Genomic DNA, 170,937 nt, shown 5'->3' with positions numbered 1-170,937 from the left:
GTTGACCCTGACGGTACCGAGCAATTTTAATTGAGACAAGGGGAGCGGGTACCGTCAATCCGTCCGACGGATGCGAAGGCTACCCACCGATTGTCTTCGAATGTTGTCAGGAATAAATTATTTTTTATCAGCTAGTTGCGTCGCATCCTGGCGTATCACTGGCCCCCTCTGGAGGGCTCAGAATCATTCCCACTCGATCGTGCCGGGCGGCTTCGACGTATAATCGTAGACGACGCGGTTGATGCCTTTGACCTCGTTGATAATGCGGGTCGCGACGCGGCTCAGGAAGGCTGCGTCGAAAGGATAGATGTCCGCGGTCATGCCATCGGTGGAGGTAACCGCGCGCAGGCCGCAGACGCTGTCGTAGGTGCGGCCGTCGCCCATCACGCCGACGGTCTTGACCGGTAGCAGCACCGCAAAGGCCTGCCAGATCGCGTCGTAGAGACCGGCGTTGCGGATTTCCTCGAGATAGATCGCATCGGCCTTGCGCAGGATATCGCAGCGCTCGCGGCTGACTTCGCCGGGGATGCGGATGGCAAGGCCCGGCCCCGGGAACGGATGGCGGCCGACGAAGACGTCGGGCAGACCCAGTTCGCGGCCGAGTTCGCGGACTTCGTCCTTGAACAGTTCGCGCAGCGGCTCGACCAGCTTCATGTCCATCCGCTCGGGCAGACCGCCGACGTTGTGGTGGCTCTTGATCGTCACCGAAGGACCGCCGGTGAAGGACACCGATTCGATCACGTCGGGGTACAGCGTGCCCTGGGCGAGGAATTCGGCGCCGCCGATCTTCTTGGCCTCGTCCTCGAACACGTCGATGAAGGTCTTGCCGATGAACTTGCGCTTCTTTTCCGGATCGGTCTCGCCCTCGAGGCCCTTCAGGAATAGCGTCGAGGCGTCCACGTGGACCAGCGGAATGTTGTAATGGCCGCGGAACAGCGAGACGACCTGTTCGGCCTCGCCCATGCGCATCAGGCCGTGGTCGACGAAGACGCAGGTGAGCTGGTCGCCGATGGCCTCGTGGATCAGCACCGCGGCAACGGCGGAATCGACACCGCCCGAAAGACCGCAGATCACGCGCTTGTCGCCGACCTGCTCGCGGATCTCGTCGATCTTGGTCTTGCGGAACTCGGCCATGGTCCAGTCGCCGGAGAGGCCGCAGACGTGGCGCACGAAGTTCTTGAGTAGCTTGCCGCCATCGGGCGTGTGCACCACTTCGGGGTGGAACTGCATCGCGTAGATGCGCTTCTCGTCGTTGGCGATCACCGCAAAGGGCGCGCCGGGGCTGGACGCGACGGGGCGGAAGCCTTCTGCGAGCTGCGAGACCTTGTCGCCATGGCTCATCCAGACCTGGTGCTTTTCGCCGACCTGCCAAAGGCCGTCGAACAGCGCGCACTCGTCCTCGATCTCGATGAAGGCGCGGCCGAACTCGCCGGCATCGCCCAGCAAGACTTCGCCGCCCAGCTGGTGCATCAGCGACTGCTGGCCGTAGCAGATGCCCAGCATCGGGCGGCCGCTTTCGAGAATCACGTCGGGAATACGCGGGCCGTTCTCGTCCAGGACGGAGGCTGGCGAGCCGGACAGGATGATGCCTACCGGGTCCATGCGCTTGAACGCTTCTTCCGAGGCGTTGAACGGCGCAATTTCGGAATAGACGCCGGCTTCGCGCACGCGGCGCGCGATCAACTGGGTTACCTGGCTGCCAAAGTCGACGATCAGGACCGATTCAGATGTCTGGATGCTCATGGCAGGCCCCTAATCGCGCGCGCGAAGCCTGTCCAGATGGGTGCGAATGCGCTTCCCCCGGATGCAGGAAAAGGCGCCCGCGATTGCAAAATATGCAAGTAATATTGTTGCTTTTGAATTTGCGATAATTGCCCGCGTACCTATCTCGCTCCTGCCACCCGAGCGACCATGGTCGCCGGGCGTGAGGTAAAACAAAAAAAAGAATGTTTGCAGGAGCATAACAATGACCATCGTCGAACGCACGTTCGGACTGGCCGCGGCGCTTGGCGTCAGCGCGCTGGCTTTTGCACTCACCCTCGCCTGAACGAGGCTGATGCGCAGCATGCAATTGTGTCCCTAACGCAGCATGCGTGACCAAGGGCGGCCCGAAACGGCCGCCCTTTTTCATTTCCGGAAGGCCTGCAACGGCCGCTCACGAGACGCCTTCTCTTTTCCCTTGCAAATATTACTAACCTAGGTTATATTAAACAAGGTTAGGGGATGAGATGATTCGCCCCTGTTGAGATTGGAGTTTGAGCTATGACCCTCACGGAAAAATCGATCGGTTTCGCCGCAGCCCTTGGCGCTTTCGCCATGGCCTTCGCGATCACGCTGGCCTGACACGGCCTTCGGAAACACAACCGGACACAACCAAAAAGGGCGGCCCGAAACGGCCGCCCTTTTCGTTGCCGTGGAAACCGCCGCTCAGCTCGCCAGCGTTTTCACCAGATCGTAGAGGTAGTCGCGCGCCGTGTAGAGCGCGCGCGCCTCGATACGTTCGTTGAGGCCGTGCGTGCCGTTGCCGTCCGGATCGGTCCACACACTCGGCACCCCGTAAACGGGAATGCCGACCGCGCCGATATAGACCCCGTCGGTCGCCCCGGTCGACATCGAAGGGATGACCGGCACGCCCGGGAAGTACTTCTCCGCCAGCTTCTCAACCGGCTTCACGATCTTGGGATCGAGCGGCGGCGGCGAGGCGATCGGCTTGTCCTTCACCTTGGGCTCGATGGTGATGTTCGGATCGTCGATGACCTCCGCCAGCACGGCTTTGGTTTCCTCCGCCGTGCGCCCCGGGAACATGCGGCAATTGACGTTGGCCTCGGCCCGCTGCGGCAGGGCGTTGAGCGCGTGCCCGGCATCGACCAGCGTGGCGACGCAGCTCGTGCGGAGCATCGAGTGCAGCATCTTGTCCTTGTCGACGATGGCGAGCGCCGCCTTGTCGTCCGGATTGGCGACGAGCGCCTGCATCGCCGCGCCCGTCTCGCCGCCGCGCATCTTGCCTGCCTTGGTGAAATAGGCGCGGGTGGTGTCGGTGAACTGCACGGGGAAGTCGTAAATGCCGATCTTGAGTAGCGCGGCGGACAGTTCGTAGATCGCATTCTCGGGCACCGGCTGCGAGCTGTGCCCGCCCGGGTTGGTCGCCGTCAGCGTGAAGTCCTGATAGGCCTTCTCACCCACCTGCAGCGTCTGCACGAGCAGGTGTCCCATGCCGTCGGTCTTGCCGCCGCCGCCTTCGTTGAGCGCGAATTCGGCATCGATCAGGTCGCGCTTGTTCTGCGCCAGCCATTCGGCGCCGTTGAACGCACCGCTGGTCTCCTCGCCGCAGGTGAGCGCCAGCTTGATCGTGCGCTTCGGTTTGTAACCGGCCTCGGCGAAGCGGATCAGCGCATCGGTCCAGATCGAGGCCATCGCCTTGTCGTCGACGGTACCGCGGGCATAATAGTACCCGTCCTCTTCCACGAGCGTGAAGGGATCGCGCTCCCAGTCCTCACGCTTGGCTTCGACCACGTCGATATGCGCCAGCAGCAGCATCGGCTTCACGCTGGCATCGGTGCCCGGATAGATCGCGACGAGCCCGCCGTCCCTGGGATGCTCCGGCGTGGAAAACAGAATGAGCTGATCGTCCGTCATCCCCGCCGCCTTGAGCCGGGCCGCCATCTTCGCCGCGGCTTCAGTGCAGCTGCCATGGGTGACGGTCGTATTGGTCTCGACCAGTTCCTTGTAAAGCCCGAAGAACGCCTTCTGATCCGGGCGCAGTTCGGGCACGGTCCCGCCCGGCATTGCCTGCGCCATCCCGGTCAACAGCCCTGAAACCGCGACCGCCCCCGCGGCCAATCCGATCAAACTCTTGCGCATGCCCGTCTCCTGTTTTTTGCGACCCTGAACCGTGCCGGATTGAAGCACATCCGCCAGCGAAGGCAACTGCCGATTGCAGCTGGAACGCCGCAGTGCCCTGCTCTGTGGAAAAGCCCGGCCGCGATGCCGCTTTTGCTTGGGTTTGACGGGCGTAAACCCTATATGCTGGTCATGGCTAAAGAACCCGAAAACGGCAAGAACTCCAACACCTACGGCGCAGAATCGATCAAGGTCCTCAAAGGCCTCGACGCCGTCCGCAAACGCCCCGGCATGTACATCGGCGATACCGATGACGGATCGGGCCTGCACCACATGGTGTTCGAGGTTTCGGACAACGCCATCGACGAGGCGCTTGCAGGGCACTGCGACCTCGTTCTCATCGAACTCAATCCGGACGGTTCGGTCAGTGTCGAGGACAACGGCCGCGGCATTCCCACCGACATCCACAAGGAAGAAGGCGTCTCGGCGGCCGAGGTCATCATGACCCAGCTCCACGCAGGCGGCAAGTTCGAGAACACCAGCGACGACAACGCCTACAAGGTCTCGGGCGGTCTGCACGGGGTGGGCGTTTCGGTGGTGAACGCGCTGTCCGAATGGCTGGAACTGATCGTCTGGCGCGACGGCAAGGAGCACTGGATGCGCTTCGAGCATGGCGATGCGGTTTCTCCGCTCGTGGTGCGCGGCGATGCGCCAAAGGCCGACCAGAACCCGGATGACAACGGTTTCAAGAAGGGCACGCGCGTGACCTTCCTGGCCTCGCACGACACGTTCAAGAACGTCACCGAGTTCGATTTCGACAAGCTCGAGCACCGCTATCGCGAACTCGCCTTCCTCAACTCGGGCGTGCGCATCCTGCTGCGCGACAAGCGGCACGAGGAAGTGGCCGAGCACGATCTGTATTACGAAGGCGGCATCGGCGCCTTCGTGCAGTTCCTCGACCGCAACAAGCAGGCGATGATGCCGGACCCGATCGCGATCACCGCCGACAAGGACGGGATCGGCATCGAGGTCGCGCTGGAGTGGAACGATTCGTACTACGAAAACGTCCTGTGCTTCACCAACAACATTCCGCAGCGCGACGGCGGTACCCACCTCGCCGCCTTCCGTGCCGCGCTGACCCGCACATTGAACGGCTACGCCGAGCGCTCCGGCCTGCTCAAGAAGGAAAAGGTCTCGCTGTCGGGCGACGACATGCGCGAGGGCCTGACCGCGATCGTCTCGGTCAAGCTGCCCGACCCGAAGTTCTCCTCGCAGACCAAGGACAAGCTGGTCAGCTCCGAAGTGCGCCAGCCGCTCGAATCGCTGATGAGCGACAAGATGACCGACTGGCTGGAAGAGAACCCGGCCACCGCCAAGGCCATCATCCAGAAGGTGATCGACGCGGCCGCCGCGCGCGAGGCCGCGCGCCGCGCGCGTGAACTGACCCGCCGCAAGGGCGCGATGGACATCGCCTCGCTCCCCGGCAAGCTGGCGGACTGTCAGGAACGCGATCCCAGCAAGTCCGAACTGTTCCTGGTCGAGGGCGATTCGGCAGGCGGTTCGGCCAAGCAGGGCCGCGACCGGCACTATCAGGCGATCCTGCCGCTCAAGGGCAAGATCCTCAACGTCGAGCGCGCGCGCTTCGACCGCATCATTTCCTCGAAGGAAGTCGGCACGCTGATCCAGGCCATGGGCACCGGCATCCGCGACGACTTCAATCTGGAAAAGCTGCGCTACCACAAAGTCGTCATCATGACCGACGCCGACGTCGACGGTGCCCACATCCGCACGCTGCTACTGACGTTCTTCCACCGCCAGATGCCCGAGATCATCCGTGCCGGGCACCTATTCATCGCCCAGCCGCCGCTGTTCAAGGTCGCCAAGGGCCGCAGCGAGGTCTACCTCAAGGACCAGGCCGCGCTCGACCGCTATCTGGTCGAAGGCGGGCTCAACGGGCGCGTGCTGGAGACCGCCGGCGGCGCGCGCAGCGGGCCCGATCTCGCCGCGCTGGTCGAACATGCGATCCGCATGCGCAACCTCATGGCCTTCGTGCCCCGCCGCTACGATCCGGTGATCATCGAGGCTCTGGCGCTGGCCGGCGCGCTGGCTCCGGACCTTTCCGCGGCTGATCGCCATGCCGCGCTCGACAAGACGACGCTGTGGCTCGACCGCGCCGACAGCGAGGCCAAGTGGTCCGTCGGCATGACCGACGACGGCAATGTCGAGGTCGAGCGCCTGTGGCGCGGCGTCACCGATCACCACAAGGTCGAAGCTGCCTTCCTCACCAGCGCCGAGGCACGCAAGCTCGCCCGCCTCGCCGCCGAGAATGCCGATGTCTACGAGGGGACCGCCCGCCTCGTGCGCGCAGGTACCGAAACCACCGAGCCAGAAGCGGAAAGCGACGAGGGTGAGGAAGTCGCAGCCACCCGCCCCTCTGCCGAAGCCGGTTCGATTACCCGGCCCAGCCAGCTGTTCGAACAAGTGATCGCTGCAGGGCGCAAGGGCCTGTCGATCCAGCGCTACAAGGGTCTTGGCGAAATGAACGCCGAGCAGCTTTGGGAAACCACGCTCGATCCGGAAAACCGCGCGCTGCTGCAGGTGAAGGTGGAAGACGCCGACGTGACCGACGAGATCTTCACCCGCCTGATGGGCGACATCGTCGAACCGCGCCGCGACTTCATCCAGGAAAACGCGCTCAACGTGGCGAACCTGGACGTCTGATTTCCGGCGCCAGACCACGGTCCCATTGCGGAATTTTAACGGCTGACACGAAGCTTTGCCGACAATAGACTTGCCCCGTTTTCATGCACTTGGCGTGAACGGGGCAAAGGGATAGCGAATGGATTCTGGCAACAGCGCGGACCGGTCTGGTCTGGCCAAGGTCTTCTGCAATCAAAAGACACTTGGGCTGGCGCTGACTGCTCTGGCATTGGGTTTCGCCCCCCAGGCCATGGCACGCAAGATGCCGGACAATTCCCTCGTTCAGGTCTTGCAGGCGGCCCAGCAAGCCTACGAAGCCGATGACTGTCCGGGCACTCTCGATCTGGTGACCCCCATCATCGAAAGCAGCGGCTTCGATGCGCTGGCCGCATCGGCGCGACGGCCCTTTCTTGCCATGAGCGCCGTCTGCGAAGCGAGCGCCGGCAATACCGAGAGGGCTACCTCACGCGGGCGGGCGTTGACCGAACTCCCCGGAGCACCGGCCGAAATCTGGAACCTGCGCTTCGCCATCGACATGCAGCTGGGGGCATACGAGGACGCTGTCGCAACCCTGGAGGGCGTGCAAGCGCGCGATCCCTCCATGCTGGTCGTCGGGCGCGACCTGTTCGACGAACAGTGGATGTTCATTCTCAACCAGAGGCTCGCCAAGCAGGACAAAGACAGCGACGTGCGCAAACGCTACCTCGCGCTCATCTCCCGCGAGGACTTCGCACCAGCAAGGACGCAGCTGGGGTATGATTGGATGCGCTATGCCCACGCGGCCATACTCGCCCGCGCCGGCGACGCGGAAGGCGCAAAGTCGGTTCTGGCAAGGCTGCGCAATGCAAAAGCGCTTCGGGATGCCAGCCTCGATACCGATTTGCGCGCCCTGATCCCCGCCGACTTCGATCTTCGCGCTGCGGTGGAGAACGAGATCTCGGTGCTCAAGGAGATCGAGCGCGAGAAACCTTCGCTGCTTTCAGTCACGATCGCCATTGCCGATGCCCAGCAGATGCTCGGTGAAGGTGCAAAGTCGCTCGCGACACTGGAAGCGGCCAGGCCTTACGGAATTCTCGAGAAGCAGTTTTCCGACCGCGATGACCAGATCAACTGGTGGTGGGACAGCCTCGCCCAAGCCTACACCATGCTCGGTCGCTACGACGATGCGCAGGCCGCCTATCGCCAGGCCATCGCCGAAGGAGAAGACGGAGTAACCGGCCGCAACGTGAGCCAGGTTCTGAACGTTACCTTCATCCAGCGAAAATTCGGGGACAACAAGGCCGTGCTCGAAACGCTGGAGACGATAGACATAGAGGCTGACGACTATGCCAGCCCCTATGGCAAGATGACCTATCATCTGGCGCATGGCTGCGCGTCGTGGGCGCTCGATCACAAAGCGGCGGCGGCGAAGGACATCGCCTGGGCCGAGGCACACGAGGATGTATCCAGCAGATCGCTCACGCAGCTCTATCTGTGCACAGGCAATGAGGATGCGGCCGCAGCATTGCTGATCAGGCGACTGGACGATTCCGATGACCGCACGAAGGCTCTGGTGGATTTGAGCTACTACCAGCCTACCCCAGAGACGATGCCCGTCGACCCCGAAGATGCCGTGCTCGCGCGGGTACGGGACCGGGACGATGTGCAGGCGGCGATCGAGCGGGCCGGAGGCTTGCGACACTTCAACATACCAAGCCTATAATCCCGGTTCTCGAACAGGCGATGTCGTGGCAGGATCGCGGCCATGACCCGCCACATCGGATCGACTCCAACCACCGCCGACTTCGAGGCGCTTGCCCATGCCGCCTTCGCGCGCATTCCAGAGCCGTTCGCGGAGCATCTCGACGGGATCACGGTGCATGTTCAGGAATTTGCCGACGCCGAAACGCTGGCCGCGGTCGGCTTGCAGGATCCCTTCCAGCTGACCGGGCTCTATCACGGCCGGCCGATGAGCGAGGAATCGGTCTGGATTTCCGGGCAGTTCCCCCCGCGTATCACGCTCTACCGCCAGCCGCTTCTGGCCGAATGGCGCGCCACCGGTGTGCAGCTGGACGATCTCGTGACCCACGTCGTCATCCATGAAGTCGGCCATCACTTCGGGCTGTCGGATGAAGAGATGCACGCGCTCGAACAAGGCGGGCCCTAGAAACGGCACCACGGCGTGGACAATTTGGTCGCTGGAGCGTCATGTTCCGATGCGATAGAGCGGCTCCATGATTGCCAAGGCCCTGACTCGCTCCGCCCCCCTCGCCGCCCTATCCCTGCTCGCCGCCTGCGCCACGCCGCAAGCGGCGCACCGCGCCTCGGCGCCGCCCGCGCATGCCGTTAACGTGAGCATCATCGCCATCAATGACTTCCACGGCGCGCTCGAACCGCCCAAGGCCGCCGTCGCCGCGCCCGATGGCAAGGGCGGGACGGTCCCGGTTCCGGCGGGCGGTGCCGCCTGGCTGGCCTCCGCCGTCGACAAGCTCAAGGCCGGGCACCGCAACCATGTCGTGGTCGCCGCCGGCGATCTCACCAGCGCATCGCAGCTCGCGTCCTCGCTCCATCTCGACGAGCCCGCCGTAGGCGTGATGAACCGCATCGGGCTCGATTTCAACGCGGTGGGCAACCACGAGTTCGACCGTGGGTGGAAGGAACTGCAGCGCCTTCAGAACGGCGGGTGCGAGAAGAACACACGCCTCCAGCCGTGCCAGCTGGAACAGTTCCAGGGCGCGAAGTACAAGTACCTGTCCGCCAGCACCTACAAGCCCGACGGCAGCACGCTGTTTCCCGCGACCGGCCTCAAGAGCTTCGGGCGCGGCGCCAACAAGGTCACTGTCGGTTTCATCGGCCTCTCGCTCCAGGACGTACCGATGCTGGTCTCGCCCGATGAGGTCAAAGGCCTGACCTTCGGCGACGAGGCCGAGGCCATCAACCGCGAAGTCCCCAAGCTCAAGGCGGAAGGCGCCGATGCCGTCGTCGTCCTGATCCACCAGGGCGGCGTGACCAAGCCCGGCAAACCGGACAGCTGCGAGGACCTTGTCGGCGGCATCACGCCGATCCTCGACAAGCTCAAGCCCGGCGTCGACCTAGTCGTCTCTGGCCATACCCACTGGCAGTACGTGTGCCACTACGGCCAGAGCGGTGACGGATCGCAGATCCTGCTGACCAGTGCGGGCGTCTACGGCAAGCTGGTGACCGACATCACGCTGACCATCGATCCGGCCAAGAACCGCGTCATCGCCAAGAAGGCGCACAACGTGATCGTGCAGTCGGTCGGCTATACCAGTGGCCGCGGTGATGTGCCCAACACGCGCCTCTACCCGCGGTTCCGCGCGGACAGGAACGTGGCGAAGTACGTCGCGGCCTATGTGGAGGATGCGAAGGACCTCATCGCGCGTCCGGTCGGCAAGATCTCCGGCCCCGCCGCCAAACCTTCTAGCGAGAGCCTGCAGGGCGGCACGCTGGGCAACCTGATCGCCGATGCCCAGCTCGCCGCGAGCAGGAAGGCGGGCGCGCAGATCGCCTTCACCAACCCCTTCGGCATTCGCGCCCCGCTCGACCCGTCGCCGGACGGCACGGTGACCTTCGGCCAGATCTATGCGGTCCAGCCGTTCAACAACGACCTCGTGACGATGACGCTGAACGGCTCGCAGATCTATGACGTGATCGAAGAAGGGCTCGACGATGACGGCGTGAAGCAAGTGCTCGCGCCTTCGGGCGGGCTCCAGTTCAGCTACGACATGAGCCGCCCCTCGGGCAGCCGCCTCGTCTCGCTGACGCTGAACGGGGAGATGGTCGACCCGACGACCGATTACCGCGTGACCGTGGTGAACTTCCTAGCCGAGGGCGGCGACGGCTTCTCCACGTTCAAGCAGGGCACCGACAGGGTGCGCGGCATGATCGACAACGAAGCCTTCCAGCAATGGATCGCGGCCGTGCCGGTGCGCAAGGTTCCCGAGGAAGAGCGCACCGTGAAAGTGGGCGGCTAACCTTCGGCAAATATTCCCTGTCGCGAAGCGATGGGAAAGAGGACCGCTCGCGCAGCGAGGGGTGGAGGGGTAGAAAACCCCGCCGTCAGCGACTGCGCCGCTGCCACCTCCCCATTCCGCATGCGGAACAGGGAGGATCAGCAGCCATCACCCGAACAGCCAGTGCCCTAGCAGCCGCTCGAAGGGGAAAGTGAAGAACCCCGCGATCAGCAGGGCGCCGATGATCAGACCGCGCACAGTCCGGCGGTGGCGCGAAACGTTGTGACTGCGCGCGGCGAGGAGGAGCACGGGAACCAGCACGATCGTCAGGATCGACAGCGCGTGGATGTAGCTGAACTGTCCGGGGTTGATCAGCCGGACGAACAGGCTGTCGATCGCGGTCAGGAACATGGCGCCGGCCCAGACATAGCCAAGCTGGCGATGCGCCCGCGTCCCCCGCGCACGCCAGAGCAGTACCGGTGTCAGCACCAGCGCCACGGCTATGGTGGCCAGGTGTATCCAGACGATGGCGGGAATTTGGCTCCATTCGCTTCTGCCGCGCAGCACCGCCGCGATCACGAAGCCGAGCATGACGAGCGCAAGGCCGCCGAGCGATTTCTCCAGCCTGTCGGGGGCCAGAGACGGCGTTCTGGACGCCATCAGAAACCGGCGCCGTCGGGCCAGTCGGGCGAAGCCAGCCCCATCACCTTGAACAAAGCCCCCATCTGTCCCTCCGCGATCAGCCGATCCTTGGCCGACTGTATAGCAGCTGCATGTTGCGGTGCGAAAGCGGCAAGGTTCTCGGCGCGGGTCTCTATGCCGAGTTCGCGCAGGAACCGGCCCTGCGTGACGGTGCCGAGATGCCGCGCGCCCCGCGAAAGCGCGGAATTGGCCATGGCCGCGAAGTCGACGTGGCAGGTCAGGTCCGCCTCCCCCGGCGTGGCGAACGGATCGACCTTGGTGTGCGCCCGCAGTGCCTGCAGGGTCGAGCCGGTGCGCATGTGGACGTGCCCGTAATCGATGAACAGCGCTGCGCCGCCCTGATCGACGAGCCGCCCGGCGATCTCGTAAACGACCGCCGAAGCCCCGGGGCAAGTCTCGAGCAGCGTCCCTTCGGGCTGCGCCTTCAGCTCGGCGGGGACAGCCGCATCCATCGGCTTGTCGCCGGCGACGGGCAGGAAGCGTCCGTCCTGATGCCCTACCATGCGCTCGCGCCAGCCCTGCGCGGTCATGACCAGTTGGCGAACCGGCAGCGCGTCGAGGAACTCGTTGGCGACCACCAGCATCGGTCCGTACAGCGGCAGGCTCGAGACGTCGTGATGCCAGTAGGCCTGCGGCACGGCGGCGAGCTGGATGTCCTTGAGCGCGGTCGAACTTTCCACGAAGTGGACCTTGGGCTCAAGCCCGTAGCGCTTCATCGCCCGCAAGGCATCGCGCGCCAATGTGCCGCGGCCCGGTCCCAGCTCGACGTAGTGCACGTCTTCGTCGCGGCCCGCGCGGATCCAGATGTCGGCGAGCCACAGGCCGATCAGTTCGCCGAACATCTGGCTGATTTCGGGCGCAGTGATGAAGTCGCCGCCGCTGCCCAGCGGGTCCTTGCCGGCATAATACCGGGCGTTGGATTCACCGATGTAGTGTGACAGCGAAATCGGCCCGTAATTGGCGATCAGCCGCTGGAAAATGGCCGAGAGCGGTTCGGCGCCCTGTTCCATCAGGCAGCCGCGGCGCTCGGTGGCCGGCCGCTGGCGAGCGCCGGTTTCATCAGCGCGCGCAGCACGAAGACCAGGCCCAGCGCGATCAGCGGGATCGTCAGCCACTGGCCCATCGAAAGGCCGGTGTTGCGCGCGAACTCGGCAAGCTGGGCATCGGGTTGACGGTAGAACTCGACGATGAAGCGCGCGCAGCCGATGCCGACCGTGAACACGCCAACGAGAAGACCGGGCCGGAACCGCGCACGCGTCTTCCAGAACAGCAGGAGCATGATCACGATCATCAGCAGGCCTTCGAGCCCGGCCTCGTAGAGCTGGCTGGGGTGACGCGGCAGCGGGCCGCCATCGGGGAAGACCATCGCCCAGGGCACGCTGGCGTCGGTGACGCGGCCCCACAGCTCGCCGTTCACGAAGTTGGCGAGCCGCCCGAACATCATGCCGAACGGCACGCAGACGGCGATGTAGTCCGCCACGCGCAGGAAGTTCAGGCCGCCGCGCCAGGAAACCCAGGCGAGGGCCAGAAGTACGCCGATGAGACCGCCGTGGAAGCTCATGCCGCCATGCCAGAGCTGGAGCAGCTCGGTCGGGTGCAGCCACATGCTGGGCACGTTCGAGCTGCCACCGGTATAGAAGGTCGCATAACCCAGACGGCCGCCCAGGATGATGCCGAGCGTGCAGTAGAAGAACAGGTCGTCGGCATGGCGCTGCGCCATCGGCGCGCCGGGTGCCTTGATCATGCGCGTGAGGTGCCAGTACCCCAGCACGATGCCGGCAAGGTAGGCCAGCGAGTACCAGCGCAGTTCGAAACTGCCGATCTTGAACAGGTAGTTCGAGAGATGCAGGTCCACCCAGTAGATGGGCTTGTGCACTTGGGCCGCGGCCGCTGCGGCCAGAGGTATCAGGGACAAGTTTTCGACCTCGCTGGCTTTTCGTTGGAGCCCGGCTGTTCCCGCGGCTCGATTATCGGCGCCTTCTGGCATAGCCTGCTGCGCGATGGTAGCCGCGTTTTTTGTCCGATGCCGTGCTTTGTGCAGCGCTTCGCCGAAGGCCGCGATCCGCGATGATCGCCTTGCCTGCCTTTCAATAGCCATGGCGACCGTCTAGAAGCCGCGAGCCATGAACAGCGTGATCCGTATTCCCTCGCCCCGCAGCGTGATCGACCGTCGCGATCTCGTCGAACGCATCGAGACCGTCGTCGCCGAACACGGCAGCAGCAAGGGACGCAAGCATATCGTCGATCTGCTGCGCGATGCGCAGGATGCGGGCCGTCTCGAGATTGCGCGCCGCCTGATCGACAAGCCTTCGGCCGGACACGAAGTGGCCGAAGCACAGGCCTTCCTGACCGACCAGCTGGTCCGCGTGATCCACGATCACGTCGTCGCCCATGTCTATCCGGTCAGCAACCGCTCCAAGGGCGAACGGCTGACGGTCATGGCGGTGGGCGGCTATGGCCGCGGTGAGATGGCGCCGCATTCCGACGTCGACATTGCCTTCCTCACCCCGATCAAGAACACGCCCTGGTGCGAGCAGGTGATCGAGGCAATGCTCTACTTCATGTGGGACCTCGGCATGAAGGTCGGCCATTCGAGCCGCTCGCTCGACGACATGGTCCGCATGTCGAAGTCCGACCTCACGATCCGCACCGCCATGCTCGAAGGACGCTATGTCTGGGGCGATCAGGACCTCTACGAGGAAGCCCGCGACCGCTTCTGGAAGGACGTCGTTTCCGGGACCGAGCGCCAGTTCGTCGCCGAAAAGCTGGCCGAGCGCGAAGAACGGCACAAGCGCATGGGCGACAGCCGTTATGTCGTCGAACCCAATGTGAAGGAAGGCAAGGGAAGCCTGCGCGACCTGCACACGCTCTACTGGATCGGCAAGTACATCCACAAGGTGCGCGACCCTTCGGAGCTGGTCTCGGTCGGCCTGCTCACGCGCAAGGAATACCTCGCGTTCCGCCGCGCCGAGAACTTCTTCTGGGCCGTGCGCTGCCACCTGCACACGATCACCAAGCGCGCCGAGGACCGCCTCACCTTCGACATGCAGCGCGAAGTGGCCGCGCGGATGAATTTCTCCGACCGCCCGGGCAAGAGTGCGGTCGAACGGTTCATGCAGATGTTCTTCCTGCAGGCGAAAGTGGTGGGCAACCTTACCGGCGTCTTCCTCGCCCAGCTCGACGAGCAGTTCGCGAAGAAGCAGCCGCGCGGTCTTCTGGCCGGCTTCCGGGCGCGCGAACGCGTGATCAAGGGCTACAAGGTCTTCGGCGGCCGCATCAAGGCGCCGTCGGACGACTGGTTCAAGAGCGACCCGGTCCGCATGATCGAGATCTTCGTGATTGCCGACAAGGAAGGGCTGGAGATTCATCCGGAGACCATGCGGCTGATCTCGCGCGATGCGGTTCTCATCAAGAAACACGTCCGCAACGACAAGCGCGCCAACGACCTGTTCATGGATCTGCTGACCAGCCGCAACAATCCCGAGATGACGCTGCGTTGGTTCAACGAGGCGGGCGTGTTCGGCCGCTTCGTGACCGAATTCGGGCGCGTGAACGCCCAGATGCAGTTCGACATGTATCACCACTATACGGTGGACGAACATACGATCCGCGCCATCGGCCTGCTGTCGAAGATCGAGAAGGGAGAGTTCGAACAGGACCACCCGCTTGCACATATCATCGTCCACAAGGTGCGCTCGCGCCGCGCGCTCTATGCCTCGGTGCTGCTGCACGACATCGCCAAGGGGCGCGGCGGCGATCACTCGGTGCTCGGCGCCGAAATCGCGCTCAAGCTATGCCCGCGCTTCGGACTGGACGAGGAAGAGACCGAACTGGTTTCCTGGCTGGTCCGCTCGCACCTCCTGCTGTCTGCCACGGCCTTCAAGCGCGACCTGTCGGACAGCAAGACGATTGCGGACTTCGTGAAGGTCGTGCAGTCGCTCGACCGGCTGCGCCAGCTGACGCTGCTCACCATCGTCGACATCCGCGCGGTGGGGCCGGGAACCTGGAACTCGTGGAAGCGACAGCTCATCGGCGAACTCTACGCCGCGTCCGAGGAGCGGCTGCGTCTGGGCCATGCCGAGTTCGGTCGCGAAAAGCGCGTTGCCGCCAAGAAGGCCGCCGTCGCCGCGATCAGCCCCGAATACGAAGCGCTGGTGGCCAAGGTCGGCACCAAGTTCGTCGATGCCTACTGGATCGCCGAAAGCGACGACGTCATCGCCAAGAACCTCGCCCAGCTCGAAGCGGCCGAGGAACTGGGCCATCCGCTCTCGATCCACGCCGAATATCAGCCGATCCACGGCGCGACGCTCGTCACGGTTATCGCCTCCGACCATCCCGGCCTGTTCTACCGCATCGCCGGCGGCATCCACTTGGCCGGCGGCAACATCATCGACGCGCGCATCCACACCACCCGCACGGGGCGCGCGGTCGACAACTTCCTCGTGCAGGACCCGCTCGAGCGGCCCTTCATGGAGGAAGCCCAGCTTGAACGGCTGCGGACCTCGATCGAGAATGCTCTCGCCAACCGGATCAAGATCCTGCCCCAGCTGGTGGCCAAGCCCGATGCGCGCCCGCGCGCCGATGCCTTCGACGTGCGTCCGCGGGTGCTGTTCGACAACAAGGCCTCCAACCGCTTCACCGTCGTGGAAGTCAACGCGCGCGACCGCCCGGCGCTGCTCAACCGGCTGGCCCACGCGCTGTTTGAATCGCGGCTGATGGTTCATTCGGCGCATATCGCCACCTATGGCGAGCGCGCGGCGGACACGTTCTACGTCACCGACCTGCTGGGCGAGAAGCTGACCTCCACCAGCCGTCTCAAGACTCTGGAACGGCGTCTGCTCGAAGCCACCAGCGAGCAGACGGTGGAAGAGGTCGCAGCCTGATACGAAGCCATAGATTGTAATCGTTGAAAGGAACCGCGCGCGACCCCATGTGTTGCATTGCAGCATGCTCAGTGCCACCCCCCTCCCCACTGTGCAGGATCCCGCGATGAACGCTCCTCAATCCGACCGTCCCGCCAACGCGCAATGCGTCCTTGTCCTCCAGGGCGGCGGCGCGCTCGGGGCGTACCAGGCAGGAGTCTATGAGGCGCTGTCAGAGCATGGGCTGGAGCCCGACTGGGTCGCGGGTATCTCCATCGGCGCAGTCAATGCCGCGATCATCGCCGGCAATGCCCCGCAGGACCGTGTCGCCGCGCTTCGCCGTTTTTGGGAGCTCTCGTCGCGCGAACTTCAGTACCGGCTGGACGAGCCCATCGGCTTCGCGCGCCGGACGTTCAACGAAATATCGGCGCTTTATGCCGCGAGTGTGGGCATCCCCGGCTTCTTCAATCCGCGCTTTCCGATGCCGCTGCCTGAATGGCCAGCCGAGCTCGGACAACTGAGCTTCTACGACACCACGCCGCTGCGCAATACGCTGCTCGATCTCGTCGACTTCGACCGGATCAACCGGGGCGTCACCCGCTTCAGCGTCGGCGCGGTCAATATGCTCACCGGCAATTTCGCCTATTTCGACAACACCCGGCGCAAGATCGGCCCCGAACACGTGATGGCGAGCGGGGCCCTGCCCCCGGGCTTTCCGCCGGTGGAGATCGACGGCGAATGGTACTGGGACGGCGGCCTGGTCTCGAACACGCCGCTACAATACGTGCTCGACAACCGCTCTTCCTGCGAGATGACGGCGTTTCAGGTGGACCTGTTCTCCTCGCGCGGGATCGTGCCGCGAACGCTGGCCGACGTCGATCAGCGTGTGAAGGACATCCGCTATTCCAGCCGCACGCGTCTCGGCACCGATCTCTCGCGCAAGATGCAGCAGATGTGCGCCGCCGCGCGCCGTCTTTCGCACAAGATCCCCGAAGAGCTGCGCGACGATCCCGACCTGGCCGCGCTGCTCGACCACCACGCCGAGGGTGCAGTGGCGATCATGCATCTGATCAACCGTCCGCGCGGCTACGAGACCAATTCAAAGGACTACGAATTCTCGCGCATGACGGTAGAGGAGCACTGGGCGGCGGGACATGCCGATGCGCTCTATTCGCTCGATCATCCCGAGTGGACGAACAGGGCTCTGGAGCCCGATGAAATAGTTACCTTCGACCTGGCCGGGGACCGTCTGGCACCGACCGCATCCAACGGAGAGAAAGCATGAAACTCAAGGACAAGGTCTGCATCGTAACCGGTGCGGCCAGCGGAATCGGCAATGCCATCGCGCACAAATATGCGTCCGAAGGCGGCAAGGTCGCGATTGCGGACATCAAGATGGAAGCCGCGCAGGCCGCCGCCGACGACATCAAGGCCAAGTTCGGCACCGAGGCCATGGCCGTGGAAATGGACGTCACCAGCGAAGAGCAGGTGAATGCGGGCGTCCAGTCGGTCGTCGATGCCTGGGGTACGGTGGACGTGCTCGTCTCCAACGCCGGCATCCAGATCGTCAATCCGATCGAGGAGTTCGCGTTCGCCGACTGGAAGAACATGCTCGCCATCCATCTCGACGGCGCCTTCCTCACCTCCAAGGCCGTGATCCCGCACATGTACGCGCAGGGTTCGGGCTCGATCATCTTCATGGGCTCGGTCCACTCGAAGGAAGCGAGCAAGCTCAAGAGCGCCTATGTCACCGCCAAGCACGGCCTGCTCGGCCTGAACCGGGTGATCGCCAAGGAAGCAGGCCCCAAGGGCGTTCGCACCAACGTGATCTGCCCCGGCTTCGTGCGCACGCCGCTGGTGGACAAGCAGATCCCCGAACAGTCCAAGGAGCTCGGCATTCCCGAAGAGGAAGTGATCTCCAAGGTCATGCTCGGCCAGACCGTCGATGCCGAGTTCACCACGGTCGAGGACATTGCCGATGTCGCGCTGTTCTTCGCGGCTTTCGAGACCAACGCGCTGACCGGCCAGTCGCTGATCGCCAGCCACGGCTGGTTCATGGAGTAGGAATCAACACGCCGCGCGCGGGAAGCCCCCATAGCATCCCGCGCACGGCGCGCATTCGGCGAAGGACACCTGCGTCTAGCTCTTCGCAGCTTTCGCCAGAATCAGTCGTGCAACCACCCAAGTCACCGGCACGGCCAGCAGGAAGCCGGCGCCCGCGGCAATCAGGATCGGCCTGGAACCAGGCAGGCCTGCCGCCAGCACCGCCGTGACGCCGACGCCCATCAGCACCGTCATCGCAATGGCGTGAATGGCCAGCACAACAATCACAAAGCGCATGACTACGCTCCCCTGAAACCCTTGGTGAGCGTGAAGTTAGGGCAACGACAAGAATAGTCGTTGATCGCGGTCAAGCGGCTCGCGGGAGGGACCGTCGTCCGCCATCATCGTCGTTCGCAGCATCGGGACGCACGCGGCGCGGCCTGACAGTCCTGCGGTGTCCTTTATCGCGCAACCGGATGCGAAATGTCCGGCACGTCGCCGAACGCAAAACGGCCAGCCCAGCCTTCGCACGCAAACCGCTGGTCACAAGCAGGGTGGTCACCAACGCATCGACCCAGATCGCCGCTTCGAAGGTACTGGCCCAGGTCATGTATTCCGGAGCTGCCATAGCAAGAATATGCATGGCTTCCTGATCGAGGAAGAACACGGCCAGCGCCAAGATCGCCAAAGCCGCAAGCAGAAGCAGGCCGTGCCCGCGATGAAAGGCATTGAGCCATCTGGCGAGCGGCATGACGAAAGTGCGGCGCACGGCCAGCGCCGGTGGACTGGCGGGTACCCAGAGCAGCAAAGCCAGTGCCAGAACGCATAGACCGCTCAGCATATTGGAAAATGGTAACATCGGGCCCCGCGCTTCTTTCTCTCGCACCAGAAGTAAGCGTGGCGACTTCCGGTGCAAGTGAACAAAAGCTCACCCAGCCGCGCGCAGCCTATCCAGCGCCGCGTCGCGGCCGATCAAGGGAAGCAGCGCGCCCATGTCGGGGCCGTGGTCCATGCCGGTGAGCGCTTGGCGCAGCGGCAGGAACAGGCCCTTGCCCTTGCGCCCGGTCGCACTCTTCAGCGCACCGGTCAGCGCCTTCCAGATATCCGCACCCCATTCCTGCGCTTCGAGCGTCGTCGCGGCCTCGGCGAGATAGGCGCGGTCGTCTTCGGAGAATTCGGGGGCCGCGATCGGGCCGGTTACGACGCGCCACCAGTCGGCGGCCTCATGGACATGAGCCAGATTGGGTCGCACCGTTTCCCAGGCCGCGGCATCCATGCCTTCGGGCAAGCGATCGGCAACCGCTTCGAACGGCAGGCCATGGACCACGGCGGCATTGACGCGTTCCAGCTCCGCCTCGTCGAAGCGGGCGGGGGCACGGCCAAAGCGGGAGAGGTCGAACCCGGCGGCGAGATCGTCCAGCCGCAGGGCCGGATCGACAGGATCGGAGGTCCCCAGCCGCCCCAGCAGCGCCACGAGGGCCTCGGGCTCTATCCCGGCCTCGCGGAAATGCGACGCGCCCAGCGAACCGAGCCGCTTGGAAAGCTTGCCTTCGGTACCGACCAGCAGCGCCTCGTGCGCGAAGCGCGGAACCGGTGCACCCAGCGCAGTGAACATCTGCACTTGCGCGGCGGTGTTCGAGACATGGTCCTCGCCGCGCAGGATGTCGGTAACGCCCATGGCGATGTCGTCGATGACCGAAGGCAGCATGTAGAGCCACGACCCGTCGGCGCGGCGGATAACGGGGTCCGACATCATCGCCGGATCGAAATGCTGGGCCCCGCGAATGCCGTCTTCCCATGCGATCTGTTCGTCGCGGTCGAGCAGGAAGCGCCAGTGGGGCTGGTCTCCTGCAGCCAGTTTGGCAGCCTTGTCGTGTTCGGACAGATCGAGCGCACTGCGGTCGTAGATCGGCGGCAAACCGCGCCCGAGCAGCACCTTGCGCTTGAGTTCGAGTTCCTGCGGGGTTTCCCAGCAGGGATAGACGCGTCCGGCCGCCTTCAGCCGCTCGAAGTCCGCTTCATAGCTTTCGAAGCGGGCCGACTGGCGCTCCTCGCCGTCGGAATGGAGGCCCAGCCAGGTCAAATCGGCGCGGATCGCCTCGACGTATTCCTCACGGCTGCGTGCGGCATCGGTATCGTCGATGCGCAGCAGGAATCGCCCGCCTGCCTGCTTGGCCAGCAGCCAGTTGTGCAGCGCCGTGCGGATATTGCCGACATGCAGGTGCCCGGTGGGCGACGGGGCGAAGCGCGTGGTGACCATGGAGCGCGCGATTACGGCGCGCGGCGCACCGCGTCAAATGGCGCTTGCGGGCGGATCGGCTGTGGCGCGATCCGCTTTGCTCTCAGGGTCAGGCGCGCGCGTCGGACGCGTAGAGCAGACGGCCTTCACCCAGCTTGTCGAGAACTGCGGCAATCTCGCTCTGTTCGACCGAGAAGCAGCCAAGACTGCGGCCGATCTGCCCCTGCGAGTGGATCAGGCTGCTGTCGACGTAAGACGCGCCATGAATGACGATCGCCCGTTCGAGCGCGAGGCTGTTTTCCGGATCGAGGCCCATCAGCCGGCGCGAAGCGCCGTGCTTGCCGTAATAGCGATTGGCGATCACGAAGCTGCCGCAGGACGAGGCATTCGAACCCGGCCGGTTCGACAGGCGCTTCACCCAGCCGGTATGCCCCGGATCCGATCCGCGGCCGTGGGCCACCAGATAGGAGCCGATGATCTGCCCGCTGGCGACATCGACAAGCTGGAAGCGCTTCTTGCTCGAATGCTCGGTGAAATCGACGAGCCCGATGCGGTCGCGGTGCCCGACGCGGCGATCGTGCCTGTCGAGTGCGGCGAGAGCCTCCTTCAAGAGAGGCGGCATGTCCGCGGCTTTTGGCGTTGCTGGTGCTTTGGGCGGGGCGGCCTCGGCCACCGGCAAAACTTTCTTGCCCGGCGCAGCGATCACGGCCGACGCGGTAACACCCGCCAGCGTCGTGACTGCGCCGCCGACGAAAACGCGACGACTGAATTCCATGCTGTACCCGAATCCCGTTATTCCTATGGCTCAGAAGCTAAGGCACGGAACCGTATACTTCAAGATAACTTAAGCTTTAGAAGGCGCAGATTTCCGTCGTTTATCCCATCGATAAAACGATCCATCGCATTATTCGAATATACCGGGAACTCTCTTCCGACGTATCGCAACGGGGCGTCAAGGCCCCAGGTCATCGATGGGCGGAACGCTGATTTCGCGCGGCTTTCCGCTCGAATCGAAACCGAGACGCTTGGCGATTGCGCGGTTCCAACCATAGGCGTCCTGCTTCCAGACAATCTTGCCGGCGCTGTCGACGAAAGTGGGATGGTACAGCAGCCGCACCGTAATGTTCTGCGGCAAGTCCACGAAGGTCTCCTCCCCGCTGGCACTGGCTTCCTGCCATTTGGCGGAAATCCCCTCGTCCTGCGCGAGCCGCGCGGCGAAGCCCGGCGCATTCTCGACGCGTACGCACCCGTGGCTGCGATGGCGCATGCTGCGGTCGAACAGCGATCGAGCCGATGTGTCGTGCAGATAGATGGCGTACTTGTCCTTCATGTCGAATTTCACGAGGCCCAGCGCGTTGTCAGGTCCGGGTTGTTGCACGATCCAGCCATCACGCCGCACCATGTTGCGCCGACGCAGGGCTGCGGCACCGAGGCCGGCAAGCTCTTCCTTCTCGATCGAGCGCGGGACAGTCCAGGTCGGGTTGGCGACAAGGCGGAACATCGGCGCCGACAGTTGCGGCGTCTCCCAGCCGGGCTGCCCGACAATGGCCTTGCGCGCATCCACCACCTTGCCATCGCGGATATAACGAAGGCGCGCTGCCGCCGTGTTCACGTCGATACGCAGGGATGGCGGATTGCGATCGAGCCAGCGCCGCCGTTCGAGCGCAACGGCCAGCGCCTTCGCCCGCGCCGCCGGGCCCCGGTTGAGTTCGGCAATCGCTTCCGGACCGACGATGCCGTCCTGCGTGAGACCGCGCGCTTCCTGCATCCGCTTCACTGCCTGCTCCAGACGCGGGGAATAGAGCGTTGCCGGATCATCGCCGCGATCCTGGGGCCCATCGGCTTGAGGTACAGCGGCTTGAGGTACAGCGGCTTGAGGCACGGCCGCCAGTTGGGGAGCATCATCGGCGGTGAAATAGCCTGACTTCTCCAGAGCGCGAGCGATCATGGGAATGCGCGGGTCATGGTCTCCTGCCCGAATCAGATCGCCTTCGGGTACTTGCGGCCAGTTCTTGTCCGAACCCGCCTTGGCGAGTTTCGCGTAAGCTTCCGACAGCTTGCGGTATTCATCGTCCTGCGGCGCCAGACTGGCGAGCCAGGCGCCAACCTCGCCCTTGTCGAGCGCATTCTGCAGCCCGGCGAGAATGTCGGTTTCCGCGACGGGAATCGTATAGACCTCGTAGAGATCGCGCGGATTGGCCGCCCCGCTGGCGAGGGCTTCGCCGTAGGTGATGGCAGCATTGGTCAGCGCGACGTCGCGCGCCGCATCCGATTGCTGCCCCGCATTCTCCAGAAAGCGGATGTGATCGAGCCCGTTGCGCACACGTCCGGCCAGAGCGCGCTTCAGTTCTTCGGCGGCCTTCTCCGACCACGCGGCCTGCCACCCTCGGTTTTCGTAGAATGTGCGTGTCGCCGGCGCGGAAGCCTGCTGTTTGAGGTTTGCTGCAGAGATTGTGGGGGCCGCGTCGGACTGGCTCCCGCAGCCGGCCACCAGCAGGAATGTCAGGATTGTTGCACAGGCTTTGACTTTCACGCGAACTCCCGTCGAGCCGCAGGCTGCAAGCGCCGGACGGCACTCGACACTGCAATGTTGAATGGAGATTCAACCCCGATGGAGGAGAGGTGTTCCCCCCGCTGTCGCAGACGCAGGCGGGTTGCAGGACCTGGCCGCGCCTAGCCGCTGCGAAAAGCGTGGGTGATGGGATAGCGCCGGTCACGCCCGAAATTGCGCGCTGTCAGCTTGACGCCGGGCGGGGCCTGACGGCGCTTGTATTCGGCAAGATGGAGCAGGCGTTCCACGCGCTGGACAGTCTCGCGATCGAAGCCTTCCAAGACCACCTGCTCCACGCTCTTGTCGTGCTCCACCAGTCCCAGCAGGATAGGATCGAGCACATCGTAGGGCGGCAGGCTGTCGCAATCGCGCTGATCGGCGCGCAGCTCCGCCGTCGGCGGCTTGGTGAGGATGTTCTCCGGGATCACCGGGCCTGCCGGGCCCAGACCAATGCGCGGAACGTGGCTGTTGCGCCAGCGAGCCACGGCGCAGACGGTCATCTTGTAGGCGTCCTTGAGCGGATTGTAGCCGCCGGCCATGTCCCCGTAGATCGTGGCGTAGCCCACGCTCATCTCGCTCTTGTTGCCGGTGGAGACCAACATCGGACCGAACTTGTTCGACAGCGCCATGAGCGCGGTGCCGCGGATTCGTGCCTGCAGGTTCTCCTCGGCCAGATCGCGATTCGTGCCGTCGAACGCCTCGCCCAGCATGGCGTCGAGCCCGTCGACCGCGCTACCGATCGGCATGACCGTGTAGCGGAACCCCAATGCTCTGGCGCAGGCGGCGGCATCGTCGAGGCTTTCCTGACTGGTGAAGCGCGAGGGCATCATCACCCCCCAGACCCGGTCCGCGCCCAGTGCATCGACCGCGATGGCCGCGCAAGCCGCCGAATCGATCCCGCCCGAAAGGCCTAGCACGACGCCGGGAAAGCCGTTGCGGTTCACGTAGTCGCGCAGGCTCAACACCATGGCGCAATAGATATCCTCGGGATGCGTCGCCAGCGTTTCCACCATGCCGCGGTCGCAGCGCCAGCCCTGCGCGGTCTTGGTCCAGGCGGTCTCGACCACCTGCTCCTCCCAGTCGCGCAGCTGCACGGCAAGGCCGCCATCGCCATTCACGACGAAGCTCGCCCCGTCGAAAACCAGCTCGTCCTGCCCGCCGACTCGGTTGAGGTAGGCCAGCGGCAGCCCGGTATCGACCGCGCGGCGCTTGGCCACGCCCTCGATTCGCAGGGCGTCCTTGTTGATCTCGTAGGGGCTGCCGTTGATGCAGATGAAGATCTCGCTGCCGAAATCGGCGAGGTGCCGACAGACTTCGGGCTGCCAGATGTCCTCGCAGATCGGCACCCCGATCATGGTCCCGCGCACGATCACGGGTTCGGGCAGCGGCCCCGGCTGGAACAGGCGCATCTCGTCGAAGGTGCCATAGTTGGGCAGCTCGTGCTTGAGCCTGACAGCCGCGATCTTGCCCTGATCGAGCAGGGCAACGCCGTTGTGCAACGCACCATCGAGGACGAAAGCCGATCCGACCAGCATCGCCGGACCGTCCGACGCGCTCGCCTCGGCCAGCTTCTGCAGCTCCGCAGCGGCGCGTTCGATCAGCGAGGGTTTGAGAATCAGGTCCTCGGGCGGATAGCCGACGAGGTGCAGTTCGGGGAAGACGATGAGATCGCTGCCACGCGCCTTGCGCCGCGCCTCGAGCACGCCCTTGGCGTTGCCTGCCATGTCTCCCACCGACTGGTTCAGCTGGGCGAGAGCGATCTTCAGCGTATCGGGCATGGGCAAGTGATGCCCCGCGGCCCTGACCGTTGCAACGAAAAACCCCCCGCACCGCAACACAAGGCCAACATACGCGGCAGAAACAAAAAACCCTCCCGCTGGGGAGGGCTTTCGTCCGTCATAAGACGGACTTTCCGACTACTCCGCGAAGCGGAAGCAGAGCGGAAAGCGGCGGGGGCCGACGCGCCGGTGTGGCTAGTCGGCCCCCTGGCCGGATTACATCGCCTCGGACGCTGCCTCAGTCGGCATGTCGGTGGCGTCACCGGTCATCATCGCGTCAGGAACGGTCTCAACCGACTCGGTTTCCGTCGGAGCGGGTTCACCGCCACAGGCGGCGAGCGACAGAGCAGCAGCCGACGCGAACGCGGCGAAAGCAATCTTCTTCATGCGAATCCCCTTGCATTGTTTGGCGCACAGGCCAACGCTTGCAGGCAAGCCTGCAGGGCCATTCTTTAGACGAGACAATGGTGCAACGCAAATAGGAAGTAGAGCCCCCGAAAGCCGCCGTTTTCCTTTGGGTTGCACACATATAAAGATATCTTTATATGATCTCCCATGCGGATCGACCCTCTCCTGCGGGCCCTATCGGAGCCCACACGCCTGCGCATCATGCGTCTGCTGGCGCATATGGAACTGGCGGTGGGAGAGCTGGCGCAAGTGCTGGGACAAAGCCAGCCGCGCGTATCGCGCCATATTCGAATCCTGTGCGACGCCGGTCTGGCCGAGCGCCGCAAGGAAGGCAGCTGGGTTTTCCTGAGAAGCGCCGTCAGCGAACAGGGCACCCCTTCGCTCGGAACGGCCGCCGCGCGTCTGCTGGCGCTCGCCGAGGATGAGGACGCCGCTTTCGCCAGCCGCTGCTCCGAGGACAGGCGCCACCTTGCCGCCATTCGCGCCGGCCGCGAAGCCAGCGCGCAAGCCTATTTCGCGCGCCATGCCGACGAATGGGACACGCTACGCCAGCTCCACGGCGCCGACGAGCCCGTGGAGGCCGCGCTGATCGAGGCGCTCGACGGCAGCGGCCTGGGGGCACTGCTCGACATCGGCACCGGCACCGGCCGCATGACCGAACTGCTGGCCGACCGCTCCTCGCATGTCACCGCGCTCGACAAGAGCCCGGAAATGCTGCGCATCGCCCGCGCCCGCCTGCAGGCCCTGCCCGCCAGCAAGGTCGATCTGGTGCAGGGCGACTTCAGTGCGCTGCCTTTCGCCGAAGAGGCTTTCGACACCGTATTGTTCCATCAGGTCCTCCACTTCGCGCAGGAGCCCGAGGCCGTGCTCGCCGAAGCCGCGCGTGTTCTGCGCCCCTCGGGCCGAATCGCGATCGTCGATCTGGCCGCGCACGAGCGCGAGGACCTGCGCGAGCGCCACGCCCACGCGCGCCTGGGCTTTTCCGACGAACAAATGCTGGCCCTGCTCAGCGAAGCCGGCCTCGTGCCGCAGGCGCCCGTGGCGCTGCCCGGCAATCCGCTCACTGTTAAAATCTGGACGGCACACCGCGAAAGCTCCGTGCGCCCGACCGCGACGAAACCGAAAACGCCAAAAGGAAAGACTGCACTATGACCGCCGCCCAGCGACCGGCCGACACGCCTCTCTTCGGAGAACTTCCCGGCGATATTTCCGTTTCCTTCGAGTTCTTTCCGCCCAAGACCGAAAAGATGGAAACGCAGCTGTGGGATTCGATCACCCAGCTCGCCCCGCTTGCCCCCAACTTCGTCTCGGTCACCTATGGCGCCGGCGGTTCGACGCGCGAACGCACCCACGCCACGGTTTCGCGGCTGGTTCGCGAAACCGATCTCGTGCCCGCCGCGCACCTGACCTGCGTCGGGGCGAGCAAGGGTGAGATCGACGAGATCGTCGACCAGTACTGGGATGCGGGCGTGCGCCATATCGTCGCGCTGCGCGGCGATCCGCCGCCGACCGACGAGGGCGTCTTCGTCCCGCATCCCGAAGGCTACACCTGCGCTGCCGATCTCGTCGCGGGCCTCAAGGCGCGGCACGATTTCGACATTTCGGTCGCGGCCTATCCCGAGATCCACCCCGAGGCGCTCAGCCCCGAGGCCGATCTCGACAATCTCAAGCGCAAGATCGATGCCGGCGCCAGCCGGGCGATCACGCAGTTCTTCTTTTCGACCGACGCCTATTTCCGCTTCATGGACAAGGCGCTGGCCGCCGGCATCGACGCGCCGATCATTCCCGGCATCATGCCGGTGACCAGCTTCGCCGCGATCCGCCGCATGTCGGGCAACACCGAGATTCCCGGCTGGCTCGAAACGATGTTCGAAGGGCTGGACGACCGGCCCGGCCCGCGCGCGCTGGTCGCCGCGGTCGCCGCCGCCGACTTGTGCAAGCGCCTCTACGACGGTGGCGTGCGCGACTTCCACTTCTATACTCTCAACAAGGCCGAGCAGACTTACGCGATCTGTCAGCTTCTTGGCCTGCGTCCGAAAACCAACCCCACGGAGACTGCCGCATGAGCGCGCGCGAAACCTTCCTCGCCGAGGCTGCCAAGCGCATCCTCATCACCGACGGCGCCTTCGGCACCGAGATCCAGAGCTGGAAGCTGCAGGAAGAGGACTACGCCGGCAATCTGGGCCTGAGCCACGACCAGAAGGGCAACAACGACATCCTCGCGCTGACCAAGCCCGAAGTGCCCGAGGCGATTCACCGCGCCTATTTCGAAGCCGGTGCGGACATTGCCGAGACCAATACTTTCTCGGCCAACCGCATCAGCCAAGCCGACTACGGCGCCGAGCATCTGGTGCGCGAGATCAATATCGAATCGGCCGGGGCCGCCCGCCGCGTCGCCGACGAGTTCCAGGCCAGGGACGGCCGTCCGCGCTTCGTTGCCGGCGCCATCGGCCCGACGAACAAGACGCTCTCGCTCAGCCCCGACGTCAACGATCCGGGCTACCGCGAGATCGACTGGGACACGCTGGTCGATGTCTACAAGGAACAGGCCGCCGCGCTCGTCGAAGGCGGAGCGGACTTCATCCTGATCGAGACGGTGTTCGATACGCTCAACGCCAAGGCCGGCGTGATGGCGGTCAAGCAGCTTGAAGCCGAGCTGGGCCGCGACGTGCCGATCATGCTCTCGATGACGCTGACCGACCTTTCCGGTCGCAACCTCTCGGGCCACACGGTCGAGGCGTTCTGGCACGCGGTGCGCCACGCCAAGCCGCTGACCATCGGGCTCAACTGCTCGTTCGGCGCCACCCAGCTGCGCCCGCATGTAAAGACGCTTTCGGAAATCGCCGACACGCTGATCATGATCTACCCCAACGCCGGTCTGCCCAACGAACTGGGTGCTTACGACGAGCAGCCCGAGACGACGGCAGACTTCGTCAAGGAATGGGCCGAAGCGGGTCAGGTCAACGTGCTGGGCGGCTGCTGCGGCTCCACGCCGGCGCACATCGCGGCCATGGCCAAAGCGGTTCAGGGCATTGCCCCGCGCAAGATCCCCGTGCTGGAGCCGGTAACGCGCCTTGCCGGCCTAGAACCGTTCATCATGGCGGCCTGAGACGGAGACCGCCTGCCATGACCGCCGCTCCGTGGCGCATCCGGCCTGCCGGTCCGGACGATGCCGATACCCTCGCCCTTGTCGGCGCCGCGACCTTTCTCGAAAGCTTCGCTGGCCTCGTCGATGGCGCGGGCATCGCCCTTCACTGCGCCCGCCAGCATTCGGCCGAAGCCTATCGCGCCTACTTCGCGAAAGGCGCGAAGGCGTGGATTGCCGAGATCGAACCGGGCGGCGCCCCGATCGGCTACGCACTGCTGGCCAGGCCGGAACTGGCGCAGGCCGAGGACGGCGATGTCGAGCTCAAGCGCATCTACCTCTTCTCGCGCTTTCAGGGCAGCGGCATCGCCGGGGGCCTGATGGACGCCGTAAAAGCGGCGGCAGCTGGCCATTCCCGCCTGCTGCTGGGCGTGAAGGACGATAACCACCGCGCCCTCGCCTATTACCGCAAGCACGGCTTCGAGACGATCGGCACCCGCCGCTTCGATGTCGGCGGCAAGACCTACGACGACTTCGTACTGGCCTGCGCTCTGACAGCCACCCCGCCATCTCTCGAACCGTCCATCCAATCCCGCTCAGGCTGAGCCTGTCGAAGCCCCATCCTTCGACAAGCTCAGGATGAGCGAAGTGGGATGGACAGATGAAGCAAACTTCTGATCCAACGAGACACAACCATGACCGCGACACCCTCCTCCGCCCGCTTCGTCAATATCGGCGAACGCACCAACGTCACCGGATCGGCCCGCTTCAAGAAGCTGGTCATGGCCGGCGACTATCCCACCGCCATCGAAGTCGCCCGCCAGCAGGTGGAGAACGGCGCGCAGGTGATCGACATCAACATGGACGAAGGCCTGCTCGACGCTGTCGAGGCGATGACGACGTACCTCAAGCTGATAGCCGCCGAGCCCGACATCGCGCGCGTACCGATCATGATCGACTCCTCGAAATGGGAAGTCATCGAGGCTGGCATGAAGTGCGTTTCGGGCAAGCCGATCGTCAATTCGATCTCGATGAAGGAAGGCGAGGAGCAGTTCCTCGAACAGGCCCGCAAGTGCATGGCCTATGGCGCCGCCGTGGTGGTCATGGCCTTCGACGAGACGGGGCAGGCCGACACCAAGGAGCGCAAGGTCGAGATCTGCAAGCGCGCCTACAAGCTGCTGACCGGCATCGGCTTCCCCCCCGAGGACATCATCTTCGACCCCAACGTCTTCGCGGTCGCCACGGGCATCGAGGAGCACGACCGCTACGCGCTCGACTTCATCGAGGCGGTGAAGGAAATCCGCGAGGCCTGCCCGCACGTCCACTTCTCGGGCGGCCTGTCCAACCTCTCGTTCTCCTTCCGCGGCAACGAGACGGTGCGCCGGGCGATGCACTCGGTCTTCCTCTACTACGCGATTCCCGCGGGGCTCGACATGGCGATCGTCAACGCCGGTCAGCTCGACGTCTACGACCAGATCGACCCCGTCCTGCGCGAGGCCTGCGAGGACGTGATCCTGATGCGCCGTCCGGATGCGACCGAGCGCCTCATCGACCTTGCCGAGAGCTACAAGGGCAAATCCGTCGCCGAAGAAAAGGCCGCCGAGGAATGGCGCGGCTGGGAAGTGTCCAAGCGGATCGAACACGCGCTGGTCAAAGGCATCGACGCCTATGTCGTCGAGGATACCGAGGAAATGCGCGCCGCCACCGCCGAGCGCGGCGGGCGCCCGATCGAAGTGATCGAGGGCCCGCTGATGGACGGCATGAACGTGGTCGGCGACCTGTTCGGCAGCGGCAAGATGTTCCTGCCGCAGGTTGTGAAGTCCGCGCGCGTGATGAAGAAGGCCGTCGCCCACCTCATCCCCTATATCGAGGCGGAGAAGGCGGAAGGCGCCAAGACCAAGGGCCGCATCATCATGGCTACCGTCAAGGGCGACGTACACGACATCGGCAAGAACATCGTCGGCGTCGTCCTGCAGTGCAACGGCTACGAAGTGATCGACCTCGGCGTGATGGTGCCCTGGTCGACGATCCTCGAGACCGCGCAGAAGGAAGACGTCGATATCATCGGCCTTTCCGGCCTCATCACGCCCTCGCTAGACGAGATGGTGACCGTGGCGGAGGAAATGCAGCGCGCGAAGATGACAATCCCGCTGCTGATCGGCGGCGCGACCACCAGCAAGGTCCACACCGCGCTGCGCATCGATCCGGCCTACAAGGGCGCGGTGATCCACGTGCTCGACGCCAGCCGCGCGGTGGGCGTCGCCTCGCAGTTGCTCTCCGACACGCAGGCGACCGGCTATATCGAATCGGTCGCAATCGATTACGAGAAAGTCCGCGTGGCACGCGAGGGCAAGGGCAAGAAGGACGTCCTCCCGCTCGCCGAGGCCCGCGCCAATGCCTACAAGCCGGACTTCGCCGACAAGGCGCCCGCGCCGCTGCAGCCGGGCCTGCATGTCTTCGAGGAATGGGATCTTGCCGATCTGCGCGAGACCTTCGACTGGACGCCGTTCTTCCGTGCCTGGGAACTCGCCGGTACCTATCCCTCGATCCTCGAAGACGACGTCGTGGGCGAAAGCGCGCGTAACCTCTTCGCCGATGCGCAGAAGATGCTCGACCAGATCGTCGAGGAAAAGTGGCTCACCGCGCGCGGCGTGTGTTCCTTCTGGGAATGCCACGGCGACGGCGACGACATCCTGCTGGCCGACGGCACCCGCCTCCCCATGCTGCGCCAGCAGTTCCAGAAGTCGCGCGGCCGTGCCAACTTCTGCTTGTCCGACTTCGTCGATCCGGCCGGCGACTGGCTCGGCGGCTTCGCTGTCGGCATCCACGGCATCGATCCGCACATCGCCCGCTTCAAGGAAGCACACGACGACTATTCGGACATCCTGCTAAAGGCCCTAGGCGACCGCTTCGCAGAAGCCTTCGCCGAGCGCCTGCACCAGCACGTGCGCACCACGCTGTGGGGCTATGCCCCCGGCGAGCAGCTGACCAACGAAGCGCTGATCCGCGAACAGTATCGCGGCATCCGCCCGGCGCCCGGCTATCCGGCCTGCCCGGACCATTCGCTCAAGCCGATCCTGTTCGATCTGCTGAAGGCGCAGGACAATGCGAGAATTACGCTGACCGAAAGCCAGGCCATGCTGCCGACCTCGGCAGTATCGGGCTTCTACTTCGCGCATCCCGAAAGCCAGTATTTCGGCGTCGCGCGCATCGGCCGTGACCAGCTGGAAGACTATGCCGCACGGCGCGGGGTGGATCTGGCCACCGCGGAACGCTGGCTCCGTCCCAATCTCGACTGAACGCAATTGAAACGGCGCCGCTCCCTAAGGGGTAGAGAAGCGGCGCCGGCAAAGCTGGGCAGGTACGCATTGTGAAGGTCTCGCGGCCTTCAGTGCACTATAGGGACACCCCCATGCTTCGCGCGCCAGCCAGCCCGGTGGCGGTAAAAGGCACAGCTGGCGTTCAAATTCGACAAATCGGAAAGAAGATCGAGCGCGGCTTCGATGCCGTGATGGGCAAGCGCGCCCAGCACGGGCGCCGCGGGTACCTCGAGATCGGTTGCCAGAGATTTCAAGGTCCGCGCAACGTCCACGAATTCCCGTTCGTCCTGCATGGCGTCCCGCTCGCGTTGCGATCCGATCGATCCTTTCAATCGATTGTTCATACCATCGCACGGCCGTCCAAACATCCGATTAAACCGCATGCTTGGACTGCTACCGGGGTATGTCGAACGGGAAAGTTACCATGATGCGCCGCTGTTTCCGCACAGCCACGGCGAATAGACTGCGCGGAGGTCCGGCGCGGACCGATTGAAACGCGAGATACGCGGCCGGTTCTTGCCCGAACGCCCCTCGCGCCGAATTCAAAACAGCTTGTCGAACAGGCGGGCGAGCAGCCCGCGTTCCTCGTCCATCGGCTGGACCGGTCCGTAGGAGAGGAAGCGCTGGTGCGCGTCGCGGTGCGAACGCGGCAGGATCGACTCGTGCGGACGGCTGCTGTGGATTGTATAAGCAGTCATGGGCGAATACCTCCATCTTTCTGGTTATCGTGCAATTAACTCGCCCCAGCCGATTTAGTGCCCGAAAAAAAGTCGAAATCGCCTAATGGCCTGCAATTGAACCGTCGGCACCGAACCAGACAAGACAGCTCTGAAGGCGAGTCGCACCAGTCGCTCATTTCGCACTTGCAACATGGCATTCGGCAGCTATCGAATGGGCTATGAACACCGCCCGCATTGCCGATCGCACCCTGGTCTATGACGGCTGGTACAAGTTCTTCCGGCTCGATCTCGACATGCCCGACGGCAGCCGCGCCGAACGGCACCTGCTCGACAACGGCTCTGCGGTCGCGGTCCTGCCCTACGATCCACAGCGGCGCATGTGCATGCTCATCGACCAGCCGCGCGCGGCCGTGCTCCATGCCGATGAAGCCCCGATCCTCGAGGCCATCGCCGGCAATCTGGATGGCGCCGACCCCGAAGAGCGCATCATCGAGGAAGCCATGGAAGAAGGCGGCCTGCGCCTTGCCGAACTGGAATTCGTCTCCTGCGTCTGGTCGCTGCCGCCGGTCTCGACCGAACGCGTAACGCTCTATCTGGCCCAGTATGCCAGCGAGGACCGGGTTGCCGACGGCGGCGGCGCGCATGACGAGAACGAGTGCATCACCGTCCACGAGGTGGGTCTGGACCGTCTGCGCGATCTCGTGCTGGCGGGGGACCTGACGGACTCGAAGACACTAATCCTCGCGCAGGCGCTGATGCTGCGCCGCCCGGATCTCTGGGACTGAAATATTCAACCTGAACGCGCGGCAGGTGCAGGAATGCGTGGACAGTAGATCGCTTTGAGAAAAGTCGCGGAAGCAGCCCCCGCTTCGTCATTCCCGCGAAGGCGGGAATCCAGGGGAGCTCAGCAGGTTAATTCAAAGGGTGGCGGCGACATCACACCCTACACCGCGGATCATGCAATAAGCCGAGGCTATAACAAATTCGTCGCGCCGGGACTTGATTCCCGCCTCCGCGGGAATGACGAAGATTGGATGAGCAGCCGGCAGGTCTTGCGGTATGCCCGACGCTGCTGAACGTCCGAAATTCGGGCGCAGCAGACACCTAGCGTCTGTCCTGATTAGATTGAGGCATATCCGCTATTTCTGAGGTAATTGGCGCACTCGTGTGGTGGGAAGGCATCGAGCAGTGTTCCGATACGCTGCCATGTAGCTTCGATGGTGCGTTCTGCGGCTTTGCGCAGGAGCAGCTTGAGTTTTGCGAAGACCTGTTCGATCGGGTTGAGGTCGGGGCTGTAGGGCGGGAGGAACAAGAGCTTGGCCCCCGCCGCGCGTATGGCCTTGCGCACGGCCTGGCCCTTGTGACTGCCGAGGTTGTCCATGATGACGATATCGCCGGGTGACAGAGTGGGCACGAGGAATTGCTCGACATAGGCGGTGAAGAGCTGACCGTTGATCGGACCATCGAGAACACAGGGCGCATCGATCCGGTCACAGCGTAGCGCCGCTACGAAGGTCAGCGTCTTCCATTTGCCGAACGGGACCTTCGCGACGAGTTTGCTGCCACGCTTCGACCAGCCCCTCAGTGGGGTCATATTGGTTTTGGCCCAAGTCTCGTCGATGAAGACCAGCCGCTTGGGATCAAGCCGCCCCTGATACTTCTTCCACTGCTCCCGCCGCCGGGCAATCTTCGGGCGATCCTGCTCGCTGGCGAACAGGCTTTTTTTTGAAGCTGTGGCCGGCCTTGCGCAGCAGCGACCACACCGTATTGGGGCTGACCCGATAGCCGCGTTCGGCCAGTTCGATCGCCAGCCCCCGCACCGTCAGATGCGGGCATTCCTCAAGTCGCAGCAGCATCCATTCCTGCTCATCCGCCAGAACCCGCGGCTTGTAGCCACCCATCGGATGGGAACCGGCGCTGCCCGTATCGCGCAGCCGCTGTGACCACTTCAACGCGCTCGCAACACTCACACCGAACGCTGCTGCAACCTCGCGCCCGGAGCGGCCCGACAAAACCGCTGCCGCCACTCGCTCTCGAAGATCGTTAGAATAGGCTCGTGCCATCGCTGCTGGCCTCCTGCCCAGCTAGCAGCTTGAATCACAATCAGACCCGCTTGGGAATCCCCAATCGATTCAGCCTAATCAGGACAGACTCTAGTTCCTGAAAATCAGGCACTAACCCGAACGAACTGGCGTGCAAATTTGACGTTATAAGCGTGAAAATCGCCCTCTGGCGTGATTACCAATTCGGTGATGTGTGACCGCTGAAAGTCATCTTCTCCAGCTTCATCGTCTATCTTGAGGCTGACGGTGAGCGCATCATCGTCCGTTCCCACCACCTTGTAATCATAAGGAGTGGCCTGCCCTAGGTAGTGAACCTCGCCGCCATCGATAATCAGCTCGGCTCCTGCATCTTCCCCATCGTGCCAACGACCCTGCATGGCAGATGGAAATGGTTCATTACGTTCAAGTCGTTCCATGAGCCCCTCGCCAACTTTCGATTACGCCGCAGTTCTACGCAGAAAGTGAATGTCGGCGCTTCCGGAAAGGCAGGTGCCGGATTAAAAAGTTGAAAAGCAGGCGCCTGTTGCGCCGGCAATACTTGCACTAGACTCCCGCCCGCCCCGCCAGCGCTTCCGCCGCCTGCCAGAACGCCTCTACGGAAGCCGCATCCTCCACCATCGGATTGGGATCGCGCAGCGCGCGCTGGTGCCAGTAGAAGCCGGACGTGCGCCCCGGTTCGTCCGCTGTCGCGAGCCAGACGGCCGTGTCGGCGCCCTCGGCATTGCTCAGCTTGGGCTGCTCGCCATAGGCATCGCGCACGCTTTGCGGGGTGTGCGAGAAGAAGTTGCTGTCGACCGTGCCGGGATGGAAGGCGTGGGCGACGATGCCGTCCCCGGCGATCCGGGGCGCCAGCGCGCGGACATGGAGCACGTTGGCCAGCTTTCCGCTGCAGTAGGCCGCGCCGGGGCTCCAGTTCTCGAGGTTCTGCATGTCGGACAGGTTGAGCGTCGGGATCATCTCGCTCCCGTCCGAGGACGTGTTGACGATCCGCACGCTGCCCGCCGGGCCATCCTCCGCCGCCTTGCGCATGAGCGGCAGCAGGCGTGCGGTCAGCACGAAAGGCCCGATGAAATTGGCCGCGAAGTTCGCCTCGTAGCCTTCGAAGGTCATCTGCTGTTCGGCGACCATGCTCCCGGCATTGTTGACCAGCACGTCGACCCGGTCGGTCCTGGCGGCGATCTCGTCGGCCAGCCGGTCGACGTCGGACAACAGCGAAAGGTCGGCGCGCAGCATCTCCACATCGCCGCCATCGGCGCGCAGATCCGCTTCGGCGGCGGCACAGCGCAGCGGATTGCGGCCCACGCACAGCACCCGCATGCCGTCTGCCGCGAGCACCCGCGCGATCTCCAGACCGATACCCGAGCTGGCGCCCGTCACTACGGCTACCCGTTGTCCTGCCATTGCTTTCACTCCTGTCCTGCGTCTCGCATTCGCCGCTTTTCCGTGCATCCGGCAAGCCCTCCGTCCGGAAACGGAGGAAACCATCGGCTTGACGGTTTCCGGGGCGGGGCCGCTCTGCCATAACAGCATTGTGACTGAGGATGACTGGCCTTTCGAGACGACGTTCTATGCCGAGGATGCGGGGATGGACGCCTTCGCGCCCGCGTTCGACTTCCCACCGGCAGAACCGCCCTCGCCCGAAGCGGTATCGCAGGCGCTGCACGACGTCTTCGGCTTCACCCATTTTCGCGGCGTGCAGGATCAGGTGGTCGAGCGTGTGCTCCACGGCCACTCCACCCTTGCGGTCATGCCGACGGGCGCGGGCAAGTCGCTCACCTACCAGCTTCCCGCCGTCCTGCTCGAAGGCACCTGCATCGTCGTCTCGCCGCTGATCGCGCTGATGCACGACCAGCTGCGCTCGGCGAGCGCCAACGGCATCCGCGCCGCCACGCTGACCAGCGTCGACGAGAACCGCGGCGAGACCATGGCCCGCTTTCGCGCGGGCGAACTGGACCTGCTCTACGTCGCCCCCGAACGCGCCAGCCAGCCGCAGTTCCGCGACATGCTCTCGCAGGCGCGCATCGCGCTCTTCGCCATCGACGAGGCGCACTGCGTTTCCGAATGGGGGCACGATTTCCGCCCCGACTACCGCCTGCTGCGCCCGCTGCTCGACGCCTTCCCGCAGGTCCCGCGCCTCGCGCTGACGGCGACCGCCGATCACCACACGCGCACCGACATCCTCGCCCAGCTCGGCATTCCCGAGGACGGGCTGATCGTCGCGGGGTTCGACCGCCCGAACATCCGCTACACCATCCGCCCGCGCGAAAGCGTGATGCACCAGATCAGGGCCGTGCTCGACGACAACCCCGGCCCCGGCATCGTCTATGCGCCCACCCGCGCGCGGGTCGAGCAACTGGCCGAGAAGCTTGCCAGTGCGACGGGCCGCCGCGTGCTGCCCTATCACGCCGGGCTCGCGCCCGAGGTCCGCGCGCGCAATCAGGCGGAATTCGTCGCCAGCGAGGACATGGTGATGGTCGCCACCGTCGCTTTCGGCATGGGCATCGACAAGCCCGACGTGCGCTTCGTCGCCCATGCGGGCATCCCCAAGTCGATCGAGGCTTATTATCAGGAGACCGGCCGCGCCGGGCGCGACGGCGATCCTTCGGTGGCGGTCATGTTCTGGGGCGCCGACGATTTCGCCCGCGCCCGCCAGCGCCTGGCCGAAGTCGAGGAGCACCGCCAGCAGAGCGAGCGCCAGCGGCTCGAATCGCTGGCCGGCCTCGTCGAGACCGCCGATTGCCGCCGCGCCGTGCTGCTGCGCCATTTCGGCGAGGAACCGCCCGCCAGGTGCGGCAACTGCGACAACTGCCTCGAACCGGCCGACGTGATCGACGCGACGACAATCGCGCAGAAGTTGCTATCCGCTGTCTACCGCACCGGCCAGAGCTACGGCCTCAGCCACCTCGAAAAGGTGCTCTCGGGCGTGAGCGACGACCGCGTGCTCCAGCGCGGGCACGACCAGCTCTCGGTCTTCGGCATCCTGCGCGAGGAGGAAAAGCCGCTGCTCAAGGCCGTCTCGCGCGCCTTGCAGGCCCGCGGCAGCCTCGTGCCCACCGATCACGGCGGACTGGCGCTGGGCGGCGATGCCCGCGCGCTGCTGAAAGGCGATGCGGCGATGATGATCGTGCGCCCGCCCAAGAAGGAACGCCGCCGCCGGGGCAGCGCAGACGGCGGCGCCAACCCGGTCGGCGATCCACTGTTCGACGCCCTGCGCGAACTGCGCCGCGACCTTGCCAAGGACGCAGGCGTTCCACCCTACGTGATCTTCCACGATTCCACCTTGCGCGAAATGGCGCAGGCCCGGCCTTCGTCGCTGGCCGAGCTGGGCGAAATCAGCGGCGTGGGCGCGCGCAAGCTGGACACCTACGGCGAGGAGTTCCTGTATGTGATCCGGCAGTTTTGAAGAGGGGGTGACCGGGATTAGTTCGCGGCTTTGTGGAATGTCGGCAAATTCACGGTCTGAAGCAAAAGCTGCCTTTCCGGATACGCCGACATTGCGGACGTCGAACGGTTGTCCCAGAACGGCATGAGGAGAAAGCCATGCCGAAAGTCGAAGTTTACGAGAAGGACGAGATGAAGCCCCTTTTTGAAGGAGAGTTCACGTTCTTACCGCGCGTCGGCGAGACCGTTTCCAAGGAAATGGGAGGCTATTTCAACTACTACAGCGTAGTCGAGATTTGGCATCGCGAGGAAGGCGACACGCGCATCTTTCAAGCCTGCATGCGTGTAGAAATTGACGACTAGCAATGTCCGCTCACCCCGACTTCGCTGTCGTCCAGCGCAAGTTTGCGCGGTGCCGACAGCGGTCGAACGTTCACCAGAAGGGCAGCATTTCAGCATTTTAACCGGGAAGCAGCCTGACCGGCCGCGCCGACATTACTGCCGCTTTGCTTAATGGCAGCACACGCCCCTGCAGGTCATTCGCTCGACGACATCGAGCCCCTCAAAGAAGTCGTTCACCAAATGTGCTTCCTCACCCACTGCCAGAAGGCGTCCTCAGAATGCTCGTCGTCCATTGATGCCGGGTGGCGAACTATCTCGGTGGCCTGAGTCGGGATGGTGGTGTGAAACGTGTCCACTATCCAATTTCTAAAAGCAAAATTGGGCTCAACGATAAACTCACCGTTGGCATTCGGCGGTTCGGAATAGGCGTCGCCCCAACAAATCTCATCATATCCGATGGCCAGCAGCCTTAGAAAATCCACTGGGTCTTCGGCAAGAATGCAGAGTGTTACAGACCCCGATCCAGAACCCAGATGGACAATTTTCTGAGTACCATCTTCGGCTAACCAGAATGCGGCCATAGAACCGTCACCGCCCGACTTGGCGAAAACGCAGAGCCGACTCATAACATCAGGGTTTGCTGCCTTAAACCAATATCTTAAGTTTGCATTTCCTTCCGCGGCGAACTCAATGTCGGTGCCCCCCGGTCGCCCATGATCAGTCCAGCCTCGCTTCATTTCAGCTTCAGGAAAGAGGAAGCCAATCCTGCCGCCTGGCGCATCTACAAAGCATCGCCTAGCCTCGATCCACTGGAAAAGTAATTCGAACGAAGGCGGCAAAACCATACCAAGACATAGTGTGGAACTGATTTGCTGTCCAAGGACGGATTGCCCGTGCGGCTTGAATGCCCCAAAGAGCTTGGCGATCCCCCGCAACCTCATTCTCCCCAAGCATGCATTACCTGCCCGCTTATCTATCTTCTGTAGCCGTCATCGGAAAGACCGCTTCCCACCCCTAATTGCCGTTCGCGTCCGGAAGGCGAATGTCCGCTCCCCCCGACATTCCGGTCATCAAACGGCCTGCGCGAGCGTCCCAAAAGCCGCCATAAATGTTATGCCCTCACCCTTAGCCCTCTGCCGCACGGGGTGACCATCCATCCTTCGACAAGCTCAGGATGAGCGGTGCGGCTGGAATCGGGGCATGCTTGAACGCTATCCGCGCACTCAATCCCGCTTCGCAAAGTTCACCGGCACCGCCAGCTTGAACGGCAGGTCGGGCGAAGCGATGCGCGACTCCGTGCCGTCCTTGTGGATCAGCGTGGCGCGGCCCACGCCCGGTGTCGCGACGACGGCGGTGACGCTGTCCACCCAGGCGTGGAGGATTTCCTTTGCCCGCGCCAGTGCCGCTTCCTCGGTAGTCGCGCTTCCCGATGCCTCGAGTTCGGCTTCCAGTTCGATGACCCGCGACGTCGCGCTCTGGATGCGGCTGTCGGGTTTCTCGGTCATGGGCGTCCTCTGGTTTGGCGGTGGGCTTGCCTGCTACGTGGGGCGCGGGCGCGCGGCGCGCAAGGGCGCGGGCCCGCGCAATCGCCGATGCGGTACAGGTTGTCGACCGCGAGATATGTTTCAACTTCGTCATTGCGAGCGTCGCGAAGCAATCCAGAGCAACCAAAACCGCCCTGGATTGCCGCGGGCCTGCGGCCCTCGCAATGACGAGGGGTTAGCGGGTATTCTCCACGAGGGCACCTTCCTTCGAAAAGGAAGGCCGGCGGGTCACAGCGGATTGTCCAGCTGGATCACTTCCTCGTCGCTCTTGCGCTGGGTGGTTTTCAGTTCGCGCGGCTGCGTGAAGCTGTCGAGCACCGGCTTGTCGCGATCATAGATGTCGCCGAAGGCCTTGAGGTCGCCGTCGATCGAGCGGGCATAGGTGAAGTAGGTCAGGTAGACCGGGAACGTCCGCGTCATCTCGACCTTGGTGTACTTGCCCGAGCGCGAGATATCGGCGGCTTCGGCGGCGGGCATCTGCGCGCCGAGGATCGCCATGGTCATGCCAAGCTCCACCGCGCGTTCGGTGCGAATGCACCCGTGCGAGAAGGCGCGCACATCGCGGTCGAAGTACTGCTTGGAGGGCGTGTCGTGCAGATAGATCGCATGCGGATTGGGCATGTCGATCTTCATCAGGCCGAGCGAATTGGTCGGCCCCGGCTGCTGGACCACATAGACCGTGCCGTCCGCCGCCTTGGTCGCCTTGTAGCCTGCATTGCGCGCCCAGGCGGGATTGTTCAGCACTTTGGCGCCCAGCCCCTCGCCCTTCACGATCGACTGCGGAACCGTCCAGGTCGGGTTGAAGACCACGCCCGAAACCGTCTCGGCAAGCTGCGGCGTCGCCGTGCGGCCGGGCTTGCCGACCACCGTCTTGTAAGTGCGGATGATCTTGTTCTTGACCACCAGACGCAGCTGGAACTCGGGCACGTTGGTCATCAGGTAGACGTCGCCCAGATCGCGGCGCAGCCAGCGCCAGCGGTCCATGTTCGCCTGGATCAGCGCGCGCGTCGCCTTGTTGGCCCTTGGCGTGGCGTTGTATTCGGCCTTGAGCGCGGCATAGTCGGGATTGGTCGGGGCCAGCTTGTCGACCACGCCCGGCACGTCATGCTCGGACAGGGCCTGCGCCATGATCTCGGCGGTCGGCATGTCGTCCTGATCGGGATCGACGGCGAACCACTGCACGCGGTCCTCCATCGGCGTGCGTCCGTCGCGCAGGTCCTCGATCAGCCAGCCGAAGGTCTTGCTGGCGAGCGCATCGAGTTCGTCGCCTTCGCCCGCGGCAATCGCCGCCTTGAGCGCGGCGGGCTTGTAGTCTGCGGGCAGCAGCCCTTCCTTGCCGATCAGCTCGATCGTCGAAAGCAGGTCCTGCGCATCCGCCAGCGACCAGGACATCACCGGTTCGGACAGGAACAGTTCCTGCACAACCGGTTCCGCAATCGTCTGCACGGTGCCCGGCAGGGGTTCGGAAGTGGAAGGGGCAGCGGGTGTGCGACCCGGCACCTGCGTGGGCACCGCAGAAGGTGCCGCAGCCGGTTCCGATCTGGCCGCAGGTTTGCTGGTCGCCGGTACCGTCGGCGCGGTTTCCGGCAGGATGCTTTCGGGGAGTTCCGTCTTGGTCTTATGCGCCAGCACCGGCTGCGCCGAGAGACCGAACGCCACCAGACCCGATACCACACCGGCATTCAACTGCCTGAAATTCGCCATTTTGATTAAGCCTGCCCTACCTTGCTTTCGAAAACGTCCCTGCAAACGGGGCCAATCCGCAGCGGACGCTCCGATCTGCTCCTTTGCCGGGACATCTTCAAGCATTTGTGCTGTCGCTGCGATGAATTGCTTGCGCACAACTGCGCGCGGGGCGAGACGCAAAGGCACCATGCACGCGCCCTCGTCCGAACCCGCCTCCCCGCCATCGTGGCTGCCGGTCCTGTCGGTCGTCGCGGGGATCGGCGCGTTCAGTGCGATGGACGCCGCGATCAAGGGCGCCTCGATTGCCGTGGGCGTGCTGACCGCGCTGTTCCTGCGCAATCTCTTCGGCACGCTGCTGACGATACCCGTCTGGCTCGCGGCGGGCCGCCCCCTGCCCCGGCGCCATGTCCTGATCGTCCATGCCCAGCGCTCGGCGATCGTGGCGGCCATGGCGGTGCTGTTCTTCTACGGGCTGGTGCGAATCCCCTTGGCCGAGGGCATCGCCATTTCGTTCATCGCCCCGATCGTGGCGTTATATTTCGCCGCGGTGATGCTCGGCGAAAAAATTCGTCCGCAGGCGATCGTGGCCGCGCTGCTGGGGATCGTCGGCGTGCTGGTGATCGGTGCCGGGCGTTTCGGCGCGGGCGCCTTTTCGGACGAGGCGATAGCGGGCACGGCGGCGATCCTGTGCTCGGCGATGTTCTACGCGCTCAATCTGGTGTTCCAGCGCAAGCAGGCGCTGCTGGCCGGCCCGGTGGAGATCGCGCTGTTCCAGAACGGCATCCTCGCGCTGATTTTCCTCGTATTTTCGCCGTTTTTTCTGGTCTGGCCGGACACCGCCACGCTGCGCATGATCGGCGCCGGCGCCTTTTTCGCGACCTGCGCGCTGCTGTTCCTGTCCTGGGGCTATGCCCGCGCCGAGGCGCAGGTGCTGGTTCCCGTCGAGTACACCGGCTTCCTCTGGGCGGCGCTGTTCGGCTGGCTGATCTTCGGCGAAAGGGTGGAAGCGGCCACGCTCGCAGGCGCGGTCCTGATTGTGATCGGGTGCTGGATCGCAACCCGAAAGGCCCGACCTCCTACTTTGGTATAGGCCGCTCCCCCTTGACCTCGGGGCCGGTAACGCGCATCGGCGAGCCGACGATTCCGCTTGTCGCGCTGCAGCACGGCCGGGCACCGCCGGGCCAGCTAGGCAAGCTCCATAAAGAAGGGGAAATTGCCCACCATGACCCAGGTCGGACAGGATACGCTCGGCACCCGCAGCACCATGACCGTCGGCGGCAAGACCGTCGCCTACTATTCGTTCAAGAAAGCCGCCGAAAAGATCGGCGACGTCTCGCGCCTGCCCTTCTCGATGAAGGTCCTGCTCGAGAACATGCTGCGTTTCGAGGATGGCGGCTTCACCGTCTCCACCGACCACGTGCAGGCCGTTGCCGACTGGCAGAAGAACCCCGTCACCGGTGACGAGATCCAGTACCGCCCCGCGCGTGTGCTGCTTCAGGACTTCACCGGCGTTCCCTGCGTCGTCGACCTTGCCGCCATGCGCGACGGCATCAAGGCGCTGGGCGGCGACACCAGCAAGATCAACCCGCAGGTTCCCGTGAACCTGGTGATCGACCACTCGGTCATGGTCGACGAGTTCGGCACGCCCAAGGCGTTCGAACAGAACATGGAGATCGAGTACCAGCGCAACATGGAGCGCTACGACTTCCTCAAGTGGGGCTCCAAGTCGCTCAACAACTTCTACGCCGTTCCCCCGGGCACCGGCATCTGCCACCAGGTGAACCTGGAAAACATCGCCCAGACCGTGTGGACCGACACCGACCAGAACGGTGAACTGGTCGCCTATCCCGACACTTGCGTCGGCACCGACAGCCACACCACCATGGTCAACGGCCTGGGCGTGCTGGGTTGGGGCGTCGGCGGCATCGAGGCGGAAGCCGCGATGCTCGGCCAGCCGGTCTCGATGCTGATCCCCGAAGTCGTCGGCTTCAAGTTCACCGGCAAGCTCAAGGAAGGCGTCACCGCCACCGACCTCGTGCTGACCTGCACCAACCTGCTGCGCAAGCACGGCGTGGTCGGCAAGTTCGTCGAGTACTACGGTGAAGGCCTCGCCACGCTGAGCCTCGCCGACCGTGCGACGCTCGCCAACATGGCCCCCGAATACGGCGCCACCTGCGGCTTCTTCGGCATCGACGACAAGACCCTGGAATACCTGCGCCTCACCGGCCGCGAGGAAGACCAGATCGCTCTCGTCGAAGCCTATGCCAAGGAGCAGGGCTTCTGGATGGACCCGTCGAACCCGGATCCGGTCTTCTCGTCCAGCCTCGAGCTCGACCTCTCGACCGTCGTTCCCTCGCTCGCCGGCCCGAAGCGCCCGCAGGACAAGGTGATCCTCACCGAAGTCGACGACGTGTTCAACAAGGACATGGCCGATCTCTACAAGCGCGAGATCAAGTCGGTCCCGGTTGCGGGCGCCGATTACAAGCTGACCGACGGCGACGTGATGATCGCCGCGATCACCTCGTGCACCAACACCTCGAACCCCTCGGTTCTGGTCGCGGCCGGTCTCGTCGCCAAGAAGGCCGATGAGCTGGGCCTCAAGCCGAAGCCCTGGGTCAAGACCTCGCTGGCACCGGGTTCGCAGGTCGTCACCGACTACCTGAACAAGGCCGGTCTGCAGGAACACCTCGACAACGTCGGCTTCAACCTCGTCGGCTATGGCTGCACCACCTGCATCGGCAACTCGGGTCCGCTCGCGGAGCCGCTCAGCAAGGCGATCAACGAGAACGACCTGGTCGCCTCGGCGGTCATCTCGGGCAACCGCAACTTCGAAGGCCGCGTCTCGCCCGACGTGCGCGCCAACTTCCTGGCCTCGCCGCCGCTGGTCGTCGCCTACGCGCTCAAGGGTACCGTGGTGGAAGACTTCACCACCACCCCGATCGGCGTTGCGACCACTGGGGCAAAGGCCGGTCAGGACGTGTTCCTCAAGGACATCTGGCCGACCAACGAGGAAGTGAACTCGACCATGAACGCGTGCGTCGACCGCGCGATGTTCCAGGCCCGCTATGCCGACGTCTACAAGGGCGACGAGCACTGGCAGGCGATCAACGTCGTCGGCTCGGACACCTACCAGTGGCGCGCCGGTTCGACCTATGTCGCCAACCCGCCGTACTTCGAGGGCATGGAAATGACCCCGGCGCCGGTCAGCGACATCATCGAGGCCAAGCCGCTGCTGATCCTGGGCGATTCGGTCACCACCGACCACATCAGCCCGGCCGGCTCGATCAAGGCCGACAGCCCGGCGGGCAAGTGGCTGATGGAGCACCAGGTCGCCAAGGAAGACTTCAACTCCTACGGCTCGCGCCGCGGCCACCACGAAGTGATGATGCGCGGCACTTTCGCCAACATCCGCATCCGCAACGAGATGGTCCCCGGCACCGAAGGCGGCATCTCGCGCTTCGGCGACGAGGTCCTGCCCGTCTACGACGTGGCGATGAAGTATGCCGAGCAGGGCACCCCGCTGGTCGTCGTGGCCGGCAAGGAATACGGCACCGGCTCCTCGCGTGACTGGGCCGCCAAGGGCACCAACCTGCTGGGCGTGCGCGTCGTCATCGTCGAGAGCTTCGAGCGCATCCACCGCTCGAATCTGGTCGGCATGGGCGTGCTGCCGCTGCAGTTCAAGGACGGCCAGACCCGCGAAACGCTCGGCCTCGACGGCGACTGCAGCTTCACGATCAAGGGCGTGGCCGATCTCAAGCCGCGTCAGGACGTCGAAGTCGAAGTCACCAAAGCCGACGGCTCGACCTTCACCTTCACCGCGCTGTGCCGCATCGATACCGCCAACGAAGTCGAATACTTCATGAACGGCGGCATCCTGCAGTACGTGCTGCGCAAGCTGGCCGCGTAAACCGCTCCAGCCTGACGGTCAGAAAACCCCGTCCCGCCAAGCGCGGGGCGGGGTTTTTCTTTGAGCGTTTGAGGCGGCCTCTGTGCGGCTCAGCGCTTCACTTTTTCAAATAGCTCGATCAGTTCGCTGAACTTCTGCTGCTGCTCGCTCATGTCCCCCGAGTGGATCGCCTCGGCCACGCAGCAGGCGGCGTGATCCTTGAGCACCGCGCTTTCGACTTTGCCGAGCGCCGATTTCACCGCCTGGATCTGGTGCAGAATATCGATGCAATAGCGCTCGTCCTCGACCATCTGCGCGAGCCCGCGCACCTGCCCCTCGATCCGCCGGAGCCGGTTCACCGTCGCCTTGCGCGTCTCCTCGCTCATAGGTGCTCCTTGAAATACCCTATGGGGGTATATTATGTACGCGGCAGCAAAGTTTTCAAGCAGGTGAATCGTGGAACTGGACAGGCGCGGCATTCTTGGCGGACTGGCTCTTGCGGGATCGGCCTTCGCCGCGCCGCGCTGGGCGCTGGGGGCAAGCCTTCACGACAAGGCCATACGCCCCGGATTCGATGAAGTCGGCGGCGCCGCGATCAACCTCACTATCGGCCATGGGCCTCGCGTGGTGCAGGGCCGGCGCGGCCACGCGACCGCCGTCAACGGGACCGTGCCGGGGCCGCTCGTCCGCCTCAAGGAAGGCCAGACTGCGACGCTGAACATCCACAACACGCTCGATGCCGAAACCTCGATCCACTGGCACGGGTTGCTGGTGCCCTTCCAGATGGACGGCGTACCCGGCGTCAGCTTTCCCGGCATTCCGGCCGGCGGCCATTTCACCGCGACCTTCCCGGTCCGGCAATCGGGCACCTACTGGTGGCACAGCCATTCGGGGCTGCAGGAGCAGACCGGCCACTATGGCCCGCTGGTGATCGATCCCGCCGGGCCGGACCCGGTTTCCGCCGACCGCGATTATGTGCTGCTGCTCAGCGAATTCACGCCGATGCACCCGCACACGATCTTCGATAAGCTCAAGAAGGGCGAGCATTACTTCAACTATCAGGTCCCGAGTTGGACCGACCGCTATCCGCTGACCGGCGCCCAGCGGCGGATGTGGGGCAAGATGCGGATGATGCCGACCGACATCTCGGACGTGACCGGGTCGACCTATACCTACCTCGCCAACGGACGCGGACCGCAGGAAGGCATGGAGTTCCTGTTCCGGCCCGGCGAGCGTATCCGCCTGCGCATCATCAACGGCTCGGCGATGACCTTCTTCAACATGCGCATCCCCGGCCTGCCAATGACGGTTGTCGCCGCCGACGGACAGAATGTGCGGCCGGTCGAGGTCGACGAATTCCAGATCGGCGTCGCCGAAACCTACGACGTGATCCTGGAGCCCGGCCGGAGTGCCGCCTACAGCATCGTCGCCGAGGCCATGGACCGCACGGGCATGGCGCTGGCGACGCTCGCTTCGCAACCCGGTGCGCGCGCTGCCGTGCCCCCACTGCGCGATCCGCCGCTGCTGACGATGGCCGACATGGGCATGAACCACGGCAAGATGGATCATGGCGATATGGACCATGGGAAGATGGACCATGGCGCGATGGATCACGCCGCCATGGGCCATCAGGGCATGGACATGGACGAGCAGTCCGGCGGCGCCATGACGATGGACGACGACAGCGGCATGGACATGTCCGGCATGCCCATGCGCGACACATCTCTGCTTCCCCCCGACGTGAAGGTGGGGCCGGGCATCGACATGGTCTCGATGAACCCGGTGGACCGCATGGGCGAGCCGGGCATCGGTCTCGACAAGGTCGATCACCGCACGCTCGACTACCGCAAGCTCGTCGCGCTCGAGCCCAATCCCGACACCCGCGTGCCCACCCGCCTGCTCGAACTGCACCTTACCGGCAACATGGAACGCTACATGTGGTCGTTCGACGGCAGGAAGTTCTCGGCGGTAAGCGACGACCCGATCCGCTTCGCCAACAACGAACGGGTCCGCGTGCGGCTCGTCAACGACACGATGATGGCGCACCCCATCCACCTGCACGGACACTTCTTCGAACTGGTCAACGGATCGGAGGGAGCGCACCAGCCGCGCAAGCACACGGTGATCGTCCAGCCAGGCGGCAGCGCGCAATTCGACCTGACTGCCAACGAGCCGGGCGACTGGGCCTTTCACTGCCACCTGCTCTACCACATGCACGCGGGGATGTTTCAGATCGTCACTGTCACCCCCCCGGCGGAGGACGCGGCATGAGGATACGGTCCGCCCTCCCCGGTCTCGTGATAGCCCAGCTTGCGCTCGTCCAGCCCGCATGGGCGCAGCATGCGGGGCACGACATGACGATGCCCGAACCGGAAACCGCGCCCGAGGCTCCGTCCGATCCGCATGCCCATCATCATGCCGAGCCCGAACCTGCCAGCGATCCCCACGCCGGGCACGCCATGCCGCATACGATGGCCATGCCGGTGGAGGAATCGGCGGTACCCTCCATCGAAACCCCGCCGCCGCCCGACGCCGGCAGCGGCCCCGCCCGCGCGGCGGACGCGATCTGGGGCGCCGATGCGATGAAGGCCTCGCGCACCGCGCTGGCCCACGAAATGGGCGCCATGACCTACTCTATGGTCATGGCCGACCGCCTCGAATACCGGGCGCACAAGGGCGGCGACAGCTACCTGTGGGACGTGCAGGGCTGGTACGGCGGCGACATCGACAGGCTCTGGATCAAAAGCGAGGGCGAAGGCGCTTTCGGAGAGAAACCCGAAGACGCCGAAGTGCAGGCGCTGTGGAGCCACGCGATCGGCGCGTGGTTCGACCTGCAGGCCGGTGTCCGGCAGGACTTCGCCGGGCCGGACCGCACGCACGCGGTGATCGGCATTCAGGGCCTCGCCCCCTACAAGTTCGAACTGGACGCCGCCGCCTTCGTCTCGAACAAGGGAGACGTCACCGCCCGGATCGAGGCCGAGCTGGACCAGCGCATCACCCAGCGGCTGGTGCTTCAGCCGCGCGGCGAAATCACGCTTTCGGCGCAGGACATCCCCGAACTGGGCGTGGGCTTGGGCCTCGACAAGGCCGAACTGGGCATCCGCCTGCGCTACGAAGTGGCCCGCGAATTTGCGCCCTATATCGGCGTGGAGCGCGAATGGCGCGTGGGCGGCAGTGCCGACTATGCCCGGATGCGCGGCGAGCGGGCGGCTGCGACCAGCTTCGTGGCCGGAATACGCGCCTGGTTCTAGCTTCAGGCCGAAGCCATCTCCCCGACCATCGTGCGCAGGGTTTCGGCCAGCCACTGCGACGCGGGCGAGCGTGTCCTGCCGCGCAGGCAGATCAGGTTCGTCCGGGTCTCGGCGGTGGGCAGGTCGGAGACCGATCCGGGTAACGAACCTCACATCCGGGCTGCGCCTCAACATCGCGACGCCAAGCCGGGGCAGCAGCAGACTGGCCATCAGCGGTCCCATGCCGATGCCCGTCCGCCCGGCCCCGCCATGTCCGAACCGGCGCATGTCCCGATCGAGATCGCCTGCCGAAGGCCGCCCCTACCGCTACGGCCTGCCCGGCCACAACGCCCACTGGCTGGAAGAGCGGGCCTATCCGCTGATCCGGATGGAGCCGCAGAAGAACGAAGCGGAAGCGGGGCTGCCGCCGAACTGATGGGTCGGGAGGTTTCCTACCCCCGCCCCGCCTGCCATACTGCGCGCGGCATCCATTTGCCCATGCTCCTTGAACCGTTGATCCCCCGGCACTCCGTCCTGCACGCGGCGTAAAGTTTTGCATGCCTGCAAGGCATTGGAAACATTGCATGCTCCAAAGATCCGTCATGGCCGATGTGGACAAACTTTGCGAAGTTACCGCTTGCCATTCCTCCCTGCGAAACCGCACCCTTAGCGGCCGGCGGCACTATCCACAGTTCCGGCTTTGCCCGAATCCCGCGCCCCCGCTATCAGCGCCGGCAACCGATTCACCATGATTTCTACCGGAGCACAAACCCCATGGCCGAAACCACCGATGATCGCCTGCGCCTACTCATCGAGCGCGTGGAACGTCTCGAGGAAGAAAAGAAAGGCATCTCGGACGATATCCGCGACGTCTACAACGAGGCCAAGGCGGTCGGCTATGACGTCAAGATCATGCGCCAGATCGTGCGCCTGCGGAAGATGAAGCCCGACGACCGCCGCGAAATGGACATGATCCTGGATACCTACAAGGCCGCGCTCGGCATCGACTGATCCGGGATGGTCGCCATGACGCGGTCATCGAATTGATCTATGCTCTCCTCGATCACCGGCCGCGCGTGCGGCCTGTCACGAGGAGAGCCTGCCATGATCGTCACCACCACCCCTGCCGTCGAAGGCCGCCCGGTCCGCGAGTACCTCGGCATCGTTACGGGTGAGGTGATCGTCGGCGCCAACCTCTTCCGCGACCTGTTCGCTTCCATCACCGACATCGTCGGCGGTCGCTCGGGCAAGTACGAGCAGGTGCTCCAGCGCGCGCGCAAGGAAGCCATCGCCGAGATGGAAGACGAGGCGATCAAGCTCGGCGCCAACGCCGTGGTCGGCATCGATCTCGACTACGAAGTGCTCGGCCAGGGCGGCTCGATGCTGATGGTGAGCTGCTCCGGCACCGCTGTAGTGCTGTAACTGCCGCAGGTTGCCCTTGGCCCGGTCGGTGTTGTAAGGGCGCGCGACCTTATTCCAACGGACCCGCACCGACATTGCTGCTCACCGGCATGGCACAGGCGGCGGGCAGACAACGAGCGGACCCCATGGCAGGCCATTCCAAATTCAAGAACATCATGCACCGCAAGGGCGCGCAGGACAAAAAGCGCTCGGCGCAGTTCAGCAAGCTTTCGCGCGAAATCACCGTCGCCGCCAAGATGGGCATGCCCGATCCGGACATGAACCCGCGCCTGCGCGCCGCCGTCAACGCCGCCAAGGCGCAGTCGATGCCCAAGGACAACATCCAGCGTGCCATCGACAAGGCCACCAAGGGCGACTCCGAGAACTACGAGGAAGTGCGCTATGAGGGCTACGGCCCCGGCGGCGTCGCGCTGATCGTCGAGGCGCTGACCGACAACCGCAACCGCACCGCCACCAACGTACGCACTGCCTTCTCCAAGAATGGCGGCAATCTGGGCACCAGCGGCGCCGTGAGCCACGGCTTCGATCGCCTTGGCCTGATCGAATACCCGGCCAGCGTCGGTGACGAGGAAAAGGTCCTCGAAGCCGCGATCGAAGCCGGTGCCGACGACGTCGAGAGCGATGCCGACAGCCACGCGATCTGGACTTCGGTGGAAAGCCTCCACGAAGTCGCCGCGGAGCTCGAAAAGGGTCTGGGCGAGGCCGAAGGCGTGAAGCTGGCCTGGCGCCCCAACCTCAAGGTCGATGTCGACGAGGGGACCGCGAGCACGCTGCTCAAGCTGGTCGACGCGCTCGACGACGACGACGATGTGCAGACCGTCTGGGGCAACTATGAAATCAGCGATGAAGTCATGGAGAAGCTCGGTTAAGCCGAACCCATGATCATCATCGGCCTCGACCCCGGCCTCACCTGCACCGGCTGGGGCGTGGTCGCCAAGAGCGGCAGCCGCATCAGCCATGTCGCCAACGGGCAGATCCGCACCGATGCCAAGGCGGGCATGGCCGAGCGGCTGGTCGAACTCGACGCGGCGCTGACCGACGTGATCCTCCTCCACCGCCCCGATGCCGGCGCGGTGGAGGAAGTCTTCGTCAACGTGAACCCGCAGTCGACGCTCAAGCTCGGGCAGGCGCGCGGCGTCGCCATGCTCAGCCTCGCCCGCGCCGGCATGCCGGTGGCCGAGTATCCGACCAAGGTCGTCAAGAAGGCGCTTGTCGGCACCGGCGGCGCCGACAAGAAGCAGATCCAGGCGATGCTCAAGGTCCTGCTGCCCGGCGTGAAGCTTGCAGGCGAGGATGCCTCCGATGCTCTCGCCGTTGCCATCACCCACGCCAACATGCTCGGCAGCCACCGCTAGGAACCCTGCCCCTCCTCGCGCTTTGTCCTCTGCGATGAAAGAGCAAGACGAAACCTGGATGCGCGAGGCCGTCCGCATCGCCATTGACAAGAAGGGCAGCGATCCGGCGAACACGCCGATTGCAGCCTTGCTGGTGCGCGACGGCGAACTGGTCTCCTCGGGCATCAATCGCACTGCGGAATGCTGCGATGCCACCGCCCACGCCGAAATCGACGCGCTACGTGCCGGGGGCAAAGCGACCGGAGAAATGCGCATCGAAGGCGCAACGCTCTACTCCACGCTCCAGCCCTGCGGCATGTGCACCATGGCCGCGATCTGGGCGGGCGTGAGCCGCATCGTCTTCGGCGCCGGCCGCGAGGACGTCCACGAGATGTACTTCGAGGACCGGCACCTCTCGACGCTCGACTTCGTGGCCGATGCCTACAAGGACGATCTCTCGCTGGAAGGCGGCATCCTCTCGGACGACTGCGCCAGGCTCTATTTCCGTCCGTGGGACTATGTCCCCGAAGACCAGCAAGCCAACGACTAGAGGTCGTTGCGCTGCAAGACCGCCTGATAGCCGAAGGCCGGATCGGCACGACACGTCCCTGCCCACGTATAAAGGCACGGGAAGCCCGATGCTCCGCTATCACAAGCGATGCGTCTGTAGGGCGCAGGCACCCGCGCATCGCGACTGAGCAAAAGGGCGTTGGCCACGGCAGTGATGCCGTCGGGCAAAGGCTGCGAACCAGCCATGACGCCTTCGGGGATCAGTGCCAGCGGCTTGGGCACGGCCAGAAGCGCAGGCACGACATGGCTCTTGTACTCGTAGGGTAGCGCCACGCCGCAGATCGCGGGATTGCGGGCCGCCCTGTCGGCCAGCCGTGCGACCGCCCCGCCGCCGCGATAGGCCCGCGCGCCGCCAGTCATTCGGTCAGCCCAGAACGACGCCAATCCCCAAACGCCGCAAAGGACCAGCGCGATCGGCAGGCCTGCGACCCAAAGCGGTCTGCGTCTGGCGACGAAACGCTCGGCAAGGCGCGCGGACGCTATAGAGGCGAGCAGGAGCAAGCTCAGCGTCGTCAGCCAGACGAAACGGTATTCCTTGTGGGCAATCAGGCTGTGCACGAGCAGGTTGGCAAGTGCCGCCAGCAGCAGCGGGCGGTAACGCGGCCCTGCGAAGAACGCGGCCACGGCAATCGGAATGGTAAAGGGAAAGAGGTGCTGCATCAGCATCGGCAGGTATGCCGTGGCCGGTGCCGTGCCGAACCGCGCTGCCACCCCCTCGCCCAGATTGACGGTCAGAGTCACCGCGACCCACGAGAAAGGAACCATCCCTGCGATCAGATCGCTGACCGCGCCCAGCGCCAGTGCCACAAGCCCTCCGCCTGCAACCGGCAACCAGCGCTGCCCATCCAGCCGCAAGGCCGCCACGAGCAGAACCAGAGCGAATGCGCCGAACTGCAGGCGGACCAGAACGGCCAGGCCAATCAGAAATCCCGAGACCGCCCACTTCCAGCGTTCGGTCCCGGGATCGAGAAGCCATCCCGCTCCAGCCAGCATGAGGGCCGCCCCAAGGCTCTCGGACAACATGAATTCGGAAAACAGCACGCTTTCCCACCAGACCGCGGCGACCGTGAGCGCAACAAGGCCAGCGACCCGCGAGTGCAGCGAGCCCAGCTTCCATCCGCCCGGCAGCGCCACCATCGTCAGCAGCAGAAACCATGCCCGCGCCAGCCCCACATGCAGCAATGTGCCGGGTGCCAGCCAGTGCCCGAGCGCGACGGCGGGCGCCAGCAGCTGGGGAATCAGCGCATTGCGCAGGCCTTCCCGGCTTTCCCAAGGCACGATGCCGTGCCCCGTCACCAGCCGGTTGGCCTGCTCCAGATACTGCATCAGTTCGTCCGAATAGCCGATGTCGTAGAGCGAAAAGCCAAGCGCACGCAGGGCCAGTCCGGCAAGCCCCACAAGAGCAATGGCCGCGATCCATCCGCGCGTAAGCGGCGTGCGCGCAAACTTCGGCGATACCCCGTGCATAAGGCATCTCTTACGGACGGCAGGCCTGCCTGTCACTTTGCCCGTTCCGGCATCGTGGACGAGAGACGATTGAGCCCTTTTGCCCGAGTCCCGGCTGTGCCATAGAACAAACCATGATCGCAAAGCTGACGGGCACTCTCGACGATTTCGGTGCGGACTGGGCGGTAATCGACGTTTCCGGCGTCGGCTACCTTGTCCATTGCTCTGCCCGCACCCTCGATGGATTGGGCATACGCGGCGACCGGGCAACGATCTTCACCGAAATGCAGGTTTCGGATAGCGACGTACGCCTGATCGGCTTTGCCAGCGGTGCCGAACGCGACTGGTTCCGCCTGCTGACCGCCGTGCAGGGCGTCGGCTCGAAAGTGGCGCTGGCCATCCTTTCCGCGCTGACGACCGAGGAATTGCAGCGGGCCTGCGCGGGCGGCGATTCCGCGATGGTGGCGCGCGCCAACGGTGTCGGCCCCAAGCTCGCAAGCCGCATCGTCAACGAACTCAAGGAAAAGGCCGGTGGCATGCCAACCGTGCCCGGCGCTCCGGGAACGGCGGCTCCCGCACCCGCGGGATCGTCAAGCGCCGATGCCGTCTCCGCTTTGCAGAACCTCGGCTTCAAACCCGCCATTGCCAGCGCCGCAGTAGCGCAGGCGGTGGGCGAACTCGGCGAGGATGCCGACCTCAACGCCCTCGTGCGCGTCGCACTGAAAAAGGCAGCGGGATAGAAAGGGACGCCCATGATCCGCACCACTCTCACGGCTCTGTCTGCCGCGATGGCCTTGTTCGCCATTCCCGCTGTCGCAGCCGACATGTCAGCCTTCACCGCCGGCCCGGTGTTCACCGAATACGGCAAGGTGACCGCAGTTGAATCCGACCTGCCCGTCTCCGCCGACACGCAGTTCAAGGTGATCTTCGACGCCAAGGACGGCGCGGCGCCGGGTGATGTCGTGCGGACCTTCGATTCCGTGGCCCGCTTCATCAACATGAACGTGGCCGCCGGCGTGCCCGAGGAAAATATCGGGGTCGCGCTGGTCGTACATGGCAAGGCGGCCTGGTTCCTGACCAATGCCGAAGCCTTCGCGCGCCATGATCCGGACCACCTCAACGACAGCGCCCCACTGGTGGAACAGCTCGCGGCGCACGGCGTGACGATCTACCTGTGCGGCCAGAGCGCGGTCGCCAACGGCATCGCGAAAAGTGACCTGCTGCCGGGTGTGAAACTGTCGCTGTCGGCGATGAACGCCTTTGCCCAGCTCCAGCAGCAAGGCTACGTGCTGGTCCCGTGACGCTTCGCCGAACTCTCTTGCTTTTTGTAAGCATAGTCGTGGCTACGGTACTCGCCGTGAAAATCTCGGCGTGGTTGGACGTGGACGCATGTCTTGATGCCGGTGGGGCGTGGGATTACGCCGCAGGGAATTGTCGATACCAATGACCGATAACCCCATCCTCACACCGGACCGCCAGCCCGAAGATGCCGACACGGCGCTGCGCCCCAAGACACTGAGCGAGTTCGTCGGGCAGGCGGCAGCCAAGGACAACCTTCGCGTCTTCATCGAAAGCGCCAAGTCGCGGCGCGAGGCGATGGACCACGTGCTGTTCTTCGGGCCTCCGGGGCTCGGCAAGACGACGCTGGCGCAGATCGTCGCGCGCGAACTGGGCGTGGGTTTTCGCGCCACCTCCGGTCCGGTCATTGCCAAGGCCGGTGATCTGGCCGCGCTGCTCACCAATCTCGAGCATGGCGACGTGCTGTTCATCGACGAGATCCACCGGCTCAATCCGGTGGTCGAGGAGGTGCTCTATCCGGCGATGGAAGACCGCGCGCTCGACCTCATCATCGGCGAGGGACCCTCGGCCCGTTCAGTGCGTATCGACCTGCCGCCCTTCACGCTGATCGGAGCGACCACCCGGCAGGGCCTGCTGCAGACCCCGCTGCGCGACCGCTTCGGCATTCCGGTGCGCCTCCAATTCTACTCCGTGCCCGAACTCGAAAGTGTCGTGGCGCGCGGCGCCGGCCTGCTCGGTGTCGGCATCGACAAGGGCGGGGCGACCGAGATCGCCCGGCGTTCGCGCGGCACCCCGCGCGTCGCGGGACGGCTGATGCGCCGGGTGCGCGACTTCGCGCATGTCGCGGGCAGCGAGATCATCACGCGCGCCATTGCCGACGATGCCCTGACCCGGCTGGAAGTGGATTCGCTGGGCCTTGATGCGCAGGATCGCCGCTACCTGCGCATGATCGCGGGCATCTACAAAGGCGGTCCGGTTGGCGTGGAAACGCTGGCGGCCGGCCTCTCCGAGCCACGCGACACCATCGAGGAAGTGATCGAGCCGTACCTGATCCAGCTGGGTCTGGTGGCGCGTACCGCACGCGGCCGCTGCCTCAACGATCCGGGCTGGAAACACCTCGGCATGGCCCCGCCACAGGGTCCGCAGGGCGGTCTTTTCGATTCGGAAGGTTCGGACCAACCGGATTGAATCTGGCCGAAAAAGTGTCGAGTCCGTTTACAAACGGCCCCTGCTCCAGTCCCATTTCGGTACATCCGGCCCACGCAGGCAGTTAATTAACCAAATTTCTCACATCGGGACGCCCGAAAGTCGGTTAACGCCGTTGTCCCGTTAACCGGACTCTGCGTTGTTTCTGGCAGATGGGATGTCCGGCCTCCAGTTCGGGAGGCTCGTGACCCCGAAGGGAAACAGAGAGAGCATCGCTTATGTCGGTTCGGATGGCCCTTGCGAAATTGTCTGCCTGCGCGGCGGGCTGCGCAATCATTGGCGGCGGCGCCGTGCACGTTGCAGAAACACAGTCGGCAACGACCGAGTACCGCAAGGTCAAGATGGCCAAGACGGCCCAGCCCGTGAAAACGGTGAAGCGCGTTGTCCGCAAGGAGCAACCGCGCACGACCAAGCGCGTGCGCAAGATCATCAAGCGCACCTGCTGTGAACAGCCGCAGATGGCGATGGTTCCGGTACCGCCGCCTTACATTCCGCCTGCGCCGCCCCCGTCGTACCAGGGCGGCGGTAGCAGCACCCCTGTGGTTATCGGCGGCGGCCCGATCGGCGGCTTCGGTGGCGGCTTCTTCGGCGGCTTCTTCGGTGGCGGCGGCGGTTCGAGCGGCGGCAACATCGTCATCAGCTCGACCACCAGCGGCGGTTCGACCTCCACGTCATCGTCGAGCGGCGGCCTGACCTCCACGACCACGGGCGGCTCGAGCTCGACGTCGACCGGCGGCGTGACTTCGACCACCGGCGGCGTGACCTCGACCACCTCGTCCTCGACGGGCGGCGTCACCTCGACGACCGGCGGTGTGACCTCGACCACGTCCACTTCGACGGGCGGTGTCACTTCGACCAGCTCTTCGTCGAGCTCGTCCAGTTCCTCGTCGTCCTCGAGCTCTTCCTCGAGTTCGTCGAGCTCCTCGGGCGGTGCGACTTCGGGTGGCGCCACCTCGACCAGTTCGGGCGGCAGCTCCTCGTCTTCGGGTTCGTCCTCTTCGGGATCCTCGAGCTCCACCAGCTCGGGCGGCAGTTCCTCCTCGAGCAGCTCGTCCTCGTCGAGTTCCTCGTCTTCCTCCTCGTCGAGCTCGTCGGGCGGCTCGACTTCGACCAGCTCGGGCGGCACCGAAGTTCCGGCACCGCCGATGCTGATCCTGTTCGGCGCGGCAGCAGCGACCATCGTCGGTCGCCGCCGCATCGCCCGCAAGACCAACGCCTGAGGAGATCCGGCCCCCGAGCGGCCGGCCCTCGACAGGCACTCTTTTTCAAGAGGCACATGGGGCGGGCGCCAGGGGGACGGCGTCCGACGTGGGGGGCGACGATCGGCACGTCGCCCTTTGCCACGTCCTGCGCCTGTGGCCGCTGACGGCCTAGTGCGTTCCGCCGTTCTTCTTCAGGCTCTCTTCCATCCGCGCCATCTGCTCGGGCGTGGCCTCGGTCTGGTACTTGGCCTTCCATTCATCGAAGGGCATGCCGTGGATGACGGCGCGCGCTTCCATCTTGTCGCCTTCAAAGCCGGCATCGCGGATCCAGTCGGCCAGGCAATTGCGGCAGAAGCCGGCCAGACCCATCAGATCGATGTTCTGCGCATCATGCCGATTCTGCAAATGGTGCACCAGCCGGCGAAAGGCGGCGGCGGCCACGGCATCGTCCAGCGCGTCTATTTGATCACTTTCGTTCATATATCTGCCAATCGTCCTTGGTTTGTAAGCATTGCTTTGCCATATGACGGCGCATTCCCGAAAGAGGCAGTCTAAGACGTGGTCAGCACCCCCCATCGCCGTTCGCCCCATCATCGCGGTATCAAGCGTACCCGCAAGGTAAAGATCCTGGCAACGCTCGGCCCCGCGAGCCGGGACAAGGAAACCATTGCAAAGCTGATGAAGACCGGCGCCGATGCGTTCCGGGTCAACATGAGCCATGGGGACCACGAGACCCACAGCGAAACCATCGCCAACATCCGCGCGGTGGAAAAGGACCTCTCCCGTCCGGTGGCGATCCTCTGCGACCTGCAGGGACCAAAGCTGCGCGTGGGCGAGTTCAAGGACGGCAAGGTCTTCGTCCGCCACGGTGCCCACTTCACGCTCGACAGCGATCCGACGCCGGGCGACGAAACCCGCGTGTGCCTGCCGCACCCCGAACTCTTCGGGCTGCTGGAAAAGGGCCAGCGGCTGCTGATCGACGACGGCAAACTGCGCTTCACCGTCATCAAGCCCGAAAAGGACAAGATCCTGTGCACCGCCGAAGTCGGTGGCGAGATCTCGAACCGCAAGGGCGTGAACATCCCCGATGCCATCGTCCCGGTCCCGGCACTTACCGAGAAGGACCGGCGCGACCTGGCCTTTGCGATCAAGGAAGGCGCCGACTGGATCGGGCTGTCGTTCGTGCAGCGCCCCGAGGACGTTGCCGAGGCACGTCGCCTGATGGGCGGGTACGGCGCGCTCATGGCCAAGATCGAAAAGCCGGCCGCAGTGCAGAGCCTCGACGAGATCATCGAGCTGTCGGACGGCATCATGGTCGCCCGCGGAGACCTCGGCGTCGAGCTGCTGCCCGAGGAAGTGCCGCCGATCCAGAAGCACATCATCGAAAAGACCCGCGCTTTCGGCAAGCCGGTGGTCGTGGCGACGCAGATGCTCGAATCGATGATCACGAGCCCGACTCCGACCCGCGCCGAAGTCTCGGACGTCGCCAATGCCGTCTATGATGGCGCCGATGCAGTGATGCTCTCGGCCGAAACCGCGGCGGGCCAGTGGCCGGTCGAGGCCGTGGCGATCATGGACCGCATCGCGACACAGGTCGAATGCGACAAGACCTATCGCGAGCGCATCCACCTCGCGGAAACGCCGCCCGACGCCACGACGGCGGATGCCCTGTCCGCTTCCTGCGCGACGATCGCCGATACGCTGCCGATCGAAGGCATCATCATCTTCACCGGTTCGGGCATTTCCGCGCGGCGCGTGGCGCGCGAGCGTCCTTCCGCGCCGATGCTGGTGCTCACCCCCTCGATGAACACAGCGCGGCGCGGTGCGCTGCTGTGGGGCGCGCACACGGTGCTGACCAAGGACATCGGCAGCTTCGAGGAGATGATCGCCAAGGGCAAGCGCATGGCGCTGCGCCATGGCTTCGGTGCTGCCGGATCGCGCCTGATCACATTGGCTGGCGTACCATTCGGCGTGCCGGGCTCGACCAATCTGCTCCACGTCGTCACCCTCTCGGGCAACGAACTGGCCACGCCCAAGTAAGCGTCAGCCGCGCGCGCCGAACAGGGCGGAGCCCACCCGGACGTGCGTGGCGCCGAGCTTGACGGCGGTCTCGAAGTCGTCGCTCATGCCCATGCTGAGACGGTCGAGACCGTTGTCGGCGGCCATCTTGGCCAGCAGCGCAAAGAACGGCGCGGCTTCGATGCCGAAGGGCGGCACGCACATCAGCCCGATCACCGGGATCTGCGCGTCGCGCGCCGAAGCCAGCAGCGCGGGCACATCGGCTATGGCGCAGCCGCCCTTCTGCTCTTCCTCGCCGATATTGACCTGCACGAAACACGGCACCTGCCTGCCGGCCTTGTCCATCGCCTTGCCCAAAGCTGACACGAGCGAAGGGCGGTCCAGCGAATGAATGCAATCGAACAGGGCGACGGCATCGTCGGCCTTGTTTGACTGAAGCTGCCCGACGAGGTGCAGCGCAATGTCTTCGTGCGCCTCGATCAGGGCCGGCCACTTGCCTTGTGCTTCCTGCACGCGGTTTTCGCCGAAGACACGCTGCCCCTGCTCTATGAGCGGCATCACGGCCTCGGCCGGATGAGTCTTGGAAATGGCGATCAGCTCGACATCGCCGGGCTCGCGGCCGGCGATCTTGGCAGCGGCGACGATCCGGGCGCGGATGTCTTCAAGCGGTGTAAGGTCTGGTTGATCCATGGCGCGCTGCTATAGCGACCTTGTGCCGATCCGCCACCCGCCTCTTCCCGACATCTGGCCCGACATCTGGCTTGTCAGCGATGCCCGCAACGATGCCGCGCTGGAACGCGCCTTGAGGCGGCTGTCGCGCGGTTCGGGTCTGATCTTCCGGCATTACCACCTGCCCGATGAGGTCCGGCGCGCCCGGTTCAAGCGTCTTGCACGCGTAGCACGGCGGCATGGCCATACGCTGATCCTCTCCGGCTCGGCCCGGGAAGCCCGGCACTGGGGCGCTGCAGGGGCCTACGGCGCGCCCGCAAGGCTGACGTCGGGACCCCAGACGCTGCGGCTGATAACCGTCCATTCGCTGCGCGAACTGGCGCAGGCCCACCGCGCAAGGGCCAATGCCGTGCTGATCTCTCCGGTCTTTCCCACAAGATCGCACCCCGGCGCGCCGGTGCTTGGCCCGGTGCGGTTTCGGCTGCTGGCTGCCCGTTCGCAGGTCCCGGTGATTGCACTGGGCGGCATGACCCCGCACCGCGCCCGCACGCTGGGTGTGACGAAATGGGCCGCCATTCAGGGGCTCATCGAAAGGCCCACAGGCATGTTCTCGCTTCATTCTTGACGCGGAGTCCCGCCCCGGCGCATTATCCGTACCCGCAATCAGGGGAATACTTATGGCCACACGGCCCATGGCGCCCGGTCGGCGCGTAGCCAAGCCGGACTGGCGCGCAGTACTCAAGCGCTCCTTGCGCCGTGCCTCCGAACTGGCCGGCGCGGTGCTGCTGTTCGCAGTGACGGTCTTCCTCGCGGTTTCCCTGCTGACCTACCACCAGACCGATCCCAGCGCTTCGACCGCTGCCGGCGGAGAAGTACAGAACTGGATGGGCCTGACCGGGGCCTGGACCGCCGAACGCGCGCTGTTCGTGTTCGGCCCGGTCTCCGCCCTGTTCGTACCCCTGCTCTATGTCTTCGCGCGCAAGCTCTGGCTGCTGGTCGAGGAAGACGACAGCGAGATCGAGCACTCGAACCAGCGCTGGTGGCGCCCGACCGCGGTGCTCGTCTTCGCCATGGTGCTGATCGCGACGGTCCTCTCGCTGTGGTTCACGTCGCCGGGTGGCACTCTGCCCGCTTCGATGGGGGGGATCACCGGGCTGCTGGGCGCAAAAGGCATCAGCGCCCTCGCCGCTCTGGCCCCGGAAGCCGCGCAAGGCTGGCTCAAGCTCGGCATGGCACTCATGTGCCTCGTCATCGGCGTGACCCTGATCGGCAAGGTCTTCGCCTTCGACTGGGGCCGTCTGCTGACCCTGCCCGGCCGCATCGGCCGCTTGCCGCGCGCGCTTCCCTCGCCCGGCGACCTGTCCTTCGCGCAGACCAAAGAAAAGGTCCAGCCCGAACCCGCGCCCCGGAAGGCCGAAGCGGCGGCAGCCCCCGCGCCCGTCTCCGAGAAGCCGCGCCGCGCGCCCGAGATCGTCGATCCCAAGTCCTCGCCCATGCCTGCCAGCCTCGGTTCGGGCAGCCGACAAAAGGATCTCTTCGACGAGTACGAATTGCCCGGTCTTGAGCTGCTGGCCGATCCGCCGGCCAATTCGGGCAAGAAGATCGACAAGCTCAGCCTGGAGCGCAACGCGCGCCTGCTGGAAACCGTGCTCGACGACTTCAACGTCAAGGGCGAGATCACCGCGGTACGCACCGGTCCGGTCGTCACCATGTACGAGCTGGAACCCGCACCCGGCATCAAGGCCAGCCGCGTGATCGGCCTTGCCGACGACGTCGCGCGCAACATGAGCGCGATCTCGGCACGCGTGTCCTCGATCCCCGGGCGTACCGTCATGGGCATCGAACTGCCCAACGCGGACCGGCAGATGGTCTCGTTCAAGGAAATGGTCGCTTCCGAGGCCTTTGCCCACAACAAGGGCATGCTGCCGATCATTCTGGGCAAGGACATTGCCGGTGAACCGGTCGTTGCCGATCTTGCGGCGATGCCTCACCTGCTGGTCGCGGGTACGACCGGCTCGGGTAAGTCCGTCGGCCTCAACTGCATCCTGCTCTCGCTGCTCTATCGCTTCACCCCGGCGCAGTGCCGCCTGATCCTCGTCGATCCCAAGGTCCTCGAGCTCAAGAGCTACGACGACATTCCGCACCTGCTCTCGCCGGTGGTGACCGAGCCGCCCAAGGCGGTGCGCGCGCTCAAGTGGGCGGTCGAGGAGATGGAACGCCGCTATCGCATGATGAGCGAGATCTCGGTGCGCAACCTCGCCAGCTTCAACGAGAAGGTCCGCACTGCTGCCGCCAAGGGCAAGCCGCTGGGCCGCCGCGTGCAGATCGGCTTCGATCCCGACACGGGCGAGGAACTCTACGAGGAAAACCAGCTCGACTATGAAGTGCTGCCGCAGATCGTGCTGATCGTCGACGAACTGGCCGACCTCATGGTCACCGTCGGCAAGGAAATCGAAGTGCTGATCCAGCGCCTCTCGCAGAAGAGCCGTGCGGCGGGCATCCACCTCATCATGGCGACGCAGCGCCCATCGGTCGACGTCATCACCGGCGTCATCAAGGCCAACCTGCCGACGCGTATCTCCTTCGCGGTGACGAGCCGCATCGACAGCCGCACGATCCTGGGCGAGCAGGGCGCCGAGCAACTGCTGGGCAAGGGCGACATGCTCTACAAGCCCAACACCGACCCGATAAAGCGCGTCCACGGCCCCTTCGTCTCGGACGAGGAAGTGGAGCACGTTTCCGAATACTGGCGCTCGCAGGGCAAGCCCGAGTACATCGACGCGGTCACCGAAGAGCCCGAGGAAGGCAGCTTCGGCTTCGACGATCTCAACATGACGGCATCGGACAGCCCGGAAGAACGCAAGTACCTGCAGGTCTGCCAGCTGGTGTTCGAAAACCAGAAGGTCTCCGTCTCCTGGCTGCAGCGCCAGATGGGCGTGGGCTACAACACCGCCGCCAAATGGGTCGAGCGCATGGAGAACGACGGCTATGTGGGCCCGGCCAACCACGTCGGCCGGCGCGACATCTACCGCGACGAGAACGGAAACCCGCTGTGAGGATCGCTCTTCTGCTTGCCGCGCTGGTGGCAACCCCTGCTGCCGCCCAGACGGCCACGCTCACGCTGCAGACCGGCCAATGGTATCAGGTCTTCGCCAACGACATCGAACGCGCCACCGGCCGCAGCGTGCGCGTCGATGCGGCGAGCGTCGTCCCCGGCGGTCTGGGCCGGCAGTTCCAGCAGGCAACGGTCCTGCTGCGCAAGGAAGGCGCCTATCCGCGCGGCACCGTGTTCTACACCCAGCGCAGCGTGAACTGTCAGGCCGGCCGCAAGATGACGCATCACTGGAGCGCCGTCGCCCCCAACGGCGCGATGATCGGCGATCAGGTCTTTGCCAGCCCCGTACTCGAAGCGGTGCACTGGGACTCGCAGGACGGCAAAGTGCTGAAATTCGTCTGTCAGGGCATTCTGCCGCGCTGACGTGGTCTTTCTACCGCGGGTAAAAGCAAAAACGCGTGGCGCTAACTTGGTAAGCCGAGCATGCGGGCCTAAAGAGGCTCGCTAAGCCTTCTCCTTCCCCCCGGAACGCGGCCTCATGGAACAACATTCGCAAGCCTTCCCGCTTCAGGACGGATTTCTGCTGCTGGGAACCGCCCTCGTCTTCGTGCTCCTGTTCCGTCGCCTCGGACTGGGCGCAACGCTGGGCTATCTGCTCGCCGGTGCCGTGCTCGGCCCTTACGCGCTCGGCCTCGTCGGCGATGCGGAAAGCAAGATCGGCTTTGCCGAACTCGGCATCACGCTGCTGCTGTTCATCGTCGGTCTGGAACTGGCGCCCAAGCGGCTGTGGCGCATGCGGCACGAGATCTTCGGGCTGGGGCTGCTGCAGGTGGGCCTGTGCGGCCTCGCGATCTCGGCGGTCATCTACTACTTCACGCCCTTCTCCATCGAGGCAGCGCTTGCGCTCGGATTGCCGCTGGGGCTGTCCTCGACAGCGCAGGTCCTGCCGATGCTGCAGAGCGCCGGGCGCCTGCATACGCCTTTCGGCGAGCGTTCCTTCGCGGTCCTGCTGTTTCAGGACCTCTCGATCATACCGCTGATCACCATCATCGCGGCCATGAACCGCAATCCCAACTTGCCCGAAGGCCCTCCGGGCTGGCAGCTTGCCCTGATAACGGTCCTCGCCATTGCCGGCCTGATCGCGGCGGGGCGGTTCGTCATCCGCCCGCTGTTCAGCCTGATCGGCAATCTCGGCGAGCGCGAGATGTTCGTCTTCGCGGCTCTCTTCACGGTAATCGCGTCCGCCGCCCTGATGGAGGCGCTCGGCCTCTCGACGGCGCTGGGCGCCTTCATCGCCGGGGTCATGCTCGCGGACAGCCCCTATCGGCACGAACTGGAGGCCGACGTCGAGCCCTTCCGTTCAATCCTCCTCGGCCTGTTCTTCATGTCCGTCGGGATGATGCTCGACCTTTCCGCCATCGCCGAAAGGCCGCTGTTCGTCGTCACCATGGCGATGGCGCTGATTGCCGTGAAGTCCAGCGTCATCTTCGCGCTTGGCCTTGCCTTCCGGATGAACTGGCGCAGCGCGCTCGCCCTGGGACTTCTGCTCAGCCAGGGCGGTGAATTCGGTTTCGTCCTTTTCGCCCAGGCCTCGAGCGCGTGGCTGATCGAGCCGCAGGCCGCGAGCCTGTTCGGCGCAATCATCACGCTTTCGATGATCTCCACCCCGTTCCTGATGATGGCCACGCAGCGTTTTCGCGAGGCCCCTGTCTCGAAGGAGGAACGCGAAGGCCCGCAGGACGACGGAGCAAGCGCATTGGTCGTCGGCTATGGCCGTTTCGGCCAGACGGTCGCCCAGATGCTGATCGCTGCCGAGATCGAGGTAACCCTGATCGACACCGACACCGAAATGATCGACGTGGCAGGGGGCTTCGGCGCCAAGGTCTATTTCGGCGACGGCACCCGCATCGATCTGCTGCGACAGGCAGGGGCGGGCGAAGCCCAGCTGATCGTGTTCTGCATCGATGGCGAGCAACTGACCGACGACTTCCTGCACGCAGTCCACGGCGCCTTTCCCAAGGCGGAAATCCACGCCCGCGTGTACGACCGCCGCAGTCTGGTGCGGCTCAATGATGCGCCGGTAAAGTCCATGGCGCGCGAGGTGCTCGAATCGGCCGTGGTGCTCGCAAGAAACGCTCTCGACGGCCTCGGCCTTTCGCTGGAGGATATCGACAGGGCCGAAACGACCTATCGGTCCAACGACAAGGAACGCCTATCGCTGCAGTACGAATCGGGCGACGTGCGCACCGCGCGCGACCGCATCCTCACGCAGCCGGTGCGCACGGCCCGTCAATTCGGGACTGAATAGCCCTCGAAACGCTTGATGCGGCGAAGCGAGAAGCTTGTCTTCATCGAGGACACGCCCGGCAAGCGAGCCAGGCAGTCGCGGTGGACGCTGTCGAAATGGTCCAGATCCTTCGCGGCCACGCGCAGGAGATAGTCGGCGCCGCCGCTCATCAGGTGGCATTCCCGGATATCATCGAAGTCGCCGACGGCGCGCTCGAACCGGTCCATGGCCTCGCGGCTCTGGCTGTTGAGCGTGATCTCGACGAAGACCTCCACGGAAAGCCCGAGCCGCCGCGCATCGACCCGTGCCGCATAACCCAGAATCAGCCCTTGCTCCTCCAGCGCCTTGATCCGGCGGTGGCATGCCGACGGCGAGAGATTCACCAGGCCCGCGAGTTCGGCAACGGAGCGCGATGAATCCGCCTGCAGCGCCTCCACAAGAGCGCGGTCAGCGCGATCCATGCAAAATTCTCCCGTAAAATCGGCCTGAGATGGAATTTATTGCAATATATCCTGCAATCAAGCGCCATTTCGGTGAAACATTGCGCTGCTTGGCGTGTATCCTCACTTGAGGTCATCCTTCCACCGGAGAGAGCTTATGCGCGTCGGAACCGTCAAGGAAATCAAGAACCACGAATACCGCGTTGGGCTCACGCCCGAGAGCGTCGAGGAACTGGTCCGCAACGGTCACGAGGTGTGGGTGGAAAAGAGCGCCGGCCTGGGCATTGGCGCAAGCGACGCGGAGTACGAACGCTCGGGTGCCAAGCTGATCGCGACGGCTGCCGAAGTCTTCGCCGGTTGCGAAATGATCGTGAAGGTCAAGGAACCGCAGGCGGTCGAGCGCGCCATGCTGCGCGAGGGCCAGATCCTCTACACCTACCTGCACCTCGCGCCCGATCCGGAGCAGACCGCCGATCTGGTGAAGTCGGGCGTCACCGCCATTGCCTACGAGACCGTTACCGGGCCCGGCGGTTCACTGCCGCTGCTCAAGCCGATGAGCCAGGTCGCCGGACGCATGTCGATCCAGGCCGGCGCCACGGCGCTGGAAAAGGCCAACGGCGGACGCGGCGTGCTGCTGGGCGGCGTGCCGGGTGTGATGCCCGGCAAGGTCGCCGTGATCGGCGGCGGCGTGGTCGGTTTCAACGCCGCGCAGATGGCCGCCGGCCTGGGTGCCGACGTCACCATCCTCGACCGCAATCCCGACGTGCTGGAGCGCCTCGGCAACCACTTCGAAGCGCGGGCCAAGACCCGCTTTGCCAGCACGGCAAACCTCGCGGAGAGCGTGGCCGAGGCCGATCTGGTGATCGGCGCCGTCCTGATCCCCGGCGCTGCCGCTCCCAAGCTCGTCACCCGCGAGATGCTCGGTACGATGAAGTCCGGCGCCGTGCTGGTCGACGTCGCGATCGATCAGGGCGGCTGCTTCGAGACCAGCCACCCGACCACTCACGACGATCCCATCTTCATGGTCGACGGCATCGTCCACTACTGCGTGGCCAACATGCCCGGCGCGGTGGCCCGCACCAGCACTTACGCACTCAACAACGTGACGCTGCCGCATGCCCTCGCCATCGCGAACATGGGCTGGAAGTCGGCGCTCACGGCCAACCCGCACCTTGCCGAGGGCCTGAACGTCCACGCGGGCAAGGTGACCTTCGAGGCCGTGGCTGCCGAACTCGGCTACGAATACGCGCCCGTCGCCGAACTGCTGAAGTAACGTGCCCCCGGGCGCTAGACGTCCGTGCCGTCTATAAACGGGGCCGCCACGTCCGGCGGCACCCGCATCAACCGGCCCGAGGCGATGTCGATCATCGCCCAGGTCGTGCGAGCCGAGACGATCACTTTCCCCGCCGAATTGCGGAAGTCGACGCGACGGTCGAACTTGGCCCCGCTAGGCCCGTCGGGGATGAAGGTCTCCCCCGTCACGCTCTCGCCCTCGCGGATATTGCCGCGATAGTCGATCTCGTGCCGCGCCACCACCCAGGCATAGTTCGCCTGATGCTCCGGCGGGGCGACGGCCTCCCAATGGGACGTCGCCATCGCCTCCATCCATTGCACCCAGACCGCGTTGTTGACGTGACCCATCACATCGATGTGCTCGGGCAACGCGGTAAACGTCAGAGTGAACCGATACATAGCGCTCACCGTTCGTGGAGGAATTGTCTCACCCCTCCACGCCCAGCTGCCACAGGATGAAGGCGAACTCCTCCGCCGTTTCCTTCAGGCTTTCGAACCGGCCGGACTTGCCGCCGTGGCCTGCGCCCATGTTGGTCTTGAAGATCAGTTCGTTGGAATCGGTCTTCAGCTCGCGCAGTTTCGCGACCCACTTGGCCGGCTCCCAGTAGGTCACACGCGGGTCGTTGAGCCCGGCGGTGACCATCAGCGGCGGATAGGCCTGCGCCTTGATCTGGTCGTAGGGGCTGTAGCTCAGGATATGCTCGAAAGCGGCCTGATCCTCGATGGGATTGCCCCATTCGGGCCATTCGCCCGGGGTGAGCGGCAGCGTTTCATCGAGCATCGTGCTGAGCACATCGACAAAGGGCACATGCGCCACGACGGCGCCCCACAAGTGCGGATCGGTGTTGATCACCGCGCCCATCAGTTCGCCGCCCGCAGACCCGCCGGCAATCGCGATCTGGCCTTCGCTGGTAAAGCCGCGATCGATCAGCCCCTTCGCGCAGTCCACGAAGTCGTTGAAGGTATTGGTGCGCTTCTCCAGCTTGCCCGCCTTGTACCAGGCGCGGCCCATGTCGTCGCCGCCGCGGATGTGGGCGATGGCATAGGCGAAGCCGCGATCGACCAGGCTGAGGCGCGCGGTCGAGAAACCCGGATCGATGGATATGCCGTAGGCGCCATAACCATAAAGGTAGAGCGGGCCAGCCCCGGTGCGGTCCTTGCGATAGACGATGGAAACCGGAATCGCCGTGCCGTCGCGCGCGGTGATCTCCAGACGCTCGGTCGTATAGAGCGAGGCGTCGTAGCCCGAGGGAATTTCCTGCACCTTGAGCGTTTCGAGCGTGCGCGCGGCCACATCGTAATCGAGTACCGATGCCGGCATGACCATGGATTCGTAGGACAGCCGCAGCTTGTCCATGTGCCATTCGGGATTGTTAGCGAGACCGGCGGAATAGCTCGCTTCGGGGAATTCGATGGGTTCCACGCGGGCCGGATCGTCGTAGTAGCGCACCTCGATCTGATCGAGCCCGGCGCGGCGCCCCTCGCTCACGTAGAAGTCGCGGAACAGGTCGACGCCGGTTAGGTAGAAATCGTCCGATCCCTCGATCAGCGTGGTCCACTCGCCGGGATTGCTCAGCGGCGCGGTGGCGAGGCGGAAGTTCTCGTGCGTGTCGTTGGCGTGGATGTAGAGCACGCCATCGCGCTCATCGACATCGTACTCGACGCCCTTCTGGCGCTTCTTGACGAGGATCTGGTCGCCCATCGGATCGTCGGCACGAATGAGCCGGGCCTCGCTCGTCTCGTGGTCGCTGGCGCCGATGATCAGCCACTTCTCGTTCGAGGAGAGCGAGGAACCCACACGGAAGCCGTCGTCATCCTCGTGATAGAGTTCGACGTCCTTCTCCAGCGGTTCGCCCAGCCAGTGCAGGCGGGCATTGTCGGTACGCCACTGCTCGTTGGCGAGCGAATAGACCACGCCCTTATCACCCGCGACCCAGACCAGGCTGGACAGCGTACCGGGAATTTCGTCGGGCAGCATCTCGCCGGTTTCGAGGTTCTTGAACCGCGCGGTGAAACGCTCCGACCCGTTGTCGTCCGCCGCATAGGCGAGCAGCTTGCCGTTTGCGCTGACCGAGATCGCGCCGAGGCGGAAGTAGTCCTTGCCTTCCGCCAGCGCCACTTCGTCAAGGATCAGTTCGTCGGGGCCGCCGGCAACCGGCTTGCGCCACCACTTCTTGTATTCGGCGCCTTCCTCGAACTCGATCCAGTAGAGCCAGTCGCCGTCCTTCTGCGGCACCGACTTGTCGGCTTCCTTGATGCGCGCGCGCATTTCCTTGAACAGCGCGTCGATACGGTCCTGATGCGGCGCCATGCGCGCCTCGAACCAGCGGTTTTCCGCTTCGAGGTGGGCGAGCACCTCCTTGTCGGTGACCTCCGGATAGCCGGGATCGCGGAGCCAGGCGTAGTCGTCGGCGACGGTAATGCCATGGTGCGTGAAGGAATGCGGCTTCTTCACGGCCTGCGGGGGAGCGGAAACCGGGTCTTTGCCGGATTCGGTGAGCGTCTGGGTGGAATCTGCCATCCCCCGCATCTATGTTCACAAGATGACCCCCGCAAGCCGGATACCCCAGACATGCTGATGAATACCCATGAAGCGCGCCTCGATGCCCTGCGCAAGGAACTGAAGGCGCGCAGCCTTGATGGCTTCGTGATCCCGATCTCCGACGAGCACATGAGCGAATACGTGGGCGGCTATGCCCAGCGCCTTAGCTGGCTGACCGGCTTCGGCGGCTCGGCCGGCACTGCGGTCGTGCTGACCGATGCCTCGCTCGAACCGGCAGCGGCGATGTTCGTCGACGGGCGCTACACGCTGCAGGTCCGCGATCAGGTCGATGGGCGCCTCTACGCCTATGAGAGCGTGCCGCAGACCAGTGTCGCCAAGTGGCTCGAGGAACATGCACCGCAAGGCGCGGCCATCGGATACGACGCCTGGCTGCACAGCACCAAGTGGGCCGAAGCCGCCGACAAGGCGCTCGCAGCCAAGGGCGGCAAGCTCGTTCCCGTCGAGACAAACCCGGTCGATACAGTGTGGGAAGACCGCCCGGCCCCCTCGCCCGCCGCTGCGCTGGTTCACCCCACCGATCTTGCCGGGGAAACCAGCGAGGCCAAGCGCGCCGCCGTCTCCGAATGGCTGACGGGCAGGAACCTCGATGCCACCGTGATCACCGCGCTCGATTCGATCGCCTGGCTGCTCAACATCCGCGGCACCGACGTCGAGCGCACGCCCGTCGCGCTGTCCTACGTGATCGCGAAGGCCGACGGCACCGCCGACCTCTTCATTGCCGAGGAGAAAGTGACGCCCGAACTGCGCCAGCATCTCGGCAACTCGGTCAACATCCAGCCGCGCGATGCCTTCGTGCCCGGCCTCGAAGGCCTTGCCGGCAAGCGCGTCGCCGTCGATCCCGAACGCGCCGTCAGCGCGATCTTCGAAGCGCTGCGCCAGGGCGGCGCGACCGTTGTCGAGGAGCGGGACCCCACCGTGCTGCCCAAGGCCGTGAAGAACCCGGTCGAGCAGGAAGGCCACCGCAAGGCACAGGCCCGTGATGGCGCTGCCGTCTCGCGCTTCCTCCAGTGGCTCTCGGTCGAAGCGCCCAAGGGTGAAGTCACCGAGATGCTCGCCGCCGACAAGCTGCAGGCATGCCGTCAGGAAGCCGGCGACCTGCGTGACCTCTCGTTCGACACCATCTCCGGCGCAGGCCCGAACGGTGCCATCGTGCACTACCGCGTCTCGGAAGAAACCAACCGCACGCTGGAGCCCAATTCGGTTTATCTCGTCGACTCCGGCGGCCAGTATCCCGACGGCACCACCGACATCACCCGCACTGTCTGGGTGGGCCCGGGCGAACCCGATGCGGAAGTGAAGGATCGCTTCACCCGCGTGCTCAAGGGCCATATCGCGCTTGCCACGGTGACATTCCCCAAGGGCACCGCAGGCAGCCAGCTCGACGTGCTCGCCCGCCATGCGCTGTGGCAGGCCGGTCTCGACTATGCCCACGGCACCGGGCACGGCGTCGGCAGCTTCCTCTCGGTTCACGAAGGCCCGCAGCGCATAGCCAAGTCGGCGGGCGGTCAGGGCGGGACCGATCAGGAACTGCTCCCCGGCATGTTCCTGTCGAACGAGCCCGGCTACTACAAGACCGGGGCTTACGGCATCCGCATCGAGAACCTCGTCCTCGTCGAGCCGCGCGAGATCGAAGGCGCGGAAGGCGAGTTCTTCGGCTTCGAAACGCTGACCCACGTGCCGATAGAACGGCGCCTGGTGGATCGCGGCATGCTGTCCGATGCCGAAGTGGCCTGGTGGAACGCCTACCATGCCCGCGTTCTGGAGATCATCGGCCCGCAGCTCGAAGGCGCGGCGAAGGCCTGGCTCGAAGCGCAATGCGCGCCCTTGTAAGGGCAATTATGTTCCCGTAATGTTCCACTCTCTGATATGAGTCGCAGGAGGATGGAATAATGATCGGTTACGTAACGCTGGGTACCAACGACCGCGAACGCGGCGGGAAATTCTACGATGCCGTCTGCGCCGAACTCGGTGTCGGGCGCATGATGGACAACGACCAGTTCACTGCCTGGGGCGAGCCGGATGGCAGCGCCGGAATCGGGCTGACCCTGCCATTCGACGGCAAGCCGGCGACCGTCGGCAATGGCGTGATGGTGGCGCTGGCTGCGAAGGACGAAGCGCAGGTCCAGCGCATCTACGATATTGCGCTCGCCCATGGCGGTACTTGCGAAGGCCCGCCGGGACCGCGCGGCGAGGGATTCTACGCCGCCTATTTCCGTGACCCCGACGGCAACAAGCTCAACGCTTTCGTGATGGGCTGAGACCGGGCCTTGTTTGTCTCCTGCCGTCCTGCTTCAATGCCGGGCAGGACGGCGAAGGGAGAGAACAATGCCGGTTGCACACGTAACCTTTGGAACCAACGATCTCGAGCGCGGCGCGCACTTCTACGATGCGATCATGGCCGAGTTCGGCGGCGACCGCACTTTTGCCCATGACAAGGCGATCGGCTGGAGCTTTCCGGACGGCGGGCCGAGCATCGGCATTACCTACCCCTTCGATGGCGAACCGGCGAACCGTGGCAACGGCACGATGTTTGCGCTGATGGCGGCGGGAGAGGACATGGTACGCCGCGTCCATGCCGCAGCGCTTGCCCATGGCGGAAGCTGCGAAGGGCCTCCGGGACCGCGCGCCAATGGCTTCTATGCCGCCTATTTCCGCGACCCCGATGGCAACAAGATGAACGCCTTCTGCATGCCCGAGACCCCGTGACCCGCAGGGTTCATGATTTGCGCCAGCACCCGGTCCACCTGGGCCTGGGTGCAACAGCGCAAGCGCAACCGCCCTTTACCGGCATGGCGTGGTACGCGGACTACGCCCGCCGCGTGGCTGCAGACGGGTCGGAAGGACGACTCGTTTCGCTGCACGACTTCACGGATGACTGGGATAGCTGGGAGATGCATCCCGCAGGTGACGAACTGGTCGTCTGCTTCTCCGGGGAAATGACGCTGATCCAGGAAACGCCGGACGGGGCCTTCCATTCCGAGACGCTCGTGGCCGGACAGTACCTGATCAATCGCGCCGGCGTTTGGCACACGGCGAGCATCCCTGAAGCTGCCACCGCGCTGTTCATCACGGCTGGCGAGGGCACGGAAAACCGCCCTCGATGAATACCTGTTCATGCAAATTGCATGAAGATGAACGACAATGGCAAATTGTGACAATTGGCGACAATATCATCGGTAACCGGCACACCTGCGCGACAAGACGGTTCTAGAACGGATCACAGAGAGCCGCGGGGCACTTCTTCCCCCTCCCTTCCCCGGCCCTGCGGCTCTTATCAAATTTCCTCTGGGAGCAGATGACATGAAGAATGCAATCACCAAACTAACGCTCGGCCTTTCGGTCGCTGCGCTTGCAGTCGGCGGTATCGCCTATGCCCAGCCCGGTCGCGGCGGCGGCCCGATGATGGACGCGGACGGGAACGGCGTCGTCACCCGCGCCGAAGCCAAGCAGGCCGGCGATGCCATGTTTGCCCGCATGGATGTGAACAACGACGGCAAGCTCGACCAGACCGACCGCGAGGCACGCCATGAAGCGCGCCGCGCCGAGATGTTCGCCAAACTCGACTCCGACGGCAACGGTTCGATTTCCAATGAAGAGTTCATGGCCCAGCCGCCCCATGGCCCCGGTCAAGGTGGTCCCGGCATGGATGGCGAACGCGGTCCGGGTATGCGCGACGGTGATGGCAGGCACGGCAAGCACCATCGCGGTCATCGTGGCGGCATGATGATGATGGCGAAGATGGCCGACACCAACAACGACGGTGCCGTATCCAAGGCCGAGTTCGATGCAGCCGGTGAAAAGCACTTTGCCATGATGGACGCCGACAACGACGGCCAGATCACCCAGGCCGAACGCCAGGCTGCGCACGCCAAGATGAAGGCGCAGTGGAAGGCCAAGAAGGCCGCCAAGACGGACGGCAACTGATCGAAGGGCGCGGGAGACGCATTGCATGAACGATACCGCGCCCCCTCAGGTCCTGCTCGTCGATGACGAGGCGGCCCTGCGCGAGCCCCTGGCCGAGTACCTCTCGCGCCAGGGGTTTGCCGTGACGCAGGCAATCAGCGCGGCGGAAGCCCGCAGCCGCCTGCGTGACATGCGGCCCGACCTGGTCCTGCTCGATATCATGATGCCCGGTGAGGACGGGCTTTCGCTGTGCCGCCATCTGGTCGAATCGCAGGACGTCCCGGTCATTTTCCTGACCGCGCGCGGCGAGGCGACCGACCGCATCGTCGGACTCGAAATCGGGGCGGACGATTATGTCGTCAAACCCTTCGAACCGCGCGAACTCGTCGCCCGAATCCGCAGCGTGCTGCGCCGCGCCTCGCGCATCTCGGTTCCGCCCGTGGAAAACGAGGGCTTCGAATTCGAAGGCTGGCAGCTCGATCCGCTCAAGCGGCGCCTGACCGATCCCGAGGGAGCCGTGGTGGCCATCTCCTCGGTCGAATTCCGGCTGCTCATGGCGTTCCTCGAGCACCCACGCCAGGTGCTCAACCGCGACCGCCTGCTTGACATGGTTCAAGGCCGCGAAGCGCATCTGTTCGATCGTGCCGTCGATAATCAGGTCAGCCGCCTGCGCCGCAAGATCGAGGTCGACAGCCGCAACCCACAGCTGATCCAGACGGTCTGGGGTGGTGGTTACATGCTGGCGACCGAAGTCAGGCGCATTCCGATCGACTCCGAATGAAGATTCCCCAACCCCGCAGCCTGATGGGCCAGATGCTTCTGGCCATGGCCGTGGCCCTGCTGCTTGTTCAGGGCCTGGGCTCGTTTCTCGTCTATCGCGCGCAGCGTGAAGCCTACGAGACCGGCATGCTCAATGTCGCGGCCTTCCGGCTGATCGCCGATACGCGCGGGCCGCGGGCCTTCACCCGCCGCGAAAAGCGCGCGCATGGCCCCATCGGCAATCCCCCGGCGCGCGCATTCCCGCTCGAGTTCAGCACCCGGTCGCCGGCAGACGAGGACGAACGCCGTGACGGCAGGGCAGAAGCCCGCCTTCAGGACATTCTCGCCGACCAGAACTTCCCCGACTCCGAAATCGTCGTCGTCCATCGCTCGATCGGGGGCGACCCGATCGCCCGCACCGGAGCCCTTCGCGTGGCCGCGGCCCGGCGGATGGACCAAGAAGAGGTCCGCGAGATGATGAACGGCCACTTGCTCGTGGTCGGCGTACGGCCGGAAAACGGGTCCGACTGGCTGGTCGCGCGCGTTCGCTCGCCGCGGGCCGCGCATATCCTGCTGGTGCCGCTGATCCTGCAGACCCTGCTGATCTACGCCGTGCTGGTGGGTGCCGTCGCGCTCATCCTGCGCCGCATCACGCGCCCCCTGGCGGCGCTGACCCGGCGCGTCGAACGCTTCGCGGCAACTCCCGATGCCGAGGGGCAGCTTGAACCCTCCGGACCGGAGGACATGCGCAGGCTGATCCTTGCGCACAATGCCATGGAAGCGCGCATCGCCGCCATGCTCGACGAGAAGGACGTGATGCTGGGTGCCATCGGCCATGACCTCAAGACGCCGCTGGCCGCGCTTCGGGTCCGCATTGAATCGGTCGAAGACGATACCGAGCGGGCGCGCATGGCCGGCACCATAGAGGACATCGTACGCACGCTCGACGATATCCTCTCGCTTGCTCGCGTGGGCAGACCCAGCGACCCGCGCGAACGGACCGAGCTTTCCGCACTGGTGGCCTCGGTCGTCGAGGAATACGAGGACATGGGTGAGCCTGTGGAGCTCTGCGATACCCAGCGGACCGTCCTGGAACTGCGACCGACCTGGCTGCGCCGCGCGCTGCGCAACCTGATCGGCAATGCCCTGCGCTATGCCCAGAGTGCCCGCGTCTCGCTGCTGCAGGAGAACAAGCGCGCCGTGATCCTGATCGACGACGACGGCCCGGGCATCCCGGACGACGCCATCGACGACATGATGAACGCCTTCACGCGCGGGGATCCTTCGCGCAACACCACGACAGGCGGCGCAGGTCTCGGTTTAGCGCTCGCACGAGCCATCGCCGACCAGCATGGCGGCTCGCTGCAACTGACCAACCGGCGTTCGGCAACAGGCGCCATCGAGGGCCTGACCGCGCGCCTGGAAATTCCCATGCAGTGTTCGTCGGAGTCTAGCGCAGCTTCGTGAATTCGGCGTCGATCTGGGATCCCATCATTTCGTCCAGCAGGCCGCAATTCCGCACCCGCTCGATGGCGCGGTAGAGTTCGAGCGCGCCCGGCGTTCCGGCAAGCTTGTCCGTGAAATCGCGCGCGATGCGATTGGCCCACGCGACCGAGCAGAAGCGTCCGAGGGCTTGCGGAAGACGCGCGGCGAAGAACTGGCCGTCGCTGCTGGCGAGTAGCTCGTCGACGTGAGAGAGGGCCCAGTCGTAGCCGAATTCGCGGGTCGACTTGCGGGCCATGATGCTGTCGAGGAATTCGCGCTTTTCACTTTCGCGCAGACGCGGATCGTCGAGCGAGAGCAGCCACTCGGCCATGTCCTGGTCCCCTGTGCGCGCAGCGGCAGCCAGCGCCGCAGGACGAAAGACGGGGTCCTCGGATTCGAGCGCCTTTTCGGCAAGTTGCCGGGCCGCATCCTCGTCGCGCTCGAACAGATAGAGATCGAGGGCGTGATCGAGCCAGGCCGGATCGAGCGCGCTCTTGTCGCCCGCCAGATAAGCCACGGTCGCCTCCCCTATCTGCTTGCGCAGGTTGCGACCGCGCCCCGTCCCCAGAAGCGCGGAAACGATCTGCACGCGGCGCTGCGTGCGGGCGGGCTGTTCCTGCGCATAGACGCCGGCACGAGGATCGAAGCCGTACTTCTTCAGCAGGGGCACATAGAGGTGTTCACGAAACATGCGGAAGAACCGACGCCCCTGCGACCCCACCATCCCTTCGCGCACCATGTGGCTGAGCGCCTTGTCCGGCGCATCGGCCGCGTGAGGATCGGGGTGCCGTATAAGCTTGCGCGCCAGCCGCCCCATTTCGCCGATCGTACCGCGCCCGGCACGTATCGAAGCCCATAGAGAATCCACCAGCGCCTGCGCCTCACCGCCCGGCAGATCGTCGGCATAAGCAAGCAACTGGTCCCAGTGCCGCTCGGTCAGCTCGAAGCGATAGTAGCCAGTGCCGCCAGGATTCGGAAACACCGGCCCTTCGCCGTCGATCGTGAAGGCCTGCGTGCGCTTGTCCATGATGAAGCAGCGCCTGTTCGCGCCGCGGCGCAGGCACAGCGGGATGACCCATTGCGTATCGGGCGGCGCGACGCCGGCCGTGGTATAGCGCAGCTGGGTAATGGAAACCTTGTCCCCCTGCTGCCGCACCGCAAGAAGCGGCACGCCCTGCTGATCGACGAAGCTGCGCATGGCCGGAACCAGCCGGGGATCGCCCGCGACATCGGCAAGCGCGGTGAAAAAGTCTTCGCTCGTCGCGGAGCCGAAGCGATGCGCGGCAATGTAACGCCGCACGCCTTCGCGGAACTTGTCCTCCCCCAGCCACGCCGCAATCATGCCGACGATATGGCCGCCCTTGCCGTAGGTGATGGCATCGAAGGCGGAATCGATCTGCGCATTGGTGGGAATGTCCTGATGCACCGGGCGCCCTGCCAGCAGCGCATCGGTTTCCATCGCCTGAAATCCCTCGCTGAGTGCATCGCCCCTGATCCCCAGATCGGGCCGCCAGGCGTCGCCCATCCGATAGCCGATCCAGTTGGCAAAGGCCTCGTTGAGCCAGATATCATCCCACCATGCCGGCGTCACCAGATCGCCGAACCACTGGTGCCCCAACTCATGCGCGACGATCATACCGAAATCGCGCTGCTGCACGACCGGGGAGTTGCCGTCGACGATGAGGATATCGTCCCGGTAGAGGCTGGCACCGGCGTTCTCCATGGCACCGGGCAGGACCGGCGTCGTCACCTGATCGAGCTTGGAGAACGGGAAAGGCCCGCCGAAATAGTTCTCCAGCAGCCCGACGATCTTCTGCGTCCCCTCCATGGCGAACGCGAGCCGCCCGGCATTCTGCTGCGTCGAATCGATCCGCACCGGCAGCGGTTCCAGCCGCAGCGCATTGGGCGGCACCTGCCCTTCAAGACTGGCGAAGGGCCCCACCATCATCGCCACGAGATACGTCGGCAGCCGCAAGGTCGGGGCGAAGCGGTGGACGGCAAGGCCGTCTTCCACTGGCGGCTCGCCAGGCTCTGCACCATTGCTGATCGCGGTCAGCCCCGGCGGCGTGCGCAGGGTCACCGTGAACGGCGTCTTGAAACCCGGCTCGTCGAATCCCGGAAAGGCAGCACGCGCATCGATCGACTGGAACTGGGTCCAGCTGTACCACTGGTGATCGACCTCGACGTGGAACATGCCGGTCGGGCTGTCCGCGAACGCCGCGTCGTAATCGAAAGCAAGGGTAGCCGAGCCCTGCGGCAGGCTCTCGTCGAACGACAACCGGACAATGCCGGTGGCATCGCTCTGACGCCAATGCCCCTCGACCGCATGGCCTGAGACACGGGCGACGGCACGCGAAACCGCAAGATCGCGCCCATGCAGGTAGATGACATCGGTCGGTTCGGCCAGGTCCACATCGATCTCGACATGGCCGGAAAAGCGCGGCGCTGCGGGATCAATGGTCAGATCGAGGCGGTACGCCCGAGGCACCACGCTCCTGTCCAGCTTGCCAAGCGGCATGTGCCGGTCGGAGGACACCGTGATCTCTGCCATCGGCTCGGTTTCGGGACCCGGCAGCCCCTGCGCGCGCAGGGCACCGGGGAGCGTCGCAATCAGAACAACGAAAACGATGAAACGGCAGAGCAAGCCCATCCGCCTAGCGCATCAGCCCCCCGATGAGATTGCGGGCAAAGCGGCCCAGACCGGGCACACCGATGGCCCGGCCCAGCGTATCGCCAATCGTGCCCGCGGCGGCGCTGGCGGCAGAGGCGCTCGGGTTGGCACGGCTCTTCTTGCCCTGCAGGGTCTGCGCGAGGATCGAACCGGCACTGGCTGCCGCTGCACCCGCCGCCACCTTGGCGACCTTGCCGCCCAGCCCATCCCACAGGCTGGGATGCTTGCGTTCGCGCTTGCGCACTTCCTCCTCGCCTTTCTCGGCGACTTCCTCCGCCGTGGCGGCGGCATCGGCAGCCTTGGCGGCGAGCACTTCCTCGGCGCTTTCGCGATCGACGCGGGTATCGTACTTGCCCTCGCAAGGGCTGATCGATTGCATGATCGCGCGTTCCTTGGCCGTCACCGGCCCCAGCCGCGAACGCGGCGGCGCGATCAGCGTGCGTTCGACCACACCAGGTGCGCCGTCTTCATCGAGCGTGGAGACGAGCGCCTCGCCCACCTTGAGTTCGGTGATCGCCTGTTCGACATCGAGATCGGGATTGATGCGGAACGTATCCGCCGCCGCCTTGATCGCCTTCTTGTCGCGCGGCGTGAAGGCCCGGAGTGCATGCTGCACCCGGTTGCCGAGCTGCCCGGCGACGTCCTCGGGAATATCGATGGGATTCTGCGAACAGAAATAGACGCCCACACCCTTGGACCGGATCAGACGCACGACCTGCTCCACCTTGTCCTGTAGTGCCTTGGGCGCATCGTCGAAGAGCAGGTGCGCCTCGTCGAAGAAGAACACGAGCTTGGGCTTTTCCGGATCGCCGACTTCGGGCAGCACCTCGAACAGTTCGGAGAGCAGCCAGAGGAGGAACGTGGCGTAGAGCTTGGGGCTGCGCATCAGCTTGTCGGCGGCGAGCACGTTGATGTAGCCGCGCCCCTGCTCGTCGCACTGGATGAAATCCTGAATCTCCAGCGCAGGCTCGCCGAAGAACTGCGCCGCGCCCTGGCTGTCGAGCGACAGCAGCTGGCGCTGGATCGCGCCGACGCTGGCCTTGGTGATGTTTCCGTACTTCGCCGAAAGCTCGGACGCGTTCTGTGCCGCGAAAGCCAGCATCGCCTGCAGATCTTCCAGGTCCAGCAGCAACAGGCCCTGTTCGTCGGCAAAGCGGAAGACGATGTTGAGCACGCCTTCCTGCGTATCGTTGAGGTCCATCAGCCGCGCGAGCAGCAACGGCCCCATCTCCGAGATGGTAGTGCGCACGGGATGGCCCTGTTCGCCGTAGATGTCCCAGAACACCGCAGGATTGTCCGAATAGGCGTAATCGGTGAGGCCGATCTCTCTGGCGCGTCCCTCCAGCTTGTCGGCATTCTTGAAGGTCGGGCTGCCGGCCATGGAAATGCCCGACAGATCGCCTTTCACGTCGGCGAGGAAGACCGGGACACCCGCGGCGGAGAATTGCTCGGCAATGGTCTGGAGCGTAACCGTCTTGCCGGTGCCGGTGGCGCCTGCGATCAGCCCGTGCCGGTTGGCCCTTTCGAGCAGCAGAGTCTGCTTCTCGCCATTGCCGCCCAGCCCCAGGAAAATCTCGCGCATCGCCCACCCATTGCTTTATTGTCGAAAAACCAATCACAATCGTTGATAGAGGCGCAAGGGCGCCAGTGCGAGAGTGTTTTTGCCAGCGGCATCCCGCCCGGCTAAAGGGCCTGTCCAGAGCCGATCCAAATGCCAGACCCTTTCGTCCTCCTCGATGACGCCCGCGTGCGGGGCGCGGCCGATGCCAGGCTCTTCCGGAAGCCGGCCGAGACCGTCGTCGCCATGCGGCCGGACGAGGTGCTACCTGCGCTGGAACGAATCGAACAGCTCAGGTGCGAAGGCCATCACCTTGCCGGCTACATGGCCTACGAGGCCGGACTGGCGCTCGAACCCCGGCTGGCCGCACTGCTGAACGCCGAGGCCATCGACGGACCGCTGGTCTGGTTCGGCGCCTTCCGCGATTGCAAACGCATTGCTGCCGCAGACATGCCCCGCTGGCTCGCGGCACAAGGCGGCTCGGGAACGCCGTCGATAGGCCCGCTCGAACCGCAGGTAAGCCTTGGCGAATACCAGCGCGCCTTCGCCACGCTCCATGATGCCATCGAAGCAGGCGACATCTATCAGGCCAACCTGACCTTTACGCTTGCCGGAACCTGGGCCGGAGACCCGCTCGCGCTTTACGCCGCGATCCGGCCGAGCGCAGCGGCGGGCTATGGCGGCATGGTTCACGACGGCACGCACTGGCACCTCAGCTTCTCGCCCGAACTGTTCTTCTCGCTGCGCGAACGCTCGGTGTGGGTGAAGCCGATGAAGGGCACCCGCCCGCGCGGGCGTGACGAGGCCGAGGACATGCGCTTCCGCGAAGACCTCGCCACGAGCGAGAAGGATCGCGCCGAAAACCTGATGATCCTCGATCTCATGCGCAACGATCTCTCGCGCGTGGCCGAGGCGGGCTCGGTCCGGGTCGAAAATCCCTTTGCCGTCGAAACCTATCCGACCCTCCACCAGATGGTTTCATCGGTCCATGCCGCGCTGGTCCCCGGCACAGGCGCGGTGGATGTGCTGCGCGCGCTCTTTCCCTGCGGCTCGATCACCGGCGCACCGAAGATCCGGGCGATGGAATTGATCGCCAGCGTGGAAGGCACGCCGCGCGCCAGCTACTGCGGGTCGATCGGCCATATCGAACCCTCTGGCGATGCGGCGTTTAATGTGGCAATCCGCACCCTTCGCCTCACCTCCGACAGGAACGGAGGCGGCGACAATTGTGGCGGCAGGGCAGTCCTCGGGGTGGGATCGGCCATTGTCGCGGATTCGCAAGCGCTTCCCGAGTGGCGGGAGTGTCTGATCAAAGGGGGTTTCGTGCGAGAGTCGGAAGCACGCCAATCGGGGGAGCCCGTCTCGCCCGCGCGTTTCGATCTCATCGAAACCATGCTTTTTACACCGGACGAGGGGATCGCCCTCCTCGAACTGCATCTCGAGCGGATCAAGGCCAGCGCCGCCGCGCTCGGCTTCGCGTTCGACCGCCACGCCGTACGCAACGCGATCCAGGCGCTGTGTTTCGATGCCGAGAACCCCGCGAAGCTGCGCCTCGTCGTCTCGCGCAGCGGCGCCTACGCGCTCGAACTGTCCGACCTGCCCGCCGACCTGCCCAATCCCGCGACCGTCGCCGTGCTGCGCATGCCGGTCGATACAGGCGACTGGCGCCTTGCTCACAAGACCAGCGACCGCGGCTTCTACGATGCCGGCCTTGCCGCCGCGAAAACCGCCGGAGCGCACGAGGCGCTGTTCCTGCGCGACGACGGCCTCGTGACAGAAGGCTGCTTCACCAATCTCTTCGTCGAGCGCGAAGGCAAGCTGCTGACGCCGCCTGCAAGTCTCGGCCTGCTGCCCGGCGTGCTGCGCCGTTCGCTGATAGAGGAAGGCCGCGCCATCGAAGCGGAGCTGACGCTCGAAGACCTTGCGGGCGGCTTCCTGATCGGCAATGCGCTGCGAGGCCTTCTCCCTGCCCGATTGCTGACCTGATGCACCTTTCCACTGCCCTTTCCCGCATTGCCCCTTCACAGACGACGGCAATGACCGACCGCGCCACCCAGCTTCGCGAAGAGGGGCGCGACGTCATTTCGCTTTCGGTGGGCGAGCCTGACTTCGCCACGCCCGATCATGTTGTCGCCGCGGCCAAAGCGGCGCTCGATGCCGGCCAGACGAAGTACACGCCGGTGGGCGGCACCTCGCGCCTCAAGCAGGCGGCCGCGCTGCATTTCCAGCGCGATCTCGGCATCGACGTGCCTGCCTCGCAGGTGACGGTAAGCGCGGGGGGCAAGCAGGCGATCTTTCACGCCATGCTCGCCACCGTGAGTGAAGGCGACGAAGTGATCGTCCCCGCGCCGTGGTGGGTGAGTTATCCCGAAATCATCCACTTCGCAGGCGGCAAGGTTATCCCGCTCTACACCCATGCGAAGGACAATTTTCGCTTCACCGGCGCCGACCTCGAAGCGCAGATCGGCCCACGCACGCAATGGCTGATGCTCAACAGCCCGGGCAATCCTACCGGGGCGTGCTACCCGAGAGAAATGCTGCAGGCGCTCGCTGAGGTGCTGCGCCGCCATCCGCGCGTGATGGTGCTGTCCGACGATATCTACGCGCCGATCAACTACACCGGCGCGCCGCATGCGACGCTGGCCAGCCTCTGCCCGGATCTTGCCGAGCGCATCCTGACGGTGTCGGGTGTCTCGAAGAGCCACGCCATGACCGGCTTCCGCATCGGCGTCGCCGCCGGGCCCGAATGGCTGATCAAGGCCATGGAGCGGCTGCAATCGCATTCCTCGGGCAACCCGTGCTCGATCAGCCAGGCCGCGGCTGTCGCCGCGTTCGAGGGACCGCAGGACTTCCTTGCCGACTGGTGCGAACGCTTCCGCGCGCGGCGCGACCTGGTGGTGTCGGCGATCAATGCCATCCCCGGCCTGTCGACGCCCACGCCCGACGGCGCGTTCTATTGCATGGTCGATGCCGCCCCGCTCATGGAGCGCTTCGGCGACGACAAGGCGCTGGCGTTGCACTTGCTCGAACATGGCGTGGCCATCGTTCCCGCGTCGGCCTTTGGTGGACGCGACGGATTTCGTATCAGCTTCGCCGCGGACGAGGCCACACTTGCCGACGCCTGCAGCCGTATTGCAAAGGCAGTCGCATAATGGGACCGGAAATTCTCTTCGAAGACGGCGAGGCGCTCGTCATCGACAAGCCGGGTGGCCTGCCGATCGACCGGCCGCGTGCAGGCGGGCCGTGCCTGGAAGACAGCATCGACGATCTCAAGCTCGGCTTCCAGCGCGCGCCGGTGCCGGTCCATCGGCTGGACCGCGACACCTCCGGCTGCCTGCTGCTGGCGCGCAATCCGAAGGCGCTCAAGCGCTTTTCCGCCGCCTTCGAGGAACGGCTGGTCGAAAAGCGCTATCTGGGCATCGTGGCGGGGGAACTCGCGGAAGAGGAAGGCACCATCGCCCTTTCGCTCTCGAAAGTCAGCACCGCCAAGGATGGCTGGCGAATGATCCCCGCACGTAAGGGCAAGCCTGCCATCACCCACTGGCGCAAGCTCGAGACGCACGGCGGGCTGACGCTGGTGGAGTTCCGGCCCGAAACAGGCCGCACGCACCAGATCCGCGTTCACGCCGCCTCCGGCCTCGGCGTCCCGCTGCTGGGCGATCCGGTCTATGGCTCGGGCAAGGGTGCGCCGCGCACCATGCTCCATGCCGCCGGACTGACCGTGCCGCGCGGCGAAAAGGCGCCGATCGTCGCCGTCAGTCCGCTGCCCGCGGACTTTCTGGCGCTCGGCTTTTCGGATGCATGACCTCGGTTGACGACACTATCGGCCACGCGCAGGCGCTTGCCACCGAGAGCTTCATCGCCTCGGCCGGACCCGGCGGACAGAACGTCAACAAGGTGGCGACGGCGGTCCAGCTGCGGCTGAACGTCTATGCCCTGCGGCTTGCGCCGCCTGTATTCGCCCGCCTCAAGGAACTGGCCGGCTCGCGCATGACCTCTCGCGGCGAGCTGGTGCTGACGGCGCGCAAGTTCCGCACGCAGGACGCCAACCGCACCGACGCCCGCGAACGCCTCGCCGAACTGCTGGAAGAAGCCCACAAACTTCCCGAAAAGCGCGCCAAGACCCGCCTCAACCGCGTCGGCAAGACGCAGCGTCTCAAGGGCAAGAAGCTGCGCGGGCAGGTTAAGGCCGGGCGCGGCAAGGTACGGCTGGATTAAGGAAAACGGTCAGGGCCGCTCCGCCGCCTCACTGGGATCGCCCTGCGGCCATTGCGCGGTGGAGGGTTCCAGTGCTTCTGCCGGGGGCCGCCGGGCGTCGAGCATCTTTGCAGCCTGATCGAGCGCCTTGGCCTCACCGACGGTAATACCACCCGGCCCCGGGTCGTTATCAGCCTTACCGCAGGCGGCCAGGGCAAACAGGCAGACGAGGAGGCACGCGCGCTTCATGCGCAGGTCCTTACGCGCAATCCGCTCAGACGTCGATCACCCGCGTTTCGGGATGGTGCTTGTCGAGATGCTTGCGGATGATCTTCAGGTTGCGGCTGTTGGAGCGGTAGAAAAAGTCGAGGAGGTCGCCGGCCAAGGGCACCACGCCGAGCAGCGAATCGAAACCGACATTGGCGGTCATCCGGGCGAGCTGCCATTTCGGCATGCCGAGATTACGCGCTTCCCAGACGAGATAGAGGCCCATCGCCGCCGAGATCACGTCACCGGCAACGGGGACGAGGCCTACAAGCGCGTCGAGGCCAAATTGCTGGTTGGTACCGGGCAGCGTGAACGAACGCTCGAGAACGCGCTCCATCGCCTCCACACGGCGCCGGACCGAAACCGGGTCCGTGCCCATGGGCAATTCATAGCCCATGCGTCGGGCAGAATTCGGTCCTGTCTGCAATGCCTTGCCTCTCGTATCTCTACAGCGCGGGCTTTCCCGCACCCTATCATTTGGGCAGCCATGCAAGCGGCATCAAGGGGTGCCATCCCCAGGAGTTGGCGGAGAAGCCGCTTACACTGCCGCGCACGAGCGACCAGCGGATCGGCGGACCGAACGGAATATAGACATTGGCAGAGGTCAGTTCCGCCTCGGCTTCTGTCAGCAAAGCGGCGCGATCGATGGGTGTGGTTGCCTTGCCCGCTTCGCCCACCCGCGCATCGGCGTCCTTCGAGCACAGTCCGCGCCGGGCCGTGCAGGACAGACGGTTGAGGAACCACGCCGCGCGCGGATAGCGGGCGACGTCGTCGACCAGAACGAGGTCCGCCCTGTTTTCGCTTTTTGCCGGTTGCAGGCCCACGCCGATCTGGGAAAAGTCCGCAGAGAGCTTCTCCAGCAGAACATCCGAGCCCTCGCCCGCCGGCAGCCAGACGCGCAGCTTCACCGAGGTATCGCGTGTGCTGCCTTCTCCGGCGCCCGCGTTCGCCTTTTCGGCGGTTTCTCCATTTCCGGAAGCCCAAGCGCGTACGCGCGACGCGGCAATCTGCCTGCGCTCGTCCATCGACTGGCCCGTCCAGCGCTCACCGATCGTGCCGAGATCGCCGTCGAGACTGGGCGTGACGATCCGGGTCGTGGGAGACCACCCGCCTAGCCCGAAAGGCGCGATCAGGGCGTCGCGGTCGATCGCCATGGCCAGGGCCTCGCGATTGGCGGGGTCCGACAGGAACCCCCGGTCGTTCATGATCTGCAGACCGAACAGGCCGACGACCGGGTCAAGCTGGATCGTCCCGCGAAGGATACCAACGGAGCGGGTCAGCATGAAATCCTCGACCTGCCCGCCCAGAACGAGGTCGACCTCACCATCGTTGAACTTCTCGACCGCTTCGGGCCCATCGAGCGCGTGCAACTGGATCTGGCGGGTACGCGTTTCCCATCCCTCAACGGCAGGGAGCCCGAGATCGGAAGGCGCGATGGGCGTCAACACCGCTACGCCGCCGCTCTTTTCCATGGTCATCGGCCCGGCGCCATGCTTGCCATGGTAGAGGCCCAGTTCGGGCTGCGCGAGCAATTGCAGCAGATAGGGCATGGGCCGCTCCAGGCGAATCTCGATGACGCGCCCGGCCATGACCCGGACTTCATCGATTCCCGACAGGTCACTGCCCAGCCCGGTGCCCTTGAGCGCGGCCAGGGCGCGCCGGAGCGCCTCCCTTGCCGAATCGGCGGTAATCGGGTCTCCGTTCTTCCAGTCCCCGTCGCGCAGGCGGAAGATGTAGCTTTGCCCGTCGTCGGTCACGATCCAGCGATCCGCGAGCGCAGGAATCACGCGGCCCTGCGCATCGAAGGCGACCAGCCCTTCCACGGTCGCGGCACGAACCAGCTGACCGCCCACGGCAAGCCTGATGCCGCTGGCAAAGGGATCGTCAGAAGAGCCGATTACGGCGACGCCGAGAGCGGAATTGTCGACCGAACCGCACGAGACAAGGGGGAGCGCAGCCAGTGCGGCCAGAACCTGAAAGGCTTTGCGCTTCGCGAACATGAAAACCGCCTAGCCCATTCCCGCAGCGCCGCAAATGCGTGCCGCCAAAATTTCCGGCGACGTCAGATCTTGCGGAGTTTTTCCGGACTGCCGGCAAGATGCGCGGCATGGTTACGCACAAAGCGGGGAGCCGGGTCCTCGCCCACGCCAACCGGCGCACGGGCCAGCTTCGGGTCGATATCCTCGCGGAACGCCACGCCGAAGCGGTTGTCCTGCACCCAGGCCACCGATCCCTCGACCCAGCCGACATTGCGGATGTTCACGTCGACAACGGCACCGCGCACGACATGAACCGGGCCTTCGCCCATCATCCCGCCGGCGGACAGGTTGCGAACCTTGATACGGTACTCGCCGTCCAGCCCGTCCACGCGCAAATCCGCCATGAGAAACAGGCTGTCACGGGTAACCTGACGATTTTCGCTGTCGTTCATGAGCTCCGTCCGACGTCGAACCTGCGTTTTGATGGGTACTGTTCCTGTATGCACGCGGCCTGCCCAACGGGCATTCCGCACGCTGTTGCTTACCGTGAAGTGGCAAACAAACGTTTAACGGCGGTCTAACCGTTGCCCCGAAACGTACAGAAAAACCGCGGTCCGGCAAAGCCGGACCATCGGCCTCCCATTGTCAGTCGTCGCGGGAAATCTTTTCCCGGCGCTCGTGCGCTTCCTGCGCCTCGACCGTCATCGTCGCGATCGGTCGCGCCTCCAGCCGTCCCAAGCCGATCGGCTCGCCGGTCACTTCGCAGTAGCCATATTCGCCTTCCTCGATTCGACGCAGCGCCGAATCGATCTTGGCGATGAGCTTGCGCTGACGGTCGCGAGTACGCAGCTCGATACCCCAGTCGGTTTCGCTCGACGCACGATCGTTGAGATCGGGTTCGCGAATCGGGCCGTCCTGCAACTGCTGCAGCGTTCCTGCTGCTGCTTCCAGAATGGACCGCTTCCAGGCATGAAGCAGTTTCCGGAAATAATCCTGCTGAGCCTCGCTCATGTAAGGTTCGTTTTCAGTGGAAACATAAGCGCCGCCAATCGCGCGTTTCGCCTTGGCGAGCACATCAATATCGTCAGAAAGGGCCGTTGCCATCCAGAGAAACTCCGCACGTGTCTCCAACGGATCGCCAACGCCCTGCAGCCCCGGATTTTTTCCGGTAACCGTAAAACGATCCGTGGTTTGCGGGGGCCCTATAAGTCCGCACAATTCCGGGCACAAGCTTATACGGGCCGCCATCCACAAAAATCCTGGTCAGGGTTCCGATACGGCACGCCCGCGCGTGGTTGCGCAATTGCTCCCATACAGCGTTAACCATTTCTTGACGGGACTTGCCCCAGCGTGCCGGCATCGGAAGTTCGAATATGGGGACCGATTACACACAGGGGGTTACGGAAATGGATTCTGCTTGGAACAGGGAATATTGCATCTCACCGGCCGTTGCCGCTGATATCACCGAAGACATGCTGGTCGCCGAGAGCCTGGCTGCTGCCGCTCAGGGCGATTGCACGGCCTATTTCGATCTCGGTGTTGCCTATTCGACCGGAAGCCATGGCGCCGCCTGCGATCTGATCGAGGCCCACAAGTGGTTCAATCTCGCTGCCGTCAGCGGTCACGAAGAAGCCGCGGCCTGCCGCAGCGAAGTGGCCGACGAAATGACCGCCCGCGAGATCGCCGAAGCCCAGCGCCGCGCGCGCGAATGGCTCGCCGCATCCACCCGCAAGGCTGCCTGAACCAGCCTCAGCGTTCAGTCTTGCGAAAAGGCGAACGCTCCCCGAGCCAGATCTGGTCGCGCGCGATGCCGGCCCGCTCCTGCTCGAGATAATCGGCGACGGCCGCACGCAGGCCTTCGTGAACGATATAATGCGCCGAAACCGTGCGCACCGGCTCATAGCCGCGCGCCAGCTTGTGGCCGCCTTGAGCCCCTGCCTCAACGCGAGACAGACCCAGCGCGATCGCCGCGTCGATCGCCTGATAGTAACACAGCTCGAAGTGCAGGAACGGCTTGTCGATGCTCGCGCCCCAATAGCGGCCATAGAGCGCCTCGCTGCCGATGAAGTTGAGCGCGCCGGCAACCGGCTCGTCGTCCATGAAGGCGAGGACCAATAATATCCGCTCGCCCATGGTTTCGCCCAGCTGGGTGAAGGCCTCGCGGGTCAGGTAGGGCCTGCCCCATTTGCGCGCGCCGGTGTCCTGATAGAAGAACCAGAACGCTTCCCAGTGCTTTTCCTCGATCTCGTCTCCGCGCAGCGCCCGGATCTCGACGCCATCCTGCGCTTTCGCACGTTCCTTGCGAAGGTCTTTACGCTTGCGCGATGACAGCACCCCCAGAAAGTCGTCGAAGCTGGCATAGCCGCGATTTTCCCAGTGAAACTGGATGTCTTCGCGCAGCAGCCAGCCGGCCTGCTCGAACATGCCGATCTGGTCCGGCTCGATAAACGTCGCATGGGCGGAGGAAAGCCCGTGCTCGCGGCACAGCGTTTCCGCAGCCCGCAGCAACGGCAGCCCGAGTTCGGGATGGGGCGTCAGGATGCGCGGCCCGGTCGCGGGGGTGAAAGGCGCGGCAATCTGCAGCTTGGGGTAATAGGCTCCACCTGCCCGGTGCCAGGCATCGGCCCAGGCATGATCGAACACATATTCGCCTTGCGAATGATCCTTGAGATACGACGGCAGAGCGCCAGCCAGCTTGCCATCGGGTCCTTCGATCACGATCGGCACCGGCGTCCAGCCGCTGCGGCCGCAGACGCTGCCCGATTCTTCCATGGCGGCAAGAAAGTCGTGGCTTACGAAGGGATTGCCGCCTCCGGTCAGCGCGTCCCACTCATCGGCCGGCAGCTCGCCGACCGACCCATGGATCCTCGCCGTGAATGCCTCGTCGCTCACGCCGGCCTACCTGCTCCCCGCTCGGGCGTTCCACTGCTCTCGAAGATGTCGGCGTCAGCATAGTCCTGGGCGCGCTCGCGGTGCTCGGCGCACATGATCGTCCAGGTTACGATCGGAAGTCCACGCCGGCGTTGGGCGGCGGCAAAACGGCTGGGCAAATCGCGCACGTCGTAAGCCAGGAAATCCGGCCGGGCATGCCACAGGGCAAGGCGCCGCCTGATCTTTCCAGGCAAGGCGCGGTCATCGCCTTCGGTGATGGAAAGCCCGCGCACCGTGAAGGGCGAGTGCTTCCAGAACCAGCGCGAGACGCGCGGATCGAAGCTCATCACCGCATGCGGCCCGGTATAGCCCTCAAGCATGCGGCGCACGGCCAGGCACAGCGCCGAGATGCGCGCATGGCGGTCTGACTTGATCTCGATGAGCACGGGAACGCGGCCGGCAACCTCCTGGAGCACCTGCCGCAGGGTCGGAATAGTCTGGGCACTTCCAGCCAGGGTGATCGCGCCGAGCTGCGCCGCATTGCGCCGCGAAAGCGGGCCGGTCTCGGCGGTCATCCGATCCAGCGTAGCATCGTGGAAGACGACCGGCGTTCCATCGTTCGCCCGCTGCACATCGAGTTCGATGCCGTAGCCCGACAAGGCCGCCTTGGCGAAAGCCGAGCTGGAATTTTCCGGCACGCCCCCGTCGTGCAGCCCGCGATGGGCATAGTGGTATTCGCCCAGCCACCCGACCTTGCGCGGTGCGGGTGGTGGCGAAAGCCAGCGATCAAGCAGGGCGAACGGCAACGATAGCATCCACTTCGACCGCGGCGCCCAGCGGGAGAACCGGCACGCCCACCGCACTGCGGGCATGCTTGCCGATTTCTCCGAAGACGGCGACCATCAGTTCCGAAGCGCCATTGGCGATCTTGGGCTGATCGGTGAAGTCACCGGTGGAATTCACGAAGGCGCCGAGCTTTACCACGCGCTCGACCCGATCCAGCGACCCGAGCGCCGCCTTGAGCTGGGCCAAAATCATCACGCCGCAGGCCTGCGCGGCGACCACGCCGTCCTCCAGCGAAACGCTCTCGCCGAGACGGCCGGTCACCAGCTTGCCGTCGACAAAGGGAAGCTGGCCAGAGACGTGCGCCATTCCGCCAGCGACAACCACCGGCACATAGGCTGCGACCGGAGCGGCGGGTTCGGGCAGGGTCAGGCCGAGCTTGGCAAGACGGTCTTCGATTTCACTCATTCGCTTGCAGGTCCTTTTCATCGCAAGTCAGGCTTTCGAGCAGCCAGGGCAGCGCGCTTTCCCAGTCGTCGATCCGCGCATGGGCGTGGCCGGCGGCATGAGCACAGGGAATGTGCGGCGCGATCTGCGGTTCCGCACAAAGATGCAGGCGGCGCACCTGCGGTGCAACCTCCAGCACCGATCCGTGGTGTTGCGAGAGATCGTCGACGAACACCGCGCGGCTAGGATCGTACTCGTCCAGAATGGCCTTCAGCGCCGGCCCCTTGGGTCCCTGGTTGGTAAAGACGCGCAGATCGATTCCGTGATCGGCGAGCTGGCGCGTGCGCGCTTCCTGCCGGTGATCCATCAGATTGGTGAGCACGACGACATCGGCATGCTCGCGAATCGTGGCAATGGCGTCCGCTGCGCCTTCGACAAGCGTCTGGCGATCCATCTCGCTGTCGAAGAACCGGCCCAGCAGGCCCCACATCTCGTCCTGGGCCAACGGCTCGCCCGTGTCGATCCGGCGCATCGCCTTGTAGAACTCGCCGCGGCCGAAATCGAACGCGATTCCCTCGTCTTCGGCGAGCCAGTCCCTGAAGTGCGAGATCATGTAGAGCAACACTTCGTCGCAATCGGTGATCAGCAGCGGCCGGCTCATGCGCCCAGCCTTTCGCGCGCACCGGCCAGCACCGCCGGTTCCACACCCAGCGCCTCGGACGCCGCCAGCAGATCGGGTTCGTGCGCCCGCAGGAAATCCAGCACTGCTCCCAGCGTCGCGGGGCTATCGAGCGAAGCACGCAGATCCTCCGGCGTCAGCCCCGTCAGCGCGAGGAAACGCGCAGCGCGGTCGCTGTCGCCCAGCACCCAGCCGAGTGCATTCAGGGCGAGGGCCTGAGGGTCCTGGCCCGGACCATTGTCCGGGGATGGCGGCTTTCTAAGAATTGTCAGTCTCGCTTGCCTGGCATAGAGCGGTTCACACCCATAACATGGTGCTCAGGCGTCGAATGGCAAAGCGAATCCTCGTTGTCGAGGACAACGACCTCAATCGAAAGCTCTTTTGCGACGTGCTCAAGAGTCAGGGCTACGTGGTGGAACCCGTGGCCGACGGCCTGGACGCGCTGGACCGGGCGCGGGAATTCGTGCCCAACCTGATCATCATGGACATCCAGCTGCCCAACGTTTCCGGGCTCGACCTCATCGAGACGGCCAAGAAGGACCCGGCCCTGCGGGCGATTCCGATGCTGGCCGTCACGGCCTATGCCGGCAAAGGGGACGAGGAACGGATCCGCGAAGCCGGGGCGGAAGGATACCTTGCCAAGCCCGTCTCGATCGGCCCTTTCATGCAGGCCGTTAAGGCGCTGATCTGATGACCCATCGGACGCCCGCGCTTGACATGATACACTTACGCCGCTTTTGCGCCGCATTTCCCGGCGAGAGAACCGGCCGGACCTATCGGAGTTAAGATACCATGGATCGCGAAGAGACTTCGGCACGGATCGCCGCGCTGATCGAACCCTTCAACAAGAAGGACGTGGCGATCACAAACGAGACCCGCTTCACCGACGATCTGGAATTCGACAGCCTGACCGTCATGGATTTCGTGGCTGCCATCGAGGATGAATTCGACATCATCATCTCGATGAACCAGCAAGCCGAAATCGAAACCTACGGCCAGCTCGTCGATGCCGTGGTGAAGCTGCAGGGCTGAAGGACACGCCCATGACCGACATGCTCAGCGAAAACGAGACGGCCGCGCACGTGGACCTGTTCAGCAAATTCGATCCGCTGATCGAGATGCGCCGCAACCTGCTCTCCACCGGCCAGGAAGACCCCTTCGGGCTGGTGATGGAGCGCGTAGTGTCGCCCACCGTTGCCGTGTGCAATGGCCGCGAAACGATCCTGCTGGGCACCTACAACTACATGGGCATGACCTTCGATCCGGATGTGATCGCCGCAGGCAAGCAGGCGCTCGACGATTTCGGATCGGGCACCACCGGCAGCCGCGTGCTCAACGGCACCTACGCCGGGCACAAGGCGGTCGAACAGGCGCTATGCGACTTCTATGGCATGGACCATGCCATGGTGTTCTCGACCGGTTATCAGGCCAACCTCGGGATCATCTCCACGATCGCCGGCAAGGGCGACTACATCGTCCTCGACATCGACAGCCACGCCTCGATCTGGGACGGCTGCAAGATGGGCGACGCCGAAGTGGTGCCCTTCAAGCACAACGACATCGAAGCGATGGAAAAGCGCCTGCGCCGCATTCCGGAGGGCGCGGGCAAGCTGGTGATCCTTGAAGGCGTCTACTCGATGCTGGGCGACATCGCCCCGCTCAAGGAGATGATCGCGGTCGCCAAGAAGTACGGCGCGATGGTGCTCGTCGACGAAGCGCACTCGATGGGCTTCATCGGCCCCAATGGCCGCGGTGTGGCCGAGGATCAGGACTGCCTCGACGACGTCGACTTCGTCATCGGCACGTTCTCGAAGTCGGTCGGCACCGTCGGCGGCTTCTGCGTTTCGAACCATCCCAAGTTCGAGATCATGCGGCTGGTCTGTCGCCCCTATGTCTTCACCGCCAGCCTGCCGCCGAGCGTCGTCGCGACCGCGACCACCTCGATCCGCAAGCTGATGCACGCCGGCGACAAGCGCGCGCACCTCTGGGAAAACTCCAAGACGCTGCACAAGGGCCTCAAGGACGCCGGCTTCCAGATCGGTACCGACGAACCGCAGAGCGCGATCATCGCGGTGATCATGCCCGACCTCGAAAAGGGTGCGGCCATGTGGGAAGCGCTGCTGCACGAAGGCCTTTACGTAAACCTTGCGCGCCCCCCGGCAACGCCTGCCAACATGACGCTGCTGCGCTGCTCGCTTTGCGCCGAACATTCGGCCGAGCAGGTGCAACAGATCATCGGCATGTTCACCCGGGCCGGCAAGGCAGTGGGTATTCTCGGCTGAGCCCCTGCCCCTGCTTGCCGGCGCACAAGTTTTCAGTGGATCGAGATGATCCCGTCCACTGCCTGCCATTCCTGCGGACCGATCAGCCGCTTGTGCGCGACGCGGACCGAGTGCAGCGGCCCCTCGATCTCGCGGGTCCAGTAGTCGAGGAACTTCTTGAGGACGGGAAACGTCGGGGCTTCGTCGTATTGCTGGAAAGCGAATAGCTGCAGGAGCCTGGGATGGTCCGGGAGGAAATAATGAACCTCTACGGTCGTAAAGCCGTAGCCTTCCATCTGCCTGATGAAATCAGGCGATGCGCCAAATCGGGGTGATGCTCCATCCAGTAGACCAGCCATAGACCTCCTTCCGGCACCGCACGCATATTGCGGTGCAGCATTGGGAGAATGGCACAGGTCTGCCTGCAGTCAAGTGTGCGGCGACACAGGGAAAATGCGGAGTTGGGCTTTAGAAAATCCGCACCCAGGCGATCCGTTCGTGTCGAGCGGGGATCACAACGCAATGCCCTACTTGGGCTGGCGCGGCTTCGGCGGCCGATGGTAGCTCACATCGTTGCGGTCACGCGTCGCCTGACAGGGCTCCTCCGCCGTGTAAGCGGTCATCGGCGAAGGCGCCATCGCAGCCTTCGGGACGTCATACGTACCCTCGACGATGGTGACGCGATTGGCGATGCGCCATTCGCCGTTGCGCTTCTGGAAGTGATCGATGTAGCGGCCGGTCGACATGAAGTTCGGCCCCTCGGCCGTCACGCTCGAGAAGTGATAGTAGGTCTCGCAGAACGCCTCGTCCCCCTGCAGATCGCAGAAGTGGTTCATCACCGCGTGCTGGGTCGATTCAAACGCGAGAGTCGTGCCGTCCGCCCAGGGAATGAAATCGTCGGGAGTGCCGACGAAGTGGCCGTGGTCCTCGATCGCGTCATCCCAGTAGCACGAACGGGCCAGCGCATTGTCGAGCCGGTCGAGCCCGCGGGCATAGCGAAGCAGAACCTGATGGATCTCGTGACGGTCCACCATTTCGGCAAGTTTGGCGTCGAGGCTCATGGTCAGTCCTTCAGGAAATCGAGCAGCATCGGGGCCAGCAGCGGCCAGCGCTCGAACCGGCCGCGACGTTTCTCGATATCGATGGGGAAGGTCGAGACATAATTCCACTCCTGATCGCCCCATGGCGGTTCCACCATCGTCGAGTTGGGCAGCAGGCGATGGACCCATTCTGAGGTCTCGCGGGTATGCGCCATGTCGCTCTTGCCCGAACGGAAAGTCATGACCGGCATCGTCAGCTTCGCGAAGTCCGCCTCGGTCATGCCCGGCACCGGCGAATCGTCCGAATAGGCGAAGGCCTTGCCCCACTTCTGCATGGTGGCGATGTATTCGTCCGCGTCCTGCGCCAGCAGGATGTCGCGAATCTTCGGGTTGCGCGAAATCTGGTCGGCCCAACTGGGCAGTTGCGCCACGGCTTCCATGCCGCCCTTGCTCGCCGCCGCGATCTGGTCGCCGCAATAGAACCACGCAAGGCCGGCGAGCCCTACCGGCCCGCCGCTGATCCACCAGATCGCCATCTTGCGAATGTTCTCGGGCATCCGCGCCGCGGCCATCAGCGAAATGCGCGAGCCGGCCGAGCCGCCCGCCAGCGTCACGTCCCTGAGGTCCAGCGCCCGGACCAGCCCGGTCAGCGCTTCGGCGTTCATCACCGATTCGCTGGGCGCCGTGAAGGCGATGTCGGAAGCACCGCAGCCGGGGCGATCCCACAGCAGCACCCGGAAGCCCTCCTCGGCCAGCTTTTCAGCCAGATCCGGCGCGCCCGCGGTGTCGCGGGGATAGCGCCCTCCCGGCGTCAGCACCAAAGGCGCCGCGCCTTCATCGCCGACAAATTCGTAGTCGAGCGTGAGCCCGTTCACATCGATCTTCGCCATTGCCTCTCCCCACTCTCTTCGTCATCGCGAGGGCCGAAGGCCCGCGGCGATCCAGAGCGTTTTTGCCAGACGATTGCGCGCGCGGCTCTGGATTGCCGCGTCGGCTCCGTCTCCTCGCAATGACGAGTGAAGCGGAACACGCCTCGCGCAGCAACTGCCCCGGTCAAGCCATCGCGTCGGCGACGACAGCCTCACGCGGGGCTTCCTCCCAGCGGCCGTGGCCATAGTCGCCGGCGATCGTGGTGCGGTACATCAGCCGCTCTTCCTCCGGTTTGTTGCCCGAGACGCAGTGGAGCATGCGCAGGTTGTCCCAGATCGCCATGTCGTTGGGGCGCCACTTGTGATGGTAGCTGCAGCTCTCGCCCAGCCGGTTGATCTCCTGACAGACCGCTTCGAGCAGCGCATCGCCCTCCGGCGTTTCATCGCCGACAATGCCCTGTGCCATGTAGGTAGACACGTGCAGGCACTTTTCGCCGGTCGGGCGCGTCCAGACGGCCGGGTGGATCGCGCGGGACATCGTCGCGACCTGCTCCTTGAAGCTGTCGGGCATCGGCTTGGGCTCGATCATCCGGTACTGCGCCGGACGGCCGAACTTCAGCTCGTCGTACTGCGTTTCCAGCCGATAGGCGATGTCCTTGCCCTCTATCCGATCGCGCAAATCCTGCGGAAAGGCCTCGTAGAGCGCAACGCCATCGAGAAAGCCGGTAATCCCGCCCTCTTCCACCCGCTCCACCGAGCGCAGCACGCCAGCGCGGTTAAGCTCGTCGTTGTAGCAGTGGTCGAAATGCCAGGGCAGCCAGTGCGAGACCTGCTTGCCATCCACTTCGACGATCCCGCGCCCGCGCTTGCTGCGAATCTCGATCACACCGGGCAGGCGGTCGCCATCGACGCGCGAGACGCCCTTGACCGGGTGCTCCTTGAGCGGGCCGAAGCAGCTCGACAGAGCCAGCTGCATCTCGTCCGACTGCTCGACATCCTCGAACACGATCATGCCGTGCTTCACGAACAGCGCGTCGATCTCGTCGCGCAGCGCCTTGTTCTCCAGCTTTTCTCGCGTGAGGCCGCCAATGCGGACACCGAAAGGAAGCCCTTCCTGCAGCGGGCGGACGTCTTCGAGGGGCATGTGTGATCTCCCGACACAAACTGGATTGCCAGATATATTACTATGTAATACGTCTTATTGAATAGTAACATGATACTTTGGAGATCGCGTGGCCGTCAAGCGCAGCCGCAGTGCAACCCGGATGCTCTCGGTCTTCGAGAGTATCGCCCACGCCCAGCCGATCGGGGTCAGCGCTCTCGCCCGGCTGCTGGAGGCGGACAAGAGCGCGGTCCAGCGCGACCTGATGACGCTGGCCGATGCCGGATGGATCCGCCCGGCGCCGGGGCTTTCGGGCCAGTGGGAGCTGTCGCCGCACGTGCTCACCCTCGCCCGGCCGCCGCACAGCAACGAGAGCCTGCGCCTGCGCGCAGGGCCGATACTCGAACGGCTGCGCACCGAGACGGGCGAAACGGCCTATCTCGCCGTGCCCGACGGCGATCACTTCGTGGTCATGGCCGCGGCCGAGAGCCATCACCTGCTGCGCATGGTTCCGGCCATCGGCATCGTCATTCCGATGCAGGGCAGCGCAACGGCGCGCGCGGTACTGCCCTATCTGCCAAAGGATCGGCAGGCGCAGATACTGGGATCATTGCCCGATGCAGGAACCCGTGCCGAGTTCGACGCGACACGGGCGCGCGGCTATACGGTCAACGACGAAGAACTGCAGGCCGGCGCGGTTGCCATGGCCGCGGCAGTGCTGGGTCCGGACGGATTGCCGGTGGGCACGCTTGTCCTGACCGGCCCGGCCGAACGGCTGACACCCGACCGCCGCGAGGCGATGGGCGCGTTGCTGAGCGCCGGCGCCCGGCAACTTTCAACGGAAACCGGCTGAACGGGTGGTCAGGCGACCGGGAGCGGCCTCACAGCGGCAGTTTTCGCGGGCGCGACGCATTGTTCGCTGGACTTCCTGGCTCCACCGCCCAACAGGGCAAGCACGGCAAAGCCGCCGACGAGAAGAACGCCGAACAGGATCGTGACCTTGCCGAGGTGCTTGTCGATGACCGCCTTGATCGGCGCGCCGAAGAGACGGAACAGCACGCCCACGGTCATGAAGATCGCACCGCGCCCGACGAGCGCCGAGACGATGAAACGCACCGGGCTCATTTCCATGAAACCGGCCATGATCGTCAGCAGCTTGAAAGGGATCGGCGTCATCGCGCCAAGCAGAACCGCCCATTCGCCATTGGCCTGGAAGTAGCAGCGCACCTTGGGGAAGCTCTCCATCAGCCCCAACGCAGAGAGCATCGGAACGCCGACCGTATCGTAGAGGAAGTACCCGATAAGGTATCCGAATATGCCGCCAAGGACCGAAAAGATCGTGGTTATGGCCGCATAGCGCACCGCCTTCTTCGGCTCGGCAAGGCACATGAGGCCGAGAAGCGGATGCGGCGGGATCGGGAAAAAGCTCGATTCGACGAACGAGAACCCGGCCAGCCACCATTGGGCGTGGCGGTGGGCCGCCTTTTCCATCGTCCAGTCGTAGAGGCGGCGCAGCATCGAGGTCTCCGGAAATCCTTGCGAAGGCGTGCTTACCGGCGGTGCTGCGCCGCGGCAAGCGGCAACCCTCCGGTCAATGAGTAACCTATTTGGTTATTTTTGATTGACAGCGTCACGCTATTTGGGTACATATAGAGAACATCGCGATAAACCGAGTCGCTGCCATCCTCCCCCCTTGATGGGGAAGGGATACGCAGGCCTGGTCGCGAAGCGGCTTAGCCGAAGTTGGGTGGGGGTGCTTGGCACCTTCGCGCAACCTCACCCCCTTCCAACTGCGCCTAGGCTCCTTCGTCGCCATGGCTTCGTATCCTTCCCCCATCAAGGAGGAAATCCACATGGCCAAGCAAAGCCCGCCCCGTCGGCATGCGCCGGTCGGGGACAAGACTCCGCCGCGCAACTGGCGCAAGGCCTTCCTTGCCGAGCTGGCCGCCACTTCCAATGTCGCCGCCTCGGCGCGCAAGGCCGGCATCGCCACCTCGCGCGCCTACGACCTGCGCCGCAGCGATCCGGAATTCTACCGCGAATGGCAGGTCGCGCTGTGCGAGGGGTACGATCACCTCGAAATGAGCCTGCTGCAGCGGCTGCGCGAAGGCGAGATCAAGCCCGCCAGCGGTGTCAGACGCGGCACTCGCGTGTTCGACAATGCCACTGCGCTGCGCCTGCTCGCCGCCCACCGCGAAAGCGCCGCATGCCAGCGCGCGATCCACCAGAACCGCAATTCCGAGGCCATCCTCGATGCCATCAACGCCAAGATCGAGAAGATGCGCGAACGCTCGCTCAAGGCTCTGCCCGCGCCGCAGGACGAACCTGCCGGGGATGCCCATGGCGATCAGTGAGCAGCTTCGCATCCTCAACAAGCTGACTCTGGAGGAACGACGAGAAAAGCTGCGCACCCTGTCCGACACCGAGCGTGAGGAAGTGCAGACCCACTGGAAGCTCTGGGCCCGCAGCGAACAGCTCCCCCCGCCGGGTGACTGGCGCACCTGGCTGATCATGGCCGGGCGCGGCTTCGGCAAGACGCGCGCAGGCGCCGAATGGGCCCGCGCGGTTGCCGATACCGATCCGCAGGCGCGGATTGCCCTTGTCGGGGCCTCGCTGCCCGAAGTCCGCGCTGTGATGGTCGAAGGCGAAAGCGGGCTGCTGGGCGTGTGTCCCCTACGCCACCGCCCGGAGTTCGAACCGAGCCTGCGGCGGATTTCGTGGCCCAACGGTGCGCAGGCACTGCTCTATTCGGCGGGCGATCCCGAGACGCTGCGCGGGCCCCAGCACAGCCATGCCTGGTGCGACGAAATCGCCAAATGGGACAATGCCTCGCAGCGGGCGACCCGCGCCTGGGACAACCTGCTGTTCGGCCTGCGGCTCGGCGAACATCCGCGTCTGGTCGCCACGACAACGCCCCGCGCGGTGCCGCTGGTGCGCCGGCTGATGGAAGAGGCGGACGATGCACTGGCCGTCACGCGCGGCTGCACCGAAGACAACCGCGCCAACCTGCCGGGCCGTTTCGTCCGCGACATTCGCCGCCAGTTCGGCAAGTCGCTGCTGGGCCGGCAGGAACTCGACGGCGAGCTGCTCGACGATATCGAAGGCGCGCTGTGGACCCGCGCGCTGATCGAGCAATGCCGCGAAACCGAGGCCCCCGAGCTTGTCCGCGTAGTCGTAGGCGTCGATCCGCCCGCCTCCAGCGGCGGCGATGCCTGCGGGATCCTCGTCGCCGGACGTACGGAAGACGGGACGGCGCATGTTCTCGCCGATGCCTCGGTGCAGAGGGCCAGCCCCGAACGCTGGGCCCGCGCCGTCGCCCGCACTGCCGGGGCCTGGCAAGTCGATAAGGTCGTGGCCGAAGCCAATCAGGGCGGCGCGATGGTCGGCAGCGTCCTGCGCGCGGCGGACATCGCGCTGCCGCTCAAGCTGGTCCACGCCAGCCGGGGCAAGACCGCCCGCGCCGAGCCAGTGGCCGCCCTCTACGAAGCGGGCCGGGTGCGCCACGCCGGGACATTCCCGGAGCTGGAAGACGAACTGTGCGGACTGGTGGCCGGTGGCGCCTATCAGGGGCCCGGCCGCTCGCCAGACCGCGCCGATGCGCTGGTTTGGGCACTGACCGAACTGATGCTTGGGAAAGCCGCTGAGCCGCGAATTCGGACGACTTAGGGTTTTAAAAGAGTTCACGCAGAGGCGCGGAGACGCGGAGATTTCGTGCTTCCGGCAAAGCCGCTTTTTCCTCCCAAGATGCGTTTGCCGCAACCTCGGAAAGATTCAGAAAGCCTGCGGCGCAGCGAAGTTCTCTGCGCCTCCGCGCCTCTGCGTGAACTCCATTTTTTCCCTTCACACCGAAAGGAAATCCATGTCCTTCATCGATATGCTCGTCGCCGCCTTCAAGGGCGAGAGTGCGCGTGTGCCGCTGGCGCGCGGGCCGGCTTCGCCATGGTTCTTCGCCGACAGCGGCGGCGGGCGTGCCCCTTTCGAATACAACGCGGCCGTCCGCCGCGCCTATCTGGAGAACCCGGTCGCGCAGCGCGCGGTGAGGCTCGTGGCCGAAGGGATCGGCGGGGCGCCGCTGAAACCGGCGGATTCAAAACTGCTCGCGCTGGTCAGCGAAACCAGCGCCGGGCAATCGCTGCTGGAGACGCTGGCCTCGCATCTGCTCCTGCATGGCAATGCCTATGTGCAGGTGCTCAAGGATGCGCGCGGAAGGCCCGTCGAACTCTTCGCGCTGCGGCCCGAGCGCGTCTCGATCGTCGCGGGTGAGAACGGCTGGCCCAGCGCCTATGCCTATGACGTCGCCGGAAAGCGGCTGGCGATCCCGCTGCTGGACGAGGACGCCGCGCCCAACCTGATCCACTTGCGCCACTTCCACCCGGCAGACGATCATTACGGCGCCGGATGCCTGAGCGCGGCGGATCAGGCCGTGGCGATCCACAACGCCGCGGCCGAATGGAACCGCCAGCTCCTCGAAAACGCCGCACGCCCGTCCGGCGCGCTGGTCTACGAAACCGAGGACGGCAGCGCGCTGACCGGCGACCAGTTCGAACGGCTCAAGGCGGAGCTTGCCAGCGCCTTCGCCGGGGCAGGCAATGCCGGGCGGCCGATGGTGCTCGAAGGCGGGCTCAAGTGGCAGACGATGGCGCTGAGCCCGGCGGACATGGATTTCGCCACGCTGAAGGCCGCGGCCGCCCGCGACATCGCGCTCGCTTTCGGGGTGCCGCCGATGCTGCTCGGCCTGCCCGGCGATTCGACTTACGCCAACTACCGCGAAGCCAACCGCGCCTTGTGGCGGCTTACGCTGCTGCCGCTCGCCGCGAAGATCTTCGCCGGCCTGTGCGAGGGCCTCTCGCCCTGGTTCCCCGAGGCGAACCTTGCCGTCGATCTCGACCGGGTGCCCGCGCTCGCCGAGGACCGCGAGCGGCTCTGGGCGCAAGTCAGCGCCGCGGACTTCCTCGACCCGCAGGAAAAGCGCGCCTTGCTCGGGCTGGGTGAAATGAAAGGAACATTTCATGAACAGAAATGACATGCTGGCCGAACTGCTCGCACAGGCGGCGGACGAAGGCAGCGACCTCGTCACCCTGCGCGCCATCGTCGAGGAAGCGAGCGAGCGGGGCGCGGCGCGCATGCTCGAACGCGTCGGGCTCGACGATGAAAGCGCCACGCAGGACCTCTCCGAACTGCGACAACTCCTGCAGGCCTGGCGCGATGCTAAGTCGAGCGCGCAGACCGCCGTGATCGGCTGGATCGTGCGGGGGCTTCTGGCCTTGCTGCTACTGGGCCTCGCCGTCCGGCTCGGCGCGACAGGGATGCTGCGGTGATGCGCTTCGCCGGTTACGCCGCCCTGTTCGGCAAGCGCGATGCCGGACGCGACACGATCCGGCCCGGCGCCTTCGCACGCACGCTGGCCGCCCGCCGCGATCCCCTGCCGCTGTTCTGGCAGCACCGCGCCGACCAGCGTGTCGGCTGGGTTAAAACCGTGGCCGAAGACGAACGCGGCCTGCGGGTCATCGCCGAAATCGACAATCCGGAAGGGGCCGCCGGTCTTGCCGTAAGACGCGGCGCGGTGACCGGCCTCTCCTTCGGCTACCGCGTCCGCGACAGCCTGCGCACCTGCGAGGGGCGAGAACTGATCGACCTCGACCTCTTCGAAGTGAGCCTCGTCACCCACCCGATGCAGCACGGCGCGCGGGTGCATCTTGTATCCTCCCCCGGCGGGGGAGGATTTCTTCCCCACATGAAAGGTATCTGCCCCATGGACTCCCCCATCCCCACGGAAAACCTCGACGCCTCCTTCGATCTCGTCGCCCGGCAGGACGCCACCGAGCAGGCCGTCGAAAGCCTGCGCGGTGATGTCGACGACGTGAAGGTACGCCTCGACAAGGTCAGCCGTGCCGCCGCCCGACCTGCACTCGCCGGTGCCGGAACGCCCGGCATCGAAGTGAAAGGCTTCGTCGACGGCTACCTGCGCCTTGGCCGCGAGAGCGAGATCAAGTCGCTGAGCGGGGCCAGCGGCGGCGAAGGCGGCTATGCCGTGCCGCAGGAAATCGATGCGATGATAGCCACGCGGCTCAAAAGCATCAGCCCGATCCGCGCCATCGCGCAAGTCGTGCAGACCGGCTCGGCGGGCTACCGCAAGCTCATCACCACCGGCGGCACCGCCTCGGGCTGGGTGAGCGAAACCACCGCCCGCCCCGAAACCGATACGCCGACCTTTTCCGAAATCGCCCCACCCTCCGGCGAACTCTATGCCAATCCAGCTGCCAGCCAGGCCATGCTCGACGATGCCGCTTTCGACATCCAGTCGTGGCTGGCCGACGAGATCGCGATGGAATTCGCCCGCGCCGAAGGAGCCGCTTTCGTCGGCGGCAGCGGCACCAACCAGCCCAGAGGCTTCCTCACCGGAGCCACCAGTGCTTCCGGCGACGCGGCGCGTCCGTTCGGCACGCTGCAGCATCTCGTTTCGGGTGATACCAATACCCTCGGCAGCGTGGTCGAACTGGTGCTGATCGATCTGGTCCACTCGCTCAAGGCCGGGCACCGGCAGGGCGCAAGCTGGGTTATGAACTCGGCAACGCTGGCTGAAGTGCGCAAGCTCAAGACCTCGGACGGCGCGTTCCTGTGGCAGCCCGGACTGGTGGACGGCCAGCCCGACCGCCTGCTCGGCTACCCGGTGGTCGAGGCCGAGGACATGCCCGATATCGCCGCGAACGAATGCCCCATCGCCTTCGGCAACTTCCGCGCCGGCTACCTGATCGCCGAACGCAGCGCGACTGCGATCCTGCGTGACCCCTTCACCAACAAGCCCTTCGTCCACTTCTACGCCACGAGGCGTATCGGCGGGCAGGTACTCGATTCCGACGCGATCAAGCTGCTCAAGATCGCGGCCTGACCTCCAGCCGCGATCACGCCCGCGCCGCTTTCCCTCCCCGGCGGCGCGGGCACCCCTTCCTATCCGACCGGAGACGTTCATGAACCGCGTCATCCTTACGCCTGCCGTCCTGCCCGGCACAGCGCTGGCCGAGCTCAAGCAATGGCTCGGCATCACCACGACGGGCGACGATACCCCGCTGCTTTCGCTGCTGAACATGGCGCTCGAGGTCTGCGAGGGCTTCACCGGCCAGATGCCGCTCGAAGCCGAATGCGAGGAAATTCTGACCGCACGCGCTGGCTGGCGCACACTCTCCACGCGTCCGGTTCAGGCGATTTCAGATGTCGAGATCATCGCAGCCGACGGCTCACGCTCGGCCCTCGATGCCGCGGCCTATGAAGTCGACCTCGATGCGGACGGGACCGGGCACATTCGCTTGCCGGACACCGGTGCGCGCGTGGCCGTGCGCTTCACCGCCGGGCTTGCCGCCGATTGGGCCGACCTGCCGGAAAGCCTGCGCCACGGGTTGATCCGCCTTGCCGCGCACCAGCATCGCGAGCGGGAAAGCGAAGGCGCTGCGCCGTTGCCGCCTGCTTCGGTCGCCGCGCTGTGGCGACCCTGGCGGCGGATGCACCTCGCATGAGTGGCGGAATGATCGAAGCCGAAGCGGACTTCGCATCGCTCACCGCCCGGCTCACCGGGAAAGCCCGCACGCTCGCCGTCGCCCACATAGCGGCCCGGGCATTAGCCCGGCGCGGCGACGCCCGGCGATGGCGGCGCGCCCGCCTGCTCTGGCCGCTTTTCGCGAAAGGATAAGCCATGGAAATCGCCTTGCGCGCTGCCCTCATCGCATGGCTGGCCGCCGATCCCGCCTTGTCCGCGCAGCTCAACGCCATTGTCGAGGAAGCGCCGTCGCGCACCAGCCTGCCCTGGCTGGGCCTCGCCGCCAGCGCCAGCACGGACTGGAGCTGCAAAACCACAGTGGGACGCGAGGTGCGCATAGCTCTGGAGCTGCATTGCCGGGGTGACGCGCCCGACACCGCCGCCGATCTGGTGGCCGCCATCGAGGCCCGCGTCGAAAGCCTGCCGCGCGGGCAGACCGGCTTTGCCGTCGCCACCATCCGGTTCCTGCGCGCCCGCGCCGAACAGCACGGGCAGAACCGCCGCGCCATCCTGCTCGAATACCGCTTCCGCCTGCTGGAGGCGTGAGCTTTCCCATCCTTCGACAAGCTCAGGATGAGCGGATGAAGAAGTGCTCGTCGTCTCCGTCCTCGCTCAGGCTGAGCCTGTCGAAGCCCCTCCAAGGAGAACCCCATGACAGCCCAGAAAGGCAGTGCCTTCCTCCTCAAGATTTCCGACGGCGGCGCGCCCGCCAGCTATCAGACCGTCGCCGGGCTGCGCACTACGCAGATGTCGGTGACCGGCGAGACCGTCGTCGTTACCAGCAAGGATAGCGGCGGCTGGCGCGAATTGCTCTCGGGCGCCGGTGTGCGTGCTGTTTCCGTGAGCGCGGCCGGGATTTTCCTCGGCAGTGCCGCCGAAGCGCAGATCCGCACCAATGCCATGGCCGGCACGCTCGACGACTACCAGCTCAGCTTCGAGGGCGGCGAGAAACTGCAAGGCCGCTTCCTGGTCCAGCGGCTGGACTATGCCGGGGACTTCAACGGCGAGCGCAACTACACGCTCCAGCTCGAAAGCTCGGGCGAGGTGATTTCGGCATGAGCGCCAATGCCCTGCGCGGCGAGGCCTCGCTGACGATCAGTGGCGTCCCGCATACCCTGCGCCCCAGCTTCGGCGCGCTCGTTGCAGCAGAAGAGGAGCTCGGCCCGCTCTATGCGCTGGTTGAACGCGCCGGTGCCGGGGACCTGCGGCTGGGCGAAATGGCCTCGCTGTTCTGGCACTGCCTGGAAAAGCGCGCCGAAATCTCGCGCGAGAGCGTTGGCGAAGCCGTGATGGCGCAGGGTCTTGCCGCCTGCGCTGCGCCACTGCGCATCCTGCTCTCGCAGATACTCAAGGGCGCGGGATGACGAGGCTCCAATTTGCCCCAGCCGCGCTCTCTCTTTGCGCCCTTGCTGCCCGTACGCTGCACTGGCGCCCGCATGAATTCTGGGCGGCCACACCCGCGGAACTGGCGGCGGCGCTGGGACTGCTTGCGCCCGACGATACCGCGCCCTGCCTCGACCGGCCAACCCTGCAACGGCTGATGGAACACGATCATGGACGATGAAATCGACAGCCTGCTGGTGGAAGTCCGCGCCGGTACCGACGGCTTCACCCGCGACATCGCGGCCATGCGGTCCGCCGTGGACGGCGACCTTGTCTCCGGCTTCACCAAAGCCGGGCAGGCACTGGAAAAGGGCCTCGCCGGGGCAATCCGCAGCGGCAGCCTGGGCTTCGACGATCTCAAGCGCGTTGCTCTTTCCACTCTGGACGAGATTGCCGCACAAGCAGCGCATACCTTGCTCGGATCATTGGGGCCGGGCTCCAGCGGAAGCGGCGGCGGTCTGATCGACTTCGCCGGCCTGTTCACTGCCGCGCTGGGCCTGCCCGGCCGAGCGACCGGCGGCAATGTCGCACCCGGACGCGGTTATGTCGTCGGCGAGCGGGGACCCGAAGTCTTCGTGCCAACATCCGCCGGACGGGTCGAAACGTCCACCCGTCCGCCGAGCCGCGACGTTCGTGTCGCCATCAGCCTCAACACCCCGCGCGGCAGCACTATGCCGCAATCGCTCCAACGCTCCTCAAGGCAGGTTGCGAGCGCGGTTCGGCGGGCGCTGGCGGGCAACTGATATCGTCGCCCCCGCGTAGGCGGGGTCCCGCTTTCTTCCCATCGTTTTGCCACCCCAAAGAAGCGAGGTCCCCGCCTTCGCGGGGACGACGGCTTGTATTGTATCTTGAAAGGCATACCCCATGGCATTCTGGCTTGCCGAAAAGCGGCAGGGGCAGGCGAGCGACTGGATCACCCGCTTCGATCCGCGCTTCTGGACCGTCAACTTCCCGCGCCCCATGGTAGCGACCGTCATTTCGACCGGTCCGGACGCGCTGCGTGTGGACGCCTCGTTCCTGCGCAAGGGCGATCTCGGCGGTCTGATCTGGACCAGCGAGGATACGCTGGATCACGCTCTGCTCGCCTACAAGACTGATCGCAATTACGCCCGCACCGCGCTCAGCTTCCGCTGGCAGTCGGGCGGGATTCTGCCACTCGATGCAATCTACGGCCCGACGCTGACCATCGAGGGCCGCGACGAAAACGGCGGCGCGCGAACCTGGTATGTGCGGCTCTGGAACTATGCCGAGGGCATCGGCGAAGACGCTCGGATCACCTTGCGTTTCTCGGACCTGCAAGCCGGATTCTCGCTGCCGGGCGAGCCGATCTGGCCCGGCGATATCGACCGCATGTTCATCTCGTTCGCTCCGCCGGGCTACGACGGCAGCGCCGATCCGCTACCGGCCGAAACCGAAGGCTGGATCGAGATGAGCGAGATTGCCACCGACGGCGCCCGCGCCATGCTGGAAATCGGCGATGTCATGGTGCCGCCACATGGTCTCGCGCTCGCCACCGGGTTCGACGATCAGGGCGTTCAGACCCCGGCCCGTCTGCTGCGCAATGCCCGCCAGCTCGGCTATCGCGGTTCGCTGGTGCTCTATGTCGGCATGAGCCACTACTTCCGGCTCGTCGTGCAGTCCGGCGTCTATCTCGCCGGGCAGACCGCCGATCCGCTCAACACACCGACGCGGGTCTGGCATCAGGCGATTTTCGCGGAAGCGGTCGCGATGGGTTTCAGCCCCATGGCCTCGCTCTCTTACGAATTGCTCGACCAGCACTGCCCCGAAGACTGGAAGCAGCGCGACTATCTCGGCGCGCCCGCGCTGACCGGATGGTCTCCGCCCTCGACGCTGCTGTCTCCGGCGAACGCGGAGGCGATGAACTGGCTGCAATCGGTCGCCTCTGCCTTCACCGATCTGATGACGGAAGCTGCGGCACCCGTGCGGTTCCAAGTCGGCGAACCGTGGTGGTGGACTTTTTCCGACGGGCGCATATGCCTTTATGATGCCGCGTCGTCAGCGGCGCTGGGCGGGGCCCCGCCTGCCATTCCCGATATGCGCGCGCCGCTGAACACTGCGCAGACCGATCTGCTCGATGCCGCCGGTGCGCTCCTTGCACAATCGACCGCCGATCTGGTGAGCGCGGTCCGTACCGCGGCCGATCCTGCGCCTGTCGAAGCGCTGGCACTGGTATTCACGCCCACCCTGCTGGCCGCCGACATGCCCGAGCTGAAGCGCGCGAACCTGCCGGTCGGGTGGGCCTCTCCCGCCTTCGACCGGCTGCAGGTGGAGGACTACGACTGGCTCACTGCAGGTGCCGATGGCCTCCGCCGCAAGGCCTATGCCGAGGTCAACCAGCGGCTCGGCTATCCGCCGGCGCAGCAGGACTATCTCGCCGGTTTCGTGCTCAATTCTACCGACAGCGACCATTGGCTGCGGATCGACGCCGGGATCGACGAAGCGCTTGCTCGCATCCCGCACGAGATCGTCGTCTGGGCCCTGCCGCAGATCGCGCGCGACGGATACGTGCGCTTGCCCTCCCCCGACATGACAGGACCGCCCGACATGCAGGCTTTCGATGACGTATCCTACCCGCTTGCACTGGGGCGGGACGCAACCGTCGTTCCCGAATTCTCGACCAGCGTGGCAGTGACCGCCTCCGGCTTCGAGCGGCGCAACAGCCAGTGGTCGAACGCGCGGCTGCGCTTCGACGTCGGGCCCGGCGTGCGCTCTGAAGCCGAACTCGGCACGCTCATCACCTTCTATCGGGCCCGGCGCGGACCCGCACGCGGCTTCCGGCTGCGCGATCCGAGCGAACACAGCTCGAACGGCATGACCGGAGAGCCGACGGCACTCGACCAGACCCTCGGCACGGGTGACGGCATGACCACCGAATTCGCGCTGATCAAAGCCTACGGCGATGGTGAAGATGCCCAGATACGCCGGATCACCCGGCCCGATTTCGCGACGATCGTGGTTTCCATCGATGGCGTGGTTCAGGTCGGCAACTGGTCGCTGGGTGAAGCAGGCGTGATCGCCTTCGATGACCCTCCTGCGGATGGCGCCGTAGTTCGCGCCGGCTTCCTCTTCGACGTCCCCGTCCGCTTTGCCGAGGATCAGCTGGAAATTTCCGGCGCCGCCTTTGCCGCTGGCGAGGCCCCCAGCGTGCCCGTCGTCGAAGTGCGCGAGGCAGCATGAGCAGGGTCTGGTTCGCAAGCGATCTCGAAACCGTCGCCACCTTCTGGCGTGTGCTGCGGCGCGACGGGGTGACGCTGGGCTTCACCACGCACGACCGCGACTTGTGGTTCGACCGCGTGCTCCACCGCGCCTCGCCCGGCATGGTGCCCTCTTCGATCCGAAAGTCCGCCGATCTCGAACCGGACAGCGCCGAAGTGCGCGGCGCACTCTCGCACGAGGCGATCACGAGCGAAGACCTCGCCGCAGGTCGCTTCGACGGCGCGCAGGTCCGCATCGGCGTAGTCGATTGGGAAACGCTGGAACGCGAAGTGCTCTATGCCGGGACCATCGGCACGATTTCGCAGGAAGACGGCGCGTTCTCGGCAGATCTCGTCTCGCGCAAGGCCGATTTGCAACGCGATCCCGTGCCCCGCACCAGCCCTGCTTGCCGGGCGACGTTTTGCGGTCCTGGCTGCAACCTCAATCCCATGCAGTTCACCCACGAAGTGACAGTGGATGCGAGCGATCCCGAGGCCAATGCGGTGCGCCTTGTCGAAGCGGTCGATCCGGCACTGTTCTTGGGAGGCACGCTGCGATGGATCGAAGGTCCGCAAGCAGGTCTGTCGATGGGAATCGCAGGTGGCGATGGAACCGGAAGCTTGGTCCTGGACACCCCGATCGATGCAACGCCCGCAAGCGGCACTCGGGCGCAAATGCGCGAAGGGTGCGATCACACGCTCGACACCTGCGCCTCCCGCTTCGGCAATGCAGTGAACTTTCGCGGCGAGCCTTTCCTGCCGGGCAACGACCTGCTCACGCGCTACCCCGTGCCGGGCCCATGACCGGGGCGGAACTGGCTATCGCAGCGAGCGCGCTCGTCGGAACGCCATTCCTGCTTCACGGCCGCGATCCGCGAATCGGGCTGGACTGCATCGGCGTGCTGGAAGCCGCTTTCCGGGCGTGCGGGCAGAAAGTGACCTTGCCAAATGGCTATTCGCTGCGGTCACGCCGTCTGCCCGCGCTTGCGGACCTCCCCGCAAAGCTGGGCCTGCAGGAAACTCCGGCACCCGTCGTGGCCGGAGACGTGATCATCGTCCGCCCTTCTCCCTGCCAGCACCATCTGGCCATCGCGACCGCACCCGGCCGCTTCGTCCATGCCCATGCCGGTCTGCGCCGGGTCGTCGAAGGCCCGTTCCTCGAAGACTGGCCCGTGATTCGCCAGTGGCGCCCTCACCCAATCAGGAACTGACATGGCAACGATCGTTTTCAACGCGGTTGGCTCTTATCTCGGCGGACCGATCGGCGGTGCCATCGGTTCACTGATCGGCCGACAGGTCGATACGGCCCTGTTCGGTTCGTCTAGCCGGCAAGGGCCGCGCCTTGCCGAACTGGCCGTGAGCACATCGAGCTACGGCCAGATATTGCCCCGACACTTCGGCCGCATGCGCGTCGCCGGTTCGATCTTATGGGCAACCGACCTGGTCGAACACAGCGAGACGACAGGCGGCGGCAAGGGGGCTCCGTCGGCGACCACCTACAGCTACACAGTCAGCCTTGCAGTGGCCCTTTCCAGCCGTCCGATCCAGTCGATCGGCCGCATCTGGGCCGACGGCAAGTTGCTGCGTGGAGAAGCCGGCGATCTCAAGGTCGGCGGCACCCTGCGCGTCTACACCGGCGTGGGCGATCAGGAGCCCGATCCCTTGATCCTTGCCGCCGAGAGCGAGAGCCGCTGCCCGGCGCACCGCGACCTCGCCTATGTGGTGTTCGAAGACCTCGATCTTTCGGACTACTACAACCGCATCCCCGCACTGACATTCGAAGTCGTCGCCGAGGAGGAAATCACGCTGCAGAACGTGATCGGCGAGGTCATCGAAGAGGCTGATGCGAACGTTCCGCTGCCGGAACTCCGGGGCCTTACATGCGACGGTCCGCTGGCAGGCAGCCTCGAGATTCTAGGTCGGGTCCTGCCGCTGGAAGCCGACGCGGGGGCCGAGAAGCTTATCATTTCGCGCGAACGGCTTCAGACAGGCACGGTCATGGTCGATGAAGCGGCAGCAAGTGTCGAAGACGATGCGTTCGGCCCGACATCGGGAATGGCAAGGCACCGCTCGAAACCGCCCGAGCAACTTCCGAAAGTATTACGATACTACGATCCGGAGCGCGACTACCTGCCGGGATCCCAACGTCCGGTTGGTCGGATGACGGCGGGCGAACCGCAGACGATCGATCTGCCTGCCGCGATCGACGCGGCATCTGCACGCAAGCTTATCGAGAACAACGCGCGGCGGATCGACTGGGCCCGCGAGCGCATTGCCTGGCGCACATGCACTCTGGATTCCGCTGCCAGCCCGGGCGCCATTGTTAGCCTGCCCGGACTTCCGGGGCGCTGGCGCGTCCTTGAGTGGGAATGGCATGTGAGCGGCGTCGAACTTTCGCTGGCGCGGGTTCCCCCCGGCGAATCAGCCACCGCGCTACAACTGCCAGCCGATTCCGGTCGGGCCAGCCTTGCGTCAGACATGTCGATTGGCACCACCGCCCTGGTCGCCTTCGAACTGCCACTGGACGGGATGGAAGCGAACGCGGATACGCCGCGCGCCTTCGCCGCCGTTTCCAGTGCAAGCGCCAACTGGCGCGGTGCCGCTCTCTATGCCGACCGGGGCGATGGCGAACTCCATCCGCTCGGTCCGAGCAATCGCGGGCGCAGCGTGATCGGCACAGTATCGAACGCTCTTCCCGCAGCCAGCCCGTTGCTGGTCGACCGCCAGTCGCAGATCATCGTTTCGCTCGTCGATCCGGCCATGCAGCTTGCCTCGGTGGACATGCGTCAGCTCGCATTCGGCGCCAATCTGGCGCTGGTTGGCGAGGAAATTCTGCAGTTCGCGAAGGCGACGCCGGTCGGTGACGGCAACTGGCGCCTCGAAGGCCTGTTGCGGGGCCGAGGGGGCACCGAAGGCAAGGCAGCATCGCATATTGCCGGCGAACCTTTCGTGGTTCTCAATTCTGCACCGACTGCTCTCGATGTCGGTATTCTCGGGCGACAAAGCGAGCGGCAACTGGTCGCGATAGGACGCGGCGACGACAGCCCGGTCGTCGCGCCGGTCCTTCTGGATGGTATTACCCTGCGACCGCTCGCTCCCGTTCACTCGCGCTGTTCGCAGGCACCGGACGGAACCTTGTCACTCGGCTGGACGCGCCGCGCGCGTGGCGGCTGGCAATGGCAGGACGGCGTCGATGTGCCCCTTGTCGAGGAGGCAGAGACCTACATCGTGACGCTCGGGGCCTTCGAAAGTCCCTTCGCCCAATGGACCACCCACGAGCCCGGACTGGAAATTCCGCCGGCGGTGCTGAACACGCTGCTTCCCGAGGCAACCACACAGCCCCTCACTGTGCGTCAGCGCGGCACCCATGCCCTGTCCGACCCGCTTCATCTTTGCACACTGACTTGAGAATTTGGGGAAAAGGAGAACCCCATGCCCGACCCGGTGACATTCGACAGCGCCAGCGCGCGATTCGGCCTGCCCTTCCTTTATTCCGGTCAGGCGCAGAAAGAAGTGTTCGTTAATGAGGCTTTTTCCACGACTGATACCTTGCTGCACTGCAAAGTCGAAGACGAGGCGGGGAGCCCTCCCGCTGAGGCCGCGGAAGGGCAGACCTGGCTCGTTGCGCCGGGAGCGACCGGCGACTGGTCCGGGCAGGACGGATCACTGGCATGTTTTCGCGCAGGCGGCTGGACCTTCATACCGCCTTGCGATGGCCTGCGGATCTTCAACGCCGCTAGCGGCCAAGAAAACCTTTTTTTTGGTTTATGGAGAAAAGCTTCCGTGCCATTGGAACCTTTGGACGGAACGACCGTTGACGTCGAAGCCCGGGCAACGATCAGCAGCCTGATCGCGGCTCTTCGGGTCGTGGGTGTCTTTCCCACGCAATGACAGGTTGTAACGAACAACAGGCCAACTAGTAATGAGGGGTTCTAACAAAGATACCGAAACCACCAGCAAGCCCGCGAAATAGCGACATTATTGTCACAGTCGCGATCATTGTGCGCTTGCACCCGGTTTACGGAGGAGTTAGACACTCGCTGCACTCGGTGGCTCCATATCTCTATTTGTAGGGGAAACGTATGAGGAAACTCGTCATAGGACTGGCGCTGGCTTCTACAGCCATTGCCACGCCCGCCTTCGCGCGTGATGACGCTTGGTATATCGAACTTGGTTTCGGCGGCATGATCGTCGAAGACGCCGATATCGATATCAATGGCGTAAATAACGCTGACACCATCGACTTCGACAAGGGGTTCGACGGTGGCGCAACGCTTGGTTATGACTTCGGCGCATTCCGTCTGGAAACCGAAGCCAGCTATCGCCAGGCAAACATGAAGTACGTTCCTGGCGATGCCAGCAACCTGTCGTTCATGGTCAATGGCCTTCTGGACTTCGGTCCGGATGATGGCATCCAGGGCTTTGTCGGCGGCGGTGTCGGCGTGGCTCGTGTCGACGCCGACTACATCGACGATTCCGACAGCGGTTTCGCGTGGCAGATTCTCGCCGGCATTCGCGCCCCGATCAACGATCATTGGGACGCCGGCCTGAAGTACCGCTTCATGAACGTCGACAACGTCGACCTCGTGGCACCGACCGGCGACCAGCTCAGCACCCGCTGGCGTTCGCACTCGCTGATGGGCACGCTGACCTATAACTTCGGCGAACCGGCTGCTCCGCCGCCGCCCCCGCCGCCGCCCCCGCCGCCGCCGCCCCCGCCGCCCCCGCCGCCCCCGCCGCCGGCAGCGGTCTGCAACAAGGGGCCGTACATCGTGTTCTTCGACTGGGATAAGTCGGACATCACGCCGGAGGCCGCGACCATTCTGGATAGCGCCGTGAGCGCTTACGGTAACTGCGACAACGTCCCGATCATGCTGGCCGGTTACACCGACCGTTCGGGCACGGTACAGTACAACATGGGCCTGTCCGAGCGTCGCAACGACTCGGTCCGTGCGTACCTGACCAGCCACGGCATCCCCGACGGTGCGATCTCGAGCCAGGCGTTCGGTGAAAGCAACCCGCGCGTTCCCACCGCTGACGGTGTGCGCGAGCTGCAGAACCGCCGCGTCGAGATCACTTACGGTCCGGGCTCGGGCATGTAAGCGAACCGGCAACGGTAAAATGAATTGGGGCCCGGAGAAATCCGGGCCCCTTTTCTTTGGGAGCTATATTTGAGGAATGTGGGCCGCACGAGAGCGCGGACCGCGACGCGCGCCAGATCAATTCAGGCTGCGTAGTCGGTGGGGTCCACCAGACCGGCCTCCGCAAAGCCCGCCTTGCGCAAGCGGCAGCTGTCGCACAGGCCGCACGCACGCCCATCCAGCTGCGGATCGTAACACGACCAGCTCATACCCGCGTCCAGACCCAGCCGATCGGCCTCTCGCGCGATGTCTGCCTTCCCCAGGTACTGAAGCGGCGCGTGGATTTTCATGCGCTGCCCTTGGGATCCCGCCTTGGTCGCCAGGTCGGCAATGTTCTCGAACGCCGAAATGAACTCGGGCCGGCAATCGGGATAGCCCGAATAGTCCAGCGCATTGACGCCAATGAAAATGTCGTTGGCGCCCAGCGCCTCGGCCCAGGCGAGCGTGAGCGACAGGAAAACGAGATTGCGCGCCGGCACATAGGTCACCGGAATCTCCGGCCCCACGCCATCCTTGGGCACCTCGATATCGTCGGTGAGAGCTGATCCGCCGAACTGCCGCAAGTTGAGCGGAAGCACGACATGGCGCTTGGCGCCCAGATGCCCGGCGATAACACCCGCAGCCTCGATTTCGCAGCTATGACGCTGGTTATAGTCAATGGTCAGCGCATGGATCTCATAGCCCGCCTCTCGGGCGAGGCCTGCCGAGACCATGGAATCGAGCCCGCCGGAGAGGAGTACGACAGCGCGCTTTGCTTGAGGAGATGAAGACGTCTGCATAAGCCTGCGCTACGCCGGTTGCCCCATGCTGGCAACGGCGAAGCAAGCCCGGCTCAGTTACGACAGGAACCGACCTTGCGCCCTTCTTCCGCCAGCAGAAACGGCAAGCCGTTGACGATCCCCTGGCTCTCGATCTGCACGAGGCGATTGGTTTCACGACGGATGTGTGTGCGGCCGTAGCCTCGTCCGCGACAAGTATACTGCACGGTGACCGAATTGGCCTCGTCCTCGACGACCACGCTGCTGCAGGAAAGCCCGGGATGCTTCAATTGGATCAGCTGGCGCCCGTTTTCGAGGCACACGCGGTGAACCGCACCGCCCGCGCCACGCTCGCGCAGTTCCCAGGCCCCATGATCGAGTTCATCGAGCATGCCCAAGGACGGCTTCCGACCCAGGGCCGGAACCGCGACAGCAGCCAAGGCTATCACAGGCAGCAATGCGTAGCGGAATTTCAACTTCGTTCCCCATGCGTAATTCAGTGATCCGATCACACCTGTACATTTATTGTATCCCGGACACTGCAATTCAAGCACGAAGCGGATGAAGCAGAGCTTAAGCGGGAATGCGCAATACCTTGGAACAGAAAGCGCAGTCGACCGGAATTAGTCCATCGGGGTCACGCATATCTGCCCGTTCCTCTTCAGGAAAGCGCGAAAGGATGTCCCGATAGTGCTCGACGGTACAGCGGCATCCGCGCTGTAGTGGGGCGAGCGGCTCGACGCGAACTTCCTCTTCCTCATGGAAAAGGCGCCATATCAGCTCTTCGAGAGTAAGCATCGGGTCGACCAGTTCCTCCTGCTGGATACTGCCTCCCATGACCGCGACGTGTTCCCAATCCGGATGGTCTTCACCGGCGTGCAGCCGTTCCTTGCCCTCTTCACTATCGGGAAGATACTGGAGCAGCATGCCGCCCGCGTTGCAACGCGGGCCGTTGGAGCGCACCGTCACGCGAATAAGCGAAGGGATCTGCTCGGAACGCGCGAAATAGGTTTCGCAAGCCTGCGCCAACGACTCTCCTTCGAGCGGAACGACCCCCTGATAGCGGTCGTTTGTCGCAGCTAGATCGAACGTTATCGCCAGATAGCCCTCGCCGAAAAGCTGTTCCAGCTCCGGCGTTTCGTCCAGTCCTTCCAGAGCGGCTTCGTCATGCCGCACGTAACCGCGAACTTCTCCATCGCGATAGTCGCAGACCAACAGGTCCACCGGACCACCTTCGGCCTGTGCCTGGATGGTGAGCTGCGAGCCCTCTTCCTTCAGCAACGCCCCCATGAGCGCCGTCAGCACCAGGGCTTCGGCGAGCAGGTGCTTGATGACCGGAGGATAGTCGTGCGCCGACAGGACCGTCTCAAGCACAGGACCCAGCCTGACGACGCGCCCGCGCGCGTGCCGCGCGGGCACCGAGAAGGCGAGCACACGGTCGAATCCGGTGTCGTTGCGGATCAGGTAGTCGTCAGTCACAGCTTTTCCAGAGCCCAGAGCAGTACAGACTTCTGGCCGTGAAGCCGGTTCTCGGCCTCGTCCCATACCGCCGATTGATGACCGTCGATCACTTCGTCAGTGACCTCTTCATTCCGGTGCGCCGGCAGGCAATGCAGGAAACGGGCAGCCGGCGCCGCCGCTGCCATGAGATCGGCATTGACCTGGTACGGCTGCATGGCTGCCACATGCTTTTCCCCGCCCGGCTGCCCCATGGATACCCAGGTGTCGGTGACGACGATCTGCGCACCGGATACGGCCTCGATCGGGTCGTTTGTCAGGATCACCTCGCCACCGGCCGCACGGGCCCGCTCGATGAAGCCGGTATCCGGTTCGTAGCCGGTCGGGCCGCCGATGCGGATGGTGAACTTCATGAGCCCTGCTGCCTCGATCAGCGAATTGGCGACGTTGTTGCCGTCTCCCAGCCAGGCCATCCGCAGTCCGGGCAGGGCAAAGCCCTGCTCGACCACGGTCAGCAGGTCGGCAACGATCTGGCAGGGATGCGACAGATCGGTCAGCCCGTTGATTACCGGCACGTCAGCATAGTGTGCCAGCTCCTCGATCTTGGCGTGATCGTCGGTCCGGATCATGATCGCATCGACCATGCGGCTGAGCACACGCGCCGTGTCCGCAACCGATTCGCCACGGCCCAGCTGCGTGCTGCCCGACTCCATGATGAGCGCCGAACCGCCGAGCTGGCGCATGGCCATGTCGAACGAAACACGCGTGCGCGTCGAGTTCTTCTCGAAGATCATCGCCAGCACATGGCCGGCCAGCGGCGCATCCGCATCGGGACGCGCCTTGGGCCATGCCTTGCGCAGCGACTTGCGGTCCATCGCGTCGTTGATCATCGCCGCCAGCGCATCGCCGCCGGCATCGGACAAGCTCAGAAAGTCCCGGGCCATTGCCTAGCCTCCTACGGTTGGTAGCTCTGCGCTCCGGCAGACAGCTTTTCCATGAATTCGCCGATGTGGCTGTCATCGATCACGAGCGGCGGCAGAACGCGCACGACATTGTCGCCCGCCGCAACGGTCAGCACGCCGTGATTGTCGCGCAAGTGCGCCACGAAGGGCCGCGGCTCGATCTTGAGCTTGATGCCGAGGAACAGGCCGCGCCCGCGCACGCCCTCGAACAGCTCGGGATAGTTGCCGATAAACTGTTCGATGCGCGCCTTGAGCCGATCCCCCTTCGCACGGACTTCCGCCAGGAAAGCTTCATCCGGGATCACGTCGAGGATCGCGCCAACCGCCGCCATGGCGAAAGGATTCCCGCCATAGGTCGACCCATGCGTGCCGAAAACCATGCCGCGCGCTGCCTTTTCGGTCGCGAGGCATGCCCCGACCGGAAAACCGCCACCGATGCCCTTGGCCGTTGCCATGATGTCGGGCTCGATGCCGTACTGTTCGTAGGCGTAGAACGTGCCCGCGCGGCCAACACCGCTCTGCACTTCGTCGAGCACCAGCATCAGGTCATGCTCGTCGCACAGCTTGCGCAGGCCCTGCATGAACTCTTCGGTAGCCTCGCGAATGCCGCCTTCGCCCTGAATCGGCTCGACCAGGAAGCCAGCCGTGTTGGACCCGATCGCCGCCTTGGCCGCTTCGAGGTCGTTGAATTCGCAATACTTGAAGCCGGGAAGCAAAGGCATGAAGCCCTTGTGCATCTTCTCCTGGCTGGAGGCGCTGATAGTCGCCATCGTCCGGCCGTGGAAAGCATTGTTGAACGTGATCAGTTCGAACCTGTCTTCATTGCCGGCGGACTGGTGATAGGCGCGAGCGGCCTTGATCGCACATTCCACGGCCTCCGCACCGGAATTGGTGAAGAAGACGGTGTCGGCGAAGGTAAGGTCGACCAGCCGCTGGGCGATCTTCTCACCCTGCGGGCTGCCGTAGAGGTTGGAGACATGCATGAGCGTCTCTGCCTGCTTCTGGATCGCACCGATCAGACCGGGGTGCGAATGCCCCAGGGCATTGACCGCAATACCGCTCGCAAAGTCCAGGAATCGGCGGCCGTCCTCACTGATCAGATGGCAGTGCTCGCCGCGAACGGGCCGAACGCCGCAACGGGGATAGACAGGCATCAGCGGGGTGATCGACATCTCGGTATTCCTTGAAACAGTGCGGTAATATGAAGATCGGAAACGACAAATGGCGGCCCTTACCGGACCGCCATTTGCGCGCATTTAGGCTTTTGCAATCTCCCGGTCAAACCACCGGGTAAAGTGCAGGCCGGATCAACCCTGATGCGGCACAAGGTTGACCGCCGAGTACTTGCCTCGTCGATCGACCTCGATATCGAACTCCACCCGGTCGCCTTCATTGAGGCCGGGCATGCCCGAACGCTCGACGGCACTGATGTGCACGAATGCATCAGGCTGGCCGTCGTCACGGGTGATGAAGCCGAAACCCTTCATCGAGTTGAAGAACTTGACCGTGCCGGTTGCCCGTTCGCCGGTCAGCTGGCGCTGCGGCGCCGCTTCACGCTTTTCGACGGGGATCACGTCGCCCACGACCACGAGGTCGCTGGCGGAAACCTTGCCGCCGCGATCGACCAGCTGGAATTCCAGCTCCTGCCCCTCTGCCAGGCCTTCCAGGCCTGCGCGCTCGACCGCGCTGATGTGCACGAACACATCATCACCGCCTTCGTCGCGCTGAATGAAGCCGAAGCCTTTTGCCGAGTTGAAGAACTTTACAGTGCCCTTGCCCTGTCCAACGACCTGGGCAGGCATACCGCCGCCACGGGCGCCGCCGCCGCCGCCGAAACCGCCGCGGCCACCGCCACGCTGTCCGCCGCCGAAACCACCGCCGCGGTCATCACCACCGCCGAAACGATCGCCGCCGCCGCCACCGAAGCGGTCACCGCCGCCACTGAAACGGTCCTGGCCACCAAAACGATCCTGACCGCCGAAGAACGGATCGAAATCGTCCTCTCCGAACCGATCCCGCTTGTCGCGTCCCCTTCCGCGACGACCTCTATCAAAACCCATCTCTAAGAACGTACCTTCACATCGCCCCAAAAGCAGTCGCCCGGACACGTGGACGAGACCGCGCCGGGCGTCAGGCGAGTAGCTCGGTCAGTGCCCAGCCCTTTCCTGCGATCCTGACTCTTACACGAGTCTGCGCCCAATAGCGAATAGAAATAAGCGGTGAATTCGAACTCTAACCACCGGACATTGAAATTTGACCTGTAATTTGCCTTGCATGTTCGTTGTCCCGGGTATTGAACGTCGCAACACCAAGGCTCGATAAGGCCACGAACCGTCCCAATACGGAGAATCCGCCATGTTCCGCCAGATCACCGACACCGTATACGCCAGCCCGCAGATCGATACGACGTCGATTGCCGAAGCCAAGGCGCTGGGTGTCGTTCGGATCATCAACAACCGGCCGGAAGGCGAAAGCGACGACCAGACTCCGGGGGCAACGATCGAGGCTGCCGCACGCGAAGCAGGGATGGATTACGTGGCGATTCCCGTGACCCATGCCGGCTTCAGCCAGGGTCAGGTCGATGCCATGCAGGAGGCCCTCGAAAGCGCGGACGGCCCGGTTCTCGCCTATTGCCGTTCCGGCACCCGATCGACGCTGCTGTGGGCTCTCGCCAGAGCCAAAGCCGGAGACAATCCCGCGGCAATCGCATCGAAAGCGGCAGGTGCCGGCTACGACGTCTCGCCGGTGCGCGAACTGATCGACATGCTGGCGGCCGGGAAATAGCCTAGGCGGCGTGGACAAATTCCTCGTGGTCACGGCCGGAGGCAAAACCCGTCAATTCAAGAAGGCGAGGTGCAGGACTATGTCGATAGTTCCAGCCGAGCCGACGCGGAAGTGGCGGGTTTTGGTCCGGCCCCGCAGGGGTTGGCGTCAGATTGGCCCTGGCAGCGTTGCTCCGGCTTGAAAGAGGCCGGCTCTGGCTGCGCCTTCGCGCCTCACCAGGGCCAATCTGACGCCAACCGTGATCCGCGAGGAATTTGTCCACGCCGCCTAGAGCGCAAGTTCTCCGCGCTCGCCGGTGCGAATACGCACGGCATCGAAGAGATCCAGCACGAATATCTTGCCGTCACCGATTTCCTGGTTGTTGGCGGCCTGACGCACGATCTCGACAACCTTGCCTTCGAGATCGTCAGGCACCGCCATTTCCAGCTTCAGCTTGGGCAGCATGCTCGAGACATATTCCGCGCCGCGGTAGACTTCGCTCTGCCCCTTTTGCCGGCCATAGCCGCTGACCTCGCTGACGGTTAGGCCTAGGACTCCTGCGGCACTCAGCGCGTCCTTCACTTCGGTGAACTTGAAGGGCTTGATGATCGCGGTGATGAATTTCATGCTGTCGCGCTTCCCCCGAACATAACGGCAAATTCGCCGCCCCTCTGCGGGCCGGCGGGCGGCGCCAGCTTCCCACAAGATGTGCGTGCTGCAAAGAAAAACCGGCCCCGAGAGCCGGTGTTTCAAAGAAAAAAGGACCGGAGCGGCTGGCTCCGGTCCATTAAGTTTATGTTCGCAGGAGGAACATCTGTTGGCGACGACGGATGGGAGGAGAGGAGGAAATACCCGCCGCCGCCAAACTCGTAAGACTTAGTTGTAGGCGCGTTCGCCGTGCTCACCGATGTCGAGACCTTCGTGCTCGACTTCCTCGCTGACCCGGAGACCGGTAACCAGCTTGGCGATGAAGATGGCGATGGCAGTGCCGACCGCGGCCCAGACCAGCGAGATCACGACAGCCTGGATCTGGATCCACACCTGGGCGCCCATGGCGACCGAACCGTCGCCCGGACCACCGAAGCCCGGCTGGTAGACGATGCCGGTGCCGATGGCGCCGATGATGCCGCCCACGCCGTGGATGCCGAAAGCATCGAGCGAGTCGTCGTAACCGAGAGCCGGCTTGACCTTCGAAACGAGGATGAAGCAGACGATCGAGGCAACGGCGCCGAGGATGATCGCACCGAACGGACCCGAGTTACCGGCAGCCGGAGTAACGGCGACCAGCCCGGCGATGATGCCCGAGCAGAAGCCCAGAGCCGAGCCCTTGTGACCGCTGAACTTCTCAGCGAGCATCCAGAACAGGCCTGCCGAAGCGGTAGCGACGAAAGTGTTGATCATGGCGAGGCCGGCGGTGCCGTCGGCTTCGAGTTCGGAACCGGCGTTGAAGCCGAACCAACCCACCCACAGCAGGCCAGTGCCCACCATGGTCAGCGTCAGCGAGTGCGGCGGCATCGGCTCAGTCGGGTAGCCCTTGCGCTTGCCGAGGATGAGCGCCGCAACCAGCGCCGAGACACCGGCGTTGATGTGAACGACGGTACCACCGGCGAAGTCGAGAGCGCCCATCTCGAAGAGAAGGCCGCCACCAGCCCAGACCATGTGCGCGATCGGGAAGTAGACGATCGTCAGCCAGATGGCGGTGAACACCATCACGGCCGAGAACTTCATGCGCTCCACCGTGGCACCCAGAACCAGCGCGGCGGTGATCGCGGCGAAGGTCATCTGGAAACAGATGAAGACGTATTCGCTGATCACTTCGTCAGAGAACGTGGCAGCAGTGCTGTCGGGCGTGGTGTTCGCGAGGAACAGGTTGCCCCAGCTGAAGAAGGCGTTGCCTTCCGGACCGAAGGCGGTCGAGTAGCCGTAAATCACCCAGATGAGCATGGCGAGCGCAGCAGCGGCGCCAACCTGGGTCATCGTGGAAAGCATGTTCTTGGAGCGGGTCAGACCGCCGTAGAACAGGGCAAGGCCGGGAAGGATCATGAGCAGGACCAGCACGGTCGAGGTCATCATCCAGGCATTGTTGCCAGGATTGGGAACGGGTGCCGCGGCGGCTTCCTGAGCCCAGGCAGGGATGGCGGCGAACAGCGACGCGGTAAGCGCGCCTGCGCCGCAGAGAATCTTGCGGTTCATCGTGGTTACCCTCCTCAAAGCGCAGTATCGCCGGCTTCGCCGGTGCGGATGCGCACGGCGGAAGCGAGGTCGAGGACGAAAATCTTGCCGTCGCCGATGGCTTCGGTGCTGGCGACCTGTTGAATCGTTTCAACGATCTTCGGCGCCAGATCGTCCGGCGCAGCGACTTCGATCTTCACCTTGGGCAGCATGTTGGTCGAATACTCGGCCCCACGGTAGATTTCCGTCTGCCCCTTCTGCCTGCCGAAACCCTTCACCTCGGACACGGTCATACCGGCAACGCCGATCCCGCCCAGCGCCTCACGCACCTCGTCGAGCTTGAAGGGCTTGATGATGGCTATGATGAACTTCATGCCTATCCCCTGTTAGCCACCGGCCCCAGCGCCGGCTGGAGAGTGAATAAGCAAAGGGCATGCCAGTTTACCAATTGGCAAGATTCGAGGCACCTAGCCCCCGATCATCGCAGGCAGGGCACATTACACCGCCCGATTCATAAGCACGGTGCCTAATTTTTGGGCAGAGAGAGTGAGGCAAAAACCGGCAAATGGTCAGAACCTGTCGCTGACAACGGGCTGTGATGCACATTGGTTCCCAGAACCTGCCACTCGGCTGAAACAATAATACGATCGAGCCGGGCGATAGGCCGCCTAGAGGGAAAACTGCGCCCAGGAGAGAGCACCTTCCACCCCGGCTGATGGAATTCCTGCAGGCAGCCGCCGTGCTGCGACCACTCGTTTAGGTCTCCCATCATCACCGTGGGCACGTGGTGATCGCAATCTGCACAATGGGCGAGCACACTGCGTATCTGGTGCCGCCGACGCAGGCCGGACAGGTCCAGATGCATGCCGATCGCGCGGATACGCCGCCCCGCGATGGCGAGATCGGCCCGGATCGCTCCGCGCGGCTCGAGCACCGGGAGCGGAACCGGCGCGGCCTCGATCAACTCGATCCCCTTGCGCACGAGCAGAGCATTGCCGTGCCAGCCCAGACTGTCCGGCTTCATCGACAGCGGGACGGGCCTGTAGTCCGTCGCCGCGTGAATGGCGTCGAGCGGAAGCACGGCCATGCGGCGCCCGAAGCGGCGGTCCACCTCCTGCAGCGCGACGATGTCGGCATCGACCTCGCGCAGGATGCGCAGGATGCGCTCGTGATCGCGCCGCCGGTCGAGCCCTACGGCCTTGTGAATGTTGTAGCTGGCGAACGTGATCTGCAACCTGAAGCCCCGACCGATCTGCTGACGGTGACGAACTTATGCCCGCGCACGGCGGATTGCCAAGGCAGGTCGCTAAGCCAATGCGTGGAGCAACGGCCTGTTCCCCGCCGTCAGGCTCAACGCTCCTTTGTCGCGCTGAACGTCAAGTCCGGATTGCGTTCCTGCTGATAACCGACGTCCCAGGCCGAGCGGGCCATGAACACCGGGTCTCCGTCGCGATCCTTTGCGAGGTTCATCTTGTTGAACTCTGCAAAATCGCCGATGGCCTTGTCGCTGCCCGTGATCCAGCGCGCCGTATCGAACGGCGCCGCTTCCAGCACCGCCTCCACCTTGTACTCAGCCTCCAGCCGCGAAATGAGAACATCGAGCTGAAGCTGACCGACCACTCCGACGATCCACTGCGCGCCGATCTCCGGATAGAACACCTGGATGACGCCCTCTTCGGAAAGGTCGTCGAGCGCCTTGCGCAGTTGCTTCGTCTTGGTTGGGTCCTTGAGTGCGACGCGGCGCAGGATTTCCGGCGCGAAGTTGGGTAGGCCTGTAAAGCGGATCTGGTTTTTCTCCGAAAGCGTATCGCCCACCCGTAAGGTGCCGTGGTTGGGTATGCCGATGATATCGCCGGGCTCTGCGCTATCGGCAATCTCGCGGTCCTGCGCAAAGAACATGATCGGCGAGTGCACCGCAATCGGCTTGCCCAGCCCCGAGGGCGTCAGCTTCATGCCGCGCTTGAAGGTGCCGGAAACCAGTCGCATGAACGCGATGCGGTCGCGGTGCATGGGGTCCATGTTTGCCTGCACCTTGAAGATGAAGCCGGAGACTTCCTTGTTGTCCGGCTCCACCGGCCCAGCCTCGGTTGGCTGCGGACGCGGCGGCGGGGCGAAGTTGGCGATGGCATTGATCATTTCCGCCACACCGAAGTTCTTGAGTGCCGAGCCGAAATAGACCGGCGTCAGGTCGCCGCCACGATAAGCATCAATGTCGAATTCGGGATAGCCGACCTGCGCCAGTTCGACTTCCTCGGCCACGGCTTCGGGAAGCTCCACGTTTTCATCGACCTTGCCGAGAAACTCGCGCGAGCCGCCTTCGGGCCGGCTGACCTTACCCGTGCCGAGATCGAGAATACCCTCGAACAGGCCGCCCATGCCGACAGGCCAGGACATCGGGCAGACATCGAGCGCCAGCATGTCGGCGACTTCATCGAGCAGGTCGAAACAGGGGCGGCCTTCACGGTCCACCTTGTTGACGAAAGTGATGATCGGCACCGAACGCAGGCGGCAGACCTCGAAGAGCTTACGCGTCTGCGGCTCGATGCCCTTGGCAGCGTCGATCACCATGATCGCCGAATCGACTGCCGTCAGCGTGCGATAGGTGTCTTCCGAGAAGTCTTCGTGGCCCGGCGTATCGAGCAGGTTGAAGGTGATCCCGTCGCGCTCGAAGGTCATCACCGAGCTGGTTACGGAAATGCCGCGCTGCTGCTCGATCTTCATCCAGTCGGACCGCGCGCGCCGTGCCTGCCCGCGCGCTTTCACCTGACCGGCAAGATGGATCGCGCCGCCTTGCAGCAGCAGCTTTTCGGTCAGCGTGGTCTTACCCGCGTCGGGGTGCGAAATGATGGCAAAGGTACGGCGGTTGGACATGGCTCGCGCCCTAGACGCCCAGCCTTTTCGCGTCCACCGCAAAGCATGTCCCGCGCCCGCCAGACAGCAGCCTTGCGGCCTTAACCCGATGTCAAAATTCCACGCATATTCCCTTAGCCGACTACCATGACGGGAAATGCAGATGCTCATCCGCAAGTTCATCGTTTCGATTGTCGGCGCCGTGCTGGTCGCCGCCTGCGGCAACTCCGGCGAATATTACGAGAAGCCGCCGAAGCAGGTGACTTCGGCGCTCAAGTCCGCCTATCTTCCCACGCATGTGCTGGGCGGTTCCGTCAAAGCCAGCCGCGTTACGCAACCCGACGCCGAAACGGTGGTCACGGCACTGCTCGCCGAGAACAACAGCGAACTCATGCGCTTCGTGACGACCGTTGTTCCGGACGGCGACGGTTCGCGCGTCTCCACGGCCATTCTCCCTCCCGAAGGCCGGAACAAGGTGCGCGCCGAGAAAGCCCTGGCTGAAAACGGCCTCGCCATGGGGCTGATGAGCGCCGTCGCCAAGGAGCACGTCGCGGCTGCCATCGAAGGCCGCCCCTTCGACATGATGTTCGCCAGCCCGATGGGCAAAGGCATGATCGGCGCCATGCCCGGCATGTCCGAGAGGATCGATGCCGCGAACAAGGCTGCTTCGGACTTTGCGAAGTATCAGCAACAGGCCGACTTCGACGAAAAGTACGGCGACGACTGGGGCCGGAGCTCCAGCGACAAGGGAGACGACTGGGGCGACTGAGCCCCGATTACGTGTCCCTTGCCACCTGGAAACCGGCGAAGGACTGGTTCACCGGCATCAGTTCCAGCGCGTTGATGTTCACATGCGGCGGCTGGCTGGCCACCCACAGGACGACATCTGCAATATCCGCGCCAGTCAGTGGGTTCACCCCGGCGTAGAGCGTATCCGACGCCGTCTGATCGCCACCGGTGCGCACCAGCGTGAACTCGGTCTCCACCATGCCCGGCTCGATGGACGTCACGCGCACACCGGTGCCCGACAGATCGGACCGCAGGCCCAGCGAGAACTGGCGCACGAAGGCCTTGGTGCCGCCATAGACGTTACCCCCGGTGTAGGGATAGGTCGCCGCTACCGAGGACAGGTTCACGATCACGGCCTTGCTCTCGATGAGCTGCGGCAGAAGCTTGTGCGTCAACGCGATCAGCGAGGTCACGTTGGTCTCGATCATCGTCTTCCAATCGTCGAGGTCGGCGTCCTGCGCCCTGGCCGTGCCGAGCGCGAGCCCGGCGTTATTGACCAGGCAGTCGATGGACGAGAATGCAGCCGGCAAAGCGGCCAGAGCAGCGTCACGCGCGGTCTCGTCGCGCACGTCGAACACGCATGGGTGGACACGATCCGCGCCCAGTTCCTCGACGAGTGCATCCAGCCGCTCGGCCCGGCGTCCCGTCGCGATCACGCGCCAGCCTGCCTCAACGAATGCGCGGGCACAGGCTTCGCCGATGCCGGCGGTGGCGCCGGTGACGAGAACGGTCTTCATGATAGTCTCCTTCAATCGGCCCAAAGGACGGACACGTCCATGCGGAACGAACGGCTTCCGGCCGGCGCGAGTTGCACCACGCCGGGCTTGTCGCGGAAATCGCCGGAAAATCCAACCGGATCTGCATGCCCCTGCCAGGGCTCGATGCACAGAAATGCCGCGCCCGGCTTCTGCCAGAGCGCCAGCATCGGCAGATCGGGAAAGGCAAGGGCAAGCTGAGCGGCACCGGGGGTACCATAAGTGAGCGACCGGCTGGTCAGATGGTCCCAGATCACTGCGTCGGCTTCGAACAGCGCCGTATCGAGCTTCAGGTGATGCCCTTCCACCGGCGTGGGCTCAGCATCGCTCTGCATGAGCCCGCTTGCCGCCTCCAGGCGCCGGATCGGCTGCGGCTCGGGCTCGGCAAAGGCGATGACGTGATCGCTCTTCGGCGAGCCGCCGGGCAAGGGCCATGCGAAAGCCGGATGGTAGCCGAAGCTGAAGGGCAGCGCCGCCGTTCCGGGGTTGCGCACCGTCGCCTCGACACGAAGCGTCGTGCCTTCGATGTGGTAGGCGACCTCAAGCTCGAACGCGAAAGGATAGACCGCGCGCGTTTCGTCGCTGTCGCGCAGAAGGAACCGAGCCTCGTTTGCCTCAGCGGCGATAACATCGAAGCGCGAGCGGCGGGCAAAGCCATGCCTCGGAAGTTCATATTCGCTGCCATCGATGCGGTAGCGATCGTCGTTGAGGCCGCCGACGATTGGAAAAAGCAAGGGGGCATGCCCCGTCCAGAACGCCGGGTCGGCGTCCGTCATGAACTCGCGCCCGTGACTGTCGGTCAGCGAGCAGAGTTCAGCACCCAGCGGATCGATTCTCGCAGTGAGATCGCCGGAAGAGATAGTGACATAGTCCGCTTCAGGCACCGGCGATCTCCTGTTTCCCGTCTCAGCCGCGCAGAACGGCTCCAAGCTTGGCCGCAGCAGCAGTCACCTTGTCGGTAATCGCCTTGAGGTCCGCATCCTTGTAGCTCTTTTCGAGCGGCTGGAGCACGACTTCAAGGGCCAGCGATTTCTGTCCTTCCGGAACGCCCTGTCCACGAAAGTCGTCGAACAGCCGGGCGGAGACGATATTGGCCTTGTCCGCCCCCTGCACCACGCGCACCAGATCGGCGGCAGGCAGATCCGCCGGCACAAGGAACGCATAGTCGCGCGTCACCGCCTGCAGCGCCGGCGGCGCGTACTGGGTGCGTGCGAACGAGGCAGCACCCTTCTTGCCGGGAATGGCGTCGAGGTAGATTTCCGTGAGCGCGACCGGACCGTCGATGTCGAAGGCCTTGGCGGCTGTGGGATGCAGCATCCCGAAACGGGCCAGCACGTTCTTGGGACCGAGGCGCAGCGTGCCCGACTGCCCGGGATGGAACTGCGAACCGGCCTCGCCCATGACCTGCAGCTTGTCGGCAGGCGCGCCAGCTTCGGCGAGCAGCGCCAGCGCTTCGGCCTTGGCATCGTAGGCATCGAAAGCAACGGCCTTTCCGGTGGCCCAGCCGCGCGCCGTCTTTTCACCCGCCAGCACGACGCCCAGCGCCATACGCTCGTCGCTCGCACCACCATTGCCGCGCAGATAGCGCCGGCCGAGTTCGAACAGCCGCAGCGAGGAAGCGCCGCGATCGAGATTGCGCTTGGCCGCCGAGAGCAGGCCCGGAAGCAACGAGGGGCGCATGACCTTCATGTCCTCGCTGATCGGGTTGGAAAGCGCCCACAGGCCGCCATTGCCGTCGGCGAAGAAGTCCGCGTCGGCCTGCGGCAGGAACGACCAGGTGACGGCCTCGTGAAGACCGCGTGCCGCAGCCGCGCGGCGCACGCGCCGTTCCAGTTTCTGGCCCGGTGTCGCGGTCGGGCGGGCAATGCCTTCAGCACGCGGCAAGGCGACGCTCTCGATCTTGTCGAGACCATGGATGCGCACGACTTCCTCGACGAGATCGGGCGCGCCATCGACGTCGGGACGCCAGCCGGGAACGGTCACAGCCCAGCCCTTCTCGAAACCGGCCTTCTCGACCACTACCGAAAAACCCAGCGATTCAAGAATGCGCCGCTGTTCATCGGGCTTGATGGAAACGCCGCCAAGCTTTTCGGTCAGCGCCGGATCGAAGTGGGAGATCTTGGGTGTCGTCGGCGCCGCGCCGGCACGAACCACTTCAGAAGCCTCACCGCCGCACAGCGTCTGGATCAGCTTGGTCAGGTGCGCGAGGCCCTGATCGAGGAAATTCGGATCGATGCCGCGTTCGAAACGGCCGCGCGCGTCCGACGTGAGGTTCAGCTTGCGGCCGGTCCGCGCAATGCGCTCAGGATCGAAATAGGCGATTTCCAGCAAGATGTCGGTCGTTTCGTCCCCGCAGCCCGAATGCTCGCCGCCCATGATCCCGGCAATGTCGTGCACGCCGCTATCGTCGGCGATCACAGTCATCCCCGAATCGAGCGTGTATTCCTTCTCGTTGAGCGCCAGCACCGTCTCCCCGTCCTTCGCGCGGCGCGCCACGACTGCACCGTTCAGCTTGGCAAGGTCATAGGCATGGGCCGGACGCCCATAGGCGAGCATCAGATAGTTGGTCGCATCGACCAGCGCGGAGATCGGGCGCTGCCCGGCGGCGGTCAACCGCTCCTGCAGCCACTGCGGCGAGGGGCCGTTCTTCACACCCTTGATGACCCGGCCGTAGAAAGCCGGGCAGCCTTCGGGATCGTCCGTGCGCACCTCAACCGGGCACGCGAACGAGCCGGGCAGGTCGAGTTCCGCAATCGGGTTGAGCGTGCCGATGCCGGCCGCCGCAAGGTCGCGGGCAATGCCGTAGACGCCCATGCAGTCCGGGCGGTTGGGGGTGATGGCGACATCGATCACCGGATCGGCGCCGTGATACTCGGCAAAGGCCGTGCCGACCGGCGCATCCTCGGGAAGCTCGATAATGCCGTCGTGGTCTTCGCCCAGCTCAAGCTCACGGGTCGAGCACATCATGCCGTTCGATTCGACACCGCGGATCGCCGACTTCTTCAGCACCAGACCGTTGGCAGGGACCGTGGCGCCCGGCAGGCCGAGCACGCCGATCATGCCGGCGCGCGCGTTGGGCGCCCCGCACACGACCTGCAGCGGATCGCCTTCGCCGGTATCGACCGACAGCACCTGCAGCTTGTCGGCATCGGGATGCCTGGTCGCGGTCAGCACCTTGGCGACGCGGAAACCGGCCAGCTTTTCGGTCGGGTCCTCGATGCCTTCGACTTCAAGGCCGACGGCGTTGAGCTTTGCAGCGATCTCTTCGACCGTCGCTTCGGTTTCCAGGTACTGCTTGAGCCAGGAGAGCGAGAATTTCATGTGTTCTTTCCTTCCGCGATCCGGCCGTTCAGGCAGGCGTACCGACGCCGCCCGAAAGGGTCGGCACGTCGAGGGCGGAAAATCCGTAGTGAGAGAGCCAGCGTACATCGCCGTCGAAGAAGGCGCGCAGATCGTCCATACCGTATTTCAGCATGGCGAGACGGTCGACGCCGACGCCGAAGGCAAAGCCCTGCCACTCGTCGGGATCGAGACCGCCGGCCTCGATGACGCGGCGGTTGACCATGCCGCTGCCCAGCACTTCCATCCAGGCGTGGCCCGGCGCATCGCCAGACCCGCCGACCACGCGGCGACCGCCTTCGTTGGCATAGCCAACGTCCACTTCCACCGAAGGCTCGGTGAAGGGGAAGTAGCTGGGGCGCAGGCGCAGGACGATGTCGTCGCGCTCGAAATAGGCCTTGAGGAAGGTCTCCAGCGTCCACTTGAGGTGGCCGAGGTGAATGTCCTTGTCGATCACCAGCGCTTCGATCTGGTGGAACATCGGCGTGTGCGTGGCGTCGCTGTCCGAGCGATAGACGCGGCCCGGCGCGATGATGCGCAGCGGCGCACCTTCGGCGAGCATCGTGCGGATCTGGACCGGCGAAGTGTGTGTGCGCAGCACCATCTCCCGTTCCTGCGCGTCGCGGTCCGGAAAATAGAAGGTGTCGTGCATCGCCCGCGCCGGGTGGCTTTCCGGCATGTTGAGCGCGGTGAAGTTGTGCCAGTCGTCTTCGATCTCGGGACCGGTGGCGACCGCGAAACCCATGTCGGCGAAGATCTCCGCCAGTTCGTCCATCACTTGCGAGACCGGGTGAACAGTACCCTTGGGCGCTTCGGGGGCAGGCAGCGAAAGGTCGATCGTTTCGGCGGCCAGACGCGCATCGAGCGCGGCGGCTTCCAGGGCGTCCTTGCGCGCGGCCAGGGCATCGGCAACACTTTCGCGCAGACCGTGGATCTTGGGGCCCTCTACCTTGCGCTCATCGGGCGACATCTTGCCGAGCGTCTTGAGCAGGCCGGAAATCGACCCCTGCTTGCCGAGAAACTCGACCCGCAGCGCCTCTACCGTCTCGAGATCGGTCGCGCCTTCGATGCGCGAAAGGGCCTGCTGGCCGGTTGCTGCGTAGTCCAAGTGTCTTCTGCCTGGTTGTTGGTCGGTATTGCGCCGCGGTCCTTAGGAGGCTCGCGGCCGAATCGCAACGGAGGAGACCGCGTCAGGTACAGGCGAGACTGGCCATCCCGTCGGAGCCCCAGAGATTTTCGCGCCCGTAGCGAGCCCGCTCGCGAATGACCGGCTCGACCACCGGCTTGTAACGCTGGCCGTATTCGCTGGGCGTCATGCCCATGAAGTGCCGGAAGTCGCGCACGAACTGGGCCTGATCGTGATAGGCGGCATCGAGCGCGCCGATCCACTTCAGCGAGGGATCGACCGTGAAGTCGGTCAGGCTGCGCAGGAACCGCTGCCGGCGCAGCAAGAGTTTGGGCGGAAAGCCGAAGGTCCGGCGGCATAGCCGCTCCAGCGAACGCCGGCTGAGCCCCGCAACGTCCGCCAACTGCGCGACCGAATCGACTTCCGGGTCGTAAAGCGCGTCATAGACCTTGGCGATGCTGTCGGCCGCCGGCTCATCGAGCGGCTCGAGCCCATCGAAGAATTCGGTCAGGCGCTGCAGTTCACCGTCACGGTCAGGCTCCTCGGAAAAGAGCATCTCGGCAAGGGGCCGGAAACGCTCGAAAGTCGGATCGGCCATGCCGTCGACAAGGCGGTTCGCATATTCGTGGGCGGGCTTGCCGACCAGCAGCGACCAGCCCAGCGGATGGATCAGCACGCCCCACTGACGCAGGCTTCCCGTGCGAATATTCACTTCCTGCGAACGCGGCCCGGATACCGAGAAACGCGACTTGCCGAGCTGACCACCTTCACGAGTCGTGCCGGCGATTACAGGCGCCTGATTAAAGCGCATCGTGGCCCAGTCGGGGAACATGAAGTCCTCGATGACGCCACCGTCGCTGACGGTGATCTCGATCAGGAAAATGCCCGCAAAATATCGGCGCAGCCCCGGCGAGCTACTCAAATAGTTTGCAGAGACCGTGCAGGCCGACGGCATTTCCAATCGCTCCAACTTTATGAACGTCTTCGCGGATCGCCCACCAACCAAGAAAAAAGGGCGCGGACAAGACGTCCACGCCCCTTTTTTTCATTTCCGGTCCGAGATTAGCATCCCGAAACGAAATTCCTGGCGATCAGGCCGGCAGAGCTGCCTTGGCCTGAGCGATCACGGTCGAGAACACAGTGCCCTCGTTCATCGCCAGATCGGCCATCGACTTGCGGTCGAGCTCGATGCCGGCGAGCTTCGCGCCGTGCATGAACTGCGAGTAGGTCAGGCCTTCTGCGCGAACGGCAGCGTTGATGCGCTGGATCCACAGAGCGCGGAAGTTGCGCTTCTTAACCTTGCGGTCGCGATAGGCGTACTGGCCGGCCTTTTCGACGGCCTGACGAGCGACGCGGATCGTATTCTTGCGGCGGCCACGGTAGCCCTTGGCCTGCTCGAGAAGACGCTTGTGCTTTGTGCGGGTGGTAACACCCCTCTTGATACGGCTCATCGGTCAGTACTCCTCAGTTGAGCCCGTAGGGCGCCCACTTCTTGATCGTCTTGGCATCGGCGTCGGAAATGACTTCGGTGCCGCGATTCTGGCGGATGTACTTGCCGTTGTGGCTGATGAGGCGGTGACGCTTGCCGGCAACGCCGTGCTTCACCTTGCCGGTGGCGGTGAGCTTGAAGCGCTTCTTCACACCGCTCTTGGTCTTCAACTTGGGCATTTTCGTCTCCTGTTCAGGGACACGTGCAGTCAGCCCTGGCAGCCCTTTTCGCCAGGCCGACCCGCGAATCTCTTTGTGAAAGACTCAACCGTGTCGATTGAAGGGCGGGCCTTTAGTGCGCAAAACGCGGAAAGGCAAGGGCAACCTCGGCCCGTTCAATCGGCGTAGATCATCCGCCGGGTCATGCCGCCGTCGACGACGATCTCCTGACCGGTGACGAACCCTGCCCCCTCGCCTGCCAGCCACGCCACGGCATCGACGATATCCTCGACACGGCCTACCCGGCCGACCGGGTGCTGTGCCCTGTCCTCCCGCGAATGCTCCGGTTCGCTCCTCCGGTCCGACCTCTGCCAGGGACCCGTCTCGATCCAGCCCGGCAGCACCGAATTAACCCGGATTTCCGGCCCGAGACTGACCGCCATGGCATGCGTCAGGGCACAAAGGCCGCCTTTCGCTGCCGCATAGGCGAAGCAGTCGGGCTCCGACTGCAGGGCACGCGTCGACGAGATGTTGACGATGGCGGCCGGAGCCCCGGCCCGCAGCAGGGGCAAGGCCTCGCGCGAACACAGGAACGCGGAGGTCAGGCTGGCATCGACCCAGCCTTGCCATCGATCGAGCGAGAGATCCTCCAACGGCCCGCAGAAAGGATCGGCGATACCGGCATTGTTGACGAGGAGGTGCGCTGCATTCGTCCATGCAGCTATGCGCTCGAAGGCCTGAAGGACATCCTTCTCCGCCCCGACATCGCAGGGAATAGCCAGAAACTGCGATTCCGGCACGAGGTCCCGCAGTTCGGCCAGCGCCTGTTCGTCCCGGTCGAGCGCGACCGCGCGCCAGCCGTTCCTGGCAAAGTGCAATGTCAGGCCGCGCCCGATGCCCGCGGCACCGCCGGTGATGATGGCTGTTCTTTCACTCATGCCGATCTAACCAACAAGTATCTTTCAAGTGCCATTGCGCGGCGTGGAAAAGGCACTGCGGCGCGTCCGGCGAAGCCATGCAAGGAAATCGCCGTCGGCTATAGCCTCCACGTCATGCGGCAGTGTCGTATGCCAGAGGTAGAGCTGTGCGACCTCCCGCTGCCCTTCCATGGTTCGCACCGGAGCCGCAACGCGGCGATACTCACATCCTTCATATCGGTCGAGTAGCGCGAGCTCACCCGGACCAAGCGACAGCCAGCACAGCGTTCCGACAACGTGCTTCCCGCCGCGCGGGGGCAGCAGTGCGGGAAACCACCCGTTGCCCCCGCGGACCGCGAAGATCCGGCCGGGTGCAGAGGCCGGTTCGGACCGGATAAGCCGCGCAGCGATCCATTGCCCCATGCGCGTGCCGGCCTGCGGCTGCAGCGTCCCGTAGACGAACAGACGGCAAACGCGCTTCACCGGCATTTTATCAATGGTGGCAGGCCAGCGCCTCGACGACATCCTCCAAACGGGCCGGATCGCCTATCGCGAGAACGTGCCCTTGCGAATCGGCATTGAGAGGCTCGCCGCTCCAGTCGCACATCGTGCCGCCGGCCCCTTCGACGACAGGCACCAGGGCGGCCCAGTCGTGAAGCTTCAACCCCGCCTCGCACACAAGGTCGATCTGGCCGCTCGCCAGCAGCCCATAGTTATAGCAGTCACCACCCATCATCATCCGGCGATGATCCGTCTTGGCGGCGAGGGCCATGAAGTGGTCGCCTTCATGGTCGTCGAAGTACTGCGGACCGGTCGTTGCGAGCATGGCTTCGGACAGCTCGCGGCAGGCCTTTGTCCGCACCGGCTTGCCATTGAACAGGGTGGGATGACCGCTCGCACCGACCCAGCGCTCGCCCAGTATGGGCTGGTCGATGACACCGAGCACTGGCCATCCATCGACCAGCAGCGCGATCAGCGTCCCGAAAATCGGACGGCCGGCTATGAACGAGACCGTGCCGTCGATCGGATCGAGCACCCATGTGCGGTTCGACGATCCCTGTTCGGTCCCGAATTCCTCCCCGATGATGCTGTCCTGCCCGACCTCGGCCTTGAGAATGCGGCGCATCGCCTCTTCAGCCGCCCGGTCCGCCTCCGTCACCGGCGAGGCATCAGCCTTGCGCTCGGCCCCGAGACCGCTGCGGAAATGGGGGCGGATCGCATTTCCGGCTGCTTCGGCAAGCCGGATGGCGAGGGCGATGTCCTGTTCGATCTTCATGCCCATCCTGTGCGCGGCCCTGCCCGTCGCGGTCAAGATGCCTGTTGAATAACAGTCAACCTGCAAGAAAATGACAGGGATTGAAATGAGTATGGGGATTTCCCCAAGTTGCAGGTAAATGCTACACAAAGTAACCGCAACCGGCAGGGGGATGCGGCAAGAGTGGGGCATGAATCAGAAAAATCGCCCGGCTATCGATCCGTCAATCGTGCCGGAACAGGGGGTTACTAAGGACGGACAACCCCTTTCCTATAATCGTGCCCCGGCGCCCGATCTGGCGCCGTGGATTGCACGACTTTATGTAACCAAAGTAGTCGCTCCGGCGGACTACACTTTGTCGTGCGGAATTTTCAACGACACGCCTTTCGTGCGCATCCAGCTCGCTGGTGTCTGGACTGCCGAGACGGCTACCGGCCCTGAAGCCATGGGCCGTGAAGCTCTTTTCTTCGGCCCCCAGACCAAGCGCATGCCGATAACCGTGACCGGCAGCTTCATCAGCGTCGGTGTGGGGATACGCCCCGGCGCCTGCACTGCCTTGCGCGGCCCGCGCGTGGGCGAGTTTCTGGACCGGCTGGTGCCGACCAGCGCCGTCGCCACCCCGTCTGACAGGGTCCTGCGCATGCTGCGCGCGGACGGCGCACCGGAAGACTGGCTGCAAGCCCTCGAATCGCAAGTGCGAAAACGTGTCGAACACATGGACGGCACCCTGCCCGATCCCGTTTCCGCGCGGTTCGAGGAACTCGCCTTCAGCAATCCCGCCATCGCGGTCAGCGATGCTGCCGAGCATTGCGGCGTCGAACGCCGAAAACTGGAACGCGTCGTCAATCGCGACTTCGGGCTTTCACCCAAGCAGGTCCTGCGCCGGGCGCGGGCGCTCGACATGGCCAGCCACCTGCGCGGCGTGGCAGATCTGGACGAAGCCGAAGAGATCGCCCTGCGCTACTACGACGAGAGCCATCTCATTCACGAGTTCTCGGCCTTCTTCGGGATGTCGCCGCGCCAGTTCGTGGCCACGCCGCAGCCCTTGCTGACGCTGGCCCTCGAATCGCGTCAGGCCCGCCGGCTCGAAGCGCTGAAACGCATCGAACCGGGCGAAGCGAGGCCCTGGCAATAAGGGAGAGCGACGGCGGCATGATGGCCGCCTCGCCGATCAGCCGATCAATCGAACAGGCTGGAAACCGAGCTTTCGTCGGCGATGCGGCGAATCGCCTCGCCCACAAGCGGCGCGATCGTCAGCACACGGATGCGGTCAGACTGCTTGGCGGCCTCGGTCGTCTGGATCGAATCGGTGATCACGAGTTCCTTAAGCGCCGAGTTGCTGACGCGCGAAACCGCGGCACCGGACAGAACACCGTGGGTGATGTAGGCGGTGACGCTGGTTGCGCCCTCGTCCATCAGCGCCTGTGCAGCGTTGCACAGCGTGCCGCCCGAATCGATGATGTCGTCGATGAGGATGCAGGCACGGCCCTTCACATCGCCGATGATGTTCATCACTTCCGACTGGCCGGGACGGTCACGGCGCTTGTCGACGATGGCCAGCGGCGCGTTGTCGAGGCGCTTGGCCAGCGCACGGGCGCGCACCACGCCGCCGACGTCGGGCGAGACGACCATGAGCGACTGGTCGCCGTAGCGCGCCTGAATGTCCGCCGCCATGACCGGCGCTGCGAAGAGGTTGTCGGTCGGAATGTCGAAAAAGCCCTGGATCTGGCCCGCGTGCAGGTCGACCGAAAGAACGCGGTCGGCGCCGGCTTCGGTAATCAGGTTGGCCACCAGCTTGGCCGAGATCGGCGTACGCGGGCCCGGCTTGCGGTCCTGACGGGCGTAGCCGAAGTAAGGAACCACGGCGGTGATCCGCTTCGCCGAGGCGCGGCGCAGCGCATCGACGCAGATCAGCAGTTCCATGAGGTTGTCGTTGGCCGGGTAGCTGGTCGGCTGGACGACGAAGACGTCCTCGCCGCGAACGTTCTCGTGGATTTCGACGAAGATTTCCTCGTCCGCGAAGCGACGGACGCTGGCATCGGTGAGCGGCAGCTCAAGATACCCTGCAATTGCGCGCGCGAGCGGCAGGTTGCTGTTCCCGGACATGATCTTCATGGCGAATCCCCAAAGGCCCCTAGGTGCTGGCTTGACGCGCCGCGTCTACCCGTGCGTCACGCGATTGCAATAGAGCGTACGCGGTTTTCACCGGACCCGAAATGGCAAAGGCCGGGCCCGGACGAACCGGACCCGGCCATTTGAAAGCCCTTGATGCGGGAGCGATCAGCCTTCGCTGTGCTCGCCGCGAATCCAGCGCACGGTGCCCGAGCTGGCACGCATGACCACGCTCTCGGTGGTCATCTTGCCGCCCTTGAGGTGCTTCACGCCTTCCAGCAGCGAGCCGCTGGTGACGCCGGTCGCCGCGAAGATGCAGTCGCCCTTGGCCAGTTCCTCGAGCTTGTAGATCTTGTCGAGATCCTCGATGCCCCACTTCTTGGCGCGGCCACGCTCGTCGTCGTTGCGGAACAGCAGGCGGCCGTTGAACTGGCCACCAACACAGCGCAGCGCCGCAGCAGCCAGCACGCCTTCGGGCGCACCGCCCGAACCCATGTACATGTCGATCGTGGTGTTCTCGTCAGTCACCGCGATGACGCCGGCAACGTCGCCGTCGCCGATCAGCACGACACCGCAACCCAGTTCGCGCAGTTCGGCAATCAGGGCCTCGTGACGGGGGCGGTCGAGCACGCAGACAATGATGTCTTCCGGCTTCACGCCCTTTGCCGCCGCGACCGCCTTGACGTTCTCGGTCGGCGTCTTGGCGAGATCGATCACACCGTCCGGGTAACCGGGGCCGACCGCGATCTTGTCCATGTAGACGTCGGGTGCGTTGAGCAGGCAACCTTCTTCGGCGGCTGCGAGAACGGCGAGGGCGTTCGGACCAGCCTTGGCCGTGATCGTCGTGCCTTCGAGGGGGTCGAGCGCGATGTCGATCTTGGGGCCCTTGCCGGGCGCGCCGCCGACCTTTTCGCCGATGAAGAGCATCGGGGCTTCATCCCGCTCGCCTTCACCGATCACGACAGTACCATCTATGTCAAGCTCATCAAAAGCCTTGCGCATGGCTTCTACAGCGGCATGATCGGCCGCCTTCTCATCACCGCGGCCCACCAAATGGGATGCGGCGATTGCAGCGGCTTCGGTAACACGAACCATTTCGAGTACGAGGACGCGATCGAGTACTTTACTTGCGGGAGTCGGCTTCATGGACATGTTCACTCCGGATTAATCCAGGGAGGAAAGGTTCGGACCGCTTAGACAGAGGATGTCGGATTGTCGAGAAGCTGTACGTTTCTTTTAGCTATTGCAGCAATTAGCCCCGCCCCGGCGATAGCGCAGGCGGCCAGTCAACCGAGCGAAGCCGACCGGGCTATCGCTGAACAGATGATGTCGGCCGGAGGGCAGATCACGCGTGATACTTCGCGCAACCACTGCCTGCGCACCATCCGGCAGGGCGAGATCACCGTGTGCGCTCCGGACGAGGACGAATTCCGCATTCCCTCGACGGCGGACTCCGATCCCGATTCGGCTGCGGCCCTGAACGACGGACGCCTTCATGCGCCCGACGTTGCCGGCGATGGCATTTTCAAAGGCAAGTCGACCATGGCGGGCATGTGCATGCTGCCGTCCTGCCCTCCCGAACAGCCTTACCTGATCGATCTGTCCACGATTCCCGAAGCCCCGGCCGGCTCGGACGCCGACAAGATCGCCAAGGGGGAAATGCGCGCGCCCTGACCGGCGCGCGCGGCACAGGCTTCGTCAGTCGATGATCTGCATCACCAGAGGTTGCGCGGCGAGGCTGTCCGAGCCCTCGAGAATGCGCATGGCTTCGCTCACCGCGCTTTCGGGCCCTTCATGCGTAACCATCGCTATGATGACTTCGCCGTCGTCGTCGGGATCGCCCTTCTGGATCAGGCTTTCGATCGAGACATTAGCATCACGCATGGCGGCAGTGATCTCCGCCAGCACGCCCGGGCGATCCGGAACCGTGAAACGGATGTAGGAACGGCCGAGGCGATGCCCGGTCGGTGCCGGCTCCATCGGCTCGAGTTCGCCTGCGGGCATCGAGAACGTGGCGCCCTTTTCACCGCGGGCAATGTCGATGATGTCCGCGACAACGGCACTGGCCGTCGGCCCGTCGCCTGCGCCCGCGCCCTGGAACAGCAAGCGCCCCATGAAGTTGCCCTCAGCCACCACGGCATTGGTCGGGCCGTCGACGTGGGCCAGCGGGTGACCGAACGGCACGAGATGCGGCCGTACGCGCTGGAACAGACGCGGCGCTGCCTCGCTGCGGTCGATCTCTGCGGTACCGATCAGGCGGATCACATACCCCAGCGTATGGGCCTGCTCGATGTCGGCAGCCTTGACTCGCGAGATGCCCATCGTTTCCACAGTATCGAAGCGCAGCCGCGCGCCGAAAGCAATGGCAGCCAGAATGGACAGCTTGTGCGCCGCATCGACACCCTCGATGTCGAAAGTGGGGTCAGCCTCGGCATACCCCAGTCGCTGCGCATCGGCGAGCACGTCACCGAAGTCGGCGCCGGTATCCTCCATGGTGGAGAGGATGTAATTGCAGGTGCCGTTAAGGATGCCATAGACGCGGTCGATCGCGTTCGCGGCGGCGCCCTCGCTCAGACCCTTGATGACGGGAATGCCGCCGGCAACGGCTGCTTCGAACTTGAGCGCAACGCCAGCCTTTTCCGCAGACGCCGCCAGTTCCATGCCGTGATGCGCGATGAGGGCCTTGTTGGCGGTAACCAACCCCTTGCCGTGCGCAATCGCACCGCGCACCAGCGTAAGTGCAGGGCCGTCGGAGCCGCCGACGAGTTCGACCACAACGTCGACATCGTCCCGCAGCGTCATCGCATCCGGATCGTCCTCCCAGTCGTAGCCGGAAAGATCCACGCCCCGGTCCTTGGTGCGATCGCGCGCACTGACGGCAACGATCCGGATGGGACGACCCGCGCGCCGGGCAATCAGCTCGGCATTCGTCTCGATCAGACGAACGACCCCCGTGCCGACAGTTCCCAGACCTGCAAGTGCGATGTTCAGCGGTTCTGCCATAGTGCTCCCTTTCGGTGGCGCGCCCTACGGCAGGCGCGGGCGAATTTCCAGCGCCTTCGCGTCACGGCACCGCCGCAGTGATGGGCTCAGGACAAGTTGCGCTCGCAAACGCCCAGGTCGCCGAGCACCATGCGATAGTCGGCTTCGGCCTGTTTCTTCGCTGCATATCCATCGGAAACGTTCGCATCGGAAGGCGGCGAATTGGGCAGGAAGCAAGCCAGACGATACCATGCCAGAGTGTTGCGCTCCGGGGGATGCCCGACATTGGCGACAAGCTCGGAGAACGACACGCCCCAGGCAGGCGGCGTACCGGGATGATGGCGGACCGTGATCGACGCGGCCGAGCCATCCTTGGTCTTCAGGAATATCTGCGTTTCGCCCTGCCCGGCAAGCGTGCCCGGCACATAAAAGAGCTCGCGCACACCCGTGATGACCGCAGGGGCATCGGGCGACACCAGCGATTTCAGGATTCCCCGCAGCCGCGCCTCGCCGGCTTCCGTCCACGGTCGCTGTGCGGTCGGCGTCACCAGTTGCAGTTCGTCCGGACGACCGGGAACGCTCCTTGCGAACAGGAACACATCGGTCTTTTTGAGTTTGGGTGGCTTGCCCCGGGAATCGAGCGGCAAGTCCACCAGATATTTGACCGATTCGCCAAGCGGCGCGCTGCCGGTGAGAAGCGACTTGGTCTGAGCCTCTACGTAATATCGCCCATATCCCGGCGCCAACCCAGGCGCGCGTTCGTCCTTGACCCGCAGCAATTTTTTAACTTGTGCCAGAACCACCATACCTGACGAATCGGCTAGGTCGGCGATATCGGCATAAGTCGGTTCCGACACGGTGACGGAAGGCGCCTGCGCGTGGGACGGGAGCGCCTGAAACGCAAGCATAGACCCGCCCAAGATCGCCAGTACGGGCTTTAATTTCGATGACATGAGGGACAATCTCCGTGGAAACATCGAATGTTATAGACGGGCCTGTGACGCGCACAAAATCGCATTGGTCGGCTTTGGCACTCCCCCGCCTGAATCACGCGTTAACCCCTGAATGGCCGATAAGGCGTTGCGCAGGGGGGGCATCGCCGCTAAGGAAACTCGCGAAAAGGGGCAAAAACACAAAAATGCTCCAACGGTTCGCTTGCCCGTCGCTCTCGTACGGCAGGTGGATTGTCAGCCGTCAGGGTGGGTAATTTCGAGTTTCGTCATGGGGTCCTCTTCCGGGGAGCTCATGGGCGCCTTTGGGCTTGTCCACTTTTTGGATTGGTTCCGGGGCTTGGTAATGGAGTGAAGGGTCTGAATGGCTTACGCTGACCAGCAAATGAGCGGTAATAAGATTACTGCGCTTGTCATTGTCGCACTGATCCATGTCTTCGTCGGTTATGCGCTCGTTACGGGCCTTGCCTATGAGGCGGCGAAGAAGGTCATCAACAAGGTGACGACAGTCGACATCAAGGAACCGGAGGAGCCGAAGGAGGAGCCTCCACCACCGCCGCCGAAGCAGGAGGATACACCGCCTCCGCCGATCGTGGCCCCACCGCCGCCGATCAATATCGCCCCGGCCCCGCCGCCGGTGCAGACGGTAATCACGCCGCCGCCGCCTCCGCCGGTGGTGATCCAGACCGCTGCTCCGCCGCCACCGCCGCCGCCACCACCCGCGCCTTCCAAGGCTCGTGGTGCGTCGCCCAAGCGCATGAGCAGCTGGGCAGGTCGTATCCAGGCGAACTATCCTACCCGCGCAGCGCGTGAAGGTCGTGAAGGTCGCGTTGGCGTTCGCGTCACCATCGATGCGGAAGGTCGTGTAAGCTCCTGCTCTGTCTCGAGTTCCAGCGGTAGTCCGGATCTGGACGAGGCCGCATGCGAGGGCATGGAGCGTTATGCACGTTTCGATCCCGCGCTGAACGACGCAGGAAACCCGACCTCGGGCTCCTACTCGACCGCGATCGTCTACAAGTTAAACTAATTCGACGGCTCGATCGGGCCCCGGCGCCCGGTCACATCCTGCATTCTTCTTGAGAGGTAAATCGCATGCTTATCGTTGATATCCTTGCCGCTGCCGGCGAAGCCGCGCCGCAGAACAAGTTCGGCTTCGCTGAAGCTCTCGAACAGGGCGGCTTCATCGCCTACGCCACCGTCGTGATCCTCGGCATCATGTCGTTCGGCTCGTTCTACATCCTCTTCACCAAGTGGTTCGAACAGTCGAAGATCATGCGCCAGTACGGTGCTGTCCGCACGTCTTTCTGGAAGGCTCCGACCCTCAAGGAAGGCGCCACCAAGCTCGAGAAGAACAGCGCATGGCGCCAGATCGTCGACGACGGCGTGAAGGCTGAAGAAGAAGCTTCGAAGCTGAAGGACCCGACCGAGTCGCATGACTGGCTTCACGGCTCGCTCGCCCGTTCGGAATCCTCGATCAACGCCCGCCTCGCCGGTGGTCTTCCCTTCCTCGCCACCGTCGGCGCTACCGCACCGTTCATCGGTCTGTTCGGTACCGTTGTCGGCATCTACCGCGCCCTGATCGCGATCGGTCTCGCCGGTTCGGCCTCAATCGACAAGGTCGCCGGCCCGGTCGGTGAAGCTCTGATCATGACCGCGCTCGGCCTGCTCGTCGCCGTTCCGGCCGTGCTTGCCTACAACTACCTGCAGGCTCGCAACAAGCGCATCGCCGAGATGCTGACCGGCTTCTCGACCGACGTCCTCGCCAACATCGCCTCGGGCGGCGCCGTCAAGCCGGCCGTTGCCACCACCGCTGCCGGTGCAAAGCCTGCTCCGGCCAAGCCGGCTGCCGCTCCGACCAAGTCGTAAGGAGCACGGGTTTGCGGAACCGGACCGACCGGTTCCGCTCCCCGCAAGGGGTCCGGCGACGGTTCGATGCATGCAACCCGTCGCCTGCCCCCAGGCAACGCAAGGATTAGGATAAGACTATGGCGATATCCACGGGCGGAGGCGGTGCCGAAACACCGATGTCCGACATCAACACGACGCCGCTCGTCGACGTCATGTTGGTGCTGCTGATCATCTTCCTTATCGCGGTTCCGGTCGCGATCCAGACGATCGAGAAGCTGCGCATCCCGGTCATTCCGGCTGTCGAATCGAAGGACAAGGTCGAGAACCTCCTTCTTACCGTCTCGACCACTGACGATGCCGGCCGCAGCGCTGGCGAGCCGGGCTACGAGGGCGCGTCCCGCAACGGCGAATGCCGCATCTACTTCAACAACATCACGCCGGTTACTTCCGAAGAGCTCCGCGACAAGGCCTTCAAGCGCCTTGACAGCATCGTGAAGCGCGCAGGTGGTCCCGAGGCTCTGATGTCCAACCCGGAGCTGATCCCGCAGGTGCATATCCGCGGTGACGTCAACGCTCCGTGGCGGTGCATTGCCGGCGCGATCTACAACGTCCAGATTTCGGGTTATCCGACGGTTGGCTTCATCACCAACCCGATCGACCCGAACGGGTGACGTTCAGGCAGGAACAGGAGTAACATTCCATGGCAATGTCAGGCGGCAGCGACGATGGCTCGCCGATGATGGAGATGAACACGACGCCTTTGATCGACGTCATGCTCTGCCTCCTCATCATGTTCATCATGTCCATCCCGGTTGCGACCCACTCGATCGACATCGATCTTCCGGTGGCCACTCCTCCCACGGACACTCCCCCGCCGATCGACCCGGTCAAGAACAAGGTCGTGCTCACGGCGAACAACGAGATCATGTGGAACGGCACCCAGATTGACGGTGCCCGTCTGCTGACCACGTTGCAGTCCACCACCCGCATGGACCCCGAACCGGAACTGCAGTTCCAGCCGGAACCCCAAGCCAGCTATGACCTGTCGGCCCAAGTGCTGCAGATCATCAAGGCTTCGAAGGTCTCGAAGTTCGGTTTCGTCGGCAACGAACAGTTCGCCGAATTCGGCAAGTAAGCCGGACCGACATCGGATCTTTTGCAAGATCGAACGAAAAGGGGCGGAGCGATCCGCCCCTTTTTTGTGCCTTAAGGACATGCTGAGCGATACTTATTGGCAAAGGACCCGTCAGTGGATTAGATACGGATCAGGCGCGGAGCAGTCAGAGAGGACATGCTCATGCAATCTGCCGCGTCCGTCCCATCCGCACCACCCATTGCCGACATCAACACGACGCCGCTGATCGACGTCATGCTGGTCTTGCTGATCATGTTCGTGATCACCATTCCGGCCGCCACCGCCAGTATAGACATCGACCTGCCGGGAAAGAGCGAAACGGGTCCGCTGGTTTTCGATCCGGTGAAGAACAAGATCGTGCTTACTCCGGACGGCACCATCGAATGGAACGGCACCCCCATATCGGCCGGGCAACTGTCGGCCCTACTCTACAAGACCACGCGCATGCCGGTCGAGCCTGAGCTCCAGTTCGAACCCGATGCCCAGGCCAGCTACGACCTCGCCGCGCGCGTGCTGGACACGATCAAGGCCTCCGGCGTGACGCGCTTCGGTTTCATCGGCAACGAGCGCCATCGCGACTTCGGCAAGTAAAGCGGCTGACCGCTAGGCCGGATCATCCTCCGCTTCCGGTGCGTCGAGACGCATGGCCATGGCCGCGAGGCTTTCCGCCTCCACCAGCAAGTCGTCGTCCGCCGCGCCGGAGGGGAGGCTTTCGCGTCCGATCATCGATAGGGCGGGTACCGACAGCGGGCTGATCCGCTCGAGATGCACGTGATCGATCTCACGCGCCGCCCGATCGAGGACGTCGCCGACACGGTCGATATCGGTCATGCGCGCACGGGCATCGGCCCAGGCGGCCTCGATCAGCAGATGATCGGGCTCGTACTTGCGCAGCACGTCGTAGATGAGATCGGTCGAAAAGGTGACCTGCCGCCCCGACTTGCGCTTGCCCGGCTGCTGCCGCTCGACGAGCCCGGAGATCACCGCCACTTCGCGAAAGGCACGGCGCAGCAGGTAACTCTGCTGCACCCAGTCGACGAACTCATGCGTCAGAATATCAGGCGACAGCAGAGCCGCGGGATCGTCCACCGGCTTCAGCCCCCAGACGACCAGCGTGTAGTCGGTCGCCACGAAGCCAAGCGGGCCCAGCCCCCTCTGCTCCATCCGCCGGGTGATCAGCATGCCCAGCGACTGGTTCGCCGGCCAACCTTCGAAGGTGTAGTAGCTGGTATAGGCCAGTTCGCGGTGCGGAAAGCTCTCCACCAACAGCCGTCCGGGCGCCGGCAGGTGCGAGCGCCAGTCCTGCACTTCCAGCCACTCGCGCACGTCGTCGGGAAAGCGCGCCCAGCCGGCACGGTCGGAGAGCATCTCGCGCACCCGGTCGGCCAGATGCGTCGAGATCGGCATACGCTGGCCCATATAGCTGGGAATCGTCGCCGAGCGCTTCGCCGCGCGCACGATCAGATCGAGATCCTTGAGCGATTCCACTTCGAGATCCATGCCGGCGAAACGGAAGGTGTCGCCCACTTCCAGACTGGCCCCAAAACCTTCCTCGACCTTGCCGAGCGAACGGCCGTTGCGAAACCGCACGTCGAGCATTTCGGCATCGACGATGATCCCGGCATTGAGCCGATGACGCGCGGCATGTTCGGGATGGGTCAGACGCCATGTGCCGTCCTTCTCGCGCACGATCCGTCGGAACCGATCGTAGGAGCGCAGCGCGTATCCGCCGGTCGCAACGAAATCGAGCACGCGGGCGAAAACGGCCTCATCCACCCAAGCATAGGAAAGCGAAGAGCGCACTTCGGACAGCAGCGCTTCCTCGCGAAAGGGGCCGGCGCAGGCCACTGCCATGACATGCTGCGCCAGCACGTCGAGCCCGCCGGGACGGAAGGCCTCGCCATCGCGCTGCCCCTCGCGCACCGCCTGCTGCGCCGCGAAGGCTTCGAGAAACTCGAAGCGGTTGCCGGGCACGAGCAGCGCCTCGCTGGGCTGGTCCAGACGGTGGTTGGCCCGGCCGATACGCTGCAACAGCCGAGATGAGCCCTTTGGCGCGCCCATCTGCACGACGAGATCGATATCGCCCCAGTCTATGCCGAGATCGAGGCTCGCCGTGCAGACCAGTGCCCGCAACTCGCCGCGCGCCATCGCGCCCTCCACCTTGCGACGCGCTTCCTTCGAGAGCGAGCCGTGATGGATGCCGATAGGCAGTGTATCCTCGTTGGCGTTCCACAGTTCCTGAAAGATATATTCCGCCAGAAACCGCGTGTTGGTGAACACGAGCGTCGTGCGGTGTGCCTTGATCTGCTCGATCAGCTGCGGGATCGCCCATGTCGCGGCGTGGCCGCTCCAGGGAATGCGCTCGACCCGCGGCAAGAGGATTTCCAGCTCGGGATCGGCGCCCTGCTCCCCCTCGACCAGCGCAACACTGTCGAGATCTCCCCATGGCGCGAGCCAGCCGCGATAGTCATCCGGGTCGGCCAGCGTCGCCGAGAGCGCGGCGCGCTCCAGGTCGGGGCTCAGCGCCTGCAACCGCGACAAGGAAAGCGCCAGCAGATCGCCCCGCTTGCCGGTGGCGAAAGCGTGGACCTCGTCGATCACGACGCGCTTGAGACTGCGGAACAATTCCGGGGCTTCCGGATAGCTGAGCAGCAGCGAGAGCGATTCCGGTGTCGTCAGCAGCACGTGCGGCGGACGGGCGCGCTGCCGCGCCTTGCGATCCGAAGGCGTATCCCCGCTGCGGGTCTCCACGCGAATGGGCAGTCCGATCTCCTCGATCGGCGCGATCAGGTTGCGCTGGACATCGTGCGCCAGAGCCTTGAGCGGTGAAACGTAGAGCGTGTGCAGCCCTTCGGGCACAGCGGCGCCGTCCAGGCGGCTCGGGCAAAAGGCCGCAAGTGTCGGCAAAAAACCGGCCAGCGTCTTGCCCGCGCCGGTATCGGCCACCAGCAAGGCATGGCGGCCGGCATCGGATGCCGCCAGCATTTCGCTCTGGTGCCGCCTGACCCGCCAGTCACGCGCAGCAAACCATGCAGCAATTTCGGGAGGGACTTCGCCCTGACTGTTCATTGTCCCTTCGCGGTTCTGCAACGCCATGCCATGCCGGTGGTGGAGCATATAAACCCGTCGTGCGAAAGGCGGTCTCTTGCACAAGCGCCCCGGTTGGCCGATGAGCCGGGCAACCGCAACGACAGCACCCGCAATGATTTCGCTTCCCGGCTATGCCCACCTGATCAATGTCGCCATGGCCCTCGCGCTGGGCCTGCTCGTAGGCCTGCAGCGCGGGTGGGTGCTGCGCGAGCGCGCCGCCGGGTCGCGCTTCGCGGGCTTCCGGACATTCGCGCTGATCGGGCTGGCGGGTGGTATTGCCGGTATCCTCTTCGATCACGCGCGCGGCCCCGCCACCGGCCTTTTGGTGGCCGTAATGGTGCTGGTGCTGCTCGGCTATGAACATACCTCGCGCGAAAGCGGCCGCCTAGACGGTACATCCGGCGTGGTCGCGCTGCTGACGCTGGCGAGCGGCTTTCTCGTCGGCACCGGAGAGCGACTGACCGGCACTGCCGTGGCCGTCGTCATGGTCCTGATCCTTGCCATGCGCGAGCAGCTCCACCGCTGGGTGCGCCACCTGAACGAGAAGGAAGTCCTCTCAATCGCGCGCTTCGCACTGATAGCCCTCGTGATCCTGCCTATCCTGCCCGATCAGCCCTACGGCCCCTTCGACGCGTGGAACCCGCGCAAATTGTGGATGGTGGTCGTGCTCGTCTCAGGCTTTTCCTTCGCCGGCTATTTCGCAGCGCGCATGCTGGGGCCGACCCGCGCCGTGATCGCAACCGCAGCGGCAGGGTCGATGGTTTCTTCCACCGCGGTGACCGCCTCGCTCGCGACGCGCATGCGCGACGGAACCGAGGGCACGCCCATCCTAGCGGCAGGGGTTTCGGCCGCCTCGGTCGTCATGTTCCTGCGCGTCGTCGCCCTCACCGCCGCCATCGCGCCTTTCGCGCTGCTGCCGCTGATCCGCCTGATCATACCCGGCATGCTGGTCAGCCTCGTCATCACCGCCTGGTACCTGCGCAAGGTTCCGCGTGGCCCGACCTCACAAAGCGAGGAAGACGTGCCGATGCGCAATCCCTTCGACCTTGCCCCCGCATTCATCCTCACCGCGCTGGTCATGGCGCTGACGGTCGCGGCGCGTTGGGTGCTGGAACAGTTCGGCGACCGCGAACTCGCGCTGGTGCTGGCCGTATCGGGCACCGTCGATGTCGATTCCACGATCATCACCATGGGCAACCTGCCCTCCGACACGCTTCCCCAGACGACCGCAGCGCTGGTGCTCGCCTTTTCAGTCACGCTCAACACGCTGTTCAAGGGCTTCGTGTCGGCAAGCGTGGGCGGCTGGACCAAGGGCAAGCACGGTGCCCTGCCCCTCGTTGCCGCAGCGCTCGCCGTCATCGCCGGCGCGCTGGTAATGATTTTCTAGCTGCGCGCGAGGCCGGACAGAGCCAGTTGCGCATCGATCTGACCGATCAGCCGTTCGAGCCCCTCGGCTCTCTCGCTCTCGGCCCGCGCGGTCAGCACGTCCTGCGTGTTCGAAGCGCGCAGCAACCACCAACCGTCCGGCGTCGTCACGCGAACACCATCGATCGCGACCATATCCGCGTCGCTCTGCGCCAGCCGCGCCTGCACTTCCGCGATGGCTGCGAACTTGCGGCTTTCCTCGACGGGAAAGCGCAGTTCGGGGGTGTTGAACGTCTCGGGCATGGCGGTGCGCAGATCGGTCAGCGGAGTGCCCAGGCGCACCGTCGCGGCCATCAGCCGCACGGCGGCATAGAGACCATCGTCGAAGCCGAAATAGTCATCGGCAAAAAACACATGCCCGCTCATCTCGCCCCCCAGCGGCGCGCCGGTTTCGAGCATCTTGGCCTTCACCAGCGAATGGCCCGACTTCCACATGATCGGCTGCCCGCCCAGTTGAGCCACGCGGTCGAACAGCGTGCGGGAAGCCTTCACGTCGGCAATCACTGCCGCGCCCGGCATTCGCTGCAGCACATCCTCGGCAAAGATCGCCAGCAGTTGATCGCCCCAGATCACGCGGCCTGTGCTGTCGATGGCGCCGATACGGTCGGCATCGCCATCGAAAGCGACGCCGAAGTCGAGCCCCTCGCGCGCAACCAGTGCCTGCAGATCGGCAAGGTTCGCTTCGATGGTGGGATCGGGGTGATGATTGGGAAAGTGCCCGTCCACCCCGGTGAAGAGCAGATGGTGCTCGCCGGGCAGCCGCGACGTCAGCAGTTCGACTGCCGGCCCGGCCGCCCCGTTACCGGCATCCCAGCCGATGCGGAGTGCCTTCAACGGTTCCTTCGGCACGCCTTCAACCCCGTGTAGCAGCCGCTCGACATAGGCCTCCAGAACGCTCCGCTCCTCCGTGCGGCCCGAGCCAGTGTCCCAGTCGCCCGCTGCCGCCATGGAGCCAAGGCCCTCGATATCCGTCCCGAAGAAAGGGCGCCCGCCGAGCACGAACTTGAAGCCGTTGTGATCGCGCGGGTTATGGCTGCCGGTGATCTGGATACCGCCATCGACGTCAGCCATCGACGCCTCGGCATAGTAGAGCATCGGCGTGGGTCCCAGACCGATGCGCACGACGTCTACACCGCCGTCCGTGAGCCCCTCCACCAGCGCCGCTTCCAGCATCGGCGAACTGAGCCTGCCGTCGTAGCCCACCACAATGCGCCGCCCGCCGTTGCGCAACACGACCGTCGCGAAGGAGCGGCCCACGGCATAAGCATCTTCAGCCCCCAGCGTTTTACCGACCACGCCGCGAATGTCGTATTCGCGCAGGATCGTCGGTTCGAAACGGTGGTTGGTGGGCATTGTCCGGTTCAGGCTGAAGATTTCGGCGTCAGTTCGGCGAGCAGCATGTCGCGCGCGGCGTTAGCCTCATGCACCTGCTCGCTGCTGCCGCCGCGGTCGGGATGGACCGCGGCAAGGCGGCGACGATGGGCTTCGAGGATGTCCTTGCGCCCCGCGCCCGCAGACACGCCGAGCACTTCGCGGGCATGGGCCAGTGCGAAGGTCTGCCGGATCTGCGGTTTCTTCTGCCAGGGCCAGCGGCCCTTGAGGACGCGCCAGGCGATGCAGGCCAGCGCGATCAGCCAGAGCAGCTTCAGCATGACGCGCTGCTATTGCGCGGCAAGGGCCAGGTCCTGCTGCCCGCGCGACGGCATCGGCAGCTTCAGCCCGGCGACGAGGCTGCGCAGTTCCTGCCGCGCGACAAGATGGCTGGTGCCCAGCTCGCCCAGATAGCCCTTGTCGAGCAGCGTCAGGCCCGAAGGGAAAAGCTCGCGGTAGATAACGCGCTCCGAAAGGCCGCTGGCAACGCGAAAACCGACGCGCTTGGACAATTCGCCCAGCGCCCCTTCGAGACGACGCATGTTGCGTGCCTCGACGTGCTGGACACGGTTGCGCACCACGACCCAGTCCATTTCCTTGCGGCCTTCTTCCAGCGTCTTCATGCTGCGCTTCTTGCGCGTTTCCCACATGAGCTCGGCATAGAAGGACAGCTTCTTCACCTTGAAGCTCTCGCCCTCCACCTGACCGATCAGGTCGAAGTCGACGAAGCTGTCGTTGAGCGGCGTCACCAGCGTATCGGCGGTGGTCGCCACGTGGCGTGCGAAAGGATCGTCGCGGCCGGGCGTGTCGAAGATCAGGAAGTCGTATCCATCGGCAATCTGCTCGGCGAGATCGTCGAGCTCGGCGATATCGTCGCCGTCATAGACCGCGAAGCGCGCGCCCGGCAGCGCGATTTCGCGGCGTCTTTCGGTCTCGACCCGGTTTTCCAGATAGCGGAACAAGGTGCGCTGACGCGGATCGAGGTCGATCGCGGCGACATTCGCGCCCTGATAGGCAAGCGCGATGGCGACATGAACCGCCGTGGTGGACTTGCCGGTGCCACCCTTTTCATTTGCGAAGACGATGCGATGCGCTGTCACGAACTGGTGATCGCTTTCCTGCTGCGGGCCCGGTTGGCTGACCCTCGTAAGTTCAAATCCATTGCCGCACAGGGCACGCTGCGGCTAAGGGCTGGCGCGTCTGCCGGTCAAGCACATCATATCGGAGCAGCCCCAGCCAATGCAAATCGTCCACAGCCTTGATCCACTGCGCAGTGCAGTTGCCCAGCTGCGCCAATCCGGAACCCTTGCGCTGGTGCCGACCATGGGCGCGCTGCATGAAGGTCATCTGACACTGGTTCGCGAAGCCAAAAAGCGCGCGGAGCACGTCGCCGTCTCGATCTTCGTCAACCCGCTGCAGTTCGGCGCAGGCGAGGATCTTGATGCCTACCCCCGCCAGCTCGAACGCGACTGTGCTATGCTGGAAAAGGAAGGCGTCGCGCTCGTCTGGGCACCCACGGTTGACGTGATGTACCCGCAGGGCTTTGCCACGAACATCTCGGTATCCGGCGTCAGCGAAGGTTTGTGCGGCGGCTCCCGTCCGGGCCATTTCGATGGCGTCGCCACCGTGGTCTGCAAGCTGTTCCATCAGGTCCTGCCCGACATGGCCCTGTTCGGAGAGAAGGACTGGCAGCAACTTGCCGTCATCCGCCGCACGGCCCGCGATCTCGACCTGACGCGTCCTCATGCCGACAACATCCTCGGCGTACCGACAGTGCGCGAGGCGGATGGCCTGGCGATGTCTTCGCGCAATGCCTACCTGACCGCCGAACAACGCCTCCAAGCCGCCGGGCTTCCTGCAGCCATGAAGAAGGCCATCGCCACCATCGAGGCAGGGTCGTCGGTCGCCGATGCCCTTGCCACGCTGCAATCGGACCTGCTTGCTTCAGGCTTCCTCTCGATCGACTATGCCGAACTGCGTGATGCGGACAATCTTATCCCGCTCGACAGCCACTCGCCGCGACCGATGCGTCTGCTGGTGGCCGCACGCATCGGCAAGGCGCGTCTCATAGACAACATGGCCGTCACTCCGACCGTCTGATAGTATATCCTCACAGACATCGTCATTTGTCCCAAGTCCTTTCGAGACCTAGGATTATGTCTGTAACGGGACTGGGCAGTCCGCGTGCCCTGCATGCGGCAGTAACAGGGAGGATCTTCATGAATAAGGTTATTTGCGCACTCGGTGCGTTGGCGGTGTCGCTCACATCAACTTCGTCTTTTGCCGAGAGCCAGTCGTCTGCACGCAAGCAGCAGGATCGCGGCACACAGGAAATTCCCGTGTGCACGCAGAACCTTGGCACCGTGGCCATCGTCGAACCGGACAACAAGTGGTGGCGCGAACTCAGCCTTGGCAGCCCCGAAGCGATCCTGCGCGTGTTCGTCCAGCGTTCGGGCTGCTTCACGCTGGTGAACCGTGGCCGTTCGATGCAAAATCGCGCGATGGAGCGGGCACTTGCCGACCAGGGCGAATTGCAGGCCGGTTCCAACCTCGGCAAGGGTCAGGTCAAGGCGGCCGACTACTTCCTGCAGCCGGACATCGTCTCGACCAACAGCAACTCGGGCGGCACCAGCGTCGGCGGCCTGCTTGGCGGCATCGGTGGCGGCCTGTTCGGCCGTAGCGTCGGCGCGATTGCCGGCGGCCTCAACATCAAGAAGGGTGAGGCCAACGTCACGCTCTCGATCGTCAATGCCCGTACCACTGTGGAAGAGGCACTGGTCGAAGGCTATGCCCGCAAGTCCGACGTCAGCTTCGGCGGCGGCGGTGGCGGCTTCTTCGGCGGCACTTTCGCGGCGGCCGGTGGCGGCGGCTACCAGAACACCAAGATCGGCCAGATCATCGTTCTCGCCTATCTCGACGCCTATACCAAGCTGGTGACACAGCTTGGTGGCCTGCCGGCAGATGCTGCCGCGGCAGCCCCCGAAGCGCAGTAACCCCGCACGGATATTCGGGAACAGGGTGGAGCGACGAGACCACCCTGTTCTCGGGCTATACTTTGCGTTTACTCGGCATCATCCCAAGGCACGGCTAACAGGCATTGTCAGGGGACCGATCCGCCCTTCAGGCGTACTATAGGTTTTCGTAGGATCGACATGCATTCCAGGACCGGCAATGAAGTCTTTCGAACGAGAATATCGCACGATTGTAACGGCGAACCGGACCATGGGGGTAAGGATCGCCAAGGTCATCGCGCGTCAATCCGGGGAAACGGGCGCGCCGATCCCAGTCCCCTTAAGCGGCGTTCCGTAACCCCCCGCCCTGTGCCGGTTCGTTCGGCCGGACGGGACCGCAGGTCGGGAGGACCTGTCCCCGGAAGGACGAAACGGAGCGGCACGGGCATTCCCGCCCACGATACCAGAGGGTGCCTCCTCGATATCGTGGGCGGGGATTCCAGAACCTTTTGTGGCATTTACAAGCTGCGCGCAGTAATAAACACTAGGTGCGGCAACAAGGGGAGCGTCAAGGCATCATGAGCGGGCTCAACATCCTCTACATCGAGGACGATGCTCGCGCCGCCTCGCAAGTTCAGGAGCTGGCTGCCAATTCGGGCGACGCCGTGACCTGGACCGCTACCGGTAACGACGGGCTGAAGCGCGCCGGTGTCGAACGCTTCGACGTGATCATCCTCGACCGCATGCTTCCCGATCTTGACGGGCTCACGATCCTTTCGCGGCTCCGCGAAAGCGGCGTCGGAACTCCGGTGCTGATGCTGTCCGCGCTAGGCCGCACGACGGACCGCGCCGAAGGTCTGGACGGTGGCGCCGACGACTATCTTGCCAAGCCATTCGAGGCCGAAGAGCTGCTGGCACGTCTGCGCGCGCTTCATCGCCGCGCTTCCGGCCGGGCGCACAGCGCCGTGATCCTCTACGGGGCGTTCGAATGCCATGTGAAAGCCCGCACGGCATTTCGCGACAATCGCCACCTGTCGCTGAGCCCCAAGGAGTTCGAACTGTTTCGCTACTTCATGGAAAACGCGGGTGAAGTCCTGACCCGCGAAATGCTGCTGCGCGACGTGTGGAAGATGAATTTCGACCCGCAGACGAACGTCGTCGATGTCAACATCGGCCGCCTGCGGCGCAAACTCGAAGACGGCTTCGCCTCGCCTGCGCTCGAAACGATCTGGGGTTCCGGTTATCGGCTTCTGGACGGTCAGTGACGCATCTCGTCGCGATCCGGCATTCCATATTCGCGCAGATCGTCCTGTGGGCGATCTTCACCGCCGCTGAAATCACCTTCGGTCTGTGGCTGCTAACCGACACGACGATTCAGCGCACCAATCACCTGGCCATGGAGCGGGCCGTCGACCTCGACCTGGCCGGCATGATCGACATCTACGCCAGCGGCGGTGCCGAGGAACTCTCGAAGCGCATAGAGGACCGCCTCGCGCTGCAGCCGCGCAACGGCAATGCCGCGCACTACCTTCTCGCCGATGCCAACGGCAAGCCCATCGCAGGCGACCTGAAGCGCTGGCCCGACCTGCATGCAACCGTCTCCGAAGCTGCGGAAATCCGCCTGAACGGCGATACAGAGGCCTTTGCCCGCGCCACGCAGCTTGGCCCCAATCTGCGGCTCCTGGTAGCGCACGAACACCACGATCTCGACGTTCTCCTGCGTCAGGTCGGTCTGGCCTTCCTCACCGGCGGCGTCCTTGCCGTTCTGGCCGTGGCGCTGGGCGGATGGATGGCGGCCCACCGCCTCGCCGGCCGCCTTGAAAGGATCAATGCCGCGTTCCGCCAGCCCGACGATTCCGCGCTTGAGCAGCTGGCCAGAGGCTCGGGCGGCCGCGACGAGATCGACGAGCTTACCTCGCACTCGGGCAATGCCCTTGCCCGCCTGCGGCAGCTGGCGGCGGCCCAACGCGAAACCACCGATCACGTCGCGCACGAGATCCGCACGCCGCTGATGCATCTCGACAACCGGCTGGTGAAGGCCCTCGCCGCAACCCCGGACCCTGAAACAGCCGCCCGCATCGCCGATGCCCGCACCGAAATCCGGGGCATCATCCGCATGCTGGAATCGCTGCTCGATATCGCCGCCAGCGAGGCCCGGCGCGGCGACCGGCACGGGCTTTCCCCGGTCGATCTCAGCGGCCTCGTAACGCGTCTGGCCGAACTCTACGCCGACAGCGCCGAGGAATCGGGACACAGCTTCAAGGTCGACATCGAACCCGGTGTCACCATCGAAGGCGAAGAGATGGCTCTTACCCGCCTGATCACGAACCTGCTCGACAATGCCTTCAAGTTCGTGCCCTCCGGCGGAACCGTCTGGCTGGCGCTGCGCAAGGGGCCGAGGCTGATCGTCAGCGACGATGGACCGGGCGTTCCCGAAGACCAGTACGATGAGATCTTCGAAAAGTTCAGCCGCGGCGGACGTCCCTCGTCGAGCGAAGGCACAGGCCTCGGCCTCGCGCTGTGCCGGGCCATTGCCGAGCGGCACCATCTGGAGATAAACTTGATCCCGACTGAAAAGGGAGCCTGTTTTACAGTTACGCCGGAGGCGAAACGATGAAGCACGATGGCATGAAACGCGCGACAAGGGCCACGCTTGCACTGTTGGCCTTGGTGTCCAGCCCCATGCTTCTGGCGCAGGACCGCGCACCGGCGCGGGGAGAGCGAGTCGCGCTGGCACTTGCAACCGCCCAGAACGCACAGGGCAAGATGGACCGCAGGGAACTCGCCTCGGCGCTGGCCGTAATCGACCGCAGCGGCGCGCATCCACTGGCCGAGTGGAACGGAACCGATCCGGTCCCGCAATGGCGCGCCCTCGTTCCCGACACGGCACCGCCGATGCGCGGCAGCCCGCTGGGTCCGGGCTATCGTAGCGGGCAGATCATGGGCGGCCGCAGCGAAAGCTTCGAACAGGTATTCCTATCCGGCCAGAAAGCCAGCATCGCCCTGTCGACGCCGGGCAATGCCCCGATTTCGCTGCACGTGCTGGATCCTGAGCGCAAACCGGTCTGCGTGATCCGCAACACCAAGCGGACATGCCACTGGGTTCCCATCTTCACCCAGCGCTACACGATAGAAGTGCACAATTCGGGCGACGGCGTGGCCGACTATTTCCTCGTCATCGACTGATCGACGCTGCGACGGCGACCTGTCTACCCGCCCGAGAATGCATATTGACCGAACACCCGAGAATGTGGCAATCGCCTTGCGCTTGCGGCGCCCTTGGCAACCGCAGCGCAGCCCGCGAGCGAAACCCCGGTTTCCTGCAGGTTTGCGGGTGTAGCTCAATGGTAGAGCAGAAGCTTCCCAAGCTTACGACGAGGGTTCGATTCCCTTCACCCGCTCCAGCCGTATCTTCAAAAGCCTTCCCTTACAGCGTATAAAGCCCGCAGAAATCCTAGGATTTCTTGTCCTCGGCTGTCCGAATTTGACCACCCTTTTCCGGTCGCATCTGCGATCATTGGGGGCCTTTTAGGGGCTTAGCCGCTTCCGGACAATTGAAAGAGCCCCCAGCGTGGGGGCCTCTTACGGAAAAAGGCTTTGGCTCATGGCACTTACCGACATTGCAATTCGAAACGCGAAACCCAAAGAGAAGCCCTACAAGTTGGGTGATAGCCTTGGAATGTTCCTGCAGGTCCAGCCCACAGGCGGCAAGCTCTGGCGATTCAAGTATCGTATTCATGGGCGGGAGCGAAAGCTCGCGATTGGCACCTACCCCGCCATCAGCTTAGCAGAAGCCCGTCGTAAACGAGACGCGGCCCGGGATTTGGTTGCTGCCGGTCAGGATCCGTCAATAGAGAAACGGCGGTCAAAGCTGCGCGGTGAGATGCAGGCAGCAACAACGTTCTCCTCTGTCGCGGCCGAGTTCTGCGAAAAGCGAAAAATGGATGGACAGAGGCGCTGGGCTCCCGCCACTGCTGTCCGCAGCGAGTATCTGCTTTCGCTCTTGACGGTCTCGATTGGAAATATGCCGATCGCCGATATCCAGCCGATTGACGTCCTTGGAGCCGTGCGCAGGATCGAAAAGCGAGGCAAATTGGAGAGCGCACGACGAACACTTCAACTCGCAGGTGCCGTGTTTCGCTATGCCGTGGCAACAGCGCGCATCTCAACCGATCCTACGCGCGATTTGCGTGGCGCTCTGATGGCGCCGAAAGTGACACACTATGGCGCGATAATAGAACCGGAACGGGTAGGCGATCTGCTCCGGGCAATTGAAGGCTACGACGGTCAGGAACTCACGAAGCTTGCCTTGCAACTCGCTCCCCATGTGTTTGTCCGTCCCGGCGAACTTCGCCACGCAGAATGGAGCGAATTCGACCTTGATGGCGCTCTTTGGACAATACCCGCGCTGAAGACAAAAATGCGCAAAGAACATCGTGTGCCGCTTTCCCGGCAATCCATCGCAATTATCGAAGCGGCACATAGGCTGACTGGGCCGAAGGGCTATCTGTTTCCATCCATGCGGGCGCGTTCACGGCCCATGAGCGACAATACGATCAACGCGGGCCTGCGTCGCCTTGGCTACTCAACAGACGAAATGACCGCGCACGGATTCCGCGCGATGGCATCGACGCTGTTGAACGAAAGCGGGCTCTGGCACCCCGATGCGATCGAGCGAGCGCTTGCTCACGGCGACAGCGACAAGGTTCGCGCCGCCTATCACCGTGGCGCTCATTGGCAGGAGCGCGTGCAGATGGCTCAGTGGTGGAGCGATTATCTCGACCGCCTTCGAGCCAAGAATTATGCGGTGGGATAGGGAAAAAAGACAATCTTGGCCTTGAGGCGAATGGGCGGCTTGGAACAGGCGAGCCGATCATTTCGGTTGACGACAGTATGAGTCATTTCAAAATCGCTGAGTCGGCAAGCTGCCGAAAGTCGCCAATGACCGTATCGTAGTAGTGCAGGCGGGGCGCATCGAAAGTGATCATATAGAGTTTGCCATCAATGATGGCTGCTCGGGCTTCGCCTTTCCGGGTGAGTTGGTCATCGTCAACGAACCGGTAGGTGAAGATCACTCCGTCACAGCCGAGAAACCTGGTGGGATCGATCGAGAGGACGTCGAATGAGGCCACATTCTTGTAGGTCCGGTATGTCCCCTCCAGTAGATCCGGGATCTCCACTAGAAGCGTCGACTTGGTGAACTTGGGAAGCGGATCGCGCTTCTTGTTTCGATCCTTGACGAGCGGCTCGCCTGGAGGAACATCCGCGAAAAACGTAACATCGTTCAACTGCTCGCCGTCGAGCGTCCAAACCTCGGCATGTTTGCCGGGCCGGCCACTCAACCGGTTCCAATCCCGAGCTGGTGTGACGTGTACGTCAGACTTTGCAACATCGACAGTTTCGCCACTTGAACACAGCTTGTGAGCATATGCTGGCGCAGCCACACTGAATAGCGCAGTAACCGCGAGGATCCATCCAAAGTACTTCATTGCGTCGCCTCCTTCGGAAGCATCAGCCGGACCATGCCCGCATCTTCAGCTTCAGGCTTCAGTTCAAGATATGTTTTCAGAGCTCTCTGCCCTTCCGAGCGGCGCCCTGTCTTGAAAAGGCAAAGCCCCAGGCCGCGATATGCGGACGCCAGGGTTGGATCGAGGTCGATGGCGTTCTCGTAAAACCGGGCTGCATGTACAAGATCGCGCTGGTTACCTCGAGCTCGGAAAAGTTCGCCGCGCGCCTTCCAAAGCTCGGCGTTCCAGCCGAATTCGGCTAGCTGGGTGATGATGTAATCGCTGGCACCGAAGTCGTTCAACTTGATCTGGTCATCCAGGAACAGTGGCAACCAGGGAGTGATCATCTTGCGATAGCGGATTCCGCCAACGCTAGGAAAAGTCGGTAAGGTCGTGCGCCGTGCGACTAAGGGCGAAGTCTCACATGCGATGATCTGCGTGCAGTACGGGGCGACCATCGATTCCACCGATGCCGGGGTGCAGGCGAGCAACATCCAGCGCGAACTCTACGGGGCCGAGGACACGGTGATCGTGCTCCGGTTACGGGAACCACCTGACCAGCTCGCGCTGCAGGCAATCGTCGAGTTCGCGAGGTCGGAGATCGGCACCCGTTATTCGCAGATCGAGGCGGCGCGCACAGTGACCGGCGGACCCAAGCCGCGCTCGAAGCAGATGTTCTGCTCGCGGCTCGTCGCCCGCGCGTATGCCGCGGCGGGCGTCCAGCTCGTTCCTGATCCCGATTACTGCAGCCCCGACGACCTGCGTGTCAGCTCGCTTCTAGTCGAGGTGCCCGACATGCTTGAGATCGTGGGCGAGAGTGAGTTGGAGGCGTGGGCGGCGCGCGCCAATCCAATCGTCGCGACCCACGACGCCCAGAATGCGATCTTGGCCGCTGCACGCGCGCTCGATCCGTCGATCGAGAACTTTAACGACCTCGATGCCTTCGTGCAGGCCCATCCCGAGCACGACGATGTCATCGCACGGGCGTATCGCGACACGGGTTACCTGGACATCTGGCGGAACGACTTCGCGGTCAATCCATGGCACTACGACTTGGCCGAGATGGAGGCCGCGATGAACGACCGGACGGTCGTGGAGATACGTGGATACTGCATCGCGACGATCCGCGAATACCACACCGGCGGCCTGCGGTTCGCAGTGAACCTTGCGCACTACGAACGCGCGATGCAGGCCAACCCCCGACGCACGACCGCGCAGCTCGTCCAGCTGTATCGCCAGCTTGTTCAGAACGACCACATGCGTCGGACGGTGGCGCTCGAATGGCTTCGTCGCCGCTACCCGCCGGATGCCAAGACGGAGTTGCAGCGCATCGTCCCGCACACGGAATGGTGGTTCTCCATTATCGACCGGGTTGAGCCTCGGCTCGGCGTGATCGCCCGGATGAACATCAAAGCTGCCGGTAGCGCGGCCGGCTGCTCGTCGTGCGGCGACACCGCCGACGACTTCCTGATCGTCAACGGTGCCGAGGCTATGCCGGGCGTTCCCTCGCTGCGGCTCTGCCCGGACTGCGTTGCCATCCGCAGCGGATACGGCGAGATTTTCGCGCCGATCGACGACTGAGGCGTTGCAACGGTGGGGAATGACCATGCCGACTGCTCGGAACCGCAATATCAGCTGGCGTCCCCAACGAGACACAGCTTTCGTCGGCTCTCTACAACCGCCTAAGCAAGAACTTTCATGAATAAGTCGGGTGTGATACCCGTTCTCGGGAAATCGGGTTTCATGCCCGAAGTAGAGAGGTGGATTGGTGCGGCTTGTGACTACGCGCAGAGCGACGAGCCTGACCGGTCTCTCCACCGAGCAGCTGCGCGAGTGGTCGAGCCGGCGGGCGTTGATCCCTGCCGACTTACAGAACCGCGGGCGTGGCTCGCAGGCCATGGATGAAGGATTGAGCTTTCCATTCCTTCAAGGGCGTTCGCAAAGCGAATCGCAGCCATCCCAGTCCATGGCAATCCAATTGCAGCCAAAATATTCCCGGCCCTCATTGGGGGCTCTTTTTTGGCCCTTCGGCGGCAAGGCTATGAAAATATGGAAGAATAACGAGGGAATTAAATTCCCTTCACCTCCAGCTTCGCTTCAATTTCCAACCGCTTTCAAAAACGCCGCAAGCGGTGAAATGTGGCAGGGGCCTGCGCGACGAAACTCTTGCGCATCCGGTGTGTTCATACCCGCAATACATCGAATTATTACGGTTGACTGATTTCGTAATATATTTACGCTGCCAGGCATCAGTTTCGAATTACCCTGATCTAGCAGATACCTGCCGGCACTAAGCCGCGATGCGTCCGTCCTTGGACTGGCGCATCGCGGCGCCTTTTTGGCTGCCTGGTTCCGGCCGCGAATTATAACCACCGCCCACATGATTACGGCCGGACCCGATGGATCCGGCCGTTCTTTGTACCTGGCACCGGGTAACGCCTTTCAGGCGCTATTTCTCGGTATCGGCGGCCACCAATACGGAGGTCGGCCACCATGTCAGCGTGTGCTCGTCATGCGCCGTCGTCCAGACGCCGGTATCGGTATAGCGCAGGGCGCCGCTCCCGGCAGGTTTGCCCAGGCGGGCGTCGATTGCGTTGGTTTCGGCATCGATGATCACGAAGACCTGATCGTCGGTCGTGCGCAGCCAGACCTTGCCGCCGCCGGTATCGACATCGCCCCACTTGAGGTTGTCGCCCACCTTGATGCGCTCGGTCACTTCGCCGGTTTCGGGATCGACCCGCGCAAGCGTGCCGTCGCCCTGTTCTTGCACCCACACGGCGCCTTCACCGGCCGCGAGGAAGCCGGGCTGCGTGCCGAGCGGCGTGGTACCGACGACGGTGTTGGTTGCCGGGTCGATGCGCTGCAGGCTCTGCTTTTCCGCGCTGACGGCCCAGACCGAGCCGAAACCGAAGGCCAGATACCACGTACCGGGATCGACCTTGACCGAGGCGATCACTTCATCGGTTTCGGGATCGATACGCGAGACGACGCCGGCGTTGTCGGTGGCAAGCCAGACCGAGCCGGCGCCCGCGACGACATTCATTTCACCCTGGCGGTTGGCAATGCCGGTCGGGAGCGACTTGATCAGTTCCGACGTGCGGATGTTGACCTTGTTGAGCGTGCCGCCAATGCATTCGGCGACCCAGAGCGAGCCGTGCGAGATGGCCATGGTTCCGCACGGACGCTCCATCGCGACTTCACCGAGCTTGCCCGAGCGCGACCAGACTTCGACCCGGCCCTTGTTGGTGGTCCAGACCGTCTCGCCATCGACGGCGAGGAAGTCGGCGAAGCCGGGCACGGTGATAACCTGCTCGCCCTCTGCAAGCGCGGGCTGCGAGGCTGCCGCAAGGCCGGCCGTGGCGGTGAGCAAAGTAAGCTTGAGCTTGTTCATCGTATCCCTCTTCGGTCTTGCGGCAATGAAGTGCGGTGGAAGCTGTCAGGCAAGCTGCGCGATGTAAGCGCGCCAGCCACCGAGCGCGGTGACGTCTTCGGCGCCCTCGGTGGCGCGCGGTTCGGAGACGAAGCCCTTGACGCTGCTACCGTCGGCAAGGGTTACGGTGCCGATGGCCAGCGGCGGCGGCACTTCGGCGACGAAGCTGCCGAACTCGGCCACGCCCAGCTCGTAGACTTCTACCTTGATGGCCGCGCCATCCTCACTGTGAACGAGCGCGGGCTTGGGCGGGACGCTGTCCGCCATGGCATAGAGACGGTAGTTCGGCGCCGTTTCGAAGGCGCCCACGAACGTCGCATCGCGCGAGGTGAGCTGCCAGTGCAACGGCATGTCCTTGAGGTGTGCGCCGACGACGGCGAGTTTCACGGTCTGCATCTTTCCCTCCAGATCGAGTGGCGGCGGCGATGGAAGATTGGTGATCGCAAGGTAGCTGTCGGCCACATCGAGAAGCGCGCGGTCGGTATCGGCGGGGCCGATGAACGTGATGCCGAACCCGGTGCCGTTTGCGCGAATGCCGGCAGGCACGGCCAGCGCGGCCATGTCGAGCAGGTTGACGAAATTGGTGTAGGCCCCGAGGTTGCTGTTGAGCGCAACCGGCGCCGCCAGCATTTCCGCAACGCGGTAGGTCGTTCCGGCGGTGGGAAAGACCATGACGTCGATCTCGGACCAGAGCGTGTCGGCATAGCGCTTCAGCTCTGCAAGGCGGTAGATGCCGTTGAAGAGGTCGACAGCCGTCATCGGCACGCCTTTTTCGACGACTTCGCGGACGGTCGGATCCACGGCTTCCGGGTTGGTCGCCAGGATGTCCGCCATGGCGGCAGTGCGCTCCGCAACCCAGGGGCCGCCGTAGAGCAGGAGCGCGGCTTCTTGCAGCGGAGCGTAGTCGATCTCGACGATCTCGCCCAGCTCCGCGAGCTTTTCGAGTGCGCGATCGTAGAAATATTCGGACTCGAGATCGCCGAAGAAATTGCGCTGATCGCGGCGCGGCACACCGAAGGTCCGGGGTTTGACCGGCGCGTCTGCCAGCGCCTTCGAGAACGGGTCTTCCTGATCGAAGCTGGCGATCACCTCATCGATGAGCCTGGCGTCGGCGGTGTCGTCGGTGAAGACGGTGATGCAGTCCAGCGTGCGGCACGCCGGTACGAGGCCGCGCGCGCTCCAGCGGCCCTTGGTCGGCTTGAACCCGACAAGATGGTTGAACGCTGCCGGCACGCGGCCGGAGCCGGCCGTGTCCGTACCGAGCGCGAAAGGCACCAGACCGGCCGCCACGGCGACCGACGATCCGGAACTCGATCCACCGCTCACATAAGCGAGATTATAGGCATTGCGCGGAATGCCGTAAGGGCTGCGCGAACCGTTGAGGCCAGTGGCGAACTGGTCAAGGTTGGTCTTGCCCAGACACAGCGCACCGGCTGCCGTCAGCCGCTCGATGACGCCTGCCGATGCCTCGGGACGATAGGCGAAGGCGGGACAGGCAGCCGTCGTCTCGAAACCGGCCACGTCGATGTTGTCTTTCGCAGCGAAGGGCACGCCGGCCAGCGGCAGCGTTTCCCCGGCTGCCACGCGGGCATCGACGGCCTTGGCGGCTTCGAGAAACTGCTCGCGCGTCGCCCGGCTGATCCAGATCTGCGGCTGGATCGCGTCGTAGGCCTCGGCGCGGGCGAGCGTTTCCTCGGCCACGGCGACCGCACTCAACTTTCCCAAATTGACGGCGGCGGCGATCTGGGTCGCGCTGCGACGGTCCAGATCGATCATGAGCGCCTCGTGAGAGCCAGCATCGGTGCTCCGGGTTGCAACGACTTTCCTTCCTGCATGTAGAGCGCGGCGACAGTGCCCGATCCGGGGCTTTCCACCGGCGCTTCCATTTTCATGGCCTCGATCACGGCGATCCGGTCGCCTGCGTTCACTTCGTCTCCGGCTGCCACGAGCAGCTTGGAGACGACGCCGCCGTAAGGCGCCTCGATCAGATCGGCCCCGTCGGGCAGATCGATGGCGCCAGCCTGCGCATCCTCGACCACTTCGGGCTCGGTGATGCGGTCGAACTCGCCGCGGCGCTGCCACTCGGCGCGTTCCTCGTCGAAGGCTTCCTGCCGCCGCGCTTCGAACTCCGCGATGGACTCCGCATTCTCGGCAACGAAGGCGCGGTAGTCCGCCAAACGGAACTCGGACGGCTCTATCTTGATCGACCGGCGACCGTTCGGGAATTCGCGGCGCCATTCGGTCAGTTCGTCGGCGCTGACCGGGTAGAACCGAATCTGATCGAAAAAGCGCAGCAGCCAAGGCTTGCCTTCGATGAACGCATCGGTCTGGCGGTAGGTGTTCCACACCTGGATGGTCCGGCCGAAGAGCTGGTACCCGCCCGGTCCTTCCATCCCGTAGATGCACATATAGGCGCCGCCGATGCCCACGACGTTGGGCGGCGTCCATGTGCGCGCGGGATTGTACTTGGTGGTCACCAGCCGATGCCGGGGATCGACCGGGGTCGCCACAGGCGCGCCGAGATAGACGTCGCCCAGACCGAACACGAGATAGTTGGCATCGAAAATCAGGTTTTCGACGGCGTCCGCATCCGGCAGTCCATTGATTCGACGAATGAATTCGATGTTGTCCGGGCACCAGGGCGCATCGTCGCGGACGGCGCCCATGTACTTCTGGATCGTCTCGATCGTGGCCGGATCGCGCCAGCTGAGCGGCAGATGGACGATACGCGAGGGGATAGAGAAGTCTTCCAGATCGCCCAGCCGCTCCTCGGCGTCGATCAGGGCCGTCAGCGTCGCGCGCTGGTCGAGCAAATCGCCATCGAAGTGGACCTGCAGCGAGCGGATACCCGGAACGATGTCGATGATACCGGGCAGGGCCATCCGCTCCAGTTCGGTCATCAGCGCATGGACGCGGATGCGCAGTTCGACATCGAGCACGATCGGGCCATACTCGACGAGAATATTGCGGTCGCCCTGCTGCCGGTAGAATGTGCGCGGACGTCCCGGCCCCTCGGCGATCTCGGCGAGAATGGGCGAGAGCCGTGTCACATCGCGCACGGGGCCGGGCATCGAAGCCGCACCGGTCGCCATCAGCGTGCGCTGCGCCTCATCAGCGGCGGCGGCGTCCTCGATGCTCACCGGCGCGAAGCGGATCTTGTCGCCGGGCGTGAGCTGCCCTATTTTCCAGCGATCGGCGGCGATGATCACGAACGGACAGACGAAACCGCCGAGCGACGGGCCGTCGGGGCCGAGGATGATCGGCATGTCGCCGGTGAAATCGACCGCGCCGATGGCATAGGCATTGTCGTGGATGTTCGAGGGGTGCAGGCCCGCCTCGCCGCCGTCGGTGCGCGCCCAGTGCGGCTTGGGGCCGATCAGACGGACGCCGGTGCGGTTGCTGTTGTAGTGGACCTGCCATTCGGCCGCGACGAAAGTGGCGATGTCCTCGTCGGTGAAGAAATCCGGCGCGCCGTGCGGGCCGTAGAGCACGCGCAAGGTCCACTCGTTCGAGATCTGCGGCAGTTCCACCGATGGCAGTGCAGCATCCGTGCTTCCGTCAGCGAAGTGCAGGGTGTCGCCTGCCAGCAACCGGCGCGCGGCGTGGCCGCCGAACTGCCCCAGTTCGAACGTGCTGCAGCTCCCGAGATAGGGGGCAATGTCGAGCCCGCCCGCGAACAGGATATAGCCGCGCATGCCGCCGCGCGAGGCGCGGCCCATGGCGAGCGTCTGGCCAGCGGCAACATCGACCGGCTCCCCAAGCGGCACCGGCGCACCATCCAGCGTGGCGCCGAAATCGGCACCCGTCAGGCAGATGCGCGTCGCCGAAACGAAGGCCAGCGTCGGGCCGGTCACCGTGACTTCGAGCCCCGGCGTTCCTTCGGCATTGCCCAGCAGGCGGTTACCGATACGGAAGGACTGGTCGTCCATCGGCCCCGAAGGCGGAACGCCGACCGACCAGTAGTTCTGCCGGCCCGGCCAGTCCTGCACGGTCGTCGCCGTGCCGCCGCTGATCACGCGGAAGCAGTTCGGATAATAGGCGATCTCGTCGAGAACGCGGGTCGAGACCATGCCGCTGACGAACTCGAACGAGCGCGTGACGTCCCGCAGCCAGCGCAAGTTGGTCTCGATGCCGTCGATCCGGCTCTTGTCGGCTGCCGCCTGTGCGGTGCGAACCGCCTCTTCGCGGCTGGGCGCATGGACGATCAGCTTGGCCAGCATCGGGTCGTACCAGGAGGTGACTTCGTTGCCCGCCGCGCACCATGTCTCGACGCGAATACCTTCGGGGAACTCGACGTTGGTCAGTGTGCCAGACGTGGGCCGGTAATCGAGCGAAGGGTCCTCGGCGTAGAGACGCAGCTGGACCGCATGGCCCTTGGGCGGCGCAAGCTCCTGATCGAGGAAGGCGTAATCGCCTGCCGCACCGCGCACCATCCATTCGACCAGATCGATGCCCAGCACCGCCTCGGTCACGCCATGCTCGACCTGGAGGCGGGTGTTCATCTCAAGGAAGAAGAACTCCTCGTTGTCAGCATCGTAGAGGAATTCGACCGTACCCGCCGAGCGGTACTGCGCGGCCTCACCCAGGCGCACGGCCGAAGCGATGAGTTCGCTGCGGACGTGACCGGGCAGCAGCGGCGCGGGCGCTTCCTCGACGACCTTCTGGTTACGGCGCTGCAGCGAGCAGTCGCGCTCGCCAAGCGCCATGACGCGGCCCTGGCCGTCGCCGAACAACTGCACTTCGATGTGCCGAGCGCGGCGCACGAAGCGTTCGAGGAAGACACCGGCATCGCCGAAGTTGCTCATGCCCTGACGCGCGACGGCGGCGAAGCCTTCGCGCACGTCCTCCTCGGTCTCGCACACGCGCATGCCGATGCCGCCGCCGCCGGCGGTGGCCTTGAGCATGATCGGATAACCGATCTCGCGCGCGCCCTTGACGGCCTCGGCCTCGCTCGTGAGCAGCTCGGTGCCCGGAGCCAGCGGCACGTCGTGCGCCGCGGCGAGCGCGCGGGCGCTATGCTTCAGGCCGAAAGTGCGGATATTGTCCGGCGTCGGACCGATGAAGACGATCCCCGCTTCCGCACAGGCTTCGGCAAACTCGATGTTTTCGGCAAGGAAACCGTAGCCGGGGTGAATGGCCCCTGCCCCGGTCGCGCGCGCGGCCTCGATGATCGCCGGAATGTTGAGGTAGCTGTCCGATGCCCGTGCGCCGCCGATGCACACCGCGTCGTCGGCTTGCGAAACATGGAGCGAGCCTTCGTCCGCCTCCGAATAGACGGCGACCGAGCGCAGGCCCATGTCGCGCAGTGTACGAATGATACGTGTTGCGATCGCGCCCCGGTTTGCGATCAGGACCGTGTCAAAACTCATGCGGCGACGATCATGCGTACGGGGGTGGGGTTGAAGCCGTTGCAGGGATTGTTGATCTGCGGGCAGTTGGAAACAACCACGATCACGTCCATCTCGGCACGCAGGTCTACCGTGAGCCCCGGCGCGGAAATGCCATCGACAATTCCTAGCGATCCATCGTCCTCGACCGGCACGTTCATGAAGAAGTTGATGTTGGAGACGATGTCGCGCTTGTTGCGGCCCTCGGTCAGATTCGCCTCCAGGAAGTTCTCGACACAGGCGTGCTGGGCCTTGGTGTGATGGCCGTAGCGCAGCGTGTTGGATTCGCAGGAACAGGCACCGCCGATCGTGTCGTGATAGGCGACCGAAGTGTCGGTGATGGTCATCATCGGCCGGCCCTCGTTGGAGCGGAGCACGGTGCCGGTACGCAGGAACAGGTTGCCCTGCGCCGCAACCGTGTCTTGCGCGCTATAGCGCTCGGTATCGTCCGCTTCGGCATAGAGCAGGAAGTCGACGGCCTGATTGCCTTCAAGATCGACTATGCGCAGCGTCTGCCCGGCAGCAATATGGTACAGCCAGGGCGCCATGGCCGGCACGACCTCGTCATGAACGACAGCGCCGGGAAGATTGGCCAGATAAGTATCGGCGTTCATTGCAGCCAGTCCTTTCAGCGACGGTAGTAGTCTTCGACGTTCTTGAAAGCGCGCAGGCCTTCAGGCGTGTCGTTGCGGATCGGATCGTTTTCGGGCGTGACCGGACCGCGCCACGCGGTGGCGCGCAAGGGCGTGACCGTCCATTCCTCGCGCGGATCGAGCACGTGCGGGCAGTTCGCGATCACCACGATCACGTCCATTTCAGCCCGCAACACGACGGTGCGCCCCGGATCGAACGGCCCGATTATCGGAACCATCTTGCCGTCCGGCTCGACCTTGATGCCCTTGAACAGCGTCACGCAGGGATGAACGTCGCGGCGGCCGAGACCATGCTTGGCAGCCCCGAGCTGGAAGCGGTCGCGGCCGTTGGGATGCGGCCCGCTGTTACGGCCATCGCCGTATTTGGCGGCGTTGGTCACCGCATTGGACGTGCCGCTGAAGCAGTCGTGCGTGCCGGCGTCGTCTTCCTCGATGCTCAGGAGCACACGGCCCATGTCGGACAGCAGCAGCTTGCCCTTGTCGAGATAGGCGTTCCACTGCACCTTCACCGTATCCGCGACGTTGAGCCGCTCGGTCGGCATTTCGGCATTGAAGACCTGCAGCGAGGCACAGGCATCGCCCTTGAGGTCGATCAGCCGCAGCCGCGTGCCACGCGAGAGGCCCCGGGAGGCATATCCGCCCGCCGCGATCGTCTCTTCCCAGAGCAGATCTTCAGCGGCCACCCCGGGCGGAAGATCGTCCGCCACCGGGGGCAATATCGGCATGCTCTCGGTTACAGTCCCTTCCATGGCGCGGGCGTGATCGCGGGCGGCAAGGGGGTTGGCCAAAGTCTCGGTCATGCAGTGGCTCCGATCGAATTGGAATCGCTGCCGTCCTGTTCGTAGAGCGGCGGCATGAGGGAAGTCGTGGTGACGAGCTCCAGTTGCTGCATCCCCCTCACGCGCCGGATGGCATCGCACAGTTCCTTCAGCCGGACGGCCGGGCCCTGCACGAGCATGACTTCGAGGGATTGATCGTCTTCAAGGAAGACATGCTGCGAGGAGATCACCTCCTTGAGGTAACTCGCCTGGGTCTGCGAAAGCAGGTGCCGCACGCGGCCGCGCTCACCGCGGTAGACCAGCGTAATCGTGCCGGCGAGCATCTCGTCGGGACGCGTCAGCGATTCGTGCTCCGCCAGCGCGTGGCGGATGAGTTCGGCGATCAACTGGGAGCGCGACGGCAGATCGCGTTCGGCAACCATGGTATCGAGCTGCCGGAAGAGATCCGCCGGAAGGCTCATGCTCAGCCGTGCCAGATTTGAGGATTCGGAGCTCATATGCACCCTCTCTCAATTATTACCATTTTCGTCAATGGTAATACTGTGATCTTTGTCCTCCGGAGCGTCGACCGGCTTGTCGAGCGGAAGATCGTAAACCACGGTCGCGCCGAAACGGTGGGGCGCATGGGGATCATGGCGGCGCTTATCGAGCGCCAGAACGCGGGTTCCGAGCGTAAAGGCTTCCCGGATGTCGTGGGTCACCATGACGATCGTCAGCGAATAATCGCGCCACAGACGGGTGATCAGCGCGTGCATGTCCGCTCGAATCCCCGGGTCGAGCGCGCCGAAAGGTTCGTCGAGCAGCAGGATGCGCGGACGCTGCACGAGCGCCTGCGCGATCGCCAGCCGCTGCTGCATGCCGCCGGACATCTGCGCCGGATAGAGGTCGAAGCTGTCGCCCAGTCCGACCGCTTCCAGCATGGCGGCCGCTTCGTCGCGCGCCGCCCGCCGTGCCGATCCGAACAGCCGCCCGGACAACGGCGCCTTGGGGCATTCGAGTCCGAACATGGTGTTTCGCAGCACCGAGAGGTGCGGGAAAACTGAATAGCGCTGGAAGACGACACCGCGGTCGGGCCCGCATTCGGGGACGAGCGGGGTTCCATCGAGTTCGATCCGCCCGCGCGTCGGCGCTTCCTGGCCGAGGATAAGCCGCAGAAAGCTGCTCTTGCCCGCCCCCGAGGGGCCGACGACCGAGACGAAGGACTGTTCGGCGATATCGAGATCGAGCTTCTCGATGACGATCTTGTCGCCGTACTCGACCCAGACGTCGCGCAGGGTGAGGAGCGTGCTCAATGGCCTACTCCATGTGCCCAGGGAAACAAGCGGCGGCTGGCGAACGAGAGGATCATGTCCATGGTGATCGCCAGCAGGGCAATCCAGGCCACGTAGGGCAGGATGACGTCCATCGCGAGGTAGCGCCTGACAAGGAAGATCCGGTACCCGAGCCCGACATCGGAGGCGATGGCCTCTGCCGAGATCAGGAAGACCCAGGCGGGACCGAGCGCCATGCGCATCGCATGGATGAGCCGTGGCATGGCCTGCGGCAGCGCGACCCGGATCATCACCTGCCAGCTGCTCGCGCCCAACGTCTGCGCCTTGATGATCTGCTCTCTGGGCAATTCGCCGACGTGCGCCGCGATGTCGCGGATCATGACCGGGGCAATGCCGACCACGATCAGGCCGACCTTGGCCGTCTCGCCAAGCCCCAGGGCAATGAAGAGGATCGGCAGCAGCGCGATCGGCGGGATCACGGCGATGCCGGTCACCAGCGGCCCGAAGGTCGCGCGGATCGGCGGCAGGATACCGAGCGCGAGCCCGATCGTGATCGCCGCCAGCGTCGAAATTCCGACGCCGAGGCCGAGCCGTTGCAGGCTTGCCAGCGTATCGGCCCAGAATATCAGCTGACCCGAGAGCTGGTCAGGCTGGAAGATCAGGCCGTACATGCTCTCGGCCATGGCGCCGGGCAGCGGCAGGATCTTGTCCGCCGGATTCTCGGCATGACGGCTCACTGCGAGGAGGAGATAGACCACCACCAGAAGCAGGATCGGCAGCGCCCCGAGCATGAGGCGATCGCTTCGCCGGACTTGACGATTTACCCAGCGCATAACCGGCTCATCACCTTTGTTTGCGGAGAAAGGATGCTCAGAGCTTGCCGTCGGCGGCGAGCTGCATGTAGCTCTCGTCGAAACGCAGCGTCACGTTCTGGGGATCGCCGAGCGTCTTGCCGCCCGGAAACGCCATGCCCACTGCATCGGCAGACTCAGCGTTCTGGAACAACCCCTTGGAAAAGCTGAAGTCGCGCACCCGGGTCATCGTCGTGACGAGGTCCGGCGAGGACGTCGCCGCGACGGCTTCCTTGGGATCGGCATAGAGGTAAGTCGTCTTGAGCTGCTTGTCGAAGGCCTCGGGCGTAGCGCCGGCCAGCTTGGCCATCGCCGCGCGCGCCTTCTTGCCCGCCTCGTCCTGCTGCTGCATCAGGGCCACGGTTTCGTACCAGATGCCGGCCAGCGCCTTGCCCAGCTTGGGGTTTGCCTTGATCGTGCCTGTATCGACCACAAGCAGGTCGACGATCTCGCCCGGAATGTCGGCGGAGCTGAACACCTCGCGCGCGCCGGGCTGCTCCTTCATCGCCAGAAGCTGCGGGTTCCAGGCTACGGCGGCCTGCACGTCGGGCGTGGCAAAAGCGCCCACGATATCTGCGTCGGCTGTGTTCACGGTCTTCACGTCGCGCATCGTCATGCCTACCGAGTTCAGCGCACGCGCCAGCAGGTAGTGCGAAACCGAAAGTTCAACGAGATTGACCTGTTTGCCCTTGATCGCCTTCAGATCGCCGGAGCCCTTGAGCATGACGCCGTCGTTGCCGTTGGAGTAGTCGCCGACGATGATGGCGCTGGTATCCTTGCCGCCGGCGGCGGGGATCGTCAGGGCATCCATGTTGGCGACCGTCACGCCGTCCAGCTTGCCGGCCGTGTACTGGTTCACCGATTCGACGTAGTCGTTCACCTGAACGATGTTGATCTTGATGCCGTACTTGTCGGCCCACTTCTTAACGATGCCGGCCTGCTGCGCGTAGGGCCAGGGCATCCAGCCCGCGTAGATCGACCAGCCAATATTGAACTCCTGCCGTGCCTCCGAAGCCTCTTCGGAGGGCTTCGAACAAGCAGTGGCGAGCAATGCTCCAGCCATCGCTGCAATCATGGCTGCCTTGCGGATCGATACGATCATGACGGGTCCCCTTTCGCAGTGCAGCATTGCGTGAATTGGCAGGCATGTCCATCGAAAAATTAT

General features: G+C 64.4%; 171 protein-coding genes, 1 tRNA gene and 1 pseudogene. 87 read left to right on the top strand and 86 right to left on the bottom strand.

Annotation, left to right across the window (positions count from 1 at the left end):
• Positions 1–183: 183 nt before the first annotated feature.
• The 3 genes from guaA to IEX64_RS04650 all read right to left on the bottom strand — a co-directional run bounded on the left by guaA (position 184) and on the right by IEX64_RS04650 (position 3,861).
• Positions 184–1,743, bottom strand: a complete 1,560-nt coding sequence (guaA, locus tag IEX64_RS04660; protein WP_188818512.1) for a glutamine-hydrolyzing GMP synthase — start codon at positions 1,741–1,743, stop codon at positions 184–186.
• Between the two features lie 9 nt (positions 1,744–1,752).
• Positions 1,753–2,067: a hypothetical protein gene (locus tag IEX64_RS04655; RefSeq protein WP_188818511.1), complete on the bottom strand. Its 315-nt coding sequence runs from the start codon at positions 2,065–2,067 to the stop codon at positions 1,753–1,755.
• A gap of 360 nt (positions 2,068–2,427) precedes the next feature.
• Positions 2,428–3,861 carry a M20/M25/M40 family metallo-hydrolase gene (locus IEX64_RS04650; protein ID WP_188818510.1) on the bottom strand — a complete coding sequence of 478 codons (1,434 nt, stop codon included), beginning with the start codon at positions 3,859–3,861 and terminating at the stop codon, positions 2,428–2,430.
• 171 nt (positions 3,862–4,032) lie between these two features.
• Here IEX64_RS04650 and gyrB point away from each other — a divergent pair, with 171 nt between their 5' ends.
• From gyrB to IEX64_RS04630, 4 genes are all read left to right on the top strand, one after another.
• Positions 4,033–6,561 (top strand): DNA topoisomerase (ATP-hydrolyzing) subunit B, encoded by a 2,529-nt coding sequence (gene gyrB, locus IEX64_RS04645; protein WP_188818509.1) that lies wholly within the window; start codon positions 4,033–4,035, stop codon positions 6,559–6,561.
• Positions 6,562–6,679: 118 nt separating this feature from the next.
• Complete coding sequence (locus IEX64_RS04640; RefSeq protein WP_188818508.1) at positions 6,680–8,242, top strand: tetratricopeptide repeat protein; 1,563 nt, start codon at positions 6,680–6,682, stop codon at positions 8,240–8,242.
• A 42-nt stretch (positions 8,243–8,284) separates the two neighbouring features.
• Positions 8,285–8,686 carry a metallopeptidase family protein gene (locus tag IEX64_RS04635; protein WP_188818507.1) on the top strand — a complete coding sequence of 134 codons (402 nt, stop codon included), beginning with the start codon at positions 8,285–8,287 and terminating at the stop codon, positions 8,684–8,686.
• A gap of 67 nt (positions 8,687–8,753) precedes the next feature.
• Positions 8,754–10,514: a bifunctional metallophosphatase/5'-nucleotidase gene (locus IEX64_RS04630; protein ID WP_188818506.1), complete on the top strand. Its 1,761-nt coding sequence runs from the start codon at positions 8,754–8,756 to the stop codon at positions 10,512–10,514.
• 147 nt (positions 10,515–10,661) lie between these two features.
• Here IEX64_RS04630 and IEX64_RS04625 read toward each other — a convergent pair whose 3' ends face one another.
• From IEX64_RS04625 to lgt, 3 genes are read right to left on the bottom strand one after another with little or no spacing between them, the layout of a single operon-like run.
• Entirely contained in the window at positions 10,662–11,153 is a 492-nt protein-coding gene (locus tag IEX64_RS04625; protein WP_188818505.1) for a DUF2306 domain-containing protein, read from the bottom strand.
• A complete protein-coding gene (locus tag IEX64_RS04620; protein ID WP_188818504.1) occupies positions 11,153–12,205 on the bottom strand; it encodes a class I SAM-dependent methyltransferase in 1,053 nt (350 codons plus the stop codon). Before IEX64_RS04620 ends, IEX64_RS04625 begins: the two co-directional genes overlap by 1 nt.
• The gene (gene lgt / locus IEX64_RS04615; RefSeq protein ID WP_229710063.1) at positions 12,205–13,110 is read right to left on the bottom strand and encodes a prolipoprotein diacylglyceryl transferase; all 906 of its coding nucleotides are present in this window, start codon (positions 13,108–13,110) and stop codon (positions 12,205–12,207) included. The genes IEX64_RS04620 and lgt overlap by 1 nt, the downstream gene beginning before the upstream one ends.
• Before the next feature lie 208 nt (positions 13,111–13,318).
• On the opposite strand from lgt, the gene IEX64_RS04610 reads away from it, so the two are divergent.
• From IEX64_RS04610 to IEX64_RS04600, 3 genes are all read left to right on the top strand, one after another.
• Positions 13,319–16,078: a [protein-PII] uridylyltransferase gene (locus IEX64_RS04610; RefSeq protein WP_188818502.1), complete on the top strand. Its 2,760-nt coding sequence runs from the start codon at positions 13,319–13,321 to the stop codon at positions 16,076–16,078.
• Positions 16,079–16,184: 106 nt separating this feature from the next.
• Entirely contained in the window at positions 16,185–17,342 is a 1,158-nt protein-coding gene (locus IEX64_RS04605) for a patatin-like phospholipase family protein (RefSeq protein ID WP_188818501.1), read from the top strand.
• The gene (locus tag IEX64_RS04600) at positions 17,339–18,121 is read left to right on the top strand and encodes a 3-hydroxybutyrate dehydrogenase (protein WP_188818500.1); all 783 of its coding nucleotides are present in this window, start codon (positions 17,339–17,341) and stop codon (positions 18,119–18,121) included. Before IEX64_RS04605 ends, IEX64_RS04600 begins: the two co-directional genes overlap by 4 nt.
• Before the next feature lie 75 nt (positions 18,122–18,196).
• Here IEX64_RS04600 and IEX64_RS04595 read toward each other — a convergent pair whose 3' ends face one another.
• From IEX64_RS04595 to IEX64_RS04565, 7 genes are all read right to left on the bottom strand, one after another.
• Positions 18,197–18,397 carry a hypothetical protein gene (locus IEX64_RS04595; RefSeq protein ID WP_188818529.1) on the bottom strand — a complete coding sequence of 67 codons (201 nt, stop codon included), beginning with the start codon at positions 18,395–18,397 and terminating at the stop codon, positions 18,197–18,199.
• A 70-nt stretch (positions 18,398–18,467) separates the two neighbouring features.
• A complete protein-coding gene (locus tag IEX64_RS04590) occupies positions 18,468–18,959 on the bottom strand; it encodes a hypothetical protein (protein WP_188818499.1) in 492 nt (163 codons plus the stop codon).
• 69 nt (positions 18,960–19,028) lie between these two features.
• Positions 19,029–20,360: a glutamate--tRNA ligase gene (gene gltX / locus IEX64_RS04585; RefSeq protein ID WP_188818498.1), complete on the bottom strand. Its 1,332-nt coding sequence runs from the start codon at positions 20,358–20,360 to the stop codon at positions 19,029–19,031.
• A gap of 88 nt (positions 20,361–20,448) precedes the next feature.
• The gene (locus tag IEX64_RS04580) at positions 20,449–21,114 is read right to left on the bottom strand and encodes a murein L,D-transpeptidase catalytic domain family protein (protein ID WP_188818497.1); all 666 of its coding nucleotides are present in this window, start codon (positions 21,112–21,114) and stop codon (positions 20,449–20,451) included.
• 177 nt (positions 21,115–21,291) lie between these two features.
• Entirely contained in the window at positions 21,292–22,872 is a 1,581-nt protein-coding gene (locus tag IEX64_RS04575) for a L,D-transpeptidase family protein (RefSeq protein WP_229710062.1), read from the bottom strand.
• 140 nt (positions 22,873–23,012) lie between these two features.
• The gene (locus tag IEX64_RS04570) at positions 23,013–24,668 is read right to left on the bottom strand and encodes an NAD+ synthase (RefSeq protein WP_188818496.1); all 1,656 of its coding nucleotides are present in this window, start codon (positions 24,666–24,668) and stop codon (positions 23,013–23,015) included.
• A gap of 216 nt (positions 24,669–24,884) precedes the next feature.
• Entirely contained in the window at positions 24,885–25,055 is a 171-nt protein-coding gene (locus tag IEX64_RS04565; RefSeq protein WP_188818495.1) for a hypothetical protein, read from the bottom strand.
• A gap of 168 nt (positions 25,056–25,223) precedes the next feature.
• On the opposite strand from IEX64_RS04565, the gene IEX64_RS04560 reads away from it, so the two are divergent.
• The 5 genes from IEX64_RS04560 to metH all read left to right on the top strand — a co-directional run bounded on the left by IEX64_RS04560 (position 25,224) and on the right by metH (position 31,460).
• Positions 25,224–26,228: an ArsR/SmtB family transcription factor gene (locus IEX64_RS04560; protein ID WP_188818494.1), complete on the top strand. Its 1,005-nt coding sequence runs from the start codon at positions 25,224–25,226 to the stop codon at positions 26,226–26,228.
• Positions 26,225–27,142, top strand: coding sequence for a methylenetetrahydrofolate reductase [NAD(P)H] (gene metF, locus IEX64_RS04555; protein ID WP_188818493.1), 918 nt, complete (start codon positions 26,225–26,227; stop codon positions 27,140–27,142). Before IEX64_RS04560 ends, metF begins: the two co-directional genes overlap by 4 nt.
• Positions 27,139–28,185 (top strand): homocysteine S-methyltransferase family protein, encoded by a 1,047-nt coding sequence (locus IEX64_RS04550; RefSeq protein WP_188818492.1) that lies wholly within the window; start codon positions 27,139–27,141, stop codon positions 28,183–28,185. The genes metF and IEX64_RS04550 overlap by 4 nt, the downstream gene beginning before the upstream one ends.
• Before the next feature lie 17 nt (positions 28,186–28,202).
• Entirely contained in the window at positions 28,203–28,766 is a 564-nt protein-coding gene (locus tag IEX64_RS04545) for a GNAT family N-acetyltransferase (RefSeq protein WP_188818491.1), read from the top strand.
• Positions 28,767–28,856: 90 nt separating this feature from the next.
• Positions 28,857–31,460 (top strand): methionine synthase, encoded by a 2,604-nt coding sequence (gene metH, locus IEX64_RS04540; protein ID WP_188818490.1) that lies wholly within the window; start codon positions 28,857–28,859, stop codon positions 31,458–31,460.
• Positions 31,461–31,549: 89 nt separating this feature from the next.
• Here the strand turns inward: metH and IEX64_RS04535 are convergent, their stop codons facing one another.
• Together IEX64_RS04535 and IEX64_RS04530 are read right to left on the bottom strand one after the other, a co-directional pair.
• Positions 31,550–31,825: a hypothetical protein gene (locus tag IEX64_RS04535; RefSeq protein ID WP_188818489.1), complete on the bottom strand. Its 276-nt coding sequence runs from the start codon at positions 31,823–31,825 to the stop codon at positions 31,550–31,552.
• Positions 31,826–32,023: 198 nt separating this feature from the next.
• Positions 32,024–32,179 (bottom strand): hypothetical protein, encoded by a 156-nt coding sequence (locus tag IEX64_RS04530; protein ID WP_188818488.1) that lies wholly within the window; start codon positions 32,177–32,179, stop codon positions 32,024–32,026.
• A gap of 200 nt (positions 32,180–32,379) precedes the next feature.
• Here IEX64_RS04530 and IEX64_RS04525 point away from each other — a divergent pair, with 200 nt between their 5' ends.
• Positions 32,380–32,946, top strand: a complete 567-nt coding sequence (locus tag IEX64_RS04525) for an NUDIX hydrolase (RefSeq protein ID WP_188818487.1) — start codon at positions 32,380–32,382, stop codon at positions 32,944–32,946.
• 335 nt (positions 32,947–33,281) lie between these two features.
• Here IEX64_RS04525 and IEX64_RS04520 read toward each other — a convergent pair.
• The 3 genes from IEX64_RS04520 to IEX64_RS04510 all read right to left on the bottom strand — a co-directional run bounded on the left by IEX64_RS04520 (position 33,282) and on the right by IEX64_RS04510 (position 35,625).
• Positions 33,282–34,224, bottom strand: a protein-coding gene (locus IEX64_RS04520) for an IS630 family transposase (protein ID WP_188818486.1) whose coding sequence is annotated in 2 segments (ribosomal slippage) — positions 33,282–33,887 and positions 33,889–34,224 — 942 coding nt in all. Because the reading frame shifts where the segments join, the coding sequence is not laid out codon by codon here.
• A 104-nt stretch (positions 34,225–34,328) separates the two neighbouring features.
• Complete coding sequence (locus tag IEX64_RS04515; RefSeq protein WP_188818485.1) at positions 34,329–34,640, bottom strand: hypothetical protein; 312 nt, start codon at positions 34,638–34,640, stop codon at positions 34,329–34,331.
• A gap of 127 nt (positions 34,641–34,767) precedes the next feature.
• Positions 34,768–35,625 carry an SDR family NAD(P)-dependent oxidoreductase gene (locus IEX64_RS04510; RefSeq protein WP_188818484.1) on the bottom strand — a complete coding sequence of 286 codons (858 nt, stop codon included), beginning with the start codon at positions 35,623–35,625 and terminating at the stop codon, positions 34,768–34,770.
• 184 nt (positions 35,626–35,809) lie between these two features.
• Here IEX64_RS04510 and recQ point away from each other — a divergent pair, with 184 nt between their 5' ends.
• Positions 35,810–37,627 (top strand): DNA helicase RecQ, encoded by a 1,818-nt coding sequence (recQ, locus tag IEX64_RS04505; RefSeq protein WP_188818527.1) that lies wholly within the window; start codon positions 35,810–35,812, stop codon positions 37,625–37,627.
• 137 nt (positions 37,628–37,764) lie between these two features.
• Entirely contained in the window at positions 37,765–37,968 is a 204-nt protein-coding gene (locus tag IEX64_RS04500; RefSeq protein ID WP_188818483.1) for a hypothetical protein, read from the top strand.
• A 212-nt stretch (positions 37,969–38,180) separates the two neighbouring features.
• On the opposite strand, the gene IEX64_RS04495 is transcribed toward IEX64_RS04500, so the two are convergent.
• From IEX64_RS04495 to IEX64_RS04485, 3 genes are all read right to left on the bottom strand, one after another.
• Complete coding sequence (locus tag IEX64_RS04495) at positions 38,181–38,882, bottom strand: hypothetical protein (protein WP_229710061.1); 702 nt, start codon at positions 38,880–38,882, stop codon at positions 38,181–38,183.
• 288 nt (positions 38,883–39,170) lie between these two features.
• Positions 39,171–39,452 (bottom strand): hypothetical protein, encoded by a 282-nt coding sequence (locus tag IEX64_RS04490; protein ID WP_188818482.1) that lies wholly within the window; start codon positions 39,450–39,452, stop codon positions 39,171–39,173.
• Positions 39,453–39,719: 267 nt separating this feature from the next.
• Positions 39,720–41,195, bottom strand: a complete 1,476-nt coding sequence (locus tag IEX64_RS04485) for a L,D-transpeptidase family protein (protein WP_188818481.1) — start codon at positions 41,193–41,195, stop codon at positions 39,720–39,722.
• A 169-nt stretch (positions 41,196–41,364) separates the two neighbouring features.
• Here IEX64_RS04485 and IEX64_RS04480 point away from each other — a divergent pair, with 169 nt between their 5' ends.
• Both IEX64_RS04480 and acnA read left to right on the top strand, forming a co-directional pair.
• Entirely contained in the window at positions 41,365–42,267 is a 903-nt protein-coding gene (locus IEX64_RS04480; RefSeq protein ID WP_188818480.1) for a DMT family transporter, read from the top strand.
• Positions 42,268–42,399: 132 nt separating this feature from the next.
• On the top strand, positions 42,400–45,084 hold the full coding sequence (acnA, locus tag IEX64_RS04475; protein ID WP_188818479.1) for an aconitate hydratase AcnA: 2,685 nt from the start codon (positions 42,400–42,402) through the stop codon (positions 45,082–45,084).
• A gap of 89 nt (positions 45,085–45,173) precedes the next feature.
• Here the strand turns inward: acnA and IEX64_RS04470 are convergent, their stop codons facing one another.
• Positions 45,174–45,449 (bottom strand): metal-sensitive transcriptional regulator, encoded by a 276-nt coding sequence (locus IEX64_RS04470; RefSeq protein WP_188818478.1) that lies wholly within the window; start codon positions 45,447–45,449, stop codon positions 45,174–45,176.
• Positions 45,450–45,516: 67 nt separating this feature from the next.
• Here IEX64_RS04470 and IEX64_RS04465 point away from each other — a divergent pair, with 67 nt between their 5' ends.
• The 8 genes from IEX64_RS04465 (at position 45,517) to IEX64_RS04430 (ending at position 51,599) form a co-directional block, all read left to right on the top strand.
• Positions 45,517–47,334: a copper resistance system multicopper oxidase gene (locus IEX64_RS04465; RefSeq protein WP_188818525.1), complete on the top strand. Its 1,818-nt coding sequence runs from the start codon at positions 45,517–45,519 to the stop codon at positions 47,332–47,334.
• Positions 47,331–48,314 carry a copper resistance protein B gene (locus tag IEX64_RS04460; protein WP_188818477.1) on the top strand — a complete coding sequence of 328 codons (984 nt, stop codon included), beginning with the start codon at positions 47,331–47,333 and terminating at the stop codon, positions 48,312–48,314. Before IEX64_RS04465 ends, IEX64_RS04460 begins: the two co-directional genes overlap by 4 nt.
• A 265-nt stretch (positions 48,315–48,579) precedes the next feature.
• Complete coding sequence (locus tag IEX64_RS04455) at positions 48,580–48,729, top strand: hypothetical protein (RefSeq protein WP_188818476.1); 150 nt, start codon at positions 48,580–48,582, stop codon at positions 48,727–48,729.
• A gap of 338 nt (positions 48,730–49,067) precedes the next feature.
• The gene (locus IEX64_RS04450) at positions 49,068–49,304 is read left to right on the top strand and encodes a DUF2312 domain-containing protein (protein WP_007012906.1); all 237 of its coding nucleotides are present in this window, start codon (positions 49,068–49,070) and stop codon (positions 49,302–49,304) included.
• Between the two features lie 93 nt (positions 49,305–49,397).
• Positions 49,398–49,715 (top strand): heavy metal-binding domain-containing protein, encoded by a 318-nt coding sequence (locus IEX64_RS04445; protein WP_188818475.1) that lies wholly within the window; start codon positions 49,398–49,400, stop codon positions 49,713–49,715.
• A gap of 125 nt (positions 49,716–49,840) precedes the next feature.
• Complete coding sequence (locus tag IEX64_RS04440) at positions 49,841–50,584, top strand: YebC/PmpR family DNA-binding transcriptional regulator (protein ID WP_188818474.1); 744 nt, start codon at positions 49,841–49,843, stop codon at positions 50,582–50,584.
• 9 nt (positions 50,585–50,593) lie between these two features.
• On the top strand, positions 50,594–51,070 hold the full coding sequence (gene ruvC, locus IEX64_RS04435; protein ID WP_188818473.1) for a crossover junction endodeoxyribonuclease RuvC: 477 nt from the start codon (positions 50,594–50,596) through the stop codon (positions 51,068–51,070).
• A gap of 34 nt (positions 51,071–51,104) precedes the next feature.
• Entirely contained in the window at positions 51,105–51,599 is a 495-nt protein-coding gene (locus IEX64_RS04430; RefSeq protein WP_188818472.1) for a nucleoside deaminase, read from the top strand.
• Here IEX64_RS04430 and IEX64_RS04425 read toward each other — a convergent pair.
• The gene (locus IEX64_RS04425; protein ID WP_188818471.1) at positions 51,596–53,086 is read right to left on the bottom strand and encodes a glycosyltransferase family protein; all 1,491 of its coding nucleotides are present in this window, start codon (positions 53,084–53,086) and stop codon (positions 51,596–51,598) included. The genes IEX64_RS04430 and IEX64_RS04425 overlap by 4 nt on opposite strands.
• Before the next feature lie 113 nt (positions 53,087–53,199).
• On the opposite strand from IEX64_RS04425, the gene ruvA reads away from it, so the two are divergent.
• From ruvA to ruvB, 3 genes are all read left to right on the top strand, one after another.
• Entirely contained in the window at positions 53,200–53,805 is a 606-nt protein-coding gene (gene ruvA / locus IEX64_RS04420) for a Holliday junction branch migration protein RuvA (RefSeq protein ID WP_188818470.1), read from the top strand.
• Positions 53,806–53,817: 12 nt separating this feature from the next.
• A complete protein-coding gene (locus tag IEX64_RS04415) occupies positions 53,818–54,366 on the top strand; it encodes a DsrE family protein (RefSeq protein ID WP_188818469.1) in 549 nt (182 codons plus the stop codon).
• Between the two features lie 142 nt (positions 54,367–54,508).
• Complete coding sequence (ruvB, locus tag IEX64_RS04410) at positions 54,509–55,552, top strand: Holliday junction branch migration DNA helicase RuvB (protein ID WP_188818468.1); 1,044 nt, start codon at positions 54,509–54,511, stop codon at positions 55,550–55,552.
• Between the two features lie 502 nt (positions 55,553–56,054).
• Here the strand turns inward: ruvB and IEX64_RS04405 are convergent.
• Positions 56,055–56,750 carry a hypothetical protein gene (locus IEX64_RS04405; RefSeq protein ID WP_188818467.1) on the bottom strand — a complete coding sequence of 232 codons (696 nt, stop codon included), beginning with the start codon at positions 56,748–56,750 and terminating at the stop codon, positions 56,055–56,057.
• A 190-nt stretch (positions 56,751–56,940) separates the two neighbouring features.
• Positions 56,941–57,252: a DUF1244 domain-containing protein gene (locus IEX64_RS04400; protein WP_188818466.1), complete on the bottom strand. Its 312-nt coding sequence runs from the start codon at positions 57,250–57,252 to the stop codon at positions 56,941–56,943.
• Positions 57,253–57,330: 78 nt separating this feature from the next.
• Between IEX64_RS04400 and pyk the strand changes: the two genes are divergently transcribed.
• Positions 57,331–58,812: a pyruvate kinase gene (pyk, locus tag IEX64_RS04395; RefSeq protein WP_188818465.1), complete on the top strand. Its 1,482-nt coding sequence runs from the start codon at positions 57,331–57,333 to the stop codon at positions 58,810–58,812.
• A 3-nt stretch (positions 58,813–58,815) separates the two neighbouring features.
• Here pyk and IEX64_RS04390 read toward each other — a convergent pair whose 3' ends face one another.
• Complete coding sequence (locus IEX64_RS04390) at positions 58,816–59,481, bottom strand: YggS family pyridoxal phosphate-dependent enzyme (protein WP_188818464.1); 666 nt, start codon at positions 59,479–59,481, stop codon at positions 58,816–58,818.
• Here IEX64_RS04390 and IEX64_RS04385 point away from each other — a divergent pair.
• The 4 genes from IEX64_RS04385 to IEX64_RS04370 all read left to right on the top strand — a co-directional run bounded on the left by IEX64_RS04385 (position 59,480) and on the right by IEX64_RS04370 (position 64,823).
• Complete coding sequence (locus IEX64_RS04385) at positions 59,480–60,085, top strand: thiamine phosphate synthase (RefSeq protein ID WP_188818463.1); 606 nt, start codon at positions 59,480–59,482, stop codon at positions 60,083–60,085. The genes IEX64_RS04390 and IEX64_RS04385 overlap by 2 nt on opposite strands.
• Before the next feature lie 52 nt (positions 60,086–60,137).
• The gene (locus tag IEX64_RS04380; protein ID WP_188818462.1) at positions 60,138–62,516 is read left to right on the top strand and encodes a DNA translocase FtsK; all 2,379 of its coding nucleotides are present in this window, start codon (positions 60,138–60,140) and stop codon (positions 62,514–62,516) included.
• A complete protein-coding gene (locus tag IEX64_RS04375; RefSeq protein ID WP_188818461.1) occupies positions 62,513–62,938 on the top strand; it encodes a hypothetical protein in 426 nt (141 codons plus the stop codon). Before IEX64_RS04380 ends, IEX64_RS04375 begins: the two co-directional genes overlap by 4 nt.
• Positions 62,939–63,053: 115 nt before the next feature.
• Positions 63,054–64,823, top strand: a complete 1,770-nt coding sequence (locus tag IEX64_RS04370) for a cation:proton antiporter domain-containing protein (RefSeq protein ID WP_188818460.1) — start codon at positions 63,054–63,056, stop codon at positions 64,821–64,823.
• On the opposite strand, the gene IEX64_RS04365 is transcribed toward IEX64_RS04370, so the two are convergent.
• Positions 64,805–65,263 carry an Lrp/AsnC family transcriptional regulator gene (locus IEX64_RS04365; RefSeq protein ID WP_188818459.1) on the bottom strand — a complete coding sequence of 153 codons (459 nt, stop codon included), beginning with the start codon at positions 65,261–65,263 and terminating at the stop codon, positions 64,805–64,807. The genes IEX64_RS04370 and IEX64_RS04365 overlap by 19 nt on opposite strands.
• Before the next feature lie 136 nt (positions 65,264–65,399).
• Here IEX64_RS04365 and ald point away from each other — a divergent pair, with 136 nt between their 5' ends.
• On the top strand, positions 65,400–66,515 hold the full coding sequence (gene ald, locus IEX64_RS04360) for an alanine dehydrogenase (protein ID WP_188818458.1): 1,116 nt from the start codon (positions 65,400–65,402) through the stop codon (positions 66,513–66,515).
• A 14-nt stretch (positions 66,516–66,529) separates the two neighbouring features.
• Here ald and IEX64_RS04355 read toward each other — a convergent pair whose 3' ends face one another.
• The gene (locus tag IEX64_RS04355) at positions 66,530–66,934 is read right to left on the bottom strand and encodes an acyl-CoA thioesterase (protein WP_188818457.1); all 405 of its coding nucleotides are present in this window, start codon (positions 66,932–66,934) and stop codon (positions 66,530–66,532) included.
• Positions 66,935–66,962: 28 nt separating this feature from the next.
• Positions 66,963–69,065, bottom strand: coding sequence for a S9 family peptidase (locus tag IEX64_RS04350; protein ID WP_188818456.1), 2,103 nt, complete (start codon positions 69,063–69,065; stop codon positions 66,963–66,965).
• 42 nt (positions 69,066–69,107) lie between these two features.
• Between IEX64_RS04350 and IEX64_RS04345 the strand changes: the two genes are divergently transcribed.
• The 7 genes from IEX64_RS04345 to IEX64_RS04315 all read left to right on the top strand — a co-directional run bounded on the left by IEX64_RS04345 (position 69,108) and on the right by IEX64_RS04315 (position 75,227).
• Complete coding sequence (locus IEX64_RS04345) at positions 69,108–70,928, top strand: aminopeptidase P family protein (protein WP_188818455.1); 1,821 nt, start codon at positions 69,108–69,110, stop codon at positions 70,926–70,928.
• A gap of 59 nt (positions 70,929–70,987) precedes the next feature.
• Positions 70,988–71,356 carry a VOC family protein gene (locus IEX64_RS04340; protein WP_188818454.1) on the top strand — a complete coding sequence of 123 codons (369 nt, stop codon included), beginning with the start codon at positions 70,988–70,990 and terminating at the stop codon, positions 71,354–71,356.
• Between the two features lie 67 nt (positions 71,357–71,423).
• The gene (locus IEX64_RS04335; RefSeq protein WP_188818453.1) at positions 71,424–71,804 is read left to right on the top strand and encodes a VOC family protein; all 381 of its coding nucleotides are present in this window, start codon (positions 71,424–71,426) and stop codon (positions 71,802–71,804) included.
• Positions 71,801–72,202, top strand: a complete 402-nt coding sequence (locus IEX64_RS04330) for a cupin (RefSeq protein ID WP_188818452.1) — start codon at positions 71,801–71,803, stop codon at positions 72,200–72,202. The genes IEX64_RS04335 and IEX64_RS04330 overlap by 4 nt, the downstream gene beginning before the upstream one ends.
• A gap of 196 nt (positions 72,203–72,398) precedes the next feature.
• The gene (locus tag IEX64_RS04325) at positions 72,399–73,022 is read left to right on the top strand and encodes an EF-hand domain-containing protein (protein WP_188818451.1); all 624 of its coding nucleotides are present in this window, start codon (positions 72,399–72,401) and stop codon (positions 73,020–73,022) included.
• Between the two features lie 25 nt (positions 73,023–73,047).
• Positions 73,048–73,782 (top strand): response regulator, encoded by a 735-nt coding sequence (locus IEX64_RS04320; protein ID WP_188818450.1) that lies wholly within the window; start codon positions 73,048–73,050, stop codon positions 73,780–73,782.
• Entirely contained in the window at positions 73,779–75,227 is a 1,449-nt protein-coding gene (locus tag IEX64_RS04315; protein WP_188818449.1) for an ATP-binding protein, read from the top strand. The genes IEX64_RS04320 and IEX64_RS04315 overlap by 4 nt, the downstream gene beginning before the upstream one ends.
• Here IEX64_RS04315 and IEX64_RS04310 read toward each other — a convergent pair.
• Positions 75,211–77,889, bottom strand: a complete 2,679-nt coding sequence (locus IEX64_RS04310) for a M1 family metallopeptidase (protein ID WP_229710058.1) — start codon at positions 77,887–77,889, stop codon at positions 75,211–75,213. The two genes, IEX64_RS04315 and IEX64_RS04310, sit on opposite strands and share 17 nt — an antisense overlap.
• A 10-nt stretch (positions 77,890–77,899) precedes the next feature.
• Positions 77,900–79,498: a helicase HerA-like domain-containing protein gene (locus IEX64_RS04305; RefSeq protein ID WP_188818448.1), complete on the bottom strand. Its 1,599-nt coding sequence runs from the start codon at positions 79,496–79,498 to the stop codon at positions 77,900–77,902.
• Between the two features lie 129 nt (positions 79,499–79,627).
• Between IEX64_RS04305 and pabB the strand changes: the two genes are divergently transcribed.
• Genes pabB through arfB form a run of 4 tightly spaced genes read left to right on the top strand, consistent with a single transcriptional unit; the run spans position 79,628 to position 83,692 of the window.
• Positions 79,628–81,460 carry an aminodeoxychorismate synthase component I gene (pabB, locus tag IEX64_RS04300; protein WP_188818447.1) on the top strand — a complete coding sequence of 611 codons (1,833 nt, stop codon included), beginning with the start codon at positions 79,628–79,630 and terminating at the stop codon, positions 81,458–81,460.
• Positions 81,460–82,626: a pyridoxal phosphate-dependent aminotransferase gene (locus tag IEX64_RS04295; RefSeq protein WP_188818446.1), complete on the top strand. Its 1,167-nt coding sequence runs from the start codon at positions 81,460–81,462 to the stop codon at positions 82,624–82,626. The genes pabB and IEX64_RS04295 overlap by 1 nt, the downstream gene beginning before the upstream one ends.
• Entirely contained in the window at positions 82,626–83,279 is a 654-nt protein-coding gene (locus IEX64_RS04290; protein ID WP_188818445.1) for an RluA family pseudouridine synthase, read from the top strand. Before IEX64_RS04295 ends, IEX64_RS04290 begins: the two co-directional genes overlap by 1 nt.
• Positions 83,276–83,692 carry an alternative ribosome rescue aminoacyl-tRNA hydrolase ArfB gene (gene arfB / locus IEX64_RS04285; RefSeq protein ID WP_188818444.1) on the top strand — a complete coding sequence of 139 codons (417 nt, stop codon included), beginning with the start codon at positions 83,276–83,278 and terminating at the stop codon, positions 83,690–83,692. Before IEX64_RS04290 ends, arfB begins: the two co-directional genes overlap by 4 nt.
• 9 nt (positions 83,693–83,701) lie before the next feature.
• Here the strand turns inward: arfB and IEX64_RS04280 are convergent, their stop codons facing one another.
• From IEX64_RS04280 to dksA, 5 genes are all read right to left on the bottom strand, one after another.
• Positions 83,702–83,920 (bottom strand): hypothetical protein, encoded by a 219-nt coding sequence (locus tag IEX64_RS04280; protein WP_188818443.1) that lies wholly within the window; start codon positions 83,918–83,920, stop codon positions 83,702–83,704.
• 25 nt (positions 83,921–83,945) lie between these two features.
• Entirely contained in the window at positions 83,946–84,317 is a 372-nt protein-coding gene (locus tag IEX64_RS04275) for a DUF4112 domain-containing protein (protein ID WP_308422583.1), read from the bottom strand.
• 94 nt (positions 84,318–84,411) lie between these two features.
• On the bottom strand, positions 84,412–85,938 hold the full coding sequence (locus IEX64_RS04270; protein WP_188818442.1) for an ABC transporter substrate-binding protein: 1,527 nt from the start codon (positions 85,936–85,938) through the stop codon (positions 84,412–84,414).
• 62 nt (positions 85,939–86,000) lie between these two features.
• A complete protein-coding gene (locus IEX64_RS04265; protein ID WP_188818441.1) occupies positions 86,001–86,369 on the bottom strand; it encodes a PilZ domain-containing protein in 369 nt (122 codons plus the stop codon).
• 193 nt (positions 86,370–86,562) lie between these two features.
• Positions 86,563–87,021, bottom strand: coding sequence for an RNA polymerase-binding protein DksA (gene dksA, locus IEX64_RS04260; protein ID WP_188818522.1), 459 nt, complete (start codon positions 87,019–87,021; stop codon positions 86,563–86,565).
• 302 nt (positions 87,022–87,323) lie between these two features.
• Here dksA and IEX64_RS04255 point away from each other — a divergent pair, with 302 nt between their 5' ends.
• A complete protein-coding gene (locus tag IEX64_RS04255; protein WP_188818440.1) occupies positions 87,324–87,659 on the top strand; it encodes a hypothetical protein in 336 nt (111 codons plus the stop codon).
• A gap of 7 nt (positions 87,660–87,666) precedes the next feature.
• On the opposite strand, the gene IEX64_RS04250 is transcribed toward IEX64_RS04255, so the two are convergent.
• The 5 genes from IEX64_RS04250 to IEX64_RS04230 are packed head-to-tail and all read right to left on the bottom strand — an operon-like array spanning position 87,667 to position 90,885.
• Positions 87,667–88,809, bottom strand: coding sequence for a GNAT family N-acetyltransferase (locus IEX64_RS04250; RefSeq protein ID WP_188818439.1), 1,143 nt, complete (start codon positions 88,807–88,809; stop codon positions 87,667–87,669).
• A complete protein-coding gene (locus tag IEX64_RS04245; RefSeq protein ID WP_188818438.1) occupies positions 88,806–89,603 on the bottom strand; it encodes a glycerophosphodiester phosphodiesterase family protein in 798 nt (265 codons plus the stop codon). Before IEX64_RS04245 ends, IEX64_RS04250 begins: the two co-directional genes overlap by 4 nt.
• Positions 89,575–90,039 carry a RidA family protein gene (locus IEX64_RS04240; protein ID WP_188818437.1) on the bottom strand — a complete coding sequence of 155 codons (465 nt, stop codon included), beginning with the start codon at positions 90,037–90,039 and terminating at the stop codon, positions 89,575–89,577. Before IEX64_RS04240 ends, IEX64_RS04245 begins: the two co-directional genes overlap by 29 nt.
• Entirely contained in the window at positions 90,032–90,679 is a 648-nt protein-coding gene (locus IEX64_RS04235) for an HAD family hydrolase (RefSeq protein ID WP_188818436.1), read from the bottom strand. Before IEX64_RS04235 ends, IEX64_RS04240 begins: the two co-directional genes overlap by 8 nt.
• Entirely contained in the window at positions 90,676–90,885 is a 210-nt protein-coding gene (locus IEX64_RS04230; protein WP_373290126.1) for a DUF3572 family protein, read from the bottom strand. The genes IEX64_RS04235 and IEX64_RS04230 overlap by 4 nt, the downstream gene beginning before the upstream one ends.
• 140 nt (positions 90,886–91,025) lie before the next feature.
• Here IEX64_RS04230 and IEX64_RS04225 point away from each other — a divergent pair, with 140 nt between their 5' ends.
• The 3 genes from IEX64_RS04225 to spt all read left to right on the top strand — a co-directional run bounded on the left by IEX64_RS04225 (position 91,026) and on the right by spt (position 92,979).
• On the top strand, positions 91,026–91,388 hold the full coding sequence (locus IEX64_RS04225) for a response regulator (RefSeq protein ID WP_188818435.1): 363 nt from the start codon (positions 91,026–91,028) through the stop codon (positions 91,386–91,388).
• A gap of 101 nt (positions 91,389–91,489) precedes the next feature.
• Entirely contained in the window at positions 91,490–91,729 is a 240-nt protein-coding gene (locus IEX64_RS04220) for an acyl carrier protein (protein ID WP_188818434.1), read from the top strand.
• A gap of 11 nt (positions 91,730–91,740) precedes the next feature.
• The gene (gene spt / locus IEX64_RS04215) at positions 91,741–92,979 is read left to right on the top strand and encodes a serine palmitoyltransferase (RefSeq protein ID WP_188818433.1); all 1,239 of its coding nucleotides are present in this window, start codon (positions 91,741–91,743) and stop codon (positions 92,977–92,979) included.
• Between the two features lie 32 nt (positions 92,980–93,011).
• Here spt and IEX64_RS04210 read toward each other — a convergent pair whose 3' ends face one another.
• The 4 genes from IEX64_RS04210 to IEX64_RS04195 form a co-directional block, all read right to left on the bottom strand.
• The gene (locus IEX64_RS04210; RefSeq protein WP_188818432.1) at positions 93,012–93,317 is read right to left on the bottom strand and encodes an usg protein; all 306 of its coding nucleotides are present in this window, start codon (positions 93,315–93,317) and stop codon (positions 93,012–93,014) included.
• A gap of 168 nt (positions 93,318–93,485) precedes the next feature.
• Positions 93,486–94,019: a nuclear transport factor 2 family protein gene (locus IEX64_RS04205; protein WP_188818431.1), complete on the bottom strand. Its 534-nt coding sequence runs from the start codon at positions 94,017–94,019 to the stop codon at positions 93,486–93,488.
• Positions 94,020–94,021: 2 nt separating this feature from the next.
• Positions 94,022–94,888, bottom strand: a complete 867-nt coding sequence (locus tag IEX64_RS04200; RefSeq protein ID WP_188818430.1) for an alpha/beta fold hydrolase — start codon at positions 94,886–94,888, stop codon at positions 94,022–94,024.
• Between the two features lie 163 nt (positions 94,889–95,051).
• Entirely contained in the window at positions 95,052–96,011 is a 960-nt protein-coding gene (locus tag IEX64_RS04195; protein WP_188818429.1) for a TauD/TfdA dioxygenase family protein, read from the bottom strand.
• 88 nt (positions 96,012–96,099) lie between these two features.
• On the opposite strand from IEX64_RS04195, the gene IEX64_RS04190 reads away from it, so the two are divergent.
• Positions 96,100–96,822, top strand: coding sequence for an IclR family transcriptional regulator (locus IEX64_RS04190; RefSeq protein WP_188818428.1), 723 nt, complete (start codon positions 96,100–96,102; stop codon positions 96,820–96,822).
• Positions 96,823–96,830: 8 nt separating this feature from the next.
• Here the strand turns inward: IEX64_RS04190 and IEX64_RS04185 are convergent, their stop codons facing one another.
• Positions 96,831–97,487 (bottom strand): YqaA family protein, encoded by a 657-nt coding sequence (locus tag IEX64_RS04185; RefSeq protein ID WP_188818427.1) that lies wholly within the window; start codon positions 97,485–97,487, stop codon positions 96,831–96,833.
• 335 nt (positions 97,488–97,822) lie between these two features.
• On the opposite strand from IEX64_RS04185, the gene IEX64_RS04180 reads away from it, so the two are divergent.
• The 19 genes and pseudogenes from IEX64_RS04180 (at position 97,823) to IEX64_RS04095 (ending at position 113,200) form a co-directional block, all read left to right on the top strand.
• A complete protein-coding gene (locus IEX64_RS04180) occupies positions 97,823–98,323 on the top strand; it encodes a hypothetical protein (protein ID WP_188818426.1) in 501 nt (166 codons plus the stop codon).
• Positions 98,310–99,635, top strand: a complete 1,326-nt coding sequence (locus IEX64_RS04175; RefSeq protein ID WP_188818425.1) for a DNA-packaging protein — start codon at positions 98,310–98,312, stop codon at positions 99,633–99,635. The genes IEX64_RS04180 and IEX64_RS04175 overlap by 14 nt, the downstream gene beginning before the upstream one ends.
• A 193-nt stretch (positions 99,636–99,828) precedes the next feature.
• Positions 99,829–100,992 carry a phage portal protein gene (locus IEX64_RS04170; protein WP_188818424.1) on the top strand — a complete coding sequence of 388 codons (1,164 nt, stop codon included), beginning with the start codon at positions 99,829–99,831 and terminating at the stop codon, positions 100,990–100,992.
• Positions 100,979–101,287 (top strand): DUF6127 family protein, encoded by a 309-nt coding sequence (locus IEX64_RS04165; RefSeq protein WP_188818423.1) that lies wholly within the window; start codon positions 100,979–100,981, stop codon positions 101,285–101,287. The genes IEX64_RS04170 and IEX64_RS04165 overlap by 14 nt, the downstream gene beginning before the upstream one ends.
• Positions 101,287–101,610, top strand: a pseudogene (locus tag IEX64_RS24385) (HK97 family phage prohead protease); the annotation flags it as partial. The gene IEX64_RS04165 and the pseudogene IEX64_RS24385, both read left to right, overlap by 1 nt.
• A gap of 111 nt (positions 101,611–101,721) precedes the next feature.
• Positions 101,722–102,858 (top strand): phage major capsid protein, encoded by a 1,137-nt coding sequence (locus IEX64_RS04160; protein WP_229710069.1) that lies wholly within the window; start codon positions 101,722–101,724, stop codon positions 102,856–102,858.
• Between the two features lie 79 nt (positions 102,859–102,937).
• Positions 102,938–103,480 (top strand): head-tail connector protein, encoded by a 543-nt coding sequence (locus tag IEX64_RS04155; protein WP_188818421.1) that lies wholly within the window; start codon positions 102,938–102,940, stop codon positions 103,478–103,480.
• A gap of 8 nt (positions 103,481–103,488) precedes the next feature.
• On the top strand, positions 103,489–103,653 hold the full coding sequence (locus IEX64_RS04150; RefSeq protein ID WP_188818420.1) for a hypothetical protein: 165 nt from the start codon (positions 103,489–103,491) through the stop codon (positions 103,651–103,653).
• 3 nt (positions 103,654–103,656) lie between these two features.
• Positions 103,657–104,046 (top strand): DUF3168 domain-containing protein, encoded by a 390-nt coding sequence (locus IEX64_RS04145; protein WP_188818419.1) that lies wholly within the window; start codon positions 103,657–103,659, stop codon positions 104,044–104,046.
• A gap of 105 nt (positions 104,047–104,151) precedes the next feature.
• Positions 104,152–104,559, top strand: a complete 408-nt coding sequence (locus IEX64_RS04140; RefSeq protein ID WP_188818418.1) for a phage major tail protein, TP901-1 family — start codon at positions 104,152–104,154, stop codon at positions 104,557–104,559.
• Entirely contained in the window at positions 104,556–104,864 is a 309-nt protein-coding gene (locus IEX64_RS04135) for a gene transfer agent family protein (protein WP_188818417.1), read from the top strand. The genes IEX64_RS04140 and IEX64_RS04135 overlap by 4 nt, the downstream gene beginning before the upstream one ends.
• A complete protein-coding gene (locus tag IEX64_RS04130) occupies positions 104,861–105,064 on the top strand; it encodes a phage tail assembly chaperone (RefSeq protein WP_188818416.1) in 204 nt (67 codons plus the stop codon). Before IEX64_RS04135 ends, IEX64_RS04130 begins: the two co-directional genes overlap by 4 nt.
• The gene (locus IEX64_RS04125) at positions 105,054–105,626 is read left to right on the top strand and encodes a tail tape measure protein (RefSeq protein WP_188818415.1); all 573 of its coding nucleotides are present in this window, start codon (positions 105,054–105,056) and stop codon (positions 105,624–105,626) included. The genes IEX64_RS04130 and IEX64_RS04125 overlap by 11 nt, the downstream gene beginning before the upstream one ends.
• 121 nt (positions 105,627–105,747) lie before the next feature.
• On the top strand, positions 105,748–108,081 hold the full coding sequence (locus tag IEX64_RS04120; protein ID WP_188818414.1) for a DUF2460 domain-containing protein: 2,334 nt from the start codon (positions 105,748–105,750) through the stop codon (positions 108,079–108,081).
• Positions 108,078–108,902: a phage/gene transfer agent baseplate hub protein gene (locus tag IEX64_RS04115; protein WP_188818413.1), complete on the top strand. Its 825-nt coding sequence runs from the start codon at positions 108,078–108,080 to the stop codon at positions 108,900–108,902. The genes IEX64_RS04120 and IEX64_RS04115 overlap by 4 nt, the downstream gene beginning before the upstream one ends.
• Entirely contained in the window at positions 108,899–109,309 is a 411-nt protein-coding gene (locus IEX64_RS04110) for an NlpC/P60 family protein (protein ID WP_188818412.1), read from the top strand. Before IEX64_RS04115 ends, IEX64_RS04110 begins: the two co-directional genes overlap by 4 nt.
• Position 109,310: 1 nt before the next feature.
• Positions 109,311–111,506: a GTA baseplate fiber-binding domain-containing protein gene (locus IEX64_RS04105; protein ID WP_188818411.1), complete on the top strand. Its 2,196-nt coding sequence runs from the start codon at positions 109,311–109,313 to the stop codon at positions 111,504–111,506.
• A 24-nt stretch (positions 111,507–111,530) separates the two neighbouring features.
• The gene (locus IEX64_RS04100) at positions 111,531–111,989 is read left to right on the top strand and encodes a DUF2793 domain-containing protein (RefSeq protein WP_188818410.1); all 459 of its coding nucleotides are present in this window, start codon (positions 111,531–111,533) and stop codon (positions 111,987–111,989) included.
• A gap of 191 nt (positions 111,990–112,180) precedes the next feature.
• Complete coding sequence (locus tag IEX64_RS04095; RefSeq protein WP_188818409.1) at positions 112,181–113,200, top strand: OmpA family protein; 1,020 nt, start codon at positions 112,181–112,183, stop codon at positions 113,198–113,200.
• Between the two features lie 122 nt (positions 113,201–113,322).
• Here the strand turns inward: IEX64_RS04095 and queC are convergent, their stop codons facing one another.
• The 6 genes from queC to IEX64_RS24695 form a co-directional block, all read right to left on the bottom strand.
• A complete protein-coding gene (gene queC / locus IEX64_RS04090) occupies positions 113,323–114,018 on the bottom strand; it encodes a 7-cyano-7-deazaguanine synthase QueC (protein ID WP_188818408.1) in 696 nt (231 codons plus the stop codon).
• 53 nt (positions 114,019–114,071) lie between these two features.
• Positions 114,072–114,389 (bottom strand): hypothetical protein, encoded by a 318-nt coding sequence (locus IEX64_RS04085; RefSeq protein ID WP_229710068.1) that lies wholly within the window; start codon positions 114,387–114,389, stop codon positions 114,072–114,074.
• A gap of 181 nt (positions 114,390–114,570) precedes the next feature.
• Positions 114,571–115,476 carry an Hsp33 family molecular chaperone HslO gene (gene hslO, locus IEX64_RS04080; protein ID WP_229710057.1) on the bottom strand — a complete coding sequence of 302 codons (906 nt, stop codon included), beginning with the start codon at positions 115,474–115,476 and terminating at the stop codon, positions 114,571–114,573.
• Positions 115,473–116,399 carry an ornithine carbamoyltransferase gene (gene argF, locus IEX64_RS04075; RefSeq protein ID WP_188818405.1) on the bottom strand — a complete coding sequence of 309 codons (927 nt, stop codon included), beginning with the start codon at positions 116,397–116,399 and terminating at the stop codon, positions 115,473–115,475. The genes hslO and argF overlap by 4 nt, the downstream gene beginning before the upstream one ends.
• Before the next feature lie 11 nt (positions 116,400–116,410).
• Positions 116,411–117,589 carry an aspartate aminotransferase family protein gene (locus IEX64_RS04070; RefSeq protein ID WP_188818404.1) on the bottom strand — a complete coding sequence of 393 codons (1,179 nt, stop codon included), beginning with the start codon at positions 117,587–117,589 and terminating at the stop codon, positions 116,411–116,413.
• Between the two features lie 135 nt (positions 117,590–117,724).
• Complete coding sequence (locus IEX64_RS24695; protein ID WP_188818403.1) at positions 117,725–118,477, bottom strand: cold-shock protein; 753 nt, start codon at positions 118,475–118,477, stop codon at positions 117,725–117,727.
• 295 nt (positions 118,478–118,772) lie between these two features.
• On the opposite strand from IEX64_RS24695, the gene IEX64_RS04060 reads away from it, so the two are divergent.
• Positions 118,773–119,201 carry a protein tyrosine phosphatase family protein gene (locus IEX64_RS04060; protein WP_188818402.1) on the top strand — a complete coding sequence of 143 codons (429 nt, stop codon included), beginning with the start codon at positions 118,773–118,775 and terminating at the stop codon, positions 119,199–119,201.
• A 267-nt stretch (positions 119,202–119,468) separates the two neighbouring features.
• On the opposite strand, the gene IEX64_RS04055 is transcribed toward IEX64_RS04060, so the two are convergent.
• From IEX64_RS04055 to IEX64_RS04035, 5 genes are all read right to left on the bottom strand, one after another.
• Positions 119,469–119,807, bottom strand: a complete 339-nt coding sequence (locus IEX64_RS04055) for a P-II family nitrogen regulator (protein ID WP_188818401.1) — start codon at positions 119,805–119,807, stop codon at positions 119,469–119,471.
• 249 nt (positions 119,808–120,056) lie between these two features.
• The gene (locus IEX64_RS04050) at positions 120,057–121,373 is read right to left on the bottom strand and encodes an ammonium transporter (RefSeq protein ID WP_188818400.1); all 1,317 of its coding nucleotides are present in this window, start codon (positions 121,371–121,373) and stop codon (positions 120,057–120,059) included.
• 14 nt (positions 121,374–121,387) lie between these two features.
• On the bottom strand, positions 121,388–121,726 hold the full coding sequence (locus tag IEX64_RS04045; protein ID WP_008832047.1) for a P-II family nitrogen regulator: 339 nt from the start codon (positions 121,724–121,726) through the stop codon (positions 121,388–121,390).
• Positions 121,727–121,878: 152 nt separating this feature from the next.
• On the bottom strand, positions 121,879–122,586 hold the full coding sequence (locus tag IEX64_RS04040) for an endonuclease/exonuclease/phosphatase family protein (RefSeq protein ID WP_188818399.1): 708 nt from the start codon (positions 122,584–122,586) through the stop codon (positions 121,879–121,881).
• 116 nt (positions 122,587–122,702) lie between these two features.
• Positions 122,703–124,223 carry a peptide chain release factor 3 gene (locus IEX64_RS04035; RefSeq protein ID WP_188818398.1) on the bottom strand — a complete coding sequence of 507 codons (1,521 nt, stop codon included), beginning with the start codon at positions 124,221–124,223 and terminating at the stop codon, positions 122,703–122,705.
• Between the two features lie 142 nt (positions 124,224–124,365).
• Between IEX64_RS04035 and IEX64_RS04030 the strand changes: the two genes are divergently transcribed.
• Complete coding sequence (locus IEX64_RS04030) at positions 124,366–124,971, top strand: hypothetical protein (RefSeq protein ID WP_188818397.1); 606 nt, start codon at positions 124,366–124,368, stop codon at positions 124,969–124,971.
• A 7-nt stretch (positions 124,972–124,978) separates the two neighbouring features.
• Here IEX64_RS04030 and IEX64_RS04025 read toward each other — a convergent pair whose 3' ends face one another.
• The 10 genes from IEX64_RS04025 to IEX64_RS03980 all read right to left on the bottom strand — a co-directional run bounded on the left by IEX64_RS04025 (position 124,979) and on the right by IEX64_RS03980 (position 134,051).
• On the bottom strand, positions 124,979–125,728 hold the full coding sequence (locus IEX64_RS04025) for an SDR family NAD(P)-dependent oxidoreductase (RefSeq protein WP_188818396.1): 750 nt from the start codon (positions 125,726–125,728) through the stop codon (positions 124,979–124,981).
• Positions 125,729–125,739: 11 nt separating this feature from the next.
• Positions 125,740–126,630, bottom strand: a complete 891-nt coding sequence (locus IEX64_RS04020; RefSeq protein WP_188818395.1) for an aldose 1-epimerase family protein — start codon at positions 126,628–126,630, stop codon at positions 125,740–125,742.
• A gap of 22 nt (positions 126,631–126,652) precedes the next feature.
• Positions 126,653–129,067: a phenylalanine--tRNA ligase subunit beta gene (gene pheT / locus IEX64_RS04015; protein ID WP_188818394.1), complete on the bottom strand. Its 2,415-nt coding sequence runs from the start codon at positions 129,065–129,067 to the stop codon at positions 126,653–126,655.
• Positions 129,068–129,095: 28 nt separating this feature from the next.
• Positions 129,096–130,193 (bottom strand): phenylalanine--tRNA ligase subunit alpha, encoded by a 1,098-nt coding sequence (gene pheS, locus IEX64_RS04010; protein ID WP_188818393.1) that lies wholly within the window; start codon positions 130,191–130,193, stop codon positions 129,096–129,098.
• A gap of 82 nt (positions 130,194–130,275) precedes the next feature.
• On the bottom strand, positions 130,276–131,133 hold the full coding sequence (locus tag IEX64_RS04005) for a helix-turn-helix domain-containing protein (RefSeq protein ID WP_229710056.1): 858 nt from the start codon (positions 131,131–131,133) through the stop codon (positions 130,276–130,278).
• Between the two features lie 169 nt (positions 131,134–131,302).
• Positions 131,303–131,662 carry a 50S ribosomal protein L20 gene (gene rplT / locus IEX64_RS04000; RefSeq protein WP_188818391.1) on the bottom strand — a complete coding sequence of 120 codons (360 nt, stop codon included), beginning with the start codon at positions 131,660–131,662 and terminating at the stop codon, positions 131,303–131,305.
• A gap of 13 nt (positions 131,663–131,675) precedes the next feature.
• Positions 131,676–131,879, bottom strand: coding sequence for a 50S ribosomal protein L35 (gene rpmI / locus IEX64_RS03995; protein WP_007012839.1), 204 nt, complete (start codon positions 131,877–131,879; stop codon positions 131,676–131,678).
• Between the two features lie 155 nt (positions 131,880–132,034).
• Entirely contained in the window at positions 132,035–132,796 is a 762-nt protein-coding gene (locus IEX64_RS03990) for an SDR family NAD(P)-dependent oxidoreductase (protein ID WP_188818390.1), read from the bottom strand.
• A gap of 24 nt (positions 132,797–132,820) precedes the next feature.
• Entirely contained in the window at positions 132,821–133,258 is a 438-nt protein-coding gene (locus tag IEX64_RS03985) for a gamma-glutamylcyclotransferase family protein (RefSeq protein WP_229710055.1), read from the bottom strand.
• A gap of 10 nt (positions 133,259–133,268) precedes the next feature.
• Positions 133,269–134,051, bottom strand: coding sequence for an inositol monophosphatase family protein (locus tag IEX64_RS03980; protein ID WP_188818388.1), 783 nt, complete (start codon positions 134,049–134,051; stop codon positions 133,269–133,271).
• A gap of 169 nt (positions 134,052–134,220) precedes the next feature.
• On the opposite strand from IEX64_RS03980, the gene IEX64_RS03975 reads away from it, so the two are divergent.
• The gene (locus IEX64_RS03975) at positions 134,221–135,165 is read left to right on the top strand and encodes a helix-turn-helix domain-containing protein (RefSeq protein WP_188818387.1); all 945 of its coding nucleotides are present in this window, start codon (positions 134,221–134,223) and stop codon (positions 135,163–135,165) included.
• Positions 135,166–135,209: 44 nt separating this feature from the next.
• Here the strand turns inward: IEX64_RS03975 and IEX64_RS03970 are convergent, their stop codons facing one another.
• Both IEX64_RS03970 and glpX read right to left on the bottom strand, forming a co-directional pair.
• Entirely contained in the window at positions 135,210–136,145 is a 936-nt protein-coding gene (locus IEX64_RS03970; protein ID WP_188818386.1) for a ribose-phosphate pyrophosphokinase, read from the bottom strand.
• Positions 136,146–136,310: 165 nt separating this feature from the next.
• Positions 136,311–137,294 (bottom strand): class II fructose-bisphosphatase, encoded by a 984-nt coding sequence (gene glpX / locus IEX64_RS03965; protein ID WP_188818385.1) that lies wholly within the window; start codon positions 137,292–137,294, stop codon positions 136,311–136,313.
• Between the two features lie 171 nt (positions 137,295–137,465).
• On the opposite strand from glpX, the gene IEX64_RS03960 reads away from it, so the two are divergent.
• Complete coding sequence (locus IEX64_RS03960; RefSeq protein WP_188818384.1) at positions 137,466–137,816, top strand: hypothetical protein; 351 nt, start codon at positions 137,466–137,468, stop codon at positions 137,814–137,816.
• A 24-nt stretch (positions 137,817–137,840) separates the two neighbouring features.
• On the opposite strand, the gene IEX64_RS03955 is transcribed toward IEX64_RS03960, so the two are convergent.
• Both IEX64_RS03955 and IEX64_RS03950 read right to left on the bottom strand, forming a co-directional pair.
• Positions 137,841–139,145, bottom strand: a complete 1,305-nt coding sequence (locus IEX64_RS03955) for a homoserine dehydrogenase (RefSeq protein WP_188818383.1) — start codon at positions 139,143–139,145, stop codon at positions 137,841–137,843.
• An 86-nt stretch (positions 139,146–139,231) separates the two neighbouring features.
• Complete coding sequence (locus IEX64_RS03950; protein ID WP_188818382.1) at positions 139,232–140,077, bottom strand: hypothetical protein; 846 nt, start codon at positions 140,075–140,077, stop codon at positions 139,232–139,234.
• Positions 140,078–140,438: 361 nt separating this feature from the next.
• Between IEX64_RS03950 and IEX64_RS03945 the strand changes: the two genes are divergently transcribed.
• From IEX64_RS03945 to IEX64_RS03925, 5 genes are all read left to right on the top strand, one after another.
• On the top strand, positions 140,439–141,101 hold the full coding sequence (locus IEX64_RS03945; protein ID WP_188818381.1) for an energy transducer TonB: 663 nt from the start codon (positions 140,439–140,441) through the stop codon (positions 141,099–141,101).
• 65 nt (positions 141,102–141,166) lie between these two features.
• Complete coding sequence (locus IEX64_RS03940; protein WP_188818380.1) at positions 141,167–141,940, top strand: MotA/TolQ/ExbB proton channel family protein; 774 nt, start codon at positions 141,167–141,169, stop codon at positions 141,938–141,940.
• Between the two features lie 119 nt (positions 141,941–142,059).
• Positions 142,060–142,593 carry an ExbD/TolR family protein gene (locus tag IEX64_RS03935; protein WP_188818379.1) on the top strand — a complete coding sequence of 178 codons (534 nt, stop codon included), beginning with the start codon at positions 142,060–142,062 and terminating at the stop codon, positions 142,591–142,593.
• Between the two features lie 29 nt (positions 142,594–142,622).
• Positions 142,623–143,057 carry an ExbD/TolR family protein gene (locus IEX64_RS03930; protein ID WP_188818378.1) on the top strand — a complete coding sequence of 145 codons (435 nt, stop codon included), beginning with the start codon at positions 142,623–142,625 and terminating at the stop codon, positions 143,055–143,057.
• A gap of 162 nt (positions 143,058–143,219) precedes the next feature.
• Positions 143,220–143,648: an ExbD/TolR family protein gene (locus IEX64_RS03925; protein WP_188818377.1), complete on the top strand. Its 429-nt coding sequence runs from the start codon at positions 143,220–143,222 to the stop codon at positions 143,646–143,648.
• Between the two features lie 12 nt (positions 143,649–143,660).
• Here the strand turns inward: IEX64_RS03925 and IEX64_RS03920 are convergent, their stop codons facing one another.
• Positions 143,661–146,126 (bottom strand): ligase-associated DNA damage response DEXH box helicase, encoded by a 2,466-nt coding sequence (locus IEX64_RS03920; RefSeq protein WP_188818376.1) that lies wholly within the window; start codon positions 146,124–146,126, stop codon positions 143,661–143,663.
• Positions 146,127–146,259: 133 nt separating this feature from the next.
• Here IEX64_RS03920 and IEX64_RS03915 point away from each other — a divergent pair, with 133 nt between their 5' ends.
• Complete coding sequence (locus IEX64_RS03915; RefSeq protein WP_188818375.1) at positions 146,260–147,534, top strand: MgtC/SapB family protein; 1,275 nt, start codon at positions 146,260–146,262, stop codon at positions 147,532–147,534.
• Here IEX64_RS03915 and pgmG read toward each other — a convergent pair.
• From pgmG to IEX64_RS03900, 3 genes are read right to left on the bottom strand one after another with little or no spacing between them, the layout of a single operon-like run.
• Positions 147,531–148,925, bottom strand: coding sequence for a phosphoglucomutase/phosphomannomutase PgmG (gene pgmG, locus IEX64_RS03910; protein WP_188818374.1), 1,395 nt, complete (start codon positions 148,923–148,925; stop codon positions 147,531–147,533). The genes IEX64_RS03915 and pgmG overlap by 4 nt on opposite strands.
• 8 nt (positions 148,926–148,933) lie before the next feature.
• The gene (locus IEX64_RS03905; protein WP_188818373.1) at positions 148,934–149,224 is read right to left on the bottom strand and encodes a J domain-containing protein; all 291 of its coding nucleotides are present in this window, start codon (positions 149,222–149,224) and stop codon (positions 148,934–148,936) included.
• A gap of 9 nt (positions 149,225–149,233) precedes the next feature.
• The gene (locus tag IEX64_RS03900; RefSeq protein ID WP_188818372.1) at positions 149,234–150,043 is read right to left on the bottom strand and encodes a division plane positioning ATPase MipZ; all 810 of its coding nucleotides are present in this window, start codon (positions 150,041–150,043) and stop codon (positions 149,234–149,236) included.
• Between the two features lie 139 nt (positions 150,044–150,182).
• Between IEX64_RS03900 and panC the strand changes: the two genes are divergently transcribed.
• The 7 genes from panC to IEX64_RS03865 all read left to right on the top strand — a co-directional run bounded on the left by panC (position 150,183) and on the right by IEX64_RS03865 (position 156,710).
• On the top strand, positions 150,183–151,043 hold the full coding sequence (panC, locus tag IEX64_RS03895; protein ID WP_188818371.1) for a pantoate--beta-alanine ligase: 861 nt from the start codon (positions 150,183–150,185) through the stop codon (positions 151,041–151,043).
• Between the two features lie 119 nt (positions 151,044–151,162).
• A complete protein-coding gene (locus tag IEX64_RS03890; protein WP_188818370.1) occupies positions 151,163–151,936 on the top strand; it encodes a CsgG/HfaB family protein in 774 nt (257 codons plus the stop codon).
• A gap of 536 nt (positions 151,937–152,472) precedes the next feature.
• Positions 152,473–153,159 (top strand): response regulator transcription factor, encoded by a 687-nt coding sequence (locus IEX64_RS03885; protein WP_188818369.1) that lies wholly within the window; start codon positions 152,473–152,475, stop codon positions 153,157–153,159.
• Positions 153,156–154,511 carry a sensor histidine kinase gene (locus IEX64_RS03880; RefSeq protein WP_188818368.1) on the top strand — a complete coding sequence of 452 codons (1,356 nt, stop codon included), beginning with the start codon at positions 153,156–153,158 and terminating at the stop codon, positions 154,509–154,511. The genes IEX64_RS03885 and IEX64_RS03880 overlap by 4 nt, the downstream gene beginning before the upstream one ends.
• The gene (locus IEX64_RS03875; protein ID WP_229710054.1) at positions 154,508–155,080 is read left to right on the top strand and encodes a hypothetical protein; all 573 of its coding nucleotides are present in this window, start codon (positions 154,508–154,510) and stop codon (positions 155,078–155,080) included. Before IEX64_RS03880 ends, IEX64_RS03875 begins: the two co-directional genes overlap by 4 nt.
• Positions 155,081–155,224: 144 nt before the next feature.
• Positions 155,225–155,298 (top strand) — tRNA-Gly (locus tag IEX64_RS03870).
• Between the two features lie 200 nt (positions 155,299–155,498).
• Positions 155,499–156,710, top strand: coding sequence for a tyrosine-type recombinase/integrase (locus tag IEX64_RS03865; protein ID WP_188818367.1), 1,212 nt, complete (start codon positions 155,499–155,501; stop codon positions 156,708–156,710).
• Positions 156,711–156,792: 82 nt separating this feature from the next.
• On the opposite strand, the gene IEX64_RS03860 is transcribed toward IEX64_RS03865, so the two are convergent.
• A complete protein-coding gene (locus IEX64_RS03860) occupies positions 156,793–157,383 on the bottom strand; it encodes a hypothetical protein (protein WP_188818366.1) in 591 nt (196 codons plus the stop codon).
• Positions 157,380–157,748 (bottom strand): tetratricopeptide repeat protein, encoded by a 369-nt coding sequence (locus IEX64_RS03855; RefSeq protein ID WP_229710053.1) that lies wholly within the window; start codon positions 157,746–157,748, stop codon positions 157,380–157,382. The genes IEX64_RS03860 and IEX64_RS03855 overlap by 4 nt, the downstream gene beginning before the upstream one ends.
• Before the next feature lie 46 nt (positions 157,749–157,794).
• On the opposite strand from IEX64_RS03855, the gene IEX64_RS03850 reads away from it, so the two are divergent.
• Complete coding sequence (locus IEX64_RS03850; RefSeq protein ID WP_229710052.1) at positions 157,795–158,982, top strand: YiiX/YebB-like N1pC/P60 family cysteine hydrolase; 1,188 nt, start codon at positions 157,795–157,797, stop codon at positions 158,980–158,982.
• Between the two features lie 868 nt (positions 158,983–159,850).
• Here the strand turns inward: IEX64_RS03850 and IEX64_RS03845 are convergent.
• Genes IEX64_RS03845 through IEX64_RS03805 form a run of 9 tightly spaced genes read right to left on the bottom strand, consistent with a single transcriptional unit; the run spans position 159,851 to position 170,874 of the window.
• Positions 159,851–160,792 (bottom strand): Vgb family protein, encoded by a 942-nt coding sequence (locus IEX64_RS03845; RefSeq protein ID WP_188818363.1) that lies wholly within the window; start codon positions 160,790–160,792, stop codon positions 159,851–159,853.
• 45 nt (positions 160,793–160,837) lie between these two features.
• On the bottom strand, positions 160,838–162,607 hold the full coding sequence (gene atzF / locus IEX64_RS03840) for an allophanate hydrolase (protein ID WP_188818362.1): 1,770 nt from the start codon (positions 162,605–162,607) through the stop codon (positions 160,838–160,840).
• Positions 162,604–166,200, bottom strand: a complete 3,597-nt coding sequence (gene uca / locus IEX64_RS03835; protein ID WP_188818361.1) for an urea carboxylase — start codon at positions 166,198–166,200, stop codon at positions 162,604–162,606. Before uca ends, atzF begins: the two co-directional genes overlap by 4 nt.
• Positions 166,197–166,832, bottom strand: a complete 636-nt coding sequence (locus IEX64_RS03830) for an urea amidolyase associated protein UAAP2 (protein WP_188818360.1) — start codon at positions 166,830–166,832, stop codon at positions 166,197–166,199. The genes uca and IEX64_RS03830 overlap by 4 nt, the downstream gene beginning before the upstream one ends.
• A 14-nt stretch (positions 166,833–166,846) precedes the next feature.
• A complete protein-coding gene (locus IEX64_RS03825) occupies positions 166,847–167,671 on the bottom strand; it encodes an urea amidolyase associated protein UAAP1 (protein WP_188818359.1) in 825 nt (274 codons plus the stop codon).
• Positions 167,668–168,147 carry a CopG family ribbon-helix-helix protein gene (locus tag IEX64_RS03820; RefSeq protein WP_188818358.1) on the bottom strand — a complete coding sequence of 160 codons (480 nt, stop codon included), beginning with the start codon at positions 168,145–168,147 and terminating at the stop codon, positions 167,668–167,670. Before IEX64_RS03820 ends, IEX64_RS03825 begins: the two co-directional genes overlap by 4 nt.
• 12 nt (positions 168,148–168,159) lie before the next feature.
• A complete protein-coding gene (locus IEX64_RS03815) occupies positions 168,160–168,942 on the bottom strand; it encodes an ATP-binding cassette domain-containing protein (protein ID WP_188818357.1) in 783 nt (260 codons plus the stop codon).
• Positions 168,939–169,754 (bottom strand): ABC transporter permease, encoded by an 816-nt coding sequence (locus IEX64_RS03810; protein ID WP_188818356.1) that lies wholly within the window; start codon positions 169,752–169,754, stop codon positions 168,939–168,941. Before IEX64_RS03810 ends, IEX64_RS03815 begins: the two co-directional genes overlap by 4 nt.
• 37 nt (positions 169,755–169,791) lie before the next feature.
• On the bottom strand, positions 169,792–170,874 hold the full coding sequence (locus IEX64_RS03805) for a putative urea ABC transporter substrate-binding protein (protein WP_188818355.1): 1,083 nt from the start codon (positions 170,872–170,874) through the stop codon (positions 169,792–169,794).
• Between the last annotated feature and the right edge of the window lie 63 nt (positions 170,875–170,937).

It is taken from the genome of Novosphingobium indicum, assembly GCF_014645195.1.
Lineage (GTDB): Bacteria > Pseudomonadota > Alphaproteobacteria > Sphingomonadales > Sphingomonadaceae > Novosphingobium > Novosphingobium indicum.
Note: the sequence above shows the minus strand (reverse complement) of the source record. Positions and strands in the feature narration are given on the sequence as shown.

Coding starts and splice junctions, on each gene's coding strand:
- IEX64_RS04370 (WP_188818460.1), top strand. CDS start 63,054: ATGGAACAACATTCGCAAGCCTTCCCGCTTCAGGACGGATTTCTGCTG.
- IEX64_RS04450 (WP_007012906.1), top strand. CDS start 49,068: ATGGCCGAAACCACCGATGATCGCCTGCGCCTACTCATCGAGCGCGTG.
- pgmG (WP_188818374.1), bottom strand. CDS start 148,925: ATGCCCACCAACCACCGTTTCGAACCGACGATCCTGCGCGAATACGAC.
- IEX64_RS04470 (WP_188818478.1), bottom strand. CDS start 45,449: ATGAGCGAGGAGACGCGCAAGGCGACGGTGAACCGGCTCCGGCGGATC.
- IEX64_RS04445 (WP_188818475.1), top strand. CDS start 49,398: ATGATCGTCACCACCACCCCTGCCGTCGAAGGCCGCCCGGTCCGCGAG.
- IEX64_RS04655 (WP_188818511.1), bottom strand. CDS start 2,067: ATGCTGCGCATCAGCCTCGTTCAGGCGAGGGTGAGTGCAAAAGCCAGC.
- IEX64_RS04405 (WP_188818467.1), bottom strand. CDS start 56,750: ATGGTCGCTGCTGCCGCGCCGAACAGGATCAGCATCGGCGGTGCCGGA.
- IEX64_RS04165 (WP_188818423.1), top strand. CDS start 100,979: ATGAACAGAAATGACATGCTGGCCGAACTGCTCGCACAGGCGGCGGAC.
- acnA (WP_188818479.1), top strand. CDS start 42,400: ATGACCCAGGTCGGACAGGATACGCTCGGCACCCGCAGCACCATGACC.
- IEX64_RS03955 (WP_188818383.1), bottom strand. CDS start 139,145: ATGGCAGAACCGCTGAACATCGCACTTGCAGGTCTGGGAACTGTCGGC.
- IEX64_RS04110 (WP_188818412.1), top strand. CDS start 108,899: ATGACCGGGGCGGAACTGGCTATCGCAGCGAGCGCGCTCGTCGGAACG.
- IEX64_RS03905 (WP_188818373.1), bottom strand. CDS start 149,224: ATGCTGAAGCTGCTCTGGCTGATCGCGCTGGCCTGCATCGCCTGGCGC.
- IEX64_RS03970 (WP_188818386.1), bottom strand. CDS start 136,145: ATGAAGATCATGTCCGGGAACAGCAACCTGCCGCTCGCGCGCGCAATT.
- rpmI (WP_007012839.1), bottom strand. CDS start 131,879: ATGCCCAAGTTGAAGACCAAGAGCGGTGTGAAGAAGCGCTTCAAGCTC.
- IEX64_RS04570 (WP_188818496.1), bottom strand. CDS start 24,668: ATGCCCGATACGCTGAAGATCGCTCTCGCCCAGCTGAACCAGTCGGTG.
- IEX64_RS03805 (WP_188818355.1), bottom strand. CDS start 170,874: ATGATCGTATCGATCCGCAAGGCAGCCATGATTGCAGCGATGGCTGGA.
- IEX64_RS04590 (WP_188818499.1), bottom strand. CDS start 18,959: ATGTTACCATTTTCCAATATGCTGAGCGGTCTATGCGTTCTGGCACTG.
- IEX64_RS04525 (WP_188818487.1), top strand. CDS start 32,380: ATGAACACCGCCCGCATTGCCGATCGCACCCTGGTCTATGACGGCTGG.
- IEX64_RS03960 (WP_188818384.1), top strand. CDS start 137,466: ATGATGTCGGCCGGAGGGCAGATCACGCGTGATACTTCGCGCAACCAC.
- IEX64_RS04155 (WP_188818421.1), top strand. CDS start 102,938: ATGAACCGCGTCATCCTTACGCCTGCCGTCCTGCCCGGCACAGCGCTG.
- gltX (WP_188818498.1), bottom strand. CDS start 20,360: ATGGTCACCACGCGCTTCGCCCCGTCGCCCACCGGGCACCTGCATGTC.
- IEX64_RS03825 (WP_188818359.1), bottom strand. CDS start 167,671: ATGACCGAGACTTTGGCCAACCCCCTTGCCGCCCGCGATCACGCCCGC.
- IEX64_RS04290 (WP_188818445.1), top strand. CDS start 82,626: ATGGGACCGGAAATTCTCTTCGAAGACGGCGAGGCGCTCGTCATCGAC.
- ald (WP_188818458.1), top strand. CDS start 65,400: ATGCGCGTCGGAACCGTCAAGGAAATCAAGAACCACGAATACCGCGTT.
- IEX64_RS04225 (WP_188818435.1), top strand. CDS start 91,026: ATGGCAAAGCGAATCCTCGTTGTCGAGGACAACGACCTCAATCGAAAG.
- IEX64_RS04460 (WP_188818477.1), top strand. CDS start 47,331: ATGAGGATACGGTCCGCCCTCCCCGGTCTCGTGATAGCCCAGCTTGCG.
- IEX64_RS04135 (WP_188818417.1), top strand. CDS start 104,556: ATGAGCGCCAATGCCCTGCGCGGCGAGGCCTCGCTGACGATCAGTGGC.
- IEX64_RS04050 (WP_188818400.1), bottom strand. CDS start 121,373: ATGAACCGCAAGATTCTCTGCGGCGCAGGCGCGCTTACCGCGTCGCTG.
- IEX64_RS03855 (WP_229710053.1), bottom strand. CDS start 157,748: ATGATCACTCCCTGGTTGCCACTGTTCCTGGATGACCAGATCAAGTTG.
- IEX64_RS04170 (WP_188818424.1), top strand. CDS start 99,829: ATGTCCTTCATCGATATGCTCGTCGCCGCCTTCAAGGGCGAGAGTGCG.
- IEX64_RS04430 (WP_188818472.1), top strand. CDS start 51,105: ATGAAAGAGCAAGACGAAACCTGGATGCGCGAGGCCGTCCGCATCGCC.
- IEX64_RS03990 (WP_188818390.1), bottom strand. CDS start 132,796: ATGAGTGAAAGAACAGCCATCATCACCGGCGGTGCCGCGGGCATCGGG.
- IEX64_RS04600 (WP_188818500.1), top strand. CDS start 17,339: ATGAAACTCAAGGACAAGGTCTGCATCGTAACCGGTGCGGCCAGCGGA.
- IEX64_RS04415 (WP_188818469.1), top strand. CDS start 53,818: ATGATCCGCACCACTCTCACGGCTCTGTCTGCCGCGATGGCCTTGTTC.
- recQ (WP_188818527.1), top strand. CDS start 35,810: ATGGACGCCTTCGCGCCCGCGTTCGACTTCCCACCGGCAGAACCGCCC.
- IEX64_RS04030 (WP_188818397.1), top strand. CDS start 124,366: ATGCTCATCCGCAAGTTCATCGTTTCGATTGTCGGCGCCGTGCTGGTC.
- IEX64_RS04280 (WP_188818443.1), bottom strand. CDS start 83,920: ATGAAGCGCGCGTGCCTCCTCGTCTGCCTGTTTGCCCTGGCCGCCTGC.
- IEX64_RS03860 (WP_188818366.1), bottom strand. CDS start 157,383: ATGAAGTACTTTGGATGGATCCTCGCGGTTACTGCGCTATTCAGTGTG.
- IEX64_RS04245 (WP_188818438.1), bottom strand. CDS start 89,603: ATGCTATCGTTGCCGTTCGCCCTGCTTGATCGCTGGCTTTCGCCACCA.
- IEX64_RS04045 (WP_008832047.1), bottom strand. CDS start 121,726: ATGAAGTTCATCATAGCCATCATCAAGCCCTTCAAGCTCGACGAGGTG.
- IEX64_RS03865 (WP_188818367.1), top strand. CDS start 155,499: ATGGCACTTACCGACATTGCAATTCGAAACGCGAAACCCAAAGAGAAG.
- guaA (WP_188818512.1), bottom strand. CDS start 1,743: ATGAGCATCCAGACATCTGAATCGGTCCTGATCGTCGACTTTGGCAGC.
- IEX64_RS04650 (WP_188818510.1), bottom strand. CDS start 3,861: ATGCGCAAGAGTTTGATCGGATTGGCCGCGGGGGCGGTCGCGGTTTCA.
- IEX64_RS04180 (WP_188818426.1), top strand. CDS start 97,823: ATGGCCAAGCAAAGCCCGCCCCGTCGGCATGCGCCGGTCGGGGACAAG.
- IEX64_RS04140 (WP_188818418.1), top strand. CDS start 104,152: ATGACAGCCCAGAAAGGCAGTGCCTTCCTCCTCAAGATTTCCGACGGC.
- IEX64_RS04455 (WP_188818476.1), top strand. CDS start 48,580: ATGTCCCGATCGAGATCGCCTGCCGAAGGCCGCCCCTACCGCTACGGC.
- IEX64_RS03925 (WP_188818377.1), top strand. CDS start 143,220: ATGCAATCTGCCGCGTCCGTCCCATCCGCACCACCCATTGCCGACATC.
- IEX64_RS04580 (WP_188818497.1), bottom strand. CDS start 21,114: ATGGAATTCAGTCGTCGCGTTTTCGTCGGCGGCGCAGTCACGACGCTG.
- IEX64_RS04150 (WP_188818420.1), top strand. CDS start 103,489: ATGATCGAAGCCGAAGCGGACTTCGCATCGCTCACCGCCCGGCTCACC.
- IEX64_RS03945 (WP_188818381.1), top strand. CDS start 140,439: ATGGCTTACGCTGACCAGCAAATGAGCGGTAATAAGATTACTGCGCTT.
- IEX64_RS04315 (WP_188818449.1), top strand. CDS start 73,779: ATGAAGATTCCCCAACCCCGCAGCCTGATGGGCCAGATGCTTCTGGCC.
- IEX64_RS04185 (WP_188818427.1), bottom strand. CDS start 97,487: ATGCTGCGCCGCCTCTACGACTGGACGATGGAAAAGGCGGCCCACCGC.
- IEX64_RS04595 (WP_188818529.1), bottom strand. CDS start 18,397: ATGCGCTTTGTGATTGTTGTGCTGGCCATTCACGCCATTGCGATGACG.
- IEX64_RS04100 (WP_188818410.1), top strand. CDS start 111,531: ATGCCCGACCCGGTGACATTCGACAGCGCCAGCGCGCGATTCGGCCTG.
- IEX64_RS04130 (WP_188818416.1), top strand. CDS start 104,861: ATGACGAGGCTCCAATTTGCCCCAGCCGCGCTCTCTCTTTGCGCCCTT.
- IEX64_RS03845 (WP_188818363.1), bottom strand. CDS start 160,792: ATGAACAAGCTCAAGCTTACTTTGCTCACCGCCACGGCCGGCCTTGCG.
- IEX64_RS03940 (WP_188818380.1), top strand. CDS start 141,167: ATGCTTATCGTTGATATCCTTGCCGCTGCCGGCGAAGCCGCGCCGCAG.
- IEX64_RS03935 (WP_188818379.1), top strand. CDS start 142,060: ATGGCGATATCCACGGGCGGAGGCGGTGCCGAAACACCGATGTCCGAC.
- ruvA (WP_188818470.1), top strand. CDS start 53,200: ATGATCGCAAAGCTGACGGGCACTCTCGACGATTTCGGTGCGGACTGG.
- IEX64_RS04510 (WP_188818484.1), bottom strand. CDS start 35,625: ATGGCAGGACAACGGGTAGCCGTAGTGACGGGCGCCAGCTCGGGTATC.
- rplT (WP_188818391.1), bottom strand. CDS start 131,662: ATGAGCCGTATCAAGAGGGGTGTTACCACCCGCACAAAGCACAAGCGT.
- IEX64_RS04070 (WP_188818404.1), bottom strand. CDS start 117,589: ATGTCGATCACCCCGCTGATGCCTGTCTATCCCCGTTGCGGCGTTCGG.
- queC (WP_188818408.1), bottom strand. CDS start 114,018: ATGCAGACGTCTTCATCTCCTCAAGCAAAGCGCGCTGTCGTACTCCTC.
- IEX64_RS04095 (WP_188818409.1), top strand. CDS start 112,181: ATGAGGAAACTCGTCATAGGACTGGCGCTGGCTTCTACAGCCATTGCC.
- IEX64_RS04550 (WP_188818492.1), top strand. CDS start 27,139: ATGAGCGCGCGCGAAACCTTCCTCGCCGAGGCTGCCAAGCGCATCCTC.
- IEX64_RS03915 (WP_188818375.1), top strand. CDS start 146,260: ATGATTTCGCTTCCCGGCTATGCCCACCTGATCAATGTCGCCATGGCC.
- IEX64_RS04530 (WP_188818488.1), bottom strand. CDS start 32,179: ATGACTGCTTATACAATCCACAGCAGCCGTCCGCACGAGTCGATCCTG.
- metH (WP_188818490.1), top strand. CDS start 28,857: ATGACCGCGACACCCTCCTCCGCCCGCTTCGTCAATATCGGCGAACGC.
- IEX64_RS04640 (WP_188818508.1), top strand. CDS start 6,680: ATGGATTCTGGCAACAGCGCGGACCGGTCTGGTCTGGCCAAGGTCTTC.
- IEX64_RS04380 (WP_188818462.1), top strand. CDS start 60,138: ATGGCCACACGGCCCATGGCGCCCGGTCGGCGCGTAGCCAAGCCGGAC.
- IEX64_RS04485 (WP_188818481.1), bottom strand. CDS start 41,195: ATGGCGAATTTCAGGCAGTTGAATGCCGGTGTGGTATCGGGTCTGGTG.
- IEX64_RS04035 (WP_188818398.1), bottom strand. CDS start 124,223: ATGTCCAACCGCCGTACCTTTGCCATCATTTCGCACCCCGACGCGGGT.
- IEX64_RS04175 (WP_188818425.1), top strand. CDS start 98,310: ATGGCGATCAGTGAGCAGCTTCGCATCCTCAACAAGCTGACTCTGGAG.
- pabB (WP_188818447.1), top strand. CDS start 79,628: ATGCCAGACCCTTTCGTCCTCCTCGATGACGCCCGCGTGCGGGGCGCG.
- IEX64_RS04025 (WP_188818396.1), bottom strand. CDS start 125,728: ATGAAGACCGTTCTCGTCACCGGCGCCACCGCCGGCATCGGCGAAGCC.
- IEX64_RS04055 (WP_188818401.1), bottom strand. CDS start 119,807: ATGAAATTCATCACCGCGATCATCAAGCCCTTCAAGTTCACCGAAGTG.
- IEX64_RS04205 (WP_188818431.1), bottom strand. CDS start 94,019: ATGAGCCTCGACGCCAAACTTGCCGAAATGGTGGACCGTCACGAGATC.
- IEX64_RS04320 (WP_188818450.1), top strand. CDS start 73,048: ATGAACGATACCGCGCCCCCTCAGGTCCTGCTCGTCGATGACGAGGCG.
- IEX64_RS03950 (WP_188818382.1), bottom strand. CDS start 140,077: ATGTCATCGAAATTAAAGCCCGTACTGGCGATCTTGGGCGGGTCTATG.
- pheT (WP_188818394.1), bottom strand. CDS start 129,067: ATGAAATTCTCGCTCTCCTGGCTCAAGCAGTACCTGGAAACCGAAGCG.
- IEX64_RS03885 (WP_188818369.1), top strand. CDS start 152,473: ATGAGCGGGCTCAACATCCTCTACATCGAGGACGATGCTCGCGCCGCC.
- IEX64_RS03810 (WP_188818356.1), bottom strand. CDS start 169,754: ATGCGCTGGGTAAATCGTCAAGTCCGGCGAAGCGATCGCCTCATGCTC.
- IEX64_RS04115 (WP_188818413.1), top strand. CDS start 108,078: ATGAGCAGGGTCTGGTTCGCAAGCGATCTCGAAACCGTCGCCACCTTC.
- IEX64_RS03920 (WP_188818376.1), bottom strand. CDS start 146,126: ATGAACAGTCAGGGCGAAGTCCCTCCCGAAATTGCTGCATGGTTTGCT.
- IEX64_RS04545 (WP_188818491.1), top strand. CDS start 28,203: ATGACCGCCGCTCCGTGGCGCATCCGGCCTGCCGGTCCGGACGATGCC.
- metF (WP_188818493.1), top strand. CDS start 26,225: ATGACCGCCGCCCAGCGACCGGCCGACACGCCTCTCTTCGGAGAACTT.
- IEX64_RS04160 (WP_229710069.1), top strand. CDS start 101,722: ATGGACTCCCCCATCCCCACGGAAAACCTCGACGCCTCCTTCGATCTC.
- IEX64_RS04365 (WP_188818459.1), bottom strand. CDS start 65,263: ATGGATCGCGCTGACCGCGCTCTTGTGGAGGCGCTGCAGGCGGATTCA.
- IEX64_RS04220 (WP_188818434.1), top strand. CDS start 91,490: ATGGATCGCGAAGAGACTTCGGCACGGATCGCCGCGCTGATCGAACCC.
- gyrB (WP_188818509.1), top strand. CDS start 4,033: ATGGCTAAAGAACCCGAAAACGGCAAGAACTCCAACACCTACGGCGCA.
- IEX64_RS04635 (WP_188818507.1), top strand. CDS start 8,285: ATGACCCGCCACATCGGATCGACTCCAACCACCGCCGACTTCGAGGCG.
- spt (WP_188818433.1), top strand. CDS start 91,741: ATGACCGACATGCTCAGCGAAAACGAGACGGCCGCGCACGTGGACCTG.
- ruvC (WP_188818473.1), top strand. CDS start 50,594: ATGATCATCATCGGCCTCGACCCCGGCCTCACCTGCACCGGCTGGGGC.
- uca (WP_188818361.1), bottom strand. CDS start 166,200: ATGAGTTTTGACACGGTCCTGATCGCAAACCGGGGCGCGATCGCAACA.
- IEX64_RS04350 (WP_188818456.1), bottom strand. CDS start 69,065: ATGCGGGGGATGGCAGATTCCACCCAGACGCTCACCGAATCCGGCAAA.
- IEX64_RS03980 (WP_188818388.1), bottom strand. CDS start 134,051: ATGAAGATCGAACAGGACATCGCCCTCGCCATCCGGCTTGCCGAAGCA.
- IEX64_RS24695 (WP_188818403.1), bottom strand. CDS start 118,477: ATGGGTTTTGATAGAGGTCGTCGCGGAAGGGGACGCGACAAGCGGGAT.
- IEX64_RS04605 (WP_188818501.1), top strand. CDS start 16,185: ATGAACGCTCCTCAATCCGACCGTCCCGCCAACGCGCAATGCGTCCTT.
- IEX64_RS04325 (WP_188818451.1), top strand. CDS start 72,399: ATGAAGAATGCAATCACCAAACTAACGCTCGGCCTTTCGGTCGCTGCG.
- IEX64_RS04500 (WP_188818483.1), top strand. CDS start 37,765: ATGCCGAAAGTCGAAGTTTACGAGAAGGACGAGATGAAGCCCCTTTTT.
- IEX64_RS04340 (WP_188818454.1), top strand. CDS start 70,988: ATGATCGGTTACGTAACGCTGGGTACCAACGACCGCGAACGCGGCGGG.
- IEX64_RS04515 (WP_188818485.1), bottom strand. CDS start 34,640: ATGGAACGACTTGAACGTAATGAACCATTTCCATCTGCCATGCAGGGT.
- IEX64_RS04490 (WP_188818482.1), bottom strand. CDS start 39,452: ATGACCGAGAAACCCGACAGCCGCATCCAGAGCGCGACGTCGCGGGTC.
- IEX64_RS04210 (WP_188818432.1), bottom strand. CDS start 93,317: ATGGCTGGTCTACTGGATGGAGCATCACCCCGATTTGGCGCATCGCCT.
- glpX (WP_188818385.1), bottom strand. CDS start 137,294: ATGTCCATGAAGCCGACTCCCGCAAGTAAAGTACTCGATCGCGTCCTC.
- IEX64_RS04265 (WP_188818441.1), bottom strand. CDS start 86,369: ATGAACGACAGCGAAAATCGTCAGGTTACCCGTGACAGCCTGTTTCTC.
- IEX64_RS04235 (WP_188818436.1), bottom strand. CDS start 90,679: ATGAGCCGGCCGCTGCTGATCACCGATTGCGACGAAGTGTTGCTCTAC.
- IEX64_RS04085 (WP_229710068.1), bottom strand. CDS start 114,389: ATGCTCGATGAACTCGATCATGGGGCCTGGGAACTGCGCGAGCGTGGC.
- IEX64_RS04440 (WP_188818474.1), top strand. CDS start 49,841: ATGGCAGGCCATTCCAAATTCAAGAACATCATGCACCGCAAGGGCGCG.
- IEX64_RS04345 (WP_188818455.1), top strand. CDS start 69,108: ATGCTGATGAATACCCATGAAGCGCGCCTCGATGCCCTGCGCAAGGAA.
- IEX64_RS03930 (WP_188818378.1), top strand. CDS start 142,623: ATGGCAATGTCAGGCGGCAGCGACGATGGCTCGCCGATGATGGAGATG.
- IEX64_RS04240 (WP_188818437.1), bottom strand. CDS start 90,039: ATGAGTGAAATCGAAGACCGTCTTGCCAAGCTCGGCCTGACCCTGCCC.
- IEX64_RS04105 (WP_188818411.1), top strand. CDS start 109,311: ATGGCAACGATCGTTTTCAACGCGGTTGGCTCTTATCTCGGCGGACCG.
- IEX64_RS04125 (WP_188818415.1), top strand. CDS start 105,054: ATGGACGATGAAATCGACAGCCTGCTGGTGGAAGTCCGCGCCGGTACC.
- ruvB (WP_188818468.1), top strand. CDS start 54,509: ATGACCGATAACCCCATCCTCACACCGGACCGCCAGCCCGAAGATGCC.
- IEX64_RS03830 (WP_188818360.1), bottom strand. CDS start 166,832: ATGAACGCCGATACTTATCTGGCCAATCTTCCCGGCGCTGTCGTTCAT.
- panC (WP_188818371.1), top strand. CDS start 150,183: ATGCAAATCGTCCACAGCCTTGATCCACTGCGCAGTGCAGTTGCCCAG.
- IEX64_RS04295 (WP_188818446.1), top strand. CDS start 81,460: ATGCACCTTTCCACTGCCCTTTCCCGCATTGCCCCTTCACAGACGACG.
- IEX64_RS04335 (WP_188818453.1), top strand. CDS start 71,424: ATGCCGGTTGCACACGTAACCTTTGGAACCAACGATCTCGAGCGCGGC.
- IEX64_RS03890 (WP_188818370.1), top strand. CDS start 151,163: ATGAATAAGGTTATTTGCGCACTCGGTGCGTTGGCGGTGTCGCTCACA.
- atzF (WP_188818362.1), bottom strand. CDS start 162,607: ATGATCGATCTGGACCGTCGCAGCGCGACCCAGATCGCCGCCGCCGTC.
- IEX64_RS04355 (WP_188818457.1), bottom strand. CDS start 66,934: ATGTATCGGTTCACTCTGACGTTTACCGCGTTGCCCGAGCACATCGAT.
- IEX64_RS04630 (WP_188818506.1), top strand. CDS start 8,754: ATGATTGCCAAGGCCCTGACTCGCTCCGCCCCCCTCGCCGCCCTATCC.
- IEX64_RS04535 (WP_188818489.1), bottom strand. CDS start 31,825: ATGAACAATCGATTGAAAGGATCGATCGGATCGCAACGCGAGCGGGAC.
- argF (WP_188818405.1), bottom strand. CDS start 116,399: ATGGCCCGGGACTTTCTGAGCTTGTCCGATGCCGGCGGCGATGCGCTG.
- IEX64_RS04200 (WP_188818430.1), bottom strand. CDS start 94,888: ATGGCGAAGATCGATGTGAACGGGCTCACGCTCGACTACGAATTTGTC.
- IEX64_RS04255 (WP_188818440.1), top strand. CDS start 87,324: ATGGATTCTGCTTGGAACAGGGAATATTGCATCTCACCGGCCGTTGCC.
- IEX64_RS04305 (WP_188818448.1), bottom strand. CDS start 79,498: ATGCGCGAGATTTTCCTGGGGCTGGGCGGCAATGGCGAGAAGCAGACT.
- IEX64_RS04620 (WP_188818504.1), bottom strand. CDS start 12,205: ATGGAACAGGGCGCCGAACCGCTCTCGGCCATTTTCCAGCGGCTGATC.
- dksA (WP_188818522.1), bottom strand. CDS start 87,021: ATGGCAACGGCCCTTTCTGACGATATTGATGTGCTCGCCAAGGCGAAA.
- IEX64_RS04425 (WP_188818471.1), bottom strand. CDS start 53,086: ATGCACGGGGTATCGCCGAAGTTTGCGCGCACGCCGCTTACGCGCGGA.
- IEX64_RS04145 (WP_188818419.1), top strand. CDS start 103,657: ATGGAAATCGCCTTGCGCGCTGCCCTCATCGCATGGCTGGCCGCCGAT.
- IEX64_RS03875 (WP_229710054.1), top strand. CDS start 154,508: ATGAAGCACGATGGCATGAAACGCGCGACAAGGGCCACGCTTGCACTG.
- IEX64_RS03975 (WP_188818387.1), top strand. CDS start 134,221: ATGAATCAGAAAAATCGCCCGGCTATCGATCCGTCAATCGTGCCGGAA.
- IEX64_RS04565 (WP_188818495.1), bottom strand. CDS start 25,055: ATGAAGAAGATTGCTTTCGCCGCGTTCGCGTCGGCTGCTGCTCTGTCG.
- IEX64_RS03820 (WP_188818358.1), bottom strand. CDS start 168,147: ATGAGCTCCGAATCCTCAAATCTGGCACGGCTGAGCATGAGCCTTCCG.
- IEX64_RS04390 (WP_188818464.1), bottom strand. CDS start 59,481: ATGGATCAACCAGACCTTACACCGCTTGAAGACATCCGCGCCCGGATC.
- IEX64_RS04610 (WP_188818502.1), top strand. CDS start 13,319: ATGAACAGCGTGATCCGTATTCCCTCGCCCCGCAGCGTGATCGACCGT.
- IEX64_RS04120 (WP_188818414.1), top strand. CDS start 105,748: ATGGCATTCTGGCTTGCCGAAAAGCGGCAGGGGCAGGCGAGCGACTGG.
- IEX64_RS04560 (WP_188818494.1), top strand. CDS start 25,224: ATGCGGATCGACCCTCTCCTGCGGGCCCTATCGGAGCCCACACGCCTG.
- IEX64_RS04060 (WP_188818402.1), top strand. CDS start 118,773: ATGTTCCGCCAGATCACCGACACCGTATACGCCAGCCCGCAGATCGAT.
- IEX64_RS04625 (WP_188818505.1), bottom strand. CDS start 11,153: ATGGCGTCCAGAACGCCGTCTCTGGCCCCCGACAGGCTGGAGAAATCG.
- IEX64_RS04275 (WP_308422583.1), bottom strand. CDS start 84,317: ATGGGCACGGACCCGGTTTCGGTCCGGCGCCGTGTGGAGGCGATGGAG.
- IEX64_RS04195 (WP_188818429.1), bottom strand. CDS start 96,011: ATGCCCCTCGAAGACGTCCGCCCGCTGCAGGAAGGGCTTCCTTTCGGT.
- IEX64_RS04270 (WP_188818442.1), bottom strand. CDS start 85,938: ATGTTCGCGAAGCGCAAAGCCTTTCAGGTTCTGGCCGCACTGGCTGCG.
- arfB (WP_188818444.1), top strand. CDS start 83,276: ATGACCTCGGTTGACGACACTATCGGCCACGCGCAGGCGCTTGCCACC.
- IEX64_RS04400 (WP_188818466.1), bottom strand. CDS start 57,252: ATGAACGAAAGTGATCAAATAGACGCGCTGGACGATGCCGTGGCCGCC.
- IEX64_RS04385 (WP_188818463.1), top strand. CDS start 59,480: ATGGCGCGCTGCTATAGCGACCTTGTGCCGATCCGCCACCCGCCTCTT.
- IEX64_RS04480 (WP_188818480.1), top strand. CDS start 41,365: ATGCACGCGCCCTCGTCCGAACCCGCCTCCCCGCCATCGTGGCTGCCG.